Consider the following 226,453-nt stretch of genomic DNA (forward strand, 5'->3'; position numbering starts at 1 on the left):
CCGCCTGGGCGCACAGCTGTCAGCATGCCGCCATCAGGACAGGAGAATCCCCATGAAGATCGTCATTGCCCCCGACTCGTTCAAGGACAGCCTCGATGCTGCCGGGGTTGCGCGCGCCATCGCTGCCGGCTTGCGTGAGGGTTGCCCGGGTGTGCAGGTGGTCGAATGCCTGATGGCCGATGGTGGCGAAGGCACCATGGACGCGATCCTTGCCGCCAGCGACGGCGAGCTGCGCCGCCAGACCGTGCGCGGGCCGCTGGGGCAGAGCGTGGAAGCCGGCTGGGGCTGGTTGCCGCACAGCCGCACGGCAATCATCGAAATGGCCCAGGCCAGTGGCCTGCAGCTGGTCCCAACCGGGCAGCGCGATGCCTGCCGCAGCAGCACCTGGGGTACCGGCGAGCTGATTGCCGCCGCGTTGGCTGCCGGCGCACAGCGCGTGGTGCTGGCCATTGGCGGCAGTGCCACCAATGACGCCGGTAGCGGCATGTTGCGTGCGTTGGGCCTGCGCCTGCTGGATGCCCAGGGGCAGGCGCTGGAGGAAGGGGGGCTGGCTTTGGCGCAGTTGGCGCATATCGATGCCAGCGATCTCGACCCACGCCTGGCTGAGGTACAGTTCGAGGTAGCGGCCGACGTCGACAACCCGCTGTGCGGCGCCAATGGTGCATCGGCGATCTTCGGCCCGCAGAAGGGCGCCAACCCGCAGCAGGTGCAGGCGCTGGACCAGGCGCTGGGGCATTTTGCCGACCAGTGTGCGCAGTTGCTGGGTGAGGATGTGCGTGACTACCCAGGTTGTGGCGCCGCCGGTGGCATGGGTTTCGCCGCGCGGGCATTCATGGGCGCGCAGTTCCGCCCCGGGGTAGAGGTGGTGGCGGAACTGGCCGGGCTCGATGCCCTGGTGCAAGGTGCTGATCTGGTGGTGACGGGCGAGGGGCGCTTCGATGCACAGACCTTGCGCGGCAAGACGCCAATGGGCGTGGCCCGGGTCGCCAAGCGCCACGGGGTACCGGTGGTGGTACTGGCCGGGACCTTGGGTGAGGGCTACCAGCAGTTGTATGCGCACGGCGTGGATGCGGCCTTTGCCCTGAGCAGTGGGCCAATGAGCCTGGAGCAGGCGTGTGCCGATGCCGTTGAGCTGCTGCAGGCGCGGGCCTGTGACATCGCCCGCCTGTGGCGCTGCGCAGCCGTCAGGGGATGAGTACCTGATCATGGCCGGCCGGTAGGGCGGCCAGTTCGCCGAAGCGTTGTGCCGCATCAATGTAGCGCAGCGCTGACTTGGCGTCTTTCCAGCCCACATAGCTCATCAACGCTTTCAACTCCCAACCATTGGCGGTGGCCCAGGTGGCGAAACCGCGCCGCAGCGAGTGGCCGGTATACAAGGCTGCCGGAACCCCGGCGCGTGCCAGCATGCGCCTTAGCAGCCCCACCAGGCTGTTGCTGTTGAGCGCGCTGTCGCCCAGGTTGCCCCAACGGTCGAGCTTGCGAAATACCGGCCCGTGGGCAATACCGGCAACCTCCAGCCATTGCAGGTAGGCCGTGACCGGGCACAGGGCCTTGAGCGCGGGGGTGCGGTGCTGCACCCCCAGCGCTTCGCGGTCACCCTTGCTGCGTGGCAGGAACAGGGTGATGCCGACACCCGCTTCGGCCTGGACATGCTCGACGCGCAGGCGCGCCAGCTCATCGCCACGAAAACCCCGCCAAAAGCCCAGCAACAGCAGCGCGCTATCGCGCCGTGCGCGGCGCAAGGCGCCCAAGTCGTGACGCTCACGGGCCTGGCGGGCTTCCTCTTCGAAACAGGCGATCGCCGTTTGCAGGTGCTGCAGCAGCAGCGGCGCTGCCTGCTTGGGTGGGGCCGGGTGCAAAGTACGAATGCCGCGCAGCACCTGGCGCACCAGAGGGGCCTTGGTGGGGTCGGGAAAGCCTTGGGCAACGTGCCACTGGCTCAGCGCGGCCAGCCGTTGGCGCAGGGTGCTGACGGCATGCTGGTCGGCATGCTCGGCCAGGTAGCGGGCGATGCTCTCGGCGGTGGCCGGCAGAAAGCCGCCCCAGTGGCTTTCGAAGTGTTCGACGGCAGCCTGATAGCTACGCCGAGTGTTGTCGCGGGTGGCGGCGCGCAGGTAGCGTTCGATATCGGTCATGGTGCAAGCGGCGGTGGAGGACGGCTACACGATAAACCTAAATCACCCGGCTGTCCCGGGTGTGATCGGGCGCGCTGTACAGCAGCGGCACGCTACGGTATACCTGAGCGCGACCAAGGGGAGCCCGGCAACGGGCTGAGAAACCGCTGAGCATCGCAGCGCGGTGACCCTTCGAACCTGATCCGGATCATGCCGGCGAAGGGATGGGCTCGATACGTGTCGTTACCTGCCTTTTTGCCGGCCTCACATGCGAGGCTCGTCCATGTCCAGTGCCAAGGTCTCGCTGCCATCCCCTGTAAGGACAGCACCATGACCGAACGCTTCAGCCACACCCTGCGCCGCCATAGCGACCCGACCTGGTCGGCCGCCGTTGGCCACCGTTTCGTGACCCAACTGTGCGACGGCAGCCTGCCGGCGCCGATCATGATCGACTACCTGGTGCAGGACCACCGCTTTCTCGACAGCTTCCTGACCTTGCTCGGTGCCGCCATCGCCACTGCCGATACCTTCGAGGCCCGGCTGCGCTTCGGCCGCTTTGCCGGCATGATCTGCAGCGACGAGAACACCTATTTCCTGCGCGCGTTCGAGGCGCTGGATGTCAGCCCGGCGCAACGCCGCGACCCTGCCGATACCGCACCCACTGCCGGTTTCAAGGCAATCATGCGCGAAGCGGCCGCCACCCGTTCCTACGCGGCGGCGCTGGCGGTGCTCAACGTTGCCGAGGGCCTGTACCTGGACTGGGCGCTTAAAGCGCCAAAGCCCTTGCCGGCCAACTTTGTCCATGCCGAATGGATCACGCTGCATGACAACCCGGCCTTCCAGGACTTCGTTGCCTTCCTGCAGGCCGAACTGGACCGGGTAGGCCCGCAGGCGGCGGCGCTGGCCAGTGACTTCTACCAACGCACCGTGGCACTGGAGCTGGCCTTCTTCGATGCCATCTACCCGGAGGGCCAGTGAGCATGGATATTTTCGAGCGCCTGAAAGCCGCCGCCAACCGCCCCTGGGCCAGCTATGTCACGCACGACTTCGTGCAGCAGATGGGCGAGGGCACGTTGAGCGAGCAAGCGTTTCGTACCTACCTGGTGCAGGACTACCTGTTCCTGGTCCAGTTTGCCCGGGCCTGGGCGCTGGCTGCCTACAAAAGCCGACGCCCGGCGGACATTCGTGCCGCGCAGACCACGCTGGCGGCCATTCTCGATGAAACCGAGCTGCACCTGCGGCTGTGCGCGCGCTGGGGGTTGAGCCAGGCCGACATTGAAGCGGCGCCAGAGCATCAGGCCACCGTGGCCTACACCCGTTACGTGCTGGACTGCGGCGCTGCCGGGGACCTGCTGGAGCTGCAGGTGGCACTGGCCCCCTGCGTGGTCGGCTATGCCGAAATCGGCCGCGCCCTGGCCGAGCAGATTGGCGACTTGAGCGGCCACCCATACCGCGAGTGGATTGGCGAGTACGCGGGTACAGCCTACCAGGGGGTGGCTGCGGCAGCTCGCCGGCACCTCGACGAGCTGGCAGCACGCAGCATGACCGAGCAGCGTTTTGCCGAACTGGCAGCCATTTTCGCCCAGGCCTCCAGCCTGGAAGCGGATTTCTGGCAGATGGGGCTGGACGGGGCGGCATAACGTTGCGTGCGGTGTCGGGCTGGGTGGTTACTACTCAGCCCGGAACCGCTTTGGTGCATGAATGCCTCAAAAGAAGTCGAGCCGCACACTTTCACCGGGGTAAAACCCACCTTTACTGGTCACTGTGCACATGCACCAATGGGCTGCATGCCCGGTTTTTTTCGCTGTTTGGCGGCCGCAAAAAGCGGCCCGCATCTTGCTCCAGCTGCTCCCAACTACAACCTGGAGCCCCGTGCAATGAGCTCACCCAGCGAATTTCCACTCAGCGAAGCGCCGCCATCAGCCCGCAAAGGCCTGCTGCCGATCACCATGGTCCTGTTCAGTTTCACCTTCTTCACCGGCACCATGTTTGCCGGCGGCAAACTGGGCATGGCGTTCAGTTTCGCCGACATGCTATGGGTCGCCACCCTCGGTAACAGCTTGCTTGCGCTGTATGCCGCCGCGTTGGCCTTCATCGCCTCGCGTAGCGGCCTGAACACGGTGTTGATGGGGCGTTTCTGTTTCGGGGAGGCAGGCAGCCGGCTGTCCGACTTCCTGCTGGGCTTCGCCGAACTGGGCTGGTACGCCTGGGGCACCGCCACGGTGGCGATCGTGCTGGTCAAGCTGCTTGGCCTGGCAGAGGGTTTCAGCCTGCCGTTGATGGTGCTGTTCGGCCTGGGCTTCAGCATCACCGCCATCCTCGGTTTCAAGGGGCTGGATGTGCTGGCCCGGGTTTCGGTGCCACTGATGTTCGTGCTGCTGTTGGTGTCGATGTACATTGCCACCCGCGATGCCGGCGGGTTCGCCGGCCTGGCGGCGGTAGTACCGCATGAAACCATGACGTTTTCGGCGGCAGTGACCATGGTGTTCGGTACCTTTGCCAGCGGCGCTACCCAGGCGACCAACTGGACACGCCTGTCGCGCAGCGGGCGGGTAGCGGTGAGCGCCAGTGTGGTCGCGTTCCTGCTGGGCAACGGCCTGATGGTGGTGGCAGGCGCCTGGTGCGCCATGGTCTACCAGCAGGCCGATATCGTCGAAGTGATGATGCTGCAGGGCTTGTCCTTTGCCGCAGTGGTCATGCTGTGCCTGAACCTGTGGACCATCCAGGGGCCGACCATCTACAACGTTTCGGCTGCCGCGTGCCACCTGCTGCGCAGCGAACGGCGGCGCACGGCGACCCTGTTGGCGGCCGCTGTGGGTATCGTGCTGGCCATGGGTGGCATGTACGAGATGCTGATCCCGTTCCTGGTGCTGCTGGGTTCGATCATTCCGCCGGTGGGTGGCGTGATCATGGCCGATTTCTGGTACCGCCACCGTGGTAAATACCCGGCGCTGGGCACTGCAACGCTGCCCCGTTACAACCTGGTCGGGCTGTTGGCCTACGCCGTTGGCGCCGTACTGGCCTACGCTTCGCCGTGGGTGGCACCGCTGGTGGGTATCGGCGCCTCGGCGCTGTGCTACATCGTCGTGCTCGAGCTGGGCGGGCGCCGCTCAGCGGCCCAGGCGGGCGTCGAACCGTGAGCCTGGCGCTGGAAGAAATCCTGCAGCTGCCCGGCCTGCACGAGATGAGCGTGCGCGCCGGGGCGCGCAACCTGCAACGGCGGGTACGCTGGCCTTATGTGGCAGAAAACGAAGGTATCGCCGAATGGGTGATGGGCGGCGAGCTGGTGTTCGTCACCGGCATCAACCACCCACGGGGTGAGGCCAACCTGCTTGCGCTGGTCGAAGACGGTGACGCCGTCGGCATTGCCGGGCTGGTAATCCTCACCGGCGGCAGTTTCATCCAGCACATTGCGCCTGCAGTGATTGCCCGTGCCGAGCAGCTGGGTTTGCCACTGATCGAACAGCCTTACGCCCTGAAAATGGTGGTGGTCACCCACTTGATCGGTACTGCGCTGGTGCAGATGACCCAGGTTCGCCGCTCGCGCAACGACATCCTCGGCCAACTGCTCAGTGGCGATTACCCAAGCCTGGCGATTGCCCGGCAGCGCGCTGCGCACCTGCAATTGGCGCTGGATGAACCGCGCCGGCTACTGGCCTTGCGGCTGGCCGGGGTCGATGAGCTGTTCCAGCGGTTGGGGCTGACGCTCGGCGAGCGGCGCTGGCAGCACACCCGCCAGGCCCTGGAGGACCAACTGGAAGCCTGGTGCCGGCAGCAGCCGGGCAGCGTCACGGCGCACCTGCCCGGTGACCTGTTCGTCGTGTTGCTGGCCGACACGCAAGACCTGCCGGAACGTTTGGCCGCGCTGTACCGGCAATTACAAGGGGTAGCCGGCGAGTTGAGCCTGTACATGGGGCTTTCCAGCCTTGCCGAAGACTGTGCACACTACCGCCAGGCCTTGAATGAAGCGCGCCAGGCACTGGATGTGGCTCGGCACCTGCGCCCGGCCAGTGGTTACTGCAATTTCAGTGAGCTGGGCGTGTTGCGTTTGCTACAGGGCATCGTCGACCGCTCGCTGATCGACGATTTCGTCAGCCGTACCCTTGGCCCGCTGCTGGCACCAGGGCGTAAGCAGGCCACTGCATTGGTCCACACCCTCGACGCCTTGCTCATGGAAAATGGCAACAGCCTCAAAGCCGCCCAGCGCCTGGGCCTGCACCGTAACACTGTCAATCAGCGCATACAGCGCATCGAACAACTGAGCGGGCAGTCGATCGACGACCCGCTTTTTCGCATGAATGCTTCGGTCGCCATGTTGGTATGGCGCATGAGCGAAGCCCACGGCAAGGAGTAACCGCATGAACATCATCAACGCCCGGCTGCGCGGCAAACCCGGCTTGTTCCGCATTGAACTTGCTGGCGAGCGCATCAGCGCAATCGTGCCGCAGGCCAATGCAGTGGCGCAGGCGCCCGGCGACCTGGACGCTGCACAGAACTTGGTGGTAGCGCCCTTTGTCGAGCCGCACATCCACCTTGACGCCACCCTGACGGCCGGTGAGCCGAGGTGGAACATGAGCGGTACGCTGTTCGAGGGCATCGAGTGCTGGGCCGAGCGCAAGCAGTTCACCACCCACGATGACATCAAGGCCCGCGCGAAGAAAACCATTGGCATGCTGGTGGACCACGGTATCCAGCATGTGCGCACGCATGTCGATGTCACCGACCCGACGCTTACCGCGCTCAAGGCCATGGTCGAGGTACGCGACGAAGTCCGCGGGCTGGTCGACCTGCAAATCGTCGCGTTTCCGCAGGAGGGCATCGAGTCGTATGCCAACGGCAGGGCATTGATGACCGAAGCGGTGGCCATTGGTGCCGACGTGGTGGGGGGCATTCCGCATTTCGAGAACACCCGCGACCAGGGCGTGTCGTCGATAAAATTCCTGATGGACCTGGCCGAGCGCAGCGGCTGCCTGGTAGACGTGCACTGCGACGAAACCGACGACCCGCAGTCACGTTTTCTTGAAGTTCTGGCCGAGGAAGCCCGGGTGCGTGGCATGGGCGCCCGGGTCACCGCCAGCCATACCGTGGCGATGGGTTCGTATGACAACGCTTACTGCTACAAGCTGTTCCGCCTGTTGAAGCTGTCGGGCATCAACTTCGTGTCCTGCCCAACCGAAAGCATCCACTTGCAAGGGCGCTTCGACAACTACCCCAAGCGCCGGGGGGTTACCCGGGTAGCCGAAATCGACCGCGCCGGCATGAACGTGTGCTTTGGCCAGGACTCCATCGTGGACCCGTGGTACCCCCTGGGCAACGGCAACATCCTGCGCATTCTCGAAGCCGGGCTGCACATCTGCCACATGCTCGGCTACGAAGACTTGCAGCGTTGCCTGGACCTGATCACGGACAACAGCGCCCGCACCCTGAACCTTGGCGAGCACTATGGCATCGAGGTGGGGCGCCCAGCCAACCTGTTGCTGCTGTCGGCACCCGATGACTACGAGATGGTGCGCAGCCAGGGGCATGCGCTGGTCTCGGTGCGCCATGGCAAGGTGCTGATGCAGCGTACGCCAGCCCAGGTGCAGCGCCTGCTCTGAGCGGTTGAGGTTGGGGCCCGGCGCTATGCCGGGCCCTGGCGTCAGCTGTCACCCGACCGCTTCGAGAAACTTGTCCAGGACAATGTTGCGGCCACACAGGACCACCGCAACTCGCTTGCCTTGGTACTGCCTGGCCAGTTTCTGCATGCCGGCGACGGCAACTGCCGCAGCGCCTTCGATGATCCAGCGCTCGTGGCGGGCGATGTCGCGCATCGCCGCACGGATTTCGTCCTCGCTGACCAGCACCGTCCCGGTGACCAGCGCCTGGCACAGCGGGAAGCTGACAGCACCTGGCTCGATGCCACCGGCGGTGCCGTCGGAAAGGGTTTCGCGCGCCTGCACTTCGATGATCTCACCCGCCTGTAGCGAGCGCGCCAGTGCGGGATCATTTTCGGGCCAGCAACCAATGATCTCGGTGCCTGGCTTGAGCACGCGCAGGGCGGCGCCGATACCGGCAATCAGCCCGCCGCCGCCCACCGCGACGAATACCGCGTCCAGGTCGGGTGCCTGCTCGAACAACTCCATTGCGAGGGTGCCTTGGCCTGCGATGACCTGCAGGTCGTTGTACGGCAACACGAACGGCACACCCTGCAGCCGCGCTTGCCTGGCGGCCTCCAGTTCTGCACCCAACGGGTCGGTGGGCAGGCAGATGACTTCGGCGCCCAATGCACGCATCGCTGCCAGCTTGTAGGCCGACGCTGAAGCGGCGCTGTACACCGTCACCGGCACCCCAGCGGCGTTGCCGGCCATTGCCAACGCCTGCCCGTGGTTGCCCGAAGACGCGGCGATCACCCCGGCAGCCCGCTGTTCGGTTGGCAGCAGGCGGATCTTGTTGCTGGCGCCGCGAAACTTGAACGAACCGGTGTGCTGCAGATGTTCGCATTTAAGCAGCACATCGCAACCGGTCTGCTCCGAGAGGCGGGCGCTGCGGGTCAGCGGCGTCACACTGACGGCAGGGCGCAGTGCCGTATGGGCATCCTTTATGGACCGAAAAAGCCCATCCAACTGAGTGGCATCGATAATGGGCGCAAGAGCGGGAGTGGCTGCCATGCTGTAAACCTGCATAGATATGGAATATCCGTCTACCGTAGACGTTTATTCTATTAGAGACAAGCAGGCGTGCACATGCGTCGCCGTGCTCATCCCGGCAAGCCAGCGATAGTGGGTTTAAAGGGCCTTGAGCTCTTTCAGGTACTTGTATACGGTCGCGCGCCCCATGCTCAGTACGTTGGCCACATAGTCCACGCCACTGCGGCCTTGGAACGCGCCCTCGGCATGCAGCGCCTGCACCAGGCTGCGCTTGTCCTTCATGCGCAGCGTTTGCAGTGACAGGCTGCGCGCCTGCAGCCAGCCATGCAGGAAGGTGTTGATGCGTTCCTGCCAGTCATTGCGGAACAACGCGTCCGGTTGCGGCACCACTCGGCTCATCTGGAAAAACGCATCCAGCGCAACACGGGCCTGCTCCAGTACCGACACGTTCAGGTTGATGCACATCAGGTGCTCGGCTTCGCCCTGGGCATTGCGCAACACGGTGCTGATCGAACGGACCTTCTGGCCGTTCCAGTTGAGTTTCTCGTAAGGGCCAAGGTTCGTGCCCTGGAGCAAGTCGCCCAGTTCATGATCGATCGCCGAGTCGTCACCCAAGGTGCGTTGGGAGAAGTTGTTGGCGATGTGCACCACTGTCTGGCTGGGCAGGTCGTGGACGATGACTTCCGCGTGCGGGTACAGCAACAGCGCGATGCTGTCGGCAATTGCCTTGTAGTTATCCAGGGTCATGTGTTTCGGGTGCTTTTTCGCTGGGGCAGGAACCGGACGTTCATGGTGGCGGCAAAGCGCCTGGGACACAAGGCGGGTGGTTGCAGAGCTTCGTACCGCTGCCAGCACTACCAAACCCACAAATTCACCCCTCACATGCGATAAGCCGCGATTATTCCATGTGAGAAAACCTTTACTGACGAAGGCAATCATTGGCATAATCAGTACGTAATTACATGCTACATAACACAGTACGAAATCGTAGGAGCACTCATGGCCCGGGGCGGCATAAACAAGGTGGTGGTGCAGCAGGCACGCCAGGCGCTGATAGCCCGGGGCGAAAACCCCAGCATCGATGCCATTCGTATCGAACTGGGCAATACCGGCTCGAAGACCACCATTCACCGCTACCTCAAGGAGCTGAACGGCCAGCAGCCGGTTGCCGCGGAAGGTGGCGTTGCATTGAGTGAGGTGCTTGCCCGCATGGTTGGGCAATTGGCGACCCAGTTGCAGGACGAGGCCGATCTGACCATCGAGCAGGCCGAAAGCACGTTTACCCAGCAGCGTGAACATTTGGAGGCCCAGCTCGAAATCGCGCAGCAAGCCTTGGCGGCCGCGCATCAGCAGCACCAGATCGATGCCGCAGCACTGGCCGCCGAGTCCGAGCGGCTGCTGTCCACGCAAAGCACGTTGCAGGCCGAACAGCTACGCAGTGCGAGCCTCAACCAGTCGCTGGGCGAACTGCAGCTGCGCCTGGCAGACAAGGACGAGCAGATCCAGTCACTGGAAGACAAGCACCGCCATGCCCGCGACGCCCTTGAGCATTACCGCAGCGCCAGCCGTGAGCAGCGCGAGCAGGAACAACGCCGGCACGAGGCGCAATTGCAGCAGTTGCAGGTGGAAGTGCGCCAATTGCAGCAGGGCATGATCGTCAAGCAGGACGAACTGACCCGCCTGCACCGCGATAACGAGCGCTTGCTCGGTGAGCACCGCCAAGTGGCCAGCGAATGCCGGGCGCAGGGGGAATTGCTGGAGCAACGTGATGCGCAGATCCAGGGTTTGCGCACGATCCTGGCGCAGGCGCAGGGCGCCAGTGAGGAAATGCGCCGGCAACTGGAGACCCAGGCACAGAGCCTGGAACAGCGGCGCGAGCTGTGTACCGAGCAAGCACGGCAGCTGAAACACTTCGAGGAACAACTGCGCGAGCGTGACGAGGCGTTGGCGCAGTGCCGGGCGCGGGTGGCCGAAGCAGCAGGTTAATCAAACTTTTTCGTGGCAGCGCTATCTTCCCTAAACACCTCAAGGAGATAGCGCCATGCCTGATCAACAACCACCGCACAAACAGGGGCCGCATTCGTCGGAGCAGGCGGACAAGCAGAGTGACCTGGGTTTCGACCCGGATTCGCCGGACCTCGACGATCCGCAGGTTGACCCGCAGGGCCCCGCCAAACCACCCAGGGATGTGGAGAAGAAATAGGGAATGCCCGCCAGCTGAGCGAAATGGGCTGGCGGGTTTACCGAGGGATTTGCCCGGCCTGTGAGACCAGGCGGCGCAAATCCCCGGTTTGCCAGCGCTTAGCCCTCGGCCCGCCTGGCGGCGTCTACACCGGCCGCCGACAGCTTGATGGGGTACTGGACGCTGATTTGGTGGTCGCTGCTGACCACCACGCTGCCATCATGAATCAGGCCGTCGTCCTGCAGGGTCTTGAGCATGCCTGCAACGGCCTTCTCGCCACGATAATTGTCCAGCACTTCCTTGCCCAGCCCCTGCGGGTGAGCATGCAGCAGACGGGTGAGTACTTCGCTTTTCAGTGCATCGTTACTCATGTCGAACCTCACGTTCACTTAGCGTGTTTGGCCTGCAGTGCCTTGGCGTGCTCCAGGTGCTGTTCCAGCTTGGGCAGGGTTTCGCTGGCGAAGGCCTTCAGCTCAGCCTTGTCGGAGGACGCAGCTTCTTTCTTGAACAGCTCGACCGCTTTCTCGTGCGCATCGACCTGGTTGTTGAGGTAAGACTTGTCGAACGACTCGTCACGCCATTCCAGAATCATCTTCTTGACCTTGTCGGTCATCGCCGCGTCGTCGGGTACGGAAATATCCAGTTTACGGGCGATGTCCGCGAGTTGCTTATTAGCCTGGGTATGGTCGGTGACCATTTGCTGGGCGAAGGTCTTGATCTCTGCGTTCTGGCTTTTTTCCTGGGCCAGGTTGCCGGTAACCACTTCGGCGATGCCGGATTCGACCGCTGCATCGACGAAATCATTGGAGCTGGCTGCCAGCGTGTGGGCCGATACCAGACCCAGCACCATCGATAACCCGACACGCTTGATGAAAAGACTACTCATGCTTCACTCCTTAAACCTTGGCGCGACCTCAGTGTCGCGTACGGTTGAGGGGCGGGGCAGGGCAAAGGTTTAATCTTTTTCATCACCGGCAGCGAACCCGGTGGCGCTCAATCCACGGCCAGCACCTGCTGCTGGAGTTGCCAACGCACCGAACTCACGCCCTTTTCCAGGCTGACCCGGCTGACCAGGCGCTCCAACTGCGCCGGTGCCTGGGCGGTGCCCAACAGCTCTGCACGCACCTCAAGCCTGGCCGGGTTGTCCAGGTCGGCACTTTGCAGCGACTGCAGGCGTAGCTGCGGTTCGGCCAGGCTGTGCAGCATCAGGCTGCGCACCTGGATCTCGTCCTCGGCGCGGCAGACGATGCGCACTTCGAAATGCTGTTCGTGCTCGCTGGCGGGCACCACGCCCTGGCGGTCAAGGCGTTGAGCGATGTCGCGCAGCAGGATATTCGCGCACAGCACCACCAGGCTACCCAGCGCGGCCTCCAGCAACAGCCCCAGGCTGCACAGGACACCGACCGCTGCCGTGCACCAAAGGGTGGCGGCGGTATTCAGGCCGCGCACATTGAAGCCGTCGCGCATGATCACCCCGCCGCCGAGAAAACCAATGCCCGAGACCACATAAGCGGCAACGCGTGAGGCATCGGCAGCGGCCATGCCGGGCACTGCCTGGGTCATCAGCACGAACAGGCAGGCCCCGGTACTGACCAGTGCATTGGTGCGCAGCCCGGTCAGGCGCTGGCGCAACTGGCGTTCGGCGCCGATCAGCGCCCCTAGCAGCAGCGCGACACTGACGCGCAGCAGAAAAACATTCCAATCCATAGCTCACCTCTTCCACGGGCACACGCCCGCATGAGCGCCTTCACTGGGCGCGGTTGAAAAACCAGAAAGATGCGCAGGACCACGGGGGGAGGGAGGTGAAGCGGGGTTACAAGAAACCACCGTCATGCCAGGCTGGCCAGACAGTGCAGGACACTGCCGAGCTAGCGCGCCACGTGGGCCTGTCGCAAGCGACTGGGGCTACTGTCCAAAGCGGGTCTCCTGTTGGGATGGCTAAATTGCGACGCGGACCATACGCCCCGTGGCAATACCGGTCAAGTGGGGAAAGATGACAATGCCTTAATCGGCAAATGCCCAGCAGCCGGGCCTGCCACATGGAAAAAAAAGCCATCAGCCGGTAACCTTGCGCCACCCTATGCGATCACCCGGACCGTTCCATGCTGCTCAATCTGACCGTGCTGTTCGGCACCCTGGTGGCCATGGAGGGCGTAGGCACGCTGGTCCACAAGTACATCATGCATGGCTGGGGCTGGTGCTTGCACCGCTCGCACCATGAGCCACAGCTGGGCATGCTCGAAACCAATGACCTCTACCTGCTGGCGCTGGCGCTGATAGCCGCCGCCCTGATCGCCCTGGGCAAGGGCGGACATGCGCCGCTGCAGTGGGTGGGCGGTGGCGTGGCGGGTTATGGCGTACTGTATGTACTGGCCCATGATGGCTTCTTTCATCGGCACTGGCCGCGCCGGCCACGGCCGGTAAACCGCTACCTCAAACGCCTGCACCGGGCGCACCGGCTGCACCATGCAGTGAAGGGGCGCACCGGGGGTGTGTCGTTCGGTTTTTTCTACGCGCCGCCGTTGAAAGTGTTGAAACAGCAACTGCGGGGCAAGCGCAACCGGCGCTGACTGCCTGGGCGTTACCTGGCGGTGCCGCTTTCAGGCTGCGCCACGGCGTGCCCTCGGCTGACCCACCAGCCGAAACCGGCGGCGGTGAAGAACATGATCAGGCTGTACAGCGCTGCCGGCACTGCCATGGTCGGGTTGTTCAGCAGCGACGGGCTCAGGGCCAGGGCAATCGCCAACGTGCCGTTATGTATGCCGATTTCCATGCCGATGGCGATGGCCTGGCGCTTGGGGATGTTGAGCAGGCGCGGTACCCAGTAGCCCACCGCCAGGCTCAAGATGTTGAACAGCAGCGCCGCCAGGCCCACGACCGGTGCGTACTCGACCACCGTCTGCCAGTCCTTGGCCAGCGCCAGGACAATGGTGAATGCCAGAAACAATGCCGCCACCAGCTTCATCGGCTTTTGCATGCGCGCGGCAAACGCGGGGGCAAAGCGGCGAATCAGCATGCCCAGCGCCACCGGCAGCAGGACAATGGCGAACACCTGCATGACCTTGGCAAACTGCAGCGGTATGGCCTGGTCCGACGCCATGAACCAGCTCAACGACAGGTTGACCAGCAGCGGCATGGTGAGAATCGCGATCAATGAGTTGACCGCTGTGAGGGTAATGTTCAACGCCACATCGCCATGTGCCAGGTGGCTGAACAGGTTCGCCGTAGTGCCGCCCGGCGAAGCGGCCAGCAACATCAACCCCACCGCCAGCGCCGACTCCAGGCCAAAGCCGTTGGCGATCAGGAAGCACACCAGCGGTAACAGCAGAATCTGGCAGGCCAGGCCCACCACCACGGGCTTCGGGTATTTCACCACCCGTGCGAAGTCGGCCAAGGTCAACGACAGGCCAAGGCCCAGCATGATGATGCCCAGGGCCAGGGGCAGAACGGCGGTGAGCAGGGGCGAGGCGGTCATCGGTAGTCTCTCGGGCGAAGGATCCGAAGCAGTCTAGGTGGGCCGGGGTGGATAGGTAATTGCAAAGAGCCAGCTCTTGGTAACCATTTGTTACCAGAGACATCCCTCATCGGCGCTGTATGGCGCGTTGCAGCAAGCCCGCAGGCGCAGTAGCATGCCGCCTTTTTCGAGGATTAGCCTGTCATGCCGTTCCAGCAAGGTCTGATTGCCACCCCGGTGCCGGCCCACGCCCGCCACCTGTTCTTCACCCTGCAATCGCCCGAGGCGTTGCCTGCCGCCCTCGATGCCTTGCTACCGCAGGTCGATGGCGTGCAGGTGATCCTCGGCGTAGGCGCGCCCATGGCCAAAGCCCTGGGGCGTGAAGTACCTGGCCTGCGTCCTTTCCCGCTGCTGGATGCGGCGGTAGAGAACCCCAGCACCCAGCATGCGTTGTGGCTGTGGCTGCGTGGCAATGAGCGCGGCGACCTGCTGCTGCGGGCCCAGGCACTGGAGCAGGCGTTGGCGCCGGCCCTGCGCCTGGCCGACAGCGTTGACGGTTTCCTGCACCGGGGTGGGCTGGACCTGACCGGCTACGAAGACGGCACTGAGAACCCGGTGGACGAGGATGCGGTGCAGGCAGCGATCGCTGCCGATGGTTCCAGCTTTGCTGCGTTTCAGCTGTGGAAGCACGACCTGGCGTACTTCAAGTCGCTGCCCCAGGCCGACCAGGACAACATCATGGGCCGCCGCCTCAGTGACAACGAAGAACTCGACGACGCGCCCGAGTCGGCACACGTCAAGCGTACTGCCCAGGAAAGCTTCGAGCCCGAGGCCTTCATGGTGCGCCGCTCGGTATCCTGGGCCGATCAGCGCGGTGCCGGCCTGGCTTTCGTTGCCCTGGGCCGCAGCTTCGATGCCTTCGAAGTGCAACTGCGGCGCATGAGTGGCCTGGAGGACGGCATCATCGACGGCCTGTACCGCTTCAGCCGGCCCCTGAGCGGCGGCTACTACTGGTGCCCGCCAATCAGCGCCACCGGTGTCGACCTGAGCCCGCTGCTGCAGGCCAGGTAAAAACATCCGGACACAGAAACGCCCACGCGCGCCGGGTGGAGCGACTAGCCTTGGAAGTTTCCCTGGCATGACGGGAGCTTTTCCATGTATGCACGTCGTGATGTCCTACGCGTGGGTGCTACGTTAGGCCTACTGGCCAGCGCCCCTTGGTTGCACGCGGCCACGCCGGCAGGCATGTTGACCCGCGCCGTACCGTCCAGCGGTGAAGCGCTGCCGGTCATTGGCGCCGGGACTTCCGGCAGTTTCGAGGTTGAAGCCGGTTCGGCTGCCTACCAGCAACTGCGGGCAGTGCTCAAGGCCTTTTTCGACGGTGACGGGCGGGTGATCGACACCTCGCCCAATTACGGTGGCGCCGACAGCATTCTTGGCCAATTGCTGGAGGAGGGGGGGTGGCATTCACGCTGCTTCATTGCCACCAAGATTGCCGCCGACAGCCGCGCAGAAGCCCAAGCGCAATGGGCTGAGAGCCTGAAGCGGCTGCGCACCGACAAGGTCGACCTGTTGCAGGTGCACAACCTGCGTGACTGGCGAACCCAACTGCCCTACGCGCGCGAACTCAAGCAGCAGGGCAAAACCCGCTATGTGGGGATCACCCATTACCTGAACAGTGGCCACGCCGAGGTCGCCGAGCTGGTGCGCAGCGAGGCGCTGGATTTCATCCAGATCAACTACTCGGTCAGTGCCCCCCAGGCGGCCCGTGAATTGCTGCCGTTGTGCCAGGAGCGGGGTGTGGCGGTGCTGATCAACCGCGCTTTCGACGATGGGCGCCTGTTCACCCGCGTCAAAGACCAGCCGTTGCCCGGCTGGGCCGCTGAAGCGGGCATCGGCAGCTGGGCGCAGCTGTTTCTCAAGTTCGCCATCAGCCACCCGGCGGTGACGACGGTAATTCCCGCCACCGGTCGGCCAGATCGCCAGCTCGACCAGCTCATGGCTGGCCAGGGCCCACTGCTTACCCAGGCGCAGCAACAGGCGCTGATCAGGCACTTCACCTGAGCGTATGACTGCCTGGCGGCGGGGCATGGATCAAGGGCTGAACATACAGCCCGGCGAAGGCCCGGCGGTTATCGCCGGCCTGCTGCTGTTCTATTGCCTGTTTACCGGTTACTTCATGCTGCGCCCTGTGCGCGAAACCATGGGCGTTGCCGGTGGCGTTGACAACCTGCAGTGGTTGTTCACCGGAACCTTCATCGCCAGCCTGGCATGCCTGCCGGTGTTCGGCTGGCTGGCCAGTGGCGTGCAACGCCGGTTCATCCTGCCTTGTACCTATGGTTTTTTTGTCAGCAACCTGCTGCTGTTCGCTGTGTTGTTTACCCGCACACCAGACAACCTGTGGGCGGCGAGGGCGTTCTACATCTGGCTTTCGGTGTTCAACCTGCTGACCATCTCGCTAGCCTGGAGCGTGCTCGCCGACCTGTTTTCTACGGCCCAAGGCAAGCGCCTGTTCGGCCTGTTGGCCGCCGGGGCCAGCCTGGGTGGCCTCAGCGGGCCGATCCTGGGCACGCTACTGGTGGCGCCGCTGGGCCATGCCGGGTTGCTGCTGCTGGCGGCGGTATTCCTGCTCGGCAGCGTCGGGGCAAGCCTGTTTCTGCAGCGCTGGCGACAGCGGCAACCGTTGCCAGCGCATGCCGAGCGTAGCGCCGCAAGGCCGCTGGGCGGCAACCCACTGGCCGGTGCCACTGCGGTACTGCGCTCGCCTTATCTGTTGGGCATTGCGCTGTTCGTGGTGTTACTGGCAAGTGTCAGTACCTTCCTGTACTTCGAGCAGGCGCGCATCGTCAGCCAGACTTTCACCGACCCCACCCGCCAAACCCAGGTGTTCGGCTTGATCGACAGCGTTGTTCAAGCCTTGGCCATCCTCACGCAAGTCTTCCTCACCGGGCGGCTGGCACGTCGCCTGGGGGTAGGCATATTGCTGATGGCCGTGCCGCTGGTGATGGCAGTGGGCTTCTTGTGGCTGGCGCTGGCCCCGGTGTTCGCGGTGTTCGTAATGGTCATGGTGGTGCGCCGTGCAGGGGAGTATGCGCTGGTACGACCGGGGCGCGAGATGCTGTTCACCGTGTTGCCGGCCGAGGACAAGTACAAGGCCAAGAACTTCATCGATACCGTGGTGTACCGGGGTGGCGACGCCCTCAGTGGCTGGCTCAAGCGTGCCCTGGACGTGATGGGCGAACACCCGCAACTGGCCATGCTGATTGGGGCAGTACTGGCCGTGGCCTGGGCGGCCACCGGCGGTTGGCTTGGCCGGCGTCAGGCCCATATGGATAACCCGCCGCGCGACTGAAAGGCGCGCCAAATAAGGACTGGCCGCTTATTTAACGCCACCGGTCCGAAGGCCTGCCAATTGAAACGAATCCCGACCCGAGCCCGTACTCCGAATTCATGTACGGCGCTGAAGCCGTGCATCCCGAAATCATATGAGGTTTCAGACCATGGCCACTAAAGACAATAGCCGTACCGGCAACCAACAAGGCAGCCAGGGCGGTAACAAGAACTCGGGCAACTTCGCCAATGACCGCGAAAAAGCCTCCGAGGCAGGCCGCAAGGGCGGGCAGCATTCCAGCGGCGGCCAAACCAGTGAATCGGGCCGCAAAGGCGGCCGCTCGTAAACGAGGCCCTGCAGTGCCGGGGAACCGGCACTGCCATCGAGTAGCCCTGGAGGTCGGTATGCAATGGTTACCTGTGGCGGCTCTGTCGGGCGCCCTGTTGCTGGTTGGCGGCTGTTTCGACCGAGACAATGGCCACCCCGGCAAAGACGACGCCGACACCACCAAGCCGTCCCTGCAAATGCAACAACCCAGTGACAAGCCCGCCCCCCAACCTGCGCCAGATCCTGAACCGATGCCAGGTCAGAAACCCAGCCAATGAACGCGCATGAGGAAAACGGCATGACGGTCATGACACGCAAGACCGCCGCGACAGTTCCGGCCTCACTGGCCACAACCAGCCTGCAACAGCGTTACGAAGCCTTGCTGGCAGGCACTGATAACGCTGGCGCGCAATGGTTGAATGAGCAACTGGAGCGTGCCAGGCACTTGCCGGATGACCTGCCAGCCGACCCCGTGGAGCTTGAAGCCTGGAGCGCGCACCACGCCGGGCAAGTAGCTCTAGGTTTTGCCGCCTACTTGGCACAACGCCAGCAAGGTGGGCCACGCCGCTATTTTGCTACGCGCGCGCAAGCGCTATGGTTCCTGCAACAGGTGGCACCGACCAAGGCGGTGGATGGTGCGTGGTTGCACAGTACGTTGCGGCATTGGGCAGACCCGCGCTACCACGGGTTGATCCGGACCTACCTGGAAGAATTGGGCAGCGGTGATGTGCGCTGCAACCATGTGGCGATCTATCAGCGGCTGATGAGCCGTCTGGGTTGCCTGGAGCCGTTGCACCTTGAAGACGAACGCTATTTGCAGGGGGCACTGCAGCTGGCACTGGGCCGCTACGGTGAGGACTTCCTCCCTGAGCTGATCGGTTACAACCTCGGCTACGAACAGCCCCCGCTGCATTTGCTGATTACCACCTATGAACTCGCCGAAATGGGCATCGACGGCCAGTATTTCCAATTGCATGTCACGATCGACAACGCCGCCAGCGGTCACGCCCACCTGTCAATCCAGGCCTTGCGCCAACTCAGCCCGCGCAGTGACCCCTCCGGGTTCTACCAGCGAGTACGGCACGGCTACCGCCTGAATGACCTTGGCGTGGACACACCCACCCTGGTCAGCCTTTTCGACCTGGAAGCGGAATTGGTGCAGGCCTTGGAACAGAAGCGCCAGTTTGGCCAGTTCATGCATTCAGACCGGTGCCGGCTGCAGGGGCGCACCATCAACCAATGGCTGGCAGAACCTGGCGCCATGCCGCACTTTCTGCAGGCGCTGCAGGCGCAGGGCTGGATTCGCCGCGGTGAAGAACCCGCGCAAAGCCGCTGGTGGGCACTCGTGGATGGGCCATCAGCACCGATGTACGGTGTGTTCACCGCCTATGAAAAGCAGTTGTGGCACGACTGGATCGCAGCAGGTTGGCAGTCGCGCGTTCGTCGCGTGCTCCCCGGAAGCTGGCAGTTGCCGGCATGCGCCGATGATGCGGCCGTGGATGTCGACGCGCATGATATTGATGCGCTGATCGCACGCATGGCCGGCAACCACCACGCCACGCCTGATGGGCTGCGGGCCACCCGTGCCTATCTGCAGGCCACAGGGATGATCCAGGAGGATCCGCGCTGATGATCAATGACCCTGAACGCTTGGCCAGTGACGGTGCATTATTGCAGTTGGGCCAGCGCCTGCGGGCCGATGGCTATCGGTTTACCTGCGTGACACCGGCCACCCACGCGCGGGTTATGGCCAGGTCTGCAGGGGAGCAGGCACGAACGCTGCGGGATGTGTTCGGCTGGAGCCGGCCGTTCAGCGCCAAGCTGCTCAGTGGCGATCAAATGGCCCAACTGAACCAAGCGGGGGTCCTCACTGGTGCGCCAGGTGATGTGTGGCGTAGCACCGTACGCTGGTCTACGGTGGATGACCTTTTACTGGTCCACTCTGCCTACCCGACCGAGGCCGCGGACGCGGTGTTCTTCGGCCCAGACAGCTACCGCTTCGCCCAGGTTGTCCACGACCACCTGCGACACGCCCCCAACCGGATTGAGCATGCCGTAGACATTGGCTGTGGAACCGGCATCGGCGCCTTGCTGATCGCGCGTGCGGCGCACCATGCGCAGGTTTCTGCGTTGGATATCAACCCGCTTGCCCTGCGCTACACCGCCGTGAATGCAGCGTTGGCCGGCGTCAGCAATATTTCGGTGAAGCACAGTGACCTGCTGGACGATGTGCCCGGCAGCTTCGACCTGATCGTTGCCAACCCGCCCTACATGCTCGATGTGGGCGAGCGGACCTACCGGCATGGCGGTGGCGCCCTGGGGGCCGCGTTGTCGTTGCGGATTGTCGAACAGGCTCGCGAGCGGCTAAGCCCGGGCGGCTCGTTGCTGTTGTATACCGGTGTGGCGATCGTGGACGGCCGGGATCCCTTGCTCGAGGCTGTTCGCCTGCGTCTGGCCGGCCCCACGTGCTCTTGGGTGTATCGGGAAATCGACCCTGATGTGTTCGGGGAGCAACTGGCTGAGCCGGGTTACGAAGCCGTGGAGCGGATAGCCGCCGTAGCCCTGACGGTTACCCGCCTGTAGAAGTGGTACTGCGCACTTGCAATTGGCCGGGGTTGCCCGACAATGGCGCGCCCCCTGCCGCCACACGGACCACCCGCGCCATGATGCTGACCACGCAATTCCCCGATATCTCCCTGGATGACACTTTGTTCGTTTTCGCCCTTGAAGCCGAAGCGGGCGAGGTGTTCCGCGAAATGAACACCGTGTTCACCGGTATCGGCAAGGTCAATGCCGCTATCGCCCTGACCAAGGCCATCGCTGTGCGCCGCCCCAGGCTGATCGTCAACCTGGGTTCTGCTGGCAGCCAGCGCCACGGCAAAGGCGTTGTCGTGTGCTGCAACCGTTTCGTGCAGCGCGACATGGACGTGACGCCGTTGGGTTTCGCCCGTTACGAGACGCCACTGGCGAATACCCCGGTGCTACTCGAACACGGTGCGGCCATACCCGGCCTGGCGCTGGAAACCTGCGGCAGTGGCGACAGCTTCGAAACCAACCACAGCGATGCGCCTTACGACGTGGTCGACATGGAAGCCTACGTGCTGGCCTTGATCGCCCGCAGCGAAGGTATTCCGTTCGTGTGCCTGAAGTACATCTCCGATGACGCGGGCAGCGAGGCTGCCGGTGACTGGGCCGTACAGGTTCACCTGGCGGCCGAAGCGTTCAAGCGTGTGCTGTTCAACGCGGTCTGATTGCGGGCCATTGGTGGCCGTGGGGCAATGCCATTAAACCTTCGCCACCCGGTGCAGTCACTGTTGGTATCGGCAGCCAACTTTGGAGCAGTGTCATGGCTCGGGCAATCTGGAAAGGCGCTATCAGCTTCGGGCTCGTGCATATCCCCGTGGCCCTCAACACTGCGGTGCGCACCGAACGGGTGGACTTCGACTGGTTGGACAAGCGCAGCATGGAGCCTGTGGGCTACAAGCGGGTGAACAAGGTCACCGGCAAGGAAATCGACAAGGACAACATCGTCAAAGGCGTGGAGTATGAAAAGGGCCGCTACGTGGTGATCAGCGAGGAGGAGATCCGTAAAGCTCGCCCTGAAGCCACCCAGACGATCGATATCTTCTCGTTTGTCGAGGCTGGCGAAATACCCCTGCAGCACTTCGATACGCCGTATTACCTCACCCCCGACCGGCGCGGCGGCAAAGTCTATGCATTGCTGCGCGAGACGCTGGAAAAAACCGGCAAGGTGGCGCTGGCCACGGTGGTGCTGCACACCCGCCAGCACCTGGCGCTGCTGCGCCCTCTGGATGACGCGCTGGTGATGATCACTTTGCGCTGGCCAGAGGAAGTGCGCGGGCTGGAGACCCTGGAGCTGGACAGCAGTGTGACCGATACCAAGGTCGACAAGCGCGAACTGGACATGGCCAAGCGACTGGTCGAAGACATGAGCGGGCCGTGGAAGCCCGAGGACTACCATGACGCCTTCCGCCAGACCATTCTGGACCTGGTGGAAGAAAAGGCCAGCAAAGGCAAGATCGCTACAGTCGAGAAAGGCAAGGCCGCCAGCGCCGAGAAAGGTGCGGACATCCTCGACCTTACCGAGCTGCTAAAACGCAGCCTCGGCGGCAAGAAGCCGGCGAAGAAGCCGCGCAAGGCCTCCTGATCGAAGCCCCGCAAGCGCTTCGATCAAACCAGAGCCTGTAGCCCCGCCAGGTAATCGCCAAAGCCTTCCCGGGCGCGGCTGTCGAGGCGGCTGCTGGTGGCCACGCTGTGCCTGGCCGTCCAGACGATCTGCGCGCCACTGGCTTGCAGGTCGCTGACCAGTTGCACGTCTTCATGGGCGGCCAAGGGCTGGAAGCCGCCGACTCGCGCATAGGCGTCGGCGCACACGCCCAGGTTGGCGCCATGAATGTGCCGGTGGCCCTCGCGCTGTTCGTAGCGGCTTTGGTAGAGCTGGCGCAAGGCCGCCGTCTGCCACGGCTGCCAGTATTCGACGTGTACCGTGCCACAGACAACCTCGGCACTGCAGGCCAGCTGCGACAACAACCAGTGCCCCGGTACCCGGCTGTCGGCATCGGTACAGGCCAGCCACCGCGCACCACGGTCGACCATGTGCGCCGCGCCTACCCGCCGGGCCATGCCAACACTGCCAGCCTCCACCTCCAGCACCTGCACACCAAAACGCCGCGCCACGGCGGCGCTGCCATCGCTGCAGCGGTCGAGCACGACCAGCACCTCGACCCGATGGCCAGCCTGCTGTGCCTGCACGGCGGCAATCAGCACCGCACGCAGGCAACGGCCGAGGCGGCGGGCTTCGTTATGGGCCGGAATCACGACGGCGATCATGGGCAAGTCTCGTCTAGGTCGACCACACTGGGCTGGGCTGACCAGTACTCGAGCACGAAGTCCGCTTCATCATGCTGGAACTGCTTGTACAGGGGCAGGTGGCGGGCCAGCATGCGATGCACTTCACGCCCATCCTGCGGGCAACCGACAATGGGGTGCTTCCAGTGGCATGCCAGCAGGCCGCCGTCGTAAGACAGGCTGGCGACCGCTTGTTCGATGACTTGCAGCCAGTCGGTGGGGTCCAGGTAGTAGCCCACCTCGCTCAGCACGATCAGGTCGAAGCGCCCACCAGGCCAGTCTGCCGGGAGCCGCGCCAGTTCCACAGACGCATTGTGCACCTGAGCCAAGCGTTCGCGGGCCAGCCCCACGGCGGTGGGATCGAGGTCCTGGCATAGCAGTTCCCCGCTGCGTTCGGCCAGCAGTGCACTTAACTCGCCGTTGGCGCAGGCTGGCTCGAATACCCGCTGGTAGCATTGACGGGGCAGGCTGGCCATGACCAGCTCGCGCTTGCGCTTCTCGTACCAACGGGTGCGAAAAGCCCACGGGTCTTCATTGGTCGCATACAAGTCGGCGAAATACTGTGGGTCGAGGCTCATGACAACTCCAGTCAAAGGAACACCAGTTCGAAAGGTTGCAGCAAGCAATCCAGCAGGTTTGCCGGTAGCACCGGCGGCCGCTCACCGTCTGCCTGCAACTGGCTGGCATGGGCGGCCAGGGCCTTGCGCTTGCGCGCCAACCGGGCTTCATCCAGCTGCAGGCGGTGGGCACGGGGCCAGGGCAGGCGAGGGTCGTCGGGTTGCGCCCAGTGCCAGGCCCAGACCGGGACCTCGGCCAGTTGCACTTGCCGCGCCAATGCCGCGTGGGCGGCGGCGCGCCCGACGGCCTCGTGGTCGCAATGACCGTCATTGCGCCAGGTAGCCATCAATAGGTCGTCCGGGCGCAACAATTGAGTCAGATGGCCGACGAGGAACGCTTCCTCTCGCGGCAATTGGCCGTCCTTGAGGTTGAGCCGGCGCCAGTCCACGCGGCTCGGGTCCAGGTCAAGCTGCTGCAATGCCAGGCGACTTTCCTGGGGGCGTTGGCGACGCAGGCGATGCTCGCTCCACTGGGTCGAGCCAGGGTGGCTGCCTTCACCATCGGTTGCGGAAATCAGCACCAGGTCGGCTTCACGGCCTTTGAAACGGCTCAGCAGGCCGCCTGCCATGAGGATTTCATCATCCGGGTGGGGCGCGATCATCACCAGGCGGCGCCCGGGGGGGCAGAGCCGGGCGGGGTCGAGCCAAGTGGCCCGGGCCAGGTGGGCGGCCTGTTGCCAATCGGCCCAAGGGGTGCCGCTGCTGGCCTGGATCAAGTTGACACTCATAGCTGCCACGCCCCTGCCGGCACCTGCGCCAGCTGTTGGCCCAGCGCTGCCAGGTCACGCTCCGCGTGGCTCTGGCGCAGATACACCGGCAAATCGGCGCTCAAACGGGCGAAGTGGCTGTTGCGGCAGAACGGTGTGGCACCCAGCGCCCGCCCTACATGGCTGATGACCTGGTCCACGGCCTGCTCGACCTGGGCGCGGGTGCGCCGCACTTCGAAACTGGCATCTGCACCCGGCTGCCGGTCGATCCAGGCGGCGCATTCACGCAGCGCCGCACGCGCACCATACAAAGCGGCGTCCACCGCCCCGAGGTGGGCATCGGCATGCGGGTCGGGCCGCGGCTTGCGGCAATACTCGCGCAGGTAGTCGGCCAGGGCCTCGGCCGCACCATACCAGCACGCGGCGATACCGCCGCCGCCGTGCCAGAAACCAGGGCGCGCCAGGTACTGGCCAGGTTTGCCGATCAGCGTTGCCGGGGTGTTATCGAAGGTGACCTCGACGCTGGCCGTGGTAGCCATGCCCACGGCTTGCCAGTGCTCGATGTTCAGCCCCTGGTCAGGCTGCGACAGTTCGATGGCGACCAACTGCTGCTGACCCTGCTCATCCCAGGCCGTTAGCAGTGCCCGGTCGATCTGCAACGCCCCGGAACACCAGGCTTTGGTGCCTTGCAAACGTACCCTGTCGCCGTCGCGGGAGGTTATGACCGCGCGGGCATCAGGTGGCTCGGCGGCCCACACGCCCCAAATGCCTTCTGCCACGTAATGCGCAGCTGCGCACTCCGCCAGAATCGCCAGGGCATCGGTGTGGCCTTCATACAGTTTGGCCAGGGCCAGGTCGCAACCCGCCACGCGGGCCAAGGTCTGCCAACGGCGCAAGGTATTGCCCTGGCCTGGCAACGGCAGCAGGTCGAGGTGGTCGGCCTGCAGCGCCTGCATCAGCTGAGGCAACTGAGTGTCGAGGTTGAGGGGTTGCTGACGATCACCAAATGTACGCAGTAGGCGGTCGAAATGGGTCAGGTTGAAGTCCTGGACGATGCTCATGGGCGGGTCTCCTGATGCGTGGCCACTAGGCAAGCCCCAGCTGTTTGCGCATGCGCGCCGTAATGGACTGGCGGACCTTGCCCAGGTCCGCCCACGGGTCGTCGACCTCCGCCAGGCGCGCGGGCAGGTTGGCGATGTTCCATTGGTTGGCGGCCTTGAGCGTCGCCAGTTCCTCACGCCAAATGGGCACCGATACCGGCAGGCCTTCCCGTGCACGCAGGGAATAGGCGCACGCGGTTGTCGCCCCCCGAGCGTTGCGCAGATAGTCGATGAAGATACGCCCGATGCGGTTCTTGGGTCCTGATACCGCGCTGAGGCGGTCGGGGAACAGCTTGGCCAGGTACTCGACGATGGCATGGCTGAAGGCCTTGACCTCGTCCCAACCCGCGCGGCGGGTCAGCGGTATCACTAGGTGTATGCCCTTGCCGCCGCTGGTCTTGAGGAACACTTTCAGGCCAAGCTCGTCGAGCAGGGTGAGGGTGAGTTGAGTGGCTTCCAGCATGGCCTTCCAGGGCAGCGCGGGGTCAGGGTCGAGGTCGAGCACGAAGCGGTCGGGCTTGTCGAAGTCCTTGTCAGTGGCATTCCAGCTGTGCAGCTCGAGCATATTCATCTGCACCGCGCCCAGCAGGGTATCGGCGCGGTTGATGACCATGGCCGCCTGGCCGGCCTGGGCCTTGTCGTATTCGAGCACATTGGGCAGGTGCAACTGGCTGGCGTTCTTCTGGAAGAAAAGCTCACCGGCCAGGCCATCGGGTGCGCGCACCAATGCCACCGGGCGGTGCTGGATCTGGGGTAGCAACCACTGGCTGACGGCGGCGTAATACTCGGCCACATCGCGCTTGGTCACGCCCGTGGTAGCGTCGATCACCCGGTCAGGATGGGTAAGGTGCAGGTCCTCCGAGAGGGGCGCTGCTTTGCCGCGTTTGCGGCGGGGCGTGGTGTTGGTGGGCATGGGGCGTTCCAGGTCGATGGCGGTGGCGGGCTTGTCATCGCGCAGGCCATGAAAGACCGAGTGCCGTACGATGCCGTCGCGGGTCATTTGGGCATAGGCCACTTCGGCCAGCAGTTGCGGCTTCAGCCAGTGCACACCGCGGGCTTCGGCGCCACTGGGCGGGCGGGCCACGGCGGGCCTGGCAATTTCCAGTGGTTGCAGGCGGGCATGGATGCTGGCCAGGGTGGCAGCCGTGAAGCCGGTACCGACCTTGCCGGCGTAGCGCAACTCGCCACTGTCCGGGTCGTGCAAGGCCAGCAGCAGAGCCCCGAAGCCGCTGCGGCTGCCTTTGGGGTCGGTGTAGCCAACCAGCACGAACTCCTGGCGCCGCTTGCATTTGAGCTTGATCCAGTCCGCGCTGCGACGGCCGCTGTAGGGGCTGCCCGCACGTTTACCGATCAGCCCTTCGAGTTCCAGGCGGCAGGCGCTGGCCAGCAGGGCGTCGACCGGTTCGTCGAAGTCGGCGGAATATTTGAGTACGTCTGACGCGTCGTGATCGAGGAGGGTTTTCAGCGTTTCGCGGCGATCCTGTAGCGGTGCCTGCCGCAGGTCCTGGCCACCCAGAAAGGGCAGGTCGAACACGTAGTAAGTGATGTGCTCGTCCTGCTCGGTGTCGAAGGCGTTCTGTAACGCCTGGAAGTCCGCTGCGCCATTTTCGTCAGCCACTACCATTTCACCATCCAGCCAGGCCGAATCGATGCCCAGCGCGCGCAGTGCCGCGAGCTGGCGGGGCATCTTGCTGCTCCAGTCATGGCCGTTGCGGGTGAATAGCTGCACATCGTCGCCGTCGATACGAGCCAGGATGCGATAGCCATCGAACTTGACCTCATAGCGCCAGTCGCCCTGGGGCGGCGTGTCCACCAAGGTGGCCAGCTGTGGCTGCATCTGGGTCGGCAGTGCGCCTTGGCGAACCTTGCCGGGGCGCTTGCGGGTAGCCCGCGGCTTGGCGGCGGCTTGCTTGGCTGCCGGCTTGCGGGGGATCAGGGTGCGGTCACTGAGCACACTGTCGGGCTGCGCGTCGACGATGCTGTACTCGGCTTCGCTACGGGCCTGGGCATCGTGGGATTTGACCAGCATCCATTGTTCTTTCTTGCCCGCCAGGTGGGTGCGGAACAGGTTCCACACCCCCGACAGTTTTTCGCCTTGCAAACGAAACTTGAGCTTGCCCTTGGCATAGCCCTCATGGGCGTCGCCCTCCGGCTCCCAGATGCCGCGATCCCAGACGATGACATCGCCAGCCCCGTAGTGGCCTTCAGGGATATGGCCCTCGAAATCGGCATAGTCCAGCGGGTGGTCCTCGACGTGCACGGCCAGGCGGCGCACTTTTGGGTCCAGCGACGGGCCTTTGGGGATCGCCCAGCTCTTCAACGTACCGCCCAACTCCAGGCGGAAATCGTAATGCAGGTGGCTGGCGTCGTGTTTCTGAATGCAGAACTGCAGCGCATAGGCTTTTTTGCCACGGCTGCGTTTGCCACTGGGCTCGGGCGTTGCGTTGAAGTCGCGCTTGCGCGCGTATTCCTGCAGGGGCTTGGCCATGTCCGGCTCCGGGCAAATCGCACTCTGTAGAGGTGGGAGGCGCCGGGCAGGCAGGGAGTTCAAAAAACTCTGAATCTTCGGCCACCGGATGCAGTCGACCGAATGCAGCCAACTGACGGAGAACGTACATGGCCCGAACAGAAGATCCTAAGCCCTACACCCCAACCGAGATCGACGACACCGAGGACCGCATGGGCAGCGTGCACGAACTGGACTTCGATGAGCGCCTGGACGAACGCCAGGGACGGGTAGGGGACGAGCGCCCGGCGAGCGAGATCGAGCGCGAATTCCCACCAGAGCGTGTTGCCGAAAGCGGCATGACGGGTGGCGAAGCGCTGAGCGACAGCCTGCATGAAGACAACGTCACCTACGACGACCTGAGCCCGGATACGCTGCTGGATGAAACCGGCGCCCGTGACCCCCACGAGCCCTGCGGCGGCGACGGCCCGGCTGACATGGACCTGCGCGAAGTGGATGCCGACGAAATCGGTGGCGGCTTTGGGCTGGATGAAGCCGAACTGGCACGTTCCGCGCCGCTTGATGGGGAACCCTGGACCGATGATGTGATCGATGACGAGGAGAGCAGATCATGAATCAGCAACGTTGTGCCTGTACCGACTGTTCCTGCACCGTGGACGCCAATGCCTTGCAGCGTGACGGCAAGGCCTATTGCTGTGAGGCCTGCGCCAACGGCCATAGCCATGGCGAGGGCTGCAGGATGCAAGCCTGCCATTGCAGCGAAAAACCGGACGAAAATGCCGTAGACAATGCGCTGGATGAGACCTTCCCGGCGAGCGACCCGATTTCCCCTTGAGCTCGCCTTGTTGGCGCGGCACCAGGCCGCGCCGACGTTAACCGCGCCTGCCCCGCACCATCAGGTTTGCACCGAATTGTCGCGCTGGCGCATGACCTTGGCGCGCTTCTCAAGCACCAGATAAGTCACGATCGCAATCACCAGCGGTATCAGGTAGTACAGGGTGCGATAGCCTAACAGCGCGGCTACCAGCGTGCCCTGCGCCATCTGCCCGTGCAGCAGGGCGAGGAACACCGCTTCCAGCACACCCAGGCCCGCCGGGATATGTGCAACCACGCCTGCCACGCAACTGATCAACAGTATCCCGAGGATCGCGGGGTAGAAGGCGTCGCCCGGCAGCAACCAGTAAATCAGCAGCGCCATCAATGCCCAGTTGCTGGCCCCCAGCGCTACCTGGCAGAGCGCAAGGCGCAGGGTTGGCAAAGTGACTTCGTGCTCGCGCCAACGCCACGTGCGCTTCTTGGCCAGGCCACAGGCCAGCAGGTACGCCGCGGTAATCGCCAGCAAGAGCGCGCCGATCAGGCGCAGCCCTGTGGTGCCCACCGCCCAGTTGCCCGGCAGTTCGACCAGACCCAGGGCGAACACACTGCCGGCCAGCAGCATGTAGCCCATCCAGTTGGTAAGCAGGCCCAGCGTGAGAATGCGTGTGATGGTGGGGGTATCGAGCCCCAGGCGCCCATACAGGCGGTAGCGCAAGGCAACCCCGCCGACCCAGGTGGTGAAGTTGAGGTTGAACGCGTAGCACACGAAGGCGACCGGCAGCACTTGCCGGGCGGGCAACTGATGACCGGTGTAGGCGCGGGCCAGCAAGTCGTAGCTGGCGAACGTCAGGTAACTGCACACCGCAATTGCCAGGCCGACCACCAGCGTTCCAGGCTTGTAGGCGAGCAGCGACTGGCGCACTTCGTTCCAGTCCAGGTTGCGGGCCAATTGGTACAGCAGCACAGGGATCAGGATCAGGAACGCCACCGTCAATACGCGCTTGGCCCAGGTTTGCCAGGTTGTCCGTGCCATCAGGTATTGCCCTCGTGCAGGTCGCCGGCCGGGGCCTCGACGTCTGGCTGCAGCGAGCGCAGCCGTTGGCGGTGTGCCGGCAACCAGCCGGCGATGCGCGGGAAATGGCGCGCCGCATGGAAGCAAGCGAATATCAGCGGTGCCCGCCACCAGTAGCCACGGATCATGCGTTCCAGGGTCACCGGCTTGCACTGCTCGTGCGCAAGTGACTGCAGGTGCTCGCCGAGCAGCTGGTTGAAAGCGCGATCGCGGATGAACAGGTTGGCTTCCAGGTTCAGCGACAGGCTCAGCGGGTCGAGGTTGCTGGAACCCACGGTCGCCCACTCGTCGTCCACCAGCGCCACTTTGCCGTGCAAGGGCCGCTTGCAGTATTCATGAATGACCACGCCATCGCGCAGCAGGTAGTTGTACAGCAACCGCGACAGCGCACGGACCCAGCGCATGTCTGGCTGCCCTTGCAGGATCAGGTGTACAGCCACCCCTCGCCGGGCAGCGTTGCGCAACTCGCGCAGTAGCCGGTAGCCGGGGAAGAAGTAGGCATTGGCCACCACGATACGTTCTTTGGCACCGCGAAACGCCTGCAGGTACTGGCTTTCGATGGCTGTCCTGCGCACGCCGTTGTCACGCTCTACCAGCACGGCGGTGGTGGCCCCGGCGGGCTCGGTCAACGGCCGCACGGCGCTTGGCTCCTGCAGCACCGGTGACATCAGGCGCTTGCTGGCGGCATGCACCTGTGCCACCACCGGCCCGGTTACCTCGACGGCATAGTCCTGCTTGGCCATGGGGCCGAAGTCGCCCAGGTGATCGGCGCTGTAGTTGATGCCGCCAATGAAGGCCCGCTCGCCATCGATGACCACGATCTTGCGGTGCAGGCGCCGGAACAGGTTGGTACGCATGCCCACCAGGCGCGGCTGCGGGTCGAAGGCGTGGAAACTCACGCCGGCATCTGTCATGGCCGCGATGAACGGCGCGGGCAGGTCGCCAGTACCATAGCCGTCCACCACCACTTCGACACGCACGCCGCGGCGGGCCGCGTCGATCAGCGCCTGCTGCAGTTGCCGGCCGACCTTGTCGTCGAAAATGATGAAGGTTTCCAGCAGGATTTCCTCCTGGGCACGGGCCATGGCCTCGAACACACAGGGGTAATACTGCTCGCCGTTGATCAGCAACTTTACGTTGTTGCCCTCTACCCAAGGTCTGTTCACAGGTGAATCTCCGCGGCCAATGGTGCGTGGTCGGAAAGGTGCGACCACGGGTAATTCGACAGTACTTGGGCAGCGCTCGGCATGGCGTTGCGCAGGTAGATGCGGTCAAGGCGCAGCAGCGGCAGACGCGCCGGAAAGCTGCGTGCCGGGGTGCCGAAGCGCTCGCCGAAGGCCTCTACCAGGTGCTCGCCTAACACGGCATCTGCCTTCAGGCGCCAGTCGTTAAAATCGCCGGCGACGATGACCGGCGCTTGCGGCGGCAGGCTGGCCAGCAGGTCGAGCAAGAGTTGGATCTGGCTTTGCCGATGGGCTTCGCGCAGGCCCAGGTGCACACAAATGGCGTGCATCTGGTCGTGCCCTGGCACCTCGAGTTGGCAATGCAGCAGGCCGCGTTGTTCCTTGCCTTGCACCGACACATCGAGGTTGTTGAAGCGCCGGATGGGAAATTTCGACAGCAAGGCGTTGCCGTGGTCACCCTGCGGATACACGGCATTACGGCCATAGGCGAACTGGGGCCACATGCTGTCGGCAAGGAATTCATATTGCGGGGTATCAGGCCAGGCCGGGTGGCGCAAGGCATGTTGCTGATGGCTGCCATGCACTTCCTGCAGGAACACCAGGTCTGCACCGGTGGCACGCACCGCTTCACGCAGCTCAGGCAGGATGAAGCGGCGATTGAAGAAGGTGAACCCTTTGTGCACGTTCAGCGTGAGTACGTTCAAGCGGCGCACGGCGGTGGACTGATCGGTGCTGCGCGGCAAAGCAGTCATGGGTTCGTTCACAAGGCCACCTCCGGCACCACGCCCGGTTCGGTCATCAGTTCGTGGTCCAGCGACAGCTTCTGCAGCAAACGGCGGGCGTCGTAGGGCGCATGGACCTTCTGGTCATTGTCGAAGTAACAGTACACGTCACGCGCCGCGCGCCGAGGTGGCGGCCCCGGCACGATCAGGCGCGCGTCGTCTGCCTGGCCGCCTTGGCTCCAGTGCAGGATGCGCTGTTTCCAGCGGCGTAACGCACGCGCGGTATAGCCGCTGCTATAGAGCTCCACGTCGCCGTGCAGGCGCATGTACACGAAGTCGGCGGTCACATCCTCGGCATGCGGCCACTTGCCGGCACTGTCTGCAACCACCAGCGCAACACGGTGCTTGCGCAGCAGCTTGATGAACGCCTCGCAAAGAAAGCTCTCATGGCGGACCTCCACCGCGTGGCGCAAACGCACATTACCGGTGATTGCAAGGCCGCCACTGTCCCGCAGCCGTTCGGCACAGCCCTGGGCGCATGCGCGCGCGGCTTTGCGGTCACGTGGCAGCAACTGCAAGAACCGGGCAAAACGCTCTTCGTCAAACTTCATGTTCGGTGGGAACTGCCACAGGAACGGCCCCAGCTTGTCGCCTAGCAGTAGCGGGCCAGAGGCGAAGAAGTTGGCCACTGGCTCCTCAACCTCCTTCAGGCGCCGCACATGGGTGATGTACCGTGGCCCCTTGACCGCGAAAACGAAGCCATCCGGCGTTTCATCACGCCAGCGCAGGTAGCGCTCTGGGGTTTGCAAGCTGTAGAACGAGCCGTTTATCTCGATGCTGTTCACGGCCCGCGAGGCGAACGCCAGTTCATCGTCCTGGCGCAGGCCCTTGGGGTAGAAGTCCTTGCGCCAGGGGCCATAGCGCCACCCGGAAATGCCGATGCGGATATCGCTCACGCTGTCGTCCTCATCACCGGTTCCTTGTTCGGTTACTGTGAAGATGCGACTGGCGCAGAGGGCCAAGGGTTCACCGCGTTTGACCAACGGGAGCGGCGACTGACAGGTTGAACTTTGCCGGCGCAGACGATTCCACCGGATAAGCGCCCAGGCGCGCAAGCCTAGGAATTGACCTGCCAACCCCGGAGGCAAACATGGCCAGACACATCATTCATTTCACCGGGCCGATCAATTCATCGACCTGTGGCAACCTGATCAATACCTGCTCAAAGGCGTTGCAGCAGGGCGCCGAGGTGCTGCAACTGAACATCGCTACCATGGGCGGCGAGTGCAGCTACGGCTTTACCTTGTACAACTTCCTGCGGGCGCTGCCGGTGCCGGTGCATACGCACAACCTGGGCACCGTCGAGTCCATGGGTAATATCCTGTTCCTGGCCGGGGAGTGGCGCACGGCATGCAGCTACAGCAAGTTCCTGTTCCACCCGTTTCACTGGACTTTGCATGGCTCGGTCGACCATTCACGCATGGCCGAATATGCGATGAGCCTGGATTATGACCTGCAGCTGTATGCGCAGATTGTGGCCGAGCGCACACAAGGTGCGCCCGAGGTGCTGGATGTGCCGCGCTACCTGATGGCGTACCCGCGGATTCTGGGGCCGCAGGAGGCTCTGCAAAGCGGCGTGATCCATGCCGTCGACGAGATGCCGATCACGCTGGACATGAACCAGTGGAGCGTGCACGCCTGAGGTTCATGCCGGCCGACCATCAGTAAGGCACCGTGCCGCTCAAGGTTTCGATGGCCTCCACCAGTTCGTCGTAGCCGACCGGCTTGTTCAGGTGCCGGTCGAAGCCGGACTGGCGTGACTTGTGCTGGTCTGCGCTGGCACCGTAGCCGGTGAGGGCAATGGCCGGGGTGTGGCGCAGATGGGCGTGGCTGCGCAGCGCCTTGATCAAGGCATGGCCATCCATCACCGGCATGCCGATGTCGGAGAGGATGATGTCGAACTCCTCACCGGAGGCCACCTCCAGCGCCTCGCGGGGGCGGCTGAAGGCGCGCACGCTGGCGTTTTCCATTTCCAGCAGCTCTTGCATGATCTCCAATACCTCGACCGAGTCATCCACCAGCAGCACACGCACGCCCTGCAGCCGGCCCTCCCTGGAATGTTCTGCAGGGTTGGCGCAAGGCGGCGACTGCACGTTGCACAGGGGCAGGCAAACGGAGAAGGTGCAGCCCAAGCCCAAGCCGGCCGAACTGGCCTGCACGGTACCGCCCTGGGCTTCGACCAACTGCCGTACCAACGAAAGGCCGATGCCCAGGCCTTCACGGTTCTGATTGGCCAGTTGGGGAGCCTGGCTGAATAGGTCGAAGATATGCTCCAGGCTGTCGGGGCTCAAGCCTACGCCCTGGTCAATCACCTGCAGGCGTGCCTGTTGATCGTCACGACTCAACACCAGGCGTATCTCACTGCCTGCCGGGCTGAATTTCAGGGCATTGTTCAGCAGGTTCCAGATGATCTGCTCCAGGCGCGTGACATCGCCTTCGATCATCACTGGCAAGCCGTCGGCAGGCAGCTCCAGGCGCACCAGACAGGGGTGTTGCTCAGCCACCACCACAGCGTGAATGCCGCGCAGGATGGCGCCAAGGTCTACCGGCTCGGTCTTGAGCTTGAGCTTGCCGGTACGGATGCGTGCCACATCCAGCAGGTCATCGATGATCCTGGCCTGGCTGCCAACCGCCTCGCAGATGGTGGCAACGGCCTTGCTGGCGTTGCCGATCTGCTTGATCGAGGGCAGGCGGCGGAGCATTTCCGCATTCAGCTGAATCAGGTTCAGTGGGTGCTTCAGTTCATGCGACATGATGGCGAAGAACTCGTCTTTCATGTGGCTGGTGGTTTGCGATTCCGCCAACTGCTTGCTCAAGCGTTCTTCGCCCAGGCGCACATGCTCTTCGGCAGCGTGGCTGCTGCTGATGTCGATGAAGGTCAGGACGGTGCCGTCGATTTTCTGCTCGCTGGAGCGGTAGGGCAGCAGGCGTGCCAGGTACCAGTGGTCGCGCTGGCCGCCAACTTCCCGCTCGATAACGGCCTCACCCTGGGCCACGGCGCGGGCATCATCAGCCATGGCCGGGTAGTCCAGGCGGTGCGTGATGTCGAGCAATGAGCGGCCGGTATCGACCGGTAAAATGTTGAACAGGTCGGCGGCGCGCGGCGTGAACCAGCGGATATGCAAGTTGCGGTCGACGAACACGGTGGCGATTTCGGTGCAGGCGATCAGGTTGCTCAGGTAGTCGTTGACCTTGTCGGTCTCTTCCACCTTGTTCTTCAACTCGTAGTTGACAGTAAGCAACTCCTCGTTGATGGATTGCAGCTCTTCCTTGCTGGTTTCCAGCTCTTCGCTGGCCGAGCGCAGCTCTTCGTTGATTGCCTGCATTTCTTCGTTGGAGGCCGTGAGTTCCTCGCTGGATACCTGCGACTGCTCGATGGTTTCCTGCAGCTGCAGGCGGGTACGCTGGAGTTCACGCTCCAGGTTATGCAGGACCATGCTGTCGGTCTGGCGGATGACGCCCGGCAGTGGCAGGGAAGGGTCGGGCGCCCGCTGCTCGAACACCACCAGCAGGCAATCGCCGTTGTGCACGTCGTCCTTGTAAGGCTGCACGGTGATTTCCACCTGCAACGGCTGTTGGCCATCGCCCAGGTCGACCGGCCGGGAGGTGACCGCTTCGGTGCCTTGGCGCGCCTGGAACAGCGTACTGCGCAGCGCCAGGCGCAGGCTCGGCAGCACCAGGCCGAGCAGATTGCGGCTGGGCTCGCCGCCGGCCAGTTGCAGGAAGCGCCCCACACCTTCGCTCATGTGCAGGATATTGCCGTCCACATCCGCGATCAGGCTGGCCGGCATGCGCATGGCCAGGGCGCGGTGGTGCAGCTCGGCATAGGAGGGCTTGCGCCCGGGCTTGGCCTTGGCCAACGGGTCCAATGGCAGGCTGGCGCCAGTGCTGCCAGGCACCTGCCGCTCGGCGCGGCGCCCGGCATTGCTGACGTCACGGGCGCGGAAGATACGGTTACGCTTGTCCACCGGCGCGAACAGTTCACCCACCACGTCGGCGGACTCGGACGAGCCCAGGAACAGATGGCCGCCAGGGCGCAAGGCAAAGTGGAACATCAACAGGATGTCGCGTTGCACTTCGCGGTCGAGGTAGATCAGTAGGTTGCGGCAGACAATGAGGTCAATTTGCGAAAAGGGTGGGTCCGACAGCAGGTTGTGGCGCGCGAACAACACTTTTTCGCGCACTTCCTTGCGCACCCGGTAATGCTGGTCTTCCTTGACGAAGAACTGGCGTAGCCGGCTGGGCGGCACATCGGTCACGATCGCTTCGGAGTACAAGCCGGTACGGGCGATGCCAATGGCACGCTCATCGAGGTCGGTGGCAAACACCTGGACCTTGCGGTTGCGCTGCTCCAGCGCAAGTTGCTCACAGATCAGCATGGCCAGGCTGTAGGCCTCTTCGCCGGTGGAGCAGCCGGCCGACCAGACGCGGATCTCGTCATGGCCGTCGACGGGGTCATGCTCGCTGGCCAGTTGCGGCAGCACGTGCCGCTCCAGGGCCTCGAAGGCTTCGCGGTCGCGGAAGAAATTGGTCACGCCGATCAGCATGTCTGCCAGCAACGCCGTGGACTCGGCGGGGTTCTGCTCGAGGTAGTGCAAGTAGCCGGCGAGGTTGCTTTGCCCGGTCACGTGCAGGCGGCGTTCAATGCGCCGCAGCACGGTGGCGCGCTTGTAGTGCTGGAAATCGTGCCCCGTGTTGCTGCGCAACTGCAGGAGGATCTCCTCCAGCAGCGGCTCGCTGGCCTGGGCGTCGCCTACACGGGTGCCCAGCGCCGGGGGCAGGGTGTCATCCTCGATTTCCGGCAACCTGACCTGGCGGGCGTTACGCCACAGCTCCAGCAGCTTTTGTGGCATCTCGGCCACGGGCAGCACCAGGTCGACCATGCCGGTTTCGATGGCAGCCCGGGGCATGCTGTCGTACTGGGCATCGTCCGGGGTCTGAACCAGGGTCACGCCGCCTTGCTCCTTGATCCGCGACAGCCCCACGGCACCGTCGGCGCCGGTGCCCGACAACACCACGCAGAATGCATGGTCCTTGTGCACGTCGGCCAGGTCGCGGAAGAACAGGTCAATGGCCACGTGGTCGCCACGGCGGCGATTGGCGGGGGTCACGCGCAGGTAGCCGTCATTGGTCGAGAGGCGATTGGCCGGGGAGATGACATACACATGGTTACGCTCGATCGGCACCGGCTCGGTGACTTGGCGCACGGGCATCTGCGTGGTGGCCTGGATGATCCGGTCGGCCACGCTCTGATGATCCGGCGACAAGTGCAGCACCACCACGAACGCCATGCCGCAGTCGCTTGGCATATGCCTAAACAGCGTGCAGATGGCCTCCAGGCCACCCGCGGAGGCACCGATGCCCACCACCGGAAAGTCCAAGTGGCTTGGGCTGAGTGCAGGGTTTTGCGGCGCGGCGGGTTGCTTGGGCGAGGACTTCATCGACGGAGCCTTGTACAAGAGCCTTACGGGCGGTGCGTGACTGTGCAGTCACGCTTGGATAGTGGGGCGATTATAGGCCGCTACCCTGCAGTTGTGACTGCTGCATGCGCGATAAAGTGCGACCCGCCTGCAAACGGGGCGCAAATAGTTGGCCTGCACGTGTTTCGGGCCACCGGTCAGCTGCCGTCAAAACGTGTGAGCCAAGCGGGCAATTGCAGGTTCGGAATCTGAACATGGCAACCTTGGGTGCGTGCACTGTATGAACGCACAGGTTGTGCAACTGCCTATTCATCGCAAGGAGAAACCACATGGCACAAGATCAGGAACGTACCCGCCAGCGCGGCGGAACCAAAGAAACCAATCCGGGCAATTTCGCCAACGACCGTGAGCGGGCATCGCGCGCTGGGCACAAAGGCGGCCAGGCGTCGGGCGGCAACTTCGCCAATGATCGCCAGCGGGCATCGGAAGCCGGACGCAAAGGTGGCCGGAACAGCCACGGCACCCGCAGCGAGTGAAGGTAATGCGCGAGCGGTAGTGTGCCTGTAGGCGTACACCGCTCGGGCGCCGCTGGTGCCTGTCGATCGATATTTTTTTGAATCTTCTGCTGCTGCCCCGATCAATCAGGGTGTCATCCATGGAGAAGAGGAGGCCCCTGCGATGCCTGCCCCACAGCTGTTCATCATCGATTATCAACTGCATGGTCAGCCGCGCAGTTTCATCATTCGCCTGGACCGCCTGGACAATGCCGAAGCCTGGCATTGGGCAAGTTGCGATGCGGGCATTGGGATCATCCCCAAATTTGGGCGGGAAAAGATCAGGAAGGTCAGCCGCCCGATGGCTGAACGGTATGGGATTACTGCGGTGAGCTGGCGCCTGTCGGGGAGCAAACCGAATCAGTCGGTGGGCGACCCTGCGGCCATTGTCTAGCGGCAGCGCAGGGGCTGCTGCGGTTCCCTCCGCCCGCAGATGGCCCCAGTTCCGAGTACCGATTTGCTGAGAAATGAGGGGAGCGGCCTGCAGCCGCTCCCCTCGCATGCTTCTCACAACTTTCGCGTTACAGCACCTTGTCGAGTGTGATCGGGAACTCCCTCACGCGTTTGCCGGTTGCGTGGTAGATGGCGTTCGCCACTGCGGCAGCCACGCCGACCACGCCGATTTCGCCCACACCCTTGGACCCCAGCTCATTGACGACATCGTCGTGCTCTTCAACGAAGAGCACGTCGATGTCACCACAGTCCGCGTTCACCGGGATGTGATACTCCGCAAGGTTGTGATTGACGATGCGACCCAGGCCATGGTCGGTCAATGCCTCTTCGTGCAGTGCCATGCCGATACCCCATACCACGCCGCCCAGGATCTGGCTGCGAGCCGTTTTCGGGTTGACCACGCGGCCCGCCGCCACGGCGCTGACCACTCGGGTGACCTTGATCATGCCTAGGTCTTCGTCGACCTGGACCTCGACGAACACCGCCGAGTGGGTAGCCGTGGAAAACGGTTGGCGCCTTGCACCAGGCTCAGCGTCGATTTGCACTTCGAACTCCGCGCCGGGGGCACTGGCGACGATATCTGCCAAGGCCACGCGAAAACTACCCGCGTGCAGGTAACCATCCGCGAAGACGATGTCCTCCCGCGCTGCGCTCGCCACTTGCGGATGCACCTTGCGGGCATGCTCCAGCACCTTGGTACGCAACACCTGGCAAGCCTGGCGCACGGCCGACCCTACCGACGATACCGTGAACGACCCGCCCTGCAGGGGCGCAGCGGGCAGAGACGAGTCACCGAGCACGAAGGTGACATCCTCCACGCTGACGCCCGCAGCGTCCGCTGCAATCTGGGTCATGACGGTGTAGGTGCCGGTGCCGATATCGGTGGTGGCGCTGCTGACAGTGAGGTGGCCTTGGGCATCCAGGCGCGCTTTCGCGCTGGCCTTCATTTGCATGGCCTCCCAGACGCCGCCCGCCATTCCCCAACCGACCAATTGGTTGCCAGTGCGCATGCTGCGCGGTTTCGGGTTGCGGTGCTGCCAACCGAAACGCTCACTGCCTTGCTGGTAGCACGCCAGCAGTTCCTTGCTGGAGTAGGGCTTGCCCTCGTTGCCGTTGTTGGCGGCAAAATTACGCCGGCGCAGCTCTACCGGGTCGATATCAGCGGCACAGGCAAGCTCATCCATCGCGCACTCAAGCGCGACCACGCCTGAACCGGCCCCAGGGGCACGCATGTCCAGGGGCGTGTACACATCCAGCGAGGCCAGGCGGTAGTTGAGTTCAACGTTGTCGCACTGGTAGAGCATGCCGCTCCATTCTACCAGGTGCTCGGTGAAGTCTTCGAAGCGCGAGGTCTGCCCCAGCCCATCGTGACCGACAGCCAGCAAGCGCCCATCTGCATCTGCCCCCAGGCGCAAACGCTGCTCGGTGCGGGGCCGGTAGCCGAACGTGAACATTTGCTGGCGCGTGAGGGTGACGCGCACAGAGCGCTGAAGATGCAGCGCCGCCATCACTGCCAGGGGCAGCTGGTACTGCGGGCGCAGGCCCGAGCCGAAGGCACCGCCGACGAAGGCTGCGTGCACACGGATCTGGGCCTTCGACAGGCCGAATACCTTGTGCAGGTAGTCCTGGCAGTTCTGCGTGCCTTGGGTCTTGTCATGAATTTCCAGGCTGCCGTCGGGCTTGTAGTGCACGGTGGAGGCGTGGGGCTCCATCGGGTTGTGGTGCTCGTTGGCAGTCAGGTAGGTGGCATCGACCTGCACGGGTGCCCCAGCGAAACTGCCAGCGAAGTCGCCACGCGGGGCCGGTGTTTCTGCCGGCGCCACATGCGACGCCTTGGTGGCGCCCAGGTCTGTCTCGTGAGGTTCCTCGGCGTATTCGATCCGGATCAATGAGCCTGCATACCGGGCCACCTCCAGGGTGTGCGCCACCACCAACGCCAGGGGTTGCCCGCTATACAGCACTCGATCGTTGAACAGGGGCCGAAAGGGCGCGCCCTCAGCTGCATCGGCGTCGCTGTAGTCATCGTCATAACTGGAAATATGCGGACGATGCCCATGGTCGAGCACCGCGACAACGCCGGGTACGCCCAGCGCCTCGGTAGCGTCGATGCGCAGTACACGGCCGCGGGCGATGGTACTGGACACCACGCTGCCGTGGAGCAGGCCGTCTTTTGGGTATTCGCCCGCATAGCGTGCCTGGCCGGTGACTTTAGCCACCCCATCCACGCGGTCCAATGGGGTACCGACTACAGATTTGCTGTTGACCATGGTCATGCCCCCCCACCAGCGGCACTGTGCGCCGCGTCAGCCAATGCACGCACGATTGCACGCTGCGCCAGTGTTACCTTGAAACCATTGTGGGTCAGCGGCTGCGCGCCCTGAAGCAGCGCCTGCGCGGCCTTATCGAACAGCGCCTCGGAAGGCACCTGGCCAACCAGCAGGCTTTCCACACCCGGGTCGCGCCATGGTTTGTGCGCTACACCGCCCAGCGCCAGGCGGGCGTGCTGAATTACATCGCCATCCAAGCGCAAGGCCGCAGCGACCGACACCAGCGCAAACGCGTAGGAGGCTCGGTCTCGAATTTTCAGGTAGCGGTAATGCTGTTCGAACAGCGGTGGCGGCAGCTCTACGGCCGTTACCAGTTCATCGGCTGCCAGCTGGTTATCACGCTCCGGATTGTTCTCCGGCAGGCGATGGAAATCTGCGAACGGGATCTGGCGTTTGCCAGCCGGTCCCTCTACGTGCACCACGGCTTCGAGTGCTGCCAGTGCTACGCACATGTCGGACGGATGAGTGGCCACACAGGCCTCACTGGCGCCAAGAATGGCGTGTATGCGGTTGCGGCCGCTACGAGCAGGGCATCCGCTGCCGGGTTCACGTTTGTTGCAGGGGGTGCCGGTATCGTAGAAGTAGTAACAGCGTGTACGCTGGAGCAAGTTGCCCCCGGTACTGGCCATGTTTCTCAACTGCGGTGAAGCGCCCGCCAGGATAGCCTGTGACAGCAACGGGTATTGTTGCTCGATCATCGGGTGCCAGGCCAGGTCGGCATTACTGACCAGGGCACCGATCATGACGCCACCGTTGGCAGTGGGGTGCAGCCCATCCAGCGCCAAGCCTGAGATATCGATCAGGCGCTCGGGGCGGACCACATTTTCCTTCATCAGGTCGACCAGGTTGGTGCCCCCGGCGATGAAGCGCGCGCTGTCGCCAGCCAGGCTCACGGCTTCGCTGACTGACGCAGGCTTGTGGTAACTGAAGGGCATCATGGCTTCGCCCCCCGTTGTGGTTGATCCGGGTGTGCCATCAGCGGCTGGGCTTCTTCGATCGCGGCGACGATGTTGCCATAGGCACCACAGCGGCAAAGGTTGCCGCTCATCTGCTCGCGAATGGCCTCACGGCCGTCGGCTCGCCCTTCACGCACAAGCCCGACGGCAGAGCAGATCTGCCCAGGTGTGCAGTACCCGCACTGAAACGCATCGTGGGTGATGAAGGCCCGTTGCATAGGGTGCAGCGCGTCGCCGCTGGCCAGCCCCTCAATGGTCACCAAGTCTGCGCCGTCGCACATGATGGCCAAGGTCAGGCAAGCATTGACGCGCTTGCCGTCGCGCAACACCGTGCAGGCGCCGCATTGGCCGTGGTCGCAGCCTTTTTTGGTACCTACCAGGTCCAGCTGTTCACGCAACAGGTCGAGCAGAGTGGTCCACGGGTGGACTGCCAGTGTTCGTGGCTGACCATTGAGGGTCAGGTAGATGGGGTTTTCTGCAGCCCCATTGGAAGAGAGCGCGCTCATGGAAGGTCCTCACGGTCAGGGTTCACGCAGTTGGCTGCGTCTTTGTTGTGCGACCCGGGAGGTTGCAGAAACGTTCCACCGGTTTGCCAGGCGTGGAAAGGTGGCTGCGGGTATGGCGGGACGCGTGCAGGCGTTATGGTGGTGAGCCGCGGGACTGAGAGCGAAGCTCAGGGCTGCTGGCCGGTAGCCAAGAAGGGATAAGCGGGCGAGGGCACGAACCGTGGCTGACGTATTTGCGGGGAAGGGCCAGTATATTGGTGAACTACAACGTTAACTCAACTAAATGGATATTTAGCGTAGTTATTATTGAAGGGTATGAAACTATCATTGCAAAAAAGGGTAGTCGCTTCAAGGCAGCGTTACGGCCTCCACTTTACGGAATGTGCTCAGGGGCATCTTGTGCTGTGGATTTGGACCTGTTTGGTTGACGGTACCGGTAGATGTCGATGCCTTGATTGAGCGCAAATGATTGAAGCCTTGTCGCTAGGGTATTTGGGGACGACGCTGCAAATCGCCGGTCCGGGGCTGGGAATCTCGTGGACATTGCACTATGTGCGCGGATTATTGGGCTGCAATGGACTTGTTCGAAAACCGCATTTTGCTGCATAAGCGCTGTGCACAGAGATTCCGTGGAGCCTGCGGGATGCGGGTACTGAGTCCACTGGCGTAGCGCAGACCTCCAACGTAAAGCATGAAATCCGCAGATGGGTTCTGGGTGGTTCGGACTCAAAGGCATGGATACTTCTGTATTGATGAGCGTGTCAGGTACAGCGGAGATCCAGGGCGTTGCGTGTTGCTGAGGTTTTGGTTTACGAGCAGACGCTTGAACATCGTGCTTTAGCCAGAAGCATGCTCGGCCAATACGTAATACGGGGTTGGGGAATGCCGCGCGGAGCGATACGCCGGAGATTTGAGATCAGCGGGTTGTTGAGCTCGATATCGAAGCGCTGCAGATGCTTGGTCGCAGACGCCTGATGCGCGTGGATGAGCTTCAAGGGCAGCGTGTTGCTTCGGATCTGCCCATCCAAGGCTTTAGTGTGCTTATGTGATGCTGCGCATAATGCATATTATGTTAAATACAGGGTGTTTTGTAAGCGTTGCATTTCCACCCACCGGCTAACCCTAGCACCGTTTTTGATGCTCGCTGTCTATGGCGGAGGCGACGCTGTCATCCTGTTCGGTATCAATCAGGGCGATATTCCCAACGCGCGAGACAACCGAAGTACTTCTGCACTGCGTGAAGCCCGGAGACTCTTCTATGTCGGCGTCACGCGCCCTCGTAGAGAGTTGTGCCTCGTGTATCAGGGGAACAATCAATCGCCCTGGGTTGATGAGCTATATCGGCGCAGTCTGAGTGGTTTATCCGCCTCGCTCGCTTACATCTTGCTGACTCAAGATCTGACCATTAAGAGAAGTATCAAAGCCCAGAAGTCATTGGTGGCCATCAGAAAACACAATCAGCGCTTTTTGGGCGGCGCCGCTCTTGCGTTCGGCCTCGATCGTTTGCCGCAACTGCTGCTCCGGGTTTCAACGGTAGATCGGCAGACCGCCACCGCCTGCTGACGATGCTGGGCGGCATCCCGGTGATGCTTGATCCTCAACTGCCGCGAGCGGCTCTCTCTCGGTGAGTAACACCTGCCGCTGTTCGGACAGCGCTTGTTCGGCTGCGCCCTGGGCCAAGTGGATCGCCTGTTGCCACGACTGCCCATTCGAACCGTATCCATATCCTCACTACAGCCGGCGAGCTCGATCATCTCAGCAATCAGCGCCCGCTCGACCTGCAGCTTGGAGTGCCTCCGGACCAGATGGCAGAAGGATGATACAGGTGCACTCCCCCATCAACCCGGATCGCCCGCGGAGCCCTTCCTGCGCCAGCTCAATCGATCGTCCTTGTCGAGAACAAATAGGCCAGACCAGATCGCCAACCAGAACTGTACCGTTACCAGCCACGGAAGGCTCATCACCCAGCCGACTATTTTGGCCATTGGCCGCCACCAGGGTGCCGAGCCAGATAGCTGACCGCCTGAAGAGTAGCGCCCAATATAAGAATATGTTCCAAACCAGCGCCAGAAAATTCCGAGTTCCTGCTTAGCAAAGTGGATGGCATCGAGATTCCAGTAGCTCCCCCAATTCTCCTTCCACTGTGAATTTTGCGCCCAGGTCTGGGTAAGCGTCTGCGTCAAAGGATCTGAAATCCTTTCAAGCCGCCCATCCTCGAACTCGACGCTGCAGAGCCGGAATCCGACCGTATCCAGTGAAAATCGGATGGCGTGTTGGTTAACGTCAATGGGCTCGCATATGGGGAGATTGACCAAGCTGTAAATGATCGGTGTGGCATCCACATCGAAGATCGTGATGCTTTCCTGGTACCGCACATCCATGCCCTTGGCTTCAAATACCCCCTTGAAGCATTTGACCACATGCTTCCTCGCACGGAACGCAATTTTCGACACCTGCGGCAATGGGTCGGTCGATTGGGCAATGCGCAGCGTATATTCCAGATCTTCGCCAAGCAGCTCCCAATATGCGCCTAACCCGTACTGGTTCGACCATCTTCGGTGGGACACCAGGTAGGTTTTGTAGAACAGCACTTTTTCGATCCTCCTCCAAGCCCACCCAACCAATATTCCAGCAAGCCCCCAAGGGATAGATACCGCCATCACCGCTCATCCTCATGTCATCGTCAGTTGTTCCGACGCGTCAACCATCCCCCGGAAAAGTCTCATTCTTGGCAAATCACACAGCCAAATGCACCTACCTCTGCACAGGCAGCAAAGAACGAGGACAGCAACCAATACAGCTGCACAAAGTAGGGGTCGGCATTACCTCCCGCCTGAATACTTTTGAAGGCATCACTGACGGCCGCTTTGCTGAGGGATGAGGTGACAATGGCGACTCGCTTCATGGTATGCGGGGCGTCGCGGCAAAGGTTCATGCCGGCGACAGCGGCTGCTGCATCGCCCTTGCAGAACCGACTGATATTCGTGGTTGTACTGTCATTTTTGTAGGGCTTTCGCCATTTGCGGTACTTCGATCGCATTTTAGCTGCTGGGAGTCCGAGGTTTCCCAGGTTCTTGATAGCTTGACTGACCGAAATATGGAACGGGCTTGCTCCCAAAGAGAGAGCACCGTGCTTGGCATGATAGAACGTGATGCGGGGCGCTCCCGGATCAGTCTTTAAGCCAATGAAATCAGCCCATTCGTCGCCCAGGTCATCACAGACGACGATGTCGTCCTCAGCGGCGATCGTTGCCAAAATCACTCCAAACGTGGAGTCTGAGTCGAATGCGACCTGGGTTGCCTTGAAGTCCCCTTTCTCATCCGTAACCTTAGCAAGCTCTTTATCTTTGAACAGGTATCCGAGGAACGAAGCCCCACCATTGGTCAGCGAATCATCCTGGTACAGGCTGCCATCGATGTACGCGAATTGGGGCGCATCAAAAAGAACGATGAATGTGTCAGTACGATCAATGAATCTTCTCAGGGGAATACGGTCGGCATCTGTGCCTACAGGCAGATCTGCCCTTTCCACGGCCACATCTTTGATCGCGGGCAAGTCCAACTGCTTGAACGAGATCCGAGATTTGTTTACGACGATTTCACCGACCTCAGCGCCGCTTACCGGATCCTTGAGAAGAAGCTTGGTCTTCGTCTTCCCCACCAAGAACACAGTACTCAACTCCTGCAGAACCTCTTCGGTTTCCAGCCGGTTCAGTTCCCGATGACCCACTCCATCTGGCTTGACGAACCTAATCTCGTTGAGCTCAAAAATGGCGTCCTGCAGGAGTGCCGTGTCTACCCCAAGCTGATTGGGCACCGCCTTGAGTTGCGACAGCTCCATGGGTCGAGCGAATGCACTCAGGAAGCCAGCAGACGCCACTTCGCCCTTCAGCTTGATTTGATCAATGATTTCGCAGGCGAACCTCACTAGCTGCTCATACCCCGAACGGTCTGAGCGCTGTGAGATGCGGCCAGTACGAGGAGTCGTCGAGTAACGCTCCCCATCTTGCAGGAAGCTATATCCCAATGGCGCGAAGCGGCCGGATGACGCCATACCTACAGCATTCCGTAAATCCGGGGCTTCGAGGGTTTTGCTGCGCAGCGCCAGTCGTGACGTCGTCATATGACGCAACCGTACGCGGTCAAATACAGCGTCTTCAGAGGTGAGCCCGTTATCAATACTCTGCGCGCTCATCCTCACCAGGTGCGTTTTGACAAAATCCGAGGGCAGATCGAGCTGCGATTTGAACACCGCGACATGGTCTTCGTACTCCACAATCAGCAAGTATCCGCTCACCCTCTCCATAATCGACGTGGAGCCAGCCAGGAACGCCGGCTTACGATCAAACTGAAAGCAGAGCGCAGACCAGTAGGCATTCCCGTATGGCTCGCGGTTGTAGCTAAAATGGTTATTGGATGGCGCAATCTGGCCTGCCCGGACCGTCCGAAACACGGCAGAGATGGCCTTGGCAGTAATGGAGCGGTGTTGCTTATAGAAGTAGCAAGACTTACTAGCTTGGAGCTCATTGATCATAACCGCATCCTTACCCATGATCGCCAGGTAAGCTGACCCGGCCACAGCCTGGCAAAAGATAGCCCAACGCCATCATTGGCGTCTACTAAACTTTAGGATTGAGCCCGACCCTCTTTTGTCCCGCCGCGGTGCATGCCAACGGCTGACTCAAAAGTGCGCAACTCCCTAGGCAGATCCCCTTGGTCGTGACGTTATAAAAGCAGATGCCCGCGAACGGAGGTCGGGCATCTAATGAGCAAACGATTTCAAACAGGCGTTGCTCACGATTATCATCTCCCTTGGCAGTTTGCTCGCCAACCTAGTCTCGTCGGCGCTCACTAGCACAACGCTGCCCTTGCCGCGTGAACCTGAAAAACCGATCAGCTTTAAACGCCGGTGCTCCCCAATCGAAATGCAGCACGTTCCATAAGGGCTAAACGAATGCAAAGGATTTCATACGTCAGATCTGTCATAGTCCCGCGTAGACCGGCTGACAAATCAGAAGCTACTGTTTCGCCCTCTTCATTTTCTAACTCGTTCTGAAAGCGACTGAACGCACGACTGAGAGAACCTGCTACGTCGATAAGTACATCATCTGCGGTATCTTCTAGCTTCGTCGCTATGCACTCCATACTGCGTCTGCATCGCTCCATCATGCTGGTTACAAACACAAGCTCTTTGGCATTCATCTCACGTCCTGATTCTGCGCAAGCTGCCGACATAGCTCCAATGGCCTCCAAAGCCTCATCGTAGAGCCTTAAGTCTTCATCGATTATCGGAGAGTACGGTACGCTATCTTTCCATTTGTCAGCGAAGGTAACGTCGGGAAATAACGAAACTATGAAAGTCATGCCCATAGGAGCTAAGCGTCCATTGATTACCGCTCCGTAGCTAACGGTTGCTTGGGGCGATAGTGCAGCTGCCACTGCGGAGAAAGACTCCTCCGTGGTTAACCAATCAAAAAGCGCCTCAACCTTCAATAGAACGGCAAACTCAGCATCTGGCCATTGAGCACCACTGCTTTCGGGCTGATTACGCGAATACACTTCAACGTTCAATCCTTTGTCCGCCATAGCGAGCCGTATCTGTTCTCGCCGAGCGGATGTCAATGACTCAGCCCTTTGGCACGCATCTTCCGCAGCTCGACGTAGAATGGAGTGGCGACGACTCGTGGTACGAAAACGACTTGCAAACACAAGGCGTTGATCCGGATTCATAGCAGTGTCGGCAAGTACGGCGCGTATCTGCCGAAGCGTCTCGGCTATTTGAACCAACATTTCCAGGGGAGGCTCGCTGGTCATGCGCCATAACTCTGGGCGATGTAATAACTCCGCTTCGCGCACCAAGCTAGCTGTCCGGGCAGCCATAAGGTTCGGCTTTTCCGAAACACCGTCAGTGAGCTCAGTCATCAGCCGCTGCAGACCTGTAACGAAGTCATGGAGTTTGTCACTATCACTCAACTTACCTGCTGATAAAGGTCCGGTGAGCGATTCATTGATACTCGGAGGTTGAATGAACGTGGTGAGCCAGTCCCGAATCTGCAGAAGCATTTTCCACTTCGCTCCCGGAGTTTCCATCCGACAGTAGAAATCCCCCGCCTCCCTCAGCTTGACTCCAAGCTCATTGACAGCGACGGCTAACTCCGTAGTTCGCTGGGTTTCGGTCGGCGCAGCAACCAAACGATTGATCGCTCGAATTTCAGCCTGGTTCCAGGCAATACGTGCAGGAGCAATCACTGCATGCCGCGGCATACGTTTGGAGTTCTGAGAGTGTTCACCATATCCAACAGGACGGCCGTCGCTGAAGATCGCGTCTGCGATGAGGAGCTCAGCATCAGGTACCACAGCGCTCATGGCCGTGCAAAGGCGTACGACTTCCTCGTTCAGATCTAACTGAACCTCTGGGTGAACGAAACGGACGTACCCAGTAACACTTAGCATGCCGTCGGACTCTCCGATTTCGGGTCGAGTTACCCAAGGGCTTTCATTGTACAAACGACTAATGAGAGCGGTCGTACCCCCGGACATCTCGACAACGGTTCGCGCAGCATCTAAATCTACTTCTCTTAGCGTGATGAGAAGAGCTAGAAGATCTTCCAGGGGCGCTTCAGACAAGTCACCACTTGGAATGCACCTGATAGACGGCGGTGATTTGCAACCGGCAATTGGCAACAGCGTAGCGGCGAGCTCAGCTGTCTCGCTAACACTTAGTTGGGTAGGCCAAGCGTCTGTCGCCATCTCGATCAAAATGCTACGAAGATCGGCGACATTTACTTTCGAGAAGGAGGCGTGCGCTATCTTCGGTTTGGCGAACAACGGTTCGTCGGAGAAATCCACACTCGCAAGAGCAAACATAAAAGTGAACCCGCTTAAGCGGTCATCAATATCTGCTGAGCGAGAAATTTCCAACCATTTTTCTGCAACTCGATCCGCGGTTGCGAGTCCGAGGCCATGAAGAACTGGCGTCCAGCAGCGCCCTTCTTCTGTCTTTAGCCGAGCAGCGAGCCCCCCCAACATTGCTTTTTCCTCTTCAGGCCATCGTCGCAAGACCCGAACGATGAAAGCCGCGAAGGTATCGCTCGCAAGGGTTTCAGCTGCTGCTGTAACTGCCCGACTTCGAGCTTCACCGAGAAGCTCTCGGATGGCTCCGTCCAGATATGTCGAACGAATCTCATGCAACCCTGCAAGCGCCCCGTCAGGCCTGGCACGCACCGCATGCTCATCGACCAGTCGCTGAAGCAGCTTTGCAAAGCGAGGCTCATCCATTCCAGAAAGTATTCGAAGCCGAACTGGATCTATAGCTGCCCCTTGAGCAGCAGCAAAGGAAATGGTCCTTAGAATCATCAGCTCATCGTCCCGGTCTTCGGCAAGACGACGACGTACCTGCTCACGAATCGTCTCCTCAAGACGCTCCCCAGCAGTTAGCAAGTGGGTGTACTCGAGAAGCAGACCGTTACTTAGTTCAAATGGCTCTTGCCAGTGACTGAAAGCTACTGAGCCGGACGTTTGCAGAGCTTTCCAGATTCCGTATGCCAGACTCTCATCGAGCTTGGGTCGGATCGTCGGCGTACGAGCTGCGGATGACAGAAGAAAGATGTCCTCTTCTCTCACCGTTCCGATGGCAAGTAGACTTGCTTGGGCCTCCACCTCCCGAACGAGCGCGTCCCATCCCGCCGTCTCCTGACGGCCCACATCGTCAACGACAAAACCGACTGGGCGCTCAGGGCTCGCTTCTAGTAGTTTGGCGAGCTGAACGAGCTTTGCTACATCGGCGACCTGCAGCTCCCGAATGCGATACCAGCGCACGGCATGACGTGTATGGTGAGCCGACAACCAGGCAAGTGCTGACTTCCCCGCTCCGGAAGGACCCGCAACCAAAGCAAATCGCTTTGTCTCAAGGCTGGTTAAAATGTCCGCCATCAATTCCGGTCGAGCAAACACTAGACCAGCCCCGACGTGCCCCGGTGCCACGTTGACACCTCGGTAGAAGCCCCCAGCCGGCATAGGTTCGCTGAAATTTGCAGTCTCTGCGAGACCAGCTATCAGATCAACGTAGCCGATAGGATCAATGACCCCTTGAACCCCATCGATAAGTATCTGCACGTCGCTGCGGTCCAATGTTTCTGGCTTCTCGCTCGATGCTAGATAGTTAGAATCAGATGCTTTCCCAGCCTGCTCGCGAAGTTGTTGCAGCACCAGCCGCACACCCGCAGGCGGTAGTGATGTGCTGGTGAGAGCAGCGCAGCCGCGTTCTAGCGGGTCGGGCTCAATCACCAGATGGGTGCGTGCCAGTAAAGCCTCGACCAAATCATCGTCGGGTTGCCCTAAGGCCTCTGCCAAAAGCTTTTCGAATTTCGTCAGATCTTGGTCACTTTCGGCAAGTGTGACTATCCAACCTGTAGGTTGAATACCCTCAAGCGGTCGCTCTAGCACCAGTGCTAATCTCACCCGATTGGATTCACGCCAATCGTGAGGTAGATCCTTAGCACTCTTGGCGAGGTGTTTTGCCGTCTCGGCTTGGGAAAAGACACCCTGAGGATCATGCCTGGCCTTGAGCTGGGCTCTAAACTCAAGCTCAGGTCCGTGCAAGGTAAGGTCGTCGACACCTTCCGGAATGAGCCGCGTCCAAGTGGCTTCACCGCGCCACGCCACTGAGGCGAGCCAAGCGGCCACCGCGTCCTGATATCGGAAACCCCGACCGGCCCGTGCACCTGATCGGGTCATACTCCAAAGCTCAGGATCAATTAACAACTGCCGAGTTAACCCAGTAAATTCCATTTTTTGGCGTCTCTTTCAATTATGTTGCTGAGCTTAATTGAGTTTGCTTCAAAGGTGAAAAACGGGTCTCCGGCTTCATTGGATCGATCGACATGTAACAAATTATTTGCAACAGAGCGCGGATTTGGGCGAGCAACACAGCTTTATCATTGTAGGCGACGAATTAAACTCACAAATCTAGGAAAACCGGGTGCCTAAGGCATGAACTGTAAACGCAACACCCAGCGAAACGACCTACTCTGTTAAATTTCTTATTGTAGAACCTGAAACTTCACTCAACTGCGCCGATCATAGCCCAGTTTAGTCTTCTCCTCTCAGACCGATGGTTGCTCGACAATCGGCACCATCGCGTAATCCAGCACCCAACTCAGCCGCAAGCCTCACTATCATTGATCCCTGTGCCTAGCGGCCTAAAGCTGATTCCATATCCGTCTGTATCCTTCGGCGTCTGAAATTTACATCCATGCGCTGTCATCCTCGGCCGTGTTCTGGCGGCTCTTCTATACATCTTGGGCCACGATCAAGGCCGGCGCCACGGCTCGGTACCCTAGCCCCCTCACTAGAGGCATTTGAAATGCGGCTCCTCGGGATCAACTTCCTCGGCAAGCAACGCCAACGGCCCGAGTTCAACGCAAGACACTAGAAGATCGTGTGCCCAGTGCTGAGACGGTTACCTGATTGAACCTCTCTAGCTTCAAAGCCGACGAGCCCGACGATCAAAAGGCAGGATCAAGTCAGGACTGCGAGCATGCACCACCGGTGAAATCCAGACCAAGGAGAACCAAGCTCGGCATGGCTGACGTAAATCAAGCCTGACTTCGTCGGGGTCTTGGCTCCGAGACTGCCACGCTCATATCTGCGCCAAGATTGCAACCGCCCTCCCCGGCATTAATGGCAGCTTGAGATGCCGTGTTTCGGTGACTGCATCCGCCGAGAGATATTGCGCTTAGCGGGGAACTCACCGGTGTGCTCCTCGGCCCGTGCAATTGCCGCTACCCGCACGCGCACAGAGCCGTTAGTGATCTTCATTGGCCAGTGGCACGAAGGGCAAGGGTATCTTTCCGGCAAGCACCTAATGGCGTTCAAGTGGGCCGTATAGGTCTTCCACGAAAAGTTCGAGAGGCTGAAACGACATGCGAAGTGGCTCGCTTGAAAGCCCAATGAGTACATTTGTACTCCTTGGTGATACCGCTCCGGATTATGGCCTACGAAGACCAGCACCGAGATCTCTTGTGCCGTCATCGCACACCCGTCCGTAGGATCTTAGGCAAGCGGTTCTCCACGCGATCCAGTTCAGTGATTTTGTCAGTAAGCTCGCTTCGTCTGTTCCGCTTGGCCGGCCCTGAAAAATCCGTAAGAATGTCATTTGGCCATTATCCACAGTATGGAACACTCATATGCCACGGAAACGAAAAGGGAGCGGCGGCGGGCCGATCGCTCTATATGCCCTGTTATTCGTCGTTGCCCTCTTGGCCCAAGTTCCCAAACAGGTGTGGATTGCCCTCGGGGTGATCCTGGGAATAGGCGTACTGGTATGGGCACTCAGACGCGCTACTCAAGCAAAGCCTGACGTTCCTGAATATGATATTCCTGCTCAGACTGTTGCGTCCTCTCCACAAACACCCGCTGTAACCGCCCAGTTCAGCGCCAGCACTCACGAGCGAGGCTTCCATACCGTTCAGGTTGGCTCGACCAGAGATAGTCAGACCTACGCCATCCCAAAGCCAAGCGCGAAGCCCATGGGAGTCCGTTGGCTGGCTGAAAATGATTCCATCAACGTGGCTGGCTTGGCCATCCCCGGCGGACTGCTCTACATCACCGAGCGAGCGACACAATTCGGCCAATCTGAACCGTCCCTGATCGATGCCACGCTTCGTGTCGCGCGCTCACCGATGAACCTCACCGAGCGACAGATGCCCTACTGGCCGAGCTACCGGAGCATCACGCCCGAGGCGCGGCGAGCGTACCTGCAATGGTTGGCAGGAGGTCGTCGCCAGCCTGCTGATGCGGGTTACGTGTTCCTGTTTTTCTATGGGCTTGAACGCCGCACGCTGATCGATGCACCAAGCGACCCTCAGGCCATGGCTGAAATCCCGGCCATCAAGGCCGAAGTCAAGCGTTTACTTGGCCTTTACGGCGACAACAATTCCTTCCGCGGATACGCCACTCGCTTCCTCGCTCATGTCGATGCGGGTTCTGTTCAACCTCAGAGCTACATGAGTGAACCCACCGCCAGCGCCGCAGATGGGTATGAGCTGCCCATGTCCCTACGCGTTGCGCTGGGACAGATGGCCGTGGACAAGTATCCGCTTAATCCGAGCTGGGCATTGGCCTGGGCGCTTGCGGAGCCAAACATTCCCAGGCGCACTCCCGTGACCAGGTGCCCGGAGCAATTCGCAGCACTCTTTAAAAACGAATTCGCGAAGCGCTACCCCAACGGCATTGTGCTTCCTCAGAACAAGACCAAGCTGAAGATTGCCTATCGCCCTGCTTCGGCCGGGTTGAGCATCCCGGCAGTGGCCTTAGGTGACCTTCCTGATGTCGCGGCGACTTCAGGAACGCGTAACAAGCTGCAGGTCATTGTAGAGGACTGCACCACCGTACTCGATGCTTACAGTCGGTATCTGGGGCGCAATCCAGACGCCGAGGATAGCCTGGAAGCCATCCTCCAGTTGCCAACCGAACTCTGGCCTGCTGATGCGAAATCGGAACTCGAACAGTTGGAGCAACGCGTCGGGGGCGAAACCCTCTGCATGAGTTTCGGTGAGCTGGCAGGCCGATTCAAATCCGCCGGCGCCCTCTCTCGCGACAAAGTCGTAGCACTAGCCCGCGCTCTGGAAAGCAAGCGAATTGGACTGGAGCCCGATGTCCTTTCCGGCAGCCGTACGCCCAAGGCAGAAGACACCATCGCGCTGTTCGCCTCGGACTCTGACGAAGGCACGCTTCGCGCTACGGATGCCTACAGCGCCGCAGCAGTGACGTTAGACCTGGCCAGTGCAGTCGCAGCTGCAGACGGTGACACCTCGCTTGAGGAAATCAGCCTACTATCTGGGCACATTGACTCGTGGGATCACCTTTGCGTCGCGCATCGCAAACGCCTGAAAGCGCACCTCCAAATTCAGCTGAAGCAACCGCCCACGCTGGCCAGTCTCAAGAAGAAGCTTGAACCCTTGACCCTCGAGGCCAAACGAAAAATTGCCAGCTTCCTGGCCCATTTGGCACATGCGGATGGCGAGGTGACGCCGCAGGAAGTGAAGCTGCTTGAACGCGTTTACAAAACGCTCGCCCTCGATCCGCAGTGCGTCTATAGCGATCTCCATAGTGCAGCCGTTCGCCCCTCCCAGGTTGTGGAGGCAATGACTTCGACCGCCACGTTGGCGACTGCGGCCGAAGCTTCAGAAGGCATTGGTTCAGGCTTCGCACTGGACATGGGCAAGGTCGCTCGTTTGCAACAAGAAACGGCAGAGGTGTCGGCGCTTCTGGCCAGCGTCTTCAATGAAGAGTCTCCCACCGAAACATCTGGCGCCTTGGAACCAGAAGCGCCCCAAGAACAGGAAGGCAGCAGCGCCGAACAGCTTGCTACCGTTCATGGTTTGGACGTCGAGCATTCTGCGTTCCTCCGCCTGTTGGTTTCTCGGACTGAATGGAGCCGCGCTGAGCTGGAAGACGCAGCCAGCGATATGGAACTGATGCTGGATGGCGCCCTGGAACGGATCAACGACACAGCGTTTGAGCTGTTCGACATGCCCGTGACTGAAGGCGATGATCCCATCGAAATCAACCCCGAAATTCTGGATGAATTAGCCCTATGAGTAAAATACGAGCCAAGGATCGCGACGCGGTCATTCAATCGCTGCGTGCGGGTGTTGTGCCCCGTGTAGGGCAGCACCTTATCCAGGTAGGTCGGGCGGGTGAACTCGACTCACTGCTCAAGGATGTGGATCGTCTCGCGGATGGCGGCTCCGCATTCCGCGTCGTCGTTGGCGAGTATGGCGCGGGTAAAACCTTCTTCCTCAACCTGGTTCGCGGCATCGCAATGGAGCGCAAGCTCGTCACCATGCACGCCGATTTGAATCCTGATCGTCGTCTTCATGCATCCGGCGGTCAGGCGCGCTCCCTTTACTCCGAACTGGCCAAGAACATGGCCACGCGCACCAAACCCGATGGCGGAGCGCTCCAGGGTATCGTTGAGAAATTCATCTCACAGGCTAAAACGGAAGCCAAGGCCAAAGGTGTTGAGAGCGAGGTGGTCATTCGTGAGTACCTGGCGGAGCTCACCGAGATGGTCAACGGATATGACTTTGCCGACGTCATTGCTGCCTATTGCCGCGGTTTCGAGGAAGGCGATGAGCAGCTCAAAGCTGATGCCATCCGCTGGCTGCGTGGGGAATTCTCCACCAAGACCGACGCCCGGGCTGCGCTCGGTGTGCGTACGATCGTCGACGATGCCTCCGTCTACGACCAGTTGAAATTGCTGTCCAGGTTTGTGCGCCTGGCCGGCTTCGGCGGCTTGATGGTCTGCCTGGATGAATTGGTCAACCTGTACAAGCTGGCAAACACCCAGGCCCGCAACGCCAACTACGAACAGATTCTGCGCATACTCAATGATTCGCTGCAGGGGTCGGCTGAAGGCCTGGGCTTTGTCTTGGGAGGCACACCAGAGTTTCTGATGGACACGCGCCGGGGACTCTACAGCTACCCTGCCCTGCAATCGCGCCTCGCGGAAAACAGCTTTGCGAAGTCTGGCCTGGTTGACCTTTCTGGGCCTGTCATTCGGCTCAGCAGCCTGACCCCTGAAGACTTCTACGTGCTGCTGCAGAAGCTGCGCAATGTCTATGCCTTCGGCGAACCTGAGAAGTTCTTGCTGCCGGACGAAGCCATCCCAGCGTTTATGGCGCATTGCAACCAGCGCTTGGGCGAGGCCTATTTCCGGACGCCGCGCACGACCATTACGGCTTTCATCAACCTGCTTGCGGTGATCGAGCAGAACCCTACAGCGGACTGGCGTACCTTGCTGGGCGCCGTGGAGCTGACCAAGGATGAGGCTGGCCAACAGGATCTTGAAGTTGAGGCCGACGATGAGCTCGCCAGCTTCAAGCTCTGACTCTTGTTCGTTTGAGCGTCTTCATCCCGAGGTTCAGCAGTGGGTCTGGTCACAGGGATGGACATCGCTACGTGATGCCCAGGAGTGGGCGGTACCGGCGTTGGTGGGCGCTGATCGCGATGTGATCATTGCGGCGTCCACCGCGGCAGGCAAAACGGAGGCTGCATTCCTCCCTATCCTGACCAACCTCCTCAACGATCGAGAGCCCGCCGGCGCGGTGCTGTATATCAGCCCACTCAAGGCACTGATCAATGACCAATGGGACAGGCTCAGTCGGCTGTGCGATCGGCTAGAGCTGCCCGTCGTTGCCTGGCATGGTGATGTGGCAGCAAGTAAGAAACAACGGTTCCTGAAATCGCCTGAGGGCATCCTGCTGATCACGCCGGAGTCCCTCGAAGCCCTCTTCGTAAACAGGGGCTCGAGTTTACCTGGGGCTTTTCAGAACCTGCGCTACATCGTAGTCGATGAGCTCCATGCCTTCATTGGCAGCGAGCGCGGTAAGCAATTGCAATCGCTTATGGAACGGGTTGAGATCGTTGTGGGCAGGGCCCTGCCTCGGGTAGGGCTTTCTGCAACGCTTGGCGAGATGTCACTGGCCCGAAAGTTCCTGAGGCCTGTTCGCCCTGATGACATCACCGTCATCGAGTCGAAATCTTCTGGCCAGGAGCTCCAGGTGCAGGTACGCGGCTACATCGAACAGCCGATGCAACAGGTGGTGGCGCAAGACCCTGGGAAAGCGTCAACAGATGAAAACGCCGAGCAGGAGGATACTTCTGGTACCAAGGTGGCAATTGCCAGCCACCTGTACAAGGTGTTGAGGGGGCACAATAACCTGATCTTCCCCAACAGTCGCCAGGAGGTTGAATGGTTTGCCGATCGTCTGCGCTCACTGTGCGAGAACGATGGAGTGCCCAACGAGTTCTGGCCGCACCACGGTAGCCTGTCCAAGGAGCTGCGTCAGGATGCCGAGCGCGCGTTGAAGGCCGGAGACCCTCCAGCTTCTGCCGTATGCACTACAACCCTTGAGCTGGGTATCGACATCGGTAACATCAGGACGGTCGCACAGATCGGCTCCCCACCCTCCGTGGCCAGTCTCAGGCAACGGCTTGGCCGCTCAGGTCGTCGACCCGGTGAGCCTGCCATGCTGAGGGTGTACTGCCGAGAGCGCCCCTTAACGGATCATTCCGACCTCTCCGATCAGTTGCGTGAAGGCCTTGTCCAAACGGTCGCCATGATCCGCTTGCTGATCAGTGGTTGGTTTGAGCCGCCTCGCTCGGGCGGCTTGCACGCCTCTACACTGGTGCAGCAGTGCTTGTCCTCGATTGCTCAGCTCGGCGGTGCCTCGGCGGCGCAACTATGGGGAAATCTCATAGCAAGCGGCAGTTTTGCAAGCGTCACCAAGCCGGATTTCCTGTCTTTGCTCAAGGGTATGGGTGAGAAGGAGTTGATCGTGCAGGACAGTTCCGGACTCCTGTTGCCAGGTGAGCTCGGGGAGCGGTTGATCAACCACTATGAGTTCTACACCGCCTTCACGAGTGATGAAGAGTTTCGTTTGCTGAGGGATGGCAAACCACTTGGCTCGCTGCCCGTCAGCAAACCCCTGATCAAGGGGCAACGCATCATTTTTGGCGGCAAACGCTGGCAGGTTCAGGATGTCGATCTTGAAGCGAAGGTGATCGTGGTCACACCGGCGCGGGGCGGCGAGCCTCCTCAGTTTGATGGGCTTGGTGCCCGGGTAGATGATCGTGTCAGGCTTGAGATGCGAAACGTGTTGATGGAAACCACATCCTGTCCCTTCCTGGACAAACACGCTCAAGCGCTCCTAGACGAGGCTCGGAGTAACTTCCGCGCTATCGGGTTGGGTGACGCAGCGATAATTGGCTCTGCCAGCGTAAGCCATGTGGCAACCTGGCGAGGGGATTACACTAACGATGCGCTGGCCTTGTTGTTCAGGCATGTGGGCATTCAGTGTGAAAACACCGGGCTATTCCTGGAAGTTGCATTCGGCGCGGAGGACACATTGCGAGCGTTGCGCGTGGTCGGTCAAATGGATATCTCGAACGTAGAGCCGATCTTGGAAAATGTCGAAAATATGATCCGAGAGAAATGGGATTGGGCCCTTCCCCGCTCGCTCCTCATGAAGTCGTTTGCCTCAAGCCATCTTGATTTCCAGGCTGCGGTTTTAACAGCGCGAATTCTTTGCGAGGATGCGTAGGGAGGGGCGATCGGCGCGGTTGAGCCCGGCCCGTTCCGCCCTGGCTCAGGCAATCGGATAACGCTTGAACAGATCCGTCTGCTCCAGGCGGGCCGCATGGGCATTGAGGGCCGGGAAATCGCTCGCCTTGACTACGTTGGGCAGCATCGACTGCATGAACGACCAGGCCACCGCACTGGTGACCCCGGCCTGGTCCGGACGCAGGCCGTGCGACGCCTGCGCCGCCCACTGCTTATCCAACTCAGTGCACGCCGCCAGCAGCTGACGGGTGACGCGTTCAACCCAGGGCTGATGAACCTTTTCCGCCGGTCGAAGCTTATGTTCATAGACGATCTGCACCGTCTTCTCGCATGCCGCCAACGCCAGCCCCACTCTACTCAGAGCCCCGGCCAACGCCTGCGGTTGGCTTGGCAATAACTTGCTCTGGGGTGTGCTGAGGCTCTCGAAATAATCGATGATCAACGTCGAGTCCATCAGTACGCAGCCGTCATCGAGCAGCAGAGTCGGCGCTTTGACCACCGGATTGACCCTGGAAAACGCTTCGAACGTGCTAAACACCGACAGTGGGTCATGTTCAAACTCGATACCCAGAAGGTCCAGGGAAATAGCTACCCGGCGAACGTAAGGTGAATCCAGCATCCCAATGAGTTTCATCGATAGTCTCCTTGATTGATGGTGACCGCTAACACCGTTATCCGACGTTTGAACAGCCGAGGCAGCGGCCATGTGAACGGATGAGCTTCGCACACATCGTCTATGGCGCCGGCCGGCTTTCCAGCCGAAGACTTTACCGTCCCTTACATTAATGAGAGCCTTGCCACTTATAAATCAGTTTTTTTTGCCGATATTTGTAAGGGCTGCTTACATGTCGAATCTACCCCCGATCACCTGCCTACGCTGCTTCGAGTCGGTTGCGAGGCTGGGCAGCGTTACCGCAGCTGCCAAGGAACTGCACGTCACCCACTCAGCCATCAGCCAGCAAATCAAGGTGTTGGAACACATGATCGGCGTCACCCTGTTCGTCCGTGAGGGGCGGGGCCTGCGGGTGAGTGAGGACGGAAGACTGTATGCCTTGCAGATTCGCGAATCGTTGGGCGCAATTGCCGAAGCCACGCGGCTGATCAAGATACAACCGAAATCAACGGAACTGGTGGTCGCCGTTCTCCCTTCGTTCGGTTTCAGCTGGTTGTTGCCCCGCTTGCCACGTTTCCAGCAATTACAGCCGCATATCAGCGTCCGGCTGCAGGCCAGTCTCGCGCTATCTAACCTGGCGCGGGAATCTGTCGACGTCGGGATCCGCATGGGCAAGGGCGACTGGGATGGGGTGGAGCAGCACTTGCTCTTTCATGACGAGACGCTGGTGGTTGCCGCCCCGCACTTCAACGGTGGGGTGCACCCTCAGACCCCTGAAGAGATCATCGGCAGCAACATAATTTTCAACATGGAATCTTGGCAACCTTGGTGTCAAGCCGCTGGGCTGGATAGGGAAGTGCCGCGCATCGGCCTGTGCAGCAACGACTCCAACTTGGTACTCCAAGCCGTACGTTTGGGCCAGGGGATCGCCCTGGAGCGCCGCAGCCTTGTGCACGACGCCATTCAACGAGGGGAGTTGGTGCAACTCTCCCCCGTGATCGCGCCCTATCCCTACCCCTATTGGCTGGTATTGCCCAACCGTGAGCGTTCGGAAACAAAGCAGCAAGTGTTCTCGAGTTGGCTGAAACACGAGGTCGCTGAATATCTGAACGAACAGGATCATGGCAGCAAGCAGCGTCGACCAGCCCACCTCACCCGCCCTGCCGAGCGCGATGCAAGCCTTTAAACCTTGACCGGCGTTCTGGTTTTCCAGAGTGACAGCAACACGCCGCCAATCAGTAGGCCAATTGTAACGCTTAAAGAAATTTCGGCAGGCACCTTGCCAACAAGGTCGTGCAGGAATATTTTCGCGCCTATGAAAACCAGTACCAGCGCCAAGGCGTATTTGAGATAGGCGAAGCGGCTTATCATCGCAGCCAATGCAAAATACAGTGCGCGCAAACCGAGTATCGCGAAAATGTTCGACGTATAGACAATGAAGGGGTCCTGCGTGATGGCAAAGATCGCTGGCACACTGTCAACCGCGAACACCAAGTCGGCGCACTCAATCAGAATCAACGCGAGAAACAGCGGCGTCACCCATATTACCCGCCTGCCGGAGCCATCAGGTATACGGACCAGGAAATGCTGACCGTGCAACTCGTCAGTCACGCGTAGATGACTGCGCAGATACTTGACGAAGCGATTGTTTTCCAGGTCGGGCTCATGGTCCACTCGAGCGAACAGCATTTTCACACCCGTGAATACCAGGAAGGCGCCGAAGCAGTAAAGAATCCAACTGAACTGTGTAATCAGCGCCGCGCCCAGGCCTATCATGATGGCCCTCAATACAATGACACCCATGATCCCCCAGAACAGCACTCGGTGCTGAAATTCTCTGGGAATGGCAAGAAAACTGAAAATGAGGGCAATAACGAACACGTTGTCCATGGACAACGACTTCTCGATCAGAAAGCCAGTCACATAGTCCATGCTTGCGTCGCTGCCTTTCTGGAAATAGACCCAGACTGCAAATAGCAGGCCCATGCTGATGTAGCCAGCTGACAGGAGCAGGCTTTCCTTGACACCGATTTCTCGATTCCCACGATGGAGAACCCCTAGGTCAAGCGCCAGCAGCGTCAACACGACAGCGAAAAATGAAAGCCACAGCCAGAGATCAGTGCCAAGCACGTCTTGGGAGAGATACGTATTAAGGGCAGACATGAGCCCCTCCTATATAGTCGTAGTTTAACAACTATGACTCCGACATGGCGGCTACTTACCGTCAGAGGGGCCCGGCGTCACACCATCAGATTTTATCCAGCGTGAAAATGTTGCAAGGGGGAAAATTTTGCTATTTGTTTCTTCTGTGACTTCAGTTTCCGAACGCCATGACAATGGCACTCAATACCAGACACAAGCTCGCCACGACCGTCAAACGTACCCGCATAGGCATATACCAGCCGGGCATGAAGTTGGCCAGTTTACGGTCTTGCCAAAAGTGCACGGTAAATCCTGAAGCCAGTACCCAACAGCCCCATGACACCGGTAACAACATGGCAACCCAGCCGATCAGGGCTGGCATGACACTCCACACAAGCCGCTGTTGTCGCTCAATAGCAGGCAAGGCTGGCAACGTCATCGCGAAACCCCAATGCAGGGCCCCGACAAAACTCAGTATCACGGCCCCATAGCCAACCAACGCTTCAGCCAGGTTATCTCGATACTCACCGCCAAAACAAACCAGCAGTGCCAGACCCAGAAATGGAAGCAAGCCACCGTAGCCCAGGATCGTAAAGCGGCTCGGAGATAACGTATCGAACACTGAACCCATGGGTGCGCCCTCCTCCACGACTCAAAACCAAACTTCAGGTGTGTCGGCCAATCAGCGTGAGGAATTCATGCCGCGTCGTTGGCGAGTCTCTGAATTCGCCTAGCATGACCGAGGAAATCATCACCGAGTTCTGCTTTTCCACACCACGCATCATCATGCACATGTGCTTGGCTTCGATGACCACCCCAACCCCTGCCGCATCGGTCACTTCCTGCATGGCACAGGCAATCTGCCTGGTCAGGTTTTCCTGGATCTGCAAACGGCGGGCAAACATGTCCACCAAGCGCGCTACTTTGGAAAGCCCTAGTACTCGCCCTGTTGGCAGGTACGCGACATGTGCCTTCCCAATAAACGGCAACATGTGGTGCTCGCATAACGAGTACAGTTCAATGTCGCGAACGACAACCATCTCGTCATTCTGGCTTTCGAACAGCGCCCCGTTGACGATCTCACCCAAGCTCTGGGTATAGCCATTGCATAGGTATTGCATCGCTTTGGCAGCACGCTGAGGCGTATCCAGGAGCCCTTCGCGCTGCGGGTTTTCACCCACGCCAACAAGGATCTCACGATAGTGTTCGGCTAGCGAATGTGACATTTGGAGGCCTCACCTTTGCAACGTTGCCCGCCATCGGGATGGGGTAACCAGGCCAGACTTGGCCTCAAGCGACAGAACAATTTGTAAAGAACCGAAAGCACTGGACGCAACGGGCGCCACGCCAAGGGTGCTGCCCAAAGGCCCAAACTGGCAGCACGCCAAGCCCACAGGGTCGCGTCCAAGCCGGTGACCCATTGCCCGTTCGCGAACCTTGCGTGCAAACAGGACCGTAGTTGCTCCATCGTCCGGCCCAGAGGAGTGGGATCGAATTCATCGCTGTCGATATCAACCAGGATGAGCTTTGCTGCCGTGCAACGCCTGCGCAGAAATGCGACCTCCCTGGCACACAATGGGCAGGCCCCGTCAAAGTAAAGCGTCAGAGGCCACTCGCAATACATGTACAAAACCTCATTCATGTACAGGTTTCTGTACAAGTTAGCTGAAGCAATAAAATACGCAATAGGCAAGGTGGTTGCGACGGCCGCAGAATGCCCTAACTCAGACACCCTTCGAGCGCCAGCGCATTTCCAAGCGCAGCACCCGAAGCCGTGTTGTCGAAGACGCACCATGTAGCCGCACCGGCAGCGTGGCTGCGCCGCAGCCGTGCAGCCAGCTGTTGCAGGTATTGTTGGGAATACTCGCTGCGGTAGATGCGCGGTTCGCCGTGCAGGCGCCAGTAGACCAAGCCTCGCCAGCCCGCGGGTTGTGCGTCGGCGCCAAAACGCGAAGGGCTCGCCGCCACTTGAGCGATATGCAAGTCGACCAGCATCGACTGCGCCGCTTGCCAACTGGCGTGCCTGGGTTCGACCGCCACCGGCCCGGCATGGCGCTGGCGCAGGCGTTCAAAGAAACGCCGGTCCCGGCCATCATCATGGGCCAGCGATGGCGGTAATTGTACGAGCAGGCAGCCAAGGCGGTCACCCAGGTGTTGGCATTGCCCAAGAAACGCATCAAGCGCTGCCTCAAAGCGTTCCAGTTGCAACTCGTGGGTGATGTGCTTGGGTAGCTTCACCGCAAAGCGGAAATCCGCTGGTACAGCGCAAGCCCAACGGGCATAGGTCGCCGGCAGGTGCGGCCGGTAGAACGAGCTGTTGATCTCGACGGCACCCAACCGCGCGGCGTAGCGCTGCAGGTGGCTGCCCTGCTGCGGGAACGCCTCGGCATACTGGCGCGGCAAGCTCCAGCCCGCGCATCCCACGTGGATCATCATGGCACTCCATGGATCGCCGTTGCTGTAATGGAGTCGCCAGGTGCACTTGTCGTTCCATGGACGCTACCCTCGGCGCGCTGGCTCACCTAGCGATCACTCAGCATGCCGCCGTGCGGTTTTTGAAATTCGATCGACCTATGGCGCCGTCAGGGCATCCCATGAAAAGACCGTCATATCAATCCAGTCACCCAGGAGACCCACTGCTCATGAATGACCGCCTGATAGCCCTGTTCACCGAGACTACCTTGTTCGGCATCTCCATACTCAATTGGCTGCTGGCCATGGTGGTGGCCATCGCGACTTTCCTGGTCGCCCGCGCCGCCATCAGCTTCCTGCTGCACCGCATCCGGCGCTGGGCCGAACACGACGGCGTGCTCAGCCATGTGCTGGCCAAGGTGCTGGCCGGCACCAGCAATTCCCTGCTACTGCTCGCGTCCTTGCTGGTAGGCCTGAGCATGCTCGACCTGCCCGAGCGCTGGCTGACACGGGTCAGCAGCCTGTGGTTCGTGGTCGCCGCCCTCCAAATCGGGCTGTGGGCCAACCGCGCCATCGGCCTGGGGCTGGATCGCTACTTCGCGGGTCAACGCACCGATGGTCTTACCCAGGCCAGCGCACTGGCCACCCTGTCGGCGTGGGGGGCGCGGGTGCTGCTGTGGTCGGTGGTGGTACTGGCGATGCTGTCCAACCTGGGCGTCAACATCACTGCGTTCGTCGCCAGCCTCGGCGTCGGCGGTATCGCCGTGGCGCTGGCCGTGCAGAACATACTCGGCGACCTGTTCGCCTCCCTGTCAATCGCCGTGGACAAACCCTTCGAGGTCGGCGACTTCATCGTCATTGGCCCGTTGGCCGGCACCGTTGAACATGTGGGCTTGAAAACCACACGCATCCGCAGCCTGGGTGGCGAGCAGATCGTCATGGCCAACGCCAGCATGATCAGCAGCACGATCCAGAACTACAAACGCCTGCAGGAACGCCGCATTGTGTTTGAGTTTGGCCTGTCCTACGACTCGCCCACCGAGGCAGTGAAAAAAGCCCCTGGCATCGTTGAGGAGGCTATCAAGGCGCAATCGCAGGTGCGCTTCGACCGTGCTCATTTGCGTGGTTTTGGCAAGGAAGCGTTGGAGTTCGAGTGCGTATACATCGTCCAGGACCCAGGCTACAACCTGTACATGGACATCCAGCAGGCGATCAACTTCCACCTGCTCGACCGCTTCTCCAAAGTGGGCGCCAAGTTCGCGGTACCGGTGCGGGCGATCAAGGTCACCGCATTGCCGCAAGAAGCCAACTTGTCGGTGCCAGCGCGCGAGGGCCTGGGCATCAGGGGCGCGTGAGCGCCCACCCCATTCGCCCCCCGTTGCGTGCGCGGGGTCCCAGCCGCCCCTTGAATCGCTTCGAACTTAGAGGCTCCCCAGTACTCGTAGCGTTTAGACACACTGAATGGCAAGGCGAGGTCGACATGAAGATGATCCATGGCACATCACATTTTCGGCCCTATACCTCTGCAGCGGGCGGCTGGGGGTCGGCTCACTCCGTGCTGAATATCCTTTGGCGCGAGCAGGCACTGATCAAAGGCACAACCGCCCTGCTCAAGCTGAACAAGCCCAAGGGTTTCGCCTGCGTGAGCTGTGCCTGGGCCAAGCCAGGCGACCCTCATGCCCTGGAATTTTGCGAGAATGGTGCCAAGGCCACGGCATGGGAATTGACGTCACGACGCACCTCGCCCGATTTCTTCAGGGCCCACTCCTTGACCGAGTTGCGCGGCTGGTCGGACTTCGAGCTGGAGCAGCATGGCCGGTTAACCCACCCAATGCGTTACGACAAGCACACTGATCGCTACCAGGTCGTGACCTGGGAGCAAGCCTATGAAGCCATCGGCGCGCAGTTGCGCGCGCTCAGCCCCGACGAAGTCGTTTTTTATGCATCAGGGCGCGCATCGCTGGAAACATCGTTCATCTACCAGTTGTTCGCCCGTGCCTATGGCACGAACAATCTTCCCGACAGTTCCAACATGTGCCACGAAAGCACCTCGGTTGGCCTGCAGGAAAGCATCGGGGTCCCGGTTGGCACGGTCTCACTGGCCGATTTCGAGCATACCGACTGCATTCTGTTCTTCGGGCAAAACGTAGGTAGCAACAGCCCGCGCATGCTTCACCCGCTTCAGGAGGTGCGCAAGCGCAACGTCCCGATCATCACCTTCAACCCGATCCGGGAACGTGGTCTGGAGCGCTTTGTAAACCCCCAGTCCCCCACTGAAATGCTCGGTCCGCAATCCACAGTCATCAGCACTCAATACCACCAAGTGGCCATCGGCGGTGACACCGCTGCCGTCATGGGGATGGCCAAGGCGCTACTGGAAATGGAGGAAAGGGCCAAAAGCAACGGCGAGCCGCCGGTGCTCGATCACGATTTTCTCGCACAACATACGGACGGCCTGGGCCAGTTCATGGAGCGTGTGCAGCAATACACATGGGCTGAACTGGAGCGACGGTCCGGCCTGAGCCGAAGCGCGATGGAGGCCACGGCCACCGTTTATGCGCGCAGCGAGAAAGTGATGATCGTCTATGGCATGGGCATGACCCAGCACCGGCACGGGGTAGCCAACGTGCAGATGCTGGTCAATCTGCTCTTGCTGCGCGGGAATATCGGCAAACCAGGGGCCGGTATCTGCCCGGTCAGAGGGCACTCGAACGTACAGGGCCAACGCACGGTAGGCATCACCGAGGACCCTGCGAAAGTACCCGGGGAGAAGATCGAGTCGCTGTTCGGCTTCAAGATTCCGGAGCACAAGGGTCTGGCGACGGTCGACACCTGCGAGGGCGTTCTCAATGGCAGTGTGAAGGGGTTCATCGGGCTTGGCGGTAACTTTCTGCGTGCCGTGCCCGATACCAGCCGGGTGGAACCCGCCTGGGCCCAGCTCAGCCTCAGTGTACAGATCGCGACCAAGCTCAATCGCACCCACCTGGTCCCTGGTGAAAGCACCTGGCTGCTGCCCTGCCTGGGCAGGATCGAGATCGACCGGCAGCTTGGGGTCGAACAAACCTACACCACTGAAGACAGCACCGGCTGCATCCGCGCCTGGCGCGGCCACGCCGAACCCGCAGGAGAGCAGCTGCGCTCGGAGTTGGCGATCATCGCAGAGTTGGCCCGGGCGACGCTGGGCGACACGGTCGCCATTCCCTGGGCGCACTGGAAGCACGACTATGCCCTGGTTCGCGAAGCCATCAGCAAGGTTTATCCAAGTATTTTCCATGACTTCGAGACGCGGATGTGGGAGCACGGCGGGTTCCATCGCCCGCTGGGCGTGTCAAAGCGGCAATGGGCTACGCCTTCAGGGAAGGCGCAGTTCATTACCCCAGGCACGCTGGATGAAGACGACGACGTGCTGACGGGCGAAGCCGGCCGTGATGTCCTGCAACTGATGACGTTGCGCAGCAATGACCAGTTCAACACCACCGTGTACGGTTACGACGATCGTTTCAGGGGCGTAAAGGGCACGCGCAAAGTGGTGTTCCTCAACCGCAACGATATCGTCCGCCTGGGCTTCGTGCCGGGGGGTTGGGTTCGCTTGCGTACAGCTGTGGAACCGACAGTTCGCCGCGAGGCGGGCCCTTTTCAGATTATCGCCTATGACATACCGGTGGGCTGCGCCGCCGCTTACTACCCCGAGGCCAATGCGCTCGTGCCCCTGTGGCACCATGCCAAGCGGAGCAAAGTGCCCGCCGCCAAAGCGGTGCCTGTCATTCTCTTGCATGCTTGGCCAGATGCTGAGGATCTTGCGCGCGCCGTGCCGGAAGCAGATCAGGTCGTCTAGGCAGGTTTCGCACTCCTGATACCGGTGCCCCTGTCCTACAACACCTTCGGCTTTCGTGTATCCAGCGGTAAACATTCATGCCAGGAATCAGCATTGAGTAGGGTTGCCGCGCCCGAAGGGCATACACCCAACCACCACTGAATCGGTTGGTCTGAACTTTGCCCGCCCTACTGCCTTCCCCTGCATACACCCCATTTTCTGTAATGCAGGAGCAAGACCATGAGAGCACTGACTTATCACGGCGCCAATGATGTCAGGGTCGACACTGTCCCTGACCCTGTTCTCCAGGCCCCAGACGACATCATCCTGAGGGTGACCGCTACCGCAATCTGCGGATCAGACCTTCACCTCTATCGAGGCAAGATCCCGGAAACGGAACATGGCGACATTTTCGGCCACGAATTCATGGGCATCGTGGAGGACGTCGGCAGGGGCGTAACGAACCTGCAGGTTGGCGACCGCGTAGTGATTCCATTTGTGATCGCTTGCGGAAGTTGCTTCTTCTGCCAGCACGATCTATTCGCCGCCTGCGAAACGACCAATACCGGCCGCGGATCGATCATCAATAAAAAGGCCATCCCACCCGGCGCAGCGCTGTTTGGATACAGCCACTTGTATGGCGGAATCCCAGGAGGCCAAGCCGACTATGTCAGGGTGCCCAAAGGCAACGTCGGTCCATTCAAAGTGCCTACGACCCTTGCAGATGACAAGGTCCTGTTTCTTTCCGATATTCTGCCTACCGCCTGGCAAGCGGTCATGAACGCGCAGATCGGCCAAGGTTCATCGGTGGCGATCTATGGCGCAGGGCCGGTAGGGCTGCTGAGTGCCGCCTGCGCGCGAATGCTTGGCGCTCACACCGTGTTCATGGTCGACGACAATGACTATCGCCTGGCCTACGCCCAGGACGCCTACGGTGTCATCCCGATCAACTTCCAGAATGATGACGACCCGGCCGATAGCATCATTCGCCAGACGCCCGGAATGCGTGGCGTGGACGCGGTCATCGACGCCGTGGGGTTTGAAGCCAAAGGCAGCACTACAGAAACCGTGATGACGGCCTTGAAACTCGAAGGCAGTAGCGGCAAGGCCCTGCGCCAGAGCATTGCAGCTGTGCGTCGTGGTGGCATCGTCAGCGTGCCCGGGGTGTACGCGGGCTTCATCCACGCGTTCATGTTCGGTGATGCCTTCGACAAGGGCCTGACCTTCAGGATGGGGCAAACCCATGTGCAAAAATATCTGCCCGAGCTGCTTGAGCATATCGAAGCAGGCCGCCTGCAGCCCGAGCTCATTGTCACCCACCGCCTTGCATTAGAGGAAGCGGCCATGGGCTACAAGCTGTTCGACCAGAAAGAGGACAACTGCCGCAAGGTGATCCTTGTTCCAGGCGCGGCACCTGGCACATTGGGCCCTGACTACGTATAAACTTCACGGAGCTCGCACCATGATCGATCAAACGACAGGTATGAAGCCAGGTGAACGGTATTGCGTTGAAAACATCGAGCGCGCCCACTCTTTCACCGGCTTTTTTTTGGACGGCAAGTATTACCTCGGCCCAGAGCTTTTGACGGCTGTCGGCTGGCTGGAGGGTGACCGGTTCATCTACGATAATCTCGATGCTGCAGGGGAGCCTATTTTCCCTGGGCGGGTAGCCGGCACTATCAGCAACTTGACCTTGAACCTGGTGGACGGTACATCCCTTCAGCTCTCACCTATCGCGGCCGATCAGCCCATCACGGCGCCGACACACGGCGCCGTTTCCTCTGCCGCGCAGCCACAGCCGTTGAGCCGCTCCCCTATCAAAGGCTCGCTGCAGCCAAGTGTATTGGGTGGTTGCAAAACCTCGAAAGACAAAGCCGTCTTGTTGCTGAGTGCAGCGGTTATCGGGCTGCTCGCTGGGGTTGTGGTGGGCCATTTCCAACGCCGAGACAGGTGAACGATGCCTTGGGCCATTGGGCGATTGGCTGGCAGATGCCGCCTGGGTTGCGCTTCGCAAGCAACCCAGGCCTTCTGATGGCCACCGGGTCGGTCCGGTCGTCATCTGCACCTGCGTCTGATCATCGCCAGAGGCTCATCAAGGCGCCGTAGCGCGCTGGGGTGAGAATGGTCGTAATCGGCTCAAAACGATAGGCCATCGTCCTCGATGTCCTCTTCAGCCTCTGCGGCATCGGTGGCATCAGCGTCATTCAATGGCGGGGAACTCGGCTTTTCCGGATCGTTGATGAACGGCACTCCACTCGGTCCGTGCTCTTCATGACCTTCGGTTTTGGGTTGCATGGCAAAGCCTCCAGGCAATGGGGGATAGCTGTAGGTGGCATACCACCTACAGCGGTCTGCTACTCATGCGTGTGAGGGGTGAGGTGCGGCAAAAATTCAATTGGGAAGCCAGCCATCCCGCTACGACCCCCGCAGACGAAATGGCCCATGGCTCAATAACCAAGCTGACCGCCGCTACCGTCATCAAAGGACAATGTACTGATTCCGTCGGCGTAACCCGGCATGCGGCCCCTCGACAAGGTGCACGAAACGCCCGCCCACTTGGTCGATGGGCAGGCAGTCGTCGACATCCAGAACTGCATCATTGTGAGCTTGCGACCAATGCGCCATGGCCTGTTTCTTGCCCTTCGCCATGGCCTCTCGTTTGTCCTTCGCGACCACCAGCAGATACTCGTGCGCCTCGCCAAAAGCCTGGGCGTCGTAGCCGCCCAGGTTGATAAAATAGAGCCGCAGGGATTCAGGCGAAGGCGCCAGCGGGCTGAGCTCGATGCGCCAGTTGTCTACCCCATCGACCGCCATCCAGGCATCGATGTGCACGCCTTTGGGGCTGCCAAACCAACCGCCCCGTAGTTGCGGGTATGCCTGCTCCAGCGTATCCGCGGCTGCAAACACAATGTCGTGAACCTCAATCTTTGCCTGGGGGTGTTTGCCCCCAAGCAGCACCACGAAAAGCATCTAGTCGTCCACCCTGGTAAAAGTTCACCGAGCCCCGGGCTCGGTATCAGATCGGTTCGGCGCTGAACGCTGGCGCCCTTCGCGGCCTTGCCCGCACGGTGGAAGGCCTTCACAGCTGCGCGACCAGCCGGTCGTACCAGGCAGCATAAGGGGTGTTAGTAGCCTTGTAGCGGTTGTAATCAGGGCTACCGTCGTCCCACCACACCGGCCCACGCTCGCCTAATGCAACCTTGGCATCATTGACCGCTGCCCGAGCCCGCCCTAACGCGGCTGCATCTTCGCAGGCCTTCGCCTGCTTCACCGCTCGCCTTGCCTCCATCAGCGCGCGCACCAGGTGCTGGCGCGCTTCGTCTGCAAGCGCAGGGTTGCTGCAGCGCCAGAGCTGGCCGTTGACGACGAAATAGCGCCCGTCCGGCGTGCGTGGGTATTTGGCGCCGGTCTGCGACCGGCTCATTTACCCGCCCGCAAAAAATCAGCCCACTTGCGCACCAGGTAATTATGCTCATCCATCACCGAGTTCCAGACCCTGATACGGCCCACACGCTCGGCGTAGGCGCCCCCTTCGCGTAGCTGCCCAGGCTCGATCAGCGGTTCGCCATCACTGCCCAGCAACTGCTCGCGGGCTGGCTTGCCCTCGTACCAGTAATCCCACTCAGCCGCCGACAGGTGATCGCGCGCGCGCAGTGGATTGGAAATGTAGAACCCTTGCCGGGCCATCATCGCGCCTGGCCAACCTGCCAACCACCAGTTCAGGTAGGCATAGGCCGCATCTTTCACCCCACCCTCAACGGCACGGGACAACGACAGGCCACCAAACCAGCCACGGTAACCCTCCCTGGGCACGGCCTGGCGGTACTGAATGCCTTCGCGGTGCAGCTGCATCAAGGCAGGCGACCAGACACTCTCGATGTGCACCTTGGGGCCCAGCATCAGCTTGCCTGCGTCGCGGTCATCAGACCAGAACGCGGCGAAATGGCCTTGGCGTTGGAGCTTGATGAGCACTGCCGCAAGCTGGTCGATCTCGTCCAGGCGCAGGTTCGCGATCACATCGAACGTGGCCAACCCCTTGGCCTGCACCGCCAGTCCCGCGTCCAGCGCCCCGATGGCTGCATCGCTCTGCAACGCCACATGCCCACACCAGTTGGGGTCAACCAACCAGGACCAGCTCTCGTTCTCGATACCGAACCCCGGCGGCAGAAGGTCCGGCCTGTAGGCAAAGCTGTCCGCGTTGTGGGTCAGCGGCAGCATGCTGATCCAGTCTGTTGGGCGGTTGGCCAGGGTCCGGTCATGCTGAACATACAGCCGGTCGCAGGGCAGGCTGCCGCCGGCCAGCTCATCCCCAGCGTGCAGCCTGCCCCGCTTGGGCAGGTCGTTGATCTCGTCCCACAAGGCGACCCGGCGGATGTCGATGGGCTGGATGGCACCGGCCGGCCAGACAAAATCCATGCTATGGAACCATTGGTCGTACAGGTCATAGCGTTCAGGGTGCATCAACGCAATGCGTTGAACGGTCTGCACGTCGTGGATCTGGTACTCGATGCGAATGCCCAGTTCTTTCTCCGCGCGCAAGCGAATGGGCTCCAGCAGCGTGACCGATGTGCCCAATACCCGCAACGTGACCGGGCCACTCATGCCGCACGCCCCAGGCGCTGCAAAAAAGCCTGGAAAGAGCGGCGCAGCAGCTGGGTATCCAGATCGCGCACGATGATCACCAGGCGCGAGCGCCGCGCCTGCCCTGGCCACTGGCGCAGATGCACAGGCGGATGCAGGCAGTGCTGTACGCCGTGAATGACGATAGGTTGTTCAGCATCGATCACATTCAAGATCCCTTTGACCCGCAGAATTCGGTCTCCGTGGCATCTTAGCAGCATCGACAACCAAACCCCGAAGGCAAGCCAGTCCAGCGGTATGTCGTACTCCAGTGCACACACCTGGGCGCCGCCGTGGTGCGGCTGCCGGGTGGGCGCAAACAGCAGCCACCTGGCGACCTCCTCATCGGGCTCCAGGCTTCTCAGCCCCTCGCCCAGAAGCTGCTCATCGCCCTGCCCGACCGTGCTCGCCAACGCGATCGATGCCGTTGGGTTGAGGGCTTGCAAGTGTGCCAGCAACGGGTCGAGCACCGCAGCGCTTACCAGGTCTGCCTTGCTCACCAGCAGCCGATCGGCAGCCGTGACCTGGCCCAGCCACTCGGGGTGAATCCGCTCCTGAAGCATGGCGTGCTGGGCGTCGACCACCGTCACCATCAGGCCCACGTGATAGCGGCCGCGCAGTTGTGGGTCTCGCTGCAGCGTGGCAAGAATGGGCGCGGGGTCGGCGAGGCCTGTGGTTTCCAGGAGCACGCGGCGGAAAGCCGGAACCTCCCCGCGCGCACGCTTGCCGTGCAGGTCGATCAGCGCTTGCTTCAGATCCCCCCTTACCGAACAGCAGACACACCCACTCGGCAGCAACACCGTGTCGGGGGCAACTTCCTGCACCAGCACGTCATCGATCCCCACCTCCCCATACTCGTTGATGAGCACCGCCGTGTCGCCCATGTCCGCATTGGCCAGCACCCGCTTGAGCAAGGTGGTTTTGCCACTGCCCAGAAAACCCGTAAGCACATTGATCTGCAGGCTCATGCCGACGCCTCCAGGTGATCGAGGATGCGCGGATCCAGGGGGTCAAGGGTGCGCCCCAGTATGCTTTCGGCGGTCTGCCAGAGCTGATCCAGGCCCGCGGCAACACCTTGCTTGCCGGTAGGGCCTTGCACCAGATACGACGCACCCTGCACGTCACTGACCTTGAGCCTGAAGGGTGCTACCACCTGATTGATCGCGGCGATGCGCCGCAAGCGCTCGCGGCGGCCGGGAAGGGTCGTGTCCAGCGGGTCGCTCCAGTGGGCGTCCTCACCGATCAGGCCGCAAAGTCCACACATGGCTCACCTCAAGGCATTACATCGCCGGAATTGGGGTTAAGGGTTTGCCCGACGAACAGGTTGCCGCCAGGCTCGCTCGCCAACAGCACGGCGATCGGTGCCACTTCTTCAGCCTTGCCGAAGCGACCCAACGGCAGTTCCTTGGCCTTTGCAACCTTCCACGCCTGGCTGATCCCCTCCACCAGCGGGGTTTCAATCGGCCCTGGCGCCACGCAGTTGACCAGTACGTTGTCCTTGCTCACCTCCAGTGCCAGCGACTTGCTGAAACCGATCACGCCGGCTTTGGCTGCCGCATAGTGCGCCAGTTGTGCACCGCCCTTGATCCCTAGCTGGGAGGCGATGTTGATGATGCGCCCCCACTGCTGCGCCAGCATGTACGGCAGCGCGCGCTGGCTTGCGACGAACACGCTGGTCAGGTCCACCCGCAGCATTTCATCCCACATTTCCTGGGTCAGGTCCACACAGGGGGCCTGGGTCAGCATGCCGGCATTGTTGACCAGCACGTCGATGCCCCCCAGCGCTGCCACGCAGGCATCTACACCGGCTTGCGCACCCTCCCGGCTACCCACATCAGCGACAGATTCGATCACCTGCGCGCCGCGGTCGCGGCATTGGTTCGCGACCACCGCCAGGCGCTGGGGGTCGCGGTCACACAACACGAGCAGCGCGCCCGCATCGGCGTAGGCATGGGCGATGGCCGCGCCGATGCCACTCCCCGCGCCGGTTATGACGGCGCGGCGGTTCTGCAATGGTTTCATGCTTGTTCTCCTCGCGGCCGCAAGGCGAGCTTGCGGCGCAGCAATTTCCTATTCAGGCCAGCGCACCGTAAGGCCGCCATCGATCACGATGCTCTGGCCGGTGATGTAGCTCGACGCAGGGCCCGTCAGGAAGCAGACCAGGTCGGCAACCTCGCTGGCGCGTCCTACGCGCCCCAACGGGATCGCCTTGCCCGCCTTGGCCAGGCCGTCGGCGCCCAGCGAATTTTTGCTGTCCAGCGATTGCGGGGTTTCGATCAGGCCGGGAATGATGGTGTTGCAACGGATGCCCCTGGGGGCAAATTCCACCGCCAGGGAGCGGCACAACCCGGGCACCCCAGCCTTGGCCGCTGCGTAATGCGCGTGGTCCTGCCAGCCATACACGCCACCGGCAATCGACGAAATGGCCACCAGTGCGCCGCCTTCCCCGATGTGGCGGCTTGCGCTGCGGAAGGTGCGCATCACGCCGGTAAGGTCGACGTTGAGCATTTCATTCCATTGCTCGTCCGACATTTCCAGCAGCGGCGCCCGGCGCAAAAGCCCGGCGTTGGCCACGGCATAATCGAGCCGACCGAAGCGCTCGACTGCCGCGGCGGCGATGGCATCCAGTGAAGCGCTGTCGGTAACGTCCATCGCCATCATCGAACATTCGCCGCCGGCCTGGGCGACCAACCGCTCCGTTTCAGCGGGGTCATGCGGGTCGGCGGGCAGGTAGCCGCCCATCACGCGCACACCCATCCGGGCGTACGCGACGGCGACCGCCTGGCCAATACCACTGGCAGCCCCAGTGACCAACGCTACGGGTCGAGACATGTGTGCAACTCCTGGTTATTTGACTGAAAGAGGTTCGACATGCCGGGCGGCAAGCATGATCAAGCCCGACAGGAAGCAAGGCAGCGCGCCGAACCAGAGCGCCGCGCTGTGCCATTCACCGCCAGTGGACAACACGCTGGTAATCCCCAGCCCGGCGACGATGGCGCCGATCGGCCCCATGGCATGCACGATGGCGCCGCCTGTGGCACGGATACTGGTGGGGAAGCTCTCGCCCATGAAAAACAACATGGCGGAGTAAGGGCCGGTCAGGAAGAACAGGCCAAGGCTGTAGAAGGCGATGACCGTGACCAGGTCGCTGGGGCCCTGGATCATGGCGAAGAAGGCCAGGCCGCCACACATCCAGCCCAGCGCTACGGTATTGCGCCGGCCAATTCGGTCACCCAGCCAACCGTGAACCAGGTAGCCGATGAAGCCCACCAGGTTGGACAACACCAGGATCCACAAGGAGTTCTCGAACGACAGCTTGTGAACACTCACGATCACTGACGTGCCCAGCACGCTGAACACCTGGATAGCCGACCAGTTCAGCAGGATCGCCAGGCTCAAGACCACCGTCGGTCGCAGGGCCGCCCCACGGAAGGCAGCAGCAACACCGGCTTTGGCGTGCTCGTCGTAGTCGACGTTGTACTCGCGCGCCAGGCTGCGCGCGGCAGGTTCGTCGCCTGCTTTGCGCAACTGGTGGATGCGCTGATGCACCTGGAACTGGGGGCTTTCCTTGAGCTTGCGCGCCAGGATGGCAACTACCAGCGCAGGTACAGCGGCGAAGATGAAGCAACCCTGCCAGCCAATGTGCGGCAGCAACAATGCCGTCAGGCCTGCTGCGATCAACGCCCCAACCGGCCAGCCGCTTTGTACCAGGCTGTAGACGAAGCCGCGGCGCTTGATCAGTTTCGGGTCGGTCGACGCTGCGTACACCTCGGTCAGGTAGGTAGCGTTGACCCCTTCCTCGGCGTAACCCAGCCCTGCCACCGAACGCACGGCAATCAACGGCCCCTTGCCCATGCCGGCACACACCGCTGTCAGCGCAGAGCACAGTGCGGTGCCGCCAATGGTGAAGATGATCCCGCCACGGCGCCCGATCTTGTCCACCAGCGGCCCGACAATGAAGGCCACGACAGCGCCGCCGACCGCTACCCACGTGGCAATTTCCGCCTGTTCAGCTTCACTCCAGGTGAAATGCCCGCCCATGACCGGCAGCAGGGTGCCGAACAAGATGAAATCGTAAACTGCAAAAACCCAGGCGAAGAAAGCAATCCAGGTTGCGTATCTGACGTCTCTGGATTCCAGCTGTACCGGTTTCCAGGTACCAGGCTCGGTCACAGGAGCCGTGGTGGTGGCTTGCGTAGTGGTCATATCGGCGCTTCTCTTGTTTTGGATCCGCTTGAAAACGTGCTAACCGAAGCAGTGGCTCAACGCTTGCGCGGTTGGCGCCGGATAAAGTCGTCGGCGATTTCGTCCATGGTGACGAACTTCACACCTGGGTGGCTTTTCATGTGCTCGATAAGCCGCTCGAGCATGAGCAGCACCTGAGGCCGGCCGGACACATCGGGGTGAATGGTGATGGGGAATACCGCGTAGTCATTCTCCCGGTAGACCCAGTCGAACTGATCACGCCACATCTCTTCAAGGTGGCGCGGGTTGACGAAGCCGTGACTGTTGGGCGATTTCTTGATGAACATCATCGGCGGCAAGTCATCGAGGTACCAGTTGGCCGGGATCTCGACCAGATCGGTCTCTTCACCGCGCACCAAGGGCTTCATCCAGGTATCGGGGTGCTGGCTGTAATCGATTTTGCTCCAGCTGTCTTTCACTCGAACGTAGTAAGGGTGGAAGTCGTTGTGCATCAGGCTGTGGTCGTACTTGATGCCCTTCTTCAGCAGCAGTTCGTTGGTAACGTTGCTGAACTCCCACCACGGGGCCACATAGCCCGTGGGCCGCTTGCCTGCCAACCGGGTGATGATTTCAATCGACTTGTCCAGAACGATTTCTTCCTGTTCCGGCGTCATCGCGATCGGGTTCTCATGGCTGTACCCATGAATGCCCACTTCATGCCCCGCTTCCACCACCGCCTTCATCTGCTCGGGGAAGGTCTCCACCGAATGGCCCGGGATGAACCAGGTTGTGCGCAGGTCATATTGCTTGAACAGCTTGAGAAGACGCGGCGCGCCCACTTCGCCGGCAAACAGCCCACGCGAGATATCGTCGGGCGAATCCTCCCCCCCGTAGGAGCCCAGCCAACCGGCTACCGCGTCCACATCAACGCCAATCGATACAAAAATCTCTTTTGTCATTATCTCGACCTCTTGGTTATTCAATTGATTGCAGGCACGCCGCTGGCTGCCCGGTGGGCTGATTCAAAGCCCGGCGCGCACGTAGGGCTCGATCGCCAATGCAGCTCGCAGCAAGGCCTTGTCATTCCCACTCGAACTCGAAAGCAGCAGGCTGGTAGGTAGCCCTGCCTCCCCCGTGCCGCTTGGCAAAGCAACGCCAGGCATGTCCAACATGCTGCCCGGCATGGTCAGCCGCAGCGTTGCCAGGTTGGTGGCAACGAACAGCTCGGCGTCCTCTTCCAGCGGTGCCAGCAGTGGCGCCACATGGCCGACGGTCGGGGTTACCAGAAAGGCCCCGTCCAGCTCACATGCGATCTGTGCTTTCAGTGCTTCGGCAGCCTGGTACAGCAGCACTTGCTTGCTGGCTGGGTAGGCACGGGCGCCCTCCAGCCGCTTGCGCACCCGGGGGTCCAGTCGCTCGGCCTGCGGGCTGTCGAGCAGCCCTTGGTAAAGGGCAAAAGCCTCGGCGCCGCCCAGCCAACCGATTTGCTCGATCACGTCCAGTGCTTGCTGGAAGGCCGGGACAGCTTTGTGCTCGACCACCGCGCCGGCTGCAGCCAGCCGCTCCAGTGCCGCAACAAGGTTGGCCCTGACTTCTGGCTGAATGCGTGCGTCACCCAGCAGCTGCGCATCCACGCAAAGCTTGAGCCCGACGATGGGCAGGGCAACGGTATCGAGCGGCATGCCAAGCCGGTCGCCCAGCAGCAGGTTGTCGAGCACGATGGCATCGCGCACGCTACGGGTAATGGGCCCCAGCGAGTCGAGGGACCGTGCCAGGGGGGTGACCCCTTCGAATGAGTACCGCTTGGCACTGCTGCGGTAGCCGACCAAACCATTGAACGCCGCCGGCACCCGGATGGAGCCGGCAGTGTCGGTCGACATGGCGATAGGGGCCACACCTTGGGCGACCGCAATTGCCGACCCCGATGACGAGCCACCCGGCGCGCGTGCGGCACCGGCGAACTCCGGGTTGGTTGGCGTGCCGAAATGGGGGTTGAGGCCCAGCCCCGAATACGCCAGCTCACTGAGGTTGGCCTTTGCCACGCTGACCATGCCCGCCCGGCTGAGCGCCGTGGCCAGCGCGCAATCACGCGGCGCCGGTTGCGCGTGCAAGCGCACCTTCGCGCCTGCAGTGGTGATGTGGTCGGCCAGGTCGTACAGGTCTTTCCAGACGACCGGTACCCCATCGAACGCAGACAACGGTTGCCCAGCTTGCCAGCGGCACCTGGCCGCAGCCGCTTCGCGCAGCGCCCGCGCCTCGCACAGGGTGATGAATGCAGCCGGCACCTGCTGAGCGCTCACCAGTGCCGCTTCCATCGCAGTAACAGGGTCGTGGGTTCCCGCGGCAAACTGCCCGGCCAGGGAAAGCGCATCGGCACGCATGGCAAAACCCCTTAAATGTATATTTGTGTAATACGTACATTTGCATAAGCATGCGTCGTGCCAACCTTGTGCAGCGATTCATAGAAATGCGCGGATCCGTGTTTGCCAAGGGCTGGCGATGGCCCGCTGTAGCCAATCACGGTCGCGCCTATTAAATGTATGTTTTACTGGATGATACATTTTGGGGTGTTCGGTAACAGCCTGCCCCAAAACCGTTCACAGCAGTGTCACCGGCGACCGGTCACATCTCGCTTCGCTTGTGCGAAACTGGCCTCCCACGCTTCATGAGAACCCTCTGATGTCTGTTACCCAGCCCCTTGAAGACCGCCCGGCCTCTCGTTACGAGATCATCCGGAACACCCTGCGCGAGGCGATTCTGGGTGGGCAGACGGCGCCAGGGCTGGTGCTGGTGGAGGGGCCTTTGGCAGAACTCTTCGGCACCAGCCGGGTACCGGTTCGCCAGGCCCTGAACCTGCTGCATGAGGAAGGTCTGATCCGCCGCTTCGAGGGCCGGGGCTTTCTCGTCGACCCCCAGGGCACCAGCGAAACGCCGTTGCGCGCACCGCTCACGCGCAAGCTCCTGGGGCTGGAGCCACAAGAAGACCTGATCGATTACCGCCCGGTAGGTGAGCGAATTTACGACCATCTTGCCCAGACGGTCGTGCGGTTCATGGTCTTTGGTCATTACCGAATCGATGAGCAGAGTGCCGCCGAAGAACTCAACGTCAGCCGGAATGTCGTCAGGGAAGCGTTGATGCGATTGCGCGACAAAGGGCTGGTGGAAAAAGAGCCGTACTCGCAATGGCTCGCCGGCCCCCTGACGGCCCAGGCGGTCAAGCACGATTACGAGCTACGGATGCTGCTGGAGCCGGATGCCCTGCGCCAAGGCGTCGAGCATGTCAGCCGCAGTGATCTTGAAGCGATGCTGCACCGCGTAGTCAGTGCGCAGGCCGCCGGCCGTGATGTGAAGCGCGCCGACATCGAACAACTCGAGCAGGACCTGCATGTGGCCTGCATCGCCGGCGTGGCCAATACCCGCATGGCAGCAGTCATTCGCCAATGTCAGATCCCCATGAATGTCGGCCGGGTCTTGCACGAAGCCCTGCAGTCCAGCAATGACGAAGCCATGCTGGTGGAGCACCGCCTGGTCTTCGAAGCCTTGCTGTACGGCACCGTCGACACTGCCTGTTCATGCCTGCGTGACCACCTGTGCAAGGCCCGCGAACGGACCTTGCAGCGGCTCAAGGTGTTGTCGGTGCTGCCCGAACCTGACGCGCCGGGCTATCTGCAAAGGCTGGCCTGAGGCGTCGGCGGGCCTGCACCCTCCCCGCGTTAAAAAGCGTACCGGGTGCTGAACATGATATTGCGTGGCTCACCGTAGTAGCCGGTGAAGAAGGTCGGGTCCAGGGCGCTGAAATACTGCTTGTCGAACACGTTGTTGACGTTGACAGAAGCGCTCAGCTGCCGGGTGAAGTCATAACGCGCCATCACGTTGAACACGGCATACTGGTCCTGCGTCGCCTTGCCCTGGCTCGTCGTCACGCTCATGCCACTTTGCCAGTTCAGGCCCCCGCCGATGGTCAATGGGTTCAGGTCCCCTTGAAGACGGTAGGTCGTCCAGAGCTTTATCAAGTTAGCCGGTGCTTCGGTTCTGATGCGCTCATGGTCGGCATCCTTGGTAACGCTATGGCTGTAGCTTGCGCTGACATTCCAGTCCGGGAGCACTTCGCCAAAGATTTCCATGTCGATACCGCGCGTTTTCGCGCCGGCCACCGCGCGGTAGGCCGACTCGCGCACCGTGCCTTCCACGGTTTCGCCCGTGGGAACCCCCAGGTTGTCCTGTTTTATTTCATAAAGGGCAATGGCCGTGTTGACGCGGCCGTCGAAGAACTCGCTTTTCACGCCAACTTCGTAGTTGTCCCCTTCCCTCGGCTCCAGATTCCTGCCGTTTTGCTCTCGTAGGGCTTGAGGCTTGTAGATCGTCGTGTAGCTGGCGTACACCGAATGAATGTCGTCGAGGTCATACACCACCCCGGCATAAGGCGTTATGAAGCCGCTTTCACGGCTTTCGGCAGTGCTGGACGAACGCGTGTAAGGCGGGTTGTAGATAGCTTTCTTCTTGTAGCTGTAGTCACCGACACGGGCACCGACAATCAGCGACAGATCGTCCGCCGGCTTGAAGCGTGCCACCATGTACGCCGCATCCTGGCGAATCGTGGTGTCGTCGTTCATCAGTTTACCGACCGATGTCGGCCGCTCGGTGTCGTTGTCCCAGCTATGGATATTGGCCGGGCGCATCTCCAGGTCGTCATCGTCCGGGTCGCTGTAGTCCTTAAACTGCGAAGCGCTCAGGCCCAATACCAGTTCATGCTCGCGGCCCAGGAACTGGAACGGCCCCTGGGCCATGGCGTCGAGACCCAATTGGCGCTGGGAGCCATAGCCATCTCCCCCGTAAAGGTAGGCGCCCTCACCTGTTTCACGGTCAGGTGCCCCACCACTGAGCGAAGCCAGCGAATAGTCCCGGGTGCTGTACATGTTGTTCACCGCCACCTTCAGTTTCCAGTCGTTGGCCAGGCCGTGCTCGAGGGTCGCGAAGGTATTGAGCGTGTTCTGCTGGCGATAGCTCCAGCGCGCCCCGGCGTTGATGGAGCGTGGGAAGTCAGTCTGCCCGCCGTCGCTGTAGAACAACGGGAAGCTGGCGAAGGATACGCCACGCGGGTCATTCTTCTGGTAGTCGAAACCGACCGTCAGCAGCGTACTGTCGGTGAGGTCAGCTTCCAGAATGCCGTAATACGTTTGCTTCTCCTGCTGGTAGTGGTCGATAAAGCTGTTGCCCTGCTGGTAAGCCATGACAGCGCGGCCGCGCAAGCGCGCATCGGTGGTCAGCGGGCCAGACACATCCACTTCGGTGCGATACGTGTCCCACGAGCCTGCGCCGGCACTGACCGAGCCCTGGAACCCGGCGGTTGGCCGCTTGCGGACCAGGTTGACACTGCCAGAGGGGTCGCCGGCACCGGTCATCAAACCGGTGGCGCCCCTGACGATTTCGACCCGGTCATAGACCGAGGTATCGATCAGGCTCTGCGGGCTTGCGCTGGTTTGCACGATCAAGGTGGTCGGGATGCCATCGAACTGGTAACTGTCCAGGGCATACCCACGCGAATAGATGTTCACGCGTTCACTGTCGATGTTCTGCACGGAAAGGCCTGGCGTCTGTTTCAGCACATCGCTCAGTGTGGTGAGTTGCTGGTCTTCCATGCGCTGGCGCGTCATCACGCTGACCGTTTGCGGGGTTTCGCGCAATGACAAGGCAAGCTTGGTGGCGGCGTTGGTGGCACCCGTGGTGTAGGCGCCGGTCCCTTCCGTGATGGCGCCCAGGCCTGCTGCATCGATGGTGGTAGCGCCCAGCTGCAGGGCCCCGCCGGCTTCCATGCTGGCGAGTACGAACCGTTTTTCGCCAGCCTGCACAATGCGCAACCCGCTGCCCTGAAGCACATGGGCGAAGCCTTGCTCCACCTCGTAGCTACCGTGCAGCCCTGGCGAGCTCAAGCCCGCCGTTTGTTCCGAGCTGAAGGTGATCATCACGCCACTGGCGGCAGCGAGCTGACTCAAGGCGGCGGCCAACGTGCCAGCGGGGATGTCATAGTCGATCGGTTTGGCCCAGGCAGGCGTCACCGCCAATACGGCGCCAGTAAAGCACAGGGCCCGTGCTGTGGGTTGGCCGCAAAGGCCAGAAAAGAGGGGGCGTACTTGCATGAAAGGTTTCCTGTCAGCGTTGGCAATGGGTGCGTCTGATGCGCACATGCAGGTAGAGCCGAAACAGGAATGAAAATCTGTTACCCCTCTATGCAGAAAAATTCACCGTCATGCCGCCTGGCGCTCCAGCCTTACCCAGTAACGGGTCAGGCGGCGGACCCGAACCGGCAGTGAGGCCTCCAGGTTGGCCAGCGCGCCCTCGGTATCGTCGAGCAGAAAAGTGCCGGAGAGCCGCAGGCCGGCGATATCAGGCGAGCAGCTCAGCACACCGTGGCGATAGCGGGAGAGCTCGGCCAGTACCGCATCTAGGCGCCAGTCCACGGCAACCAGCATGCCGCGCGCCCACGCAGAGCCCTGCTCTGGCGCTGGCTGCAGGGGGCCTATGGTGGTAGCGCTGAAGCTCACCGCCTGCCCCGCTTCGGCGCGCAGTGCCTGGCCGAGGCCCAGTTGCGGCCTGACCCGCACGGCATGCGCTTGCACGGCAACCCGGGTAGTGCCATCGTCCTGACGCACCGTGAATCGGGTGCCGAGCGCCTCGACACGCCCCTGCGCAGTCTGCACGCTCAGGGCGCGAGGATCTTTTGCGGTATCGACCAGAATGGCACCTTGGCGCAACACGATCAGCCGTTGCTGGGCATCGAACAGCACATCCACACGCGTGGCGGTATCCAGCACCAGTACACTGCCATCGGCCAGCGTCAGCCGCTGCCGTTGGCCGACGCCCGTGCTGTAGTCGGCGGCGAAGGGCGAAGCCCGGTAGCCTGCCCAGCCGGTTGCACCGACCCCAAGCAGCACGACCAGCTGTTTGAGTACCGCCCTTCTATGCTGGCGTGCCTGCTCGATGGTGGTGGAGACCACGCCAGCGGGTGCCAGGCTCAAACGTTGTTGCAACCGCTCTACACGCTGCCAGGCTTGTGCATGCACGGGGTCGGCATCCAGCCAGGCCTGCCATTGCGCGCGGGTGGCCTGGGTGGCGCTGCTGTCATTGAGGCGAACATGCCATTCAACCGCCTGGGCCAGTACCTGGTTCATTCGCCGTCCATCAACAGGCAGTGCATCAGGCCCTTGGCCAAGTGCTTGCGCACGGTGCTGACCGACACATTGAAACGCTCGGCGGTCTTCTCATACGTCAGCCCATCCAGTTGCACAGCAAGGAATATTTGCCGTGTACGCAGCCCCAGGCCGTCGAGCATGCGGTCTATGGCCAGCAGGCTTTCCAGAATGATTGCCCGGGTCTCGGCACAGGGCGCATGAACGTCCGGCCTGGACGCCAATGCTTGCAGGTACGCCTGCTCCAGGCTGCGGCGGCGATACAGGTCGATGACCAACCCGCGCGCGATGGTCGCCAGGTAATGACGGGGTTGCTGCAGCGAATGGGCGGTGCGCGCGACCATTACCCGTACGAACGTGTCCTGGGCAAGATCGGCAGCATCCGCCGAATTACTCAAACGTTGGCGCAACCAGCCACGTAGCCAACCGTTGTGATCCTGATACAGCCTGTGCAGGTGTTGATGGTGCGTCGTTTCCGTGACCGATCCGGACATCTTGTTACCCACGCGAAAACGAGAATAGGAATTCATCGCGATTGTAATGGGCTTGTATCTCGCTGGGAAGCTGTGCACCACCGCTGGCGGGTAGTTCACTTGAGTGTGAGTAACACCCAATGAGGCTGCTGCGCAGCCCATCGCCGGCAAGCCAGCTTCCACAGGACCGTGCAATGCTTGAGGGCTGTGCTGTTCCTGTGGGAGCTGGCTTGCCGGCAATGGGGCACAGAACGGCCCCAATTGCTCTGTTGTGCGCAGTACGGATTAGCGGGCGACCCAACTTTCGACTTCATCCGCGCCGTATTGCTGCTTCCACTCTTTCAACTGTCGGTGATTGCCGCCTTTGGTCTCGATAACTTCGCCAGAGTGCGGATTCTTGTATTGTTTCACCTGTCGGGCACGACGCGGTGCTTTCGCTGTGGCCGCAGGGGCTGACTGGCGGTTGGCCTGCGGATCGAGCAAATTGATGATGTCACGCAGGCTGTAGCCATATTTGGCTAACAGGTCGCGCAGTTTTGTTTCGAACTCGATTTCTTTCTGCAGCTCAGACGACCCTTTCAGCGCCTCAAGTTCAGCCAATTGCTGGGCCAGTTTTTGTTCAAGCTGACGAAACTCTGCCAGACGCGACATGTACTTACTCCGAAGTGGGTGGGGTGTTAGTTAGAGAATCCTAACGCGGTTCAAGTTCAAACCCAAATGACAATGAACCCCACCCGTGTGCAACTTTCTGCACAGGTTTACGCTTTTACAAGGCTCTCGGCGCACGACATTCGCAACAGGGCATCCAGTCTTCACTGGTTGGCAATGCCAGGGGCGGCACGCAGGTAGGTTTCGTCATTCACCTGGTCGACAAGGAACTTGGCAAGATTGCCCCTGGATAACTTCATGCCGAGCTTGGCCTGCCCATACCAGCCCACTTGCACCTTGCTCTGGGCCGGGCCGTCCTTGAGGTTCGGTATGCGCACCAGCGTCCAGTCAAGGTCCGAGTGGGCGATCAGTTCACCAGTTGCCTTGATGTCTTCATAGGCTTTGCGCGTCAGCAACTTGAACAGCAGCACGAACGCATGTGCGTTGAACGCAAAGCGGTCCTTCGGATCACGATAGGCAGCCGTGGATATCTGCAAAAGGCGGCGCACACCTGCAAGTTTCATGGCCGCGATGATGTTGTGCAATCCGCGCATGACGGGCTTGTCGCCCTGCACCTTCAGGCTGTTGGGGCCCAGGGCACTGATCACTGCCTCGGCACCTTCCACGCACTTCGCAATGGCTGGCTGGTCTTGCAGGTCACCGACGACGACGCGTACCCGGCCCGCAAAAGCTTCCAGCTTGCTGGCGTCACGGGTGTAAACCGACAGGCTGTAGCCCCGCTTCAAGGCTTCCTCGATGATGAACCTGCCAGTGGGTCCGGTCGCGCCGAACAGCGCGATCCTTTTCTGCTCGTGCATGCTGCCTCCAGGTATAAAAAGGGTACCAGGTAACAAAGTTAGTGTGGGTTACCAACAGGTACAAAGGATGGTAGGGTGCCCTCTGTTTACGCACAAGAAGGCACAGGCATGTCACTTAGTCATCTGGATGTACCGCCAGACATGGCGGCCCCCGAGGCCGGCGGTTGCCTGGCCACCCGCAAGATCCTGGACCGCATCGGCGATAAATGGAGCCTTTACATCATTGCCGTGTTGGCCAACGGCCCCCGCCGCTTCAATGAGTTGAAGCGTGGCATCGACGGTATTTCGCAGCGGATGCTGACCCTGACCTTGCGCGGACTGGAGCGCGATGGGCTGATAACCCGCACGCTGTATCCCACCATTCCTCCGCGCGTCGATTACGACCTTACGGACTTGGGTAAAACCCTGCTGCAGCCCGTCATGGCACTGGTCAATTGGGCGAACGAGCATCAGCACGCCATCGTGCAAGCCCATGAACGCTTTGACCAGGCCACCGAGCCAAATCAGGTCCTGATCCAGGGCGTAGTCTACGAACGCCGGTGAGCGCCCAGCAAAGGCCCGTGCTTGAGCGCCAGGGCCCCATGCAGTGCGTGCGACAAAATGGCGCGCCACCGAACTTGAACTGCCGGTCACTGATACGGCTTAATGCGCGCGACGTTTCCATGGGTGATTCATGCTTTCACGAGCGCGTGCGCATCTCTGTCTGTTCGCCTGCTTCGCCGTGCTGTTCAACCTGCTGGCGATGCCGCTTGACCGTGCCTTGCAAACACCCCGCGTCGACAGCCAATCCCTGATTCTCGGTAGCTTTTGCAGCCTGCACGGTGCACAGAGCCTGCCCAAGTCACTGCTGGCCCAGCTCAAGGCCGAGCTGCCCCAACTCGGTGACCAGCCGGAAACGAAACACCAGGCGGGCGACTGCTGCTGTGGCCATGCCGGGCATAGCCTGCTGGCCAGCGACTACTATCGACACCTGTTCCCGCGGTTCTGGCCCGATGCGCTTCTGCTCGGTGACAGCCACAGGTTGCCACTGCCGCGTGAGCAGTGGCCAAAGCTCAACCCCCGCGCCTCTCCCCTGGCCTGACCCGTCGCTGATTGCCAACAGCTGCCCCGTGACCTGCGGTGTGCAGCCCTGCCCGACTGTCTAGCCAGGAAACTTTCCATGCCTGCGTTCCGTTGTACCGCACGTGCTGCCTTGCCCGTGCTCGCTTTGTTCAGCCTCAGCCCCCTGACACTGGCCGTGGCCGAAACACTGCCTGCTGAAAACTCCACCCTCACCCTTGGCGCGGTCAACGTGACCAGTACCGAAAGCGGCCCGCTGGCCACCAGCAGCGTGCTCAGTTCGGTGGATATCCTGGGCGGCGACATCCTCGAGAAAATGCCGGTGGCCTACAGCTGGGAGCTGTTCAGGCGCGCGCCCGGGGTGTTGCTGACCGAATTCAACCAGGGCACCACCTCGGGCAAGCTGTCGTTTCGCGGCTTCAATGGCGAAGGCGAAGTGAATGCCGTCAAGTTGCTGATCGATGGCATCCCCAGCAACACCAACGACGGCAACATGCCCTTCATCGACTCGGTGTTTCCCATGGACATCGACAGCATCGAGGTGGTGCGTGGTACCAGCGACCCCCGCTACGGCCTCAACAACATCGCCGGTAACGTCAATATCCACACCCGCACCGGGGGCAATTACAACAAGGCGCGCCTGCGCTACGGCAGCTTCAATACGCGTGAAGTGCAACTGGCCAAGGGCATCGAGGCCAGCAATTGGACGCAGAACTACTTCTTCGCTCGCCAGCAGGTTGATGGCTACCGTGACCATGCCGATACCGAGCGCTACAGCTTCGGCGGCAAATGGTTCTATACCCCCGACGATGGCAGCTACCGCCTTGGTCTGATTGCCCGTCACTACGAGTCAGAAGCTCAGGAGGCGGGCTACCTGACCGAGGATGACGCCCGCCATCATCCGCGCATGAGCAATGACTACAACGCCACGGACAAGGGGACGCGGCGGATGAACCAAGTCAGCGTGCACTTCGATACCGACCTGGCCGACACCTTGTCGTGGTCAGCCAAGACCTACCTCAATACCTTCGACGATCGTCGCTGGACTCAATACTGGGCTACCAGCTCGCAACAGGAACGAGACACCTACGAAGACCAGTACGGTGCCATTACCTCGTTGACCTGGCGGCCACAGGTGGACTGGCTGCACGCCTTCGCGCTGGAAGGTGGCAGCGATGTGCAAAAGCAACAGAACCGCAGCGAGCGCTATCGCACCGTGCAGCGTGTACGCCAGGCGCAGACCCGCGACCAGGACTTCGACTTCAACACGGTCGGTGCCTACGTGCAGGCGGAGATCGAGCCGTTCCCATCGTTGAAGATCGTGCCGGCCTATCGGGTGGACAAGATCAGCGGTGACTTCACCAACAAGATGACCGGGCAGGACTACGACATCAACGACTACGGGCTGATCAAGCAGCCCAAGCTCAGCATTGTCTATTCGCCCTGGAAGTTTGCCAGCGTCTACGCCAACTGGGGCCGCACCTTCCAGGTCGGGACCGGCGCCGCAGCCTACAAGGTGCCGCCGCGCAATGAGGACCTGGCCCCTTCGATCAACGAAGGCTGGGAAACCGGCATCAAGTTCACCCCGGCCAGCTGGGTCGATGGCCGCGTGGCCTACTGGCGTCAGGACGCCTCTGGCGAAGTGAGCCGTCGCCTGAACGACCCCAGCGGGGAGTCGGACAATGTTGGTGAGACACGGCGCTGGGGCTACGACCTGCAGGTCAACCTGCACCCGAGCGAACGCACCGAGATGTGGATGTCGTACTCATGGCAATATTCGAAGATCCTTGAGCCGAGCAGCGCCCTGCCTGGCAGCAAAGGCAAAGAGATCGACCATGTGCCGCACCACCTGTGGAATACCGGCATCAACTACCAGGCCACGCCTGCCCTGCAACTGAGCGCCTGGGCAAACGGCCAGACCCACTACTACCTGGAGCGCGAGAACACCCAAGGCACCTACGGTGGCTATGTGTTGCTGAACCTGGGGGCAACCTACCAGGTCAGTGCGTCGATGAGCGTGGACCTGCAGCTGAAAAACCTGACCAACCGCTATTACGAGTACGCCTGGTACGACCCGGATGGGGCGCACGCTTCGCTGCACGCCCCCGGTGACGGGCGCGCACTCTATGCCGGTGTGACGTTCGACTTCTGATGGCAAAGCGGGGCGGCCACGCTGGCCCCGAGCAGGCGAGCAGACGCTCGCCTGTGGCACGGCCAGCCTGTTACAGGCTCATGTTCAACGACACGAATGCCGAACGGCCTGGGGCGGGCGAGAACATGGGCTGGTCGTTGCCGCCCCAGAAGAAGTTGTCGTACCAGACATATTCATATTCGCGGCCCAGCAAGTTCTTCACCTGCAGATCCACGCTGGTGGACGGGGTGATCCGGTAACTCACGCTGGCATCCACGACCACGAAGCCACCGTACTTGCCCTGCTCGTTGAGCTCATCGATGTAGTAGCTACCCTGTGCCCGCCCCTGCGCGCCGAACTTCCAATCGTCATTGTAGCGGTACTCGACGCCCACATTGCTGATGTAGCGAGGGGTGGAAAACACTTCTTTTCCTGACAGCGACTGGCCGTTGGCAGCCAGGCCCTTGACCACTTTCGCCTCCTGAACCGCGTGGGACGCCCAGACCGTCCACTGTTCATCCAGCTGTGCGCTGATCTGCATGTCCACGCCACGGCGGCGGGTTTCGCCGAGCCCCACCGTGGTACCGGTGCTGGGCATGTTCGCGACTTCATCGGTCGCATCCTGCTGCCACAGCGCAAGCCGCGCCTGGGCACCCGGGAACGGCTGGAATTTCACCCCAACCTCCTTGCCCGTGTTGATGGACGGGTCGTACGAGGCTTGCCCGGGCAGCAGGTAAGCCGGTTCCGCCGATCCGGTGAGCACCTGGAAGGTGCGCCCCCAATTGGCGTAAACGTCGATTTCGGGGGTGAGGCTGTAGATCACGCTGAGTTTCGGTTGGCGGATCCAGCCATAGTCCTGCAGGGATGCCTTGGCGCCGCCGAGCACCTCGGTGTTGCCGGAGAATTTATCCACCCGCATGGCAGGGATGATCTTCAGCGCATCGGTAGGCTGAATGACCGCCTGCACGTACCCGCCAATATTGCGCAGGGTGTAAGCGTCGTCATTTTGCACGCGCGCCGGCGGCGCGTCGAAGTCGGTTGGCACACCGTAGTTGTAGCGCAGGCGACGGTACAGGTTGTCCTGCTCTTCGTAGTTGATGCCGCCATCGAGCGTCAGCAACTCGTTGGCGCGCCAGGTCAGGTTGCTGAGCATGCCGCGCTGCTGCTCGTCCCACTGGCGTCGCTGGCGAGGTGCGTTGCCAGGCCGGTAATCGGTGAAAGTGACAGTGCGGTCATCGTTGTAGCTGTTGTAGTACAGCTTGCTGCTCAAGCCAAGGTCATCGGCCAGCTGCCAGTCACTGTGCAAACTCACCTGCTTCATGTCGCGGTCGTCACCATCATTGCCGTTCTTGGCAGGTGACTGGGTGCGGCTGGCGTGCAGTTGGTCACGGGTGAGGAAGCCCGGCTCCTGGGCTTGGTGATGATAAAGCCGGGCAATCAGCCCGACACGGAAGGTCTGGTCATCGTTGTTGACAAACCATTTGCCGCCCAACGCATATTTGTTCGAGTTGCTGTGGTCGCGGTAGCCGTTGCTGTCCTGCTTGGCGAGCATGTAGTTCTGGGCGAAGTTGCCCTCCTCGTGGCCGACTGCCAACTGCACTTCACGGGTATCGAAGCTGCCGTAGGTCACCCGGCTATCGACATAGTTGCCGCCCTGGCGTGTGGCAAAGTTGATGTTGCCACCGATATTGTGCAGCCCATAACGCGGGTCGTTGGTACCGCGCACCACCTCGATGTATTCGATGTCCAACGGGAAAATCATGTCGATGAAGCGCTGGTTGCCGCTGTTGACGTTGCTTGGCACGCCATCGATCAACGTCTTGATGCCGTTGATGTAGCCCTCGCCGTTGAACGCACGGAAACTGACCTTGCCAGACTCTGCACCTTGGCCGGTTTCGGTCAACTGGATGCCTGGCATCTGCCCCAACAGCTGCCAGCTGTTCATCACGTTCTTGTCGCGCACCTGGTCGCTGCCAAGAACGTCGACCGAGGTCAGCACGTTTTCGGTGCTCAAGGCTACGCCAGCGGTCTGGGTGATGTTCACGTCACCGAGCGTGATGGTCGAGGTGCCGGTCTGTCCGGCGACAAGGTCAGGTGTGAACATTGCCGTGAAAATGGCAAACGATGCTTGGGGGAATCGCATTGAGAGTCCTGAGTCGGGCGTGGGTTGTTGTTTGGCAGACAAATGCGCGGCAAGGCCAAAGGCCAGTGCCGCGCTTATTTATGTTATACCATAACCTTTCGCGCCACTAGCGTTGGCTGCCGCTGCACGATCCCGCCTTGGTGCTGCGCCGCCTGCCCCAGCAGAACCGCCGGCTGCAGGCTGCTGGGGCCAGGCGGTTCTTGCCCATGCTAGGAAAGCTGACTTTTCTCCTGCCGAGCCTGAGCGTGCAGGCCTGCCAACACTTCCCCTGAGCGGGCCCCGGCTGTCTGCGCATTCTGCGCGTACAAACTGTTCCCCTGCGCATCAATGGCAACCACTGCCGGCCCCAGGCCGTTCACATTGATTCGTGAAAGCCGATAGTGCGTGACCATCTCCGGCCAGCCGACCTCGACAACCCGCTGAATCGCCCGGGACAGCAAGGTGCAGCCGCCACCCAGGAAGGACAGGTATACGCACCCGACCTTCCTCATTGCCTCGACGCTATGTTCATCCAGGCCACCTTTGCCGCCGACCACCCGAAGGCCGAAACCCTCGATCAAGGTTGGCATGTACGGGTTGAACCGGGTGCTGGTCGTGGGGTTGATGTAGAGCATCTCGAAATGCTCGCCCTCCCCTTGGCTGTAGCCCCCAAGATGAAAAAGCGCTTGGCCGCGCAACTCGACAGGGGGGGCCTCGCCGCTTTCCAGGCAGTGCATCAACCGCTGGTGCGTGGGCAGGCCGGCGGTGATCACCACGTCGCCGTCAACCACCACCAGGTCGCCGGCACGAAGGGAACGGATAGCGTGTTCATCAAATGGCGCTTGAAGCCGCTTCATAGGGCGTTCCTCACTCGAAATAATCGACGCGACCGTCCGGGTGGATCCGGGCGGAACGACGTCGGTTGATCCAGCAGTTGAAGCACACGGCCACCGGCGTGAAACCATGGCCGGACGCGTAATCCACGTGCACCGCCATGGCCGTGCTATCGCCGCCGGTACCCATGGGGCCGAACCCTGTGGCATTGACGGCTTGGCGCAAGCGTTCTTCCATGTCCGCCAGCACTGGCTCGGGGTTGGATGTTCCGATCTGGCGCAGCATGGCTTGCTTGGCCAGTTTCGCGGCGTAGTCGAAGGTGCCGCCAATCCCGACACCGATCACCACCGGAGGACAGTGCTGAGGGCCAGCCTTGAGGACCACTTCCATGACATACCGCTCGATGTCTTCGAGGCTTGGAAAGGTGAAGATTTCCAGTGCTGCCCAGCGCCCGGAGCCCAGGGCCTTGGGTGAACAGGTGATCTCGACGTAATCAGCGTCATCGATCAATTCGAAGGTGGTGATGGGCATGTCCTTGCCCGCGTAGCCACGCTCAAGAGTCAGTGGGTTGGTCACATGGGCCAGCATGGGTGGCTGGATGGTGGCGACGAGGTCGCTGAACCCATCGGTGATGGCCTGCTTCACCGGCCCATCGAAATTGACCTTGGTGCCAACCTTGACGAAATACACCGGCACGCCCGAGTCGGAGCAGACAAAATGGTTTTCCTCTTCCGCCGCGCGTGCGCTGGCGATCATGATGTCCAGGGTCTGGCTTGCGGTCTGATTGCGCTCCACGGCCTTCGCCTGGGCAAGCGCCCGCTTGGTGTCTTCAGGGATTTTCTTCAGCGAGCGCTCATAGAGTTCGGCAGTCACTTGGCGTAGCAAGTCCGACGAGATGGTACCCATTACAGGCTCCTCAGCATTTTTTTTGTAAGAAGCCAGGCAAGCCTGGCTTGAGGTGTTGCGTCAAACGCGTTCGAAGGCCAGCGCCAGGCCCTGGCCGACCCCAACGCACATCGTTGCCAGGCCGCGCCGGCCGCCCTGCTTTTCCAGGGCGTGAATGGCGGTCATCACCAGCCGTGCACCGCTCATGCCCAAGGGGTGACCGAGGGCGATGGCACCGCCATGCGGGTTCAGGTGCAGGGCGTCGTCGGCAATGTTCAATGCCCTGGCCACGGCCAGGCTCTGGCTGGCGAACGCCTCGTTGAGCTCAATGACATCGAAGTCGCCAATTTCCAGTTCAAGCCGGGCCAGCAGTTTCTGCACGGCTGGCACAGGCCCGATACCCATGACCCGTGGCGCCACCCCCGCGCTGGCCATGCCCAGCACCCGGGCACGTGGGGTGAGGCCATGGCGCTCGACCGCCGCTGCGCTGGCAAGGAACATGGCGGCTGCACCATCGTTCACACCCGACGCATTGCCTGCGGTTACGGTGTTGCCCGCACCGTTCACCGGTTTCAACGCCGAGAGTGCCTGCAGGGTGGTTTCCGGGCGCAGGTGCTCGTCCTGCTCGACGATCCGTTCGCCCTTGCGCTCACGCACGACCACAGGAACGATTTCTTCAGCGAAGAAACCACTGCGCTGCGCCTGCGCCGCGCGGGCCTGGCTACGGTTGGAAAAGGCATCCTGGTCTGCACGGGAAATACCGTATTGCGCGGCAACGTTGTCCGCGGTCTGCGGCATGCTGTCTACGCCATACTGCTCGGCCATGGCCGGGTTGACGAAGCGCCAGCCGATGGTGGTGTCCTCGATGCTCAGCGCACGGGAATACGCCGCTTCAGCCTTGCCCATTACAAACGGTGCCCTGGACATCGACTCGACGCCACCGGCAATGGCCAAGGCCATTTCGCCGCAGGCAATTGCCCGGTAGGCCGTACCAACTGCGTCCAGCCCCGAGGCGCACAGGCGGTTCAAGGTCACCCCCGGCACAGATGCCGGCAACCCGGCCAGCAGCGCGGCCATGCGCGCAACATTGCGGTTGTCCTCACCGGCCTGGTTGGCACAGCCCAGGAACACTTCCTCGATGGCCGTCAGGTCTACCCCAGGGTTGCGGGCGATCAACGCCTTGAGTGGAACAGCGGCCAGGTCATCCGCCCGCACGCCCGCCAGGGCTCCAGCAAAACGCCCGATTGGCGTACGGACGGCATCGCATATGAAAACATCACGCATGTGCATCGTTCCTGTGCAGATTCTGAAGCGAATCAGTTGGCTTTGACGACGGGCTTGCCGGCTTCAGCCGGGGTGCCCAGCAGGATCATCGCGGCGCCAGTCAGCATCAGCACGCCATAGGCGGCCTGGGATGCGGCCATGCTGCCGGTCAGATCGATCAACGCACCCACCAGCGCCGGCATGAACACGTTACCGACACCGGCCAGCGTGGTGACCAGGGCGATGCTGCCCGCTGCCGCCTTGCCGGTCAGCAGGCTGCCGGGCAATGTCCAGAACGGACCGGTCGCACCCAGAACCGATGCGGTGGCGACGATCAGCAGAATCACCGAGACAGTGGTGCTGGGTTGCAGAATGGCCAGGGTCAACCAGCCAAGCGCCGAAATGCTCAAGCAGATCGCCACATGCCAGCGGCGCTCCATGACCTTGTCCGAATGCTTGCCCACCAGGTACTGCGCGATCACACCCACCATGAACGGCAGTGCCGACAGCAGGCCGACATGGAACAGGTCGGTGATGCCCGTTTTGCGAATGATGGTCGGCACCCAGAATGCAGCCGCCACTGCGCCACTGAAAACCGCCAGTGCGGTGAACGCCAGCACATACACACGTTTGTCCTTGAACGCGCCCCAGAGGGAATGGTGTTCGTTGGCATTGCTGGTGTCATCTGCCGCCAACTCGTCGAGGATGACCTGGCGCTCCTGCTCGGACAGCCACTTGGCTTCCTTGGGCGAGTTGTCCAGCAACAGGTAGGTGGCGACGCCCATCACGCAGGCCGGCAGGCCGGCGACCAGGAACAGGATCTGCCAACCCTTCAGGCCGAACAAACCGTCAAGGTGCTGCATGATGCCGCCCGCCAGTGGCCCGCCGATCATGCCTGAAATAGGGATCGCAGCCATGAACATCGCCGTTACGCTGGCTCGGCGGTTACGCGGCACCCACAGCGTGAGGAACAGCAACACCCCCGGGAAGAAGCCCGCTTCGGCCACACCCAGCGCAAAGCGCAGGATGTAGAACATGGTTTCGCTTTGCATCATGGAGAACGCCGCACAGGCGATACCCCACATGATCATGATGCGCAGCACCGTCTTGCGAAAACCGATGCGCTGCAGCATCAGGTTGCTGGGGATCTCGAACAGGATATAGCCGACGAAGAAAATGCCGGCGCCGATGCCGTACACCATTTCGCCGAAACCAAGGTCAGTCATGAAGCCGAGCTTGGCGAAGCCGATGACGTTGCGGTCAATCAGTGCCAAGACGTAGCAGATCATGAGCAGTGGCAGGATCTTCCATTTCACACGAGCGAACGTCCGCTGGGCGAACTGTTCGTCGGTGTAAGCCTGGACGGCATCTGCACTTTCGCGCGCTGTGATCATTGTGGGTTGCCCTGTTGTTGTTATCGGTTTTGCCGTCACATGAGCGTGCCGCTCAGTGTACGGCTATCAGCCAAGCCCTGGGCGCTTGCTGTGGTCCCATGAGACCGCTGCACGACCTAAAAGTCAATAGGTCATTTTTATAGCCTATTGACTTTTAGGTCGTCCTCGCCGGTAATTGTGGTGGGCTGACGCGATGCCAGCCGATAGAAACGCCCCCACATAGGACAGGTAACAATGACAACAAACCTGAACCGGCAGCTGCTGACGCTGACCACACTTACCCTCGCCGTGTCGTCAGGCGTACAAGCCGCTTTTCTCGATGACAGCAAGACCTCGGTGGACTCCAGAACCTTCTATTTCCAGAACGATTACCGGGATGGCAGCGGCCAGAACCGCGTCGAAGAAAGTGCCCAGGGCCTGACCTTTCGCTTCCAGTCCGGCTACACCGAGGGCGACATTGGCCTGGGCCTGGATGCAGCACTGATGTACGGTTTCAAGCTCGACTCAGGTCCGCAGCGAAGCGGCTCTGGCCTGCTGCCGCGTAACGCCGAAAGCCGCCCGGGTGGCCCCAGCTATGCCCGCGAGTCACAGGACGAATACAGCAAACTGGCCCTCACCGCGAAGCTGAGGCTGTACCAGGACACGCAAGTGCTGGTCGGTACCATCAACCCGAGCCTGGGCGTGTTGCAGCCAAGCACCACCCGGCTGTTCCCCCAGGACTTCCGCGGCACCCAGGTCACCAACACCTCGATCAACGGGCTGACCCTGCGCGCCGGCAGGCTCGACCGTGCCCGCCACCGGGACTCCACCGATTATCAGGGCATCGGTATCGCCTACGCCAACGGGCAATACCCACGCACCGACAACCGCGACTTCAAATACGCCGCAGCAGACTACGCGCTGGGCAAGGATGTGGTGCTCAGTTACAACCTCGGTGAGCTGGAAGACGTCTACCGCCAACACTTCGTCGGCATCAAAGGCAAGTTGCCGGCGGGGCCGGGGCGCCTGGTCAGCGACATCAGGCTGTTCGCTTCCCAGGAAGCCGGCGCTGGCGACGCCGGCACTATCGACAATCGGGTGTACAGCGGGCTGTTCGGCTACGAGTGGAACGGCCACACGCTGCAGGCCGGCTACCAGAAGGTCGATGGCAAAGGCGCATACCCGCAGCTGGAAAATACAGCCACCTACCTGCACACCGAAATGATGCTGACCAACTTCGCCAAGCAGAACCAGGCTTCATGGCTGGCGCGCTATGACTACAACTTCGCGGCTGCCGGCCTTCCCGGGCTGATGCTGACCGTGCGCTATGTGAAAAGTGACAACGCCCAGGTCGTCGGGGTGCAGCAGGATGGCCGCGAGCGGGAACTGGATACCGATATCGGCTACGTGGTGCAAAGCGGCACGTTCAAGGACCTCGCCGTGCGCTGGCGCCATGGCGTGCTGCGCAGCAATTACCAGCGCAACAGCGACCAGGACCGCCTGATCGTCGACTACAGCTTCAAGTTCTGATCCAGCTCATTCCACCCTCCCCCACGCCGGCCACGCTCTGGCGGGTGGGGTGCAGGGGTTTCCCCCCAACCGGAAGGTGTTCAATGAAACTGTCGAAATTAGTCGCCCCTCTGAGTGTCTTGTGCGCAATTGCGCTCGCCCCGGCCGCCTGGTCGCAGGGCAACATCGCCCACCGCACCATCCAGCATGCCGACGCCACCATCGCCTACTCGGTGCAGGGCCAGGGGCCGCTGGTGATGATCCTGGCCTCCACTGGCCGCGGCAGCGCCGAATTCGCCCCATTGGCCGAGCAACTGGTGCGCCGCGGCTATCGCGTGGTCTTGCCCGAACCCAGGGGTGTGGCAGGCAGTAAAGGGCCGATGAAAAACGTGACGTTCCACGATTTCGGCGACGACTTCGCCAACGTGATCGCCGCCGAAGGCGGCCCGGCAATCGTTGCCGGGCATGCGTACGGCCAGTGGATCGCCAAGACCATCGCCAGCGACCACCCACAGGCTGTGCGCGGGATCGTGCTGCTTGCCGGTGGCGCACGCCAGTGGCCCAGCGAGCTGTCCGATGCCATCACCCGGATCAACGCCGAGCAAACCCCCGAGGATGAAAAACTCGCCGCGTTGCGCCTGGCCTTCTTCGCCGAAGGGAATGATCCGCGCCCCTGGCTGACCGGGTGGCACCCGCAGGTCACCCAAAGCCAGCGGGAGGCACGTGCCAATACCCCCAAAGAGAGCTACTGGGCAGGCGGCAGCGCCCCGATCCTAGACTTGCAGGCTGGCGCCGACCCCTTCCGGCCCGAGCGCTCGCGCATGGAAACCAAGGAGGAGTTCGGCGACCGGGTGACGATCAAGGTCATCCCACATGCAAGCCATGCGCTGCCGGCGGAAAAGCCTTTGGAAACCGCCGACGCCATTGCCGATTGGGCTGATGGCTTACCTCGGTAAGCGTGACGAAAAAAGGGAGATCATCACTGATCTCCCTTTGCGCCACCCCGCCTGATCAGCGCCCGACGAACACCGGTGCGCGCTTCTCCACCACCGCCCGGGTCGCTTCACGGGCGTCCTCGGTCGCCATCAGCCGGGTGCTGTAGCCCTGCTCGACCTGATAGCCGTCTTCTACCTGCATGAACTCGATCTCGTTCAGCGACGCCTTGCCCATGCGCAAGCCCAGCGGGCTCTTGCTCGCGATCAGCCGGGCCAGCTCCTGGGCCCGCGACATCAGGGCCTCAGGCGCCAGAACCTCCTCGACCAGGCCAATGCGCAGTGCCTCTGCGGCGTCGATCGGCAGCCCGGTGAAGAACATCTTGCGCAGGTTGCCCTGCCCGATCAAACGCCCAAGGTGCGCGCCGCCGCCACAGCGGCCGACGTTGATCTCCGGCATGCTGAACTTTGCCCGTTCGCTGGCGAGGCGAATATCGCAGACTGCCGCCAGCACCGTTCCGGCGCCCAACGCAGGGCCGTTTACCGCTGCGATCACCGGCACGGCGCACTGGCGTACCGCCGCGAAACATTGCCGCACGACTGCCGCACGCGCGGGGTCTTCATCGACGGTCGCGGCAAGGAACTCGTGCAGATCCAGGCCAGCACAGAAGGCCCGATCACCTGCAGCGGTGAAAATCACGCAGTTGACCGCCGGGTCGCTCCCCAGCCGGGTGAACAGTTCGCCGATAGCCTGGTAGTGGGCCAAGGTGATTGCGTTAACCGGTGCACGGTCCAGCGTGACGACCGCCACGCCCTCGTTGATCTCAAGCTTCAAATCTTGCATCACGCGCTTTCCTTACTGTCGAAACCGAAAAGATGGGCAGGGTTGTCCACCAGGATCTGACGAATGATCGCTTCGTCCCCTACCCAGTTCATGAACACGTCCAGCAACTGGCCGACGTCCGGTGATTGTTCGGCCATGCGCACAAAGGGCCAGTCAGACCCCCACAGCAGCCTGTCTGGCCGCTTGTTCACCAGGGCCTGGTGGAATGGCTGCAGCTCGGCGTATGCAGGTGCCTGCCGGGACACCCGGCAAAGCGACAGCTTTGCCCACACCTGGCCGCTGTCGAGCAGGGCCAGAAACTGCTGGAACGCCGCGCCTTCCACGCCGGCCGCCACATCGAATTGCCCCATGTGGTCGAACACGATCGGCATGTCGAGATGCCTGACCGTCTCGAAGACACGCGGGCAGTCCTGGGCCTTGGCCCAGATGTGCGCGTGCCAGCCCCGTTCGCGCATGCGTGGCGCCAATTGGCACAGGGTATCGACGCCTATGCTGCCGGCGTAACGCTTGCCGCTGCTGGGGTCGAGCATCTCGATAAAGCGCAGCCCGCGTACCCCCGCCTGATGCAAGGTGTCGAGGCTGGCGTCGCTGATGCTCGCATCGGCAACGGCGATGCCCCGTGCCCGGCCGGCCAGCTCACCCAGGGCATTGACCAGGGCGCGGGTATCGGTGCCATAAGGTGCCGGCTGCACCAGCACGCCCCGGTCCAGGCCGACGCTGTCCAGCATCTGGCGATAGACCGAGGGCGCTGCCAATGGAATCGCATACGTGGCCGGGCCGGTGGCAAAGGTATCGAGCGGGCCGAAGACGTGGCAGTGCACGTCACAGGCACCCGCCGGCACGCTTCGAGCGGTGTGCGCCGGCATGCGCGGTTCAATGGTGTCCATCAACGCTCCCCCATCGCAGGGTGTGCGCCAGCCTGGAAAACCGCCGGCGCCGGCTCTGTCAAACGCGGTAAGCCGCACTGGGCATCGGTTGCCACTTGCAGGGGCGCCTTGACCTCATCGGGCAACGGAATACGGTGCACGTTCAGGGTCATGGCAACCAGCGTGTAGTAGCCGATCACCGAAGACAATTCGACCACGCCCACCGTGCCCCAGCGCGCATGAATGCGCTCGTACACGTCTTCCTGAACGTCGCCATGCAGTTGCATCTGCCGGGCGAAGGTATAAATGTCCCAGGCCTCCGAGTCGTCGAACACCGGTGCCTCCCCTGCTGCAATGGCGTCGATGATCGTGCTCTGCAACCCGGCCTTGGCTGCGTCGTCGGCGTGAATATGCCATTCCAGCTGGCCATTCCAGCGCCGCGCCGTGACCAGGATCGCCAGTTCACTCAAGCGTTTGGGCAACACCGTGTCGTAACGCAGTACTTCGCCCAGGCGCTGCCAGCGGTCAGCCAGCACCGGGTTATGCATGGCGGCCCGCAAAGGGCCCACAAGGCGCCCGCGGGGGCCACGGACAACGGCTTCATACACTTCAGCCTGCGCCTCGGACATGGTGCGGGCATCAAACAGCGGAATTCTGGCCATGACTCACTCCTGCGAGGCGGCGGATGGAACAGGGATCGTGATGCCAAGCTCACGCAACACGTCAGCCGTGTGCTGGCCCAACAGCGGCGGTGCACGGTTGAAATCCAGACTGGCATTGCGCATGCGAATCGGGCTTACCACTTGCGGTACCACGCCGGCCAGTGGGTGGGGCAGCTGGCGCAGCATTTCTCGGGCCTGGACCTGCTCGTCGGCAAACACCATGGGCACCGTGTTGATCGGCCCGCACGGCACCTTGGCTGCTTCCAGCGCGCTCAGCCATTCCTGCAGCGGGCGCTCGGCAAGCCGCTCGGCGATAAGGCGCAGCAAGGACGGCAGGTTGTCGACCCGGGCCTGGTTGGTGGCATACAGGGGGTCGTCGGCCAGTGCTGGCGCTGCAATCACTTCGCAGAAACGCCGGAACTGACCGTCGTTGCCTACCGCCAGCACGATGTGGCCATCGGCGCACTTGAAAACGTCTTGTGGCTGGATGTTCGGGTGGCGATTGCCAGCGCGCTGCGGGGTCTTGCCTGATACCAGGTGGTTCATGGCCTGATTCGCCAGCACCGCCGTCTGCACATCCAGCATGGCCAGGTCGATGTACTCGCCCTCTCCGGTGCGCTCGCGGTGCGCCAGTGCAGCCAGCACCGCCACGGTGGCATACATGCCGGTCATGATGTCGACGATCGGGATACCGACCTTCTGTGGCCCACCGCCCGGCAGGTCGTCCCGCTCCCCGGTCACGCTCATCAAGCCGCCCATGGCCTGGATCATGAAATCGTAGGCGGCGTTGTCACGCTTGGGTCCGGTTTGCCCGAACCCGGTAATGGAGCAGTAGATGATATCCGGCTTTACCGCCTTGAGATCGTCGTAACCCAGCCCGTAGCGGCTCAAGGTACCGACTTTGAAGTTCTCCAGGACTATATCCGACGCGGCCGCCAGCTCCCTGACCACCTGCTGCCCGGCCGGGTCCGCCAGGTCGACGGTGACCGAGCGTTTGCCGCGGTTGACCGACAGGTAGTAGCCGGCTTCTTTCGTCGCGTTGCCTGCTTGATCTTTGAGGAAGGGAGGCCCCCAGGTACGGGTGTCATCCCCGACCTCGGGGCGCTCGACTTTGATTACGTCAGCACCAAGGTCAGCCAGAACCTGTCCCGACCAGGGGCCTGCCATGATCCGGCTCAGATCGAGAACGCGGATATGTGAAAGTGGGCCTGCCATGTTATGGACTCCAGAGTTAGGTGGCGCTCGGCGCGTTGTCATCACGAATTGCGGTCGCGGCCACGGCGGGGCGCGACTGGAACTGCTGATACCAGTGCGCCAGGGCCGGATGGCCGGGGCGCCAGGCAATGAATGACCAGCGAAAATCCAGCTGGCCAAGCGCACAACCGATGGCGATATGGCCTAGCCCGAAGGGTGCGGCTTCAAGCTCGGCAGCCTGGGCTTCCAGGGCGGCGAGCACGGCTTGGCATTTTGCGTTGAAGGCATTGAGAAAGGGGTCGTCGGCACAGTCGTGGGGCAAGCCACGGTCGATGTACCAGTTGCGCCACAGCAACAGCACATCGATGAATCCGTCGCCCAGCGCTTGCCAGGTCATGGCTTGCAGGTACCGGGCACGGTCGGCCGGGACCAGCCTGGTGCCATTGTGCAGGCCATCGAGGAAGTCACAGATGACACGCGAGTCGTAGAGCTTGCGGCCATCGGCAAGCACCAGCGTCGGGATCTTGTTCAAGGGGTTGTCGAGCATGACCTGCTCATTGAGCTGGTTCATGCCCACGACATTGCGCACGCAGGTGACGCGGTCGAGCAGACCCGTTTCGTGCAGTACGATCATCACCTTGCGTACGAACGGTGAGCGCGGCGACCAGTGCAGGGTCATCGCTTGGCTTGCCGGGTGGGGAGTAGAGACAAAGGTCACTTTTGATCCTATGTGCTAACTTTATGACCTTTTCAGTATAGACCTATCTGAAAAGCGCTTGCCATCCCCCGTGCAATGATTTTTTCTCAGGCGTGCGCAGGCGCGCTCAACCGGCTGGATTCGCGCGCCTCGAATCGCTGCTGCCATTGGGCAAGCTGGGGGTGGCTGGCATGCCACGGCACGTCGGCGAAGCGAACCGCCAGGTAGCCCAGGGCGCAGCCGATCGCGATATGGCCAATACCGTAGGCAACCGTATCCAGTTGCGCCACCTCATGCTCCAGCAATTGCAGGGTCGATGAGAGCTTGAGTGCGCTGGCGTGCAGGAAGTCCTGCTGCTGTTGGGCCTCGGGCCGCTCACGTTCATGTCGCCATACAATCAGCGTGTCACACAAGCCATCGCCTAACGCCTGCCAGCGCAAGGCTTGCCAACGCCTGTCGGCCTGCTGCGGGTACAGCCCCGGGCCGTGCCCGAGGGTATCGAGGTATTCACAGATCACCACAGAATCGAACAACACCGAGCCGTTACCCAGCTCCAGTGTTGGAATGCGCATCAACGGGTTGATCGCCAGCAGCGCAGCATTGGGCACGTGCCGGGAGACCTTGGTGCGCACACAGCGCACCTGGCCTGCCAGCCGGCGTTCATGGATCACGCACATGACCTTGCGCACGAACGGCGACAGTGGCGACCAATGCAGCGTCATCCCGCCAGTCATACGCTGACCTTGACGTCGAGCCTGACCACGTCACCTCGGTATACCCCATCCCCGACGAACACCAACCGCCCCTGGTCATCGATGGCAGACCGGTAACAATAGGCAACCGGGGCATTGAGCGGGATCTCCAGCGCCTCTGCAGTCGCCAGGTCTGCCGTGCCAATGGTGATGGTCTGGTGCACTTCCTTCAGCGTCAGGCCGGGCAGGTCCTTGAGGATTCGCAAGGTCGTGTGGGTTTCAAGCAGTTTCGCCGGAATCTTGCGCACCAGCCGCGCATCGATGAATGCGTTGCCGATGTAATACGGTTTGCCTTCGCGCAGGTGGCGGCGCCGCCAGCACCGGTACTCCGGTGCCATTTCACCGATCTTGTGCTGCACATTGACAGGCTGGGCCTTGACGTCGAAAGACAGCACCTCTGTCGTGACCCCTTCCGGTGACAGCAACAGGCCCGACCAGTCGGTGGGCACTTCACACCACATCTGCTCTTGTGGCTGCTGGATGACGAAGGTGCCCTTGGCACGGAAGCGCCGTATCAGCTTGTCCTCTTCGAGGATGTCCAGCGCTTGACGCACCGTTGCGCGAGCCACGCTGCACTCCGCGGCAAGGTCATCCACCGTGGGTATCTGCCCGCCTACCGGCCACAGGCCTTGCTCGATCCTGCGGCGGAACAACGTGGCCAGCTGGATGTAGCGGGCTACGCCACTGCGGCTGAAATCAATGCCTGACTTGCTGGCCAATGCATCTAGGTCTTTCATCAATTGGTCTCGTCTGTGAGCCCCGTGGGGCATGCCTTGATCGCGCGGCGGCAGTATCGCATAAACCATAGGTTTGCATTATTAGCCTTTAAGGTCCATTGGTAGTTAATTCTATAGGTCATCCTATTGACCTTTAAGGTCTCATGTACGTACAGTGTTGGCATCATTCGCACTGTCACACGGGTATCAGGCATGAGCACCGCACTGAGCAAAACAGCCAGCATTGGCATCATAGGGGCAGGCACGATGGGTGCGGGCATCGTCGCCGTGGCCTTGCGAGCCGGGCATACCGTGTACTTGCACGACACGCGCCAGCAAGCGCTGACCCAGGGCGCCGAAAGCGTCACCGCCTCGCTGGATCGATGGGTCAAGCGCGGGCACCTGACTGCCCGGCAACGGGACGAATGCCTGGCCCGGCTGACCCTGGCAGCCGAGTTGAGCGAACTCTCGGCGTGCGCACTGGTGGTGGAAGCCATCATCGAAAACCTGGAAATCAAGCAACAACTGTTCAGCGCACTCGAAGCAGTGGTCGGCGAGCACACCATCCTCGCCAGCAACACCTCCTCCATTTCGATCACGGCGATCGCGGCAACCCTGCAAAGGCCGCAGCGCATGGTCGGCATGCATTTCTTCAACCCGGCAACGGTGCTGCCGCTGGTCGAGGTGGTCAAAGGCGAAGCCACCTGCGCAACCGTGGTAGCCCAGGTCAGCGAACTGGCCACCCAGTGGGGCAAATGCCCAGTCGAGTGCAAGTCAACGCCAGGCTTCATCGTCAACCGCGTGGCCCGCCCGTTCTACGCCGAAGCCCTGCTGGGCCTGGAAGACCAGGTGGCGCCTGCTGCAGTGATCGATGCCGCGTTGCGCGATGCAGGCGGGTTTCGCATGGGGCCGCTGGAGCTGATGGACCTGATCGGCCACGACACCAATTTTGCGGTGACGCGAAGCATTTACGACGCCTTCTTCCAGGACCCTCGCTACCGCCCTTCGCTCACCCAGAAAGCACTGGTGGACGCAGGGTGGCTGGGCCGCAAGACCGGCCGCGGCTTCTACCGCTACGATCCGGGCTCGACGCCCGATGCCATCACCTATGAAGCCGCTTGCCCACAACCAAAGCTGGTCCAGCAATTTGGCGATTTTCCTGGGGCGCAAACCGTTCGGCACGTGGCCGAGGAACATGGCTGCCACATCGAAAGGCACAACGGCGACGGCTACCTGATGGTAGACGGCGTGCAGCTACGCCCTTGCCTCGGGCTGACTGCCCTTGCGCTGGCGACCGCCCAGGAACTCGACCAGGTCGTGCTGTTCGACGCCTCTACCCACCTTGAAGCAGCCTCCCTGGTCGTGCTCAGCGGCGCCGACACCTGCAGGCGCGCCTCCCTGGATAGCGTGGTTGGCTTTTTCCAGGCGCTGGGCAAGCAGGTGGTCATCATCGACGACGTGGCGGGCATGCTCGTGACACGCACGCTGTGCATGCTTGCCAACGAAGCGGCGCAGGCCGTCAGCCAAGGCATCGCCACCGCGCAGGCGGTCGACCTTGCCATGCTCAAGGGGGTCAACTACCCGGTGGGCCCGCTGGCCTGGGCCGACGCGTTCGGCAACCACAACGTGGTCACCGTGCTGGACAACCTGGCCCGCGCCTGCCCCGATGGCCGCTACCGCGCCAATGCGCTGCTGCGCCGCAAGGCACTGACCAACACGCCCTGGAACCACGCTGAATAGAGCCCGAACATGCCTTCGACAAACCCCGTTCACCAGCAGATTCACACAGATGGCTACGCCATCATTACCCTCGACCGGCCAGAGCGTCGCAACGCCCTGAACCTGGAAATCAAACAGCTGCTGGCCGAGGCCGTAGAGGCACTGGCAGGCGACCCGCGCGTGCATGCCCTGGTGATCACCGGTGCAGGTGGCTATTTCGTCGCCGGCACAGATATCGCCGAGATGCGCGACATGACCCCCACTCAACACACGGCCCTGCAAACCGGACGCCTGTTCGAAGTCGTCGACCGCTGCGAAAAGCCGGTGATCGCCGCGATCGAGGGCTACGCCCTGGGTGGCGGCTGCGAGTTGGCCCTGGCCTGCGACATCATCATTGCCTCGCGCACGGCGCGCCTCGGCCAGCCGGAAATCAACGTTGGCATCATGCCAGGGGCAGGCGGCACCCAGCGCCTGCTGCGCACCATTGGCAAGTATCGCACGGCGTTGCTCACCCTCACAGGTGAACCCCTCAGCGCTGAACAGGCCTTCAATGCCGGCATGCTTTCCGAAGTGTGTGACGAAGGCGCTGCACTGCAGCGCGCAGGTGCCATCGCCGCGCGTATCGCCGCTCAGCCGCCCTTGGCCGTGCGGGCGATCAAGGCACTGCTGGCCACCGGTGAGGACGCCCCCCTGCATAGCATGTTGAAGCTTGAAAGAAGCGCCTTCGTGCAACTGTTCGACAGCGAAGACCAGAAAGAAGGCATGACTGCCTTCCTGGAAAAACGCAAGCCAACCTATTGCGGGCACTGATGCCTGCTGCGGCAAGGCGAAACCCACCTGCAAGGACCATTGAACATGCCGACCATCGTCAATCTCGGGCCCATTCCCGACATGCTGGAGCGCCGCCTGCGGGCGCGCTTCGAGGTGTGCCCCATCGCGCAGGCCGAAGCGCCCGAGCAGATCGAAGTGGCCGTGACCACCAGCATGGTCGGTGCCAGCGCTCAGCAGATGGCCCAGTTGCCGCGTTTGCAGCTGATCCTGTGCAACGGTGCCGGTCTGGACCGCATCGACCTGGCTGAAGCGGCAGCACGGCACATCGAGGTGTTCAACACCGCCGACGCGGTTACCACAGACACCGCTGATTACGCCGTGGCTTTGCTGTATGCAGCCAAGCGCAGGGTTACCCAGGCGGATCGCTTCGTCCGGGCCGGCCAGTGGGGCAAGGAAGCCTTCACACCCACCCGCCGCGTCAGCGGCAGCAAAGTCGGCATTGTGGGGTTGGGCAAGATAGGCACGCTGGTGGCCCAGCGCATGCAGGGGCTGGGGCTTGAGGTGGGTTACCACACGCCCAGGCCAAAGCCGGCAGCCGGGCTTGCCTATTTCGATCACATCGAGCAACTGGCGGCCTGGTGTGATGTGCTGGTGCTGTGCTGCCCTGCAACCCCCGCCACTGACCGGCTGGTTGGTAGCCAGGTGCTGCAGGCGCTAGGCAGCGCTGGCACGCTGATCAATATCTCGCGCGGCTCCGTGGTCGCGGAAGATGACCTGATCCAGGCGTTGGACCAAGGCGTCATCGCAGCCGCGGCGCTGGATGTGTTCGCCAGCGAACCGGCACTCGACAGCCGCCTCGCCACCCTGCCCAACGTCATTCTCTCCCCGCATGCGGCTGCCATTACCGTTGAAACCAGGGCCGAGATGGCAGCGCTGCTGTACCAGCGCGCCGCCGCTCACTTCCAGGCCGGGCTCACGGGTTGATGTAGCTGGTTTTCACCTGGGTGAAGAACTCGGCCGCATAACGGCCTTGCTCCCTGGGCCCGTAGCTGGAGCCTTTGCGCCCGCCAAAGGGCGCATGGGGGTCGACCCCCGCGGTCGGCGCGTTGACCATGACCATGCCGGCTTGCAGCCCGCGCTTGAACCGCGCAGCCTGCTTGAGGGAGGTCGTGCACACCCCGGCCGACAAGCCATAAGGCGTTGCATTGGCCACGGCCAACGCCTGCTCGGCATCCGCCACCCGGATCACCGCCGCCACCGGGCCGAAAATCTCTTCCTGGCAGATACGCATGGCCGGCGAAGCGCCAACGAACAACGCGGGCGTCAGGTAGAAGCCGGGCTTGCCCTCGACCTCTGCAATGGCCTGGCCGCCGTACACCAGCTCAGCGCCTTCGCGCTGGCCCAGCTGGATATAGTCGACGTCCTGGGCGAGTTGCGCGGCATCCACCACCGGGCCAATCCGGGTTGCCGGGTTGCGCGCATCGCCCACCTGCAAGCCTGGCAGCTTCGCCAGCATCGCCGCCACAAAGCGGTCATGGACCTTGTCGGTCACGATCAGCCGTGACGATGCCGTGCAGCGTTGCCCGGTCGCGTGATACGCGCCGTCGAGGGCGCAGGCCACGGCCACCTCGATATCGGCATCGTCCAGCACCACCAGTGGGTTCTTGCCGCCCATCTCCAGCTGGAAGCGCGCCATGCCACCTGGGCGGGCGACTGCTGCTTGCGCCACCTTGCGGCCAGTGCCCTCCGAACCGGTAAAGCTGATGGCCGCCAGCCTGGGGTCGTTCAGCAGCACATTACCGATCTCGCGGCTGCTGCCCATCACCAGGTTGAATGCGCCGGCCGGCAGGCCAGCGCGGCTGATGATTTCAGCGAGCACCCAGGCGCAACCAGGCACCAGTTCAGCGGGTTTGAACACCACGGTATTGCCGTAGGCCAAGGCTGGGGCAATCTTCCAGGCCGGAATCGCCAGCGGGAAATTCCACGGGGTGATCACCGTCACCACGCCGATCGGTTCACGGGTAATCTCCACCGTCATGCCCGGGCGGGTGGAAGCCAGCAGCTCGCCTGGCAGGCGCAGGCACTCACCGGCAAAGAACTTGAAGATCTGCCCCGCACGCAGCACCTCGCCGCGGGCATCGGGCAAGGCCTTGCCCTCCTCCCGTGCCAGCAAGTCTGCCAACTCGTCACGGCGGGCCAGAATTTCGCTGCCGATGCTGTCGAGTGCATCGCTGCGCTGTTGCGGCCCCCATGCTGCCCACTCCGCCAGCGCCTGGCTGGCGGCGGCGAACGCTGCTTGCGCCTGGGCTTCGCTGGCGCGTGCGTAGTGCCCAATGATATCTCGGGTATCAGAGGGGTTGATGTTGGTCGAGACCGCTTGGCCCTCGACCCATTGTCCGTCGATGAAATTGCAATACATCGCTTTGGGCTACTCCCACATCCTAAAGACCGGCAGCGCTCACCCCGCGCGGCGCTGCCACTGGCACATCAGCCCCGTTCGCGGGCGCGCACGAGGTTGTCCTTCAGTAACGACGGCACACGCTCGTCGAACCCCAGGGCCACACGGCGAACTTCCGGGCTGTCGGTGGGTTGATGGCCGACACCCAGCGCACTGGCGCGCGGTGCGTCGATGGCAATGACCTGCCCACGAATGCGGCCGATGCCGGTCACCTCGCACTCCACCACGTCGCCCGCGCCGATACTGCGCGAGTGGCACGGCGTGCCCATGAGAATGACGTCGCCCGCCTCCAGGGTGATATGCCGCGCCAGGTCGGCGATCACGTAATGCGGGCCCCAGATGGTTTCATCACCGATGTGGGCCTGCTGGACCACCTGGCCGTTAACGTAGGTGCGCAGCGTCTGCTCGAACAGGTTCACCCCGCGCACGATGCCCGGGCCGATCGGCAGCAGCGTGTCGGCGCCTTTGACGCGCAGCATGCTGCCCTGGTCGGTGTCGCGGAAATCCTGCAGGCCCATGTCCAGCGCCGGGCAGAAACCTTCGATGTAGGCCCAGGCTTCATCGGGGGTGACGTTACGGCAGTTGCGCCCGATCACCACGGCGTACTCGCCCTCGTAGTTCAGGTACTGGCAGTCTGCGGGTTTGTGGATCTGCCCTTCATGCCCATTGAGCGACGTGCGCGGCTTGACGAAATACGTCGGGGTCTCGGTGGGCTTGGCCTTGTTGCGTGTTTCGAAACTCCGCGAGCTGTAGCTGATGTGCACAGCGATGATCTTGCCGGGGTTGACCGGCGGCAGGTAGGCCTGGCCTTCGGCAGCGATCACCCGACCATCGTCCAGGCGCAATTGCCCGGCCGCGTCACCTTCCTCGATCAGCGTGCCCCAGCACGCGGTGCCGCCCAACAACACCCGGCGTCGCTCGACACGGGGGCCACGCATGACTTCAGGCAAGGCCTGGAGTGGAAACTCGAAATCCATTTTTTCTAACCTCTTGAAATGTTCAGCGCTTGCCAGTGCGCACGAAAGCGACAACCACCAACCCGGCCATCAGCACGAAGCCGGCAATGATGTACATGGCGCTGGCGGTAGTACCGGTATTGGTCTTGACCCAGCCCACCAGGTACGGGCTGAAGAACCCTGCCAGGTTGCCGATGGAGTTGATCAGGGCGATCCCGGCAGCGGCAGCCACGCCGCCCAACATGCCCGTGGGCATGGCCCAGAAGATCGGCGCCATGCTCTGCAGGCCCATGCTGGCCAGGGTCAGGGCGAACATCGCGGCCATGGTGTTGTGCTGGAACACCACGGCCAGGGCCAAGCCCAATGCCCCGGTGCTGGCAGCCGCGCAATAGTGCCAACGGCGCTCGCCGGTACGGTCGCTGTGGCGGCCGACCAGAATCATCGCAACCACGCCGAAGGCGTAAGGGATTGCCGACAACAGGCTGATGTGGGTGGTGCTTTCAACGCCGGTTGCCTTGATGATCGAAGGCAGCCAGAACCCAAACCCGTACTGCCCCATGGAGCTCCCGAAATAGACCAGCGCGAACATCCACACCAACGGGTGGCGTAGCACTGCCCCCAGTGACAGCTCGGTTTTCACCTTGCTTTCGCTGTCGATGCGCGCCTGCAGCAAGGTCTTCTGTTCGTCGGTCAACCACTTGGCGCTGCTGATACGATCGTCCAGGTAGAACAGCACCGCTACCCCCACGATCAGCGACGGTATCGATTCGACCACGAACAGCCACTGCCAGCCGGCCATGCCGTAGCTGCCATCGAGCGAATCCATGATCCAGCCCGAGAACAGCCCGCCAAGCAAACCCGCCAGCGGTATCGCCGACATGAACAGCGCCATGATCCGGCTGCGGCGGTTAACCGGGTACCAGTAGGTGAGGTAAAGCACGATGCCGGGGAAGAACCCTGCTTCCGCGGCGCCCAACAGAAAGCGCAGTATGTAGAACGTGGTCTGATCATGGACCAACGCCATCGCACCGGTGAGCAACGCCCAGCTGATCATGATGCGCGCGATCCAGCGGCGGGCGCCCACGCGGTGCATGATCAGGTTGCTCGGCAGCTCGAACAGGAAGTAGGCGAGAAAGAACACGCCTGCACCCAGGCCGTACACTGCCTCGCTGAACTGCAGGTCGTCCATCATCTGCAGCTTGGCGAAACTGACATTGATCCGGTCAAGGAACGCGATGACCAGGCACAGGCACAAGAAAGGAATCAGCCGCCGCGTCACCTGGGAATAGGTGGCTTCTTCAATGTCCAGCGCGGCCAGCGGTAGCGGGCCGGTAACGGCATTACCGTTCATGGGTTTGCCTCATCTTATTATTGTAGGGGTGGTTGGAAATCGGTCAGACGTCGAACCAGACGTGGATGTTGCCGGTACCGCGGGCGTTCTCGTATTCCGACAGCGCAGTACCCTTGCCCTGGAACTTGTCGCCGCCCAATGCACCCAGCATCTGCAGGTAATGGGCACCGAACGCTTCCCACGGCTGGCGCCGGTAGTCTTCATCCCAGCGCGCCAGAATCTGGTCATGGCGCCCTTCGGCCATCAAGGCGATAGCGCCTTTGTCACTCTCCATGGCCGCCGCGGAAGACACGTTGCTTTCATGGAAAATGCGCGGGTTGTTGGGCTTCCAGTCGATGCCGTTGAACTTGTGGCTCAGCGCCCCTGATGCCAGCAGCACGACGCGCAGGTCACTGCGCCGGATGGCCTCGCCGACCGCCTCGCCCGACTGCAGGAACTGCGGCCATTCGCAGTTCTGACAGGAGCTGACGGTGACCACGGGAATGTCCAGGGTTTCCAGGCGCAGCAGCTTGATGACGTTGATCGTCGCGTACTGGCGCTCCAGGTCTGGGTGGGCGATTGCCCGGTTGTAACCCCCCTGCTCGCGGGACACCTGCTCAATGGCTTGTGCCAGCGCCGGGTAACCACGGTAGGCATAGGGCACCCCATGCAGGTACCACGGCATTTCATCTGAGGTGTAGCGCCCTTCATAACGCGCACTGGCATCGACCAGGTGATAACCGGTGGTGAACCAGTGGCTGTCGAAGATCACTACCACATCGGGTTTGAGCGCCTGGATTTTTTCGAGTACACGCGCAAACCCGGCAATCAGGTCAGAGTCCTCCCCGGCGCCCATGGCGCGGCGGAACTCTTCACACTGCATCAGGCCTGGGTGGTGCGACACAATCGCCGCGCCGACTATTTGTCCCATTTTTCGTTTTCCTTGTTATCGCTGGCTGAAACTGGCGCGGAACGGCTTTTGCGGCACGACCACGTCTTTCACGTCGCAGAAGAACTCGAAGCTCCAGTCGCCCCCCTCGCGGCCGATGCCGCTGCGCTTGATGCCGCCAAACGGTGCGGCAAGGTCGCGGATACCGAAGCTGTTGACCCAGATGAAGCCGGTGCGCACCTGCTGCGCGACGGCCGTGGCGTGTACGGTTTCGCCATAGCACACCCCGCCGAGGCCGAAGTCCGTGCCGTTGGCCATGGCAACGGCTTGCGCGTCGTTGCTGAAGGTCTGCAGGGTCAGGACAGGGCCGAACACCTCGTTCTGAACGATCTCGTCGGCCTGCTCGACGTTGCCGATCAGGGTCGGCTGCAGGTACTGGGCACCGTAGCTGTGCTTGTCACCGCCCCAGAGCACCTGTGCCCCGCTACTGACCGCACGCTCGATAAAGCCCTGGATACGCTCGACCTGGCGCGGGTGAATGACCGGCCCAACCTCGGTCGCCGGATCCCGAGGGTCGCCCACCACCAGGTTTTCCACGTAACCACGCATGGCGGCGACGAAACGCTCGGCAACACGCTCATGCACCAGCAGCCGGGTGCCCGCCAGGCAGACCTGCCCGGCATTGCGATACATCAGCGCCGCGGTGGCAGCAGCGTTATCCAGGTCGGCATCCTCGAGCACGATGAATGCGCTTTTGCCACCCAGTTCCAGGCTGCAGGGCACCAGGTTGGCAGCGGCAGCACCGGCAATGACCTTGGCAGTGGGCACGCTGCCGGTGAACGAGATGCGCGCGATCCGCGGGTCGCTGACCAGCTTGGCCCCGGTTTTCGCCCCGGTCCCTTGCACGATATTGAGCACCCCGGCCGGCAAACCGGCGGCGTGGGCGGCGTCAGCCAGCAACGAGCTGGTCAGGGGTGCCCACTCCGGCGGCTTGACGATGCAGGTGTTACCGGCTGCCAGCGCCGGCCCCAGCTTCCAGGTGGCCAGCATCAACGGCGAATTCCACGGTGTGATGATCACAGCCACGCCGGCGGGGTCATGGCGGATGTGGTGGGTAGCCTGCTCGGTTTCCAGGCAGCGATCCTGCAGGGTGAGCGCGTGCTCGGCAAACCAGCTGATGTTCAGTTTGGCGCGGTTGATCACACCATGGCGCATGCGCGACAGCAGCACGCCGGCGTCGGTGCTTTCCAGCAGGCAAAAGGCTTCGGCGCGCTTGCCGATCTCTTCCGAAAAGCGGTCGAGGTACACCTTGCGCTGCGCCGCGCTGAGCGCACTCCACGAGGTGAAGGCACGCTCGGCGGCCACGATCGCGGCCTCCACATGCTCCGCCTCGCCCTCGGCGATATGGCCCAGCACCTGCTGGTCGATGGGGCTGAAAAGCTCAAAGGTGGTCGCCGAGGCGATCCGCTGGCCGTCGATATAGTGGTCGGGGGAAACCTGTACACCGGCCACGTCAATAAGGGCAGATGGCATCGATAACTCCATTTTGTCGTTGTTGAAGGTCATCAAGCGCCTGGGGCTCAATAACCGGAGGAAGCAGGTGCGGCCTCGGACACGGGTGCCCGGACGCGCCCCAGTAGCGTGCGTGCCGCTTGCGCCAGCAGCGTGGCATCCACCCCTACGGCGACGAAGCGTGCGCCTCGCGCCGTGTAGCGCTGTGCCAAGGCAAGGTCGGTACTCAGTACCCCGGCCGCTTTTCCTGCAGCGTTCACCACGTCGATCGCCTGCTCGATGGCGGCGACCACCTCAGGGTGCCCCGGCTGCCCGATCAAGCCCATCGAAGCGCTCAGGTCGGCAGGCCCGAAGAACACGCCGTGCACCCCCTCCACCGCGGCGATCTGCTGCACATTGGCCAGCGCCTCTACGGTTTCCACCTGAACCAGCAAGCACACCCGCTCGTTGGCCTGGGTCAGGTACTGCGCATCGGCGCCCCACCGTGACGACCGTGCAAGGCCGCAGCCCAAACCCCGCACACCCTGCGGCGGGTAGCGCATGGCCCGCACCAGGTCGCGCGCCTGTTCGGCGTTTTCGACCATGGGCACCATCAGCGTCAGGGCACCGGTTTCCAGCACTTGCTTGATCAGTGCCGCATCCCCGTGCGGCAGGCGCACCACGGGGTGCCCGGGATAGGCTGCAAGGCTTTGCAGGGTCGCCAGAATCGTGCGCAGATCGTTAGGGCCATGCTCACCGTCGATCAACAGCCAGTCGAACCCGGCGGTAGCGCAGACTTCAGCGCTGTAGGCATCGGCCAGGGCCAGCCACAACCCGATTTGCGCCGTGTCGAGGGCCAGCGCTTCGCGGAAGGAACGGGCAGTCATACGAACCTCAGCGAGATCGAACCGAGCGGGCCGTAGTCGGCATGGAAAGTGTCGCCAGGCGCACATGCGACCGGGCGCGTGAACGAGCCACCCAGGATTATCTGCCCGGTTTCAAGGCCTTCGCCATGCAGGGCAAAACGGTTGGCCAGCCACGCCACGCCATTGCCGGGGTGGTTGAGCACCGCCGCCCCCAGCCCCGACTCTTCGATGACCCCGTTCTTGAACAGCAACGCACCAGCCCAGCGCCAGTCCACCTGGTCGGGCCGCATCGGCCGGCCACCCAGGATGATCCCGGCGTTGGCTGCGTTGTCGGCGATGGTGTCGCGCACCTGGCGGGGCACCTTGCTATCGCGGTCGAACTGCTCGATTCGCGCATCGATCAGTTCAAGGGCAGGCATCACATAGTCAGTGGCGTTGAGCACATCGAGCAAGGTCACGTCAGGGCCACGCAGGGGGCGCGCAAGGATGAACGCCAGCTCGACCTCCAGGCGCGGCACGATGAACCGCGACGCCTGTACTTCAGAGCCGTCGGCCAACAGCATGTCATTGAGCAAGGTGCCGTAGTCGGGCTCGGTGATCTGTGCCGAGATCTGCATGGCCCGTGAGGTGAGGCCGATCTTGTGGCCAATGACCTTGCGCCCCTGGGCAAGCTGCAGCGCTATCCATTCGCGTTGAATGGCATAACTGTCGTGGATCGTCATATCAGGGAAGCGTTGGGAAAACTGCCGCACCTGTTGGCGCGAAACCTGCGCTTCGTGGAGTTCGGCAGCCAACGCCCGATGAGTTGATCGCTCAAGCACTGTGGGTGTCCCCCGGCCATGAGTGGCCTGTTGTCGTTGTGGATTGAGGGGATTCTTACGGATTGACTTAGCAATAAAAAGCAATGAAAGTTTCTCTTAAATCAACCTGGGCTTGATAATCATGGCTTTCTTGCGCTTCACCCTGCGCCAACTCGAAACCTTCGTCTGCGTGGCAGAACTGCGCAGCTTCGCCGGCGCCGCAGAGCGCCTGGGCATGACGCCGCAGGCCGTAAGCCAGCTCATCGCTGAGCTGGAAAAGGTGCTGTCGTTCCGCCTGTTTGATCGTTCCACCCGCAAGGTCAGCCTCTCCGCGGCAGGCAGTGACTTTTTTGCCTCGGTGCAAACCACCATGCGCCACGCGCGCGCCTGTGAAAGCACCGCTTCCGATGTGCGCAACCGGGCTGCGGGCGTGGTCCGGATCGGTGCGCCCCTGGTGCTGGCCAGTCGCGCGCTACCTGCTGCAATAAAGGCCTATGGCCTGACCCACCCCAAGGTCGTGGTGCGCATCCGCGACCTGCCCGTGGAGATGCTGGCCGATGCCGTCGCGGCAGGTGATGTGGACTTGGCGCTGGGCCCGGATCGCCCGGTTGGCACGGATGTTCGTCGCCAGGCCATGTTCGAGAGCCGCTGGGTGTTGTTCTGCTCGCCGGACCACGCGCTGGCCAGCAGGGCCAGGGTCACCTGGCACGATCTGCATGATATTCACCTGGTGGCCTCGGGCCGGGACCACGAACGCAGCGTACTGCCCATGCACGCAAACGCACCGGAGGCGCTGCGCATCAGCCCGGTAGAAATCGTGGACAACATCACCACGGCGCTGGGCATGGCCGAACAGGGGCTGGCAGCCACACTCGCCCCCGCCTACGTGGGTTGCCTGGCCAGGCACTACGGGCTCAAGACCTGCAACGTCAAAGACCCGGAAACCTTGCGCTCGGTGTGCCTGTATCAATCCACCGTGCGCAACCTTTCGCCCGCTGCCGACGGCTTCGCCGAATTCCTGGGCCCGTGGCTGAAAGAATGGGCCAGCCAGCTCTAAAGCTGGGCGGGCACGCCGTGCTGCACCCCGCGGTGCCCCCGCAACAGCCACAACACCGCCCCAGCGGCTACCAGAATGCCAGGGGTTGCAGCCATCAGCACGGTGGCTGCGCCACTGCCAGCGGCCAGCATCTGCCCAGCCAGCAAAGGCCCGCTCATGGAGCCCAGCCGGCCGACCGCCACGGCAGCGCCAACGCCGGTGCCGCGAATGGCGGTTGGATAGAACCGGGGCACCAGGGCGTACAGCACCAACTGCCCACCAATGGAGAAAAAGCCTGCGGTGAACCCTGCGACCAGCATGCCGGTGAGGTGCGCGGAAAGCCCTAGCCCGGCGAGCGCCACGAGAATGCCGCAGTACATCAGCACCACCAGCATCGCCACATTCCACCGGTCGAGCAGCCGCCCGAGCATCAGCGCACCCAACGCCCCGCCCACGTTCAGCACGATCTGCACGGTGGCTGCGTCGACCCGGCTGAAGCCCAGCCCCCTCAGCAATGTAGGCAGCCAGTTCTGCAGGATGAACAGCACCATCAGCGTGAAAAAAAAGCCGACCCACAACAGCAGCGTGGGTCTGGCGGTGTCGCGCTGGAACAGGCCACGCCAATCGGCCTGCTGCCGCGCGCCGGCCGCTCGTTGCGCGCTGAATGCACGCGACTCAGGTAGCCACCGGTAGAGCAGCGGGATGATCAGCAATGGCCCGACACCGCCCACGATGAAGACTGTTTTCCAGCTGTCCTCGGTGCCGGTAAGGCCGATGCCGGCCGCCAGGGCGCCGCCCAGCGGCATGCCGCAGTACATCAGGCTGACGGCAGTGCCATGCAGGCGCTGTTCAACCGCTTCGGAACACAGGGCAATCAGGTTGGGCATGGCTGCGCCCAGCCCTAACCCGGTCAGGAACCTGGCGCTCAGCAGGGTTTCATAGTTCCAGGCAAGGGCAGTGGCCAGCGAGAACAGGCCGAACAGGCTCACGGCGGCCATCAGCACCCGCTTGCGGCCAACCCTGTCCGCTAGCCAGCCGCCCACCAGCGCGCCAGGTAGAAGCCCGATGATGCTTGCGCTGAATACCAGGCCCAGCGCACTTGAAGAAAGGCCGAAATGGGCCGCCAGGGACGGGCCGGCGATACCGGCAGATTGAATGTCCATGCCTTCGAGCAGCGCGACTATGAAACACAGCCCGATGGTCAACATGGAGGAGCGCGCAGTGCATGTCGTCGTGCTCATGGTGTCACCTTTTTATTGGTATTGTGGGTGGTTACAGGTGCCTGGGCGTTGCAGGCAGCACCTAGAAACGAGGCAGGTCCGGGTGCGCCATTTGCCCTTCGTGGATATGCATGCCGCCAAGTTCCGCACAGCGATGCAGGGTGGGTATTGCCTTGCCGGGGTTCAGGATCGAATGCGGGTCGAACAGCGTGCGGATCTGCGCGAACACTTCCAGCTCGTGCGCACCGAACTGCCAGCACATGCCGTGTAGCTTCTCCGTACCGATACCATGCTCACCGCTTATCGAGCCGCCGGCCTCCAGCGCCAGCGCCATGATCCGGTCCGCCAGCGCCATTGCCCGCGCCTCCTCGCCCTGGTTGCGGCTGTCGTAGCGCAACACCGAATGGAGATTGCCGTCGCCGGCATGGAAACTCTGCACCACCTCGATCGCCGCCTCGGCGGCCATCTGGTTGATACGGTCCAGCACTTCACCCAGCAGCCGACGGGGTACTACGCAATCGGCCACATACACATCCCGCGCCGTTCTCAGCAACGCCGGCAGGATGTTCTTGCGCGCCGCCCACAGTTCGAGCCGCTCATGCTGCTCATCTGCCTGGCGCAACTCCAGCAGCCCATGCTGCCGGAAGATCACCTGGATCTGTTCCGTCCAGGCGGCGATCTCGGCGGCCTGGCCATCCAGTTCGCAGAGCAGCGCGCCGCCTGCGTCCGTACGCAGCTTCAGCCCCGGCGAGTAACTGTCGGCAGCGATCAAGGACGCGTTATCCATGATTTCCAGCCCGGCAGGCACAATCCCGGCCCCGATGATAGCGGTCACAGCGTTGCAGGTGTCTCTTGGCGTGGAAAAAAAGCCCAGCAAGACACGAATTTTCGACGGCACAGGTAGCAGGCGCAGGCGCGCCTCGGTAATCAGGCCCAGCAGCCCTTCCGACCCGGTCAGCAACGACAGAAAGTCAAAACCCGGGGTATCCAGCGCGGCACTGCCCAGGTCGAGCACCTGGCCTGCCCCGTCGACCATTCGTACCCCCAGCAGGTTGTTCACCGTGAGCCCGTACTTGACGCAGTGCACGCCGCCTGCATTCTCCGCCACGTTACCGCCAATCGTGCAGGCGCTCTGGCTGGACGGATCGGGGGCGAAAAACAGGCCATGGGGTTGCGCGTGCTCGGAAACCGCCACGTTACGTACGCCCGGCCCGGCCAGCGCCTGCCCTGCGGCTGCGAACACGGTGACAGCGCGAAGCCGGTTGAGGCCCAGCACGACACTGCCCGACACAGGCGTTGCCCCGCCAGAGAGACTGGTGCCGGCCCCCCGTGGCGTGATGGCTATGCGATGCTGCGCACAATAGCGCAGTACCTGGCAGACCTCGTCTTCATCAGCCGGCAGTACCACCGCCATGGGCCGCTCGCACAAATGAAACAGCGCGTCGCACTCGTAAGGGACGAGCGCCGCCGGCTCATCGATCACCCAGCGATCGCCCACGATCGCCTTGAAGGCATCGACGGCACACTGGCGCGCACGGTTGTGTTCAGGCATGTGAGCATTCCTCGTCAGGTAGACGCTGCGCAAGCAACTCCAGCCAGTGGCCGACCTCGACCGGGCTGGCTTTCTGCAGGTGCAGGATGCAGCCCACGTTGGCCGACACCACCCGTGAGGGCTGGCCGGCGGCAAGGTGACCCAGCTTGCGCGTGAGCAGTTCTTCACTGCGCCCGGGCTGCAGCAGCGAATACGCGCCCGCAGAGCCGCAGCACATGTGCTCCTCTTGCACGGGTATCAATGTGTAGCCCGCCCGGCGAAGAATGGTTTCTACCTGCGCTTTGGCCCGCAGGCTGTTGCGTAAGCTGCACGGCACATGAAAGGCCAACCGCTCTTCACCGGCTGCCAGCGGTTTCAGGGCAAGGGGCCGCTCAGCCCACAGGGCATTGAGGAACGTGCCAGGGTCTTGCACCAATGCACTGACCCGCGCCGCCTTGGGCGCGTAGGCCGGGTCATCGCGCAGCAAGTGCCCATAGTCCTTGAGCTGCGCACCACAGCCGGTAGATGAAGAAAGGATCGCTTCCGCGCCCCGCTCGATCGCGGGCCACCAGGCATCGATATTGCGCCGCATGGCCGCTTTGGCGGCGTGCGGCGCATCCAGATGCTGGCTGAGTGCCCCGCAGCAGCCACTTCCCGAAGCGTGCACCATGGCAACGCCAAACCGGTCCAGCAACAGGGACAGCGCCGCGTCATGACCCGGCGTAAACACCGGCTGCACACAACCCTGCAGGCTCAGTACATGGCGCGCGTGCCTGGGCGCGAGCCCTGTTGCCAGTGCCGGGCGGTCGGGTACCAGGGCACGCAGGCGGCCTGGCAAACAGGGCTTCAACGCCCAGCCGATACGCGCCAGGGTGCCAAGGGCAGGCCTGCAGGTCATCACCGAACGAATGGCCAAGCGCTTGGCGCGCTGCCAGAAGGGCCGCGGCTGTTGCGCGTTGATCAGTTGCTGCCCCAAGTCGATCAGGTGGCCATACTGCACACCTGACGGGCAGGCAGTCTCGCATGCCTTGCAGTGCAGGCAGTTGTCCAGGTGCCCCCGCGTGCCGGCCGTTGCCGTCCCGCCCTGAAGGGTGTCACGGATGAGGTAGATTCGGCCTCTTGGGCTATCGAGTTCGTTTTCCAGCATTTCATAGGTCGGGCAAACGGAAGCGCACAGCCCGCAATGCACGCAACTCTCGACCAGGGCCGCAGCCTGGATTGCGCTATCGCTGGCGATCAAACGTTCATGCAGGTCTACACGCATTGGGTATTCTCTTTGGCAGCGTCACGCAAGGCGCCGCGATCGAAGATCCGGCAGGGGTCGAAAATATCCGCCAGGCCATGGCTCAACTGGGTCATGCCCGCGGACAATCCGTGCCAATCCCCGCCTGCAGGCGCACGCCAGGCCAGCGCATGCCCGCCATGGTCTTGGGCCCAGCCATGAAGGTGCTGATCGCCGCTGGGCAGCCAAGCCCAGCGCACGCCCCCTGCCCAATCGATCGCACCCGTCGCAGGGTGCAGCGGTGCATCGGGGCGCACGCTTGCCCTCCACAGCGTTTGCCCTGGCCTTGGTCGAAAAAAACCATGCTCACGATGAACCACACTGCGCCAGAAGGCCGCCCCATCAGCCACTTCGGCATACTCACCTGCCAGGTTCGCCAAGGCGTGACGAACGCTGTAATCGCTCCCGCTGTAGCGCAGGAACAGGCGGCCATCCACGTAAGCCGATGCGGACAGCAGGCCAGGCCCCTGGCCGCCCGCCAGCATCGTGGCCAGCGCCGTTTGCGCGGTACAGGCCGTGGCCACCGTCACCTCTGCCGCAGGCCGCGGCATCACGCGCAGCGTCACCTCGAGCAGCGCCCCCAGCATGCCGCGGCTGCCGCCCGCCAGGCGCGCCACGTCGAACCCGGCGACGTTCTTGACCACCCGCCCGCCAAAACGCAGGTCTCTTCCCAGGCCATCGATCAGCCGTACCCCGATCAGGTGGTCACGCAGTGCCCCGGCATAGGGCCGCCGCGGGCCCGACCACCCCAGCGCCACCGCCCCGCCTATGCTGTTGGTCTGTTGCACCACTGGCTCGAAACCGAGCATCTGGCCGTGCTCGGCCAACACTCGCTGGAGCAGCGCGACCGGGGTGGCGCACCGAACGGTTACGACCAGGTCACTGGGGTCGTACTCAACGATGCCGGTGTGACCCTGCATGGAAATCACGGCAGCCTCGGTGGCCGCGTGGCTGTGGGTGCCGGCGCCGCGAATCTGCAGCTTGGTGTGGTCTGCGCGCGCCCGGGCGAAGTGCTCACGCAGCCAGGGGACGGCATCGCGTGCATCCGGTAGACGATGTTCGCCTGCGCTGGGCGTGGAACCGAAGGCTGACATGTAAGGCAATCTCGTGTTTTTTATTGTGATTCGCTGGCCAACGCCAGGCTTTGGCAGACGTTAATGAACGCCAGCGCGCAGGTCGACTGACTTATTTTCCCCAACGCATGAGCCGTAGCTCATGTGCTTTTGGCGCTGTATCGAACGCGTCATGCCGATACAATCCAGCCACCGGCAATTGCCGCAATCGCCCCCGGACCACAATGACTGATAGTGACAACAAAGCGCTGCTGGACAGGTTCTTCCGGTCATCGCTCAGCCTCAAGCAACTGCGCATACTGGTAGCGCTTGCCGACCTTGGGCAGGTGCGCAAGGTGGCTGAAGCCATGAACGTCAGCCAGTCTGCTGTTTCCAAGCAGCTGGCAGAAATACAGGAAGGTATCGGGCACCCTGTCGTTACGCGGGTCGGCAACCGCCTGGCGCTGACACCGGTGGGGCTGGCCCTGATCAGCAGCGCCCGGGGCGTGCTCCATCATCTGGAACGGGCGCAGCATGAAATCCTTGCCCTGCGCGAGGGCAAAGGTGGGCACCTGGTGCTAGGCACTGTGTCATCGGTGTGTGCGACATTGGTGCCTGGCGCGCTCAACTACCTGTACGAGCACGCACCCTCGGTGTCGATCAAAGTGGAAGAAAACACCGCCGACAAACTCATCCCGCAGCTGGTCGACCGTTCGATCGACATGGCGATTATCCGCATATGGCAACCGTTGGCAGTGGCGGGTGTCTCCCAGCAAACCTTGATGCATGAAGCCCTGGTCATCGTCGCCGGGCCTGACCACCCGCTCGCGCGGCAGGGCGTGGTCGACTGGGCACAGACCGTCAAGTACCCCTGGATCGTGCCTAACGCGGGTTCACCTGCACGTGAGGCACTGGAGGCGATGCTGGCCATGCATGGCTTGAGGTTGCCTGGCGGGACGATAGACTCCATTTCCATGACGCTGATCGTCTCGCTGCTGGCCCACAGCCGGCACTTGTGCTTGCTGCCCGAGCACTTCGCCAGAAAACTGCAAGCCAGAAACGAGGCGAGTATTTTGCCAGTGAATACCGCAAACCTTCTGTCTGAAGTACGGGCAGTGTGGTGCACCGCCAACACCAACCCGGCACTCAACACCCTGCTGCGTTGCCTGGCGTACGCCTCAGCGTGATTCGATGGTGTGAGGGGGCGTGCTCGCCCCTCCCTACCCGGCTCACCAGAGCGCTATCTGGTACCCCAGGATCACCCGGTTCTCGTCAAGATCGGTGGTCAAGCCATTGCCCGAGCGGAACGACACATTCCGCCAACGCAGGCTCAAATCCTTCAATGGCCCCGACTGTATGACGTAGGCGATATCCATGTCGCGCTCCCACTCATGCCCGTCCGCCACGCCGCTGGCCTCGATACTGCGCCCTTGTACGTAACGCGTCATGAAAGTAAGCCCGGGCACGCCCATGGCCGCAAAGTTGTAGGTGTAGCGCAACTGCCACGCGCGGGTGTTCTGTTTTGCAAAGGTATTGTGCGTGACCAGGTTGACCGAATAGGGGTCGGCACCTGCCAGGAACGGAAAATTGCCGTCCCCAGACAATTTCTGCCAGCCAGCACTGAAGCCATGCCCTTGGGTATCCAGTGTGACCATGCCATTGAGGAAGTCGTTGTCGATGTCGCCCCCGATGGCCCGGCCTTCATCGAGGCTATGGAAATAGCGCAGATCGGTCACAAGCTTCAGCCCAGGGGCTATTTCAGCCGTGTGATTCAGGCCCACGAAATGCTGTGCATAGGCGTCTTCCAGGCGCGCGTAGTAATAGCTCAGCGACAGGTCTTTGTTGACCGTGTAGGCCCCACCCGCGAAATCAAAGTCGCCAGCACTCAAGCCGTTGTACGCGTAGGCCATGTCCTTGTTATCGGTCGAATCGCGAAGGTTGACCCGGGTCAGTTGGCCAAGCGTCAGGCTAAGGTTGTCGACATCCTTGGAGGTCAACATTGCTCCCGTGTAGCGCGTGGCCAGCAGCCTCGTATCGTTGTACATGACCACGGGCAAGTTGGGCTGCAACGAACCCACCGACAACTGCGACTTGCCCAGGCGCATCTTCGCGGTCACGCCGGCTTCAGACCATTCGTTCTCTGCTTTGCCATCACGCCCCAGCACCAACAGGTTGGTGCTGCTACCGCGTTGGCCTGCATCGAGTTTGACGCCCATCTGCGCGATGGCATCCGCGCCGAACCCCACTACCCCGTCGGTGAAGCCCGAGTTGAAGCGCAGCGTGAACCCTTGCCCCCAGTCGCGCATGGGCTCGGGGCTTCCCGAGTTGCGCAAGTCACGGTTCATGTACATGTTGCGTGCATCGATCACAGCATGGCTGTCGCTGATAAAATCGGCCCGCGCACCCTGGATGGGCAGTGAAGACGCACAGAGACAGATACTCAGTTGTGCAGTAACGCCAAGTTTTATTTTCATTGTTTTTATGAGTAACAGTGCCCGCTGCTGGCAGGCGGGCTTGCCTGAGGAAGTAGCGCCCGGCCCCGTCAGCACTGCTGACCAAGCCCAGGCATCCAGCACCCTCAGGCTACCGAGGCGCCGTACGCGGCGTTAGCCGATTCCAGCAGCAGCTATCCGGTTCGGGCGGATTTGTGTGCAGGCAACAACAGCGAGCACCTCTGCGATAGTGGCTGACCACATGCGCCAGCCAGCGGGATCACAAGCTCGGCACCTTTTTTTGACTCATTTTTCACAAGCGATGGGCGATCGTTGAGCCATCCCTACGTGTGATAGCAGTTCCCATTGGCCCGTCTAGCAGCGGGCTATCTTTTGCCCGCGATTCAGGCCAGCGCCGGCAGTAACCCGTACCAGCCCACCGTTGCTGGTGCATCAGAACTCGGTAATCACGGTCACACCCGCTGTATCGAAGCGGTCCATGTTCATCAACGCGTCGATGGACTGCGCCAGGTTGATGGTCTTGCCCACCAACTTTTCAGGGGCCAGCTTGCCCGAACCGATCATCTCCATCATGGCATCGTAGCGATGCGCTTGCATGCCATGGCTGCCGTAGATTTCCAGCTCATGGGCAATCACCTTGCTCATGGGGATCGCAGGCTGGGCGTGGTCTGCCAGCATCAGCCCGACTTGCACATGCCGGCCGCGACGGCGCAGGTTGTTGATGGAGTTGAAGCACGTGGTCGGGTGGCCCAATGCGTCCAGCGACACATGTGCGCCGCCCCGGGTGATTTCCATCACCGCCTCCGTCACGTCCGCTACCTGACTGGCATTGATGGTGGCCACGGCGCCCAGTGCCCGCGCCAGTGCCAGCTTGTCATCCGCGATATCGATTGCAACCACGTTGGCACCGATGGCCTGGGCGATCATCACCGCCGAAAGGCCCACGCCACCGCAGCCATGCACCGCGACCCACTGGCCTGCGCCGACCCTGCCCTGGTCCACCACCGCGCGGAATGAAGTGACGAAGCGGCAACCCAGGCTGGCTGCAGTCGCATAGTCCATGGTTTCCGGCAGGGCCACCAGGTTCAGGTCAGCCTGATGGATACCCACGTATTCAGCGAAAGACCCCCAGTGGGTAAAACCGGGCTGGAACTGGGTGTGGCACACCTGCTGATTGCCACTGTGGCACTGCGCACAGGCGCCACAGCCGCCTACGAACGGAACGGTTACCCGGTCACCCACCTTCCACTGGGTCACATCGCCGCCTACGGCGGCGACCACGCCTGCCAGCTCATGGCCTGGAACGTGGGGCAGCTGTATGTCCGGATCGTGGCCTTTCCAACCATGCCAGTCGCTTCGGCACACGCCTGTGCCTTTGACTTCAATCACCACACCATGCCGCTCCGGGCTTGGATCGGCGATATTCATCAAGCGCGGTGGCTGAGAAAAGGCTTCGTAGACGACAGCTTTCATGACGTTTACCCCTGCTGAAAACGGTTGGATGAGTCGTGCTTCCGGCAGCGCCCGAGCAGCGCTTTTCGGCGGCTATCAGTATGAAGAAAACGGCTGAAATTACCTTTCAGAGTTCGGTTGACATGGGTGCGCAAGTGAAATAAATCTTCAAAAAGCTCATTGATTCTGAAGGATTGGCGCATGGCCGACGCACTGGACAAAGTAGACATTGCAATAGCGGACAGACTGCAACGTGACGGCAGGCTGTCGAACGTCAAGCTGGCCGAGCAGTTGTGCCTGAGTGAGGCATCATGCTGGAGGAAACAGAAGCGGCTGGAGGCGAGCGGCGTGATAGAGGGCTACCAGGCCATACTCAACCGCAAGAAGCTGGGTTTGGGGGTGATGGCGTTCGTGCAGATTTCCTGCACCGACCACAGCGAAGAGGCGACCGCGAAGTTCGAAAAGATCATCGCGGCGGCTCCGCAGGTGCTGAGCTGCCACAACACCACGGGCGAAGCCGACTTCCTGCTTCAAGTTGTCGCCCGGGACCTGGACAGCTATAGCCGCTTCATCGACAAGGTGCTGCGCAAGTTGCCCGGCGTGGCGAGTATCAGGTCCAACCTGTCGTTGCGCGAGATGAAAACGACCAACCAGTTCCCCGTGGCCGAACTCCTGAGCCTTTGATCAGGCCCTTGGGGTACTGGACGGCAACTCGCCGAAGCGCCGGCGGTACTGCTCGCTGAAACGGCCAAGGTGGTTGAACCCCCAGGCTTCGGCAACCTCGGACACCAGCCGGTCCGAGCCGCTGCACAGCAACTCATTGCGCGCAGCATCCAGGCGCAGCGCCTTGACGTACTGCATGGGAGACTGCTGAAGCGCGCGCTGAAAGCCTTCGCTCAAGGAGCGCACGCTGACCCCCGCTGCGCTGGCAATGTCTGTCAGCTTGAGATCGTCGCGCAGGTGCTCACGGATATACCCCTCGGCACGCTTCACATGCCGGGGCATCAAGGGTTGCGGGCCGAACCCGGCGCCGTGATCGGCGTGCAGCGCATGCATGAGGGTGAACAGCGCACTTTGCTGCAGAAACTCCAGCGTGCGAGCATCGGGCGTAGGCTCAGGGCCGATCATGTACGTCATCAACAGGTTGAGAAAGCCGATCCAGCGCATCTGCGCCGTACCGCCGGCTTGCAACATCGCATCGAATCGCAGTGGCCTGGCCGGCATGCAGCCGTGGAAATCCACGCAAGCCGCCTCGATCAGGGCCAGGGGGAATTGCACATGCAAACGCCAGCTGTCGGCACTGAATGCCTTGTTGATACGGTCTTCCAGTGAATCGATCATCACCAGCCCGCCCCCGCCGGAGTACACCCCTTTTGGCGTGTGGATGGTCGCGCTGCCTTGTAGCTGGGTGCTGACCAGCAAAAACGAGGTGGGCGTCTGGTCAAGCATGACCGGCACGCCAAAGCGCAAACTGGCCACCTGCAATTCACCGACAGCGCGGCGCTGCAGCTGCATGGCAAGCGCACCATCGCGGTTGTCCACGGCGAGCCGGTTCGCGCTGTAATTGGCTGCAAGCACGTCCGACGCGTGCCGCGCATCGCAAGCCTCGACCTGGTCTGCGGTAAAGCTCAACGCGGCTTGTGTATAGGTACGCAGCAACGAAACCGCATGGGCAACGCCGTTGCAAGAGGCCATGGTTGTCACAGCGCGCCACTCTTATTGTTGTTGTGAGTGCTCACGTTGTAAGCAATCAGCCGGGGGGAGTCAATGCCGGCCATCGCGAGACCCGCCTACAGCGCTGCGGTGACGCGCCCCTTTGGCTACCGTTTGCTGGCGGGTGTTCAATCCTCGCGAATATGCCGCTCCTGGCGTTCCTGACGCTCTTTCGCTTCGATACACAGCGTGGCTGTCGGGCGCAGCAGCAAGCGCCTGAGACCAATGGGTTCGCCAGTGTCCTTGCACCAACCGTACTCACCCCGGGCAATGCGCTCCAAAGCCTCGTCGATCTTGTCCAGCAGCTTTTTCTCCCGCTCCAGCAAGCGCAGTTGCCAGTGCCGTTGCTCTTCCACGGTGCCCAGGTCGGAGGGGTCGCTGCTGGGTTCGAACTGCTGCATCAACTCGAACTCACGGGAAATTCGCGCTTGCAGCTCCGTCCGCTGTACCAGCAGCAGATCACGGAAAAAGGCCAGCTGTGCAGCGTCCATATAGGCCGCTTCAGGCATGCGGAGCAATTGGTCTTCAGTCATTGCAGTCGTTCTCGCGTGGAGGGTTGCGTTTCAGCGCCGCTGGTCATTGAACGCCAGCGGTAAGCCTTGGCAGTCCGCGTTCAAGCGGTGCTCATGCCAGGCCAACTGGCCGGACACGATCGTGGTCGTGACCCGATGGCGCAGGCAGTGGTGCTGCAAAGGTGTCCACTGGCAGTGGGCAAGGACCGGGTCGAGGCCAACCGGCCTGGGTGCGTCGAGGCGTTCGACCAGGGCCAGGTCAGCCCAGTAGCCTTCGCGCAGGTAGCCACGCGCCTCTATCGCGAACAGGTCGGCGACCGCATGGCTGGTTTTACGCACCAACTGGGTGATCGGCAGCAGCCCCTGCTCGACCAGCTCGAACAGCGCTGGCAGTGCATGCTGCACCAGCGGCAACCCGGAAGGTGCCAAGCCGTAAGGCTGTTGTTTTTCTGCCAGCGTATGGGGGGCATGATCGGTGCCGATCACATCGATGCGGTCCTCCAGCAAGGCCTGGCGCAGCGCGTCGCGGTCGGCAGTGGTCTTGATCGCCGGGTTGCACTTGATGAGATTGCCCAGGCTTGCGTAGTCGCGGTCATCGAACAGCAGGTGGTGGACGCACACCTCAGCGGTGATCAGCTTTTGGGCCGACGGGCCAGGCTCGAACAGCCGCAACTCCCTGGCAGTGGTCAGGTGCAGCACATGCAGACGGGTAGCGAAACGGTTTGCCAGTTCGACCGCCAGGCTGGACGAGCGCCAGCAAGCGTCTGCATCGCGTATCAGCGGGTGCATCGCTGGCGTGATGCCTGCGCCGAACTGCGCACGGAAGCGGGCTTCGTTGGCTATGATCGAAGGGGTATGCTCGCAATGCGCCAGCAACACCGTCGGTACACAGGCAAAAAGCCGCTCGAGCACCCTGGGGTCATCAACCAGCATGTCGCCGGTGGAGGCGCCCATGAATACCTTCACCCCGGCAATTTGCCGGGGATCCAGACGGGCAACGGTCTCCAGGTTGTCCTTGCTCACCCCAAAATGGAAACCGTAGTTGGCAACCGATGAGCTGGCAGCGCGGGCCTTCTTGTCGTCAAGGGCCGCCAGCGTCAAGGTGGCCGGCCTGGTGTTGGGCATGTCCATGAAACTGGTGATACCACCGGCCACGGCAGCACGTGACTCACTGGCCATGCAGCCTTTGTGCGTGGCGCCGGGTTCGCGAAAGTGCACTTGGTCGTCGATCATGCCAGGCACCAGCCAGCGGCCTTGGGCATCGATCTCCACAGGTGCATTCATGCCCTCGATGCTGGCGGCGATCTTGTCGATTCGGCCGCGGGCAATGAAGACATCGGCCTCGAACACCTTGCCCTCGTTCACCAGCCGGGCATTTCTGATCAGGATACGGCTCATGAACGCGCGTCCCCGTGGCTGACACTGGCTGGCTGCTTGAACCGGAACGGCATGACCCATCACTCACTGCTAAAATGTTATGTTATAACACTGTATACCAGTGGGTATTTCCCCGTCACCCTCTTCTTGCATTACAGGTAATCCGCATGCGCGCTTCTCACACTTCTGCCGCCGAACCCTACGCCGACACTGAACTGGCCTGCCTGGCGGGGGCCAAGGCTGCGCTCTATCGCTGGGCGGCGACGGTCGCCACGCGTGACGTCGACCAAGTGCTGGCGCTTTATGCACCAGATGCGATCCTGGTGCCGACCCTGTCGAACCAGGTACGGGACTGCGACGACAGCCGTCGCAACTACTTCGACAACTTCCTGGCCAATGATGGGCTGGTGTGTGACATCCAGGTATTCAAGAAACGGGTGAGCCGCAAGCTCGGCACCGTGGTGGTCGGTGGGCTCTATACGTTCGTCTATCGCCAAGCAGGCGTTCAGCGGGTGGTGCCCGCGCGCTTCCTGTTCACCTTTGAACGGATCGACGACCAGTGGCTGATCACCGGGCACCACTCGTCGATCGAGGCCTGAGGGTGGTACCAGCAGGCGGCCGAGGTTCGCATCCGCCGCGAGCACGAGGTGCGGATACCGCCGAGGGTGGCTCGGTGGGCCTTACACCTGCCGCAGCACTGCGTGTATTTCAGCCACGATCTGGCAGCTGGCCTGCTCCACCGTGCCTTCATTGCGGCACAGCACCCAGCCCTGTTCGGCAACCGCACGTTCGAACGCTTCGGTGCAGGCTACCTGTTCATCCAGGGTGTGGATGACGGTACTGCGCAGCCCGCGGGTGCGCGCAGCCGCCCGGGCCCAGGAGGTTTCGGCGGCGGTGACCACGCCCACGTGCAGGTCCGGCACCTGCACGCCGCGCTCAAGGTTCAACTGCAGGATCTGCGCAAACGGCACGCTGCGGCGGAAGGCTGCGTCCGACGGGTACCAGCGATCGATCAGGATGATGCTGCCGGCCGGTTGCCGGGGCAGCACGTTTCGGGAAATCCAGGCACGGCTGTCGGCAAAGCGTTGGCAAACCTCATGCTCCAGCGCCTGGCAAGGGTTGCGGGCAAGCCTGTTGACCAAGGCCATGGTATCGCCGCGGGAGGGATCGTTGTTTCTCTCGCACAGGCGGACCACCTTGTGCCCGCCCAGCCTGAGGGCTTGCGTAACGGCCTCCAGCAAGGTGGTCTTGCCGGTGCCTTTAGGGCCATCGAGAGAGACAAAAAGCGGACGGTTCATCGTTCAAAACCCATAAGCGCAAGCGCGGGATGAGAGCATTGATCACACCCCGCTTCAAGCGCTTGCGCTCAAGGAGTACATTTGTACCCCACCCGGGGCAGGCGGCCCATTCGCTGGCGCGCGGGTGCCGCCCCCGTCAGACCTGCGCCTGCCCCCCATCGACGAACAACTCGGCGCCGTTGACGAAACTGGCATCGTCACTGGCCAGGAACACTGCCGCATTGGCTATCTCCACCGATTCGCCAACCCGGCCCAGCGGCACCTGGGCGGCCAGGTAATCGAGCAGGCCCTGCTGTTGCTGGGCGTCCGGGCCAGCCAGCTCCACCAGGCCGGGCGTACGGGTGGCACCAGGGCTGAGCGTATTGACCCGTACCCCGCGGTCCTTCAGGTCGAGGATCCAGCTGCGGGCCAGCGCGCGCACGGCGGCCTTGGAAGCGGAGTACACACTGAAGGCCGCCGTACCCGAGCTGCCCGCGGTCGAGCCGGCCAGAATGACCGAGGCGTTGTGCGACAGCAGCGGCAATGCCTTTTGCACCGTGAACAACACGCCCTTCACATTGCGGTCGAAGGTGTCGTCGTAGTGTGCTTCGGTGATTTCGCCCAGTGGCAGCATGCTGCCGCCGCCTGCATTGGCGAACAGGACGTCTAGGCGCCCATGCTGCTGGCCAATCCGGGCATAGAGCTGGTCCAGCTGATCCAGGCGGGTGGAATCGACTGCCACCCCTGTCGCGTTGCCAATCAGCGCTACCGCCTTGTCCAGCTCTGCCTGGCGCCGCCCAGTGATGTAGACGTGTGCGCCCTCCTCGGCGAAGCGTTTGGCGGTGGCCAGGCCGATGCCGGTGGTGCCGCCAGTGACCAGTGCGATCTTGCCTTCGAGTTTGTTGCTCATGGTGTTTCTTCCGTCAGTGTGGGTGAGTGACTGTGGGGAGAAGCGTATCGACCTGCAGGCAATTTCAAAATAGAATCGTTTGAAAGTCATCATTGCAGAATTGAAATGGCAAGAATTCCGGATTTCGAAGGCCTGGCGATGTTCGCCAAAGTCGCAGAAGAAGGCTCCTACGCTGCGGCGTCCAGGGCCATGGGCGTGTCGGTGCCGACCGTTTCCCGGGCCGTGGCCCGCCTGGAGGAGCGCCTGGGCGGGCGCCTGTTCAACCGCACCTCACGCCAGCTGTCGCTGACCGAGTTTGGCCAGCGCATGGTGGACCAGGCCAGCGCGCTGTATCGCCAGGCCGAAGAGATGGAAAGCCAGGCGCTGGAACGGTCGGTGGAACCGCGCGGGCTGGTACGCCTGGCGGTTCCCATGTCGTTCGGCCTGCGCTGGGTGGCACCGCTGTTGCCAGAATTGCTGGCACGTTACCCCGGCCTGGAGCTGGACCTGCATTTGTCCGACTCTACCGTAGACCTGGTGGCCGACGGCTTCGACGCGGCGTTGCGCATTGCCGCCCTGCCCGACTCTTCACTGGTGGCGCGGCATATCTGCTCAGTGACCCAGTACCTGGTGGCGGCACCCGGGTACCTTGCCAGGCATGGCCACCCTGCGCACCCGCGCGAACTGGCCGAGCATGCGTGCATGAGCTACGCCTACCGCGCCCGCAGCCAGGTGTGGCGTTTTACCCACGCCGATGGCACGCAACAGGATGTAACACCGCGAGGACCGCTGCGGGTCACCAACTCGGATGCACTGGTGGCGCCGTTGCTGGCAGGTGTCGCGCTTGCCGAACTGCCAGAGTTCATTGCGGCGCACTACCTGGCCGATGGCCGCCTGGAACGGGTATTGCCGGCATGGCGCATGACCCAGGGGGGCCTGTATTTCGTCACCCCTTCGGCGCGGAGTCGGCCACGCAAGGTGCAGGCATTGGCCGATTTCTTTGTCGAACGGTTGTCTGCCGCCGCCTGGCGGGGCCCTCGGGCTGAGGGCTGAGCGCAGCTACCTGCCGGTGAAATGATTGGGGCCACCCTGCAGGCAGCCCCAAAGCGTCAGCTGGAGACTCAGGGCCGCATTGCGCTGGCCCTTTCACGGCGCCAGGACGCGCCCACCAAGGTGGGCTGCCCAGGCTCAGACCGCCAGCGCGCGCTCACGCAGCTCGCTGTTGAGGATGCGGTCGTTTTCGCTGTAGTCGACCGGGCAGTCGATCACGTGCACGCCTGGGGTCTTGATGCAGTGCTCCAGCAGCGGCAGCAGGCCGTCGGCGCTTTCCACGCGGTGGCCATTGGCGCCGTAGGCTTCGGCATACTTGACGAAGTCCGGGTTGCCGTAGTCCAGGCCGAAATCGGTGAAGCCCATGTTGGCCTGCTTCCAGCGGATCATGCCGTAGCCGTCGTCACGCAGGATCACCACGGTGATGTGCATGCCCAGACGCACGGCGGTTTCCAGCTCCTGGCTGTTCATCATGAAGCCGCCGTCACCGCACACCGAAATCACCGGGCGATCCGGGTAGACCAGGTGTGCAGCCATGGCCGATGGCAAGCCGGCGCCCATGGTCGCCAGGGCGTTGTCCAGCAGCACGGTGTTCGGCTTGTGCGCCTTGTAGTTACGGGCGAACCAGATCTTGTAGATGCCGTTGTCCAGGGCCACGATGCCTTCGGACGGCAGCACGCGACGAATGTCGGCCACCAGGCGCTGTGGGTAGACCGGGAAGCGGTCGTCGTCGGCGCCTTCGGCGATCTGCGCTTCGTTGGCTTCACGAATTGCCATGAGGCGGGTGAAGTCCCAGTGCGAAGTGTCGCCCAGGCCTTCAGCGATCTGCCACACGGCGTTGGCGATGTCGCCGATCACTTCAACCTGCGGGAAGTACACGGCATCGACTTCGGCGGAGCGGAAGTTGATATGGATGACTTCGGTGCCGCCACGCACCATGAAGAACGGCGGCTTCTCGATCACATCGTGGCCGATGTTGACGATCAGGTCCGCCGCTTCGATCGCACGGTGCACGAAATCGCCGGACGACAGCGCAGCGTTACCCAGGAAGCGCGGGCTGCGCTCGTCAACCACACCCTTGCCCAGCTGGGTGGTGACGAATGGGATACCGGTATTATCGACCAGTTGCTTGAGGACCTTGGCGGTCATCTTGCGGTTGGCGCCGGCACCGATCACCAGGATAGGGCTACGTGCGGTGCGCAATTTCTCGATGGCAGCTTCAATGGCCACGTGCTCGGCCAGCGGGCGGCGGTGCAGGCTGCGCGGGATCGGCAGCGCGTCGGTCTGCTCGGCGGCGATGTCTTCCGGCAGTTCCAGGTGCACGGCACCCGGCTTTTCTTCTTCAGCCAGGCGGAAGGCTTCACGCATGCGCGAAGGGATGTTGTCGGCCGAAGCGAACTGGTGGGTGTACTTGGTGATGGGGTCCATCATGCCGCACACGTCGATGATCTGGAAGCGGCCCTGCTTGGACTTCTTGATCGGCTTCTGGCCGGTGATCATCATCATCGGCATGCCGCCCAGGTAGGCATAGGCGCTGGCCGTTACCAGGTTGGTGGCACCCGGGCCGAGGGTCGACAGGCTGACGCCGGTCTTGCCGGTCAGGCGACCGTAGGTAGCCGCCATGAAGCCTGCAGACTGCTCGTGACGGGTCAGTACCAGTTTGATCTTCGACTTGCGCAGGGATTCGAGCAGGTCGAGGTTTTCCTCACCAGGAATGCCGAATACATACTCGACACCTTCGTTTTCCAGACATTGCACAACGACATCGGCGGCCTTGGCCATTTAGGGTACTACCTCAAAATCTTTGGGGGATTGCAGCGAGATCGGCTGCGTGACTGAGATGTTGCAGGATGTCTCAGTGGCGCGCATCGTAGGCCCTCTGGTTAATAATAATAAATATATTGTTATGATGCGTGGCATCACAGTTCGTTATAAATGCACTGACTACGAAAAGGTCGTACGCCCCAATGAACCTCAAGGCACTGCGTTGCTGCGTCGAAATCGTCCGCCAAGGCAGCTTCACCAAAGCAGCGCAACACCTGCACATAGCCCAGCCTGCGTTGAGCATGGCGGTTACCCGGCTGGAGGAAGAGCTGGGTGTGACCCTGTTCAACCGCACCACCCGCAAGGTGCTGCTCACGGCCGAAGGCGAGCAGTTTCTGCCACGCATTGCCTCGGCCCTGCGCGAAATGGATGTGGCCCGGCAGGAGCTGCGCGACATGGCTGACCTGAAGCGCGGCGAAGTGCGCCTGGGTATCCCGCCAATGTTCGGCCTGCACTATGTGCCAGGCTTGATGAACGCGTTCCGTCAGTCGTACCCCGGTATCGCCATGACCGTGTTCGAGGGCAGCGCCGCCGACATCGGCCAGCGCCTCGAACAACGGGAAATCGACCTGGCGTTGCTGGAATCGCGGCGCGTACCGCAGGACAAGGAGTCGATCCTGCTGGGCAGCGACGAGATGCTGGCGTGCATGCACCCCGACCACCCTTATGCCGGCAAGGCATTTCTCACCGCCGAAGACCTGCGCAATACCGACATGGTGGTATTCGACCGGACCTTCGTGCAGCGCCACCTGCTGGACGCATTTTTCGCCGAACACGGCATTACCTACCAAGTGGCCCTGCAGAGCAATTTCGTCTCGCTGGTGGTGCAGGCAGCACTGGACAACATGGGCGTGGCCACCCTGCTGCGCTCGGTGCAGCAGCGTACACCGGGCATTGTCGGCGTGCCCTTCCGGCCAGCACAGCAGATGAGCTTCAGATTGTGCTGGCGTTCAGGGGAATACCTGTCGCTGGCCAGCAAACGCTTCATCGATTTCGCCGCGCAAACGCATTACCTGGAGCGCTGACCGGGGCCTGGCCCCTGGTTTGAGCGGCGGCGTTACCTCGACGTTACGCCCACCGATTGACTATCATCCCGCCTTGAACGTTTCAGCATGTTTCAATACAGGCCCAACAAGGGATTCAGATGTCAGTCCAGCAACTCCCCCCGCCGCCCAGCAAAAGCGCCGTCGCCAAGATGGAAGCCGCCATGGCGCTGGGCAGCTTCGCCATCGGTACCGGTGAATTTTCCATCATGGGCCTGATGCCCGACATTGCCAGCAACCTGCAGTTGAGCGAACCGCAAGTGGGCCACGCCATCAGTGCCTATGCGCTGGGGGTCATGGTCGGTGCGCCGACCCTGGCGATTCTGGGCGCCAAACTGCTGCGCAAGCACATGCTGCTGCTGTTGATGCTGCTGTATGCGCTGGGCAACCTGGCCACCGCCCTCGCCCCTTCCTTCAGCGGCCTGGTGGCTTTCCGCTTCATCAGCGGCCTGCCCCACGGTGCCTATTTCGGCATCGCCGCGGTGGTGGCCTCGAGCATGGTTGCCAAGGACCAGCGTGCCGGGGCCGTGGCCCAGGTGATGCTGGGCCTGACGCTGGCCATGCTGCTAGGCAACCCTGTAGCCACCTTCCTCGGCCAGTACTTTGGCTGGCGCTCGGCGTTCGTGCTGGTCGGCGTGATCGCCCTGTGCACCATTGCCCTGGTCTGGCGCTTCGTGCCCCAGCCGCACGATGAGGTGCGCAGCGACCCACGCAAGGAACTGCGCGCCTTTGCCCTGCCGCAAGTGTGGATGGCACTGGGCATCGCGGCCATTGGCTTTGCCGGCATGTTCTGTGTATTCAGCTACCTGGCGCCGACCATGCTGCAGGTGACCCAGGTCGCGCCGCAGTGGATTCCGTTCGGCCTGGCGGCCTTCGGTGTGGGCGGTATCGTTGGCAACATTGCAGGCGGCAAGCTGTTCGACCGGTTGCAGTTCCGTGCGGTGGGGTTGGTGTTGGTATGGTCGATCGCCGTGCTGCTGTTCTTTACCGTTGCCGCGCAGGCGCTCTGGAGCCTGCTGCTGGGCATCGGCCTGGTGGGCACCATGATCGCCCTGGCGGCACCTTTGCAGATCCGCTTGATGGACATTGCCCATGAAGCGCCAAGCCTGGCCGCAGCGTCGAACCATGCCGCGTTCAACCTGGCCAATGCGCTGGGGCCCTGGCTGGGCGGTATGGCGATTACCGCCGGCATGGGCTGGACCAGCACCGGCTACATCGGCGCGGCTACCGCGCTGGTCGGGCTGGGCATCTACCTGCTCGCCCGGCGGATGCGTGGCGGGCATTGACCCGGCAGCGGTGCTGGGCAGGGGTAGGTACAGCGTCACACGGCGTTCGATGAACCTCCCCCCATTGCTGAACTCACTACCATCGGCACCAGCCGCAGGCTGGGTTCATCCCTTCCCCTTCCTAGGAGATCACGATGCAATACGTAAAGCTGGGTAGCACCGGCCTGGATCTTTCCAGGTTGTGCCTGGGTTGCATGACGTTCGGCGATCCGGATGCCGGCACCCACCCCTGGACCTTGAACGAAGAGGCCAGCCGGCCGATCATTCGCCATGCCGTCGAGCAAGGCATCAACTTCTTCGACACTGCCAACAGCTACTCTGCCGGCACGTCGGAAGTGATCGTCGGCAAACTGCTGAAGGCCTTCACGCGCCGTGAAGAAACGGTCATCGCCACCAAGGTGTTCTACCCACCGAACATGGGGCAAGGCACCCACCGGCCCAATGAACAGGGCTTGTCCCGCAAGGTGATCATGGCCAGCATCGACGCCAGCCTCACGCGCCTGGGCACCGACTATGTGGACCTGTACCAGATTCACCGCTGGGACTACCACACGCCCATCGAGGAAACCATGGAAGCCCTGCACGACGTGGTCAAGGCTGGCAAGGCGCGCTACATCGGCGCTTCGTCGATGTATGCCTGGCAGTTCGCCAAGGCTCAGCAGGTAGCGGCCAGCAACGGCTGGAGCCGCTTCGTTTCGATGCAGAACCACCTCAACCTGCTGTACCGCGAAGAAGAACGCGAGATGATCCCGCTGTGCCTGGACCAAGGCGTGGGCTTGTTGCCCTGGAGCCCGATGGCCCGCGGCCGCCTCACGCGCCCCAACGGCCAGCAGACCGACCGCACCCGTAGCGACCTGTCCGGGCAGTCGTTCTATAAAGATACCGAGGTCGAAGATGGCCGGGTCATCGATGTCGTCGAGCAGATTGCCGGCGAACGGGGGGTGCCAATGGCCCAGGTCGCGCTGGCATGGGTGTTGGGCAAAAACGGCGTAAGCGCACCGATCGTCGGCGCCTCCAAACCCGCCCATCTGGATGATGCGCTGGCCGCGCTGTCGGTGCAGCTCAGTGCCGATGAAGTGGCACGGCTGCAGGCGCCGTATATCCCGCACGCGGTGGCTGGCTTCAAGTAGCGTGGGCCTTTGCCAGCTCGCCGGGTATGCCCGGCGTGCTGGCCAATGACGATGAAAGTATTACAATGCGCGTCCTCGCATTTGAATATTTTTCTCTTATGAAATCACTGCTTTATGCCGTAACTCTACTATTTTCCTTTAGCTTGCCCGCGTGGGCCACACCCCCTGCCACCTTCACCGAGGCCAAGGTCGTGGCCAAGCAGAAGGTGTACCTGGACCAAGCCAGCAGTGCCATGGGCGACCTGTATTGCGGCTGCAAATGGACCTGGGTCGGCAAGTCCGGTGGGCGGGTCGATGCGGCGTCGTGCGGCTATCAGACGCGCAAGCAGCAAAATCGCGCCGAGCGCACCGAATGGGAACACATCGTGCCGGCCTATACCTTCGGCAACCAGCGCCAATGCTGGAAGAACGGTGGGCGCGAGCATTGTGTGGACAGCGACCCGGTGTTCCGCGCCATGGAGGCCGACCTGTTCAACCTGTACCCGGCCGTGGGTGAGGTCAATGGCGACCGCAGCAACTTCAACTACGGCATGGTCAGCGGCAACGCCGGCGAATACGGCCAGTGCACCACCAAGGTGGATTTCGCCCAGCGCGCCGCCGAGCCTCGTGACGAAGTCAAAGGCCTGGTGGCCCGTACCACCTTCTACATGTACGACCGCTATCGCCTGAACATGTCGCGCCAGCAGCAACAAGTGCTGATGGCCTGGGACAAGCAGTACCCGGTGTCAGCGTGGGAAAAGGAGCGCGACCGCCGCATCGCCGCGATCATGGGGCATGCCAACCCTTTCGTCAGCGGCCAGCGCAAGTGGACGGCGGATTACAAACCCAGCGGGGTTGGCGTGGCGCAAGCGGCGCCCGCCCAGGCACCAGGCAAGCCGGGCCAGGCCAATGCCGGGGCGCCGGGTTCGGTGCTGGGCAACCGCAACAGCCACGTCTACCACCTGGCAGTGGGCTGCCCCGGCTACACCCAGGTAGCGGCCAAGAACCAGGTCAGTTTCGCCAATGAAGGTGAGGCGCAGGCGGCAGGTTACCGCAAGGCCGGTAACTGCCGCTGACGGCGCCGCCTGTGATCAGCCGTTGACCAGGTTCGCAGGCCGCTCCCCCGCCAGCGCGCTGAGCAGGTTGTCCACTGCACAGCGCGCCATGGCCTGACGAGTCTCTTGTGTCGCAGAGCCGATGTGCGGGGTTGCTACCACGTTGTCCAGCTGCAGCAGTGGCGAGTCAACCGCCAACGGCTCCTGCACGAACACATCCAGCCCTGCACCTCGGATACGCTTGGCGCGCAACGCGTCGATCAGCGCAGCCTCGTCCACCACCCGCCCGCGGGAAATGTTCACCAGAATCGCCTCGGGCTTCATCAACCCCAGCTCACGCGCACCGATCAGCCCTTCAGTACTGGCACTGAGCGGCACCGTCAGGCAGACGAAGTCCGCTTGCTGCAATAGCGCGTCCAGGCTGCACTGGCGCGCAGCATGGCGTGCTTCTACGTCGGGCTTGGCGCGCTGGCTGTGGTACAGCACGCGCATGCCAAAGCCTGCGGCAGCACGCCGGGCCAACGCTTCGCCAATGCGGCCCATGCCGACGATGCCCAGCGTCTTGCCATGCACATCACAGCCAAAATGCGCCGGCCCCAGGTTGGCCTGCCAATGGCCGTCACGCACCCAGTTGGCCAGCTCCACCACCCGCCTGGCGGTCGCCAGGATCAGGGCGAAACCGGTGTCCGCCGTGGTTTCGGTCAGCACGTCCGGGGTATTGGTCAGCATCACGCCACGGCGGCTGAGCTGCGCAACGTCGTAGTTGTCCACCCCGACCGAAACGCTGGACACGACCTCCAGCTGCGGCGCCAAATCGAGCAGGCTGGCGTCCAGGCGCAGGCTGGCGCCCAGCAACCCGTGCGCCCCTGGCAAGGCATCGCGCAGGCGCGCCAGGCCATCGGGCTGGGCAATGTCCACCCAGGTCACGTCCACCTGGGCGTGCAGGCGCGCCATCAGGTCATCGGAAAGGCGCTTGTACAAGACGATTCGTTTTTTCATTGCAGTCATTCCTAAGGGTTCAGCGCCAGGCGCGTGCCATTGCGTTTGCCCGGCCGGAGGTCTGGGAGGTATTGAGGGCGGCCGTCAGCGCCACGGCAGTCAGCAGCGCACCGCACATGAACAGGTACGAGGCGCCAGGCCCACCCGTGGCGCCATTGAGGTAGCCCACCAGCCAGGAGCCGCCGAAAGAGCCCAGCGCCCCCATGCTGTTGATCAGCGCCATGGCACCCCCGGCGACATTGGCCGGCAGTATCTCGGGCACGATGGCGAAGAACGGGCCATAGGGCGCGTACATGCAGGCGCCAGCGACCACCAGCAGCGCGTACGACCACCAGAAGTGATCGGTGCCCAGGGCATAAGAGCCATAGAACGCCACGGCAGCGATCAGCAGCGGCGGCCACACGAAGCGCTTGCGCTTTTGCACGCGGTCAGACGCCCAGGACACGCCCACCATGGCCACTACCGCCGCCAGGTAGGGCACCGAGGCCAGCCAGCCGGCCTGCACAATGTCGACGTTGGCCGCCTGCTTGAGGATCGACGGCAACCACAGCACGAAGCCGTACACGCCAATGCTCCAGCAGAAGTACTGCAGCGCCAGGATGATCACCTGCGGCGAGCGGAATGCCTCGCGGTAGTTCTTGACCGGCTTGATGCCCTGCTGCTCGGCCGCCAGCGCCTGTTGCAGGTCTGCTTTTTCCTGGGCGCTCAGCCAGCTGACCTGGGCTGGGCGGTCATCCACCAGGCGCCACCAGAAGAACGCCCAGATCACCGCCGGCAGGCCCTCGATGATGAACATCCAGCGCCAGTCGTAATGCTTGATCAGGTAACCCGACACCACCGACATCCACAGGATGGTGACCGGGTTGCCGAGCATCAGGAAGGTGTTGGCGCGGGAGCGCTCGGCACGGGTGAACCAGTGGCACAAGTACACCAGCATGGCGGGCATCACTGCGGCCTCGACCACGCCCAGCAGGAAGCGGATGCCGATCAGCATGTAGACATTGCTGACCATCCCGGTAAGCGTGGCCAAACCGCCCCAGAGGATCAGGCAGACGAATATCAGCTTCTTCACGCTGCGTTTTTCAGCGTAGATGGCCCCAGGTACCTGGAAGAAGAAGTAGCCAAGGAAGAACAACGCCCCCAGCAAGGACGACAGCACGGGCGTGATGTGCAGGTCTTCGGCCATGCCCGAGGCGGCGGCGAAGCCGTAGTTGGCGCGGTCCAGATAAGCCAGGCTGTAGGTGAAGAACACGATCGGGATGATGTACCACCAGCGACGCGGTGCCAGTTTTTGGCTTTGCATGGTCTTTGACTCCTGAGCTTGTTGTTTTTGTGGCAACAGGTGATTCCGGTTAAAGCATTCAGGCACTTCTGCGCAGGTCGTAGGCCTCCAGTTCGTGACGCAGCGGCAGCCCTTCCATGTCGCCGCGCGATTGCACGGCGCGGCTGCCGCACCAGTTGCCACGCGCCACCGCCTCTGCCACTGGGCGCCCCTCGAGCAGTGCGCTGAGCACGCCCACGGCGAACGCATCACCGGCGCCGACGGTGTCCACGACACGGCTGACGGCTACAGGGGCGACCTGGCCCTCGCCGTTGCCACTGCGCCAGTAGGCTCCGGCGTCGCCCAGCTTGATCACCACCAGTTCCACGCCTTGGTCGAGGTAGAACGCTGCGATATCGGCGGGGCTGTGCTGGCCCGTCAGCAGGCGGCCCTCTTCCAGGCCTGGCAAGACCCAGTCGGCTTTGCTCGCCAGGGCATTGATTTCGCGCACCATGCTGGCCTGGTCCGGCCATAGCGAGGGCCGCAGGTTGGGGTCGAACGAGATGCTGCGCCCGGCTGCACGCATGGCGTCGAGCAGCCCGTGCGACAGTGCCCGGCAGCTTTCCGACAGCGCCGGCGGGATGCCCGTGGCATGCAGGTGGCGCGCTTGCAGCAAGCCAGGTTGCAGCAGCGCAGGCGACAACCGGCTGGCTGCCGAACCCCGGCGGAAGTATTCGACCGCGGGGTCGCTGCCATCATCGCAACGGGCCTTGAGCTGGAAGCCGGTGGCGCAGTGGCCATCCACTTCCACCGCCGAACAGTCCAGGCCTTCACGGCGCAGGCTGTCGAGCACGAAGCGCCCCAGCGAGTCGTCACCTACCCGGCTCAGCCAGCGTACCTTGAAGCCCAGCCGTGCAAGGCCGATGGCCACGTTACTGTCCGCGCCGGCGATACGCTTGCCGAACTGCCCGACACTGGCCAGGTCGCCGCAGTGCTCGGCGACGAACATGGCCATGGTTTCGCCAAAGCACAGCACGTCATGCTCATGCATGGGCCACCTCCTGGTCAGCACCCAGCCGCGACAGGCTGTGCACCTGGGCCCGGGTCAGGGCCAACAGGTCGTCGCCGGCCAGGGGATACTCGACGGCGCGTACCACCCCAGGGGCGAATTCGGCCAGTTGCTCGGCCCAGGCGCGCAGGTCTGATGCTTGCGGCGGCACGGCGACCAGGCGGCCGTCGGCACGGCGCTGTACGCCCTTGCAATGCACATAGCGCACCCACCGGCCAAGTTGCCGGGCAGCGTGCAACGCCACCTCGCCCTGCCAGTGCCAATTACCGATATCGAACGTCATGCCCAGGTTCAGGCCGCATGCATCGGCCTGCTCGAAGAAGCGCTGCAGGGGCTCGATTCTGCCGCCTTGCAGGGTCTGGTCGTTTTCCACCAACAGCAACGGCCCCTGCGCGGGCAGCAGCGCCGCCAAGGCCGAAAGGTCGCAGTGTTCATTGAAATGGCCCAAGGACACTTTCAGCGCCACCGCGCCCAACGCCCGCGCGGTGTACAGTTTGTGCACCAGCGAAGGGTCGGGCACGCCCTGCGCCGTCCACAGCTCCAGCGGGGTCGAATACAGGCACTCCATGCCCAACCCGGCAATCACGGCACCCAGTGCCGCGGCATCGGGTGCACTGGCGAACAATTCTTCACGCAACTCCACCCGGCTGACGCCTGCGGCGGCCAAAAGGTCGAGAAACTGCTCCTGGCCACGTTGCCGGACAAAGTCGGCGCCATAGCTGGAGAGGCTGATGGAAACGGGGTTCGGGTACATTGTTTTTATCCTTTTGAAACCGGTTTCATTTTTATACGGCAGCGTCAGGCACAAGGCCTGCCGCTGCTTACTGGGGTCGGGTCGAGCCGCGGATGACCAGGTCGGCCTTGAATTCGATGCGTCGTGCCGCTGCGCCATCGCCGCGAAGCCGGCCGAGCAGGCTTTCGAAGGCTGCTACGCCGATGCGTTCGGTAGGCTGGGCCAATGCCGTGATGCCAGTGCCGACCAGGGGGTACCAGTCCAGATCGTCGAGTGCGACCAGGCCGACATCGGCAAACAGATTGCACCCGGCGTCATGCAGGGCCCGGGTCACGGCCAGGGTGGCAACACCGTTGCAGGTAAAAATGGCTTGCGGGCCATGACCGCGGTCAGCCAGGAACGCGGCCAACCGCCCTGCCAGGCCAGCGCCGGTTTCCAGCACCTGCTGACGCATGCCTGGGCGGCGGCTGACCGAGGCCCCGAACGCCTGCACCCGCTCCAGGCGCGAGCTGGTGCCATCGAGCGGCTCGCTGACCGCCAGGATATCCCGGTAGCCGCGTGCCTGCAGGTGGTCCAGGGCCTGCTCGACGGCGTCGGCATTATCCAGGCCGACCAGGTCGGCATTCAGTTCAGGGAGTTGACGGTCGACCAGCACCATGGGCAGGTCGCGCTGGAGGTTGAGCAGTTCGCCAGGGTGGTGCCCCAGCGTGTTCACGATCAGGCCTTCGACGTTGTAGCTCTGCAGGGCGACCAGGTGGTGGCGCTCCTGGTCGTCGTCACGGTTGGTGTTGCACACCACCAGGCTGTAGCCATGCTGGCGGCAGGCGGTTTCCACGCCATGCATCACGGCTACGGAATAGGGGTTGAGAATATCGGCAACCAGCATGCCGATCAGGCGCGTCTGCCCGCGCTTGAGGCCACGGGCCATCTGGTTGGGGCGGTAGCCAAGGCGTTCGATGACCTCGGCCAGGCGCTTGGCGGTGGCGTCGGCCAGCAACTGGCGATCGCCACCGATGTAGCGCGAGACCGTGGCTTTGGAAACGCCAGCCACTCGCGCGACTTCGCTGATGGTGACCCGTTCGCGGGCATGGGCAGGCGCGTCGGTCATGGGTGTCCTTATGATTATTAGGTGGACGATGAAACCGGTTTCAATACACCAAAACTTGGTGCTTTCGTCAATATGCCGTTGGTCGGCCGAAGCGACCGGGCTGGCCAGCCGGGCAAGGCCAGGTTCGGCGACACAATGCCTTCGCCGAACCTGAGGCAACCCCCTCTCAGCGCAATGCCTTCACATCCCCGGCGGTAACCGCCCCCGCCTGGTTACCCCAGCTGGTCCTGATGAAGTTCACCACCTCGGCAACTTCCTGGTCGCTCAGGCGCCAGCCAAACGCTGGCATGGTGAAATTCGACGGTGCGGTGTGCGTCGCCGGCACCGTGCCGCCTGCCAGCACCACATGGATCAGCGAGGTGGCGTCCGCCGTCTGCACCACCGGGTTGCCGGCCAGGGCCGGGAACACACGGGTGTAGCCCTGGCCATCGGTTCGGTGGCAAGCGGCACAGTTGTCGATGTACACCGCGGCGCCAGGCTTGCTGTCGTCACCGCGCCACAGGGCATCGGCCACCTGCTTGTCGTAGACATGCGGCTGGTCGTTCGGGTCGCTGGGCGGCAGGGTCTTCAGGTAACGGGCAATCGCCGTCAGGTCGGCATCGGTCATGTACTGCATGCTGTGCTCGACCACGTCGCTCATGCCGCCGAACACCGCACTGCGGTCACTGCGCCCGGTCTTGAGAAACTGCACCAGCTCGGCTTCGCTCCAACTGCCCAGGCCGTCCTTGTGATCGCCGCGCAGGTTCTTGGCGATCCAGCCCTCCAATGGCGCGCTGCCGGCAAGGAACTGCTTGCCCTCGGCCGGGCTCAGCGCCTTTTCCTGCATGGTCAGCGCCCGCGGGGTGTGGCAGGCACCGCAATGCCCCAGGCCTTCGACCAGGTACGCGCCACGGTCGACCACCGGGTCAGCCGCTGCCGAGGCTTGCCAGGGCGTTGCCGCAGGCGCGAACAGGCCACGCCAGATGGCCAACGGCCAACGCATGCTCAGCGGCCAGGGAATATCGGTAGCCTGGTTGGGCTGCTCCACCGGCTCGACGCCCTTCATGAAATAGGCGTACAGCGCCTGCATGTCCTGCTCGGTGATGCGCGCGTACGAAGGGTATGGCATGGCCGGGTACAGGGTGCTGCCGTCCTTGCCGATCCCTTTGCGTACAGCCTGGTCGAAGTCTTCGAAGCTGTAATGGCCAATGCCACTGGCGGACGGGGTGATATTGGTGGAGTACACCGTGCCGATAGGTGTTTGCATCGGCAGGCCACCGGCGAAGGGCTTGCCCCCCTTGGCGGTGTGGCAGGCCACACAGTCACCGGCGCGGGCCAGGTATTCACCCTGACGCACCTGCGCATCCTCAGCGGCAACGGCCTGGCCAGCCACGCCGGCGCCCAGTAGCAGGGTTGCGATCAACATTGTCTTCATGCTCATCGCTCCTCAAACCTGGACCAGCGGGCCGGGGTTTTTCAGGTACTGCTCACGAATGGCCCGAGCCGACCAGTAGGTCAGCGCCGCCACCAGCCCTGTGGGGTTGTAACCCAGCCCCTGGGGGAATGCAGATGCCCCCGGAACGAACACATTGTGTACATCCCAGCACTGCAGGTAACGGTTGAGCGCGCTGGTTTTCGGGTCGGTGCCCATTATCGCGCCGCCGTTCAGGTGGGTGGTCTGGTAGCTGGCGGTGTTGAAGTGGTCCTTGACCTTCTTGCCCAGCACGGCAATGGCCTTGGGGTTCATCGCCTGGGCAATCTTGCTCAGCTTGTCGACCATGAACTGGTTCATCCTGATGTCGTTTTCCTGCCAGTCGAAGGTCATGCGCAACAGTGGCTGGCCGTAGGCGTCCCGGTAGGTCGGGTCCAGGTCCAGGTAATTGCCACGGTAGGACTGGTGGGCGCCGTGGGCGTCCATCGACACCTGATGGGTGTAATAGTCGGCCGTGGCCTTCTTCCAGGCGCTGCCCCAGGCCGGGGTGCCAGGCGGGTTGGCAGTACCGGCGATGGGCCGGCTGCCAGCCTGGTTCACCCACATTGGCGAGCCACCGACGAAGCCATGCGGGCCATGGTCGAAGTTGTCGGCGTTGAAGTCATCGATGGCAATGCCATTGCCACCGGCGCCGATGAAGTTGTTGGTGTAGGTGTCCTTGTCGAAGAACGCCTTGACCGTGCCCATGTTCTGGTAGGCAAAGTTGCGCCCGACCACACCCTCGTTGCTCACCGGGTCGTAGGGCTTGCCGATACCGGAAAGCAGCATCAGCCGCACGTTGTTGAACTGGAACGCCGCCAGGATCACCAGGTCGGCCGGCTGCTCCACCTCGCGCCCCTGGGCGTCGATGTAGGTCACGCCGGTAGCCTTGCGCTTGCTGTCGTCCAGGTTCACCCGCAGCACATGGGCGTTGGCCCGCAACTCGAAATTCGGCACTTGGCGCAGCGCTGGCAGAATATTCACATTCGGCGATGCCTTGGAATACATGTAGCACACGTAGCCGCTGCAGAAACCACAGAAGTTGCAAGGCCCCATCTGCGCGCCGTAGGGGTTGGTGTAAGGCCCTGACGTGTTGGCCGAAGGCAGGTTGTAGGGCTTGTAGCCCAGGCTGCTGGCGGCCTTTTCGAACAGCCTGGCCGACACCACGTTCTTCTGCGCCGGCAGCGGGAACGGGTTGGAACGGTCGGGTGCATAAGGGTTGCCACCCCGCCCCTCACCTACCAGCTGGCCCTTGACCGTCCAGGCCTGGCCGGACGTGCCGAACACTTTCTCGGCAAAGTCGAAATACGGTTCCAGCTCTTCGTAGCTGACGCCGAAGTCCTGGATCGTCATGCCCTCGGGGATGAACTTGCGCCCGTAGCGCTCCTCGTAATGGCTGCGCAGGCGCAACTCGACCGGGTCTACCCGGAAATGCACACCCGACCAGTGCAAGCCTGCCCCACCCACGCCCTTGCCAGGCAGGAAGGCGCCCAGTTGGCGGTTGGGCAGTGCCACGTCGTTCACGCTATGGCGAATGGTGACGGTTTCTTTCGACACGTCGACGAACAGCTTCTTGCGCACGCTGTAGGTCAGCTCGTCGATTACCTGCGGGTAGCTACCCTCCGGGTAGGTGTCCTGCATCGGCCCACGCTCCAGGGCCACCACCTGCAGGCCGGCTTCGGTCAACTCCTTGGCCATGATCGCACCCGACCAGCCAAAACCGACAATGACGGCATCCACCTTTTTCAAAACAGTCGCCATGCCTCAGGCCCTCTCGCCGCGGATCGATACAGCCGGGAAAGGGTACGGCTCGTTGCGCTCCACCCAGTCCATGAAGTCGGCGCGCGCGCCCGGGAAGCCGATCTGGGTCCAGCCGACCATGCCCTTGTTGCCGCCATGAATCGGGTCACAGAAGAACCCCTCACGGGTGTTCTGCACCAGCAGGCTGAAGAATACCGTGGCCGGTACTGCCTCGAACGCCAGCTCACCCGCCTCGACTTTGCCGAGTATCCGGTCTTGGGTAGCGCTGTCTTGCGCAGCGAACACTTGCCCACTGTTGGCCTTGCACCAGCCATCCACTGCGGCGATGCCCAGGCGGTAGATCTGCTGCGGGTTCAACTGCAGTTGATAGCCCAGTTCGGGTGGGGCGTCGGCGTTGAACGGGCCTTGCATGTACCACTGGGCCCCGGTCGCGTAGGGGGTATTCATCTGCCGGTCTATGAACTCGGCGGCCCCGGCTTCGAGCGCACCGGGCCCGAGGGCATCGGCAGGGATGATGCGCGCTACGGCGGCCTGCACGAAGGCCCATTCCTCGGCACTGAAGAAGGTTGGCTGGTACGTGCCCGCCGGTGGCGCTGCCGGCACCTTCGGTTCCTGCTGCGGCGCGGCCAGCAGCTGGCTGGCACCTGCCCCGAGCCCGGTGCTGGCGACGGTCACCACGGGGATCAAGGTCAAGGTCTTGCGCAGAAAGTCCCTGCGCGGGTTGTCGGGAGCATGCTCGGGCATGGTGAATCCTCATCGGCTGCGGGCGGCCTTATAAGCGCCATCTGGTGTTGTGCGGGCGAGTCTTGTTGGGCCTTCAAAAAGACAGCCGAGTAATCTAGCGCGTTCAGAAATCTTTTGAAACCGGTTTCAGTCTTGACATTGCGACCACGTGTACTCACTCGCGCATAGGCCTGGGCGACGAAGCCCATTACAATGGGCCTACCCCATTCGATACCCAGGCCATGATTCAGTCCGACCTCGACCTGTTCGGCCCTCAGCCACAACGCCTGGCAAGCGAAACCGTGCTGTTGCCCGGGTTTGCCCTGGGCGAAGTCGAACCACTGCTCGACGCGTTGCGGCCGGTGCTGCGTGCCGCACCGTTTCGGCACATGCACACGCCCGGCGGGCTGCGCATGGCGGTGGCCCTGAGCAACTGCGGCACATTGGGCTGGGTCAGTGATGCACAGGGTTACCGCTACAGCCGTTCGGACCCGCTTACCGGCCAGCCCTGGCCTGCCTTGCCGCCGATATTGCTCACCCTGGCCAACCGCGCTGCCGCCATGGCCGGTTTCGACGGTTTCACCCCGGACGCCTGCCTGATCAACCACTACCTGCCGGGCACACGTTTGAGCCTGCACCAGGACCGTGACGAGCACGATTTCGGCCAACCGATCGTTTCACTGTCGCTGGGCCTGCCGGCGGTGTTCCTGTTCGGCGGGTTGCAGCGGGCCGACAAAACCCAGCGCATAGCCCTCAGCCACGGCGATGTGCTGGTGTGGGGCGGCGAAGACCGCCTGCGCTTTCATGGCGTACTGCCGATCAAGCCCGGCGTGCACCCGCGCATGGGCGAGCGGCGCATCAACCTCACCTTGCGCAAGGCGGGCGGCTAGGCTTTGTCGGGCCTGTGCCACACAGGCATGAAACAGGTTGAACGACTGGCCACCCCAGGGTTCAGAGCATAATTACAGTGCCGCCCGCCAGGAGTCCGTCATGCCTTGCCAGACCTGCCGCCCTTGCCGTAATCAACGAGTCGAATCCCTATGAAGATGCCCGGCCGTGCGCCCAATGCCTCACTGCAACTGGACTACGTTCGCGATACCTTGTTCGGGCCGGTTGCGCAGTCCGTTGAATGCCAGTGCCAACTTGCGCCCTTGAATCTGCAAGGCCGCCCCGCGCTGCGTGTGCACATCTGCCCACCGCTCCCGCACAAGGTCGAGCGTGCCCATAGCGTGGCGTTCATGTGGGACGGTCGCAGCTACCATGGGGTCGTTCGCGACAAGGGCAAGTGTGGCGATGGCGGGTTGAACCTGCTGGTGGAACTGCAGTAGGCGATCTACGGCTGGCGGCTGCGCGCAGCCCCTCCCCCGCCAGCCAAAGGCTGGGCGGGGCGCGTGCATTGGCATCAGGCGATGGACTTGAGCGGTGCAGGCGGGCGGTCACGCAGGGTATGCAATTGCTCCACCAGGTTCAGCACATCGCGGCAGCTGTTGAGGCTGCGCAATGGCACCCCGCTGAGGGTGCAGCACTCATCGAGGCTCTGACCCTGACCGAGGCGGATGGTCAGGTTGGCACCATCGGTACAGCTGATCTCACAGCGATCCGGCAGGCAAGCATGCTCGATCAACTGCCGCAGCTCGAGCATGGAAACTCCTATCAACGACATGGTACGACCCTCTCGGTGGGATGGCCTGTTGTGAGGAAGTACGCCCTCGTGGGGCTGGGTGCCAATTGATAATGCGCATGCCGCGGCGGGCGTCCATGCGCCGGGGCAATGATGATGCGGGGAATCCTCTAGCACCTTAGTGGAAGATCGCCTGCCGGGATCGGGTGTTCGGTCGCAGCAACGAACTTCACGACGAATGGTTGCGCAGGGCTTCAGTGGGGGCCGGCACCGGCCCCGCGCCCTTCTACTGCTGCAGCTGGCCAAACCGCCCGGCATGGAAGTCGTCGAACGACTCGGCAATCTCCGCCTGGCTGTTCATCACGAACGGGCCGTAACCCACAATCGGCTCGTCGATCGGCTCACCGCTGAGCAGCAACACGCTGGCACCTTCGAGCGCTTCGACCCGTACATCCGCCTGCTCGCGGTCAAACAGCACCAGGCTGGACGGCCCGGCTTCGCGCTCACCATTGACCCGCACGCGACCGCGCAATACCACCAGCGCCGCGTTGCGCCCGGCGGCCACCGGCAACGCCAAGGCAGCGCCATTGTTCAGGCGCAGGTCCCAGACGTCCATGGCCGTGAAAGTGCGCGCCGGCCCCTGGTGGCCTTGGTAATCCCCGGCTATCACCCGCACACTGCCGGCCTGGTTAGCCAGCGCTACCACCGGGATATCGCTGGCCAGCAGCGTCTGGTAGCCCGCCGCCGCACGTTTGTCGCGAGCCGGCAGGTTGACCCACAGCTGCACCATCTCCAGCATGCCGCCCCGCTCGGCAAAGGCTGGCGAATGGAATTCTTCATGGATGATGCCGTTGGCGGCGGTCATCCATTGCACATCGCCCGGCCCGATCAGGCCGCCGGCCCCTGTGGAATCGCGGTGCTCCAGCTCGCCTTGGTAGACAATGGTCACTGTCTCGAAGCCACGGTGCGGGTGCTGGCCAACGCCGCGCCGGGCCTGGGTTGGGGTGAACGCATGCGGGCCGGCATAGTCCAGCAGCAGGAACGGGCTGATTTGGCTGGCCAGGTGGTCATAGGTGAACAGGCTGCGGACCGGGAAGCCGTCACCCACCCAATGGGCGTGGGGGCTGTGGTGGATACCCAGAATGGTTTTCATGAGAAGGCTCCTGTTTCGGTTTGGATCACCTTATCAATGATGACAATCTGCCGGTAGAGGGCTTTAACGGCCCACATCGTTCCACCTACAGAACAATCACCGCTGCAAGAAAGCCAGCACCTGCTCGGCTGCCATCGCCGGGTCTTCCTGCATGAAGCAGTGCCCACCGGCGACCTCCTGCGCGCTGATGCTGGCATTCAGCGACACCAGGCGCTGCACCGAGCGTGGCACGAACGGATAGGTGTGCTTGCCATAGATCACGTGGGTCGGGGTATTGATTGCACACAGGCTGGCCCACATGCGCTTGGGGAACGAGCTGAAGATTTCCACTTCACGGCTGGGTCGGCACTTGAGCACCACGGCCTCGCCGCAATCGCCGATGGCATGCTCGACATACGCCTGCAACGCCGCATCGGCCCAGCCTTTGAAGATGCCCCGGCCCTGCAGCGAAGCCAGCGCCGCTGTGCGATCAGGCCAATGGCTGCGGCGGCTGGCGGCTTTGCGCGCCAAGGCATGACGCTGGTGCAGGCCAACCAGCGCCGCGGCGCCCATCACGCCGAGCATCCGGCGGCTGAACAACACCGGATCGAGCAGCACAGCACGGGCGAACAACTGCGGGTCACTGGCCAACATCAGCCCGGTCAACACGCCGCCGAAGCTGTGGCCCACGGCAAAGCGGGCCACTTCGCCGTATTCGCCACGGCCCGCTTCGAAGGCTTCCACGGCCAGCGCCGCCGTACGGTTCCAACCCAGAAACGCCCCGCCATGGTCACTGTCACCGTGCCCTTGCACATCACACAGCCACAGGTCGAAATGTTCACCCAGGCGCATCAGCAACGGCTGGTAGGCCAAACAGCAAAAACCGTTGCCATGCAAGAAATGCAGCAGTGGCTTGCCGCTGGCCGGGGTTCGCCAACCACGCAAGGTGAAGCCTTCGGCGCATTCATGGGACCAGGGAATCAACTGCATGGGTTTACGGCACTCGCAATGCTAGGGAAACACCGATTCTACAAACAGCAGCGGGTACAGTGAAATCACCAGCAGCAGGGCCATCAGGACATTGAACAGCATCAGCCAGCGCGGGTTCTGCAGCAGGTTGCGCAAGGCGCTGCCGAACATCACCCACACGCCCACGCTCGGCAGGTTGACCAACGCGAACACTGCGGCAATGACCATTACATTGGTCACGTAGCCTTGCGCCGGGGTGTAGGTGGTAATGGCCCCCACCGCCATGACCCAGGCCTTGGGGTTGACCCATTGGAATGCGGCTGCGCCCCAGAAGCCCAGAGGCTTGCGCGCGCCAGGCGAGGCAGCATCCACAGGCCCGGAAGTGGCAATTTTCCAGGCCAGGTACAGCAAGTAGGCCGCACCTGTGTAGCGCAATACCGTGTACAGCGGCGGCCAGGCCTTGAAGACTTCACCCAGGCCCAGGCCGACCGCCAGCACCATGACCATGAAACCGCAACTGATACCCAGGGCATGGGGAACCGAGCGGCGCACGCCGAAGTTCACGCCCGAGGCCAGCAGCATGGTGTTGTTTGGACCTGGCGTGATCGAAGATACAAAGGCGAACAGCACGAAGGCGCTCAGCAGGTCGACAGAGGCAAGCATGGCGGGCATTCCACTTTCATTGAGGGTGCTGCCACACTACCGGAGTCGTCCTCCTAGGCGACCAATACAGTTACAACAAATTATGCAGATACACTTCACTGTACTGCCATCTTGGATCAAGGAAGCCGTCTCATGAGCCTTTCCATTCGCCCTGCCGCGCCTGCCGATGCCGCGCAGATCCTCAACTTCATCACCGAGCTGGCCGAGTACGAGCGCGCGCGCCACGAGGTGGTCGCGACCCTGGCCGATATCGAGCACAGCCTGTTCGGTGCAGGCAGTACCGTGCATAGCCTGGTCTGCGAACGCGATGGCCAGGCGATCGGCTTTGCCGTGTATTTCTACAGCTATTCCACCTGGCTGGGGCGCAACGGCATCTACCTGGAAGACCTGTACATCACCCCCGAACAGCGCGGTGACGGGGCTGGCCGCCAGTTGCTGCAGCACATCGCCCGCGAGGCGGTGGCCAACAACTGTGGGCGCCTGGAGTGGAGCGTGCTGGACTGGAACGAACCGGCAATCGGCTTTTATCAGAAGCTGGGCGCCGAGGCCCAGGATGAGTGGGTACGCTACCGCCTGGACGGGGACAAGCTGGCGGCATTCGCGCGGGGCTAACGGTTGCTCCACCCGGCCCAGGCACATGCGCAGCTCACCGGGTAATTGACGCCAGGGCCGCCCCATGCTCTCCTTACGCCTCACGTTCAGGTGCCCCTTCATGGGGTGAAACGGGAAACCGGTGCGTCGCAGGCCCTGACCAGGGCCCGACAATGCCGGTGCTGCCCCCGCAACGGTAAGCGAGCGAAGCGTCTGTACCACTGTGCCATGTAGTGCGGCATGGGAAGGTGACGCTTGCCAGGAGCCCTGCTCCTCCTCGCAAGCCCGGAGACCGGCCTGGCGTTCATGAACAACCCGCGGTGGGCGGGCGCTGTTGCATTCCCCTGGGTAACCGCGCCCGGGGCTGCCGCGCCTGCCCATTGCCCACAAAAAGCAGAGGAACGCGTCATGCCCGTCGCCAGCACCAAGCCACACAGCCTTGCCACCCCCGCTACCCTCAGCCAGCGCGTCATCATTGCCGTCGGTGCCAGCTTGCTGGGCCTGTGCCTGGTCTACTTCGCCGGGTTCTCGCACATCGAGGCGGTGCATAACGCCGCCCACGACACCCGCCACAGCGCCGCCTTCCCCTGCCACTGAGTACGCCCCCATGATCATGCGCATTGCCCGCACTGCGGGTTTCAGCGGGCTGCTCGCCGCCCTGCTGCTGACCTTGCTGCAAAGCTTCTGGGTGGCCCCGCTGATTCTTCAGGCGGAAACCTACGAGTCCTCGGCACCTGCCGCGCACCATGAGCATGGCAGTGAAGTGCCTGCCCATGAACACAGCGCCGAGGCCTGGTCGCCGGAAGATGGCTGGCAACGGGTGCTCGCCACCACGGGCGGCAACCTGGTGGTTGCCGTCGGCTTCGCCCTTGTTCTCGCCGCGCTGTACAGCTTGCGCGCGCCCACCCGCGCCAGTACCGGTGCCTTGTGGGGGCTGGCGGGGTTCGCCGTGTTCTGCCTGGCCCCGACCTTGGGCTTGCCGCCCGAACTGCCAGGCACCGCTGCAGCAGACCTGGGGCAACGCCAGGCTTGGTGGGTCGGCACCGCCAGCGCCACCGCGCTCGGCCTGGCCTTGTTGGTGTTCGCCCGCCACGGGCTGCTGAAAGTGCTGGGCGCGGTGCTGCTGGTGATCCCGCATGTGCTCGGCGCCCCGCAGCCCGAGGTTCACCAAAGCCTGGCCCCGCAGGCCCTGGAAACCCAGTTCAAGCTGGCCTCGTGGCTGACCAATGCGGCGTTCTGGCTGGCCTTGGGCCTGCTCAGCGCCTGGTTGTTCCGCCGTTCCAGCCAGGCCTGATGGGCGCTTTCTATGCCGGTTTTGGCTGCCGCCGGGGTTGCCCGGCGGCCACCCTGCACACCCTGTTGTGCCAGGCACTGGCCAACCACGGCCTGGCACTGGCAGACCTGCGCGGCATCGCCAGCATCAGCCTGAAGGCTGACGAGCCGGGTTTGCAGCAGCTGGCCGAGCACCTGGGTGTGCCGTTGGTGCTGTACCATAGCCAGCAACTGCACGCTTACCAGCCACTGCTCAGCCACCGCTCCGCCGCCGCCCATGCCCACACCGGGTGTTGGGGCGTGGCCGAGAGCACCGCACTGGCCCTGGCCGATCGGCAACAAGGCAGCCCACGGCTGTTGCTCAAGCGCCAGGTGCTCGGCCCGGCGACACTCGCCCTGGCCTGCTGAACGCGCCATACCCTTTTTTTGCAAGGACATTCCATGACCGTCTACTTCATCGGCGCCGGCCCCGGCGACCCCGAACTGATCACGGTCAAGGGCCAGCGGCTGATCCGCCAATGCCCGGTGATCATCTACGCAGGCTCGCTGGTGCCGGCTGCCGTGCTCGAAGGCCACCAGGCCAGTACCGTGATCAACAGCGCCGAACTGCACCTGGAGCAGATCATCGCAGCCATGCGCACCGCCCACGAACACGGCCAGGATGTCGCCCGGGTACACAGCGGCGACCCCAGCCTGTACGGCGCCATCGGCGAGCAGATCCGCCACCTCAAGGCACTGGGTATCGACTACCAGATCATCCCCGGGGTCACTGCCACGGCCGCCAGCGCTGCCCTGCTCGGCTGTGAACTGACCCTGCCGCAAGTGGCGCAGACCGTGATTCTGACCCGCTACGGCGACAGTTCGCCAATGCCACCCGGGGAACAGCTGGCCGACCTGGCCCGCCACGGCAGCACCCTGGCGATTCACCTGGGGGTCAAGCACCTGCCACGGATCGTTGAAGCGCTGCTGCCCCACTACGGCACCGAGTGCCCGGTGGCCGTGGTGCACCGCGCCACCTGGCCAGACCAGGACTGGGTGCGCGGCACGCTGGGCAACATCGTCGAGCGCAGCGCGGCCAAGCACTTCCGGCGCACGGCACTGATCCTGGTAGGCCATGTACTGGGGGATGCGCCGTTCGCCGAATCCGCCTTGTACCGTGCCGGTCACGCCCACCTGTATCGGCCTGGCGACTGAGCACGCCCAGGCTTGCCCTGCACAGGGTCGAAACCCCACTGGCTGCGCCTGAGCGCCCTTTCCTGTCTGACATCACCACTGTGGCAGTGGTGATGTTTTTCCACTACCTGTAGGAATTTTCGACAAGTAGTCCGGATACTTTCAACACTTCTATACTCGGGATTACCAAACGTCAGGTTTGGCCGTATGGTGCTGCGCTTCCGATTAACCCGCTTGCAAACGTATTCCTGAGTGTTCCAGGAAGCGGACCACATCCTGACAGGAGTTTTCCCCATGACAACCGTGCTGATCGTCGACGACCACCCTATCGTGCGGTTGTCGTTGCGCCTACTGCTCGAGCGTGAGCGCTTTCATGTCGTCGGCGAAGTCGGCAATGGCAGCGAGGTGGCGCAGGTGGCCCGTGAACTGCGCCCGGACGTGGTGGTGCTGGATATCGGCCTGCCTGGCCTGGACGGCATGGAGGTCATCAAGCGCCTTCAGTGCCTGGAGCCAACCCCCAAGATCATGGTGCTCACTGGCCAGGCCACCGACTTGTACGTGCGCCGTTGCCTGGATGCCGGTATCGGCGCGTTCGTCACCAAGGAAGAGGACCACGAGGCCCTGCTGTTCGCCCTCAAGGCGTTGGTGAAGGGCTATTCGACGTTTCCGCAGATGTCGGTCAACAGCAACTCCCTGGAGAGCGAACCGGTGCGCCTGGCCAGCCTTTCCAACCGTGAGATGGAAGTGCTGCGGCGCCTGGCACGCGGCGAGAACAACAAGAACATTGGAACCTGCATGAACCTGAGCGCCAAGACCATCAGCACCTACCGGGGCCGCATCATGGAAAAACTCAAGACCGAATCGCTGGTCGAGATGGTCGACCTGGCCAAGCGCAATAGCGTCTACTGAGCGGCTGGCGAGCATGAAGTTCCTGCTGGCGAGCGCCTTCATGATCATCAGCCTGGCCAATGCCAGCGGGTTGCAGGCCAGCAGCGAACCCCGGCAGTTGTTGGCGCGCTCGGTCAGTGCTGCCGCGCCGCTGGCGCTCTCGGCCGAAGACCGCCAGTGGCTGCAGCAGCACCGGCAACTGGTACTGGGCAGCTCGCGGCCGGACTACCCGCCCTTCGAGATCAATGTCAGCCCCCGTGACTACGAAGGCCTGAGCGCCGATTACGCCGGCCTGATCGGCGAGCAGCTTGGCATTGGCATCGAAGTGCGCCGTTTTGCCAGCCGCCACGAGGCCATCACTGCCCTGCATGAGGGGCGCATCGACCTGCTGGGCAGCTCCAACGCCTTCGAGGCAGCAGACGCCCACCTCAGCCTGAGCTCACCCTATGCCGACGACCTGCCGGTGGTCGTGACCCGGGAGGGGCGCAGCCTGAAGGGTACGCCCGACCTGGCCGGCCTGCGCCTGGCCATGGTTGATCACTACCTGCCCGCCAATACCGTACGCAGCCTGTACCCCAAGGCGCAACTGAGCCTGTACCGCTCCACCCTGGCCGGGCTGGCCGCTGTCGAACTGGGCGAGGCCGACGCCTACCTGGGCGACGCCATCAGCACCGACTTCATGATCGGCAAAAGCTTCCAGGGCACGTTGAAGATCGACCACTTTTCCCCGGCCGCCCCCGAAGCGTTCGCGTTCGCCCTGTCCAGCGACAACCTGCACTTGCGCCAGCTGGTCGACAAGGCACTGGCCCGCATCAGTGAAAGCGAACGGCTGAACATCCTGCGCCGCTGGAGCGGTGGCAATACCAGCCTGTTGTTGCAGCGCCACCTGACGGCCCTCAGTGCCGAAGAGGAAACCTGGATCGCCGAGCACCCCGTGGTCAACGTGCTGATCAACACATCACTGGCGCCCTTGACCTTCAACGACGCCCAGGACAACGCCAACGGCATCACCCTGGATCTGCTCAAGCAGATCGGCTTGCGCACCGGGTTGCAGTTCAAGACCGTTGAAAGCACATCGGCCTACCACATGGTCGAGCGGCTGAACCAAGGTGATGCGCTGATGATCGGCGCCTTGGGCTACGGCGCAGACCGCGCCAGGCAACTGCGCTACACCCGGCCTTACCTGGTCAGCCCAAGGGTGTTGGTCACCCGCAGCGACACCATCGCACCCGCCCCTTTGAAGGCCCTGGACGGCCAGCGTATCGCGGTGGTCAAAGGCTCGCCGCAACGCGCCTTGCTGCAGCAACGCTACCCGCAGGCCCGCCTGGTCGAGGTGGACAACCCGCTGGGCCTGATGGAGGCCGTGGCCAATGGCCGTGCCGACGTCGCCCTGAGCAACCACATCAATGCGGCGTACTACATCAGCCATGTATTCAAGGACCGCCTGCGCATTGCCAGTGTGCTCGATGAAGACCCGGCCCTGGCCGCCTTCGCCGTGGCCGCCGACCAGCCCCAGCTCCAGGCCATTCTCGACAAGGCACTGTTGAGCATTCCGCCTGAAGAACTGGCGCAGTTGATCAACCGCTGGCGCACCAGCTCACTGGTCAGCGACAGCCCTTGGCGCGACTACCGCACCCTCGCCCTGCAAGTGCTGGTGCTGTCGGCGCTGCTGCTGGCCGGCGTGGTGTTCTGGAACAGCTACCTGCGCAAGTTGATCAACCAGCGCACCGAGGCGCAACACGCCCTGCAGGACCAGTTGGCGCTGAGCCGCGGGCTGCTGGAGCAACTGCGCCAGGCCAAGGACGACGCTGAACAGGCCAGCCAGACCAAAAGCACGTTCCTGGCCACCATGAGCCATGAAATCCGCACCCCGATGAATGCCGTGATCGGGTTGCTGGAACTGGCGCTGGAGGACTGCCGTAGCGGCCGCAGCGATATCCATACGCTGCAGACGGCACATGATTCAGCGCTTGGCCTGCTGGAACTGATTGGCGACATTCTCGATATTTCCCGGATCGAGTCCGGGCACATCACCCTGCAACCCGTGCCCACGGACCTGCGCGAACTGGTGCGCGCCACCTTGCGCGTGTTCGAAGGCAACGCCCGGGCCAAGGGCCTGCACCTGCACGGCGAACTGCCGGCTGAACCGGCCTGGGTGCTGGCGGACCCGCTGCGGCTCAAGCAAATCCTGTCGAACCTGATCAGCAACGCCATCAAGTTCACCGACCGTGGCGAGGTGCAGGCCAACCTGCTTCTGCCGGTTATCGCCGGCCATGACGTGTTGCCGGTGGAGCTGGATGTGCGCGACACCGGCATCGGTATCAGCCCTGCCGACCAGGCCCGCCTGTTCAATGCCTTTGTCCAGGCCGACGGCCCCAGGGCCCGCCAGGGCGCAGGCTTGGGCCTGGTCATCAGCCGCACGCTTGCCGAGCTGATGGGCGGCACGCTGAAGCTGCAAAGTGTCGAAGGCGTCGGCACCCGGGTGCAAGTGAACCTGCAGCTGCCCACCTGCGCGCCCCCGGCAGCCGTGCCCGAGGACCCGGCCCAACTGGAAAACAGCGACGGGCCTTTGAATGTGCTGATCGTCGACGACTACCCTGCCAACCTGCTATTGCTGGAGCGGCAATTGCACACCCTTGGGCACCAGGTCAGCCTGGCGCAGAACGGTGAAGTCGCCTGGGGCCGCTGGCAAGCGGGGCGCTTCGATGTGGTGATCACCGATTGCAGCATGCCGGTCATGGATGGCCATGAACTCACCCGGCGCATTCGCCAGTTCGAGGCCGAGCGCAGCCTGCCCAGGTGCCGGATTCTGGGTATCACCGCCAATGCCCAGGCCGAGGAACGTACCCGCTGCCTGGCCAGCGGGATGGACGTTTGCCTGTTCAAGCCGATAGGTTTGCGAGCCCTCAAAGCCCACCTGCCCCAGGCCCGCCCACCTGCGCCAACAGCGCGCGCGGGCGGCTTGAACCTGGATGAGCTACGCCACCTGACTCAGGACGACGCGCAGCTCACCAGGCATTTGCTAGAGCAACTGTCGATCAGCGTTGGTGAAGACCTGGCGGCCCTGCATGCGCTGGCGGCGGACGCGCCAGAAGAGGCGCTGCGGGCCTTGGCCCACCGTATCAAGGGCGGTGCCAAGATGATCAGGGTACGCACCGTGGTCCAGGATTGCGAAGCGATCGAAGCGGCCCAGGCGCAAGGCTCGCCGACCGACGAGCCGCGCGCACGGCTGCAAGCCAGCCTGCAGGCCCTGCTGGACGATATGCGTGCTGCGCTCAATGCAATTGCAGCGTCGAACTGATCTGGCTGATGGCATCGACCACGTGCCTTGAGCCTTGCTGAATCTCCATGATCACCGTGCCGGCTTCATTGGCCAGCGCCACGCCATGGCCGGTGCGGTTCAGGCTTGACTGCATGCTGGCTACGGCCAGCAGCGACAGGTCGTGGTTCTGCCGCACCACATCGACGATTTCCAGGGTAGCCTTGCTGGTGCGCGCGGCCAGGTTGCGCACCTCATCGGCGACCACGGCAAAGCCGCGCCCGTGTTCGCCGGCACGGGCGGCTTCGATGGCCGCATTCAGCGCCAGCAAGTTGGTCTGGTCGGCGATACCACGAATGGTCAGCACAATCTGCCCGATCACATCCGACTGTTTGCTCACCGCATCGATGCTGCGCGCTGCGTCGTTGAGCTCCACGGAAATCTGCTCGATCACCTGCACGGTCTGCTGTACCACTTCGGTGCCTTTGCGCGCGCAGGCATCGGTCTGCACCGAACTGGCATGGGCCGCATCGGCGGCACTTTGCTGGGTACAGACCTGGTCGGTGATGTCGCTGGCGAACTTGACCACCTTGTACAGGCGGCCCTTGCTGTCGAAGATCGGGTTGTAGGAGGCTTCCAGGTACACCGTCTGGCCTTGCTTGTTCACCCGCTCGAAGCGGTGCGAGTGGTATTCGCCACGGTTCAGCGAGGCCCAGAACTGGCGGTACTCGGCCGACTCACGCTCGTGCGGCAGGCAGAACAGGCCATGGTGGCGCCCTACCACCTCGTCGAGCCGGTAACCCATGGTGTCCAGGAAGTTCTGGTTGGCCTTGATCACCCGCCCTTGCGGGGTGAACTCGATCACTGCCATGGCGCGGCTGATCGCCTTCAGCAGGCTTTCGCTTTCATGCTCAAGGGCGACGCGCTGACTGATGTCGGACGCCACCTTGATCACGCTGCTGACTTGGCGCTGGGCATCCAGCACGGGCATGTAGCTGGCCTCCAGCCAGACTTCACGGCCGGCCTTGTCGACGCGCTCGAACGTGCCGCTGATGGCCTTGCCCTCGCCGAGCTCATGCCACAATTGCTGGTACTCGGCGCTCTGGGCGTAGCCCGGCTCACAGAACAGCCGGTGGTGCTTGCCGCGCAGCTCTTCGGCGCTGTAACCCATGGCCTGGCAGAAGCGGTCGTTGGCGTCGAGAATGGTGCCATCCGGGGCGAATTCGATCATTGCCATGGAGCGACTGATGGCAGCCAGTTTGGCCTGTGCGTCGGCCAATGCCTGATGGCTGCGCTGGATCTCGACCAAATCGGATTTGCGATGGAAATCGAACATGACGCCGGGCCTCCTTTATGCGCGGTTTCATGAGCATAGATGGCCGTATGCGCGGTGCAAGCACAGTGCCATCGCTTTGTGATTACTCCATTTCTGTTACGCCGGCAGGCCGCCAGGGCGTGGTCAACGCCATTGCACAGGCGAGCGAATCAGGTACTTTCCCGCACCATCAGCTCAAAACCCAGGTCCTGTTGGGCACTGGCCACCCGTTTGCCGTCCAGCAACGCGAGCAAGGCCTGGGCCGCGCCCCGACCGACGGCAGCCCGCGGGGTACGGATAGACGTGAGGCGCGGCACCATGTGCGCCGAAGCCGGCAGGTCGTTGAAGCCCACCATGGCCACCTGGCGAGGCACCTCCACACCTTGGCGCAACGCCTGCAAGACAGCGCCCTGGGCCAGGTCGTCGTTGCAGAAGAAGATGCCGTCCACATCCGGGGCCTGCTGCATCAGGCGGCTGAACAGTGTGCTGCCCAAGGCAATCGAAGAAGGCTCCGGGGCCAACACTTCCAGTTCCGCAGCGTGCAGGCCCGCCTCGGCCAGGGCCTGGCGGAAACCCTCGGCCCGCTGCATCACCCGCGGGTCGAGTTGCGCGGCTATGAATGCCAGGCGCTTGCGCCCGCGTTCGAGCAGGTGCCGCGCGGCAGCCCGCCCCGCCTGCTCCTGGGAAAAACCGACCGATACTGCCCCCGGCTCGCCCTTGAGCTCCATCATGTGCACGCAGGGTACACCGCTGGCGGCCAGCATCTGGCGGGCCGCATCGCTGCGCTCGAACCCGGTCAGCAACATGCCGCAGGGCTGATAGGCCAGGTAATTGCGGATCAGGTTCTCTTCTTCGGCCAGGTCATAGTGATAGTTGCCGATCAGCACCTCGAGCCCACGCGGGCGCATGACGTCGTGGATGGCCTCCAGGGTATCGATGAACAGCTGGTTGGACAGCGACGGGATCAGTACCACGACAGACTGGCTGCGCGCCGAGGCCAACGCCCGGGCCGCAGGGTTGGCCACGTAGCCCAGGCTGGCGGCGGCAGCCATGACCTTTGCGGCCAGCTCTGGGGCAACCGTGCTCACGCCGCGCAGCGCGCGCGAAGCGGTGATCGGGGAAACCCCGGAAAGCCTGGCCACTTCAGCCAGGGTAGGACGACCTGTGGTACGGGAGCCGGTGCGGGACATGGATGTTGTAATTTTACTACTTGCAAGGATGGGGAACGGCCACTAAGGTAGCGCTGTCTCAGGATGCAGGCAATGTAATCTTTGGTAGCTGCCGCTACACGCGTGCTGCCAGGCGTCCATACTGCGTAAGGACAAGACCAATAACACCGGGGAGGTGGCTGTTCGTCAGCGACGAGACAGCGCTACCTCACCCCGCAGGAGGTACTGATGAATTCTCCCCTGTCCGCCATCGTGGTGATGGGCGTGGCCGGTTGCGGCAAAAGCTGCATCGGTGCTGCCATCGCTGACCGAAGCGGCGGTCGCCTGATCGAAGGCGACGCTTTCCACCCTGCCGAAAACATCCGCAAGATGAGCGCGGGCATCCCCCTGGACGACGCCGACCGCGCCGGCTGGCTGGTGCGCCTGGGCGAAGAGTTGCAAACCATCAGCCAGGCCGGCGAACGCCCGATCCTGACCTGCTCGGCGCTCAAGCGCCGCTACCGCGAAACCCTGCGCCAGGCCATGCCTGGGCTGGTGTTCGTTTTCCTCGAACTGTCGCCTGCCGAAGCCGAAAAGCGCGTGAGGGCACGCCCTGGGCATTTCATGCCGGCCAGCCTGATCGACAGCCAGTTCGCCGCCCTGGAATCGCCCCGTGGCGAGCCCCTGACCCTGGCCCTGGACGCTACCCAGCCCATCGAAGCCCTGGCCGAAGCGGTAGACCGCTGGCTAAAGCGCTGCGGTGAGCAGGGCCTGGCGCAGACCGCCTGACCCAGCGGTTTACCGGCTCACCAAAGACAGCGCTACCCGACCCCGCGAAAGCGCGGAAAGTTCGTAAAACGCTACGCCAAAACAAACGCTACGCCAAAACAACGATAAGACCGAGGCCTTGAAACCATGTTCGGACTGGCTACTGATACCTTCCTGTTGCTCGACGCGCTCGTGACGATCGTCGGGCTGATCCTGCTGATCACCCACTTCAAGGTTCACCCCTTCGTCGCCCTTACCCTGGCGGCCGGCTTTTTGGGCCTGACCTCCGGCATGCCGGTGGCCAAGGTCATGAAGTCGTTCCAGGACGGCTTTGGCGGTGTGCTGGGCTTTGTCGGCATCGTGCTCGCCCTGGGCACCATGCTTGGCAAACTGATGGCCGACTCCGGCGGCGCCGACCAGATCGCGCAAACCCTCATTCGCGCCTTCGGCAAGAAGAACGTGCACTGGGCCATGATGTTCGCCGCTTTCCTGGTGGGCATTCCGCTGTTCTTCGAAATCGGCTTCGTGCTGCTGATTCCACTGGTGTTCATCGTGGCCCGGCGCTCCGGGGTTTCGCTGGTGAAAATCGGCATTCCATTGCTGGCCGGCCTGTCGGTCGTGCATGGCCTGGTACCGCCGCACCCGGGCCCGTTGCTGGCGATCGGCATCTTCCACGCCGACATCGGCAAGACCATTTTCTACGGCCTGATCGTGGCGCTGCCTACCGCCATCATCGCCGGCCCGCTGTTCGGTAACTTCATCTCCCGCTACATTCCCGGCAACCCGTCGCAGGAGCTGATGGACCAGATCGCCAAGGAGTCCGACCAAGGCAACCTGCCGAGCTTCAGCATCACCCTGATCACCGTGCTGCTGCCGGTGGCCTTGATGCTGCTGAAAACCTTCGCCGACGTGGTGCTGCCTGCCGAGCACATAGTGCGCCAGTGGATGGACCTGATCGGCCACCCGATCACCGCCCTGCTCGCTGCCTTGCTGCTGGCCTTCTACACCTTTGGCTCGGCCCGCGGTTTCAACCGCCAGCAAATCATGAAAATGCTCGACCAGAGCCTGGCGCCAACCGCTGCGATCGTGCTGATCGTCGGTGCCGGCGGCGGTTTCAAGCAGATGCTGGTGGACACCGGGGTGGGCAACGTGATCGGGCAAATGGCCGTGCAAGCGGAAATTTCGCCGATCCTGCTGGCCTGGCTGGTGGCGGCGGTGATCCGTATCGCCACCGGTTCGGCCACTGTCGCGACCATCACCGGCGCGGGTATCGTGGCACCGGTGATCGACCTGGTGCCGGGGGTGAACCGTGAGTTGCTGGTGCTGGCCACCGGCGCCGGGTCGCTGATCCTGTCGCATGTCAACGACGCCGGCTTCTGGCTGGTGAAGCAGTACTTCAACATGACCGTGGCCGAAACCTTCAAGACCTGGAGCATGATGGAGACGATTCTTTCCATCGTCGGCATCATCTTCATCATGTTGTTGTCGCTGGTGGTGTAACCGCTGATCGGAACAATGAGCGCAACAATGGCACGTTAGCGCCACGGGTGGGGCCGAAAGGGAGTACGCCCCACCCGACGCAATGGAGACTGCCATGAACCGCTCAAGCGTGCTGCTGATTGCCCTGCTCGCCTCGCCACTGGCGCTTGCCGCCGGCACTGGCCCGACCTACCCCGACGACCCGCACAACAACGCGCCGCAGCCCGGCGTGGACAGCACCCTCAACCCGATCGAAAAACCCATGCCGCGCGATACCGACCCGCGCATCAAGGGCAATGACCCGGACAGCCCGCCCGCCCAGCAGAACGACAGTCGTGACTTGCCAGGCATGGACGGCACAGGGTCCGAAGGGACCGGTGGTGCCGACGCAGGCGGCGCTGGCGGCAGCCAACGCTAAGCCCGTGGCAGCGGGCCCTGGCACCGGCTTCGGGTGCAGGCCCGCACCCTCGATTCACCACCCGCTGATCCCGACCTATCATTCAGCGTGATAATACATTTCGGCCCGTTCGATTCGTGCCTCTCGCGCAAGACACTCACACTCCGCCCATCACTAATACATTGGCGGAGTTCTCCATGGAACAATCACTCAAACCCTTGCGCTTCCCCCTCGCAGCCCTGGCTGTGGTGGTGATCAGCGCTTGCGGCCGAACCCCCGACGCCGTGCAGGCTCCCGCCGCGCCGAAGGTCACCGTGGCCAAGGTGATCGAGCAACCGATCAATGAATGGGACGAGTTCACCGGCCGCCTCGAAGCCCCGGAAACCGTCGAGGTGCGCCCGCGGGTGTCCGGCCAGATCGACCAGGTCGCCTTCACCGAGGGCGCCCAGGTCAAGAAAGGCGACCTGCTGTTCCAGATCGACCCGCGTCCGTTCCAGGCAGAAGTCCGCCGCCTTGAAGCCCAGTTGCAACAAGCCAAGGCCACCGCCATCCGCAGCGCCAATGAAGCCCGCCGTGGTGAGCGCCTGCGCGACAGCAACGCCATTTCCGCCGAGCTGGCCGAATCGCGCAGCAGCGCCGCTGCCGAAGCCCGGGCCGGGGTCGACGCCATCCAGGCTCAACTGGACCTCGCCCGCCTGAACCTCAGCTTTACCCGGGTTACCGCGCCGATCAGCGGCCGGGTCAGCCGCGCCGCGTTCACGGCCGGCAACATCGTCAGCGCCGACGTGACCCCGCTGACCAGCGTGGTCTCCACCGACAAGGTCTACGCCTACTTCGACGCCGACGAGCGCGTGTACCTCAAGTACACCCAGCTGGCGCGCGAGGGCCAACGCGGCCAGAGCACCCCGGTGTACCTCGGCCTGACCAATGAAACCGGCACCCCTCACCTGGGCCAGATGAACTTCGTCGACAACCAAGTCAACCCGCGCACGGGCACCATCCGTGGCCGCGCCGTGTTCGACAACCGCGACGGCCAGTTCACCCCCGGCCTGTATGCCCGGCTGAAGCTGGTGGGCAGTGCCCAGTACGACGCCGTACTGATCAGCGACGAGGCCGTGGGCACCGACCTTGGCAAGAAGTTCGTGCTGGTCATGGACAAGGACAACAAGGCCGCCTACCGCGCCGTGGAACTGGGGCCGAAACTCGAAGGCCTGCGCATCGTGCGCAGCGGCTTGGGCAAGGACGACCGCATCGTGGTCAAGGGCCTGCAGCGCGTACGCCCGGGTTCGCCGGTGACGCCGCAGGAAACCCAGATGGCCAGCGAGCAGACCCTCGCCGCCCTCGCCCAGCAGCGCCAGGCCCTGGAGGCCAGCAACCCGGCGCCCAAAGTGGCGGGCAACAACGTGAAAAACGCCAGCGCCCAGGCGCCACGCGGTTAAGGGACCAGACCGATGAACTTCTCCAAATTCTTCATAACCCGGCCGATCTTCGCCGCCGTGCTGTCGCTGGTGCTGCTGATTGCCGGCTCGATCTCGCTGTTCCAGTTACCCATCAGCGAATACCCCGAGGTGGTGCCGCCAACCGTGGTGGTACGCGCCAACTTCCCGGGCGCCAACCCGAAAGTCATCGGCGAAACCGTGGCTGCGCCGCTGGAGCAAGCCATTACCGGTGTGGAGAACATGCTGTACATGTCTTCCCAGTCCACCGCTGACGGCAAACTGACGCTCACCATCACCTTCGCCCTGGGCACCGACCTGGACAACGCCCAGGTGCAGGTGCAGAACCGCGTCACCCGCACCCAGCCCAAGCTGCCGGAAGAAGTGACCCGCATCGGTATCACCGTCGACAAGGCCTCGCCCGACCTGACCATGGTCGTGCACCTGACCTCGCCGGACAACCGCTACGACATGCTCTACCTGTCCAACTATGCCATCCTCAATATCAAGGACGAGTTGGCACGCCTTGGCGGCGTGGGTGATGTGCAGCTGTTCGGCATGGGCGACTACTCGCTGCGCGTCTGGCTCGACCCGAACAAGACCGCCTCGCGCAACCTCACCGCCAGTGACGTGGTCGCGGCCATTCGTGAACAGAACCGCCAGGTCGCCGCCGGCCAGTTGGGCGCCCCGCCCGCCCCGGGTTCGACCAGCTTCCAGCTGTCGATCAACACCCAGGGCCGCCTGGTCAACGAGGAAGAGTTCGAGAACATCATCATCCGCGCCGGCGCCGACGGCGAAATCACCCGGCTGAAAGACATCGCCCGGGTCGAGCTCGGCTCCAGCCAATATGCCCTGCGCTCGTTGCTGAACAACCAGCCGGCAGTGGCACTGCCGATCTTCCAGCGCCCAGGCTCGAACGCCATCGAGATCTCCGACGAAGTACGGGCAAAAATGGCCGAGCTGAAGAAGGACTTCCCCGAAGGCATGGACTACAGCATCGTCTATGACCCGACCGTGTTCGTGCGCGGCTCCATCGAGGCGGTGGTGCACACCCTGTTCGAAGCGCTGGTGCTGGTGGTGCTGGTGGTCATTCTGTTCCTGCAAACCTGGCGCGCCTCAATCATCCCGTTGCTGGCGGTGCCGGTATCGCTGATCGGCACCTTTGCGGTCATGCACCTGTTCGGCTTCTCGCTCAACGCGCTGTCATTGTTCGGCCTGGTGCTGGCCATCGGTATCGTGGTGGACGACGCCATCGTGGTGGTGGAAAACGTCGAGCGTAATATCGGCTTGGGCCTCAAACCCCTGGAGGCGACGCAGAAGGCCATGGCCGAAGTGACCGGCCCGATCATCGCCACCGCCTTGGTCCTGTGTGCGGTGTTCGTACCTGCTGCCTTCATTTCCGGCCTGACCGGGCAGTTCTACAAGCAGTTCGCGCTGACCATCGCCATTTCCACGGTGATCTCGGCATTCAACTCGCTGACCCTGTCACCGGCGCTGGCTGCCGTGCTGCTCAAGGAACACCATGCGCCCAAGGACCGTTTCTCGCGGTTACTGGAAAAACTCCTGGGCAGCTGGCTGTTCGCCCCGTTCAACCGCTTCTTCGACCGTGCCTCGCACCGCTATGTGGGCGGCGTGCGCCGGGTCATTCGCTCCAGCGGCATCGCCCTGTTCGTGTACGCCGGCCTGATGGGCCTGACCTACCTGGGTTTCTCGTCTACCCCCACCGGCTTCGTACCGGCCCAGGACAAGCAATACCTGGTGGCCTTCGCCCAGTTGCCCGACGCCGCCAGCCTCGACCGCACCGAGGCGGTGATCAAGCGCATGAGCGAAATCGCCCTCAAGCAACCTGGCGTGGCCGACTCGGTCGCCTTCCCTGGCCTGTCGATCAACGGCTTCACCAACAGCCCGAACAGCGGCATCGTGTTCACCCCACTCAAGCCGTTTGACGAGCGCAAGGACCCAAGCCAGTCGGCTGCCGCCATCGCTGCCGCGCTCAATGCGCAGTTCGCCGATATCCAGGACGCCTACATCGCGATCTTCCCGCCACCGCCCGTACAAGGCCTGGGCACCATCGGCGGCTTCCGCCTGCAGATCGAAGACCGCGGCAACCTGGGCTATGAAGCCCTGTACAAGGAAACCCAGAACATCATCGCCAAAAGCCACGAGGTGCCGGAGCTGGCGGGCCTGTTCACCAGCTACCAGGTCAACGTGCCGCAGGTCGATGCCGCCATCGACCGGGAAAAGGCCAAGACCCACGGCGTGGCGATCAACGACATCTTTGACACCCTGCAGGTCTACCTGGGCTCGCTGTACACCAACGACTTCAACCGCTTTGGCCGCACTTACCAGGTCAACGTCCAGGCTGAGCAGCAGTTCCGCCTCGATGCCGAGCAAATCGGCCAATTGAAGGTGCGCAACAACCTGGGCGAGATGATACCGCTGGCGACCTTCCTCAAGGTCAGCGATACCTCCGGGCCGGACCGTGTGATGCACTACAACGGTTTCATCACCGCTGAAATCAACGGTGCCGCAGCGCCCGGCTACAGCTCTGGCCAGGCCGAGGCGGCCATCGAAAAACTGCTGAAAGCGGAACTGCCCAACGGCATGACCTTCGAGTGGACCGACCTGACCTACCAGCAGATCCTCTCGGGCAACACCGCGCTGTTCGTGTTCCCGCTGTGCGTGCTGCTGGCCTTCCTGGTACTGGCTGCCCAGTACGAAAGCTGGAGCCTGCCGCTGGCAGTGATCCTGATCGTGCCGATGACCCTGCTGTCGGCGATCACCGGTGTGATCGTATCGGGTGGCGACAACAACATCTTCACCCAGATCGGGCTGATCGTACTGGTGGGCCTGGCGTGCAAGAACGCGATCCTGATCGTCGAGTTCGCCAAGGACGAACAGGCCAAGGGCCTCGACCCGCTGGCTGCCGTGCTGGAAGCGTGCCGCCTGCGGCTGCGGCCGATCCTGATGACCTCCATCGCCTTCATCATGGGTGTGGTGCCGCTGGTCTTCAGCTCGGGTGCAGGCTCGGAAATGCGCCATGCCATGGGTGTGGCGGTGTTCTCCGGGATGATCGGCGTGACCGTATTCGGATTGTTCCTCACCCCGGTGTTCTTCTTCCTGATCCGCCGTTTCGTCGAGCGTCGCCAGGCCCGCAAGGCCGAACGCGTGCAAGTGCTGGAGAACCACGCATGAACCTGCTCAAACCCCTGACGCCAAGCCTGCTGGCCCTGGCCCTGGCCGCCTGCGCGGTCGGCCCGGACTACCAGGCCCCCGCCACCGCACCTGCCCAGCTGGGCGCTGATGCGCAGGCCAAGGCCTATGACCGCAGCCACTTTGAAAGCTTGTGGTGGAAGCAGTTCGACGACCCGGTACTGAACCAGTTGGTGCAGGCTTCGTTGACCGGAAACCGGGATCTGCGCGTGGCCTTCGCCCGCCTTAAGTCGGCCCGCTCAATCCGTGAAGACGCCGAGAACGACCCGTTCCCGGTGGTCACCAGCCGTGCCAGCAGCGATATCGGCAAAGGCCAGGTTCCTGGCCAGATCGAGCAACGGGTGAACAGCGAACGCTATGACCTGGGCCTGGACATGGCCTGGGAGCTGGACCTGTTCGGTCGCATCCAGCGCCAGATCGAAGCCAGTGAAGCGCAGGAAGCGGCCGCTGCCGCCGACCTGCAGCAGTTGCAGGTCAGCCTGATCGCCGAACTGGTCGATGCCTATGGGCAATTGCGCGGTGCACAGCTGCGCGAGAAGATTGCCCTGGCCAACCTCAAGACCCAGCAGCAATCGCGCAGCATCACCGAAACCCTGCGCGACGCCGGGGTCGGCAACGACCTCGACGTGGTGCGCGCCGATGCCCGCCTGGCCGGGGTCGAAGCGACGGTGCCGCAACTGCAGGCCGAACAGGCCCGGGCGCGGCACCGTATCGCCACCCTCCTCGGCCAGCGCCCCGACGCCCTCAGCGTAGACTTGTCGCCCAAGGCGCTACCGGCCATCGCCAAGGCGCTGCCGGTGGGCGACCCCGGCGAACTGCTGCGCCGCCGCCCGGACATTCGCAGCGCCGAACGCCAACTGGCAGCCGCCACGGCCAACGTCGGCGTCGCCACCGCCGACCTGTTCCCGCGGGTCAGCCTCAGCGGTTTCCTGGGCTTTACCGCCGCGCGCGGGTCGCAGCTCGGCTCATCGGCGGCCAACGCCTGGGCCTTGGGCCCCAGCATTACCTGGGCGGCGTTCGACCTGGGCAGCGTGCGGGCCCGCCTGCGCGGGGCCAAGGCCGACGCCGAAGGCGCCATGGCCAATTACGAGCAACAGGTGTTGCTGGCACTGGAAGAGTCGGCCAACGCCTTCAGCGACTACGCCAAGACCCAACAACGGTTGCTGTCGTTGATGCGCCAGAGCGAAGCCAGCCGCAAGGCGGCGCAGCTGGCCTCGATTCGCTACCGCGAGGGGACCGTGGACTACCTGGTGCTGCTCGATGCCGAACGCGAACGGCTGAGTGCCGAAGATGCGCAAGCGCAAGGCGAGGTCGAGCTGTACCGCGGCATCGTTTCGATCTACAAAGCCCTGGGTGGCGGCTGGCAACCGCAGACCGTGGCCAGCGCGCACTGACCCCAGGCACGACCATGGCCTGTGGCGCACCACCGTGTGGCCGCCACCGGCCAGGCGGTAGTACCCGGTCCGGCTCAGCGCAACGCGTCCTGCACCCACTTGACCCAGCAATCGGCGCCGATCTTCACCAACGCATCGTTGAAGTCATAGTGAGGGTTGTGCACCGAACACCCATGGAACTCGCCGGTGCCGTTGCCGAGCATGAAGTAACAGCCTGGCCGCGCCTGCAGCATGTAGGCGAAGTCTTCGGTACCCATGACCTTTTTCGGCAGCTTGTCCAGCAGTGCGCCATCGGCGAACAGCGGTCGCAGGCTCTCGCGCAGCAGCGCACTTTCTTGCTCGCTGTTGCACAACGCCGGGGCCAGCTGGGTAAACTGCACATCGATCTCAACGCCAAAAGCTTGCGCGTGCCCCCTGGCCAACGCCTCTATCCGGCTGTTGATCTTCTGCTGGGTCTCGGCCGTGTCGGTGCGCACGCTCAGCAGCATGCAGGCCTCGTCGGGGATGATGTTGTACACCGTACCAGCCTGGATCATGCCGATGCTGATCACAGCATGGTCGTCGACACTCAGGTTGCGCGACTTGATGGTCTGGATCGCACCGATCAGGCTGTGCAACGCCATTATCGGGTCTACCGACAGTTCCGGCATCGCCCCATGGCCACCTTTGCCGGTGATGCGAATGCTGACCCGCTGGGAAGAGGCCATGGTCGGCCCGGCCTGTACCACGCACGTGCCCACCGGCAGGCCGGGCATGTTGTGCAGGGCATACACCGAATCACACGGGAAGCGTTCGAACAGCCCGTCGTCGATCATCGCCCTGGCGCCGGCCAGGCCCTCTTCGTCCGGCTGGAAGATCAGGTTCAACGTGCCGTTGAACTGGCGGGTAGCCGCCAGTTGCGCTGCAGCCGCCAGCAGGATCGCGGTGTGCCCGTCATGACCGCAGGCATGCATTCGCCCGGGCACCTTGCTGGCATGGGCGAAAGCGTTCTTCTCGGTCATGGGCAAGGCGTCCATGTCGGCACGCAAACCGATGCTGCGCGGGCTGTCACCCACCTTCAGCACCCCCACCACCCCGTGCCCACCCACCTGCCGATGCACCGTGTAGCCCAGCGCCTGCAGTGTGTCGGCTACCAGCGCCGCCGTTCCCGGGGTGTCGCCGCCTATCTCCGGCGCGGCGTGGATCTGCCGGCGCAGCATGACAAACGCATCAAGCGCTGCAGTTGGTTGCAACGGCTGATCACTCTGCAAAGTACCCATGTCACTCGCATCCTTTGTTTTCAGGGAAGTAGTTGAGGCAGACCAGGCTGACTGCACCACCGGCCAACAAGAAGTAGGCCGGGGCCAATGGCGTACCCAGCGCAGCGATCAGCCAGGTGGCCACCAACGGTGAGAACCCCCCAAACAGGGTTACCCCCAGGCTGTAGCTGACCGAAGTGCCGAAAGAGCGCCGCGCCTTGGGGAACCCCTCCATCATCAGGGCAAAGAACGCACCGGCGCCCATGCAGGTGGGCAGGATCAGCACCGCCACGCACATCATTGCCAGCCCCATGTGCTGGATATGCCCGAGCAGGTAGAACACCGGCAGGGTCAGCACCACCGGCGTGGCGACCGTCCATACCAGCAGGCGCTTGCGCAGTTGGTGCTTGTCGGCGAACTTGCCTGCCAGTGGGCAGATGAGCGCCATGCAGCCGCTGCTGATGCAGGCGATCGCCATCGCGCTGCCTGGCGGGTAATGCAAGGCGGTGGTCAGGTAGGTGGGCATGTAGAACACGAACAGGTACATGCCGATGGTCGAGCTGGCCATCAGGCCAATGCCCAGGGCGATTCGCTTGAGCAGGGCGGCATCCAGCACCGGCTCGCTTGAACGCGCCGCTTCGGCGGTATGGGTTTCCGGCAACCGCGTGCGAATGTACCAGCCGACCGGGCCGATCAGCAGGCCGAAAATGAACGGGATGCGCCAACCCCAGCTTTCCAGCGCGTCCGGCTCGAGCCATTGGCTGAGCGCCAGACCGAACCCTGCCCCCACCAGGGCGGCATAGCCCTGGCTGGCCGCCTGCCAACTGACGCTCTGGCAGCGCTTGCCAACAGCGCTGGACTCCATCAGGAACACCGATGCGGTACCGATCTCGCCACCGGCCGACAGGCCCTGAATCAGCCGACCGGCCACCAGCAGCAGCGTGGCGCAGATACCGATCTGCGCATGGGTGGGGGTGAACGCGATCAATGCCGTACCCAGGGTCATCAAGCCAATCGTCAGCGACAAGGCCGCCTTGCGCCCATGCCGGTCGGCGTAACGGCCAATGACCATGGCCCCGACCGGCCGCATCAGAAAGCCGACGCCGAAGGTGGCCAGCGACATCAACAACGAAGCCATTGCCGAATCGGACGGGAAGAAATGCTTGCCGATCAATACAGCGAAAAAGCTGTAGATCGTGAAGTCGTACATTTCCAGTGCATTGCCAAGCGAGCAGGCAATCAAGGTTTTACGCGAGGACGACGAGTGCGCACTGCAAGGCGCATCCGCCTGCAGAACTGGCGGTGCGGGTAGCGGTGTTGTCATTGTTTTTCTCCGTTGGCGAATCGCGGCGTGCAACGAATATCGGCCAATCGGGCAGTCAATACACTTGCAGTTTCGGCAATTGGTTAACCCGGGGTTAATCAGCCCAGCGCCCTGGGGTCGGCACCCCGGCAGGCATGCAACCGATGCTGCAGGCGTTGCCCGATGGCCGCAGGTCAGCCGTTGCCAAGGGCATGAGCACCGGTCATGCGCCACCGCAAAGGCGCCCATTGGCTTAACCAAACGGCATGCACTGGCCGAATAAGCAATCACACTGCAACGGGTTATTCACCGACGCTACAGCCACCCCATCATCGTGCTGGCTTGGAGTCGTGAATGAACACTCGCACTACATCGTTGCTGTTGATGATCCAAAGCGCTTGCCTGGCCGCTGAGGCACAGGCAGAGGGCTTTCCGGCACTCGCCCGGATCGCGCCTGGTTTCGGTTACTACGGGGTGGACTACGGCTTTGATGACACGCTCAAGGTCTACGGCACCGTGGACGCCTTTGCCAGCTACCACGACTCGCAGCGGCACGCGGGCTTCAGGCTGGCCGGCGGCGGTGCCTGGACCAACAAGCTTGGGCTGTATGCGCGCAAGGGGCTAAGCGCTGACAGCGCGCTGGAGCTGGTAGCCGAAGAAGGCTTCAACCTCAATGGCCAGGCACTGGAGGGCAGCTGGGACACTGTCGGCAGCCTGCGCCTGGCGGCTGTGGCCCTACGTTCGAAAAGCCTGGGTAAACTGGAGTTCGGCAAGACCTACAGCATGGGCACCCCCACCTACGCCGACCCGTTCCTGGCCACGTACGGCTCGCCCTACACCTACCTGGCCCTGCCAGCAGCCGGCAAGGGCGCCTATTACCTGGACCTGCGCCCCAAGCACACACTGGCCTACACCACCCCGAACCTCAACGGTTTCAGCCTGGGCACGGCAGTGAGCCTTGGTTTCGACGATGCCGCCAGCCAGGGGCGCACCCTGCGAGGCGGTGGCGCGCGCCTGCAATACCGCAACGAGCGGGTGATGCTGCTGGGCTCCTACAACCTGTACTACAGCGACCCATGGGACGACGCTGGCAACACGCGCCAGACCGCCAACCGCTACAAGAGCCTGTCGGCGTTCTACGACTTCGGCCCGCTGGCCACCAGCCTGACCTGGCAACGCCAGGACGTGGACCAGGCCGGCAGCCCCAGCACAACGTTGATCACTGCGGGCGCAATGGTGCCGGTTGGCGAACGCGATGTGCTACGCCTGGCAATCATGCAACGCCAGGTCACCGCCAAGGACCACGACGCCTTCGCGGCAATGGTTGGCTACGACCACTTCGTGACCCCGCGCTGGGCCGTGTATGGTCGGGTCGGCCTGATCGCCAACCAGCCCGCTTCGGCGGTCACCTACGCAGGTACCCCGCTCGAGCAAGCGGGCGACGACCCGGTCAACGTCGCGCTAGGCATGTACTACCACTTCTGACGCCCCTGCCCGGGCTTGCCTCAGCACCCGCCCGCGCAAGCTGTGATACAGCTCCTGCGCAGGTGTGGTGAGGCTATGGCGGTCGATGCAAACCAGGTTGATCGGGTAATCCGGGATCAGCTCTTGCACCGGCATGACCACGAAGTCGCTGCCAATGCCGTACCTGAAACTCTGGTCCACCGCCAGTTGGCTGATGGTCATCAGCGCCTCGGTATTCTGCAGCAGCTTGAGCGCCATCATTACCGAGGTGCACTCCACGGTATTTTGCGGCACGGGCAGGCCGTTGGCCTCGAACAGCTGGTGAAACTGCGAAGCCTGATCGGCCAATTCGTCCAGGCTGATCCAGTGGGCGTACTGCAATGTGCGCAGCGATTTGCTGAACTGCTGCTGGTTCGACACATGGCAGATCACGCTGCCCTTGATGCTGCCAAGCGCCTCCCAGTCCAGGCTCAGGCGGCTGAGCGGCTGCTGCGATGTGATGGCGAAGTCCAGGCTGCCATCGCGCAAACGTTGCAGGATCTGGCTAGGGCGCAGGTCGGTGATGGTGAGTTTGACCCGCGGGTATTTACGCCGGAACGCCAGGATACTTTCATCCACCCCGTCAAGCATGGCCGTGAGCGAGGTGACGCCGATCGACACCGCGCCCAGTGTGGCGTCCTGGATGCTCGCCGCTTCGATCTGCAGGCGGCGAATACTTTCGACCACCAGGTTGGCATGGCGGATCACGCGCTTGCCTTCCTCGGTCAGGGCCATGCCCTTGGGTGAGCGTTGCAGCAAAGCGAAGCCCACCTCGCGCTCCAGCTCCTTGATCGAACGGCTCAGGGCAGGTTGGGTAATGTGCAGGAGCTTGGAGGCTTCGAGGATGCTACCGGCATTGTGAATGGCGACAAGCGCCCGGAGCTGGTGAAGTTTCAACCGTCTTTACCTTGTGCGCTGCTGGCGACGCTGGCCAATGGAAGAAGCGTTCGGGCCCTGGGTGCAGGCGCCAGCATGGTTGTTGGACGGGTACAGGTTCACGTCGGGCAGTCGCTCGCCAACTTTGCGCATTGCAGCATCCTGGGTCAGTGGGTGGCCGAGCGGCTATGATGCCGTAGGTCAGCCAGCCAGGTACACAACTGCCTGTACAGGCACCTGAGCGTCTGCGCCACTCACAGGCGCAGTATGGCGTGCTCATGGTCGATGGCGGGCACCGGCACCTGCCCACGCCGCACGACCAGCCATTGGCGCATGCGCTCGGTGTCGAAGATCTGCCCCTCTTCCATCATCAACAGGATCAGCGACTGGGACATTCGGTAACACCCGCATTGGGAACAGCGCCGCTCCTCCCATCCAAGGGTGCATTCGACGGATTCCGCGTGCCCTGCGCAAATCAGACAACTCATGTTAGCCCCCTTTCTTGTTCTTCCGTGGAGGTGATGGAGGTAGTGCAGTAGGTGGAGACTGGACTCCTGACTGACATGGGATATTCATGCCAACTTGAAAATTCCGTACCTTTAGTCTGGAAAGTTGCGAGCAAGATCACAGGGCCAACCGCCCGCGCTCGACCGCATGCACAGGCTTTCCCTGCCGTTGCCTACTCCCGATACCCCAGCATCATGAGCGGCGCTAAATCATTAGTGATTTATCTTCAATATCATTCATGCAGGGCCCCTGCCTAGAATACGGCCTGAACACGGACATCACGTCGCTCGCGCCATGGCAATAGTTGCCTGCTTGCACTACCCAACGGCACGAGCGAGGCACCAGGACACCATACAACATGGCTTACGCACCGCAATTCACTGTGCAGCGCATCGCTTTCGACGAGCACTACCAGCCCGGCGAAAACACGCGCATCACCACCAATTTCGCCAACCTGGCGCGGGGGGAAAACCGCCAGGAAAACCTGCGCAACACCTTGCAGATGATCGACAACCGCTTCAACGCCCTGGCGCACTGGGACAATGCCTATGCAGACCGTTACAGCGTAGAGCTGGATATCATTTCGGTGGAACTGCACCTGCACAGTGAACAGCGCAGCAGCGGCCTGCCGCTGATCGAGCTGTTGCAGACCCATATCGTCGACCACACCACCAACCGCCGTATCGACGGCATGGTCGGTAACAACTTTTCCTCGTACGTGCGGGACTACGACTTCAGTGTGTTGTTGCTGGAACACAACAAGGGTCGGCCAAGCTTCAGCACGCCGGACAACTTTGGCGAACTGCATGGCAAGCTGTTCAAGTGCTTCATCAACTCGGCCACCTACAAGGCGCACTTCGACAAGCCGCCGGTCATCTGCCTGAGTGTGTCGAGCAGCAGGGTTTACCACCGCACTGAAAACCAGCACCCGGTGCTGGGCGTGGAGTATCACCAGAACGACCACTCGCTGACCGACGAATACTTCAGCAGGATGGGGCTCAAGGTGCGCTACTTCATGCCGCCCGGCAGCGTGGCGCCATTGGCCTTCTACTTTGCCGGTGACCTGTTGGCCGACTACAACGACCTGGAGCTGATCAGCACCATCAGCACCATGGAAACCTTTCAGAAGATCTACCGCCCCGAGATCTACAACGCCAATGCGGCAGCCGCAATGGCCTACCAACCGAGCCTGCAGCACCAGGACTATTCGCTTACACGCATTGTCTACGACCGCGAAGAGCGCAGCCGCCTGGCGCTCGAACAAGGCAGGTTTGCCGAGGAGCGCTTCGTCAAACCGTACCAGGCCACCCTGGAGCAATGGTCCGCTCAATACGCCGGCTGATCACCCCAACGCACAAGGTAACCGCTGATGAACACGCTACTTCCCACCTCCACTGCCGGCAGTTTGCCCAAGCCTTCCTGGCTGGCGGAGCCTGAAACACTCTGGTCACCCTGGAAGTTGCAGGGCGCGCAGCTGGCCGAAGGCAAACAGGACGCCTTGCGCCTGGCCTTGCAGGAACAGCAGCACGCGGGCATCGATATCGTCAGTGACGGCGAACAGACCCGCCAACATTTCGTGACCACGTTCATCGAACACTTGAGCGGGGTCGATTTCCAGCAACGCCAGACCGTGCGCATTCGCGATCGCTACGACGCCAGCGTGCCCTCGGTGGTGGGTGCTGTCGCGCGACAGGCACCTGTGTTCGTCGACGATGCCAGGTTCCTCCGCCAGCAAACTGCCCAGCCAATAAAGTGGGCGCTGCCGGGCCCCATGACCATGATCGACACGCTGTATGACAGCCATTACAAAAGCCGGGAAAAACTGGCCTGGGAATTTGCCAGGCTACTCAACCAGGAAGCCCTGGAACTGGAAGCGGCGGGCGTCGATATCATCCAGTTCGACGAACCGGCATTCAATGTGTTCTTCGATGAGGTCAACGACTGGGGCGTGGCCGCCCTGGAGCGCGCCGTTCAAGGGCTCAAGTGCGAAACGGCGGTGCACATCTGCTATGGCTACGGGATCAAGGCCAACACCGATTGGAAACAGACCCTGGGGGCGCAATGGCGGCAATATGAGCAGGTGTTCCCGACGTTGCAGCAGTCGAGCATCAATATCATTTCGCTGGAGTGCCACAACGCCCTTGTGCCGATGGAACTGCTTGAGCTGATTCGGGGCAAGAAGGTCATGGTCGGTGCCATCGATGTCGCCAACCCTGCCATCGAAACGCCCGAAGCCGTGGCCGACACCCTGCGCAAGGCGTTGCAGTTCGTCGACGCCGACAAGCTCTACCCCTGCACCAACTGCGGCATGGCCCCACTGCCGCGCGCGGTCGCCAGCGGCAAGCTCAAGGCGTTGAGCGCCGGGGCTGCCATCGTTCGCCAGGAACTGACCGCCAACGCGGGTTGAGGTGTTGAACCGCCTGCCTGGCCTGGCCGGCATGGCGGTACGCACCAACTCGGTTCAAAAAACGCGGCTGCACACCAGGCGCCCTGTTTTGATGCATGCCGGCCGGTCAGCCGGCCGCCACCTCACCCCGCCTGGACCAGGCGCCGCCCAGCAAAACCGCTGCCCACCGCCCATTCCCTGGCCTGCCCGGCACTGCACCGGGTTTTCGGCACTTTCATTGCAATGCTGGTTGGTGAACGGAATGCACCCGCAACCCAACGCGACCGAGGCTGACGACACCCCCACTTACCAGCAAGGCAGCACCCTGAAAGACGCAGATGAACGGCAATGAAGCTGCCGGTAACGGCGGCAAGGAGTGGGTATGTCCCGGGCTTTTTTCAATGAAATGTACGACGCGAACGGCAGCTGCCGCCCGCACTACCAGGAGTTCGCCCGCTGGCTGGCGAACACCCCGCTGGAGCTGCTGGAGCAGCGCCGGCGCGAGGCCGACCTGCTGTTCCACCGCGCCGGTATCACCTTTACCTTGTATGGCGACAAACAGGACACCGAGCGGCTGATCCCCTTCGATATCATCCCGCGCAGCATCCGCGCCAGCGAGTGGCGTACGGTCGAGCGCGGCTGTATCCAGCGCGTGCAGGCCCTGAACCTGTTCCTGGAAGACATCTACCACGACCAACGCATCCTCAAGGCCGGGATCATCCCGCCAGAGCAGGTCCTGGCCAACGAGGGTTATCAGATCGCCATGCAGGGCCTGGACCTGCACCGGGGCCTGTATGCGCACATCGCCGGCGTGGACCTGGTGCGCGATGGCGATGGCAGCTATTTCGTGCTGGAAGACAACCTGCGCACCCCCAGTGGTGTCAGCTACATGCTCGAAGACCGCAAGATGATGATGCGCCTGTTCCCCGAGCTGTTCGCCGCCCAGCGCATCGCGCCCATCGACCACTACCCCAACCTGCTGCTGGACACGCTCAAGAGCGCCAGCCCGCTGGATAACCCCACTGCTGTGCTGCTTACCCCAGGGCGCTTCAACAGTGCCTATTTCGAGCATGCCTTCCTGGCCCGCGAAATGGGCATCGAGCTGGTCGAAGGCGCCGATCTGTTCGTGCGCGACGAGCATGTGTACATGCGCACGACCGCCGGCCCGCAACGGGTCGATGTGATTTACCGCAGGCTGGACGACGACTACCTCGACCCCCTCTCGTTCAACCCCGACTCGATGCTGGGCGTGCCCGGGCTGATTTCGGTGTACCGCGCTGGCAACGTAGTGCTGGCCAACGCGGTGGGCACCGGCGTAGCCGACGACAAGTCGATCTACCCCTATGTCGCCGACATGATCCGCTTTTACCTGGGCGAGGAGCCGATCCTCAACAACGTACCGACGTGGCAGTGCCGCAAACCGGCCGACCTGTCCCATGTACTGGCCAACCTGCCCGAGCTGGTGGTCAAGGAAACCCAGGGCTCTGGCGGCTACGGCATGCTGGTCGGGCCGGCCGCCACTGCCGCGCAGATCGAGGACTTCCGCGCCCGCATCAAAGCGCGTCCACATGCCTATATCGCGCAACCGACCTTGTGCCTGTCCACCTGCCCGACCTTCGTCGACAGCGGCATCGCGCCGCGGCATATCGACCTGCGCCCGTTCGTACTGTCGGGCAGCGAAACCCGCCTGGTGCCAGGCGGCCTGACCCGCGTGGCGCTGAAGGAAGGCTCGCTGGTGGTCAACTCGTCACAAGGTGGCGGTACCAAAGACACCTGGGTGGTGGAGGACTGAACCATGCTTTCGCGAACTGCTTCTGATCTGTACTGGATGTCCCGCTACCTGGAACGTGCGGAAAACCTGGCACGCATGCTCGAGGTCAGCTACTCGCTGTCACTGATGCCGCAGGCGGGGCGCAGCGACGGCCATGCCGAACTGGCCATGTCACTGTTGGCCTCGGGCACGCTCGACGACTACATCCGTCGCCACGCCGAGCTCGACACCGAGCGCATGCTGCATTTCTTCGCCCTCGATGCCACCAACCCCGGCAGCATCTACTGCTGCCTGCAGGCGGCCAGAACCAACGCCCATGCAGTGCGCGGCCGGATAACGGCCGACATGTGGGAGAACATCAACGCCACCTGGATCGAAATGCGCAACATTGCCAGCAACGGGCTGGGCCGCTACGGCATCAGCCAGTTTTGTGACTGGGTCAAGGAGCGCTCGCACCTGTTCCGCGGGGCCACCTCCGGTACCATCATGCGCAACGATGCCTACAGCTTCATTCGCCTGGGCACTTTCCTGGAACGGGCCGACAACACCCTGCGCCTGCTCGATGCGCGCTATGAAATGTTCGGCGAGGCCTCCGACGAGGTCAGCGACGACTCGGCCAGGGGGTTTTACCAGTGGAGTGCCTTGCTGCGCGCCCTGACCTCCTACGAAGCCTTCAATGAAATCTACCGCGCCGCGCCCAGTGCCGGCCCGGTTTCCGAATTGCTGTTACTGCGCGTCGACGTGCCGCGCTCGCTGCATGCCTGTATTGAGGAGCTGGACCAGATCCTGGCCGGCCTGCCTGGCAGTACCGGGCGAGCGGCCCAGCGGCTGGCCGCCGAGCTCAACGCACGGCTGCGCTACACCGCCATCGACGAAATCCTCGACGCCGGGCTGCATCCCTGGCTCAGCGATTTCATCGGCCGCGTCAACCAACTGGGCCAGGCGGTCCATCACTCCTACCTGGAGGTTGTATGAAACTGTCCATCCGCCACGACACCACCTACAGCTACGCCAGTGATGTGTCCAACAGCATTCAGTTCCTGCGCCTGACCCCGCGCAGCAGCGAACGCCAGCGCATCGTCGAATGGCAACTGGACCTGCCTTGCAAGGTGAAGAGCCAGATCGACCCGTACGGCAACATCCTGCATGTGCTGACGCTGGACAAGCCCCATGGGCACTTGGCCCTCACTGCCAGCGGCCAGGTCGAGATCGACCCGGCCTGCGAACAGGAGGCAGCCTGCCAGTCACCCCTGCCGTTCTTGCGTGGCAGCCACCTGACCCTGGCCGACGATGCGCTGGTGGCCTTCGCCGCCCAGCAATGCGGCACGCACCGTGACCGCGCCGCATTGATCGACCTGATGCAGGGGCTGGCTGAGCGCATGCCCTACAGCCCAGGGTCGACCTCCGTCGGCACTACGGCCAGCGAAGCGTTCAATGCCGGTGCGGGCGTGTGCCAGGACCATACCCATGCCTTCCTGGCCTGCGCCCGTAGCCTGGGGGTACCGGCCCGCTATGTTTCCGGCTACCTGTGCACCGAGGATGAACAGCACCTGGCCAGCCATGCATGGGCCGAAGCCTGGGTCGACGACGCCTGGTACAGCTTCGACATCACCAACCGCCTGACCCGGCCCGAGCGGCACCTGAAGCTGGCCGTGGGCCTGGACTACCTCGACGCCTGCCCGGTCAGGGGCGTGCGCCGCGGGGGTGGCACCGAGTCCATGCAAGCCAGTGTTCACGTGCATCGCCAGTGACGCCTGGCCCTCAAGCCAGCCTTGCTGCGCGCCTGCAGCAAGGCCACTACCTCTGCCACACAAGGGAACTTGCATGACTTACTGTGTCGCCATGCACCTGCAAGACGGGCTGGTTTTCATCAGCGACTCACGCACCAATGCCGGTATCGACCAGATCTCCACCTTTGCCAAGTTGTTCGTCTTCAGCGTACCCGGTGAGCGCCTGATCGTGCTGCAGACGGCGGGCAACCTGGCAACCTCGCAGTCAGTGGTCAACCTGCTGCAGCAACGCAGCCAGGGCAGCGGCCCGCACCTGCTGAATGTCGCCACGCTCTATGATGCCACGGTGCTGGTGGCCGATACCCTGCGCGAGGTGGTGTGCCGCGACCGCAGCAAGCTGACTGCCGGTATCGACCTGAGCAGCTCGTTCATCGTCGGTGGCCAGATTGCGGGCGGGCCGATGGCGATCTACAACGTCTATGCCCAGGGCAACTTTTTCCAGGCCACGCGCGACACGCCTTTCCTGCAGTTGGGGGAAAGCAAATACGGGCGGCCCATACTCGACCGCAACCTGGAGTACCGCACCCCGCTGGATGAGGCGTTGCGCTGTGGCCTGATCTCGTTCGACTCCACCATCCGCAGCAACCTGTCGGTGGGCATGCCCCTGGACTTGCTGGTGTACCGAGCCGATGCCCTGGAGGCACCGCAGCCCATCCGCATCGCCAGCGACGATGCCTATTACCAGCAGATTCGCCGGCAGTGGGGCGAAGGCCTGAAAACCTTGCTGGCCGAACTTCCGGCGCCGCCGTATGGCTGATGGGGGAATGGCCAGGAAATCCCGCCGCCAGGCCCGCCCTCATCGCGGACACGCAGTCACCACCGACCAGTGTAGGAGCGGGTTTACCCGCGAATGCGGTGGCGGCTGCAACGGTGAATGGCCAGGAAATCCCGGCCAGCAGGCCCGGCCTCTTCGCGGACACGCAGCCACCACCGACCAGTGTAGGAGCGGGTTTACCCGCGAATGCGGTGGCGGCTGCAACGGCGAATGGCCAGGAAATCCCGGCCAGCAGGCCCGGCCTCTTCGCGGACACGTAGTCACCACCGACCAGTGTAGGAGCGGGTTTACCCGCGAATGCGGTGGCGGCTGCAACGGTGAATGGCCAGGAAACACGACCAGCAGGCCCGGCCTCTTCGCGGATGAGCCCCCCCTCAACGGGCCGTGCCGCCCCCCAATACGCTTCATGCCCTCAGCCCAGCAACTGGCTCAATACCGCACGCAACTTGCCTGGTTTCACCGGTTTGTTCAGCAACGGTGCGCCAAGCTTGCGCAACGAGCGCCGGCACTGGTCACTGCGGTCGGCCGTGATGATGACCGCCGGTATGGCGCTGGCGTAATGTTCGCGCAACTGCCGCACCACCTCACAACCCACCACGCCGTGATCCAGATGAAAGTCAGCCAGGATCAGCTCCGGGGCGCGCCCTTCAAGCGCCTGCAAGGCACCCTGCTGATCGGTGGCGGTGACCACTTCGCAGCCCCACTGCCCCAGCAACGCGCCCATGCTTTCGAGAATGCTCACTTCGTTGTCCAGCACCAGCAGGCGACGGCCCGGCAGCGGGTTGCCGGCAGTGGGCTGGGGCAGCGCGAGCTGCAGGGGCGGCGGCAGCGCCTGGCCAAGCGGCACCTCGATGCTGAACACCGAGCCACGCCCCGGCCACGAACGCACTTCGATCCGGTAGCCGAGAATCTTGGCGATCCGCTCGACGATGGCCAACCCCAGGCCTACACCCTTGCGGTCCGCCGCGCGGCCAACGTCCAGCTGGTTGAACTCCAGGAATATGGCTTGCAAACGGTCCTGGGCGATGCCGCGCCCGCTGTCCCATACCTCCAGGCGCAAGTGTTCGCCGCGGCGCCTTGCCCCCAACAGAACGCGGCCCTCGTCGGTGTAGCGGCAGGCATTGCTGAGGAAGTTGCGCAGAATGCGCGTCAGCAAGCGCAGATCCGTGCTGACGGCATAATCGGCAACCCTGGCGTGAAATTTCAGGCCCGCGGCATCAGCCACCGAGCGGAATTCTGAAATCAAAGGCGCAAACAGCTCGTCCAGGCGATAAACCGCCACATCGGGCCTGACCGCAGCCTGGTCGAGCCGCGAGATATCCAGCAAATCGGTCAGCAGGTCTTCGGCGCCCTCCAGCGCCTGGTGGGTACGCTCCACCAGCACATGTTCGGCGTCTGGCAGCGGCCGCTCACGCAAGGTGGAGATCAACAGGCGCGCGGCGTTCAGCGGTTGCAGCAGGTCATGGCTGGCAGCAGCCAGGTACTTGTCCTTGCTGCGGTTGGCGGCTTCGGCAGCATCGCGCGCCTCGATCAGCTCATCGGTACGTGCAGCAACCCGTTGCTCCAGTTCGTCATTGAGCTGTTGCAGGCGCTGCTGGGCCTGCTTGCGCTCGGTGATATCGGCCACGAAGCCTTCAACCAGGCCTTCGTGACCGGGCTTGAGCAGCAGGTTCATCAGCACGTCGAGGTGGCTGCCATCCTTGCGCCGCAGCCGGGTTTCATAGCCATGCAGGCTGTGCTCCCGGGCGAGAATCGCGGTAATCGCCTGTAGCTCTTGCGCACCGCCATCGAACAGGTGGGTCGCCAGGTCGGTCAGGGAAAACAGCACTTGCTGTGGGTCGTCATAGCCGAGCATGCGGGCCAGTGCCGGGTTGGCAGCACGCATGCCGTCCTGCAGGCTGGCCTGGAAAATGCCGTGCACGGCGTTCTCGAACAACCATTTGTAGCGGTTGCGCTCGGCTTCCAGTTCATCCAGCCGGGCAGACAATTCCGGGTAATGGCTTTTACGCGCCGAGTGGTCGCCCAGGCCCAACAGCCCTGCCAGCGCGCGCTGCTGCTCGTCAGAGGGCCTCGCCATAGACCACCTCGACATCTCGCTGGCTCGACGCGCGCGGGTTGGTGAGGATGCACGGGTCATCCATCGCATGTTGCGACAGGAACGGAATATCGGCCGTGCGCACCCCGTGCAGGCCCAAGGTTTCATGGAAGCCGATGGCGTGCTTCAGGGCAATCAGGTGTTCCACCAGGCGGCCGCAGATCTGCCGGTGGTTGAGGCCGCGGCAGTCGATGCCGAAGACCTCGGCAATGACCTTGAAGCGCTCGGGCGCCGAACTGTAGTTGAACGCCACCACGTGCTCGACCAGCACCGCATTGCACAGGCCATGAGGCAGGTCGAGGAAACCGCCGAGGCTGTGCGACATGGCATGCACCGCGCCCAGGATCGCGTTGGAGAACGCCAGCCCCGCCTGCATGCTGCCGAGCATGATCTTCTCGCGCAGGGCGATGTCGCCGGGGTTGGCGATCATTTCCACCAGGTTGCCGTTGATCAGGCGCATGGCTTCCAGCGCATGGGGGTCGGTCAGCGGGCCATGACCGGTAGACACGAACGCCTCGATAGCATGCACCAGCGCGTCGATGCCGGTACAGGCCGACAGGAACGGGTCCATGCTCAACGTGGTTTGCGGGTCGATCAGCGACACGTCGGGCACCACCGCCTTGCTGACGATGGAGAACTTCATGCGCTCCTGCTGATTGGAGATGATCACGAACTGCGACACATCGGCCGAGGTACCGGCGGTGGTCGGGATCAGGATCAACGGCGGGCTGGGCACGCGAATCATGTCCACGCCCTCGAACTCGAGGATGCTGCGCCCGTGGGCGACCACGATACCAATGGCCTTGCCGCAATCCATCGGGCTGCCACCACCGACCGCGACGATCACATCGCAGTGGTTCTGCCGGTAGATCTCGGCGCCGAGCATCACCTCCTCGACCCGGGGGTTGGGCGAAACGGCCGTGTACAGGCAATAGTCGATACCCTGCGCCTGCAGGCTGGCCTCGACGTCGGCCACCCAGCCAGCGGCAATCACCCCAGGGTCGCTGACCACCAGGACCTTGCGCGCACCAAAGGTCTTGGCGTAGTTGGCCACATTATGTCGGCAGCCGGCACCAAAGATGATTTCAGGCGAAACAAACTTGCGAAGGGGGCTGAAACTCTGGCTCATCGTAAAGCCTGTTCTTATTGTTCTGGAAGATAACCGCCAGCGTAAAGCATCCCGCGGCGAAAGCAACCAGACCAAAGCGGCACAGGCATCATTCGATCCACGCCTTGGCGCGGGCAACCTCCAGGAACGCCAGTACGTCCTCGCCAAGGCCGGGAACCTCGGGAAAACGCTGTGCCAGCTGGTCGATGATCGCTGCCGTACTGCGCTGGCCGTCCAGCAACTCCAGCACCCAGCCGGCACTGGCGTTGAGCTCGATGACGCCCCCGGGGTACAGCAGCACATGGCATGCCTGCAACGGGTCCCAGCGTAGCCGCAAGCCCTTGGCCAGGGCCAGTGTCTGCTGGCGGTCGATCAGTTTCACGGCAGGCACCGGGCGTGGGGATCCGGCCACCTTGACGGTGGCCGGGCAGGCATCAGCGGTTGGCGAAGTACATCGTCACTTCAAAGCCAATGCGCAGGTCGGTGTAGGCGGGTTTGGTCCACATGGGGCATGTCCTCTTCTTGTGCCGGGCGATTCCGGTAGAGGCATTAATGCATGGGCGGTGGTGCGGGCGAATGCTACTTTGGAACGAGTTTGCCGGGTGCATTGGTAGCAACGGGGTTGCCACACATTGCCATCAGGCCAGCCAGGGCGCCTGGGGAGGCGGCCTGGCATTCGCTGCACCGCTACAGCAATGAGGGTGGCTGCGCAGCCTGGCCGCGACACCAGGCCGCTGCGCCAACCGCGCAGGTTCATCAGGAGGTCAGAAGAAGCCCAACGGGTTGATGTCGTAGCTCACCAGCAGGTTCTTGGTCTGCTGGTAATGGTCGAGCATCATCTTGTGCGTCTCACGGCCCACACCCGACTTCTTGTAGCCACCGAATGCCGCATGCGCGGGGTACAGGTGGTAGCAGTTGGTCCATACCCGGCCGGCCTTGATGCCGCGGCCCATGCGGTAGGCACGGTTGATGTCGCGGGTCCAAAGGCCGGCCCCCAGGCCGAACTCGCTGTCGTTGGCGATCGCCAGGGCCTCGGCTTCGTCCTTGAAGGTGGTCACCCCCACCACCGGGCCGAAGATCTCTTCCTGGAACACGCGCATCTGGTTGTGGCCTTTGAGCAGGGTCGGCTGGATGTAATAGCCGCTGGCCAGGTCACCCTGCAGGCGCTCGGCGGCACCGCCAGTGAGTAATTCGGCACCCTCCTCCCGGGCAATCTGCAGGTACGAGAGGATCTTGTCGTACTGCTGCTCCGACGCCTGGGCGCCAACCATGGTTTCGGTGTCCAGCGGGTTGCCACGGCTGATCTTGGCGATCTTCTTCATCACCTCGGCCATGAACGGTTCGTAGATCGACTCCTGGATCAGCGCACGCGATGGGCAGGTGCACACCTCGCCCTGGTTGAAGAACGCCAACACCAGGCCCTCGGCGGCTTTCTCGATGAACGCCGGCTCCGCCTGCATGATGTCTTCGAAGAAGATGTTCGGCGACTTGCCACCCAGTTCGACGGTAGACGGGATGATGTTCTCGGCCGCGCACTTCATGATGTGCGAGCCCACCGGGGTGGACCCGGTGAAGGCGATCTTGGCAATACGCTTGCTGGTGGCCAGCGCCTCCCCAGCCTCACGGCCATAGCCCTGGACGATGTTCAGCACCCCGGCCGGCAGCAGGTCGGCGATCAGCTCGGCAAAAATGGTGATCGACAGCGGCGTCTGCTCGGCCGGTTTCAGCACCACGCAGTTACCCGCCGCCAACGCCGGGGCGAGTTTCCAGGCTGCCATCAGCAACGGGAAGTTCCACGGGATGATCTGCCCGACCACACCCAGGGGTTCGTGCAGGTGATACGCCACGGTGGTCTCGTTGATTTCCGCCGCGCCACCTTCCTGGGCACGAATGCAGCCCGCAAAATAACGGAAGTGATCCGCCGCCAGCGGCACGTCGGCATTCAAGGTTTCGCGTACGGCCTTGCCGTTGTCCCAGCTTTCGGTAACCGCCAGCACTTCGAGGTTCTGTTCGATCCGGTCGGCGATTTTCAGCAGCGCCAGGGCCCGCTCCTGCACCGAGGTCTTGCCCCACGCGTCAGCCGCGGCATGGGCAGCGTCCAGGGCGCGCTCGATATCCTGTGCGCTAGAGCGTGGGAATTCGGCGATCGGTTGCCCGTTGACCGGCGAGCTGTTGGTGAAGTACTGGCCAGCCAAGGGCGCCACGAACTCGCCATTGATGAAGTTGCCATAGCGCGGTTTGAAGGAAACGACGGCGCCTGGGGTTCCGGGTTGTGCGTAGATCATGCTGAGCCTCTGCAGGTCAATGCCTGTCCCACGACAGGCGATATGCCGATGGTAAAAAGCCCCGCCTGCCAGGCGAATGCATCGTTGGCAGCGGGGCTCTCGTCATTTGGTAGTAGGGGTCAGGGTTTGGCGCTGGCGGTCTGCTGCAACTGCTTGGGCAACTTGAAGGTCCAGAGCATGCCGCCCTGGTTGAAGTCCTTGACCCGCTTGGCCACTTCGCCGCCCCACAGCGGCACCGCGCCGCCCCAGCCGGACACCACCGATACGTACTGCTCGCCGTCCATTTCCCAGGTCACCGGCGAACCGAGCACGCCAGAGCCGGTCTGGAACTCCCAGACCTTGTCGCCGGTCTTGGCGTTGAACGCCTGCAGGAAGCCTTCCGGGGTACCGGTGAACACCAGGTTGCCCTTGGTGGTCAGTACCCCACCCCACAGCGGTGCATAGTTCTTGTGGCGCCACACTTCCTTGCCGCTGACCGGGTCGATGGCACGTAGCACACCGATGTAGTCTTCGTTGAGCGGCTTGATGGTGAAGCCGGCGCCCAGGAACGCCGCCCCTTTCTTGTAGGCAATGCCCTCGTTCCAGATGTCCATGCCCCACTCGTTGGACGGCACGTAGAACAGCCCGGTGTCCTGGTTATAGGCCATCGGCATCCAGTTTTTCGCACCGAGGAACGCCGGGGCAACGAACACCGAGCTGCCCTTGGCTTCGCTACCCGGTGCACCCGGGCGGCTGGCCTCGTTGTAGATCGGCCGACCGTTCTTGTCCAGGCCAGTGGCCCAGGTGATTTTGTCGACGAAGGGGAAGCCGCGGATGAACTTGCCGTTGGTGCGGTCCAGCACGTAGAAGAAGCCGTTGCGGTCGGCAGTAGCAGCGGCCTTGACCTCTTTGCCGCCGTCCTTGTAGTTGAACGAGATCAGCTCGTTGACGCCGTCAAAGTCCCAACCGTCGTGTGGCGTGCTCTGGAAATGCCATTTGATCGTGCCATCGTCCGGGTTCAGTGCCAGGCGCGATGAGGAATACAGGTTGTCCCCTGGGCGCAGGTGGGAGTTCCACGGCGCCGGGTTGCCGGTGCCGAACAGGATCAGGTTGGTTTCCGGGTCGTAGTAGCCGCCCAGCCACGGCGCTGCACCGCCGGTCTTCCACAGGTCGCCCGGCCAGGTCTTGCCGGCTTCGCCACCGGAAATACCGTTTTCGATGGCCTTGCCGTCCTTGTACACATACCCCATGTGGCCTTCCACGGTGGGGCGCATCCACAGAAGCTCACCGTTTTCCGGGTTGTAGGCCTGGATCTTGCCCACCACACCGAACTCGCCGCCAGCCACGCCGGTAATCAGCTTGCCGTTGACGATCATTGGCGCGGCGCTGATCGAATAGCCTTCCTTGTGGTCGGCCACCTTCTTGCTCCACACCACCTTGCCGGTGTCCTTGTTCAGCGCCACCAGCTTGGCGTCGAGGGTGCCGAAGAACACCAGGTTGCCGTACAACGCCACGCCCCGGTTGATCACGTCGCAGCATGGGCGGATGTCATCGGGCAGGCGCGCATCGTACTGCCACAGTTTCTTGCCGGTTCGCGCGTCCACGGCGAATACCCGCGAGTAGGAGCCGGTCAGGTACATCACCCCATCCTTGATCAGCGGCTGCGCCTGTTGGCCGCGCTGCTTCTCACCGCCGAAGGAAAACGCCCAGACCGGGCGCAGTTCCTTCACGTTGTTGGTGTTGAGCATGTCCAGCGGGCTGTAACGCTGGCCCTGCACGCCCAGGCCATTGGTCACGATCTGCTGGGGGTTCTTCGGGTCCTGGAGGATATCTTCATTGCTGACGGCGGCGTGGGCAGCGCCGGCCAGCAACATGGCGCTGAGCACCAGGCTCACGGCGAACGCGGGACGACGTGGGGATCGGGTCATGTCGGCTACCTTTGGTTTTTTTGTTGTGCCCGGGAAATTTTCCCGGTGTGCCGGGAATTCTTGGTCCCGGGGTGTTTGCCAACAATTGCTCGCAGTGTGGAGATTTCTAGTTCCTTGGTATGGGGCTGGGTTGTGTTGCAAAACACCACATGGCTGCCGCCCCGATCATGGCGCTCAGCACTGCAAGCATCAAAATCACACCATCAGCACCCACCGAGGCCGCCAGCGATGCGACCAGCAAACCTGCCAACGGTTGTGACAGGTTGTTGAGCAACGTGATCACCCCCACCGTCTTACCGAAATCCTGCGCCGGAATGACACGCTGACGAACATTGCGCATATAGACATTGAACATTTTGTCAAAGCCGACAATTAGCAAAAAACCCAGCGCATAACCTGCAAGGTTGGAACTCATGGCACTGATTAAGCCACCGACGATGATCATCGAATAGCCCACACTGCCCATTATTCGAAGCGGCATCGACACCCGGGCGAGCACGAACAAGATCAAGATCGTGATCACCGCGCCGATCGCTTGCAGGCCTGCGTAAGCGTCATCGTCTGCGCCATGCTCACCAAGCACCATGGCCGCTGAGGTGGCCAGAGTGACCCCGACGACCAGATTGACGCCGATAGCCAAGGTTATGACCTTCTTGAGTTCGGGCTGCTCACCAATGTGCGCGAAGGCGATGCGCACGGGTCGAAACCAGATGTTCCCCTGCTGCTCGAATAGCGGCAGCGTTACCTGGCTGGCCCGCTGCCATATCCGCAGGCTCAGATCGGCCAGCAGGAACAGCCCAGCGATCCATAGCGCTACCCAGTCCCACGCCATCATCTGCAGCAACGCGGCCGCCAGTAGCGGCCCAAGTACCAGGCCGGTCTGATCTGCGATCTGCGAATAGGCAAGTGTTCTGGTATAGCTGTAGTGCTTGAAGATATGCGGCATTACCACCTCGCGGGCCATGACGCCCTGGGTGGTCAGCACCCCACATAACGCCGACAGTACCACCAGCCAAGCCAAACCTCCGAAGAAGGCATGGAGCCCCACTGCCAGTACACAAAGCAAGGCTCGGTAGATTTGGCTGATGTGCAGGATTCTGATGGGTGAGAATTTATCGCAGAGTGCGCCGCATATTGGAAACGCGAGAAAACGCGGGAGTGACTCGACGAAGAATGCCAGCCCTGCCCAGGCGACGCTGTTGGTTACCTGGAACACTACCAGCGGCACAATGAATAACAGAACCTGGTCCGCTAGGCGCGAAAGAAATAGCGAAATGAAGAAAGCAAGGTAATCCTTGCGCATGCTCGGCTCCTCAAGAAAAGCGGGAATACAGACCTGACCGTCCCTCAGTAGGCCGAGCCCGAGCGATCGTTGAGGTTGTGTTTCTCGTCACCGCGCAGTGGAGGATTGAACACACTGACCAGTATCAAATCCTGCTGATCACCGCCTCGCAGGTAATGTCGATCATGTTGGTCCAGTACATAAACGTCCCCGGGATATATGGGATAGACATTACCTTGCATATCTTCAACCTCACCTTGTCCACCAATGCAGTAGCATGCCTCCAAGTGGTTCCGATAATGCAAAAGCGACTCGGTGCCGGCACGAACCACTGTGTGACAGATGGTAAAGCCCATGGCGTCACGTTCAGTGATTAGCCGATGACTAGTACCGGCACCCCACTCTACGAAGTAAGGTGTCTGTTCCACTTCAGATATTCTGCGAATAAACATGTAATCCTCTTTAAGAAACGAGATTGAATTAAGGTCATGTTTGGCTTGGAGTGCTGCGTCGCAAGATGGCTTCTCCGCTAGCCAGCATCGCATCACTCCAAGCCAAATCACGATGTGCAGCGATAGCCTGGATGTCGTACCAGTGCCGCTGAAATGGATGTCCAGCCGACAGGGAAGATGCGCCAAGCCACCTCACTAGGCGCTGCACAGCTTTCACGCACTGCATCGCCAGATAGGCACGATCGCGGCGTAAATCCAGAAGTTGCAAAGCATTAAGGACGCGATCATGAGTGCCAGCGTCATGCAATCGTGAGATCAATGAGCTATACAGAAGCCCGGCGCTTTGCAATTGCGCAGCTGAGTGAGCGACCTGCTCAGCTACCCTTGAATCGCTGGCTAGGGATTCATTGAGCGTTGCGACGAAGGCTTCATGTGCTCCCTCCGCACAGCCGAGCAAAGGACCGATGATAGAGGTGCTGAGGAAGGGCACCAATGGCACTTGATCAATGTAATCCGGTCCTGATTTAGGTGGCTGCCGGCCTACGATCTCGTGCATGGCGAACACTCGATCGTGGGGCACGAGCAGTTGGAAAGCCTCGATGTCGTGGGAGCCGGTCGCGGCCATTCCACAGCTGTCCCAGCTGTCAAACCGCTTAACATCTTCCGCGGCAATCAGTACAAGGAAGCGTGGGATATGCCCAGCCTCTGGGTGTTTCTCGCAAGGTGCGTTGAGTATCAACCAAGTCGCATCCTCAATACCTGAGCTGAACCGCCAGCGTCCGTTTACACGTATGCCATCCGGTTCGTAGGTAAGTTGGCTGCTGGCGCTCGAAGACGCTGAGGCGAAAAGCTGCCGAAGGCCACCGGCGTACAGTTGACTCTGGCACGTCGGAGGGAGACGTCGGACTAAGCAACTGTGTGCACCGACCAAGGCTATTATCCACCCGGTGGAGGGACAGGCCCTCGCAGCAATCCGCGAGCTCTCCACCACTGTGGGCCAGTGCGAACTCTGCGTTGCAGGTGCGTGAGGGGACAACAAATCCAGCCACGAACCAATGAATAACTCGTTGAACGTATCCCGGGTCAAGCGACGGTTTGACTGCGCTGTTTTCGCCCGCTCGCGCCAGCTTGGCAAAAGGTTTAAGGCCCGTTGACAGAATTCGGGATTGGCAGCGTGATGCAAAGCCGGTGGGAAATATTCAGACATCGCCCGTCACCTCTGACCCATCATGATGTACCGATGCTGAACCCAGTCGCGGACCTTCAAAGCAAAAGCCCGGTGGCTGGGCGATCGGACCCAGCAGGCTGAGGAATTGCTCGATGCGTTGCGTATCGTTCGAAGCTACAAATTCGCAAAAATTGCTGCTATTCCAAAGCATATGGACGTGTTTGAAGCGAACCGACAGGGCGCTGGCAAGCTCGTCCCAACTAACCTGTCCATTCTGCATTTGTGCAAGCATCTGCTCGCGTTTCCAAAAAATTTCATCCTCCGTGAAGTAGCGGGTTTTAAATACTTCATCCTTTACACGTTCTCGCCGCCGATACTCTTTTAAATCGGGATGGTTGAGCTTCTCAAGGAAAAAAACCAGTCCGGTGGGCTTCAAGCAACGTTGGATGTGATCTATTTGCTGACCGCGATCACGACTATAGAACTGGAATGCTGCCATTTCGTAAATGAAGTCGAAGCCGTGCTTGAAGGCGTGATATTCGCGCTTTTGCAGCAAGTCCGTGGTCACCTTGAAGAATGAGTGTGGGTAAAAGTACGACATGGCTGGGTCAGCATGCCGTTCGAATACGACCTGATTGGCGAGATTTGGAGAGCATGTGAAACTAACGATCAAGCCCTTCGAGTGGCCAGCCAATGCACGTCCATTGCTGCCATCAAACCCATCTACTTCAAACATGCTATACCGCTGCCCAGCAAGCGGCGGGTTGGCCGAGACCAGTCGAGAAAGCGCCACCCCAACCCTGGAGAGCTCCTCGAGTATGTAAGGTACGCTCGCCAGAAAATGAGAAAAAAGTGGACCTGCACCCGCAATTAATCGATCGTGGTACTCAAGCACCTGAGGATCATCAATCTGTGATTTGATATGACTGTCCAGAGGCTGCGATGGTACTTGGCTCGCACCAGTAGCAAGGTCGTGAAAATATGTAGCCAACTTCAGCATGGCGCTCTGTTCCAGGTCATGATCTAGGCTGGCTTCGCCCAACGATTGCTGCGAAAAAGTGTCCATGCTCCACTCCATCTGTCAGATCAGAACTTTAGTACTCAACTTACCCGAGTGGGTTTTTGGCAAAGCATCAGCGAACACGCAGTTAGCCGGTACCATGTGCCAGTCTAATGAAGCTTTACAGTGTTCGATAAGATCTTGCTCGCTGGTCTGCGCCTTGCCAGACTCGAGCACAACATAAGCCCGCGGAACGTGCCCGGCCAATTCATCCTCAACTGGCACAACCAATACCTCTGCAACCGCATGATGCGTCGCTAGGCACTGTTCGATTTCCCGCGGATTTACCTTCCAGGCACTGCGTGCGAATACATCATCCTTGCGTGCCACGTAATACAAGTAGCCTTGGGCATCTTGCTTGAATAAGTCGCCCGTGCGGAACAGTCGTGAGTGGCCGAATGCATCGCGTACGATACTCACGGCGTTAGCTTCCGGCATATTCCAGTACTCGAGCATAAGGTAGCTACTGGCAACCAAGAGTTCGCCGACTTTTCCGGGATAGTCGATGGCTCGACCGCCCTCATCAACTAGATAAACATTCACGCCGGGCAAGGGTTTGCCCACAGATGCCGGGCGCCGGTCAATTTCTTCGGGGGGGAGGTAGCTGACGCGTTTGCATTCGGTTAGCCCGTAGCTGGAAAAAATTAGAACTTGTGGAAATGCTTTCCGAAACTGCTGAATATGTCGAGCATACAGAGACTGACCACTGCTCGAAATGTATCTTAGACTTCGAACTCGTGCTTCCCAATCTGGACTACTGTGGGCAAGCAACGAAAATATTGGGGGAAACACATGCATGGCGGTCACCCCTTCGCGCTCTACCACTGCCACAACATCTTCTGCAGTAGTAGCAGGCTGACTTTCAATCACGGCAGTACCGCCGATATAAAGTGGCATCATTATATTATAGACACCGTAATCAGATGCCAGGGTCGAGTAACTTAGGATACGATCGTTGGCGGTATTGGCTAGGTAAGCGGTCACTCGACGTGTAACGTCTATCATGATTCGATGGTTGACTAGCACGCCTTTCGGATTGTTGGATGACCCGGATGTATAGAATATTGAAGTAGGCCATTCGGGATCTTCACATGTTCCCGAAATATCCGGGTTTGGCAGCTCAAGCCTTACCGAAGTGGCATCCGACAGCTGAATCACTCGGTGCGGTAGGGAGGTGCATGGGCATGTAAGCAGTATCCATTCCAGTCCAACCGCCTCCATCAGACCTGGAAGATCCTCGGTGCAGTCAGTGATCAGCACCCGAGCGCCTGAGTGCTTGAGCTGATGAATCAACTTAATGCGACTCAACGTGTGATGAACCGCTGCTGTAACAGCCCCAACTTCGAGCACCCCAAGATAAGCAGCAATCAGTTCGACCGACACAGATGAATACAGCCCCACTCTGCTGCCCGGAGTAACTCGTAGATTACGCAATACAGATGCGGTGTAACTCACCTGTTGCTGAAAGGTTTTATAAGAGGTCGCGACACCATCTAAAACAATCGCTGATTTATTAGGAAAAACTCTGGCACGACTGGCAATGACTCGATGTAACAAACACATAACTCTCTATCCTCTCAGTCCATTGCTTGGGTGCTAACGGCGCTTTCTTGCGCACACGGATATTAGCTGTTCTAACACTGATCGTAACGGACTGCCACCCGATTGATGATTATCAAGGATCGACCATGCATAAGTTCTGCGGCAACACCTTATGATCATGAGGGCAATTATCCAGAAATATCCCGAATTGACTTTCCACCTTGCAGGAATTTAGTTATTAACTAATGCTTGAAATGTATTCTGACCCACACGAGAAAACCACATATACGGTTTAGCGGAAGGAACCCCATAGTGCACATAATGCAAATATCAGGAAGCTTGCATGGCGCATATTCGATCATCACTCTCGATGGCTCGGCACGTAAAGATGCTCCACCACCAAAAAACTCATGTCAATAAAATTGTGCGCGCGACAAAATGATTTTTGTCACGCCGCAGTGACATTCAACTTGAATGCGCACAGACATATATTTTTATGGGAAATATCTGTAAGAATTCAGGAAGGGTAATGAGGTTAGCAACATTCTTAACAAACGCTGAGATTTATATCGGCGACGTACTATCTACCCGCCGAAGTTGCTGGCGTTCGTACCGCGGGTATAGGTGGCTGACACTGCGAATAAGTTCGTAACGCGTCAGGCTCAGGCCAGCAAAGCGCTCGGGTATCGGGCTGCGGATCATTTCGGCCATATCGTCGCCACGGGCGGCGCCGTCGCGCAGCAGGTTGTGCAGCCAGGTGAGGTAGTCGCGCATCTGCACAAAGGGTTGCGCATCACTGGCCAGCGGCCCGTGGCCGGCTACCAGCTGCTTCCAGGGCAGCGCCTGCAAGGTGTCGAGGTCGTGCAGCCATACATCGAGGCCCGGGCTGTTGGGGGTGGTCAGGGCACGCTGATAAAACAGCAGGTCGCCGGCAAACAGCACCCCGGTCGTTTCATCGAGGATCGCCAGGTCCGCACCGGTATGCCCGCGTAGCCCGAGCAGGCGCAGGCGGTGCCCGCCCACCTCGCGCACACCCGGCTCCACGACTCGGGTCGGCAGCACCACCTCGGTGCCTCCCATCCAGTCACCAACCAGGCGGTACATGTTTTCCGCCATGGCATCGCCTTGCTCGCGCAGCAACGCTGCGGTGCCGGCCAGGGCGCCGATGGGCACGTCGGTGAACGCCTGGTTGCCCAACACATGGTCCGGGTGATGATGGGTCAGCAGCACTTCCAGCACCGGCTTGTCGGTCACCGTGGCAATCGCCTGGCGCAAGGCCTCGCCATAGCGTCTGGACGGCCCGCTGTCGATCACCACCACCCCCTCGTCGGTCACGATGAAGGCCGTGTTGACCACGTTGCCGCCATTGGCCTTGGCGAAATTGTCGGTACTGCCCTCCAGCAGCCAGGTACCCTCGGCAATCTGCCGGGGGGCGAGCCGGTAATCCAGGTTGGCCTGGGCCGGAAGGCCCAGGCACAACAGCAACAGCAGGATCCAACGCATGGCAGGCGCCTCGGTTCAGGGGTGGATGGCGACCGCGCTCAAGGCACTGCCGCCTCGAACTGGTTACCGCTGTTGTCCTGCAACAACAGCCGGGTCGGCCCGGGGCCCTGGATATCGAAACTCAGGTTCGGGTTCTCGCTGACCGCCGGGTACAGCGTCAGGCTGGCCAGGCGCTGGCCATCGGCGCCTTGCAACTCGGCATGGTTGAGGTAGAACTCGGGAATGCCACTGACCAGGCCGTTGTCCATCGGGTGCGCCACCTGCAGGCGCAGGCGGCTGCTGTCGCCACGCGGGTAGCGGCCCCCCAGCACCTCGCCGAGGTGCTCTTCCCAGCCGGGCTGGGTGCGCACCACGCTGGGGGCGGTACAACCACCGCCGGCAGCATCGATCAGGGTCGAGCCCACGTGCCACAGGCCGTCGCGCGTGAGCACCGCCGCGCGAAGTGGTGTGGCCTGCTCGATACGGATACGCAGCGATAACCACGGCAGTACCCGTTCGCCGGGCTGGAAGTCGACAATGCGCGGCAGCGGGTTGAGTTCGGCCCAGGCAATGATGCGCACCACCTCGCCAGTGAACGCGCGGGCATCGATTTCCAACGGCACCTGGCGTGCGTCCTCGGCAAAAGGGGGAGCCAGCAGCTTGACCCGCTCATCGAAGACGAACGCTGCCTGGTCGAGCAGTTGCTTGTGGTAGAAGTCCCACATCACCGAGGGCACCGGGTCCTGGCTGGCACGCGGCTCGCTGGCCAGGGCCTGGCTTGCCCAAGGTAGCCAGCAGGCCAGCAGCAAGGTTGCTTTGAGGTTCATGATCCGCTCCCATTTACCGGGCTGCCGAGCCCAGGCTACTGGTACATTTCCGGCACCTGGTAACGCAGGCCGTACTGGGCATAGATCGCCTGCATGCGCCCCTCCCGTATCAACACCTCTAGCGCCTCCTCGACCGCATAGGCCAACTGCCGGTTGCTTTCATGCACGGCCATGCCGATGTCCCAGGCCTGCTTGCCCAGGTTGGGGTACGCATTTTCCGCCAACGCCAGCTGTGGGTTCGCGGCCTCATGCAGTTGCCAGTCGACCTCGCCGCGCATGGCCATCACCGCGTCTACCTCACCGGCCTGCATGGCGGCGAAGGCTTGCTGCACGCCGGGGTAATGGTGGGTCTTGGCGCTGAGCATGCCGTTGAACACCGAGGTCAGGTAGAACGACGGCACGCTGTCGACCTCTACCCCAATCGGGTGCTGCTGGAATACCGCGACACTGGCCACCGAAGGCAACCGGCGGCGGTCATAGGCCACCTGCCAACGTTCTTGCTGATACGGGCCGAACATCACCACCTGGGCGTTTTCCAACTCGCCCAGCTCGTTGCGCCTCTGCGCATAATCGTGGTCGTAGGGCACCCGCAGCATCAGGTCTGCCAATTGCTGATGGCGCAGCGGGCTGCCGCGCCAGATGTAGTCCCGCAGGTCGTCGTCGAGCTTTTCCCCAGGCGGCGCCCAGATCAGTTTCAGGCGCACGCCCATCGCCTCGGCCAGTGCCTGCGCCAGGTCCACATCCACGCCCCGCGGCTGGCCGTGGTCCTGGAAACTGTAAGGCGCAAAGTCCTTGTACACCGCTACCTTGAGCTCCCCGGCGGCGATGATCGTGTCGTAGTTGCGCACTTGCGCCTGGGCCGCCGCACAGCACAGCAACAGGGCACCGAACAGCACCGCCATCAGGCGCATGGCCGTTACTCCTCGACGTGCACGCTGTCCAGGTATGTGCGCACCGCCCACAAGGCCTCCTGGCTCAGGTAGTCGGCCATTTTCGGCATGTACACGCGGCCGTCGCGCACCGCGCCATGGCGCACACGCTCGACGAACCATTCATCGCCGGCGTCGCCGACATCGAGCAGCCGCAGGTCCGGGGCAATGCCGCCAGACTTGGCTTCCAGGCCATGGCAGGCCGCGCAGTTCTGGTTATAGGCCGAGGCGCCGATCTCGACTGCCTTGTCGTGTTCCGGCGAGCTACGGTAAGGGTTGACCGCCGCCCAGCCGTCTGCGTCCAGGCTAACCCCAGCGTCCTTGACCGGGGTCAGCCCCTTGGTCTCTACCGCCTGTGGGACTACATTGCCATGGGCCCAGGCCGTACCGGTCATTACCGCGCCGGCCAACAAGCCTGCAGCAAGCCACACATTGCGTTTTGTTGTCATTGTTATGCCCTCACCATTGCACGCAAAGCCTCAACCACAGAGGCCGTGTCGCCATCTTAAAAACACCCGGCATACGGCCGAATGCTGCTTTGGTGGTCGCGCCTTACTCCCTTGGTAGTAGGGCTTGTGGCGAACGGCCAAATGAGGTGCCGACCGGGAACTCTTCCCGGCAATGGCGGGATTTTTTCCGTATCCGGCGAGCGCCCCGGCGGCCCACCCTGTGCAGGCCAAAACCTCCACTGGGAACTGCAACCATGACAATAAGATCGCTACCCGCCCTTTCCCCGCTGGCCTTGAGCGTGCGCGTGCTGCTGATGGCCGGTAGCCTGGCCTTGGGCAGCGTGGCAACAGCGGCCACCCCCCCTGCGGCAACTGCCACCAAGAACGTCACCTGGGAAGACATCGCCAACGACCACCTCACCACCAACGACGTGCTGCAGTACGGCATGGGCACCAATGCCCAGCGCTGGAGCCCGTTGGCCCAGGTCAACGACAAGAACGTGTTCAAGCTCACCCCGGCGTGGTCCTACTCGTTCGGCGACGAGAAGCAGCGCGGCCAGGAATCGCAGGCCATCGTCAGCGACGGTGTGGTCTATGTGACAGGGTCGTACTCACGGGTATTTGCCCTCGATGCCAAGACCGGCAAACGCCTGTGGACCTATAACCACCGCCTGCCCGACAACATTCGCCCCTGCTGCGACGTGGTCAACCGGGGCGCCGCCATCTACGGCGACAAGATCTACTTCGGCACCCTCGACGCGCGGGTCGTGGCCCTGGACAAACACACCGGCAAGGTGGTCTGGAACAAGAAGTTCGGCGACCACAGTGCCGGCTACACCATGACCGGCGCGCCGGTGCTGATCAAGGACAAGACCACTGGCAAGGTCCTGCTGATCCACGGCAGCTCGGGGGATGAATTCGGCGTGGTCGGGCAATTGTTCGCACGCGACCCGGACACCGGGGAAGAAGTGTGGATGCGGCCTTTCGTCGAGGGCCACATGGGCCGCCTGAATGGCAAGGACAGCACCCCGACCGGCGACGTCAAGGCACCGTCCTGGCCAGACGACCCCACCACCGAAACCGGCAAGGTCGAAGCCTGGAGCCATGGTGGCGGCGCCCCTTGGCAAAGCGCCAGCTTCGATCCGGAAACCAATACCATCATCGTCGGGGCGGGCAACCCGGGGCCTTGGAACACCTGGGCGCGTACCTCGAAAGACGGCAACCCGCACGACTACGACAGCCTGTATACCTCCGGCCAGGTCGGTGTAGACCCGAGCACCGGCGAGGTCAAGTGGTTCTACCAGCACACCCCCAACGACGCCTGGGACTTCTCCGGCAACAACGAACTGGTGCTGTTCGACTACAAAGGCAAGGACGGCAAGGTGGTCAAGGCCACCGGCCACGCCGACCGCAACGGCTTCTTCTATGTGGTCGACCGCAACAATGGCAAGTTGCAGAACGCCTTCCCCTTCGTCGACAACATCACCTGGGCCAGCCATATCGACCTGAAGACCGGGCGCCCGGTGGAAAACCCCGGCCAGCGCCCGGCCAAGCCGCTGCCGGGTGAAACCAAAGGCAAGCCAGTCGAGGTTTCACCGCCATTCCTCGGCGGCAAGAACTGGAACCCCATGGCCTACAGCCAGGACACCGGCCTGTTCTACATCCCCGGCAACCAGTGGAAGGAGGAATACTGGACCGAGGAAGTGAACTACAAGAAAGGCTCGGCCTACCTCGGCATGGGCTTCCGCATCAAGCGCATGTACGACGACCACGTCGGCACTTTGCGTGCGATGGATCCGACCACCGGCAAACTGGTGTGGGAACACAAAGAGCACCTGCCACTGTGGGCAGGCGTGCTGGCAACCAAGGGCAACCTGGTGTTCACCGGCACCGGCGATGGTTTCTTCAAGGCCTTCGACGCCAAGACGGGCAAGGAGCTGTGGAAGTTCCAGACCGGCAGCGGCATCGTGTCCCCGCCCATCACCTGGGAGCAGGATGGCGAGCAGTACATCGGCGTGACGGTCGGCTACGGCGGTGCGGTGCCGCTGTGGGGTGGCGACATGGCCGAACTGACCAAGCCCGTTGCCCAGGGTGGCTCGTTCTGGGTGTTCAAGATCCCGAGCTGGGACAACAAGACCGCCCAGCGGTGATCGCCTGAGGTGGCGTATACCCGGGGCCGCGTTGCGGCCCCTTCACCTGGTGCTTACACCCACGAGAGCCATTCGCCATGAACTACCTGCCCATTGCCCTGCTGTTGGCGCTCTCGCCTGCCCTGGCCGCACATGCCGAAGACGCTGGCGACGATGCCCCACTGACCATCAACGGCTGCGTCATCGCCGAAGCCAGCCAGTGCCCGGGTGCCAACCTGCGCGGCGCCAACCTGGCCAACCAGGACCTGCGCAAGATGAACCTGGCCGGCGCCGACTTGCGCGACGCCGACCTGCGCCACGCCCAACTGGACCTGGCCAACCTGGAAAAAGCCCGCCTGCAAGGCGCCAACCTGACCCGCGCCAGCCTGCAGCAGAGCAACCTGCGCCTGGCCGACCTGAGCAATAGCCACCTGGTGGCCATTCAGGGCTGGGGCCTGTTCGCCCAAGGCGCGCAGTTCGAGAACGCCGACCTCAGCGCGGCCTATCTGCAGTTCGCCCGGTTGTCCGGGGCCAAGTTGCACAAAGCCAACCTGCAGGCTGCGGACCTCGAAATGGCCTGGCTCAGCAAGGCCGACCTGCAGGAGGCCAGGCTGACCGACGCCAACCTGCAGGAGGCCAAGTTCGGCCAAAGCAACCTGGCGCGCGCCGACCTGCGCGGGGCACGGCAGCATTACGGGAATTTCCAGGAGGCCAACATGGAGGGATGCACAGGCTGCCCCGAAACCTGGGACAAATGACTGATTGCGCCTGCCTGTAGGAGCGGCCTTGTGTCGCGATGGGCTGCAAAGCAGCCCCGGCAATTTGTGCACCATGCTGAAACCCTGGGGCTGCTTTGCAGCCCATCGCGACACAAGGCCGCTCCTACAGGCAGCCCATCGCGACACAAGGCCTACCCCGCTACCCGCACCAGCCCCAGGTCAATCCCCAGGTGCACCAGCTCGGCATGCGAGCTGACCTGCAGCTTGCTCTTGAGCAAGGTCAAATGGTTGGACACGGTCTTGCCACTGATGCACAGTTGCTCGGCAATCAGCCGCGCCGGGGTGCCCTTGGCAAGCATGACGAAAATCTCCAGCTCGCGCTGGGTCATGCGCTGCAGGCGCGGGTCGCTTTCATTGTGCGGGGTGGTGCAGGCCAATTGCGTGGCCAGCGGCTGTTCAATGTAGGCATGCCCGGCCAACACACGCTGCACCGCCTCGATCAGCACCTCGGGCGCCGAATTCTTGGTCAGGTAGCCCGACGCCCCGGCCTCCAGCGCCTGCCGCACCAGGGGCAACTCGTCGTGCATGCTGAAGAACAGCACTCGCAGCTGGGGCAGGCGCTGACGCAGCCGGCGGGTGGCTTCCAGGCCGCTGATGCCCGGCAGGCCGAAGTCCATGACCACCAGGTTGGGCACCTGCTCGTGCACCAGGGCCAGCGCCTCTTCGCCACTGGCCGCTTCGCGCACCTGGATGTCTGGCATTACCGCTCGCAGCAGGCTGGCATAGCCTTGGCGGACCACAGCATGGTCGTCGACCAGTACGATATTCATCACACCTCCTTGGGGATGTTCAGCGCCAACGCCCAACCGCCACCCGGGCGGCTGAAAATGCGTAATTCCCCCCCCAGGCTGCGCGCGCGTTCGGCCATCGAGTGCAGGCCAACCCCAGGCCGGCGCGGTTGGCGCGCGCCGCACCCGTTGTCGCGCACGAACAAGCGCAACCCCTTGGCGCTGCGCTGCAGGCGCACCCGCACCTGGCTGGCGCCGGCATGCCGGGCGACATTGGTCAACGCCTCCTGCAGCAGCCGGTACAAGTGCGTCCTGCTCGGCGCGGGCAAGTCTGGCAAATGCTCGCCAACCCGCAGCCGGCAATCGATGCCCTGCCTGGCCTGCCACTGGCTCACCAGCAGGCCAATGGCCTGCGCCAGCGGCATGTGTTGCAGCGCCACCGGATACAGGTCTTGTACCAGGGCACGAAACCCTTGCTGCAAATGTTCGCAATTGAGTTCCAGTTGCTGTGTGGTCTGCTTGACCACAGCGGGCTGGTCGGCTGCCATGCGCAGCAGGCAGCCCTGGGCGCGGATACCGGCCAGGTACTGCCCAAGATCATCGTGCAGGGCCTGCGCCAGCCGGGTACGCTCCTGCTCCTGCACCGCCAGCAGGGCCTGGGTCAGTTGCGCATTGTCGGCCCGGGCCTGCTCCAGGTTCGCCACCATCGCGTTGAAGTGCGCAGCCAACTGGCGTGCCTCCGGCAGGTTGGCCTCGCGCAAACGCACGGCCAGGTGCCCCGCCGACACCTGCCGCAGCGCCCCCAGCAATTCAGCCAGCAGCCCCATGGCCCGCCCGACCGCCCAACGGATGGTCACCAGGCTCAATACCAGCGCCAGGCCGCACAAGCTCAGCAATTGCACCAGCGACTCCCAGACTTCGTCGATTTCATCGCGGGCATCCACGGCAATCAGCACCCGCCGACCATCGCTCAGTGTCAGTAAACGGCCACCTGGGTGGTGTTGACCGAACAGCTGGCGGCCCAGCCAGGCATCCACACCGGCATCCCCCGGCAACAGGGCGGCATCGCCAGCTGCCAGCCAATGCACCCGCACATGGCGCAGGTTCTGGGTCAGGCCCGGCTGCAAACTGGCCGGGTCACGCTCGGCAGTGTCGGCAAGGTAGGTCACCACGGCTTCGGCAGACTGCAGCTCACGCTCCACGTCGGCCACAGCCTGGTGCAGCAGCACCCCGGCACAGGCCACCGTCACCAGGGCGAAGCAGCCGGTGACCCAAAGGTTGATGCGCCACAGCGCAGACAAGTTGAACAGGCGCATGGGAGCTCTCTTCAGGGGTGCCGAGGCCCATCGTAAAACCGTAGGTGGCGCGGGAAATTACTACCTTGGTACCGGCCGAGCGCTACTTTCTGCATATTTCCCGCGCCCGGCGGGGTTCCTATGCTGGCGCCATCTGCCGTGGAGTGTGTCATGCGCCAGCCTGCCCACCTTGCCTTGTTCTGCCTGCTGGCCCTGATCGCCGTGTTGTCCGCGCCCCATGCGTCGGCCGCTGCGGGCCAGGCCGACGCCCTACTGCACGTGGGCATCGGCTATTTGGGCTACCGGCCCGACCCGGGCCCGCTGCTGTCCAATATCATCCCCGAACCGGCCGACGCTGGCCTGCAGGGCGCCGAGCTGGCGATCGTCGACAGCAACAGCACCGGCCGTTTTCTCAAGCAACAGTTCCAGCTGACCAGCGCTAGCGTGGACAGCCCCGAGGCGCTGTTGCAGGCGGCCCAAGCACAACACGACCAAGGCCTGCGCCTGTTCGTGGTCAACGCCCCGGCCACCAGCCTGCGCGCGTTGGCCGCGGCGCTGCCCGACAGCCTGCTGTTCAATGCCGGCAGCCCCGACGACAGCCTGCGCAGTAGCCAGTGCCTGGCTAACGTGCTGCACAGCCTGCCGGGCCGGGCAATGCTCGCCGATGCGCTGGTGCAGTTCCTGGTGCTGCGCAAATGGCAACGCGCGCTGCTGGTGGTCGGCCAGACCGCAGATGACCAGGCCTACGCCGCCGCCCTGCGCCGCTCGGCGAAACGCTTCGGCGTGCAGCTGGTCGCGGAAAAAGCCTGGACCTTCGACAACGACCAGCGCCGCAGCGCCCAGGCCGACATGCCGCTGTTCACGCAAACCGCCGAATACGACGTGGTGCTGGTGGCCGACGAACGCGGTGACTTTGGCGAATACCTGCCCTACCAGACCTGGTACCCGCGGCCAGTGGCGGGCACCCAGGGGTTGACCCCCACCGGTTGGCACAAGACCGTGGAAACCTTCGGCGCGGCGCAACTGCAAAAACGTTTCGAGGCCCAGGCCGGGCGCTGGATGAACGACCGTGATTTCGCCGCCTGGATGGCCGTGCGCAGCATTGCCAGCGCGGTCAGCAAACTGCGCCAGGCCGACCCACGGGCGCTGCAACAGCTGCTGCTCAGCGAGCAACTGCCCCTGGACGGTTTCAAGGGCCGCAAGCTCAGCTACCGGCCCTGGAACGGCGAGCTGCGCCAACCGATTGCGCTGGTACAGCCTCGCGCACTGGTCAGCACCTCACCACAAGACGGCTTCCTGCACCCCTTCAACGAAATGGACAGCCTGGGCTACGACAAGCCCGAAGTGACCTGCACGTACCCCTGAGCCGACAACCACAACAATAAGGAATACGCCATGCGCCGCCCCCTGCTTTCCCGCGCCCTGCTCTATCCCAGCCTGCTGACGGGCGCCCTGGCGCTGGCCTGCGGGCATGCGCTGGCCGCCACTGCCTGGGTGTCCAACGAGAAGGACAACAGCCTCAGCCTGATCGACCTGCAGACCCTGGAGGTCACCGAAACCCTTGCGGTCGGCCAACGCCCTCGTGGGCTGCTGCTGTCGCATGACAACAAGCTGCTGTACATCTGCGCCAGCGATTCCGACCGGGTACAGGTGATGGACGTGGCCACCCGCAAGATCATCAAGGAACTGCCCTCCGGCAAGGACCCCGAGCAGTTCGCCCTGCACCCCAACGACCGCTGGCTGTACGTTTCCAACGAAGACGATGCGCTGGTGACCGTGATCGACACCGTGACCGACCAGGTACTGGGGCAGATCGATGTCGGTATCGAGCCTGAAGGCATGGCCGTCAGCCCCGATGGCAAATGGGCGGTCAATACCAGCGAAACCACCAACATGTTGCACTGGATCGACACCAGCACCCAGACCCTGGCCGACAGCACCCTGGTCGACCAGCGCCCGCGCTTCGTCGAATTCAGCCAGGACGGTTCCAGGCTGTGGGCCTCGGCGGAAATCGGCGGCACAGTGACCGTCCTTGACGTTGCCACGCGCCAGGTGCTGAAAACCCTGAACTTCCAGATCAAGGGCGTGCACCCGGACAAGGTCCAGCCGGTGGGCATCAAGCTCAGCGCGGACGGCAAGTATGCCTTCGTCGCCCTGGGCCCGGCCAACCATGTGGCGGTGATCGATGCCAAGACCTACGAGGTGCTCGATTACCTGCTGGTCGGGCGGCGGGTCTGGCAGTTGGCGTTCTCCCCCGACCAGCGCCGCTTGCTGGCCACCAACGGGGTCAGCGGCGATGTATCGGTAATCGATACGCAGAACCTCAAGGTGCTCAAATCGGTGAAAGTCGGGCGCTACCCTTGGGGCGTGGTGGTCACCCCATGAACGCCCTCGAGGTGGCCGATGTGAGCTTCGCCTACGGCCAGCGCGAGGCGCTGCGGCAGGTCGGTTTCAGCCTGGCACCGGGCCGTTTTGCCGCGTTGCTGGGCCCCAATGGCGCCGGCAAGTCGACCCTGATCGCCCTGCTGACCCGCCTCTACGACCTGCAGCACGGCGATATCCGGGTGTGCGGCTGCTCGTTGCGCGACACCCCGCGCCCGGCGCTGCGGCAGATGGGCGTGGTGTTCCAGCAGAGCACCCTGGACCTGGACCTGAGCGTGGAGCAGAACCTGCGCTACCACGCCGCGCTGCATGGCCTGTCACGGCGCCAGGGCAACCAGCGGGTAGAGGCCGAGCTGGCGCGCCAGGGCCTGGGCGAGCGCCGCCACGACAGCGTGCGCGAGCTGAATATCGGCCACCGCCGGCGGGTAGAAATCGCCCGTGCGCTGCTGCACGAGCCACGCCTGCTGCTGCTCGACGAGGCCAGCGTCGGCCTCGACCCGGCCAGCCGCCTGGCGCTCAACCAGCACGTGCGGCAGCTGTGCCGCCAGCAGCAGTTGAGTGTGCTGTGGACCACCCACCTGCTGGACGAAGTGCAGCCTAGCGACGACCTGCTGATTCTCCATCAAGGGCGCCTGGTGGCCAGCGGTACCGCCGATGCCCTGAGCTTGCAGCACGGCGGCGACCTGGACCATGCCTTTGCCCACCTGACCCGGCAGCCTTCAGGAGCCCACACCCGATGAACGCCTACTGGCAGTGCTTCAACGGCATCATGCTGCGCGAATGGCTGCGCTTCGTATTGCAGCGCACGCGCCTGCTCAGTGCCCTGGTGCGCCCGTTGCTGTGGTTGCTGGTGTTCGCTGCCGGTTTTCGGGCAGCGCTGGGCATTGCCATCATCGAGCCGTACGACACCTACATCCCCTACGAGGTGTACATCATCCCGGGGCTGGCCTGCATGATCCTGCTGTTCAACGGCATGCAAGGGTCGTTGTCGATGGTCTATGACCGGGAAATGGGCAGCATGCGCGTGCTGCTGACCAGCCCCCTGCCGCGGCCGTTCCTGTTGGCCAGCAAGTTGCTGGCGACCTCGCTCATTTCCCTACTGCAGGAGTACGCGTTCCTCGCCATTGCCTGGGTGTACGGTGTGCAACCGCCGGCGGTGGGGTTGCTGCTGGCACTGCCGGCGCTGCTGCTGGTGGCGTTCATGCTCAGTGCCCTGGGGCTGCTGCTGTCGAACGCCATCCGCCAGCTGGAGAACTTTGCCGGGGTGATGAATTTCGTGATTTTCCCGCTGTTTTTCCTGTCTTCGGCGCTGTACCCGCTGTGGAAGATGCGCGAAGCCAGCGAGTGGCTGTACTGGCTGTGCGCGGTAAACCCGTTCACCCATGCCGTGGAGCTGGTGCGGTTTGCCTTGTACCAGCGCCTGAACCTGTTGGCGCTGGCGGTGTGCCTGGGCTTGACGGTGCTGTTCACGCTGCTGGCGATCGCCACCTTCAACCCCCAGCACGCAGCGTTGCGCAAGCCACGATGATCCTGTGGCCTGGCGCGGCCCAGGCTTACGGGCGGCGCTAAGTCACCTACTACTTTAGTACTGCGTTTACTGTCTATCGTCGCATTCACAAAGCACCGCTACTGGCATGTAATGGGTTCATAACAAAAAGGAAGAACCCCATGCCACGTGCCCTGCCCCGGCTGCCACGCCCCTTGCTGGCGGCACTTTCACTGAGCCTGACGCTGGGCACCGCCCAGGCCGACACGGCGCCGCTGTTCTCTGCCGACGGTTACCGCATCACCCTTTACCGCAGCCCGACCCCGGCCCAGGTCGACGGCGCCCAGGTGGTAGACACCGCCACATTGCAACGCCTGCTCAGCCAGCAGCCGCGGCCGGTACTGATCGACGTGTACCGCCGCCAGTGGCTGCAGGGCCGCTTCATCGAAGACGAGCCGCACGCCAACCTCCCCGGCAGCCTGTGGCTGGCCAACACCGGCGATGGCGAGCTGAGCCCGGCCTGGCAGGCGTACTTCGCGCACAACCTGCAAAGCGCCACCGCCGGGCACACCGACCAGCCTGTGGTGTTCTACTGCCGCGCCGATTGCTGGCTGAGCTGGAACGCGGTAAAACGCGCTAAAGCCCTGGGTTATCACAACCTGTACTGGTACCGCGACGGCGTTGACGCGTGGCAGCAGGCCAACCTGCCGCTGCAGCCGGCGCAACCGGTGCCTTTGCCCTGATCTGTTCAACTGCCACTGCGTGCCCTGCTCCATCCAATAAAAACAAGGTGAAAAGGCCATGTACAAAATTCTGATTGCCGACGATCACCCCCTGTTTCGCGAAGCCATCCACAACGTCATCAGCGATGGGTTCCAAGGCAGCGAGGTCATGGAAACCGCCGACCTGGACAGCGCCCTGGCGCTGACCCAGGCGCATGACGACCTCGACCTGATCCTGCTCGACCTGAACATGCCCGGCATGCACGGCCTCAACGGCCTGATCACCCTGCGCAACGAAGCACCGACCACGCCGGTGGTGATCGTGTCGGCCGAACAGGAGAAACAGATCGTGCTGCAGGCCATCACCTATGGCGCGGTGGGTTTCATCACCAAGTCCTCGCCGCGCGCACAGATGATCGAGGCGATCGAGCAGATCCTCAACGGTAATGTCTACCTGCCGCCCGACATCATCCGCGCGCAGAAAAGCAGCACCGGCCGGCGCCAGAACGATGCGCCGAGCTTCCCGCCGGAAATGCTCCAGGCCTTGACCCGCAAGCAGTTGCTGGTACTGGAACGCATGACCAAGGGGGAATCGAACAAGCAGATCGCCTACACCCTGGATATCGCCGAGACCACGGTCAAGGCGCATGTGTCGGCGATCTTGCGCAAGCTCAATGTGCACAACCGCGTGCAGGCCATTCTCAGTGCGGGCGATATCGACTTCGCCGACTACCTGCGGCGCTGACCGTCTCCAGCTTCATGGGGGCCGCGTTGCAGCCCCCATAGCACACCCGGCCCTAGCCTTGAGTGCCCAGCAAATGGCTCATTGCAGTTTTCAATTTCAACGGCCGCACCGGCTTGTGCATCAGGGTATGGCCCAGCTCACGGATCTGCTGCTTGAGGTCGTTGCTGTAGTTGGCCGTGATCATCAGCGCCGGTAGCGGCTGGGTACGGCGGGCATTGATGCGCGCCACCGCGTCAAGGCCGTTGCAGTCATTGTCCAGGTGGTAGTCGGCAATCAGCAGGTTGGCCTCGGCGTGGTAATTGTCCACCTGGCGCGCCAGGTCTTCCTCCGACAGCGCGGTGATCACCTTGCACCCCCAGCCTTCGAGTAGCGTGCGCATGCCGGCACAAATGGCCGCATCGTTGTCCAGCACCCAGACTTGCGCCCCACGCAGGCGTTCGAACATCGGCTCGCACACAGGCTGGCTCGGCTGCGCCTTGGGCGCAACGGTGCTCAACGGGACCTCGACGGCAAACACCGATCCCTTGCCCAGCCATGACCGCACGCGGATGCGATGGCCCAGGATACCGGCGATCTTCTCCACGATCGCCAGGCCCAGGCCCAGCCCGCGATCCTGCTCGGGGCGCTGCACATCACCGCGCCGGAACTCCTGGAACATTTCCTCCAGGTGTTCTTCGGCGATGCCGATGCCGCTGTCCCACACCTCGATCCGCAGGCCGCCACGCAGGCGCCGGCAACCCAGCACCACCCGCCCGCTGCGGGTGTAGCGGATGGCATTGCTGAGCAGGTTGCGCAGAATGCGCGCCAACAGCTGGATATCACTGCGCACCACCGCCGAACACCCTACAAAATGCAGGGCCAGGCCCTCGCTACGCGCGACCTGGGCATATTCGGCCGCCAGGTTGTCCAGCAGCTCGCTGAGCGCGAAAGGCGCGATATCGGCCTTGATCACGCCCGCATCAAGCTTGGAAATGTCGACCAGGGTGCCCAGCAGGCTCTCCACATCCTCCAGCGAGTTGCTGACATTGCGGACCAACTGGGCACTGTGCTGCGGTTCGCGGCTTTCCAGCAACGCGCTGGTGAACAGCCGCGCCGCATTCAGCGGTTGCAGCAAATCATGGCTGACCGCAGCCAGAAACTTGGTTTTCGACAGGTTGGCCTGTTCGGCCTCGCGCTTGGCTTCGCGCAGCCGCGCTTGCGCCTGGCTGCGCTCTTCGATTTCCCGCAGCAACTGGTCGTTGAGGCTGGTCAGCTCCGCCGTGCGCTCACGCACTCGCTGCTCCAGATGCTGATAGGCCTGGTGCAATGCCTGCGCGGTATTGCGCCGCTCGGTGATATCGCGGATCAACACGAAAATACCCACCACCTCGCCGCTGGCCAGGCGGTTGGGGACATAGGAGCGCAGCATGTAGCGCTCCTGGCCCTTGACGTTGGTTTCGGCAAACTCGAAGGTCACGCTCTCGCCCGCCAACGCCCGCGTCACATAGGCCTCGAGGCGTTGGTAATGCTGTTCGCTGTGGGCCTCGCGCAGGCTTTGCCCCAGCATCACGCCACGCGGCCAGCAGTACCATTCCTCGTACACCTTGTTGGTGAATTCATAGACCAGGTCGGCATTGAGGTAGGCGATCAACGCCGGAACGTTGTCGGTAATCAGGCGAATCTGGTGCTGGTGCGCGGTCTCGGCCCGCTGCCGGGCCTCGCTGAGCAGGTGGTTCACCGCCTTCAGCTCGGCCATGGCCTGGCTCAGCGCATCGGTGCGCTCGCGCACCTGCTCGGCCAGCACCACCGAATGCTGAAACGCCGCGTACGGGTCGTTGCCGCGGGTGACCCCGGACTCGACACGTTCGATCAGCGCACCATTGATGCGCTGCAGCTTGTGGTTCTGCTGCTGCAGCCGGGCCAGCTCGGCCTGCAGGTCAGCGACCGACAGGAGGCCGGTTGCGGGCAATGGCGACGCCGGTGAAGGTCTGGTTGATATGCATGCCATTGAACTGTTCTCCGTAGGTGTTGAACCCGATCACCCGTTGCTCGCGCAGAAACGCCCCCACCAGTTCCAGGCTGTGTTGCCCCTCCAGTTCCAGACGCCGCAGGAAGCAGTCGCAACCAATGGTCAACAACAGCGGGCCCAGGCGCTGGTGCAGGCCGTCGAACAGCTCATGCAGGTTCGGCAGCAACGGCCCTGGGGTCATGGCCGTGAGCACGATGCCGTTCTCCACGGCACAGTAGAAACTCAGGCTCAAGTCATCGTGCACACGCTGGACGGCGCGCATGTAGTACTGGTCGTGAATGCGCACGGCCAACGGGTGCGCGGCGAACACCCGGTAATCGAGCGCCGCCACCGGCACACCGATGAGCCGGGCATATTCCTCGGCAGCGGGTTCGGCATTCAGCTCGAATACCCGGCGCTGGCCGCTGTCGGCGCCAGTGACCACCAGTTTTTCCTGGCGCGGCTGGATGTGATGGGTGGTGAACACTTCGAAGTCGAGCCAGGTGTTGACCAGCACCACCACCGCTGCGCCGCTGTGGAAGGCGCCGCCGTGGTAGACATGCGTGCGGTTGAGGTAGTTGTCGTCGCCGGCCGAACCGCCGAAGTGCGGGATGTCCCCCAACGCCGCGCTGAGGGCAGCGAGGACCATCTCCTCCCGGCTGGACAGCCCGTCGAGCAGGGTCAGGGCAAAGCTGTGGCCCTTGATCGGCGCCAACGAATTGCTGCGGCAGGTGCCGACCAGGCGCTCGACCATCTGTTGCGCATCGATGAGGCTGAAGTGCTCCATTTCGTCGATCAGCCCGGTGGCAATGGAAAAGTGCCGGTGATCGAAGCCCAGCGCGGTCACGCAGTTGCGGCCGTACCCCTGCGGGGTGATTTCGCCGGCACTGGTGCACCCCACCAGGCGGATGCCGCCAAACCCCTGTTCCAATGCCTGGGCCAACTCCTGGAGGTTGTATTCGGCAGAACAGAAAAAAAGCACCAGGCCCAGGTGGGGGTGCAGGAGCTGTCGCGCCAGGTCCTGGGCGGCCAACCGGGCATCGGTGGCCTGGGACATGGCGCTGAGCACACCGTCGTTGAGGGCCTGTTGCATCAAAGTCTCCGGCGCAGGGCGGCTGAAGGTGCAGTGTACGAAGCCGGGTACGTGGGGCGAATGCTACTTGGGTAGCGGGTGGGCGGTTCCAAGGGTGTAAGTGCCAGCTTCACCTGCGCCTGCCTTGCCGCCCCGTGCTTACCAGGTCAGCACCGCGCCCACAGCCAAGGTATCGGTGTCTTCGTTCTGCGCACTGCCCTCATGCCCATCGATGGAGAACTGGTTGTACTCGGCCACCAGCTTGAGGTTGTCGTTGACGTCATGGAACAACGCCACCCCACGGGTCGTGTAGTCGGCACCGCTGCCCACCGCACCGTTGCCATCGTCCTTGGTCTTGCCATACGACAGCGCCACGCGGTTTTTGCCGAACTTGTAGGAGCCCTGTAACAGGTAGCCGTCGCTGTCCACATTACGCAACACCGGCTCGCCCGCGTTATTGGTGAAGAACGGGTTGATGCCCTTGGCCTGGAACCCAGAGCCGGTCAATGACCAGCCGCCCAGCTTCGCCTGCACCCCATAGCCGACCCCCTTGGAGGTGACGGACTGGACCGTCGAGTCGGTGTTGTCCGAGGTCTGGTAGCTACCGTTGACCCAGCTGTAGATCTGCGCCCCCGCCAGGTCGAACTGGTAGGTGATTTCGCTCTCGGTGCGTGGGTTTTCCTGGTAGGCCTTGCCGGTCGGGCTGCTGTCGTTGGTATCCACAGGGTCCATGATGCCCACCGCCACGCGCAGGCCGTCCATCACCGGCGTGCGGTAGGTGATCTGCGAGGTGGGGAATGGATAGGGGTAACCGCTGCCGATGTTGCCGAACGACACCCCGCCGCCATCCACCAGGCCCAGCGTGTCACTGACCTGGCCATAACCGGCCAGCAGCTCGTCCAACAGGATGTTGGAGCGCGCGAACAGGCCAAAGTCCTTGCCGATCAGCACTTCTCCCCACTCAGGGTTGGCCACCGTGCCGTAGAACTGGCGCACGTCGATGGCGGTATCGGTGCCGTTGGTTTCGCTGTCGTTGATGGTGACCCAGAACGACGCCCGCGCGCCGAGTTTCAGGTCGTCTACCTGCTTGCCCATGTTGAAACCGATGTAGTTGGGCAAAAAGCCCATCTTCACCCGCGACTGGCGCCGGTCGAACTGCTCGCCCTCGCGGTCGACCTTGCTGTTGACATAGAAGGCGTTGATGTAGCCATCGGTAGAGAATGTCGTCTGGTCCTTGTCGTACAGCATGATCTCGGCCTCGGCGGCACCGCTCAGGCCCAAGGCGGAAACACTGGCGAAGGCAGCAGCGAGAAAACGAGGCGGCAGGTGCTTTTTGTTGTTGTGCATGGCGCGCTCCAAACGGGGGACAGGGTGTCGGAGGCGATTATCAGAAGCCGACAGGCCACCCGGAACGCTGCTTTGGCGTGGGTTGGCGGGTGCTTTGGGGCGGAGGGTGTGGCGCGGTGATTTGGTCTTGGGACCTGCTGGGGTCGGGGTGGCAAGACTTAGGGTGTAGGCAGGCGTGGCAGGCGGGTATCAATACGCATGAATGAACCGGGGCCTGGGGTCCCTGTGGGAGATTCTATGGTTTCTGGCAAGGGTAGCCGCAGCATCTCACAGGCGCTGCATATCTTCTGACAAACACCTGTCAGCCCTGATGCGGTCCCTGTGGGGCTGGCCTGCCGGCGATGGGCTGCAAGGCAGCCCCAATTACACGACGGTTCAGGAAGCCAGTGCCTGCGAACGCGGGCACGCGGGCATCTCGTAGCGGTGTGGCTGCTGCCGGGCCAGGCGGGCCTGCACGTCCACCGCTGCGGCCTTGACCTTCTGCGCCCAGTGCTGGTCCTGCGGGCACACCACCACAACGCGGAAACCATGATCCACGCCTTCCAGCCGCACGCCTTCGGAGTCATCCACATGCAGGTCGATATCGAACGCCGAAGGCAGTTTGGACGGGGAATGCGCCAGCCCATTCCGCGCCAGTATGTGCTGGTGGCGGTCACTGTTGACCACCCCGTCGACATGAATGCCGTACAGCAGCAACCAGCGGCGGATGTACGCTGGGGTGCGCCCGGACGAGGTATAGATCCAGATGCTGCAGCCCTGGCGGCGCAGGTCGCGAATCAGCTCGCGGGTACCGCTGCGCAGGGGCTCACCGAGCCAGCGGTGGACGAAGCCCGGCAACCTGCTGTGCTCGGCAGCCGCGTGCTCAGGCTGGCAGGCCAGGGTGTCGTCGATATCGAACGAAATGCGCACCTGGCCACGCTTGAGCTTGCGCTCGATGGCCTGCCGCCCGCGCTCTATCAGGGTGAACGGTTGCATCAGCGCCCCCCCGCGCAAACAGGCACCGCGGTGGCGCCCAGGAAGAACTTGCCGGGCGCAGGCGACTTGGCTTCGAGGAACGCGGCGTACTTTTTCTTGATCTTGGGCAGTTCGTACAAGGCCTTGACACCGTGTTTGGCGGAATTACGTATGACCGAGGACGGGTTGAAGTAGCCCTCGGCGTTGTCCAGCGACAGCACGAATGGCGGCAGCCCGGCACGCATCAGCAGGTAACTGACGATGAGCGAGCCGGTGCGGTTGTTACCTTCGATGAACAGCTGTGGCTTGCTGAGGATACGCACGTACACACCGGCTGCCCGCTTCCAGATCGAATCGCTGCGGTAGGCGCAATACCAGTTATGCAAGTCCTTGATGCCACCTTCCACATTGTTGAAAAAATGCGCTTCGGTCGCCGCCAGGTGCGCCGCGAACTCCACGCGCCGGGCCGGATCCCGGCCACACAGCACCGTGGCATTGATTTCCAGCATCAGGTTCAGCTGTTGCAGGTCGAACAGGTCTATTCCGCGAGCGACATAGTCGTCAATCAGCGCGTAGCCTTCAACCACATTCAGCAGCACCTCGTCGGTGAACGGGTCCCGCGGTTCGGTGAAGTGTTGGCTCAGCTCGGCAAAACGGCCCTGCACCTCGCGCAGAGCGCGCTCTACCGCAGACAGATCTAATCGACGCATCGGTTGCATTGGAAATCCTGGGTAACACTTTAACCAAAGGTTGTGCGGGCGGTGCTGCCACCTTCCTGGTTGCAGCACCGCCCCCTTGTACAGCGATGGGTCAGCTGAACTTGCCGCTGATATAGTCACTGGTCAGTTGTTCACGCGGGTTCTGGAAGATCTGCGCGGTCGGCCCCATCTCGACCAGGTAGCCGGTACGGGTACCCTGGGAAATGTCCACCGAGAAGAACGCCGTGGTGTCGGCAACGCGAATCGCCTGCTGCATGTTGTGGGTCACCAGGGCGATGGTGTAGTCCTTTTTCAGCTCGACCATCAGCTCTTCCACGCGGCGGGTGGCAATGGGGTCGAGTGCCGAGCACGGCTCGTCCAGCAGCAGCACTTCCGGCTCGGTGGCGATGGCCCGGGCGATACACAGGCGCTGCTGCTGGCCGCCGGACAACGACAGGCCGCTGACCTTGAGCTTGTCCTTCACTTCGTCCCACAGCGCAGCGCCTTGCAGGGCGTGTTTCACGCGGTCGCCCAGGTCCCCTTTGTAGCGGTTCAGGCGCAGGCCAAAGGCAACGTTGTCGAAAATGCTCATGGAAAACGGGTTGGGCTGCTGGAACACCATGCCGATATAGCGGCGCACCACTACCGGGTCTACGCCCTTGCCATACACATCCTGGCCCAGGAAGTGCACGTGGCCCTCGAAGCGGAAGCCTTTCACCAGGTCGTTCATGCGGTTCAGGCTACGCAGCACGGTGCTCTTGCCGCAGCCGGACGGGCCGATAAAGCCGGTAATCTCGTTCTTGCGGATCGGCACATGGCTGTCGCGCACGGCCATGAAGTTGCCGTAGAAAATCTTGTCCAGCTTGCAGTCCATGACGATGGGGGTGGCTTCGCTGGCCACGGGAGCGGCACGTTGTGCGGTGGATACGTTCAAGATGGATGCTCCCTGTTCTCAATACTTGGGCTTGCCGAATACACGGCTAAGGATGTTGATGACCAGCACGATCATGACCAGCACCAGCGAGGCCGCCCAGGCGAGCTCCAGCTGGTTGTCGAACGGCATGCCGGAGAAGTTGTAGATCAGCACTGCCAGCGAGGCAGTGGGGTTCATCACCGCCAGGTCGCCGTTGTGGTAGATCCAGTAGTTGCTGAACAGCGCGGTGAACAGCAAGGGCGCGGTTTCACCTGCGGCACGGGCCACGGCCAGCATCACGCCGGTGAGAATGGCCGGCAAGCCGGTGGGCAGCACGATCTTGCAGATGACCTGGGCACGGGTGCAGCCCATGCCGTAGGCAGCGTCCTTCATGATCTTGGGGACCATCTTCATCGCCTCTTCGGCGGTCAGTACCACGATGGGCAGCATCAGCACCGCCAGTGCCACCCCGCCTGCCGGTGCCGAATAGGTGCCGGTAGTCATCACCACCAGGGCGTAGGCAAACACACCGGCCAGGATCGATGGCAGGCCGGTGAGCATCTTGGCGGCAAACCTTGCAGCGTTGGCCAGCTTGCTGTCTGGGCCCAGCTCGGCAAGGAACACCGCGGCCAGGATACCCACCGGCACCGCGATGGCGGCAGCGATGCCGACCATAACGAAGGTACCGGCCATGGCGTTGCCGAAGCCGCCGCCCATCTCGAACCCCGTCGGCGGCAGTTCGGTGAACACTTCCAGGTTCAGGCGGGCACCGCCGCGGGTGATCAGCATGTACAGCACGGAAATCAGCGGCACACTGGCCAGCAACGCGGCCAACCAGGCCAGGATGGTCAACACCAGGCTGCGCAAGGCGCGGCCTTCGAGCCGGCGCTGCAGGCTGGGCAGCGCGGCGGCAGGGGTCGTCAGGTTGGTCATTGTTTATTCCCCCGCTGGGCGTAGAGCATGATCATCGAGCCAAGCACGTTCACCAGCAGGGTGATGAACATCAGTACCAGTGCCGCATACATCAGCACTTCGATCTCGTTCGGGCCGGCTTCCGGGAAGTTCAGCGCCAGCAGCGCTGCCAGGGTATTGGCCGGGGCGAACAAGGACACGGAAATGGTGTTGGCATTGCCCACCAGCATGGCCAGCGCCATGGTTTCGCCCAGTGCCCGGCCAAGGCCCAGCACCAGCGAGCCAAAGATACCGGTGGCCGCAGAAGGCACCATCACTTTCAGAATGGCCTCCCAGTGCGTGGTGCCCATGCCGTAGGCGGCCTGCTTGGTTTTCATCGGCACGCTGGTCAGCGCGTCTTGCGAAACGGCAGCGATGGTCGGCAGGATCATGATCGCCAGGACCAGTGCGGCCGGCAGCAGGCCGGGCCCGCTGAGGGAGGTGCCAAAAAACGGAATCCAGCCCAGCTCGCTGTTCAACCAGGTGGTCAGGGGGCGAATGGCCGGGATGACCACATAGATGCCCCACAGGCCATAGACCACGCTGGGGATGGCGGCGAGCAGCTCGACGATGGTGCGGAACACCGCGGCAAGCCTGGCCGGAAGGAAATCCTGGGTGAGGAAAATGGCCATGCTGACGCCGAAGAAACCGGCAATCAACAGGGCGATGAAGGCGCTGTAGAGCGTACCCCAGATCGCCGGCAGAATACCGTACTTGCCTTGGTTCACATCCCAGACACTGCCCAGGAGCACGTCGAAACCGTGCTTTTCAATGCCTGGCAGTGCCTTGCGGCCCACTTCGTAGACCAGCGCGAAAACCAGCGCCAGTACCAGCACCACCCCGACACGGGCAAGCGCACGGAAGGTGCGGTCGACCAGAAAGTCTTTCGTAGACGGCGGCTGGCACGCGGAATCGGGATTATCCGGTATGGCAAAAGGTGTGTTCATGGCGTATTCCGGGACAAGGGACAAACACCCCCGGCATGGCTTCATGCCGCTGCCGGGAGCGCCTGGGTGTTACTGGATGTTTGCAGACGCTTTGCGGACCTGGTCGACAACCGATGGCGGCAGCGGGATGTAGCCCATCGAGTCGGCAATCTTCTGGCCCTGGGTCAGGCCGTACTCGACCATCTCACGCATGGCCTTGGCCTTTGCCGGATTGCCGTTGTCCTTGCGGAAGATCATCCAGGTGTAGGAGGTGATCGGGTAGGACTTGGCGCCTTCCGGGTCGGGCAGGTTGGCGACCAGGTTTTCCGGCAGTTTCACCGCTGCCAGGGCCTGGGCACCGCTTTCGGCATTTGGCACCACGTACTGGCCAGCCTTGTTTTCCAGGGCAGCGAAGTCCACCTTGGCCAGCTTGGCGAAGCCGTACTCGATGTAGCCAATGGCACCTGGGGTCTGGCGAACGGTAGCGGTCACCCCGTCGTTCTTCGGCGATTTGATGAACTTGTCGGTCGCTGGCCAGTTGACGGTGTTGCCCTCACCCAACGTGCTCTTGAAGTCGGCGTTGATGGCCGACAGGTGCTTGGTGAACACGGCGTTGGTGCCACTGGAGTCGGCACGTACCACCACGGTGATGGGCAGGTCAGGCAGCTTCATTTGCGGGTTGGCCGCGGCGATTTTCGGGTCGTTCCACTGGGTGATCTTGCCGAGGAAGATGTTCGAGTAAACATCGCGCGGCAACTTCAGGCCCTTGGGGTTGCCGGGCAGGTTGTAAGCCAGGACGATTTCGCCGGCGGTCATTGGCAGCAACTGGACGCCCTCGGCAACCTTGGCGATGTCGGCTTCGCTCATGGCCGAGTCGCTGGCGGCGAAGTCGACGGTCTTGTTCAGGAAGTCCTGAACGCCCGCGCCACTCCCCTTGGACTGGTAATCAACGGTAACGCCCGCTGTGTTCTTGCTGAAATCCTTGAACCAGGTCAGGTAGATCGGTGCCGGGAAGCTGGCGCCGGAACCGGTAAGGCGTACGTTTTCAGCAGCAAATGCAGCGGAAGTGGCGCAAAGCGAAACGGCAACGGCGAGTGCAGCAGACTTCATCAGGCGAATCATCGAAAAGCGCTCCTTGTGATGGCCGGCACACTTTGCATCAGCTGTGTTACAGCTTTGTGACCATTGAAAGGCAGGCCGTTCGTTGATCCCGCTTCGTCAACCGGTTGGGGCCGCTTTGCGGCCCATCGCCGGCAAGCCGGGCTCCCACAGGGGCTGCTGTCTTGGGTGCATGTTGTCCCCGCTCGGGCAATCTGTTGTAGGAGCGGCCTCGTGTCGCGAAATGAGGGCGAAGCCCTCACCTGCGCTATCCCTGCCACACATGCCCCCAATGTGGATAGCCACCCGCCTGCGCGCCAGACCGGCGCGAATGGGGTTGGCGACAGTGTCGCGCGCGGTTGTCGTCGATGCGCGGCGCGGTGCCGCTCGTCCAGTGACCGGCACTCTCTGGCGGGGAGCGTTTCAACCGTTCAGGTACAACTGCAGGAGTGAACACCATGCCACGCGGCGACAAAGGCAAGTACACCGAAAAACAGAAGCGCAAGGCCGAGCACATCGAGCACGCCTACGAGGATAAAGGCCTGGCCAAAGAGGAAGCCGAAGCGCGCGCCTGGGCCACGGTCAACAAGCAATCCGGCGGCGGTGAAAAGCAAGGCGGTTCAGGGAACAGCACCTCTGCCAGCGAGAAGAAAACCGCCCGCGCCGATTCGGCCAGGCGGGCAGCACACACCCGCCACGGACACGCGCGCGCATCCAGCAGCTCACTGGAAAGCCAGACAAAGGAAAGCCTCCTGAAGGAAGCCCGCAGCAAAGCCATAAAAGGCCGCTCCAGCATGACCAAGGCCGAACTGGTCGCCGCCCTGCGCAAGCACGGTTGATCGCTACCCCCACCCCTTGGTGAGGGCCCACCCTACGTGACTAGACCATGCCGGCGATCTCCGCAGCGTCGGCATCCGGGCAGCGGTTGCGACAGTCACACTCGAATTCCGCCTGGGCTCGGGTGGCAAAGTTCAGGCTCAAACGCACCTTGTCTTGCGTATCGTAGAGGTCGTAACCCTCGCCCAATGCAGCGGGAAAGCCAAGCCGCCGAGGCTGAACCTCTTTTTTCAGCGGCACTGCGGGAACCACAACGAAGCGTGTTTGCATGATCATCCCTCTGCGGCCGTGATTTAGTATTAGTACTGCTAGGTGAAAGCATCAAGAAGACTCATGCAATATTTTGGGTCAGCGGTCTGCACGCCGAGGCGTCATTCGCCAGCAACCGCTCTGCGCCCGGCGTTTCATCGATGGCACTGATGTTCACTATCACGCCGTTCGCCTGTCGGCCGCCCACACCCACCCCTATAATCCCCGGCCGATCCCCCCTCCCGCGCCTGCTACAGGCGTCATCCCTCCTTGGAAGTCACCACCATGCCAAGTGCCAGCCAGGCCCCACGGGGCCGTCCTGAACATAATCAACAGAGCGTGACCCAGCAGTGGCTGGCGATCCTCTCGGTCGCCATTGGCGCCTTCGCCCTGGTCACCAGCGAATTTCTGCCGGTGGGCGTTCTCAACGATGTCGCCAGCGACTTGGGTATCAGTGCAGGCTTCGCCGGCCTGATGGTCACCTTGCCCGGCATCATGGCCGCGCTGGCCGCCCCGGCCATTTCCGTGGGCGTTGGCGCGCTGGACCGGCGCTACCTGCTGATCGGCCTGACGCTGATCATGATCATCGCCAACAGCATCGTCGCCTATGCGGGCGACTTCAGCCTGCTACTGGTCGGCCGGGTACTGCTGGGTGTCAGCATCGGCGGATTCTGGGCCACTGCCATCGCCCTCAGCGGGCGCCTGGCCCCTGAGGGCGTTGGCGTGGCCAAGGCCAACTCGATCATCATGGCCGGGGTGACCCTGGCGACGGTGGTGGGCGTGCCGGTAGGCACCTGGCTAAGCGGCCTGCTGGGCTGGCGAATGACCTTCCTGGTGACTGCACTGGTGGGCGTGCCCGTGCTCCTGGCGCAGGTGTTGCTGCTGCCGCGGCTTTTGCCCGAAAAAGCCATTGGTGTGCGCGACCTGCCGGCGCTGTTCATCAACCCGCAAGCGCGTGTGGGCCTGATCGCCGTGCTGTTGATTGGCCTGGCGCATTTTGCCGCCTACACCTATGTAGCGCCGTTCTTCAAACAGAACGCCGGCTTCGACGGCCCGACCATCGGCTCATTGTTGCTGCTGTATGGCGTGGCCGGGTTCATGGGCAATATCTTCGCCGGCTTCGCAGCCAACCGCAGTGTGCGCCATTCGCTGATGCTGGTGGCACTGCTGATCGCCGCCAGCACAGCGCTGTTTCCGTACTTCGCCACCGGCCTGACCGGCGCGGCGATGCTGATTGCGCTGTGGGGGTTCGCCTTCGGCGCGTTCCCGGCCTGCGCCAATATCTGGATGTTCGTGGTCGCGCCCAAGGATGTCGAGCGGGGCATGCCGCTGTTCGTGGCCTTGTTCCAGGTGATCATTGCCGTAGGCTCGTTCTTTGGCGGCCAAGTGGTGGACCACATGGGCACCGCAGTGCTCTTGAGCCTGGCCACGGCCCTGGTGGGCTGTGGCTTCGTCACCGTGCTGGTGCTGGGGCGCAACGTCAGTAACGGTTTGGCCCAGCAACCCGCGTAAATGGCCGGGCGGGGTTGGCGGCCCTTGTCCCCCCGCATCGGCAAGTTGTCCTCCGTTCAGCTGAACAACCGGGCCAGGCACGCCAGCTTCTTCTTGTAAGAGCGGCGTGCCTCCAGTGCCTGCTCCAGGCTGACTTTCAGAAAGCGTGCCTGCTGATTCGGCTGCATCTGCCCGATCAGGTCGAGGTCGGCGCTGATCACCGTGCCAATCATGGCGTAGCCACCGCCCGATACGGCATCCCGGTGCAGGATGATCGGCTCCAGCCCGGCCGGTACCTGGATCGAGCCGATGGGGTAGCAGCTGTCGACGATGTTGGAAGGGTCCGAACCAGCACCAAACGGTTGCTCCCGTGGCTGGAAACTCAAGGCACTGCCGCCTTTGTAGCGGTAACCGATGCGATCCGCCTCGGAGCCTACCGTCCAGGCTTCGGTGAAGAAGCTTTGCGCAGCAGCTTCGGTCAGCCGGTGAAAATACAACCCCGGCACCACCCGCAGCACCACTTCGCCGCCCAGGGCCTGGCGCAGTGCCATCGGCAGGCTTGCGCCGGCGCGGCCGGTGCCGGTGGGTGTGCCGACCGGCAACAGGTCACCGGCCAACAACTTGCGCCCCTGGAAGCCACCCAAGGCCCCAAGCGCGTAGGTCGATCGGCTACCCAGCACCTCGGTCACATCAATACCCCCCGCCACTGCCAGGTAGGCCCGCGCCCCCGCCGTCGGGAAGCTGAAACGCAGCACCTGCCCGGCGCGCACGGCAAATGCCGTGTCGGGCCGCTGCTCGCGGCCATCGAGCAAGGCGGGCATCTGCGCACCGCACACTGCCACCAGCGCATCTGCCTGGAACTCAAGTTCAGGGCCGACCAGCGCACATTCCAGGCCGGCAGCGCCCGGCGGGTTGCCCACCAGGTAATTGGCTGCGCTCAGGGCATACTGGTCGAGCGCGCCAGATGGCGGAATGCCCAGGTGGTAATAGCCTTCGCGGCCCAGGTCCTGCACGGAGGTCGCCAGGCCCGGTTTGAGTACCTTGATCATGCCAGCACCTCCTGCAGCGATTTCGGGTAGCCGACCGGGTCGGCAAGGAATGCGTCCAGGGAAAACACCACCGGGCGAATGCGCAGGTCGAAACGGCCCTCCTCCACCTCAGCCACTGCCTGGTCATACGCGCGGCGGTCGATGGGTTTGAATTGCACGATGTCACCTGGGCGGAAGAACACCATGTGCTCCTTCAGGTAGCTCAAGGTCTGTTGCGGGTCGTAGATCGGTGCCGGGGTGACGCCGAACATCTGGTAACCGCCGGCGCCGCGCACCGAATAGATGCAACCGAAACAACCGCCATGGCCCAGGGTCAGGCGGGGCGTGTCGGTACGCGGCCGCAGGTACTTGGGCACTTGCAATTGCCGCTGGCGCTCGACCATCTGGAACATGAACGGCAGGCCAGCGACGAAGCCGACCATGGAAACGAACCACGGTGCACCGCTGTGCGCCGCAATGAACGCGTCGACATCGGCCAGGCCATTGATGCGGGCCGCGTACTCCAGGTCGGTGCTGGCCGGGTCCTGGTGGCGGTCACGGAAGCGCATCAAGGTTTCGTGGGTCCAGGGGTCGTTGTACAACACCGGAATCTCGATGATGCGGGTATGCATCGAACGCTCGGCCACCGCCTGCGCTTCGGCACCGCGCACCGCTGCCAGCAGGGCATCGGGGGCGATGCGGTCGGGGTCGAAACGCACCTGGAACGACGCATTGGCCAGGCACACATCCAGCACGCCGTCCAGCGCCAGGCGCTCTACCGCACGGGTGACGGCCATACCTTTGAAGAAGGCTTCCAGCGACATGCTCTCGCTGACCTCGGCAAACAGGTGCTCGTCGGCGCCGAAGCTGTAGCGGATAGGCGTTGTAGCAAGCGATTCGGCCATGACTGTTCCTTTTCTTGAAATCTTTATAGAAAGGCAGGCGAAAACAACATGATCAGGCTCCGGCCTGTAACTGCCGGATGCCAGCGTCAGCGTGGTGAACGCACCACGATGCCAGCCTGGTCCAGCGCCTTGCGCGTGGCCTCGACCAGGTCGAGGGCGCCCGGCGTGTCACTGTGCAGGCAAATGGAATCGAACTCGATGGCCAGGTCCTGGCCCTCGACGGTGCGCACCACACCTTGCCGACAAGCCCGCAGTACGCGCTCGGCGACCGCCAAAGGCTGGTAGCCCCTCACGTTACGGGTGAACACGATCGAGCCGCTCAGGTCGTACTCGCGGTCGGCATAGAACTCGCGCACCACCGGCTGGCCAAGCTCCTGGGCAATGCGGCAGATCACCGAGCCGGGCATGCAGAACAGCAATAACTGCGGTTCGATCAGCCGCAGGTTTTCCACCAGCAAGCGTGCAGCTTGCTCGTCACGGGCCAGGTGCATGTAAAGCGCCCCGTGGGGTTTGATGTGCTGCAGGCTCACGCCCTGGGCCCGGGCGATTTCACGCAGCGCCCCGAGCTGGTAAAGCATGTCGTCGACCAGTTCCTGCGCCGATGCGTTGATGTGCCGGCGACCGAAACCGACCAGATCGCGGAACCCCGGGTGTGCCCCCACCGCAACCCCCAGGGCCTTGGCCCGCTCCACCGTACGGCGCATGGTGCCGGGGTCGCCGGCATGAAAACCGGTGGCGATATTGGCGCTGCTGATATAGCCCATCAGCTCGTTATCCACGCCGTCGCCAATGGTCCACGGGCCAAAGCCCTCGCCCATGTCCGAGTTGAAATCCACTGCTTGCATGACCGTATCTCCCTGGCGCTTGTGGCTGCATGCAAGCCACGTTAGATTCTCCCCTACCCCTTGGGAAGATCTATAAACAGAATGGGTGTCTTCGGAAAAACAGATACCCCGGGAGCCTGCCGTGTCACTTACCTTGCGCCAGGTGCGCTACTTTGTCGCCACTGCCGAAATCGGCCAGATCTCCCAGGCCGCCATCCACCTCAATATTTCCCAGTCGGCGGTCACCACGGCAATCAAAGAGCTGGAGGCCATGCTCGGCGTGCTGCTGTTCCAGCGCTCCGCCCAGGGCATGAACCTGACCGAAGCCGGCCGGCACTTCCTCAACCGCGCCTACGTCATCCTGCGCAGCGTCGACGATGCGCTGAACAGCCCTTTGCCGGACATACGTGCCAGCGGCCTGTTGCGCCTGGCAGCCAGCTACACGGTGATCGGCTACTTCCTGCCGCACCACTTGCAGCGCCTGGAACACTGGCACCCCGACGTGACCCTGGAACTTTACGAACAAGAGCGCAGTGCCATCGAGCAAGGGCTGCTGGAGGGGCGTTTCGACATGGCGGTGGTGCTGACCGCCAACCTGACCCACCCGGCTATCGTTTCAGAAACGCTGTTCAACTCCGAGCGCCGCCTATGGCTGCCCGCGCACCACCCCCTGTGCGAACGCTCGGCCGTGAGCCTGGCCGATGTCGCCACAGAGCCGTTCATTTTGTTGACCGTGGACGAAGCCGAGCAAAGCGCCATGCGCTATTGGCAGCAGGCCGGGCAACGGCCCAGCGTGCGCGTGCGCACCAGTTCGGTGGAGGCGGTGCGCAGCATGGTCGCCAATGGCAGTGGCGTAGCGATTCTGTCAGACCTGGTGCACCGGCCATGGTCGCTGGAGGGCAAGCGCATCGAAACAGTGACCATCAGCGACCCGGTAGCGCCCATGAGCGTGGGGCTGGCCTGGCACCGCGAGCGGGCGTTCAGCCCGGCGATGCAGGCTTTGCGCAATTACTTCCACGGTGCCTTCCTGGCACCGCAGCAGTGGGCTGCACGGCGCTGAACACGCTGTGCCAGGCATTTCGCGCAGGGCCTGGCTCCCGGCCGAACGATCCGACCGCTCTGCCGTCATAACCTGAGCCGGTGCCGACACGCAAAGAGGACGCGAAATGACCCAGCCCGACCCTGCATACGTGAAATGGCTCGAAGCGCGCGCCATGCTCAAGGCTTCCCAGGAGCGCGCCAGCCTTTATTCAGGCCAGTCGCGCCTGTGGCAACAACCCTACGCCGAGGCTCAGCCCCGCCGGGCCACTGAAATCGCCTCGGTCTGGCTGACCGTTTACCCCGATGCCATCATCGCCCCAGAGGGCTGCTCGGTGCTAGGTGCCCTGGCCCATGAAGCCTTGTGGAAGCGCCTGTCGGAAATCGGCATTCAAGGCCTGCACACCGGGCCGATCAAGCTGTCTGGCGGTATTCGCGACCGCGAGCTCACACCCAGCGTGGACGGCAACTTCGACCGCATCAGCTTCGATATCGACCCGCTCTATGGCAGCGAGCCGGAGCTGATCCAGATGAGCCGCATGGCCGCCGCGCACAATGCGGTGACCATCGACGACCTGATCCCTTCGCACACCGGCAAGGGCGCCGACTTCCGCCTGGCGGAAATGGCCTACGGCGCCTACCCGGGCCTGTACCACATGGTGGAGATACGCGAGGAAGACTGGCACTTGCTGCCCGAGGTGCCACCCGGACGTGACTCGGCCAACCTGCTGCCCGCACAGTGCGACGAGCTCAAGGCACGCCATTACATCGTCGGGCAGTTGCAGCGGGTGATTTTCTTCGAGCCGGGGGTCAAGGAAACCGACTGGAGCGCCACCCCACCGGTCACCGGTGTCGACGGCAAGACCCGGCGTTGGGTCTACCTGCACTACTTCAAGGAAGGCCAGCCGTCGCTGAACTGGCTGGACCCCACCTTTGCCGCCCAGCAGATGATCATCGGCGACGCCCTGCATGCCCTGGATTGCCTGGGTGCACGTGGCCTGCGCCTGGATGCCAACGGTTTTCTCGGGGTGGAAACCCGCGCCAGTGGCACCGCCTGGTCGGAAAGCCACCCGCTGTCGCTGGTCGGCAACCAATTGATCGGTGGCATGATCCGCAAGGCCGGCGGTTTCAGTTTCCAGGAGCTGAACCTGACCCTCGATGACATTGCGCAAATGTCCAAGGGCGGTGCCGACCTGTCCTACGACTTCATCACCCGGCCCGCCTACCAACATGCCTTGCTGACCGGCGACACCGAGTTCCTGCGCCTGATGCTCAAGGAAATGCACGGCTTCGGCATCGACCCGGCCTCACTGATCCATGCCCTGCAGAACCACGACGAACTGACCGTGGAGCTGGTGCACTTCTGGACCCTGCATGCCCATGACATGTACCTGTACAAGGGCCAGACATTACCAGGCAACATCCTGCGCGAGCACATCCGCGAAGAAATCTACGAACGCCTGTCGGGCGAGCATGCGCCCTATAACCTGCGCTTCGTCACCAATGGCATCGCCTGCACCACCGCCAGCCTCATCACTGCGGCATTGGGCATCCGCGACCTCGACCAGATAGGCCCGGGGGACATCGAGCAGATCCAGAAACTGCACCTGCTGCTGGTCATGTACAACGCCATGCAGCCAGGTGTGGTGGCGCTGTCGGGCTGGGACATGGTCGGCGCCCTGCCCTTGCCTGGCGAAGCCGTGGCCGAGCGCATGCTCGACGGCGATACCCGCTGGATTCACCGCGGCGGCTACGACCTGGCCGGGCTCGACCCGCAAGCGGACACGTCTGTGCGCGGCATGCCGCGGGCGCGGGCGCTGTATGGCAGCCTCGACAGCCAACTGGACAACCCTGACTCGTTCGCCTGCAAGGTGAAAAAACTGCTCGCGGTGCGCCAGGCCTACGGCATTGCCACCAGCCGCCAGGTGCTGGTGCCGGAGGTCAGCAGCCCTGGGTTGCTGGTCATGGTGCATGAGCTACCGGCCGGGCGCGGCATCCAGATCAGTGCGTTGAACTTCAGCCAGGAGGTGATCGCCGAGGAGCTACTGCTCACAGGCTTCACGCCAGGGCCGGTGGTGGACATGATCAACGAAACGGTAGAAGGCGACCTGACCGAGGATGGCCGTT

Annotated in this window: 208 protein-coding genes, 3 pseudogenes and 2 riboswitches (1 of these 213 running past the window's edge); of the genes and pseudogenes, 84 read left to right on the forward strand and 127 right to left on the reverse strand. The window is 62.5% G+C overall.

Annotated elements, in window-relative coordinates:
• Positions 1-52: 52 nt before the first annotated feature.
• Entirely contained in the window at positions 53-1,195 is a 1,143-nt protein-coding gene (locus K4A76_RS11685) for a glycerate kinase (RefSeq protein ID WP_274412238.1), read from the forward strand.
• Here K4A76_RS11685 and K4A76_RS11690 read toward each other — a convergent pair.
• Positions 1,185-2,135 (reverse strand): site-specific integrase, encoded by a 951-nt coding sequence (locus K4A76_RS11690; protein ID WP_274412239.1) that lies wholly within the window; start codon positions 2,133-2,135, stop codon positions 1,185-1,187. The two genes, K4A76_RS11685 and K4A76_RS11690, sit on opposite strands and share 11 nt — an antisense overlap.
• Positions 2,136-2,241: 106 nt before the next feature.
• A riboswitch (TPP riboswitch) is annotated at positions 2,242-2,356 on the forward strand.
• 88 nt (positions 2,357-2,444) lie between these two features.
• On the opposite strand from K4A76_RS11690, the gene K4A76_RS11695 reads away from it, so the two are divergent.
• From K4A76_RS11695 to codA, 5 genes are all read left to right on the forward strand, one after another.
• Entirely contained in the window at positions 2,445-3,092 is a 648-nt protein-coding gene (locus tag K4A76_RS11695; RefSeq protein WP_029886210.1) for a TenA family protein, read from the forward strand.
• 2 nt (positions 3,093-3,094) lie between these two features.
• Complete coding sequence (gene tenA / locus K4A76_RS11700; RefSeq protein ID WP_274412290.1) at positions 3,095-3,754, forward strand: thiaminase II; 660 nt, start codon at positions 3,095-3,097, stop codon at positions 3,752-3,754.
• A gap of 237 nt (positions 3,755-3,991) precedes the next feature.
• Positions 3,992-5,254, forward strand: a complete 1,263-nt coding sequence (codB, locus tag K4A76_RS11705; protein WP_054881615.1) for a cytosine permease — start codon at positions 3,992-3,994, stop codon at positions 5,252-5,254.
• Positions 5,251-6,468 carry a PucR family transcriptional regulator gene (locus K4A76_RS11710; protein WP_274412240.1) on the forward strand — a complete coding sequence of 406 codons (1,218 nt, stop codon included), beginning with the start codon at positions 5,251-5,253 and terminating at the stop codon, positions 6,466-6,468. The genes codB and K4A76_RS11710 overlap by 4 nt, the downstream gene beginning before the upstream one ends.
• A gap of 4 nt (positions 6,469-6,472) precedes the next feature.
• Positions 6,473-7,711 carry a cytosine deaminase gene (gene codA, locus K4A76_RS11715; RefSeq protein ID WP_029886206.1) on the forward strand — a complete coding sequence of 413 codons (1,239 nt, stop codon included), beginning with the start codon at positions 6,473-6,475 and terminating at the stop codon, positions 7,709-7,711.
• 48 nt (positions 7,712-7,759) lie between these two features.
• Here the strand turns inward: codA and K4A76_RS11720 are convergent, their stop codons facing one another.
• Positions 7,760-8,761 carry a threonine/serine dehydratase gene (locus K4A76_RS11720; RefSeq protein WP_274412241.1) on the reverse strand — a complete coding sequence of 334 codons (1,002 nt, stop codon included), beginning with the start codon at positions 8,759-8,761 and terminating at the stop codon, positions 7,760-7,762.
• Between the two features lie 117 nt (positions 8,762-8,878).
• Positions 8,879-9,487, reverse strand: a complete 609-nt coding sequence (locus K4A76_RS11725) for a helix-turn-helix transcriptional regulator (protein ID WP_274412242.1) — start codon at positions 9,485-9,487, stop codon at positions 8,879-8,881.
• Positions 9,488-9,739: 252 nt separating this feature from the next.
• Between K4A76_RS11725 and K4A76_RS11730 the strand changes: the two genes are divergently transcribed.
• The gene (locus K4A76_RS11730) at positions 9,740-10,726 is read left to right on the forward strand and encodes a DNA-binding protein (RefSeq protein WP_274412243.1); all 987 of its coding nucleotides are present in this window, start codon (positions 9,740-9,742) and stop codon (positions 10,724-10,726) included.
• 55 nt (positions 10,727-10,781) lie between these two features.
• Entirely contained in the window at positions 10,782-10,943 is a 162-nt protein-coding gene (locus K4A76_RS11735) for a DUF6021 family protein (protein WP_236185970.1), read from the forward strand.
• 98 nt (positions 10,944-11,041) lie between these two features.
• Here the strand turns inward: K4A76_RS11735 and K4A76_RS11740 are convergent, their stop codons facing one another.
• The 3 genes from K4A76_RS11740 to K4A76_RS11750 form a co-directional block, all read right to left on the reverse strand.
• Positions 11,042-11,293: a hypothetical protein gene (locus tag K4A76_RS11740; RefSeq protein ID WP_054904707.1), complete on the reverse strand. Its 252-nt coding sequence runs from the start codon at positions 11,291-11,293 to the stop codon at positions 11,042-11,044.
• A gap of 14 nt (positions 11,294-11,307) precedes the next feature.
• Positions 11,308-11,808, reverse strand: a complete 501-nt coding sequence (locus K4A76_RS11745; RefSeq protein ID WP_274412244.1) for a DUF4142 domain-containing protein — start codon at positions 11,806-11,808, stop codon at positions 11,308-11,310.
• Positions 11,809-11,915: 107 nt separating this feature from the next.
• Complete coding sequence (locus tag K4A76_RS11750) at positions 11,916-12,629, reverse strand: MgtC/SapB family protein (RefSeq protein ID WP_009686909.1); 714 nt, start codon at positions 12,627-12,629, stop codon at positions 11,916-11,918.
• Positions 12,630-13,024: 395 nt separating this feature from the next.
• Here K4A76_RS11750 and K4A76_RS11755 point away from each other — a divergent pair, with 395 nt between their 5' ends.
• Positions 13,025-13,492, forward strand: a complete 468-nt coding sequence (locus K4A76_RS11755) for a sterol desaturase family protein (protein ID WP_274412245.1) — start codon at positions 13,025-13,027, stop codon at positions 13,490-13,492.
• Between the two features lie 11 nt (positions 13,493-13,503).
• Here the strand turns inward: K4A76_RS11755 and K4A76_RS11760 are convergent, their stop codons facing one another.
• A complete protein-coding gene (locus K4A76_RS11760) occupies positions 13,504-14,397 on the reverse strand; it encodes a bile acid:sodium symporter family protein (RefSeq protein ID WP_274412246.1) in 894 nt (297 codons plus the stop codon).
• Positions 14,398-14,580: 183 nt separating this feature from the next.
• Here K4A76_RS11760 and K4A76_RS11765 point away from each other — a divergent pair, with 183 nt between their 5' ends.
• The 9 genes from K4A76_RS11765 to ku all read left to right on the forward strand — a co-directional run bounded on the left by K4A76_RS11765 (position 14,581) and on the right by ku (position 22,202).
• The gene (locus tag K4A76_RS11765) at positions 14,581-15,447 is read left to right on the forward strand and encodes a Dyp-type peroxidase (RefSeq protein WP_274412247.1); all 867 of its coding nucleotides are present in this window, start codon (positions 14,581-14,583) and stop codon (positions 15,445-15,447) included.
• An 84-nt stretch (positions 15,448-15,531) separates the two neighbouring features.
• Positions 15,532-16,440 (forward strand): aldo/keto reductase, encoded by a 909-nt coding sequence (locus K4A76_RS11770; protein WP_274412248.1) that lies wholly within the window; start codon positions 15,532-15,534, stop codon positions 16,438-16,440.
• A 4-nt stretch (positions 16,441-16,444) separates the two neighbouring features.
• Positions 16,445-17,728 (forward strand): NTP/NDP exchange transporter, encoded by a 1,284-nt coding sequence (locus K4A76_RS11775; protein ID WP_274412249.1) that lies wholly within the window; start codon positions 16,445-16,447, stop codon positions 17,726-17,728.
• Between the two features lie 148 nt (positions 17,729-17,876).
• Positions 17,877-18,053 carry a general stress protein gene (locus K4A76_RS11780; protein WP_009686902.1) on the forward strand — a complete coding sequence of 59 codons (177 nt, stop codon included), beginning with the start codon at positions 17,877-17,879 and terminating at the stop codon, positions 18,051-18,053.
• 58 nt (positions 18,054-18,111) lie between these two features.
• On the forward strand, positions 18,112-18,312 hold the full coding sequence (locus K4A76_RS11785; RefSeq protein WP_110676326.1) for a hypothetical protein: 201 nt from the start codon (positions 18,112-18,114) through the stop codon (positions 18,310-18,312).
• A 20-nt stretch (positions 18,313-18,332) separates the two neighbouring features.
• Positions 18,333-19,664, forward strand: coding sequence for an iron-containing redox enzyme family protein (locus K4A76_RS11790; protein WP_274412250.1), 1,332 nt, complete (start codon positions 18,333-18,335; stop codon positions 19,662-19,664).
• Positions 19,664-20,617, forward strand: a complete 954-nt coding sequence (locus K4A76_RS11795) for a class I SAM-dependent methyltransferase (RefSeq protein WP_274412251.1) — start codon at positions 19,664-19,666, stop codon at positions 20,615-20,617. Before K4A76_RS11790 ends, K4A76_RS11795 begins: the two co-directional genes overlap by 1 nt.
• Positions 20,618-20,697: 80 nt before the next feature.
• Positions 20,698-21,285, forward strand: coding sequence for a 5'-methylthioadenosine/S-adenosylhomocysteine nucleosidase family protein (locus K4A76_RS11800; protein WP_009686898.1), 588 nt, complete (start codon positions 20,698-20,700; stop codon positions 21,283-21,285).
• Between the two features lie 95 nt (positions 21,286-21,380).
• A complete protein-coding gene (ku, locus tag K4A76_RS11805) occupies positions 21,381-22,202 on the forward strand; it encodes a non-homologous end joining protein Ku (RefSeq protein WP_009686897.1) in 822 nt (273 codons plus the stop codon).
• Between the two features lie 23 nt (positions 22,203-22,225).
• On the opposite strand, the gene K4A76_RS11810 is transcribed toward ku, so the two are convergent.
• The 5 genes from K4A76_RS11810 to ligD are packed head-to-tail and all read right to left on the reverse strand — an operon-like array spanning position 22,226 to position 27,815.
• Positions 22,226-22,885, reverse strand: a complete 660-nt coding sequence (locus K4A76_RS11810; RefSeq protein ID WP_182365480.1) for a glycosyltransferase — start codon at positions 22,883-22,885, stop codon at positions 22,226-22,228.
• Entirely contained in the window at positions 22,882-23,481 is a 600-nt protein-coding gene (locus tag K4A76_RS11815; protein WP_029886191.1) for a class I SAM-dependent methyltransferase, read from the reverse strand. Before K4A76_RS11815 ends, K4A76_RS11810 begins: the two co-directional genes overlap by 4 nt.
• An 11-nt stretch (positions 23,482-23,492) precedes the next feature.
• The gene (locus K4A76_RS11820; RefSeq protein ID WP_274412252.1) at positions 23,493-24,248 is read right to left on the reverse strand and encodes a PIG-L deacetylase family protein; all 756 of its coding nucleotides are present in this window, start codon (positions 24,246-24,248) and stop codon (positions 23,493-23,495) included.
• Positions 24,245-25,288 carry an acyl-CoA dehydrogenase family protein gene (locus tag K4A76_RS11825; protein ID WP_274412253.1) on the reverse strand — a complete coding sequence of 348 codons (1,044 nt, stop codon included), beginning with the start codon at positions 25,286-25,288 and terminating at the stop codon, positions 24,245-24,247. Before K4A76_RS11825 ends, K4A76_RS11820 begins: the two co-directional genes overlap by 4 nt.
• Before the next feature lie 25 nt (positions 25,289-25,313).
• Positions 25,314-27,815: a DNA ligase D gene (ligD, locus tag K4A76_RS11830; protein ID WP_274412254.1), complete on the reverse strand. Its 2,502-nt coding sequence runs from the start codon at positions 27,813-27,815 to the stop codon at positions 25,314-25,316.
• A gap of 128 nt (positions 27,816-27,943) precedes the next feature.
• Here ligD and K4A76_RS11835 point away from each other — a divergent pair, with 128 nt between their 5' ends.
• Entirely contained in the window at positions 27,944-28,408 is a 465-nt protein-coding gene (locus tag K4A76_RS11835; protein ID WP_274410299.1) for a phosphotransferase system, HPr-related protein, read from the forward strand.
• Entirely contained in the window at positions 28,405-28,629 is a 225-nt protein-coding gene (locus K4A76_RS11840; protein ID WP_009686889.1) for a metallothionein, read from the forward strand. The genes K4A76_RS11835 and K4A76_RS11840 overlap by 4 nt, the downstream gene beginning before the upstream one ends.
• Positions 28,630-28,689: 60 nt before the next feature.
• On the opposite strand, the gene K4A76_RS11845 is transcribed toward K4A76_RS11840, so the two are convergent.
• From K4A76_RS11845 to K4A76_RS11860, 4 genes are read right to left on the reverse strand one after another with little or no spacing between them, the layout of a single operon-like run.
• A complete protein-coding gene (locus tag K4A76_RS11845; protein ID WP_274410300.1) occupies positions 28,690-29,643 on the reverse strand; it encodes a lysylphosphatidylglycerol synthase domain-containing protein in 954 nt (317 codons plus the stop codon).
• On the reverse strand, positions 29,643-30,848 hold the full coding sequence (clsB, locus tag K4A76_RS11850) for a cardiolipin synthase ClsB (protein ID WP_173889189.1): 1,206 nt from the start codon (positions 30,846-30,848) through the stop codon (positions 29,643-29,645). Before clsB ends, K4A76_RS11845 begins: the two co-directional genes overlap by 1 nt.
• Positions 30,845-31,618, reverse strand: coding sequence for an endonuclease/exonuclease/phosphatase family protein (locus K4A76_RS11855; RefSeq protein ID WP_274412291.1), 774 nt, complete (start codon positions 31,616-31,618; stop codon positions 30,845-30,847). The genes clsB and K4A76_RS11855 overlap by 4 nt, the downstream gene beginning before the upstream one ends.
• A gap of 8 nt (positions 31,619-31,626) precedes the next feature.
• The gene (locus K4A76_RS11860) at positions 31,627-32,544 is read right to left on the reverse strand and encodes a DUF72 domain-containing protein (protein ID WP_054913141.1); all 918 of its coding nucleotides are present in this window, start codon (positions 32,542-32,544) and stop codon (positions 31,627-31,629) included.
• Positions 32,545-32,738: 194 nt separating this feature from the next.
• Between K4A76_RS11860 and K4A76_RS11865 the strand changes: the two genes are divergently transcribed.
• Entirely contained in the window at positions 32,739-33,290 is a 552-nt protein-coding gene (locus tag K4A76_RS11865) for an ATP-dependent Clp protease proteolytic subunit (RefSeq protein ID WP_182389831.1), read from the forward strand.
• Positions 33,291-33,309: 19 nt separating this feature from the next.
• Here the strand turns inward: K4A76_RS11865 and K4A76_RS11870 are convergent, their stop codons facing one another.
• Positions 33,310-37,089: a CheR family methyltransferase gene (locus K4A76_RS11870; protein WP_274410301.1), complete on the reverse strand. Its 3,780-nt coding sequence runs from the start codon at positions 37,087-37,089 to the stop codon at positions 33,310-33,312.
• Positions 37,090-37,397: 308 nt separating this feature from the next.
• On the opposite strand from K4A76_RS11870, the gene K4A76_RS11875 reads away from it, so the two are divergent.
• A complete protein-coding gene (locus K4A76_RS11875) occupies positions 37,398-37,604 on the forward strand; it encodes a general stress protein (RefSeq protein ID WP_212623916.1) in 207 nt (68 codons plus the stop codon).
• Positions 37,605-37,746: 142 nt separating this feature from the next.
• The gene (locus K4A76_RS11880; RefSeq protein ID WP_029886814.1) at positions 37,747-38,016 is read left to right on the forward strand and encodes a DUF6555 family protein; all 270 of its coding nucleotides are present in this window, start codon (positions 37,747-37,749) and stop codon (positions 38,014-38,016) included.
• Between the two features lie 127 nt (positions 38,017-38,143).
• Here the strand turns inward: K4A76_RS11880 and K4A76_RS11885 are convergent, their stop codons facing one another.
• The 3 genes from K4A76_RS11885 to K4A76_RS11895 are packed head-to-tail and all read right to left on the reverse strand — an operon-like array spanning position 38,144 to position 41,864.
• Positions 38,144-40,342 (reverse strand): xanthine dehydrogenase family protein molybdopterin-binding subunit, encoded by a 2,199-nt coding sequence (locus K4A76_RS11885; protein WP_110676501.1) that lies wholly within the window; start codon positions 40,340-40,342, stop codon positions 38,144-38,146.
• Between the two features lie 2 nt (positions 40,343-40,344).
• Entirely contained in the window at positions 40,345-41,340 is a 996-nt protein-coding gene (locus tag K4A76_RS11890; RefSeq protein ID WP_110676355.1) for an FAD binding domain-containing protein, read from the reverse strand.
• Positions 41,337-41,864 (reverse strand): (2Fe-2S)-binding protein, encoded by a 528-nt coding sequence (locus tag K4A76_RS11895; protein ID WP_274410302.1) that lies wholly within the window; start codon positions 41,862-41,864, stop codon positions 41,337-41,339. Before K4A76_RS11895 ends, K4A76_RS11890 begins: the two co-directional genes overlap by 4 nt.
• Before the next feature lie 1,137 nt (positions 41,865-43,001).
• Here K4A76_RS11895 and K4A76_RS11900 point away from each other — a divergent pair.
• Positions 43,002-43,427 carry a 3'-5' exonuclease gene (locus K4A76_RS11900; protein ID WP_274410303.1) on the forward strand — a complete coding sequence of 142 codons (426 nt, stop codon included), beginning with the start codon at positions 43,002-43,004 and terminating at the stop codon, positions 43,425-43,427.
• Here K4A76_RS11900 and K4A76_RS11905 read toward each other — a convergent pair.
• From K4A76_RS11905 to K4A76_RS11920, 4 genes and pseudogenes are all read right to left on the reverse strand, one after another.
• Positions 43,385-43,562, reverse strand: a pseudogene (locus tag K4A76_RS11905) (DNA-binding protein); the annotation flags it as partial. The gene K4A76_RS11900 and the pseudogene K4A76_RS11905 overlap by 43 nt on opposite strands.
• Positions 43,563-43,702: 140 nt before the next feature.
• Entirely contained in the window at positions 43,703-44,524 is an 822-nt protein-coding gene (locus K4A76_RS11910) for a hypothetical protein (RefSeq protein ID WP_274410304.1), read from the reverse strand.
• Positions 44,525-44,586: 62 nt separating this feature from the next.
• Positions 44,587-46,398, reverse strand: a complete 1,812-nt coding sequence (locus K4A76_RS11915) for a hypothetical protein (RefSeq protein ID WP_274410305.1) — start codon at positions 46,396-46,398, stop codon at positions 44,587-44,589.
• A 365-nt stretch (positions 46,399-46,763) separates the two neighbouring features.
• A complete protein-coding gene (locus K4A76_RS11920) occupies positions 46,764-50,654 on the reverse strand; it encodes a hypothetical protein (RefSeq protein ID WP_274410306.1) in 3,891 nt (1,296 codons plus the stop codon).
• Positions 50,655-52,051: 1,397 nt separating this feature from the next.
• Here K4A76_RS11920 and K4A76_RS11925 point away from each other — a divergent pair.
• Genes K4A76_RS11925 through K4A76_RS11935 form a run of 3 tightly spaced genes read left to right on the forward strand, consistent with a single transcriptional unit; the run spans position 52,052 to position 57,973 of the window.
• Positions 52,052-54,466 (forward strand): tellurite resistance TerB family protein, encoded by a 2,415-nt coding sequence (locus K4A76_RS11925; protein WP_274410307.1) that lies wholly within the window; start codon positions 52,052-52,054, stop codon positions 54,464-54,466.
• Entirely contained in the window at positions 54,463-55,758 is a 1,296-nt protein-coding gene (locus K4A76_RS11930) for an ATP-binding protein (RefSeq protein WP_274410308.1), read from the forward strand. The genes K4A76_RS11925 and K4A76_RS11930 overlap by 4 nt, the downstream gene beginning before the upstream one ends.
• A complete protein-coding gene (locus K4A76_RS11935) occupies positions 55,733-57,973 on the forward strand; it encodes a DEAD/DEAH box helicase (RefSeq protein WP_274410309.1) in 2,241 nt (746 codons plus the stop codon). Before K4A76_RS11930 ends, K4A76_RS11935 begins: the two co-directional genes overlap by 26 nt.
• Before the next feature lie 45 nt (positions 57,974-58,018).
• Here K4A76_RS11935 and K4A76_RS11940 read toward each other — a convergent pair whose 3' ends face one another.
• Positions 58,019-58,627, reverse strand: a complete 609-nt coding sequence (locus K4A76_RS11940) for a glutathione S-transferase (protein ID WP_182389704.1) — start codon at positions 58,625-58,627, stop codon at positions 58,019-58,021.
• A 211-nt stretch (positions 58,628-58,838) separates the two neighbouring features.
• On the opposite strand from K4A76_RS11940, the gene K4A76_RS11945 reads away from it, so the two are divergent.
• Positions 58,839-59,792 (forward strand): LysR substrate-binding domain-containing protein, encoded by a 954-nt coding sequence (locus K4A76_RS11945; RefSeq protein ID WP_274410310.1) that lies wholly within the window; start codon positions 58,839-58,841, stop codon positions 59,790-59,792.
• Here K4A76_RS11945 and K4A76_RS11950 read toward each other — a convergent pair.
• From K4A76_RS11950 to K4A76_RS11970, 5 genes are all read right to left on the reverse strand, one after another.
• Complete coding sequence (locus K4A76_RS11950) at positions 59,789-60,769, reverse strand: TerC family protein (protein WP_274410311.1); 981 nt, start codon at positions 60,767-60,769, stop codon at positions 59,789-59,791. The two genes, K4A76_RS11945 and K4A76_RS11950, sit on opposite strands and share 4 nt — an antisense overlap.
• Positions 60,770-60,920: 151 nt before the next feature.
• The gene (locus K4A76_RS11955) at positions 60,921-61,379 is read right to left on the reverse strand and encodes a DUF3429 domain-containing protein (protein ID WP_110676410.1); all 459 of its coding nucleotides are present in this window, start codon (positions 61,377-61,379) and stop codon (positions 60,921-60,923) included.
• Positions 61,380-61,413: 34 nt separating this feature from the next.
• Positions 61,414-61,974 carry a GTP cyclohydrolase I FolE gene (gene folE, locus K4A76_RS11960; protein WP_009684855.1) on the reverse strand — a complete coding sequence of 187 codons (561 nt, stop codon included), beginning with the start codon at positions 61,972-61,974 and terminating at the stop codon, positions 61,414-61,416.
• On the reverse strand, positions 61,959-62,372 hold the full coding sequence (locus tag K4A76_RS11965) for a thiol-disulfide oxidoreductase DCC family protein (RefSeq protein WP_274412292.1): 414 nt from the start codon (positions 62,370-62,372) through the stop codon (positions 61,959-61,961). Before K4A76_RS11965 ends, folE begins: the two co-directional genes overlap by 16 nt.
• Positions 62,373-62,467: 95 nt before the next feature.
• A complete protein-coding gene (locus K4A76_RS11970) occupies positions 62,468-63,181 on the reverse strand; it encodes a DUF72 domain-containing protein (RefSeq protein ID WP_274412293.1) in 714 nt (237 codons plus the stop codon).
• Between the two features lie 209 nt (positions 63,182-63,390).
• Between K4A76_RS11970 and K4A76_RS11975 the strand changes: the two genes are divergently transcribed.
• The 4 genes and pseudogenes from K4A76_RS11975 to K4A76_RS11990 form a co-directional block, all read left to right on the forward strand.
• Positions 63,391-64,515 (forward strand): mechanosensitive ion channel family protein, encoded by a 1,125-nt coding sequence (locus K4A76_RS11975; RefSeq protein ID WP_110676414.1) that lies wholly within the window; start codon positions 63,391-63,393, stop codon positions 64,513-64,515.
• Positions 64,516-64,640: 125 nt separating this feature from the next.
• The gene (locus K4A76_RS11980) at positions 64,641-66,995 is read left to right on the forward strand and encodes an FdhF/YdeP family oxidoreductase (RefSeq protein WP_274410312.1); all 2,355 of its coding nucleotides are present in this window, start codon (positions 64,641-64,643) and stop codon (positions 66,993-66,995) included.
• Positions 66,996-67,214: 219 nt separating this feature from the next.
• Positions 67,215-68,417 (forward strand): zinc-dependent alcohol dehydrogenase, encoded by a 1,203-nt coding sequence (locus tag K4A76_RS11985; RefSeq protein WP_274410313.1) that lies wholly within the window; start codon positions 67,215-67,217, stop codon positions 68,415-68,417.
• Positions 68,418-68,436: 19 nt separating this feature from the next.
• A pseudogene (locus K4A76_RS11990) lies at positions 68,437-68,716 on the forward strand (SDR family oxidoreductase); the annotation flags it as partial.
• A 394-nt stretch (positions 68,717-69,110) separates the two neighbouring features.
• Here the strand turns inward: K4A76_RS11990 and K4A76_RS11995 are convergent.
• From K4A76_RS11995 to K4A76_RS12045, 11 genes are all read right to left on the reverse strand, one after another.
• Positions 69,111-69,269 carry a hypothetical protein gene (locus tag K4A76_RS11995; RefSeq protein ID WP_274410314.1) on the reverse strand — a complete coding sequence of 53 codons (159 nt, stop codon included), beginning with the start codon at positions 69,267-69,269 and terminating at the stop codon, positions 69,111-69,113.
• 183 nt (positions 69,270-69,452) lie between these two features.
• Positions 69,453-69,944, reverse strand: coding sequence for a DUF1543 domain-containing protein (locus K4A76_RS12000; protein WP_274410315.1), 492 nt, complete (start codon positions 69,942-69,944; stop codon positions 69,453-69,455).
• Between the two features lie 109 nt (positions 69,945-70,053).
• Entirely contained in the window at positions 70,054-70,398 is a 345-nt protein-coding gene (locus K4A76_RS12005) for a hypothetical protein (RefSeq protein WP_274410316.1), read from the reverse strand.
• Positions 70,395-71,576, reverse strand: a complete 1,182-nt coding sequence (locus tag K4A76_RS12010; RefSeq protein WP_274410317.1) for an ABC transporter substrate-binding protein — start codon at positions 71,574-71,576, stop codon at positions 70,395-70,397. The genes K4A76_RS12005 and K4A76_RS12010 overlap by 4 nt, the downstream gene beginning before the upstream one ends.
• Positions 71,573-72,562 (reverse strand): CobW family GTP-binding protein, encoded by a 990-nt coding sequence (locus K4A76_RS12015; protein WP_236184678.1) that lies wholly within the window; start codon positions 72,560-72,562, stop codon positions 71,573-71,575. The genes K4A76_RS12010 and K4A76_RS12015 overlap by 4 nt, the downstream gene beginning before the upstream one ends.
• Positions 72,559-72,858: a hypothetical protein gene (locus K4A76_RS12020; protein WP_274410318.1), complete on the reverse strand. Its 300-nt coding sequence runs from the start codon at positions 72,856-72,858 to the stop codon at positions 72,559-72,561. Before K4A76_RS12020 ends, K4A76_RS12015 begins: the two co-directional genes overlap by 4 nt.
• Before the next feature lie 8 nt (positions 72,859-72,866).
• Positions 72,867-73,616, reverse strand: coding sequence for an SDR family NAD(P)-dependent oxidoreductase (locus K4A76_RS12025; RefSeq protein ID WP_274410319.1), 750 nt, complete (start codon positions 73,614-73,616; stop codon positions 72,867-72,869).
• Between the two features lie 48 nt (positions 73,617-73,664).
• On the reverse strand, positions 73,665-74,426 hold the full coding sequence (locus K4A76_RS12030) for an SDR family NAD(P)-dependent oxidoreductase (protein WP_054911554.1): 762 nt from the start codon (positions 74,424-74,426) through the stop codon (positions 73,665-73,667).
• A 15-nt stretch (positions 74,427-74,441) separates the two neighbouring features.
• Positions 74,442-75,800 (reverse strand): MFS transporter, encoded by a 1,359-nt coding sequence (locus K4A76_RS12035; RefSeq protein WP_054911555.1) that lies wholly within the window; start codon positions 75,798-75,800, stop codon positions 74,442-74,444.
• A gap of 56 nt (positions 75,801-75,856) precedes the next feature.
• Positions 75,857-76,738 carry a polysaccharide deacetylase family protein gene (locus tag K4A76_RS12040; RefSeq protein WP_009684840.1) on the reverse strand — a complete coding sequence of 294 codons (882 nt, stop codon included), beginning with the start codon at positions 76,736-76,738 and terminating at the stop codon, positions 75,857-75,859.
• Positions 76,739-76,801: 63 nt separating this feature from the next.
• Complete coding sequence (locus K4A76_RS12045; protein WP_274410320.1) at positions 76,802-78,160, reverse strand: amidase; 1,359 nt, start codon at positions 78,158-78,160, stop codon at positions 76,802-76,804.
• A 298-nt stretch (positions 78,161-78,458) separates the two neighbouring features.
• Here K4A76_RS12045 and K4A76_RS12050 point away from each other — a divergent pair, with 298 nt between their 5' ends.
• On the forward strand, positions 78,459-79,463 hold the full coding sequence (locus K4A76_RS12050; RefSeq protein WP_054911557.1) for a GntR family transcriptional regulator: 1,005 nt from the start codon (positions 78,459-78,461) through the stop codon (positions 79,461-79,463).
• A gap of 29 nt (positions 79,464-79,492) precedes the next feature.
• Here K4A76_RS12050 and K4A76_RS12055 read toward each other — a convergent pair whose 3' ends face one another.
• The 5 genes from K4A76_RS12055 to K4A76_RS12075 form a co-directional block, all read right to left on the reverse strand.
• Positions 79,493-81,916, reverse strand: a complete 2,424-nt coding sequence (locus K4A76_RS12055) for a TonB-dependent siderophore receptor (RefSeq protein ID WP_274410321.1) — start codon at positions 81,914-81,916, stop codon at positions 79,493-79,495.
• Positions 81,917-82,024: 108 nt separating this feature from the next.
• Positions 82,025-82,948 (reverse strand): FecR domain-containing protein, encoded by a 924-nt coding sequence (locus tag K4A76_RS12060; protein ID WP_274410322.1) that lies wholly within the window; start codon positions 82,946-82,948, stop codon positions 82,025-82,027.
• On the reverse strand, positions 82,945-83,460 hold the full coding sequence (locus tag K4A76_RS12065; protein WP_029886101.1) for a sigma-70 family RNA polymerase sigma factor: 516 nt from the start codon (positions 83,458-83,460) through the stop codon (positions 82,945-82,947). Before K4A76_RS12065 ends, K4A76_RS12060 begins: the two co-directional genes overlap by 4 nt.
• Positions 83,461-83,724: 264 nt before the next feature.
• Complete coding sequence (locus K4A76_RS12070; RefSeq protein WP_054911559.1) at positions 83,725-84,090, reverse strand: histone-like nucleoid-structuring protein, MvaT/MvaU family; 366 nt, start codon at positions 84,088-84,090, stop codon at positions 83,725-83,727.
• Positions 84,091-84,251: 161 nt separating this feature from the next.
• Positions 84,252-84,905 (reverse strand): NAD(P)-dependent oxidoreductase, encoded by a 654-nt coding sequence (locus tag K4A76_RS12075; RefSeq protein ID WP_274410323.1) that lies wholly within the window; start codon positions 84,903-84,905, stop codon positions 84,252-84,254.
• 108 nt (positions 84,906-85,013) lie between these two features.
• On the opposite strand from K4A76_RS12075, the gene K4A76_RS12080 reads away from it, so the two are divergent.
• The 3 genes from K4A76_RS12080 to K4A76_RS12090 all read left to right on the forward strand — a co-directional run bounded on the left by K4A76_RS12080 (position 85,014) and on the right by K4A76_RS12090 (position 88,116).
• Positions 85,014-85,448: a winged helix-turn-helix transcriptional regulator gene (locus K4A76_RS12080; RefSeq protein WP_274410324.1), complete on the forward strand. Its 435-nt coding sequence runs from the start codon at positions 85,014-85,016 to the stop codon at positions 85,446-85,448.
• 130 nt (positions 85,449-85,578) lie between these two features.
• Positions 85,579-85,986, forward strand: coding sequence for a DUF2946 family protein (locus K4A76_RS12085; protein ID WP_110676438.1), 408 nt, complete (start codon positions 85,579-85,581; stop codon positions 85,984-85,986).
• A 78-nt stretch (positions 85,987-86,064) separates the two neighbouring features.
• The gene (locus tag K4A76_RS12090; RefSeq protein ID WP_274410325.1) at positions 86,065-88,116 is read left to right on the forward strand and encodes a TonB-dependent receptor; all 2,052 of its coding nucleotides are present in this window, start codon (positions 86,065-86,067) and stop codon (positions 88,114-88,116) included.
• 70 nt (positions 88,117-88,186) lie between these two features.
• On the opposite strand, the gene K4A76_RS12095 is transcribed toward K4A76_RS12090, so the two are convergent.
• The 5 genes from K4A76_RS12095 to K4A76_RS12115 all read right to left on the reverse strand — a co-directional run bounded on the left by K4A76_RS12095 (position 88,187) and on the right by K4A76_RS12115 (position 94,593).
• Complete coding sequence (locus K4A76_RS12095) at positions 88,187-90,238, reverse strand: TonB-dependent receptor (protein ID WP_125855652.1); 2,052 nt, start codon at positions 90,236-90,238, stop codon at positions 88,187-88,189.
• 209 nt (positions 90,239-90,447) lie between these two features.
• Complete coding sequence (locus tag K4A76_RS12100) at positions 90,448-91,074, reverse strand: fumarate hydratase C-terminal domain-containing protein (protein ID WP_110676444.1); 627 nt, start codon at positions 91,072-91,074, stop codon at positions 90,448-90,450.
• Between the two features lie 10 nt (positions 91,075-91,084).
• Positions 91,085-91,957 (reverse strand): fumarate hydratase, encoded by an 873-nt coding sequence (locus tag K4A76_RS12105; RefSeq protein WP_054911565.1) that lies wholly within the window; start codon positions 91,955-91,957, stop codon positions 91,085-91,087.
• Between the two features lie 60 nt (positions 91,958-92,017).
• Positions 92,018-93,220, reverse strand: coding sequence for a 3-oxoadipyl-CoA thiolase (pcaF, locus tag K4A76_RS12110; RefSeq protein ID WP_110676446.1), 1,203 nt, complete (start codon positions 93,218-93,220; stop codon positions 92,018-92,020).
• Positions 93,221-93,252: 32 nt separating this feature from the next.
• A complete protein-coding gene (locus K4A76_RS12115; RefSeq protein WP_054911567.1) occupies positions 93,253-94,593 on the reverse strand; it encodes an MFS transporter in 1,341 nt (446 codons plus the stop codon).
• Between the two features lie 234 nt (positions 94,594-94,827).
• Here K4A76_RS12115 and K4A76_RS12120 point away from each other — a divergent pair, with 234 nt between their 5' ends.
• Together K4A76_RS12120 and K4A76_RS12125 are read left to right on the forward strand one after the other, a co-directional pair.
• Positions 94,828-96,102, forward strand: coding sequence for an OprD family outer membrane porin (locus tag K4A76_RS12120; RefSeq protein ID WP_274410326.1), 1,275 nt, complete (start codon positions 94,828-94,830; stop codon positions 96,100-96,102).
• A gap of 83 nt (positions 96,103-96,185) precedes the next feature.
• On the forward strand, positions 96,186-97,037 hold the full coding sequence (locus K4A76_RS12125) for an alpha/beta fold hydrolase (protein WP_054911569.1): 852 nt from the start codon (positions 96,186-96,188) through the stop codon (positions 97,035-97,037).
• 55 nt (positions 97,038-97,092) lie between these two features.
• On the opposite strand, the gene K4A76_RS12130 is transcribed toward K4A76_RS12125, so the two are convergent.
• From K4A76_RS12130 to K4A76_RS12160, 7 genes are all read right to left on the reverse strand, one after another.
• On the reverse strand, positions 97,093-97,857 hold the full coding sequence (locus tag K4A76_RS12130; RefSeq protein WP_054911570.1) for an enoyl-CoA hydratase-related protein: 765 nt from the start codon (positions 97,855-97,857) through the stop codon (positions 97,093-97,095).
• On the reverse strand, positions 97,857-98,744 hold the full coding sequence (locus K4A76_RS12135) for an amidohydrolase family protein (RefSeq protein ID WP_054911571.1): 888 nt from the start codon (positions 98,742-98,744) through the stop codon (positions 97,857-97,859). The genes K4A76_RS12130 and K4A76_RS12135 overlap by 1 nt, the downstream gene beginning before the upstream one ends.
• Positions 98,744-99,385: a carboxymuconolactone decarboxylase family protein gene (locus K4A76_RS12140; protein WP_054911572.1), complete on the reverse strand. Its 642-nt coding sequence runs from the start codon at positions 99,383-99,385 to the stop codon at positions 98,744-98,746. The genes K4A76_RS12135 and K4A76_RS12140 overlap by 1 nt, the downstream gene beginning before the upstream one ends.
• 3 nt (positions 99,386-99,388) lie before the next feature.
• The gene (locus K4A76_RS12145) at positions 99,389-100,600 is read right to left on the reverse strand and encodes a CaiB/BaiF CoA transferase family protein (protein ID WP_274410327.1); all 1,212 of its coding nucleotides are present in this window, start codon (positions 100,598-100,600) and stop codon (positions 99,389-99,391) included.
• A gap of 16 nt (positions 100,601-100,616) precedes the next feature.
• On the reverse strand, positions 100,617-101,258 hold the full coding sequence (locus tag K4A76_RS12150) for a glutathione S-transferase family protein (RefSeq protein ID WP_110676456.1): 642 nt from the start codon (positions 101,256-101,258) through the stop codon (positions 100,617-100,619).
• 125 nt (positions 101,259-101,383) lie between these two features.
• Complete coding sequence (locus K4A76_RS12155; protein ID WP_054911575.1) at positions 101,384-101,998, reverse strand: glutathione S-transferase family protein; 615 nt, start codon at positions 101,996-101,998, stop codon at positions 101,384-101,386.
• Positions 101,999-102,006: 8 nt separating this feature from the next.
• The gene (locus K4A76_RS12160) at positions 102,007-102,765 is read right to left on the reverse strand and encodes a GntR family transcriptional regulator (protein WP_082416100.1); all 759 of its coding nucleotides are present in this window, start codon (positions 102,763-102,765) and stop codon (positions 102,007-102,009) included.
• A 192-nt stretch (positions 102,766-102,957) separates the two neighbouring features.
• On the opposite strand from K4A76_RS12160, the gene K4A76_RS12165 reads away from it, so the two are divergent.
• The 3 genes from K4A76_RS12165 to K4A76_RS12175 are packed head-to-tail and all read left to right on the forward strand — an operon-like array spanning position 102,958 to position 106,218.
• Positions 102,958-104,484, forward strand: a complete 1,527-nt coding sequence (locus K4A76_RS12165) for a 3-hydroxyacyl-CoA dehydrogenase (protein ID WP_274410328.1) — start codon at positions 102,958-102,960, stop codon at positions 104,482-104,484.
• 9 nt (positions 104,485-104,493) lie between these two features.
• Positions 104,494-105,273 (forward strand): enoyl-CoA hydratase-related protein, encoded by a 780-nt coding sequence (locus K4A76_RS12170; protein WP_274410329.1) that lies wholly within the window; start codon positions 104,494-104,496, stop codon positions 105,271-105,273.
• Between the two features lie 45 nt (positions 105,274-105,318).
• A complete protein-coding gene (locus tag K4A76_RS12175; RefSeq protein ID WP_274410330.1) occupies positions 105,319-106,218 on the forward strand; it encodes a 2-hydroxyacid dehydrogenase in 900 nt (299 codons plus the stop codon).
• Here the strand turns inward: K4A76_RS12175 and K4A76_RS12180 are convergent.
• The 7 genes from K4A76_RS12180 to hpaH all read right to left on the reverse strand — a co-directional run bounded on the left by K4A76_RS12180 (position 106,208) and on the right by hpaH (position 114,045).
• Complete coding sequence (locus K4A76_RS12180) at positions 106,208-107,653, reverse strand: aldehyde dehydrogenase family protein (RefSeq protein ID WP_182389656.1); 1,446 nt, start codon at positions 107,651-107,653, stop codon at positions 106,208-106,210. The two genes, K4A76_RS12175 and K4A76_RS12180, sit on opposite strands and share 11 nt — an antisense overlap.
• 68 nt (positions 107,654-107,721) lie before the next feature.
• Positions 107,722-108,669 carry a fumarylacetoacetate hydrolase family protein gene (locus K4A76_RS12185; RefSeq protein ID WP_182389654.1) on the reverse strand — a complete coding sequence of 316 codons (948 nt, stop codon included), beginning with the start codon at positions 108,667-108,669 and terminating at the stop codon, positions 107,722-107,724.
• A 22-nt stretch (positions 108,670-108,691) separates the two neighbouring features.
• Positions 108,692-109,999: an MFS transporter gene (locus K4A76_RS12190; protein ID WP_274410331.1), complete on the reverse strand. Its 1,308-nt coding sequence runs from the start codon at positions 109,997-109,999 to the stop codon at positions 108,692-108,694.
• Positions 110,000-110,042: 43 nt separating this feature from the next.
• Positions 110,043-110,909 (reverse strand): hypothetical protein, encoded by an 867-nt coding sequence (locus K4A76_RS12195; protein WP_274410332.1) that lies wholly within the window; start codon positions 110,907-110,909, stop codon positions 110,043-110,045.
• Between the two features lie 15 nt (positions 110,910-110,924).
• Complete coding sequence (locus tag K4A76_RS12200) at positions 110,925-112,400, reverse strand: aldehyde dehydrogenase family protein (protein ID WP_274410333.1); 1,476 nt, start codon at positions 112,398-112,400, stop codon at positions 110,925-110,927.
• Between the two features lie 47 nt (positions 112,401-112,447).
• Complete coding sequence (locus tag K4A76_RS12205; protein ID WP_274410334.1) at positions 112,448-113,245, reverse strand: aldolase/citrate lyase family protein; 798 nt, start codon at positions 113,243-113,245, stop codon at positions 112,448-112,450.
• Positions 113,242-114,045 (reverse strand): 2-oxo-hept-4-ene-1,7-dioate hydratase, encoded by an 804-nt coding sequence (gene hpaH / locus K4A76_RS12210; protein ID WP_274410335.1) that lies wholly within the window; start codon positions 114,043-114,045, stop codon positions 113,242-113,244. Before hpaH ends, K4A76_RS12205 begins: the two co-directional genes overlap by 4 nt.
• A 121-nt stretch (positions 114,046-114,166) precedes the next feature.
• Between hpaH and K4A76_RS12215 the strand changes: the two genes are divergently transcribed.
• Complete coding sequence (locus tag K4A76_RS12215; protein WP_274410336.1) at positions 114,167-115,081, forward strand: LysR family transcriptional regulator; 915 nt, start codon at positions 114,167-114,169, stop codon at positions 115,079-115,081.
• Here the strand turns inward: K4A76_RS12215 and mhpT are convergent.
• The 4 genes from mhpT to glcE form a co-directional block, all read right to left on the reverse strand.
• A complete protein-coding gene (gene mhpT / locus K4A76_RS12220; protein WP_082416101.1) occupies positions 115,078-116,301 on the reverse strand; it encodes a 3-(3-hydroxy-phenyl)propionate transporter MhpT in 1,224 nt (407 codons plus the stop codon). The genes K4A76_RS12215 and mhpT overlap by 4 nt on opposite strands.
• Positions 116,302-116,362: 61 nt before the next feature.
• Complete coding sequence (locus K4A76_RS12225; RefSeq protein WP_274410337.1) at positions 116,363-117,832, reverse strand: FAD-linked oxidase C-terminal domain-containing protein; 1,470 nt, start codon at positions 117,830-117,832, stop codon at positions 116,363-116,365.
• Complete coding sequence (gene glcF / locus K4A76_RS12230) at positions 117,825-119,075, reverse strand: glycolate oxidase subunit GlcF (protein WP_274410338.1); 1,251 nt, start codon at positions 119,073-119,075, stop codon at positions 117,825-117,827. Before glcF ends, K4A76_RS12225 begins: the two co-directional genes overlap by 8 nt.
• Positions 119,066-120,187, reverse strand: a complete 1,122-nt coding sequence (gene glcE, locus K4A76_RS12235) for a glycolate oxidase subunit GlcE (RefSeq protein ID WP_274410339.1) — start codon at positions 120,185-120,187, stop codon at positions 119,066-119,068. Before glcE ends, glcF begins: the two co-directional genes overlap by 10 nt.
• A 203-nt stretch (positions 120,188-120,390) precedes the next feature.
• Here glcE and K4A76_RS12240 point away from each other — a divergent pair, with 203 nt between their 5' ends.
• Positions 120,391-121,332, forward strand: a complete 942-nt coding sequence (locus K4A76_RS12240) for a LysR family transcriptional regulator (protein WP_161892627.1) — start codon at positions 120,391-120,393, stop codon at positions 121,330-121,332.
• Positions 121,333-121,374: 42 nt separating this feature from the next.
• Here the strand turns inward: K4A76_RS12240 and K4A76_RS12245 are convergent, their stop codons facing one another.
• Together K4A76_RS12245 and K4A76_RS12250 are read right to left on the reverse strand one after the other, a co-directional pair.
• Positions 121,375-122,619 (reverse strand): OprD family porin, encoded by a 1,245-nt coding sequence (locus tag K4A76_RS12245; RefSeq protein ID WP_274410340.1) that lies wholly within the window; start codon positions 122,617-122,619, stop codon positions 121,375-121,377.
• Between the two features lie 411 nt (positions 122,620-123,030).
• Complete coding sequence (locus K4A76_RS12250) at positions 123,031-124,071, reverse strand: zinc-dependent alcohol dehydrogenase family protein (RefSeq protein WP_054911592.1); 1,041 nt, start codon at positions 124,069-124,071, stop codon at positions 123,031-123,033.
• Between the two features lie 180 nt (positions 124,072-124,251).
• Between K4A76_RS12250 and K4A76_RS12255 the strand changes: the two genes are divergently transcribed.
• Complete coding sequence (locus K4A76_RS12255) at positions 124,252-124,734, forward strand: Lrp/AsnC family transcriptional regulator (RefSeq protein WP_009684825.1); 483 nt, start codon at positions 124,252-124,254, stop codon at positions 124,732-124,734.
• Here the strand turns inward: K4A76_RS12255 and K4A76_RS12260 are convergent, their stop codons facing one another.
• From K4A76_RS12260 to K4A76_RS12270, 3 genes are all read right to left on the reverse strand, one after another.
• Complete coding sequence (locus tag K4A76_RS12260; RefSeq protein WP_274410341.1) at positions 124,735-125,745, reverse strand: helix-turn-helix transcriptional regulator; 1,011 nt, start codon at positions 125,743-125,745, stop codon at positions 124,735-124,737.
• A 146-nt stretch (positions 125,746-125,891) separates the two neighbouring features.
• A complete protein-coding gene (dksA, locus tag K4A76_RS12265) occupies positions 125,892-126,296 on the reverse strand; it encodes an RNA polymerase-binding protein DksA (protein ID WP_009684822.1) in 405 nt (134 codons plus the stop codon).
• Positions 126,297-126,326: 30 nt separating this feature from the next.
• Entirely contained in the window at positions 126,327-127,673 is a 1,347-nt protein-coding gene (locus K4A76_RS12270; RefSeq protein ID WP_274410342.1) for a dihydroorotase, read from the reverse strand.
• A gap of 146 nt (positions 127,674-127,819) precedes the next feature.
• On the opposite strand from K4A76_RS12270, the gene K4A76_RS12275 reads away from it, so the two are divergent.
• Entirely contained in the window at positions 127,820-128,251 is a 432-nt protein-coding gene (locus K4A76_RS12275; RefSeq protein WP_009684820.1) for a DUF4440 domain-containing protein, read from the forward strand.
• An 81-nt stretch (positions 128,252-128,332) separates the two neighbouring features.
• Here K4A76_RS12275 and K4A76_RS12280 read toward each other — a convergent pair whose 3' ends face one another.
• Complete coding sequence (locus K4A76_RS12280) at positions 128,333-128,950, reverse strand: dTMP kinase (RefSeq protein ID WP_274410343.1); 618 nt, start codon at positions 128,948-128,950, stop codon at positions 128,333-128,335.
• A 136-nt stretch (positions 128,951-129,086) separates the two neighbouring features.
• On the reverse strand, positions 129,087-129,839 hold the full coding sequence (locus K4A76_RS12285; RefSeq protein WP_274410344.1) for an SDR family NAD(P)-dependent oxidoreductase: 753 nt from the start codon (positions 129,837-129,839) through the stop codon (positions 129,087-129,089).
• A 105-nt stretch (positions 129,840-129,944) separates the two neighbouring features.
• On the opposite strand from K4A76_RS12285, the gene K4A76_RS12290 reads away from it, so the two are divergent.
• Entirely contained in the window at positions 129,945-130,871 is a 927-nt protein-coding gene (locus tag K4A76_RS12290) for a LysR family transcriptional regulator (protein WP_274410345.1), read from the forward strand.
• Between the two features lie 135 nt (positions 130,872-131,006).
• On the opposite strand, the gene K4A76_RS12295 is transcribed toward K4A76_RS12290, so the two are convergent.
• On the reverse strand, positions 131,007-132,650 hold the full coding sequence (locus tag K4A76_RS12295) for an acetolactate synthase large subunit (RefSeq protein ID WP_054881147.1): 1,644 nt from the start codon (positions 132,648-132,650) through the stop codon (positions 131,007-131,009).
• Between the two features lie 185 nt (positions 132,651-132,835).
• Here K4A76_RS12295 and K4A76_RS12300 point away from each other — a divergent pair, with 185 nt between their 5' ends.
• The 4 genes from K4A76_RS12300 to K4A76_RS12315 all read left to right on the forward strand — a co-directional run bounded on the left by K4A76_RS12300 (position 132,836) and on the right by K4A76_RS12315 (position 137,206).
• A complete protein-coding gene (locus K4A76_RS12300; RefSeq protein ID WP_009682269.1) occupies positions 132,836-133,717 on the forward strand; it encodes a LysR family transcriptional regulator in 882 nt (293 codons plus the stop codon).
• A 119-nt stretch (positions 133,718-133,836) separates the two neighbouring features.
• Complete coding sequence (locus tag K4A76_RS12305) at positions 133,837-135,021, forward strand: MFS transporter (RefSeq protein ID WP_274410346.1); 1,185 nt, start codon at positions 133,837-133,839, stop codon at positions 135,019-135,021.
• A 134-nt stretch (positions 135,022-135,155) separates the two neighbouring features.
• The gene (locus K4A76_RS12310; protein WP_274410347.1) at positions 135,156-136,151 is read left to right on the forward strand and encodes an aldo/keto reductase; all 996 of its coding nucleotides are present in this window, start codon (positions 135,156-135,158) and stop codon (positions 136,149-136,151) included.
• A gap of 98 nt (positions 136,152-136,249) precedes the next feature.
• Complete coding sequence (locus K4A76_RS12315; RefSeq protein ID WP_054913492.1) at positions 136,250-137,206, forward strand: endonuclease; 957 nt, start codon at positions 136,250-136,252, stop codon at positions 137,204-137,206.
• Between the two features lie 15 nt (positions 137,207-137,221).
• Here K4A76_RS12315 and K4A76_RS12320 read toward each other — a convergent pair whose 3' ends face one another.
• The 8 genes from K4A76_RS12320 to K4A76_RS12355 form a co-directional block, all read right to left on the reverse strand.
• Positions 137,222-138,184, reverse strand: a complete 963-nt coding sequence (locus K4A76_RS12320) for a 2-hydroxyacid dehydrogenase (protein WP_110679277.1) — start codon at positions 138,182-138,184, stop codon at positions 137,222-137,224.
• A gap of 19 nt (positions 138,185-138,203) precedes the next feature.
• Positions 138,204-139,487, reverse strand: a complete 1,284-nt coding sequence (locus tag K4A76_RS12325) for an MFS transporter (protein ID WP_274410348.1) — start codon at positions 139,485-139,487, stop codon at positions 138,204-138,206.
• A gap of 58 nt (positions 139,488-139,545) precedes the next feature.
• On the reverse strand, positions 139,546-140,496 hold the full coding sequence (locus tag K4A76_RS12330) for a sugar kinase (protein ID WP_110679278.1): 951 nt from the start codon (positions 140,494-140,496) through the stop codon (positions 139,546-139,548).
• Complete coding sequence (locus K4A76_RS12335; protein ID WP_274410349.1) at positions 140,489-141,268, reverse strand: sugar phosphate isomerase/epimerase family protein; 780 nt, start codon at positions 141,266-141,268, stop codon at positions 140,489-140,491. The genes K4A76_RS12330 and K4A76_RS12335 overlap by 8 nt, the downstream gene beginning before the upstream one ends.
• Before the next feature lie 67 nt (positions 141,269-141,335).
• A complete protein-coding gene (locus tag K4A76_RS12340; RefSeq protein WP_274410350.1) occupies positions 141,336-142,355 on the reverse strand; it encodes a LacI family DNA-binding transcriptional regulator in 1,020 nt (339 codons plus the stop codon).
• Between the two features lie 166 nt (positions 142,356-142,521).
• The gene (locus K4A76_RS12345; RefSeq protein ID WP_009682278.1) at positions 142,522-143,769 is read right to left on the reverse strand and encodes a cytochrome c; all 1,248 of its coding nucleotides are present in this window, start codon (positions 143,767-143,769) and stop codon (positions 142,522-142,524) included.
• 12 nt (positions 143,770-143,781) lie between these two features.
• Positions 143,782-145,566, reverse strand: coding sequence for a GMC family oxidoreductase (locus tag K4A76_RS12350; protein WP_274410351.1), 1,785 nt, complete (start codon positions 145,564-145,566; stop codon positions 143,782-143,784).
• Positions 145,567-145,569: 3 nt separating this feature from the next.
• A complete protein-coding gene (locus K4A76_RS12355) occupies positions 145,570-146,310 on the reverse strand; it encodes a gluconate 2-dehydrogenase subunit 3 family protein (protein WP_009682280.1) in 741 nt (246 codons plus the stop codon).
• A gap of 221 nt (positions 146,311-146,531) precedes the next feature.
• On the opposite strand from K4A76_RS12355, the gene alkB reads away from it, so the two are divergent.
• Positions 146,532-147,179, forward strand: coding sequence for a DNA oxidative demethylase AlkB (gene alkB / locus K4A76_RS12360; protein WP_029885117.1), 648 nt, complete (start codon positions 146,532-146,534; stop codon positions 147,177-147,179).
• A gap of 150 nt (positions 147,180-147,329) precedes the next feature.
• Positions 147,330-147,617, forward strand: coding sequence for a hypothetical protein (locus K4A76_RS12365; protein WP_274410352.1), 288 nt, complete (start codon positions 147,330-147,332; stop codon positions 147,615-147,617).
• Between the two features lie 74 nt (positions 147,618-147,691).
• Here K4A76_RS12365 and K4A76_RS12370 read toward each other — a convergent pair whose 3' ends face one another.
• From K4A76_RS12370 to K4A76_RS12385, 4 genes are all read right to left on the reverse strand, one after another.
• Complete coding sequence (locus K4A76_RS12370; RefSeq protein WP_033690293.1) at positions 147,692-147,952, reverse strand: DUF1652 domain-containing protein; 261 nt, start codon at positions 147,950-147,952, stop codon at positions 147,692-147,694.
• 244 nt (positions 147,953-148,196) lie between these two features.
• Complete coding sequence (locus tag K4A76_RS12375; RefSeq protein ID WP_274410353.1) at positions 148,197-149,063, reverse strand: pirin family protein; 867 nt, start codon at positions 149,061-149,063, stop codon at positions 148,197-148,199.
• Positions 149,064-149,159: 96 nt separating this feature from the next.
• Positions 149,160-150,032, reverse strand: a complete 873-nt coding sequence (locus tag K4A76_RS12380) for an alpha/beta fold hydrolase (protein WP_054913256.1) — start codon at positions 150,030-150,032, stop codon at positions 149,160-149,162.
• Between the two features lie 21 nt (positions 150,033-150,053).
• Positions 150,054-150,683: a LysE family translocator gene (locus tag K4A76_RS12385; RefSeq protein ID WP_009682286.1), complete on the reverse strand. Its 630-nt coding sequence runs from the start codon at positions 150,681-150,683 to the stop codon at positions 150,054-150,056.
• 123 nt (positions 150,684-150,806) lie between these two features.
• Here K4A76_RS12385 and K4A76_RS12390 point away from each other — a divergent pair, with 123 nt between their 5' ends.
• The 7 genes from K4A76_RS12390 to K4A76_RS12420 all read left to right on the forward strand — a co-directional run bounded on the left by K4A76_RS12390 (position 150,807) and on the right by K4A76_RS12420 (position 157,899).
• A complete protein-coding gene (locus tag K4A76_RS12390) occupies positions 150,807-151,286 on the forward strand; it encodes a GNAT family N-acetyltransferase (RefSeq protein ID WP_054913258.1) in 480 nt (159 codons plus the stop codon).
• A 71-nt stretch (positions 151,287-151,357) separates the two neighbouring features.
• A riboswitch (cobalamin riboswitch) is annotated at positions 151,358-151,580 on the forward strand.
• A gap of 93 nt (positions 151,581-151,673) precedes the next feature.
• Complete coding sequence (locus K4A76_RS12395) at positions 151,674-151,862, forward strand: CbtB domain-containing protein (RefSeq protein ID WP_009682288.1); 189 nt, start codon at positions 151,674-151,676, stop codon at positions 151,860-151,862.
• Between the two features lie 10 nt (positions 151,863-151,872).
• Positions 151,873-152,559, forward strand: coding sequence for a CbtA family protein (locus K4A76_RS12400; RefSeq protein ID WP_009682289.1), 687 nt, complete (start codon positions 151,873-151,875; stop codon positions 152,557-152,559).
• Positions 152,559-152,945, forward strand: coding sequence for a cobalamin biosynthesis protein (locus tag K4A76_RS12405; RefSeq protein WP_274410354.1), 387 nt, complete (start codon positions 152,559-152,561; stop codon positions 152,943-152,945). Before K4A76_RS12400 ends, K4A76_RS12405 begins: the two co-directional genes overlap by 1 nt.
• A 33-nt stretch (positions 152,946-152,978) precedes the next feature.
• Positions 152,979-153,731, forward strand: coding sequence for a precorrin-4 C(11)-methyltransferase (cobM, locus tag K4A76_RS12410; RefSeq protein ID WP_029885125.1), 753 nt, complete (start codon positions 152,979-152,981; stop codon positions 153,729-153,731).
• A 273-nt stretch (positions 153,732-154,004) separates the two neighbouring features.
• Positions 154,005-154,619 (forward strand): response regulator transcription factor, encoded by a 615-nt coding sequence (locus K4A76_RS12415; protein ID WP_009682293.1) that lies wholly within the window; start codon positions 154,005-154,007, stop codon positions 154,617-154,619.
• A gap of 13 nt (positions 154,620-154,632) precedes the next feature.
• Positions 154,633-157,899, forward strand: coding sequence for a transporter substrate-binding domain-containing protein (locus K4A76_RS12420; RefSeq protein ID WP_274410355.1), 3,267 nt, complete (start codon positions 154,633-154,635; stop codon positions 157,897-157,899).
• On the opposite strand, the gene K4A76_RS23885 is transcribed toward K4A76_RS12420, so the two are convergent.
• From K4A76_RS23885 to K4A76_RS12430, 3 genes and pseudogenes are all read right to left on the reverse strand, one after another.
• Positions 157,874-158,446: a methyl-accepting chemotaxis protein gene (locus tag K4A76_RS23885; protein WP_443218425.1), complete on the reverse strand. Its 573-nt coding sequence runs from the start codon at positions 158,444-158,446 to the stop codon at positions 157,874-157,876. The two genes, K4A76_RS12420 and K4A76_RS23885, sit on opposite strands and share 26 nt — an antisense overlap.
• 12 nt (positions 158,447-158,458) lie before the next feature.
• Positions 158,459-159,193: pseudogene (locus K4A76_RS23890) on the reverse strand (PAS domain-containing protein); the annotation flags it as partial.
• A 149-nt stretch (positions 159,194-159,342) separates the two neighbouring features.
• Positions 159,343-160,362: a LacI family DNA-binding transcriptional regulator gene (locus K4A76_RS12430; protein ID WP_054905442.1), complete on the reverse strand. Its 1,020-nt coding sequence runs from the start codon at positions 160,360-160,362 to the stop codon at positions 159,343-159,345.
• Positions 160,363-160,569: 207 nt separating this feature from the next.
• Between K4A76_RS12430 and K4A76_RS12435 the strand changes: the two genes are divergently transcribed.
• The 6 genes from K4A76_RS12435 to K4A76_RS12460 all read left to right on the forward strand — a co-directional run bounded on the left by K4A76_RS12435 (position 160,570) and on the right by K4A76_RS12460 (position 169,007).
• Positions 160,570-161,109, forward strand: a complete 540-nt coding sequence (locus K4A76_RS12435) for a gluconokinase (protein WP_274410357.1) — start codon at positions 160,570-160,572, stop codon at positions 161,107-161,109.
• A gap of 126 nt (positions 161,110-161,235) precedes the next feature.
• Positions 161,236-162,588, forward strand: coding sequence for a GntP family permease (locus K4A76_RS12440; protein WP_054905444.1), 1,353 nt, complete (start codon positions 161,236-161,238; stop codon positions 162,586-162,588).
• A 94-nt stretch (positions 162,589-162,682) separates the two neighbouring features.
• On the forward strand, positions 162,683-162,985 hold the full coding sequence (locus K4A76_RS12445) for a hypothetical protein (protein WP_029885132.1): 303 nt from the start codon (positions 162,683-162,685) through the stop codon (positions 162,983-162,985).
• A 176-nt stretch (positions 162,986-163,161) separates the two neighbouring features.
• On the forward strand, positions 163,162-164,403 hold the full coding sequence (gene mexE / locus K4A76_RS12450) for a multidrug efflux RND transporter periplasmic adaptor subunit MexE (RefSeq protein WP_274410358.1): 1,242 nt from the start codon (positions 163,162-163,164) through the stop codon (positions 164,401-164,403).
• A 12-nt stretch (positions 164,404-164,415) separates the two neighbouring features.
• On the forward strand, positions 164,416-167,595 hold the full coding sequence (locus K4A76_RS12455) for an efflux RND transporter permease subunit (protein WP_212624202.1): 3,180 nt from the start codon (positions 164,416-164,418) through the stop codon (positions 167,593-167,595).
• Positions 167,592-169,007, forward strand: coding sequence for an efflux transporter outer membrane subunit (locus tag K4A76_RS12460; protein ID WP_274410359.1), 1,416 nt, complete (start codon positions 167,592-167,594; stop codon positions 169,005-169,007). The genes K4A76_RS12455 and K4A76_RS12460 overlap by 4 nt, the downstream gene beginning before the upstream one ends.
• Before the next feature lie 74 nt (positions 169,008-169,081).
• Here K4A76_RS12460 and K4A76_RS12465 read toward each other — a convergent pair whose 3' ends face one another.
• Both K4A76_RS12465 and K4A76_RS12470 read right to left on the reverse strand, forming a co-directional pair.
• Complete coding sequence (locus K4A76_RS12465) at positions 169,082-170,266, reverse strand: M20 aminoacylase family protein (RefSeq protein WP_274410360.1); 1,185 nt, start codon at positions 170,264-170,266, stop codon at positions 169,082-169,084.
• A 1-nt stretch (position 170,267) separates the two neighbouring features.
• Positions 170,268-171,569, reverse strand: a complete 1,302-nt coding sequence (locus K4A76_RS12470) for an MFS transporter (protein ID WP_274410361.1) — start codon at positions 171,567-171,569, stop codon at positions 170,268-170,270.
• A gap of 333 nt (positions 171,570-171,902) precedes the next feature.
• On the opposite strand from K4A76_RS12470, the gene K4A76_RS12475 reads away from it, so the two are divergent.
• A complete protein-coding gene (locus K4A76_RS12475) occupies positions 171,903-173,033 on the forward strand; it encodes a porin (protein ID WP_274410362.1) in 1,131 nt (376 codons plus the stop codon).
• Here the strand turns inward: K4A76_RS12475 and K4A76_RS12480 are convergent.
• The 3 genes from K4A76_RS12480 to K4A76_RS12490 all read right to left on the reverse strand — a co-directional run bounded on the left by K4A76_RS12480 (position 173,010) and on the right by K4A76_RS12490 (position 174,322).
• Positions 173,010-173,948, reverse strand: coding sequence for a LysR family transcriptional regulator (locus K4A76_RS12480; protein ID WP_009682310.1), 939 nt, complete (start codon positions 173,946-173,948; stop codon positions 173,010-173,012). The two genes, K4A76_RS12475 and K4A76_RS12480, sit on opposite strands and share 24 nt — an antisense overlap.
• 6 nt (positions 173,949-173,954) lie before the next feature.
• Positions 173,955-174,080 carry a hypothetical protein gene (locus tag K4A76_RS12485; RefSeq protein ID WP_274410363.1) on the reverse strand — a complete coding sequence of 42 codons (126 nt, stop codon included), beginning with the start codon at positions 174,078-174,080 and terminating at the stop codon, positions 173,955-173,957.
• 101 nt (positions 174,081-174,181) lie between these two features.
• Positions 174,182-174,322, reverse strand: a complete 141-nt coding sequence (locus K4A76_RS12490) for a hypothetical protein (RefSeq protein WP_009682311.1) — start codon at positions 174,320-174,322, stop codon at positions 174,182-174,184.
• Positions 174,323-174,792: 470 nt separating this feature from the next.
• Here K4A76_RS12490 and K4A76_RS12495 point away from each other — a divergent pair, with 470 nt between their 5' ends.
• The 6 genes from K4A76_RS12495 (at position 174,793) to K4A76_RS12520 (ending at position 181,138) form a co-directional block, all read left to right on the forward strand.
• The gene (locus tag K4A76_RS12495; protein WP_274410364.1) at positions 174,793-175,776 is read left to right on the forward strand and encodes a DUF1852 domain-containing protein; all 984 of its coding nucleotides are present in this window, start codon (positions 174,793-174,795) and stop codon (positions 175,774-175,776) included.
• A gap of 27 nt (positions 175,777-175,803) precedes the next feature.
• Positions 175,804-176,841 (forward strand): methionine synthase, encoded by a 1,038-nt coding sequence (locus tag K4A76_RS12500; RefSeq protein ID WP_274410365.1) that lies wholly within the window; start codon positions 175,804-175,806, stop codon positions 176,839-176,841.
• Positions 176,842-177,202: 361 nt separating this feature from the next.
• On the forward strand, positions 177,203-178,612 hold the full coding sequence (locus tag K4A76_RS12505; RefSeq protein WP_029885140.1) for a circularly permuted type 2 ATP-grasp protein: 1,410 nt from the start codon (positions 177,203-177,205) through the stop codon (positions 178,610-178,612).
• A 3-nt stretch (positions 178,613-178,615) separates the two neighbouring features.
• Positions 178,616-179,566, forward strand: coding sequence for an alpha-E domain-containing protein (locus tag K4A76_RS12510; protein ID WP_009682316.1), 951 nt, complete (start codon positions 178,616-178,618; stop codon positions 179,564-179,566).
• On the forward strand, positions 179,563-180,342 hold the full coding sequence (locus K4A76_RS12515) for a transglutaminase family protein (protein ID WP_029885141.1): 780 nt from the start codon (positions 179,563-179,565) through the stop codon (positions 180,340-180,342). Before K4A76_RS12510 ends, K4A76_RS12515 begins: the two co-directional genes overlap by 4 nt.
• Positions 180,343-180,415: 73 nt before the next feature.
• Positions 180,416-181,138, forward strand: a complete 723-nt coding sequence (locus K4A76_RS12520) for a proteasome-type protease (protein ID WP_029885142.1) — start codon at positions 180,416-180,418, stop codon at positions 181,136-181,138.
• A gap of 430 nt (positions 181,139-181,568) precedes the next feature.
• Here K4A76_RS12520 and K4A76_RS12525 read toward each other — a convergent pair whose 3' ends face one another.
• From K4A76_RS12525 to pedF, 15 genes are all read right to left on the reverse strand, one after another.
• Positions 181,569-183,233, reverse strand: a complete 1,665-nt coding sequence (locus K4A76_RS12525) for a PAS domain-containing hybrid sensor histidine kinase/response regulator (RefSeq protein WP_274410366.1) — start codon at positions 183,231-183,233, stop codon at positions 181,569-181,571.
• Positions 183,217-184,380: an alcohol dehydrogenase-like regulatory protein ErcA gene (gene ercA, locus K4A76_RS12530; RefSeq protein WP_009682320.1), complete on the reverse strand. Its 1,164-nt coding sequence runs from the start codon at positions 184,378-184,380 to the stop codon at positions 183,217-183,219. The genes K4A76_RS12525 and ercA overlap by 17 nt, the downstream gene beginning before the upstream one ends.
• Before the next feature lie 88 nt (positions 184,381-184,468).
• The gene (pqqD, locus tag K4A76_RS12535; RefSeq protein ID WP_173889370.1) at positions 184,469-184,741 is read right to left on the reverse strand and encodes a pyrroloquinoline quinone biosynthesis peptide chaperone PqqD; all 273 of its coding nucleotides are present in this window, start codon (positions 184,739-184,741) and stop codon (positions 184,469-184,471) included.
• A gap of 52 nt (positions 184,742-184,793) precedes the next feature.
• Complete coding sequence (pqqA, locus tag K4A76_RS12540) at positions 184,794-184,865, reverse strand: pyrroloquinoline quinone precursor peptide PqqA (RefSeq protein WP_003243383.1); 72 nt, start codon at positions 184,863-184,865, stop codon at positions 184,794-184,796.
• Positions 184,866-185,123: 258 nt separating this feature from the next.
• Entirely contained in the window at positions 185,124-186,644 is a 1,521-nt protein-coding gene (exaC, locus tag K4A76_RS12545) for an acetaldehyde dehydrogenase ExaC (RefSeq protein WP_274410367.1), read from the reverse strand.
• A 119-nt stretch (positions 186,645-186,763) separates the two neighbouring features.
• Positions 186,764-188,551 (reverse strand): PQQ-dependent alcohol dehydrogenase PedH, encoded by a 1,788-nt coding sequence (gene pedH, locus K4A76_RS12550; RefSeq protein WP_029885145.1) that lies wholly within the window; start codon positions 188,549-188,551, stop codon positions 186,764-186,766.
• Positions 188,552-188,657: 106 nt separating this feature from the next.
• Positions 188,658-189,854, reverse strand: a complete 1,197-nt coding sequence (locus K4A76_RS12555; protein ID WP_274410368.1) for an MFS transporter — start codon at positions 189,852-189,854, stop codon at positions 188,658-188,660.
• 44 nt (positions 189,855-189,898) lie between these two features.
• Positions 189,899-190,285, reverse strand: a complete 387-nt coding sequence (locus tag K4A76_RS12560; RefSeq protein ID WP_274410369.1) for an ectoine synthase — start codon at positions 190,283-190,285, stop codon at positions 189,899-189,901.
• Between the two features lie 34 nt (positions 190,286-190,319).
• Complete coding sequence (locus K4A76_RS12565; protein WP_274410370.1) at positions 190,320-190,841, reverse strand: hypothetical protein; 522 nt, start codon at positions 190,839-190,841, stop codon at positions 190,320-190,322.
• A 643-nt stretch (positions 190,842-191,484) separates the two neighbouring features.
• Positions 191,485-192,519, reverse strand: a complete 1,035-nt coding sequence (locus tag K4A76_RS12570; protein ID WP_274410371.1) for a class I SAM-dependent methyltransferase — start codon at positions 192,517-192,519, stop codon at positions 191,485-191,487.
• A gap of 15 nt (positions 192,520-192,534) precedes the next feature.
• The gene (locus K4A76_RS12575; protein WP_274410372.1) at positions 192,535-194,076 is read right to left on the reverse strand and encodes a class I adenylate-forming enzyme family protein; all 1,542 of its coding nucleotides are present in this window, start codon (positions 194,074-194,076) and stop codon (positions 192,535-192,537) included.
• Between the two features lie 543 nt (positions 194,077-194,619).
• Positions 194,620-195,558 (reverse strand): quinoprotein relay system zinc metallohydrolase 1, encoded by a 939-nt coding sequence (locus K4A76_RS12580; protein WP_274410373.1) that lies wholly within the window; start codon positions 195,556-195,558, stop codon positions 194,620-194,622.
• 38 nt (positions 195,559-195,596) lie between these two features.
• The gene (locus tag K4A76_RS12585; protein ID WP_054913001.1) at positions 195,597-196,364 is read right to left on the reverse strand and encodes a quinoprotein dehydrogenase-associated SoxYZ-like carrier; all 768 of its coding nucleotides are present in this window, start codon (positions 196,362-196,364) and stop codon (positions 195,597-195,599) included.
• A gap of 35 nt (positions 196,365-196,399) precedes the next feature.
• Positions 196,400-197,275, reverse strand: coding sequence for a substrate-binding periplasmic protein (locus K4A76_RS12590; protein ID WP_274410374.1), 876 nt, complete (start codon positions 197,273-197,275; stop codon positions 196,400-196,402).
• Between the two features lie 5 nt (positions 197,276-197,280).
• On the reverse strand, positions 197,281-197,742 hold the full coding sequence (gene pedF / locus K4A76_RS12595) for a cytochrome c-550 PedF (RefSeq protein WP_274410375.1): 462 nt from the start codon (positions 197,740-197,742) through the stop codon (positions 197,281-197,283).
• Between the two features lie 254 nt (positions 197,743-197,996).
• Here pedF and exaA point away from each other — a divergent pair, with 254 nt between their 5' ends.
• On the forward strand, positions 197,997-199,892 hold the full coding sequence (gene exaA / locus K4A76_RS12600; protein ID WP_110679308.1) for a quinoprotein ethanol dehydrogenase: 1,896 nt from the start codon (positions 197,997-197,999) through the stop codon (positions 199,890-199,892).
• A gap of 77 nt (positions 199,893-199,969) precedes the next feature.
• The gene (locus K4A76_RS12605) at positions 199,970-200,629 is read left to right on the forward strand and encodes a pentapeptide repeat-containing protein (RefSeq protein WP_054913002.1); all 660 of its coding nucleotides are present in this window, start codon (positions 199,970-199,972) and stop codon (positions 200,627-200,629) included.
• 152 nt (positions 200,630-200,781) lie between these two features.
• Here the strand turns inward: K4A76_RS12605 and K4A76_RS12610 are convergent, their stop codons facing one another.
• On the reverse strand, positions 200,782-201,420 hold the full coding sequence (locus K4A76_RS12610; RefSeq protein ID WP_274410376.1) for a response regulator: 639 nt from the start codon (positions 201,418-201,420) through the stop codon (positions 200,782-200,784).
• On the reverse strand, positions 201,420-202,694 hold the full coding sequence (locus tag K4A76_RS12615) for a sensor histidine kinase (protein ID WP_110679310.1): 1,275 nt from the start codon (positions 202,692-202,694) through the stop codon (positions 201,420-201,422). The genes K4A76_RS12610 and K4A76_RS12615 overlap by 1 nt, the downstream gene beginning before the upstream one ends.
• A 150-nt stretch (positions 202,695-202,844) precedes the next feature.
• Here K4A76_RS12615 and K4A76_RS12620 point away from each other — a divergent pair, with 150 nt between their 5' ends.
• The 6 genes from K4A76_RS12620 (at position 202,845) to K4A76_RS12645 (ending at position 208,008) form a co-directional block, all read left to right on the forward strand.
• Positions 202,845-204,038: an ABC transporter substrate-binding protein gene (locus K4A76_RS12620; protein ID WP_274410377.1), complete on the forward strand. Its 1,194-nt coding sequence runs from the start codon at positions 202,845-202,847 to the stop codon at positions 204,036-204,038.
• A gap of 30 nt (positions 204,039-204,068) precedes the next feature.
• On the forward strand, positions 204,069-205,058 hold the full coding sequence (locus K4A76_RS12625) for a YVTN family beta-propeller repeat protein (RefSeq protein WP_054913006.1): 990 nt from the start codon (positions 204,069-204,071) through the stop codon (positions 205,056-205,058).
• Complete coding sequence (locus tag K4A76_RS12630; protein ID WP_182389276.1) at positions 205,055-205,795, forward strand: ABC transporter ATP-binding protein; 741 nt, start codon at positions 205,055-205,057, stop codon at positions 205,793-205,795. The genes K4A76_RS12625 and K4A76_RS12630 overlap by 4 nt, the downstream gene beginning before the upstream one ends.
• The gene (locus tag K4A76_RS12635) at positions 205,792-206,583 is read left to right on the forward strand and encodes an ABC transporter permease (RefSeq protein ID WP_274410378.1); all 792 of its coding nucleotides are present in this window, start codon (positions 205,792-205,794) and stop codon (positions 206,581-206,583) included. The genes K4A76_RS12630 and K4A76_RS12635 overlap by 4 nt, the downstream gene beginning before the upstream one ends.
• Positions 206,584-206,723: 140 nt before the next feature.
• Complete coding sequence (locus K4A76_RS12640) at positions 206,724-207,284, forward strand: PQQ-dependent catabolism-associated CXXCW motif protein (protein ID WP_274410379.1); 561 nt, start codon at positions 206,724-206,726, stop codon at positions 207,282-207,284.
• 58 nt (positions 207,285-207,342) lie between these two features.
• Positions 207,343-208,008, forward strand: a complete 666-nt coding sequence (locus K4A76_RS12645; protein ID WP_009681769.1) for a response regulator transcription factor — start codon at positions 207,343-207,345, stop codon at positions 208,006-208,008.
• Positions 208,009-208,060: 52 nt separating this feature from the next.
• Here the strand turns inward: K4A76_RS12645 and K4A76_RS12650 are convergent, their stop codons facing one another.
• The 9 genes from K4A76_RS12650 to pstS form a co-directional block, all read right to left on the reverse strand.
• A complete protein-coding gene (locus tag K4A76_RS12650; protein ID WP_274410380.1) occupies positions 208,061-209,956 on the reverse strand; it encodes a PAS domain-containing hybrid sensor histidine kinase/response regulator in 1,896 nt (631 codons plus the stop codon).
• Entirely contained in the window at positions 209,925-211,088 is a 1,164-nt protein-coding gene (gene nosP / locus K4A76_RS12655; protein WP_009681767.1) for a nitric oxide-sensing protein NosP, read from the reverse strand. Before nosP ends, K4A76_RS12650 begins: the two co-directional genes overlap by 32 nt.
• Before the next feature lie 138 nt (positions 211,089-211,226).
• Positions 211,227-212,414 carry a porin gene (locus tag K4A76_RS12660; RefSeq protein ID WP_274410381.1) on the reverse strand — a complete coding sequence of 396 codons (1,188 nt, stop codon included), beginning with the start codon at positions 212,412-212,414 and terminating at the stop codon, positions 211,227-211,229.
• A gap of 375 nt (positions 212,415-212,789) precedes the next feature.
• Positions 212,790-213,389 (reverse strand): HAD family hydrolase, encoded by a 600-nt coding sequence (locus tag K4A76_RS12665; RefSeq protein ID WP_054913061.1) that lies wholly within the window; start codon positions 213,387-213,389, stop codon positions 212,790-212,792.
• Positions 213,389-214,087, reverse strand: coding sequence for a hypothetical protein (locus K4A76_RS12670; protein WP_274410382.1), 699 nt, complete (start codon positions 214,085-214,087; stop codon positions 213,389-213,391). Before K4A76_RS12670 ends, K4A76_RS12665 begins: the two co-directional genes overlap by 1 nt.
• Before the next feature lie 91 nt (positions 214,088-214,178).
• A complete protein-coding gene (pstB, locus tag K4A76_RS12675) occupies positions 214,179-214,940 on the reverse strand; it encodes a phosphate ABC transporter ATP-binding protein PstB (protein ID WP_017148287.1) in 762 nt (253 codons plus the stop codon).
• A 78-nt stretch (positions 214,941-215,018) separates the two neighbouring features.
• The gene (gene pstA / locus K4A76_RS12680) at positions 215,019-215,912 is read right to left on the reverse strand and encodes a phosphate ABC transporter permease PstA (protein ID WP_009681761.1); all 894 of its coding nucleotides are present in this window, start codon (positions 215,910-215,912) and stop codon (positions 215,019-215,021) included.
• Complete coding sequence (gene pstC, locus K4A76_RS12685; RefSeq protein WP_161893253.1) at positions 215,909-216,877, reverse strand: phosphate ABC transporter permease subunit PstC; 969 nt, start codon at positions 216,875-216,877, stop codon at positions 215,909-215,911. The genes pstA and pstC overlap by 4 nt, the downstream gene beginning before the upstream one ends.
• A gap of 69 nt (positions 216,878-216,946) precedes the next feature.
• A complete protein-coding gene (gene pstS, locus K4A76_RS12690) occupies positions 216,947-217,978 on the reverse strand; it encodes a phosphate ABC transporter substrate-binding protein PstS (protein ID WP_054904403.1) in 1,032 nt (343 codons plus the stop codon).
• Between the two features lie 434 nt (positions 217,979-218,412).
• On the opposite strand from pstS, the gene K4A76_RS12695 reads away from it, so the two are divergent.
• Positions 218,413-218,793 carry a termination factor Rho gene (locus K4A76_RS12695; RefSeq protein WP_182389280.1) on the forward strand — a complete coding sequence of 127 codons (381 nt, stop codon included), beginning with the start codon at positions 218,413-218,415 and terminating at the stop codon, positions 218,791-218,793.
• 40 nt (positions 218,794-218,833) lie between these two features.
• Here the strand turns inward: K4A76_RS12695 and K4A76_RS12700 are convergent, their stop codons facing one another.
• Positions 218,834-219,067 (reverse strand): hypothetical protein, encoded by a 234-nt coding sequence (locus K4A76_RS12700; RefSeq protein ID WP_009682142.1) that lies wholly within the window; start codon positions 219,065-219,067, stop codon positions 218,834-218,836.
• A 258-nt stretch (positions 219,068-219,325) separates the two neighbouring features.
• Here K4A76_RS12700 and K4A76_RS12705 point away from each other — a divergent pair, with 258 nt between their 5' ends.
• Positions 219,326-220,552 carry an MFS transporter gene (locus K4A76_RS12705; protein ID WP_054913062.1) on the forward strand — a complete coding sequence of 409 codons (1,227 nt, stop codon included), beginning with the start codon at positions 219,326-219,328 and terminating at the stop codon, positions 220,550-220,552.
• A 56-nt stretch (positions 220,553-220,608) separates the two neighbouring features.
• On the opposite strand, the gene K4A76_RS12710 is transcribed toward K4A76_RS12705, so the two are convergent.
• The 3 genes from K4A76_RS12710 to K4A76_RS12720 form a co-directional block, all read right to left on the reverse strand.
• Complete coding sequence (locus tag K4A76_RS12710) at positions 220,609-221,580, reverse strand: biotin-dependent carboxyltransferase family protein (protein WP_274410383.1); 972 nt, start codon at positions 221,578-221,580, stop codon at positions 220,609-220,611.
• Entirely contained in the window at positions 221,577-222,464 is an 888-nt protein-coding gene (locus tag K4A76_RS12715; RefSeq protein ID WP_274410384.1) for a 5-oxoprolinase subunit B family protein, read from the reverse strand. Before K4A76_RS12715 ends, K4A76_RS12710 begins: the two co-directional genes overlap by 4 nt.
• An 86-nt stretch (positions 222,465-222,550) precedes the next feature.
• Positions 222,551-223,309: a 5-oxoprolinase subunit PxpA gene (locus tag K4A76_RS12720; RefSeq protein WP_274410385.1), complete on the reverse strand. Its 759-nt coding sequence runs from the start codon at positions 223,307-223,309 to the stop codon at positions 222,551-222,553.
• 121 nt (positions 223,310-223,430) lie between these two features.
• On the opposite strand from K4A76_RS12720, the gene K4A76_RS12725 reads away from it, so the two are divergent.
• Positions 223,431-224,348, forward strand: a complete 918-nt coding sequence (locus tag K4A76_RS12725; protein WP_009682147.1) for a LysR family transcriptional regulator — start codon at positions 223,431-223,433, stop codon at positions 224,346-224,348.
• A 106-nt stretch (positions 224,349-224,454) separates the two neighbouring features.
• Positions 224,455-226,453, forward strand: the 5' portion of a protein-coding gene (gene treS / locus K4A76_RS12730; RefSeq protein WP_274410386.1) for a maltose alpha-D-glucosyltransferase. The gene runs 68 nt beyond the window's last position; 1,999 of the gene's 2,067 nt are visible here — the first part of the coding sequence; its start codon is at positions 224,455-224,457; its stop codon lies off the right edge, out of view.

Source organism: Pseudomonas sp. NEEL19 (assembly GCF_028751975.1).
In the GTDB taxonomy this organism is placed as follows: Bacteria; Pseudomonadota; Gammaproteobacteria; order Pseudomonadales; family Pseudomonadaceae; genus Aquipseudomonas; species Aquipseudomonas juntendi.

Coding starts and splice junctions, on each gene's coding strand:
- K4A76_RS11685 (WP_274412238.1), top strand. CDS start 53: ATGAAGATCGTCATTGCCCCCGACTCGTTCAAGGACAGCCTCGATGCT.
- K4A76_RS11690 (WP_274412239.1), bottom strand. CDS start 2,135: ATGACCGATATCGAACGCTACCTGCGCGCCGCCACCCGCGACAACACT.
- K4A76_RS11695 (WP_029886210.1), top strand. CDS start 2,445: ATGACCGAACGCTTCAGCCACACCCTGCGCCGCCATAGCGACCCGACC.
- tenA (WP_274412290.1), top strand. CDS start 3,095: ATGGATATTTTCGAGCGCCTGAAAGCCGCCGCCAACCGCCCCTGGGCC.
- codB (WP_054881615.1), top strand. CDS start 3,992: ATGAGCTCACCCAGCGAATTTCCACTCAGCGAAGCGCCGCCATCAGCC.
- codA (WP_029886206.1), top strand. CDS start 6,473: ATGAACATCATCAACGCCCGGCTGCGCGGCAAACCCGGCTTGTTCCGC.
- K4A76_RS11720 (WP_274412241.1), bottom strand. CDS start 8,761: ATGGCAGCCACTCCCGCTCTTGCGCCCATTATCGATGCCACTCAGTTG.
- K4A76_RS11725 (WP_274412242.1), bottom strand. CDS start 9,487: ATGACCCTGGATAACTACAAGGCAATTGCCGACAGCATCGCGCTGTTG.
- K4A76_RS11730 (WP_274412243.1), top strand. CDS start 9,740: ATGGCCCGGGGCGGCATAAACAAGGTGGTGGTGCAGCAGGCACGCCAG.
- K4A76_RS11735 (WP_236185970.1), top strand. CDS start 10,782: ATGCCTGATCAACAACCACCGCACAAACAGGGGCCGCATTCGTCGGAG.
- K4A76_RS11740 (WP_054904707.1), bottom strand. CDS start 11,293: ATGAGTAACGATGCACTGAAAAGCGAAGTACTCACCCGTCTGCTGCAT.
- K4A76_RS11745 (WP_274412244.1), bottom strand. CDS start 11,808: ATGAGTAGTCTTTTCATCAAGCGTGTCGGGTTATCGATGGTGCTGGGT.
- K4A76_RS11750 (WP_009686909.1), bottom strand. CDS start 12,629: ATGGATTGGAATGTTTTTCTGCTGCGCGTCAGTGTCGCGCTGCTGCTA.
- K4A76_RS11755 (WP_274412245.1), top strand. CDS start 13,025: ATGCTGCTCAATCTGACCGTGCTGTTCGGCACCCTGGTGGCCATGGAG.
- K4A76_RS11760 (WP_274412246.1), bottom strand. CDS start 14,397: ATGACCGCCTCGCCCCTGCTCACCGCCGTTCTGCCCCTGGCCCTGGGC.
- K4A76_RS11765 (WP_274412247.1), top strand. CDS start 14,581: ATGCCGTTCCAGCAAGGTCTGATTGCCACCCCGGTGCCGGCCCACGCC.
- K4A76_RS11770 (WP_274412248.1), top strand. CDS start 15,532: ATGTATGCACGTCGTGATGTCCTACGCGTGGGTGCTACGTTAGGCCTA.
- K4A76_RS11775 (WP_274412249.1), top strand. CDS start 16,445: ATGACTGCCTGGCGGCGGGGCATGGATCAAGGGCTGAACATACAGCCC.
- K4A76_RS11780 (WP_009686902.1), top strand. CDS start 17,877: ATGGCCACTAAAGACAATAGCCGTACCGGCAACCAACAAGGCAGCCAG.
- K4A76_RS11785 (WP_110676326.1), top strand. CDS start 18,112: ATGCAATGGTTACCTGTGGCGGCTCTGTCGGGCGCCCTGTTGCTGGTT.
- K4A76_RS11790 (WP_274412250.1), top strand. CDS start 18,333: ATGACGGTCATGACACGCAAGACCGCCGCGACAGTTCCGGCCTCACTG.
- K4A76_RS11795 (WP_274412251.1), top strand. CDS start 19,664: ATGATCAATGACCCTGAACGCTTGGCCAGTGACGGTGCATTATTGCAG.
- K4A76_RS11800 (WP_009686898.1), top strand. CDS start 20,698: ATGATGCTGACCACGCAATTCCCCGATATCTCCCTGGATGACACTTTG.
- ku (WP_009686897.1), top strand. CDS start 21,381: ATGGCTCGGGCAATCTGGAAAGGCGCTATCAGCTTCGGGCTCGTGCAT.
- K4A76_RS11810 (WP_182365480.1), bottom strand. CDS start 22,885: ATGATCGCCGTCGTGATTCCGGCCCATAACGAAGCCCGCCGCCTCGGC.
- K4A76_RS11815 (WP_029886191.1), bottom strand. CDS start 23,481: ATGAGCCTCGACCCACAGTATTTCGCCGACTTGTATGCGACCAATGAA.
- K4A76_RS11820 (WP_274412252.1), bottom strand. CDS start 24,248: ATGAGTGTCAACTTGATCCAGGCCAGCAGCGGCACCCCTTGGGCCGAT.
- K4A76_RS11825 (WP_274412253.1), bottom strand. CDS start 25,288: ATGAGCATCGTCCAGGACTTCAACCTGACCCATTTCGACCGCCTACTG.
- ligD (WP_274412254.1), bottom strand. CDS start 27,815: ATGGCCAAGCCCCTGCAGGAATACGCGCGCAAGCGCGACTTCAACGCA.
- K4A76_RS11835 (WP_274410299.1), top strand. CDS start 27,944: ATGGCCCGAACAGAAGATCCTAAGCCCTACACCCCAACCGAGATCGAC.
- K4A76_RS11840 (WP_009686889.1), top strand. CDS start 28,405: ATGAATCAGCAACGTTGTGCCTGTACCGACTGTTCCTGCACCGTGGAC.
- K4A76_RS11845 (WP_274410300.1), bottom strand. CDS start 29,643: ATGGCACGGACAACCTGGCAAACCTGGGCCAAGCGCGTATTGACGGTG.
- K4A76_RS11855 (WP_274412291.1), bottom strand. CDS start 31,618: ATGACTGCTTTGCCGCGCAGCACCGATCAGTCCACCGCCGTGCGCCGC.
- K4A76_RS11865 (WP_182389831.1), top strand. CDS start 32,739: ATGGCCAGACACATCATTCATTTCACCGGGCCGATCAATTCATCGACC.
- K4A76_RS11870 (WP_274410301.1), bottom strand. CDS start 37,089: ATGAAGTCCTCGCCCAAGCAACCCGCCGCGCCGCAAAACCCTGCACTC.
- K4A76_RS11875 (WP_212623916.1), top strand. CDS start 37,398: ATGGCACAAGATCAGGAACGTACCCGCCAGCGCGGCGGAACCAAAGAA.
- K4A76_RS11880 (WP_029886814.1), top strand. CDS start 37,747: ATGCCTGCCCCACAGCTGTTCATCATCGATTATCAACTGCATGGTCAG.
- K4A76_RS11885 (WP_110676501.1), bottom strand. CDS start 40,342: ATGGTCAACAGCAAATCTGTAGTCGGTACCCCATTGGACCGCGTGGAT.
- K4A76_RS11890 (WP_110676355.1), bottom strand. CDS start 41,340: ATGATGCCCTTCAGTTACCACAAGCCTGCGTCAGTCAGCGAAGCCGTG.
- K4A76_RS11895 (WP_274410302.1), bottom strand. CDS start 41,864: ATGAGCGCGCTCTCTTCCAATGGGGCTGCAGAAAACCCCATCTACCTG.
- K4A76_RS11900 (WP_274410303.1), top strand. CDS start 43,002: ATGCTCGCTGTCTATGGCGGAGGCGACGCTGTCATCCTGTTCGGTATC.
- K4A76_RS11910 (WP_274410304.1), bottom strand. CDS start 44,524: ATGGCGGTATCTATCCCTTGGGGGCTTGCTGGAATATTGGTTGGGTGG.
- K4A76_RS11915 (WP_274410305.1), bottom strand. CDS start 46,398: ATGATCAATGAGCTCCAAGCTAGTAAGTCTTGCTACTTCTATAAGCAA.
- K4A76_RS11920 (WP_274410306.1), bottom strand. CDS start 50,654: ATGGAATTTACTGGGTTAACTCGGCAGTTGTTAATTGATCCTGAGCTT.
- K4A76_RS11925 (WP_274410307.1), top strand. CDS start 52,052: ATGCCACGGAAACGAAAAGGGAGCGGCGGCGGGCCGATCGCTCTATAT.
- K4A76_RS11930 (WP_274410308.1), top strand. CDS start 54,463: ATGAGTAAAATACGAGCCAAGGATCGCGACGCGGTCATTCAATCGCTG.
- K4A76_RS11935 (WP_274410309.1), top strand. CDS start 55,733: ATGAGCTCGCCAGCTTCAAGCTCTGACTCTTGTTCGTTTGAGCGTCTT.
- K4A76_RS11940 (WP_182389704.1), bottom strand. CDS start 58,627: ATGAAACTCATTGGGATGCTGGATTCACCTTACGTTCGCCGGGTAGCT.
- K4A76_RS11945 (WP_274410310.1), top strand. CDS start 58,839: ATGTCGAATCTACCCCCGATCACCTGCCTACGCTGCTTCGAGTCGGTT.
- K4A76_RS11950 (WP_274410311.1), bottom strand. CDS start 60,769: ATGTCTGCCCTTAATACGTATCTCTCCCAAGACGTGCTTGGCACTGAT.
- K4A76_RS11955 (WP_110676410.1), bottom strand. CDS start 61,379: ATGGGTTCAGTGTTCGATACGTTATCTCCGAGCCGCTTTACGATCCTG.
- folE (WP_009684855.1), bottom strand. CDS start 61,974: ATGTCACATTCGCTAGCCGAACACTATCGTGAGATCCTTGTTGGCGTG.
- K4A76_RS11965 (WP_274412292.1), bottom strand. CDS start 62,372: ATGTATTGCGAGTGGCCTCTGACGCTTTACTTTGACGGGGCCTGCCCA.
- K4A76_RS11970 (WP_274412293.1), bottom strand. CDS start 63,181: ATGATCCACGTGGGATGCGCGGGCTGGAGCTTGCCGCGCCAGTATGCC.
- K4A76_RS11975 (WP_110676414.1), top strand. CDS start 63,391: ATGAATGACCGCCTGATAGCCCTGTTCACCGAGACTACCTTGTTCGGC.
- K4A76_RS11980 (WP_274410312.1), top strand. CDS start 64,641: ATGAAGATGATCCATGGCACATCACATTTTCGGCCCTATACCTCTGCA.
- K4A76_RS11985 (WP_274410313.1), top strand. CDS start 67,215: ATGAGAGCACTGACTTATCACGGCGCCAATGATGTCAGGGTCGACACT.
- K4A76_RS11995 (WP_274410314.1), bottom strand. CDS start 69,269: ATGCAACCCAAAACCGAAGGTCATGAAGAGCACGGACCGAGTGGAGTG.
- K4A76_RS12000 (WP_274410315.1), bottom strand. CDS start 69,944: ATGCTTTTCGTGGTGCTGCTTGGGGGCAAACACCCCCAGGCAAAGATT.
- K4A76_RS12005 (WP_274410316.1), bottom strand. CDS start 70,398: ATGAGCCGGTCGCAGACCGGCGCCAAATACCCACGCACGCCGGACGGG.
- K4A76_RS12010 (WP_274410317.1), bottom strand. CDS start 71,576: ATGAGTGGCCCGGTCACGTTGCGGGTATTGGGCACATCGGTCACGCTG.
- K4A76_RS12015 (WP_236184678.1), bottom strand. CDS start 72,562: ATGAGCCTGCAGATCAATGTGCTTACGGGTTTTCTGGGCAGTGGCAAA.
- K4A76_RS12020 (WP_274410318.1), bottom strand. CDS start 72,858: ATGTGTGGACTTTGCGGCCTGATCGGTGAGGACGCCCACTGGAGCGAC.
- K4A76_RS12025 (WP_274410319.1), bottom strand. CDS start 73,616: ATGAAACCATTGCAGAACCGCCGCGCCGTCATAACCGGCGCGGGGAGT.
- K4A76_RS12030 (WP_054911554.1), bottom strand. CDS start 74,426: ATGTCTCGACCCGTAGCGTTGGTCACTGGGGCTGCCAGTGGTATTGGC.
- K4A76_RS12035 (WP_054911555.1), bottom strand. CDS start 75,800: ATGACCACTACGCAAGCCACCACCACGGCTCCTGTGACCGAGCCTGGT.
- K4A76_RS12040 (WP_009684840.1), bottom strand. CDS start 76,738: ATGACAAAAGAGATTTTTGTATCGATTGGCGTTGATGTGGACGCGGTA.
- K4A76_RS12045 (WP_274410320.1), bottom strand. CDS start 78,160: ATGCGTGCCGATGCGCTTTCCCTGGCCGGGCAGTTTGCCGCGGGAACC.
- K4A76_RS12050 (WP_054911557.1), top strand. CDS start 78,459: ATGTCTGTTACCCAGCCCCTTGAAGACCGCCCGGCCTCTCGTTACGAG.
- K4A76_RS12055 (WP_274410321.1), bottom strand. CDS start 81,916: ATGCAAGTACGCCCCCTCTTTTCTGGCCTTTGCGGCCAACCCACAGCA.
- K4A76_RS12060 (WP_274410322.1), bottom strand. CDS start 82,948: ATGAACCAGGTACTGGCCCAGGCGGTTGAATGGCATGTTCGCCTCAAT.
- K4A76_RS12065 (WP_029886101.1), bottom strand. CDS start 83,460: ATGTCCGGATCGGTCACGGAAACGACGCACCATCAACACCTGCACAGG.
- K4A76_RS12070 (WP_054911559.1), bottom strand. CDS start 84,090: ATGTCGCGTCTGGCAGAGTTTCGTCAGCTTGAACAAAAACTGGCCCAG.
- K4A76_RS12075 (WP_274410323.1), bottom strand. CDS start 84,905: ATGCACGAGCAGAAAAGGATCGCGCTGTTCGGCGCGACCGGACCCACT.
- K4A76_RS12080 (WP_274410324.1), top strand. CDS start 85,014: ATGTCACTTAGTCATCTGGATGTACCGCCAGACATGGCGGCCCCCGAG.
- K4A76_RS12085 (WP_110676438.1), top strand. CDS start 85,579: ATGCTTTCACGAGCGCGTGCGCATCTCTGTCTGTTCGCCTGCTTCGCC.
- K4A76_RS12090 (WP_274410325.1), top strand. CDS start 86,065: ATGCCTGCGTTCCGTTGTACCGCACGTGCTGCCTTGCCCGTGCTCGCT.
- K4A76_RS12095 (WP_125855652.1), bottom strand. CDS start 90,238: ATGCGATTCCCCCAAGCATCGTTTGCCATTTTCACGGCAATGTTCACA.
- K4A76_RS12100 (WP_110676444.1), bottom strand. CDS start 91,074: ATGAAGCGGCTTCAAGCGCCATTTGATGAACACGCTATCCGTTCCCTT.
- K4A76_RS12105 (WP_054911565.1), bottom strand. CDS start 91,957: ATGGGTACCATCTCGTCGGACTTGCTACGCCAAGTGACTGCCGAACTC.
- pcaF (WP_110676446.1), bottom strand. CDS start 93,220: ATGCGTGATGTTTTCATATGCGATGCCGTCCGTACGCCAATCGGGCGT.
- K4A76_RS12115 (WP_054911567.1), bottom strand. CDS start 94,593: ATGATCACAGCGCGCGAAAGTGCAGATGCCGTCCAGGCTTACACCGAC.
- K4A76_RS12120 (WP_274410326.1), top strand. CDS start 94,828: ATGACAACAAACCTGAACCGGCAGCTGCTGACGCTGACCACACTTACC.
- K4A76_RS12125 (WP_054911569.1), top strand. CDS start 96,186: ATGAAACTGTCGAAATTAGTCGCCCCTCTGAGTGTCTTGTGCGCAATT.
- K4A76_RS12130 (WP_054911570.1), bottom strand. CDS start 97,857: ATGCAAGATTTGAAGCTTGAGATCAACGAGGGCGTGGCGGTCGTCACG.
- K4A76_RS12135 (WP_054911571.1), bottom strand. CDS start 98,744: ATGGACACCATTGAACCGCGCATGCCGGCGCACACCGCTCGAAGCGTG.
- K4A76_RS12140 (WP_054911572.1), bottom strand. CDS start 99,385: ATGGCCAGAATTCCGCTGTTTGATGCCCGCACCATGTCCGAGGCGCAG.
- K4A76_RS12145 (WP_274410327.1), bottom strand. CDS start 100,600: ATGGCAGGCCCACTTTCACATATCCGCGTTCTCGATCTGAGCCGGATC.
- K4A76_RS12150 (WP_110676456.1), bottom strand. CDS start 101,258: ATGACCCTGCACTGGTCGCCGCGCTCACCGTTCGTACGCAAGGTGATG.
- K4A76_RS12155 (WP_054911575.1), bottom strand. CDS start 101,998: ATGACGCTGCATTGGTCGCCACTGTCGCCGTTCGTGCGCAAGGTCATG.
- K4A76_RS12160 (WP_082416100.1), bottom strand. CDS start 102,765: ATGAAAGACCTAGATGCATTGGCCAGCAAGTCAGGCATTGATTTCAGC.
- K4A76_RS12165 (WP_274410328.1), top strand. CDS start 102,958: ATGAGCACCGCACTGAGCAAAACAGCCAGCATTGGCATCATAGGGGCA.
- K4A76_RS12170 (WP_274410329.1), top strand. CDS start 104,494: ATGCCTTCGACAAACCCCGTTCACCAGCAGATTCACACAGATGGCTAC.
- K4A76_RS12175 (WP_274410330.1), top strand. CDS start 105,319: ATGCCGACCATCGTCAATCTCGGGCCCATTCCCGACATGCTGGAGCGC.
- K4A76_RS12180 (WP_182389656.1), bottom strand. CDS start 107,653: ATGTATTGCAATTTCATCGACGGACAATGGGTCGAGGGCCAAGCGGTC.
- K4A76_RS12185 (WP_182389654.1), bottom strand. CDS start 108,669: ATGGATTTCGAGTTTCCACTCCAGGCCTTGCCTGAAGTCATGCGTGGC.
- K4A76_RS12190 (WP_274410331.1), bottom strand. CDS start 109,999: ATGAACGGTAATGCCGTTACCGGCCCGCTACCGCTGGCCGCGCTGGAC.
- K4A76_RS12195 (WP_274410332.1), bottom strand. CDS start 110,909: ATGGGACAAATAGTCGGCGCGGCGATTGTGTCGCACCACCCAGGCCTG.
- K4A76_RS12200 (WP_274410333.1), bottom strand. CDS start 112,400: ATGCCATCTGCCCTTATTGACGTGGCCGGTGTACAGGTTTCCCCCGAC.
- K4A76_RS12205 (WP_274410334.1), bottom strand. CDS start 113,245: ATGACTGCCCGTTCCTTCCGCGAAGCGCTGGCCCTCGACACGGCGCAA.
- K4A76_RS12215 (WP_274410336.1), top strand. CDS start 114,167: ATGGCTTTCTTGCGCTTCACCCTGCGCCAACTCGAAACCTTCGTCTGC.
- mhpT (WP_082416101.1), bottom strand. CDS start 116,301: ATGAGCACGACGACATGCACTGCGCGCTCCTCCATGTTGACCATCGGG.
- K4A76_RS12225 (WP_274410337.1), bottom strand. CDS start 117,832: ATGCCTGAACACAACCGTGCGCGCCAGTGTGCCGTCGATGCCTTCAAG.
- glcF (WP_274410338.1), bottom strand. CDS start 119,075: ATGCGTGTAGACCTGCATGAACGTTTGATCGCCAGCGATAGCGCAATC.
- glcE (WP_274410339.1), bottom strand. CDS start 120,187: ATGTCAGCCTTCGGTTCCACGCCCAGCGCAGGCGAACATCGTCTACCG.
- K4A76_RS12240 (WP_161892627.1), top strand. CDS start 120,391: ATGACTGATAGTGACAACAAAGCGCTGCTGGACAGGTTCTTCCGGTCA.
- K4A76_RS12245 (WP_274410340.1), bottom strand. CDS start 122,619: ATGAAAATAAAACTTGGCGTTACTGCACAACTGAGTATCTGTCTCTGT.
- K4A76_RS12250 (WP_054911592.1), bottom strand. CDS start 124,071: ATGAAAGCTGTCGTCTACGAAGCCTTTTCTCAGCCACCGCGCTTGATG.
- K4A76_RS12255 (WP_009684825.1), top strand. CDS start 124,252: ATGGCCGACGCACTGGACAAAGTAGACATTGCAATAGCGGACAGACTG.
- K4A76_RS12260 (WP_274410341.1), bottom strand. CDS start 125,745: ATGGCCTCTTGCAACGGCGTTGCCCATGCGGTTTCGTTGCTGCGTACC.
- dksA (WP_009684822.1), bottom strand. CDS start 126,296: ATGACTGAAGACCAATTGCTCCGCATGCCTGAAGCGGCCTATATGGAC.
- K4A76_RS12270 (WP_274410342.1), bottom strand. CDS start 127,673: ATGAGCCGTATCCTGATCAGAAATGCCCGGCTGGTGAACGAGGGCAAG.
- K4A76_RS12275 (WP_009684820.1), top strand. CDS start 127,820: ATGCGCGCTTCTCACACTTCTGCCGCCGAACCCTACGCCGACACTGAA.
- K4A76_RS12280 (WP_274410343.1), bottom strand. CDS start 128,950: ATGAACCGTCCGCTTTTTGTCTCTCTCGATGGCCCTAAAGGCACCGGC.
- K4A76_RS12285 (WP_274410344.1), bottom strand. CDS start 129,839: ATGAGCAACAAACTCGAAGGCAAGATCGCACTGGTCACTGGCGGCACC.
- K4A76_RS12290 (WP_274410345.1), top strand. CDS start 129,945: ATGGCAAGAATTCCGGATTTCGAAGGCCTGGCGATGTTCGCCAAAGTC.
- K4A76_RS12295 (WP_054881147.1), bottom strand. CDS start 132,650: ATGGCCAAGGCCGCCGATGTCGTTGTGCAATGTCTGGAAAACGAAGGT.
- K4A76_RS12300 (WP_009682269.1), top strand. CDS start 132,836: ATGAACCTCAAGGCACTGCGTTGCTGCGTCGAAATCGTCCGCCAAGGC.
- K4A76_RS12305 (WP_274410346.1), top strand. CDS start 133,837: ATGTCAGTCCAGCAACTCCCCCCGCCGCCCAGCAAAAGCGCCGTCGCC.
- K4A76_RS12310 (WP_274410347.1), top strand. CDS start 135,156: ATGCAATACGTAAAGCTGGGTAGCACCGGCCTGGATCTTTCCAGGTTG.
- K4A76_RS12315 (WP_054913492.1), top strand. CDS start 136,250: ATGAAATCACTGCTTTATGCCGTAACTCTACTATTTTCCTTTAGCTTG.
- K4A76_RS12320 (WP_110679277.1), bottom strand. CDS start 138,184: ATGAAAAAACGAATCGTCTTGTACAAGCGCCTTTCCGATGACCTGATG.
- K4A76_RS12325 (WP_274410348.1), bottom strand. CDS start 139,487: ATGCAAAGCCAAAAACTGGCACCGCGTCGCTGGTGGTACATCATCCCG.
- K4A76_RS12330 (WP_110679278.1), bottom strand. CDS start 140,496: ATGCATGAGCATGACGTGCTGTGCTTTGGCGAAACCATGGCCATGTTC.
- K4A76_RS12335 (WP_274410349.1), bottom strand. CDS start 141,268: ATGTACCCGAACCCCGTTTCCATCAGCCTCTCCAGCTATGGCGCCGAC.
- K4A76_RS12340 (WP_274410350.1), bottom strand. CDS start 142,355: ATGACCGACGCGCCTGCCCATGCCCGCGAACGGGTCACCATCAGCGAA.
- K4A76_RS12345 (WP_009682278.1), bottom strand. CDS start 143,769: ATGAAGACAATGTTGATCGCAACCCTGCTACTGGGCGCCGGCGTGGCT.
- K4A76_RS12350 (WP_274410351.1), bottom strand. CDS start 145,566: ATGGCGACTGTTTTGAAAAAGGTGGATGCCGTCATTGTCGGTTTTGGC.
- K4A76_RS12355 (WP_009682280.1), bottom strand. CDS start 146,310: ATGCCCGAGCATGCTCCCGACAACCCGCGCAGGGACTTTCTGCGCAAG.
- alkB (WP_029885117.1), top strand. CDS start 146,532: ATGATTCAGTCCGACCTCGACCTGTTCGGCCCTCAGCCACAACGCCTG.
- K4A76_RS12365 (WP_274410352.1), top strand. CDS start 147,330: ATGAAGATGCCCGGCCGTGCGCCCAATGCCTCACTGCAACTGGACTAC.
- K4A76_RS12370 (WP_033690293.1), bottom strand. CDS start 147,952: ATGTCGTTGATAGGAGTTTCCATGCTCGAGCTGCGGCAGTTGATCGAG.
- K4A76_RS12375 (WP_274410353.1), bottom strand. CDS start 149,063: ATGAAAACCATTCTGGGTATCCACCACAGCCCCCACGCCCATTGGGTG.
- K4A76_RS12380 (WP_054913256.1), bottom strand. CDS start 150,032: ATGCAGTTGATTCCCTGGTCCCATGAATGCGCCGAAGGCTTCACCTTG.
- K4A76_RS12385 (WP_009682286.1), bottom strand. CDS start 150,683: ATGCCCGCCATGCTTGCCTCTGTCGACCTGCTGAGCGCCTTCGTGCTG.
- K4A76_RS12390 (WP_054913258.1), top strand. CDS start 150,807: ATGAGCCTTTCCATTCGCCCTGCCGCGCCTGCCGATGCCGCGCAGATC.
- K4A76_RS12395 (WP_009682288.1), top strand. CDS start 151,674: ATGCCCGTCGCCAGCACCAAGCCACACAGCCTTGCCACCCCCGCTACC.
- K4A76_RS12400 (WP_009682289.1), top strand. CDS start 151,873: ATGATCATGCGCATTGCCCGCACTGCGGGTTTCAGCGGGCTGCTCGCC.
- K4A76_RS12405 (WP_274410354.1), top strand. CDS start 152,559: ATGGGCGCTTTCTATGCCGGTTTTGGCTGCCGCCGGGGTTGCCCGGCG.
- cobM (WP_029885125.1), top strand. CDS start 152,979: ATGACCGTCTACTTCATCGGCGCCGGCCCCGGCGACCCCGAACTGATC.
- K4A76_RS12415 (WP_009682293.1), top strand. CDS start 154,005: ATGACAACCGTGCTGATCGTCGACGACCACCCTATCGTGCGGTTGTCG.
- K4A76_RS12420 (WP_274410355.1), top strand. CDS start 154,633: ATGAAGTTCCTGCTGGCGAGCGCCTTCATGATCATCAGCCTGGCCAAT.
- K4A76_RS12430 (WP_054905442.1), bottom strand. CDS start 160,362: ATGTCCCGCACCGGCTCCCGTACCACAGGTCGTCCTACCCTGGCTGAA.
- K4A76_RS12435 (WP_274410357.1), top strand. CDS start 160,570: ATGAATTCTCCCCTGTCCGCCATCGTGGTGATGGGCGTGGCCGGTTGC.
- K4A76_RS12440 (WP_054905444.1), top strand. CDS start 161,236: ATGTTCGGACTGGCTACTGATACCTTCCTGTTGCTCGACGCGCTCGTG.
- K4A76_RS12445 (WP_029885132.1), top strand. CDS start 162,683: ATGAACCGCTCAAGCGTGCTGCTGATTGCCCTGCTCGCCTCGCCACTG.
- mexE (WP_274410358.1), top strand. CDS start 163,162: ATGGAACAATCACTCAAACCCTTGCGCTTCCCCCTCGCAGCCCTGGCT.
- K4A76_RS12455 (WP_212624202.1), top strand. CDS start 164,416: ATGAACTTCTCCAAATTCTTCATAACCCGGCCGATCTTCGCCGCCGTG.
- K4A76_RS12460 (WP_274410359.1), top strand. CDS start 167,592: ATGAACCTGCTCAAACCCCTGACGCCAAGCCTGCTGGCCCTGGCCCTG.
- K4A76_RS12465 (WP_274410360.1), bottom strand. CDS start 170,266: ATGGGTACTTTGCAGAGTGATCAGCCGTTGCAACCAACTGCAGCGCTT.
- K4A76_RS12470 (WP_274410361.1), bottom strand. CDS start 171,569: ATGACAACACCGCTACCCGCACCGCCAGTTCTGCAGGCGGATGCGCCT.
- K4A76_RS12475 (WP_274410362.1), top strand. CDS start 171,903: ATGAACACTCGCACTACATCGTTGCTGTTGATGATCCAAAGCGCTTGC.
- K4A76_RS12485 (WP_274410363.1), bottom strand. CDS start 174,080: ATGCGCAAAGTTGGCGAGCGACTGCCCGACGTGAACCTGTACCCGTCC.
- K4A76_RS12490 (WP_009682311.1), bottom strand. CDS start 174,322: ATGTCCCAGTCGCTGATCCTGTTGATGATGGAAGAGGGGCAGATCTTC.
- K4A76_RS12495 (WP_274410364.1), top strand. CDS start 174,793: ATGGCTTACGCACCGCAATTCACTGTGCAGCGCATCGCTTTCGACGAG.
- K4A76_RS12500 (WP_274410365.1), top strand. CDS start 175,804: ATGAACACGCTACTTCCCACCTCCACTGCCGGCAGTTTGCCCAAGCCT.
- K4A76_RS12505 (WP_029885140.1), top strand. CDS start 177,203: ATGTCCCGGGCTTTTTTCAATGAAATGTACGACGCGAACGGCAGCTGC.
- K4A76_RS12510 (WP_009682316.1), top strand. CDS start 178,616: ATGCTTTCGCGAACTGCTTCTGATCTGTACTGGATGTCCCGCTACCTG.
- K4A76_RS12515 (WP_029885141.1), top strand. CDS start 179,563: ATGAAACTGTCCATCCGCCACGACACCACCTACAGCTACGCCAGTGAT.
- K4A76_RS12520 (WP_029885142.1), top strand. CDS start 180,416: ATGACTTACTGTGTCGCCATGCACCTGCAAGACGGGCTGGTTTTCATC.
- K4A76_RS12525 (WP_274410366.1), bottom strand. CDS start 183,233: ATGGCGAGGCCCTCTGACGAGCAGCAGCGCGCGCTGGCAGGGCTGTTG.
- ercA (WP_009682320.1), bottom strand. CDS start 184,380: ATGAGCCAGAGTTTCAGCCCCCTTCGCAAGTTTGTTTCGCCTGAAATC.
- exaC (WP_274410367.1), bottom strand. CDS start 186,644: ATGATCTACGCACAACCCGGAACCCCAGGCGCCGTCGTTTCCTTCAAA.
- pedH (WP_029885145.1), bottom strand. CDS start 188,551: ATGACCCGATCCCCACGTCGTCCCGCGTTCGCCGTGAGCCTGGTGCTC.
- K4A76_RS12555 (WP_274410368.1), bottom strand. CDS start 189,854: ATGCGCAAGGATTACCTTGCTTTCTTCATTTCGCTATTTCTTTCGCGC.
- K4A76_RS12560 (WP_274410369.1), bottom strand. CDS start 190,285: ATGTTTATTCGCAGAATATCTGAAGTGGAACAGACACCTTACTTCGTA.
- K4A76_RS12565 (WP_274410370.1), bottom strand. CDS start 190,841: ATGCACGAGATCGTAGGCCGGCAGCCACCTAAATCAGGACCGGATTAC.
- K4A76_RS12570 (WP_274410371.1), bottom strand. CDS start 192,519: ATGGACACTTTTTCGCAGCAATCGTTGGGCGAAGCCAGCCTAGATCAT.
- K4A76_RS12575 (WP_274410372.1), bottom strand. CDS start 194,076: ATGTGTTTGTTACATCGAGTCATTGCCAGTCGTGCCAGAGTTTTTCCT.
- K4A76_RS12580 (WP_274410373.1), bottom strand. CDS start 195,558: ATGCGTTGGATCCTGCTGTTGCTGTTGTGCCTGGGCCTTCCGGCCCAG.
- K4A76_RS12585 (WP_054913001.1), bottom strand. CDS start 196,364: ATGAACCTCAAAGCAACCTTGCTGCTGGCCTGCTGGCTACCTTGGGCA.
- K4A76_RS12590 (WP_274410374.1), bottom strand. CDS start 197,275: ATGCGCCTGATGGCGGTGCTGTTCGGTGCCCTGTTGCTGTGCTGTGCG.
- pedF (WP_274410375.1), bottom strand. CDS start 197,742: ATGACAACAAAACGCAATGTGTGGCTTGCTGCAGGCTTGTTGGCCGGC.
- exaA (WP_110679308.1), top strand. CDS start 197,997: ATGACAATAAGATCGCTACCCGCCCTTTCCCCGCTGGCCTTGAGCGTG.
- K4A76_RS12605 (WP_054913002.1), top strand. CDS start 199,970: ATGAACTACCTGCCCATTGCCCTGCTGTTGGCGCTCTCGCCTGCCCTG.
- K4A76_RS12610 (WP_274410376.1), bottom strand. CDS start 201,420: ATGAATATCGTACTGGTCGACGACCATGCTGTGGTCCGCCAAGGCTAT.
- K4A76_RS12615 (WP_110679310.1), bottom strand. CDS start 202,694: ATGCGCCTGTTCAACTTGTCTGCGCTGTGGCGCATCAACCTTTGGGTC.
- K4A76_RS12620 (WP_274410377.1), top strand. CDS start 202,845: ATGCGCCAGCCTGCCCACCTTGCCTTGTTCTGCCTGCTGGCCCTGATC.
- K4A76_RS12625 (WP_054913006.1), top strand. CDS start 204,069: ATGCGCCGCCCCCTGCTTTCCCGCGCCCTGCTCTATCCCAGCCTGCTG.
- K4A76_RS12630 (WP_182389276.1), top strand. CDS start 205,055: ATGAACGCCCTCGAGGTGGCCGATGTGAGCTTCGCCTACGGCCAGCGC.
- K4A76_RS12635 (WP_274410378.1), top strand. CDS start 205,792: ATGAACGCCTACTGGCAGTGCTTCAACGGCATCATGCTGCGCGAATGG.
- K4A76_RS12640 (WP_274410379.1), top strand. CDS start 206,724: ATGCCACGTGCCCTGCCCCGGCTGCCACGCCCCTTGCTGGCGGCACTT.
- K4A76_RS12645 (WP_009681769.1), top strand. CDS start 207,343: ATGTACAAAATTCTGATTGCCGACGATCACCCCCTGTTTCGCGAAGCC.
- nosP (WP_009681767.1), bottom strand. CDS start 211,088: ATGCAACAGGCCCTCAACGACGGTGTGCTCAGCGCCATGTCCCAGGCC.
- K4A76_RS12660 (WP_274410381.1), bottom strand. CDS start 212,414: ATGCACAACAACAAAAAGCACCTGCCGCCTCGTTTTCTCGCTGCTGCC.
- K4A76_RS12665 (WP_054913061.1), bottom strand. CDS start 213,389: ATGCAACCGTTCACCCTGATAGAGCGCGGGCGGCAGGCCATCGAGCGC.
- K4A76_RS12670 (WP_274410382.1), bottom strand. CDS start 214,087: ATGCAACCGATGCGTCGATTAGATCTGTCTGCGGTAGAGCGCGCTCTG.
- pstB (WP_017148287.1), bottom strand. CDS start 214,940: ATGGACTGCAAGCTGGACAAGATTTTCTACGGCAACTTCATGGCCGTG.
- pstA (WP_009681761.1), bottom strand. CDS start 215,912: ATGACCAACCTGACGACCCCTGCCGCCGCGCTGCCCAGCCTGCAGCGC.
- pstC (WP_161893253.1), bottom strand. CDS start 216,877: ATGAACACACCTTTTGCCATACCGGATAATCCCGATTCCGCGTGCCAG.
- pstS (WP_054904403.1), bottom strand. CDS start 217,978: ATGATTCGCCTGATGAAGTCTGCTGCACTCGCCGTTGCCGTTTCGCTT.
- K4A76_RS12695 (WP_182389280.1), top strand. CDS start 218,413: ATGCCACGCGGCGACAAAGGCAAGTACACCGAAAAACAGAAGCGCAAG.
- K4A76_RS12700 (WP_009682142.1), bottom strand. CDS start 219,067: ATGATCATGCAAACACGCTTCGTTGTGGTTCCCGCAGTGCCGCTGAAA.
- K4A76_RS12705 (WP_054913062.1), top strand. CDS start 219,326: ATGCCAAGTGCCAGCCAGGCCCCACGGGGCCGTCCTGAACATAATCAA.
- K4A76_RS12710 (WP_274410383.1), bottom strand. CDS start 221,580: ATGATCAAGGTACTCAAACCGGGCCTGGCGACCTCCGTGCAGGACCTG.
- K4A76_RS12715 (WP_274410384.1), bottom strand. CDS start 222,464: ATGGCCGAATCGCTTGCTACAACGCCTATCCGCTACAGCTTCGGCGCC.
- K4A76_RS12720 (WP_274410385.1), bottom strand. CDS start 223,309: ATGCAAGCAGTGGATTTCAACTCGGACATGGGCGAGGGCTTTGGCCCG.